The sequence below is a fragment of the Streptomyces solicamelliae genome (assembly GCF_045348655.1).
GTDB classification, from domain to species: Bacteria; Actinomycetota; Actinomycetes; order Streptomycetales; family Streptomycetaceae; genus Streptomyces; species Streptomyces solicamelliae.
Genome location: NZ_CP160404.1, coordinates 225,327 through 449,772, shown reverse-complemented (window position 1 = coordinate 449,772; position 224,446 = coordinate 225,327). Strand labels below are relative to the sequence as shown.

At 73.3% G+C, this 224,446-nt stretch carries 213 protein-coding genes and 6 pseudogenes (2 of these 219 only partly in view); 118 read left to right on the top strand and 101 right to left on the bottom strand.

From position 1 onward, the window contains the following. The 3 genes from ABZO31_RS02215 to ABZO31_RS02205 all read right to left on the bottom strand — a co-directional run. Window positions 1-470, bottom strand: partial view of an NUDIX hydrolase gene (locus ABZO31_RS02215; protein WP_406859128.1) — the 5' portion only. 457 nt of this gene lie to the left of the window's left edge; only the first 470 of its 927 coding nucleotides appear in the window; its start codon is at window positions 468-470; its stop codon lies off the left edge, out of view. A 68-nt stretch (window positions 471-538) separates the two neighbouring features. Next, a complete protein-coding gene (locus ABZO31_RS02210; RefSeq protein ID WP_406859126.1) occupies window positions 539-697 on the bottom strand; it encodes a hypothetical protein in 159 nt (52 codons plus the stop codon). Between the two features lie 40 nt (window positions 698-737). Further along, window positions 738-1,319: a GNAT family N-acetyltransferase gene (locus ABZO31_RS02205; protein WP_406859124.1), complete on the bottom strand. Its 582-nt coding sequence runs from the start codon at window positions 1,317-1,319 to the stop codon at window positions 738-740. Between the two features lie 90 nt (window positions 1,320-1,409). Between ABZO31_RS02205 and ABZO31_RS02200 the strand changes: the two genes are divergently transcribed. Next, entirely contained in the window at window positions 1,410-2,153 is a 744-nt protein-coding gene (locus ABZO31_RS02200) for an SDR family oxidoreductase (protein WP_406859122.1), read from the top strand. A 44-nt stretch (window positions 2,154-2,197) separates the two neighbouring features. Further along, a complete protein-coding gene (locus ABZO31_RS02195) occupies window positions 2,198-2,671 on the top strand; it encodes a hypothetical protein (protein ID WP_406859121.1) in 474 nt (157 codons plus the stop codon). Window positions 2,672-2,699: 28 nt separating this feature from the next. On the opposite strand, the gene ABZO31_RS02190 is transcribed toward ABZO31_RS02195, so the two are convergent. The 3 genes from ABZO31_RS02190 to ABZO31_RS02180 form a co-directional block, all read right to left on the bottom strand. Beyond that, window positions 2,700-3,329 carry a proteophosphoglycan 5 gene (locus ABZO31_RS02190; protein WP_406859120.1) on the bottom strand — a complete coding sequence of 210 codons (630 nt, stop codon included), beginning with the start codon at window positions 3,327-3,329 and terminating at the stop codon, window positions 2,700-2,702. Between the two features lie 68 nt (window positions 3,330-3,397). Continuing rightward, window positions 3,398-4,066 carry a response regulator gene (locus ABZO31_RS02185; RefSeq protein WP_406859119.1) on the bottom strand — a complete coding sequence of 223 codons (669 nt, stop codon included), beginning with the start codon at window positions 4,064-4,066 and terminating at the stop codon, window positions 3,398-3,400. Then, window positions 4,063-5,190 carry a sensor histidine kinase gene (locus tag ABZO31_RS02180; RefSeq protein ID WP_406859118.1) on the bottom strand — a complete coding sequence of 376 codons (1,128 nt, stop codon included), beginning with the start codon at window positions 5,188-5,190 and terminating at the stop codon, window positions 4,063-4,065. The genes ABZO31_RS02185 and ABZO31_RS02180 overlap by 4 nt, the downstream gene beginning before the upstream one ends. A gap of 197 nt (window positions 5,191-5,387) precedes the next feature. On the opposite strand from ABZO31_RS02180, the gene ABZO31_RS02175 reads away from it, so the two are divergent. After that, window positions 5,388-5,738: a DUF6223 family protein gene (locus tag ABZO31_RS02175; protein ID WP_406859117.1), complete on the top strand. Its 351-nt coding sequence runs from the start codon at window positions 5,388-5,390 to the stop codon at window positions 5,736-5,738. A gap of 5 nt (window positions 5,739-5,743) precedes the next feature. Here ABZO31_RS02175 and ABZO31_RS02170 read toward each other — a convergent pair whose 3' ends face one another. Next, window positions 5,744-6,742, bottom strand: a complete 999-nt coding sequence (locus tag ABZO31_RS02170) for a LuxR C-terminal-related transcriptional regulator (protein WP_406859116.1) — start codon at window positions 6,740-6,742, stop codon at window positions 5,744-5,746. Between the two features lie 134 nt (window positions 6,743-6,876). On the opposite strand from ABZO31_RS02170, the gene ABZO31_RS02165 reads away from it, so the two are divergent. Further along, a complete protein-coding gene (locus ABZO31_RS02165; RefSeq protein WP_406859115.1) occupies window positions 6,877-8,295 on the top strand; it encodes an aminopeptidase P family protein in 1,419 nt (472 codons plus the stop codon). Window positions 8,296-8,480: 185 nt separating this feature from the next. Here ABZO31_RS02165 and ABZO31_RS02160 read toward each other — a convergent pair whose 3' ends face one another. After that, complete coding sequence (locus tag ABZO31_RS02160) at window positions 8,481-8,651, bottom strand: hypothetical protein (protein ID WP_406865572.1); 171 nt, start codon at window positions 8,649-8,651, stop codon at window positions 8,481-8,483. 271 nt (window positions 8,652-8,922) lie between these two features. On the opposite strand from ABZO31_RS02160, the gene ABZO31_RS02155 reads away from it, so the two are divergent. The 4 genes from ABZO31_RS02155 (at window position 8,923) to lepB (ending at window position 14,247) form a co-directional block, all read left to right on the top strand. Beyond that, window positions 8,923-9,969, top strand: coding sequence for a M4 family metallopeptidase (locus ABZO31_RS02155; protein WP_406859114.1), 1,047 nt, complete (start codon window positions 8,923-8,925; stop codon window positions 9,967-9,969). A gap of 131 nt (window positions 9,970-10,100) precedes the next feature. Next, window positions 10,101-12,377: an ATP-binding protein gene (locus ABZO31_RS02150; protein ID WP_406859112.1), complete on the top strand. Its 2,277-nt coding sequence runs from the start codon at window positions 10,101-10,103 to the stop codon at window positions 12,375-12,377. Window positions 12,378-12,449: 72 nt separating this feature from the next. Then, window positions 12,450-13,529 (top strand): AraC family transcriptional regulator, encoded by a 1,080-nt coding sequence (locus ABZO31_RS02145; RefSeq protein ID WP_406859110.1) that lies wholly within the window; start codon window positions 12,450-12,452, stop codon window positions 13,527-13,529. 106 nt (window positions 13,530-13,635) lie between these two features. Continuing rightward, entirely contained in the window at window positions 13,636-14,247 is a 612-nt protein-coding gene (gene lepB, locus ABZO31_RS02140) for a signal peptidase I (RefSeq protein ID WP_406859109.1), read from the top strand. A 12-nt stretch (window positions 14,248-14,259) separates the two neighbouring features. Here the strand turns inward: lepB and ABZO31_RS02135 are convergent, their stop codons facing one another. Next, entirely contained in the window at window positions 14,260-14,844 is a 585-nt protein-coding gene (locus ABZO31_RS02135; protein WP_406859108.1) for a TetR family transcriptional regulator, read from the bottom strand. Window positions 14,845-14,981: 137 nt separating this feature from the next. On the opposite strand from ABZO31_RS02135, the gene ABZO31_RS02130 reads away from it, so the two are divergent. The 6 genes from ABZO31_RS02130 to ABZO31_RS02105 all read left to right on the top strand — a co-directional run bounded on the left by ABZO31_RS02130 (window position 14,982) and on the right by ABZO31_RS02105 (window position 18,858). Next, a complete protein-coding gene (locus ABZO31_RS02130; protein WP_406859107.1) occupies window positions 14,982-15,662 on the top strand; it encodes a DUF6230 family protein in 681 nt (226 codons plus the stop codon). A gap of 110 nt (window positions 15,663-15,772) precedes the next feature. After that, window positions 15,773-16,273 (top strand): DUF6114 domain-containing protein, encoded by a 501-nt coding sequence (locus ABZO31_RS02125; protein ID WP_406859106.1) that lies wholly within the window; start codon window positions 15,773-15,775, stop codon window positions 16,271-16,273. Beyond that, on the top strand, window positions 16,270-17,052 hold the full coding sequence (locus ABZO31_RS02120; protein WP_406859105.1) for a DUF6230 family protein: 783 nt from the start codon (window positions 16,270-16,272) through the stop codon (window positions 17,050-17,052). The genes ABZO31_RS02125 and ABZO31_RS02120 overlap by 4 nt, the downstream gene beginning before the upstream one ends. Further along, complete coding sequence (locus tag ABZO31_RS02115) at window positions 17,046-17,549, top strand: DUF6114 domain-containing protein (RefSeq protein WP_406859104.1); 504 nt, start codon at window positions 17,046-17,048, stop codon at window positions 17,547-17,549. Before ABZO31_RS02120 ends, ABZO31_RS02115 begins: the two co-directional genes overlap by 7 nt. Further along, a complete protein-coding gene (locus tag ABZO31_RS02110) occupies window positions 17,546-18,169 on the top strand; it encodes a hypothetical protein (protein WP_406859103.1) in 624 nt (207 codons plus the stop codon). The genes ABZO31_RS02115 and ABZO31_RS02110 overlap by 4 nt, the downstream gene beginning before the upstream one ends. After that, window positions 18,166-18,858, top strand: a complete 693-nt coding sequence (locus ABZO31_RS02105; protein ID WP_406859101.1) for a DUF6230 family protein — start codon at window positions 18,166-18,168, stop codon at window positions 18,856-18,858. The genes ABZO31_RS02110 and ABZO31_RS02105 overlap by 4 nt, the downstream gene beginning before the upstream one ends. On the opposite strand, the gene ABZO31_RS02100 is transcribed toward ABZO31_RS02105, so the two are convergent. Continuing rightward, window positions 18,855-20,018, bottom strand: a complete 1,164-nt coding sequence (locus ABZO31_RS02100; protein ID WP_406859099.1) for a low temperature requirement protein A — start codon at window positions 20,016-20,018, stop codon at window positions 18,855-18,857. The genes ABZO31_RS02105 and ABZO31_RS02100 overlap by 4 nt on opposite strands. 150 nt (window positions 20,019-20,168) lie before the next feature. Between ABZO31_RS02100 and ABZO31_RS02095 the strand changes: the two genes are divergently transcribed. After that, complete coding sequence (locus ABZO31_RS02095; RefSeq protein ID WP_406859098.1) at window positions 20,169-20,657, top strand: VOC family protein; 489 nt, start codon at window positions 20,169-20,171, stop codon at window positions 20,655-20,657. A 21-nt stretch (window positions 20,658-20,678) separates the two neighbouring features. Here ABZO31_RS02095 and ABZO31_RS02090 read toward each other — a convergent pair whose 3' ends face one another. From ABZO31_RS02090 to ABZO31_RS02080, 3 genes are all read right to left on the bottom strand, one after another. Beyond that, window positions 20,679-21,179 (bottom strand): nucleotide triphosphate diphosphatase NUDT15, encoded by a 501-nt coding sequence (locus ABZO31_RS02090; RefSeq protein WP_406859097.1) that lies wholly within the window; start codon window positions 21,177-21,179, stop codon window positions 20,679-20,681. 119 nt (window positions 21,180-21,298) lie between these two features. Continuing rightward, window positions 21,299-22,237 (bottom strand): universal stress protein, encoded by a 939-nt coding sequence (locus tag ABZO31_RS02085; RefSeq protein WP_406859096.1) that lies wholly within the window; start codon window positions 22,235-22,237, stop codon window positions 21,299-21,301. A 59-nt stretch (window positions 22,238-22,296) separates the two neighbouring features. Further along, window positions 22,297-23,499 (bottom strand): PucR family transcriptional regulator, encoded by a 1,203-nt coding sequence (locus ABZO31_RS02080; RefSeq protein ID WP_406859095.1) that lies wholly within the window; start codon window positions 23,497-23,499, stop codon window positions 22,297-22,299. Between the two features lie 202 nt (window positions 23,500-23,701). On the opposite strand from ABZO31_RS02080, the gene ABZO31_RS02075 reads away from it, so the two are divergent. After that, window positions 23,702-24,115 carry an SHOCT domain-containing protein gene (locus ABZO31_RS02075; protein ID WP_406859094.1) on the top strand — a complete coding sequence of 138 codons (414 nt, stop codon included), beginning with the start codon at window positions 23,702-23,704 and terminating at the stop codon, window positions 24,113-24,115. A gap of 240 nt (window positions 24,116-24,355) precedes the next feature. On the opposite strand, the gene ABZO31_RS02070 is transcribed toward ABZO31_RS02075, so the two are convergent. The 3 genes from ABZO31_RS02070 to ABZO31_RS02060 are packed head-to-tail and all read right to left on the bottom strand — an operon-like array spanning window position 24,356 to window position 26,891. Then, window positions 24,356-24,928: an exonuclease domain-containing protein gene (locus tag ABZO31_RS02070; RefSeq protein WP_406859092.1), complete on the bottom strand. Its 573-nt coding sequence runs from the start codon at window positions 24,926-24,928 to the stop codon at window positions 24,356-24,358. A 56-nt stretch (window positions 24,929-24,984) separates the two neighbouring features. Then, window positions 24,985-25,650: a GntR family transcriptional regulator gene (locus tag ABZO31_RS02065; RefSeq protein ID WP_406859091.1), complete on the bottom strand. Its 666-nt coding sequence runs from the start codon at window positions 25,648-25,650 to the stop codon at window positions 24,985-24,987. Window positions 25,651-25,691: 41 nt separating this feature from the next. Continuing rightward, window positions 25,692-26,891 carry a CaiB/BaiF CoA transferase family protein gene (locus ABZO31_RS02060; RefSeq protein WP_406859089.1) on the bottom strand — a complete coding sequence of 400 codons (1,200 nt, stop codon included), beginning with the start codon at window positions 26,889-26,891 and terminating at the stop codon, window positions 25,692-25,694. Between the two features lie 167 nt (window positions 26,892-27,058). On the opposite strand from ABZO31_RS02060, the gene ABZO31_RS02055 reads away from it, so the two are divergent. Further along, a complete protein-coding gene (locus ABZO31_RS02055) occupies window positions 27,059-28,234 on the top strand; it encodes an acyl-CoA dehydrogenase family protein (RefSeq protein WP_406859087.1) in 1,176 nt (391 codons plus the stop codon). A 16-nt stretch (window positions 28,235-28,250) separates the two neighbouring features. Here the strand turns inward: ABZO31_RS02055 and ABZO31_RS02050 are convergent, their stop codons facing one another. Next, window positions 28,251-28,754, bottom strand: coding sequence for an FBP domain-containing protein (locus ABZO31_RS02050; RefSeq protein ID WP_406859086.1), 504 nt, complete (start codon window positions 28,752-28,754; stop codon window positions 28,251-28,253). An 83-nt stretch (window positions 28,755-28,837) separates the two neighbouring features. Next, complete coding sequence (locus ABZO31_RS02045; protein ID WP_406859085.1) at window positions 28,838-30,178, bottom strand: DUF6777 domain-containing protein; 1,341 nt, start codon at window positions 30,176-30,178, stop codon at window positions 28,838-28,840. Between the two features lie 155 nt (window positions 30,179-30,333). Between ABZO31_RS02045 and ABZO31_RS02040 the strand changes: the two genes are divergently transcribed. Beyond that, entirely contained in the window at window positions 30,334-31,659 is a 1,326-nt protein-coding gene (locus ABZO31_RS02040) for a streptophobe family protein (protein WP_406859084.1), read from the top strand. A 162-nt stretch (window positions 31,660-31,821) separates the two neighbouring features. Here ABZO31_RS02040 and ABZO31_RS02035 read toward each other — a convergent pair whose 3' ends face one another. From ABZO31_RS02035 to ABZO31_RS02025, 3 genes are read right to left on the bottom strand one after another with little or no spacing between them, the layout of a single operon-like run. After that, window positions 31,822-32,841 carry a serine/threonine-protein kinase gene (locus ABZO31_RS02035; RefSeq protein WP_406859083.1) on the bottom strand — a complete coding sequence of 340 codons (1,020 nt, stop codon included), beginning with the start codon at window positions 32,839-32,841 and terminating at the stop codon, window positions 31,822-31,824. Next, entirely contained in the window at window positions 32,841-34,040 is a 1,200-nt protein-coding gene (locus tag ABZO31_RS02030; RefSeq protein WP_406859082.1) for a hypothetical protein, read from the bottom strand. The genes ABZO31_RS02035 and ABZO31_RS02030 overlap by 1 nt, the downstream gene beginning before the upstream one ends. Window positions 34,041-34,047: 7 nt before the next feature. Further along, complete coding sequence (locus ABZO31_RS02025) at window positions 34,048-36,594, bottom strand: FHA domain-containing protein (RefSeq protein WP_406859081.1); 2,547 nt, start codon at window positions 36,592-36,594, stop codon at window positions 34,048-34,050. A 112-nt stretch (window positions 36,595-36,706) separates the two neighbouring features. On the opposite strand from ABZO31_RS02025, the gene ABZO31_RS02020 reads away from it, so the two are divergent. Continuing rightward, on the top strand, window positions 36,707-37,354 hold the full coding sequence (locus tag ABZO31_RS02020; RefSeq protein WP_406859080.1) for a TetR/AcrR family transcriptional regulator: 648 nt from the start codon (window positions 36,707-36,709) through the stop codon (window positions 37,352-37,354). On the opposite strand, the gene ABZO31_RS02015 is transcribed toward ABZO31_RS02020, so the two are convergent. The 3 genes from ABZO31_RS02015 to ABZO31_RS02005 form a co-directional block, all read right to left on the bottom strand. Continuing rightward, entirely contained in the window at window positions 37,323-38,129 is an 807-nt protein-coding gene (locus tag ABZO31_RS02015; RefSeq protein ID WP_406859079.1) for a class II aldolase/adducin family protein, read from the bottom strand. The genes ABZO31_RS02020 and ABZO31_RS02015 overlap by 32 nt on opposite strands. Window positions 38,130-38,285: 156 nt before the next feature. After that, window positions 38,286-39,338, bottom strand: coding sequence for a DUF2867 domain-containing protein (locus ABZO31_RS02010; protein WP_406859078.1), 1,053 nt, complete (start codon window positions 39,336-39,338; stop codon window positions 38,286-38,288). Continuing rightward, window positions 39,335-40,066 (bottom strand): TetR/AcrR family transcriptional regulator, encoded by a 732-nt coding sequence (locus tag ABZO31_RS02005; RefSeq protein ID WP_406859077.1) that lies wholly within the window; start codon window positions 40,064-40,066, stop codon window positions 39,335-39,337. The genes ABZO31_RS02010 and ABZO31_RS02005 overlap by 4 nt, the downstream gene beginning before the upstream one ends. A gap of 88 nt (window positions 40,067-40,154) precedes the next feature. Between ABZO31_RS02005 and ABZO31_RS02000 the strand changes: the two genes are divergently transcribed. Continuing rightward, complete coding sequence (locus ABZO31_RS02000; protein WP_406859076.1) at window positions 40,155-41,495, top strand: DUF4241 domain-containing protein; 1,341 nt, start codon at window positions 40,155-40,157, stop codon at window positions 41,493-41,495. Here ABZO31_RS02000 and ABZO31_RS01995 read toward each other — a convergent pair. Both ABZO31_RS01995 and ABZO31_RS01990 read right to left on the bottom strand, forming a co-directional pair. Next, on the bottom strand, window positions 41,481-42,125 hold the full coding sequence (locus ABZO31_RS01995; RefSeq protein WP_406859075.1) for a dihydrofolate reductase family protein: 645 nt from the start codon (window positions 42,123-42,125) through the stop codon (window positions 41,481-41,483). The two genes, ABZO31_RS02000 and ABZO31_RS01995, sit on opposite strands and share 15 nt — an antisense overlap. Before the next feature lie 154 nt (window positions 42,126-42,279). Beyond that, window positions 42,280-43,110 (bottom strand): DUF3626 domain-containing protein, encoded by an 831-nt coding sequence (locus ABZO31_RS01990; protein WP_406859074.1) that lies wholly within the window; start codon window positions 43,108-43,110, stop codon window positions 42,280-42,282. 120 nt (window positions 43,111-43,230) lie between these two features. Here ABZO31_RS01990 and ABZO31_RS01985 point away from each other — a divergent pair, with 120 nt between their 5' ends. The 7 genes from ABZO31_RS01985 to ABZO31_RS01955 all read left to right on the top strand — a co-directional run bounded on the left by ABZO31_RS01985 (window position 43,231) and on the right by ABZO31_RS01955 (window position 47,587). Then, entirely contained in the window at window positions 43,231-43,896 is a 666-nt protein-coding gene (locus tag ABZO31_RS01985; protein ID WP_406859073.1) for a ThuA domain-containing protein, read from the top strand. Window positions 43,897-43,950: 54 nt separating this feature from the next. Next, complete coding sequence (locus ABZO31_RS01980) at window positions 43,951-44,334, top strand: VOC family protein (protein WP_406859072.1); 384 nt, start codon at window positions 43,951-43,953, stop codon at window positions 44,332-44,334. A gap of 70 nt (window positions 44,335-44,404) precedes the next feature. After that, a complete protein-coding gene (locus ABZO31_RS01975) occupies window positions 44,405-45,115 on the top strand; it encodes a helix-turn-helix transcriptional regulator (RefSeq protein WP_406859071.1) in 711 nt (236 codons plus the stop codon). 78 nt (window positions 45,116-45,193) lie between these two features. Beyond that, the gene (locus ABZO31_RS01970; RefSeq protein ID WP_406859070.1) at window positions 45,194-45,748 is read left to right on the top strand and encodes a dihydrofolate reductase family protein; all 555 of its coding nucleotides are present in this window, start codon (window positions 45,194-45,196) and stop codon (window positions 45,746-45,748) included. Between the two features lie 99 nt (window positions 45,749-45,847). Beyond that, window positions 45,848-46,435: a hypothetical protein gene (locus tag ABZO31_RS01965; RefSeq protein ID WP_406859069.1), complete on the top strand. Its 588-nt coding sequence runs from the start codon at window positions 45,848-45,850 to the stop codon at window positions 46,433-46,435. A gap of 122 nt (window positions 46,436-46,557) precedes the next feature. Continuing rightward, window positions 46,558-47,127, top strand: coding sequence for a GNAT family N-acetyltransferase (locus tag ABZO31_RS01960; protein ID WP_406859068.1), 570 nt, complete (start codon window positions 46,558-46,560; stop codon window positions 47,125-47,127). A 58-nt stretch (window positions 47,128-47,185) separates the two neighbouring features. Further along, window positions 47,186-47,587 carry an SMI1/KNR4 family protein gene (locus ABZO31_RS01955; RefSeq protein ID WP_406859067.1) on the top strand — a complete coding sequence of 134 codons (402 nt, stop codon included), beginning with the start codon at window positions 47,186-47,188 and terminating at the stop codon, window positions 47,585-47,587. Window positions 47,588-47,610: 23 nt separating this feature from the next. Here ABZO31_RS01955 and ABZO31_RS01950 read toward each other — a convergent pair whose 3' ends face one another. The 3 genes from ABZO31_RS01950 to ABZO31_RS01940 form a co-directional block, all read right to left on the bottom strand. Then, window positions 47,611-48,669: a hypothetical protein gene (locus ABZO31_RS01950; protein ID WP_406859066.1), complete on the bottom strand. Its 1,059-nt coding sequence runs from the start codon at window positions 48,667-48,669 to the stop codon at window positions 47,611-47,613. Between the two features lie 305 nt (window positions 48,670-48,974). Further along, window positions 48,975-50,891: an SMI1/KNR4 family protein gene (locus ABZO31_RS01945; RefSeq protein WP_406859065.1), complete on the bottom strand. Its 1,917-nt coding sequence runs from the start codon at window positions 50,889-50,891 to the stop codon at window positions 48,975-48,977. A gap of 385 nt (window positions 50,892-51,276) precedes the next feature. Then, the gene (locus ABZO31_RS01940) at window positions 51,277-52,017 is read right to left on the bottom strand and encodes an alpha/beta hydrolase (RefSeq protein WP_406859064.1); all 741 of its coding nucleotides are present in this window, start codon (window positions 52,015-52,017) and stop codon (window positions 51,277-51,279) included. Window positions 52,018-52,542: 525 nt separating this feature from the next. Between ABZO31_RS01940 and ABZO31_RS01935 the strand changes: the two genes are divergently transcribed. Continuing rightward, window positions 52,543-53,736: a PQQ-binding-like beta-propeller repeat protein gene (locus ABZO31_RS01935; protein ID WP_406859063.1), complete on the top strand. Its 1,194-nt coding sequence runs from the start codon at window positions 52,543-52,545 to the stop codon at window positions 53,734-53,736. Window positions 53,737-53,833: 97 nt separating this feature from the next. Here the strand turns inward: ABZO31_RS01935 and ABZO31_RS01930 are convergent, their stop codons facing one another. The 3 genes and pseudogenes from ABZO31_RS01930 to ABZO31_RS01920 all read right to left on the bottom strand — a co-directional run. Further along, window positions 53,834-54,118 (bottom strand): hypothetical protein, encoded by a 285-nt coding sequence (locus ABZO31_RS01930; protein ID WP_406859062.1) that lies wholly within the window; start codon window positions 54,116-54,118, stop codon window positions 53,834-53,836. A 70-nt stretch (window positions 54,119-54,188) separates the two neighbouring features. Then, on the bottom strand, window positions 54,189-54,965 hold the full coding sequence (locus ABZO31_RS01925; RefSeq protein ID WP_406859061.1) for a hypothetical protein: 777 nt from the start codon (window positions 54,963-54,965) through the stop codon (window positions 54,189-54,191). Window positions 54,966-55,008: 43 nt separating this feature from the next. Then, a pseudogene (locus ABZO31_RS01920) lies at window positions 55,009-56,288 on the bottom strand (ISL3 family transposase); the annotation flags it as partial. A 118-nt stretch (window positions 56,289-56,406) separates the two neighbouring features. Here ABZO31_RS01920 and ABZO31_RS01915 point away from each other — a divergent pair. The 6 genes from ABZO31_RS01915 (at window position 56,407) to ABZO31_RS01890 (ending at window position 60,724) form a co-directional block, all read left to right on the top strand. Then, complete coding sequence (locus ABZO31_RS01915; protein ID WP_406859060.1) at window positions 56,407-56,796, top strand: hypothetical protein; 390 nt, start codon at window positions 56,407-56,409, stop codon at window positions 56,794-56,796. Between the two features lie 88 nt (window positions 56,797-56,884). Next, window positions 56,885-57,364, top strand: coding sequence for an HIT family protein (locus ABZO31_RS01910; RefSeq protein ID WP_406859059.1), 480 nt, complete (start codon window positions 56,885-56,887; stop codon window positions 57,362-57,364). Window positions 57,365-57,527: 163 nt separating this feature from the next. Continuing rightward, window positions 57,528-58,238 carry a hypothetical protein gene (locus tag ABZO31_RS01905; protein ID WP_406859058.1) on the top strand — a complete coding sequence of 237 codons (711 nt, stop codon included), beginning with the start codon at window positions 57,528-57,530 and terminating at the stop codon, window positions 58,236-58,238. Between the two features lie 203 nt (window positions 58,239-58,441). Further along, complete coding sequence (locus ABZO31_RS01900; RefSeq protein WP_406859057.1) at window positions 58,442-59,188, top strand: VOC family protein; 747 nt, start codon at window positions 58,442-58,444, stop codon at window positions 59,186-59,188. Between the two features lie 79 nt (window positions 59,189-59,267). Beyond that, window positions 59,268-59,864 carry a TetR/AcrR family transcriptional regulator gene (locus ABZO31_RS01895; RefSeq protein ID WP_406859056.1) on the top strand — a complete coding sequence of 199 codons (597 nt, stop codon included), beginning with the start codon at window positions 59,268-59,270 and terminating at the stop codon, window positions 59,862-59,864. Continuing rightward, entirely contained in the window at window positions 59,861-60,724 is an 864-nt protein-coding gene (locus ABZO31_RS01890) for an alpha/beta fold hydrolase (protein ID WP_406859055.1), read from the top strand. The genes ABZO31_RS01895 and ABZO31_RS01890 overlap by 4 nt, the downstream gene beginning before the upstream one ends. Window positions 60,725-60,743: 19 nt before the next feature. On the opposite strand, the pseudogene ABZO31_RS01885 reads toward ABZO31_RS01890, so the two are convergent. From ABZO31_RS01885 to ABZO31_RS01875, 3 genes and pseudogenes are all read right to left on the bottom strand, one after another. Further along, a pseudogene (locus tag ABZO31_RS01885) lies at window positions 60,744-60,995 on the bottom strand (antibiotic acetyltransferase); the annotation flags it as partial. Between the two features lie 87 nt (window positions 60,996-61,082). Beyond that, window positions 61,083-61,778: a sigma factor-like helix-turn-helix DNA-binding protein gene (locus ABZO31_RS01880; protein WP_406859054.1), complete on the bottom strand. Its 696-nt coding sequence runs from the start codon at window positions 61,776-61,778 to the stop codon at window positions 61,083-61,085. A gap of 90 nt (window positions 61,779-61,868) precedes the next feature. Beyond that, window positions 61,869-62,270 (bottom strand): DUF2637 domain-containing protein, encoded by a 402-nt coding sequence (locus ABZO31_RS01875; protein WP_406859053.1) that lies wholly within the window; start codon window positions 62,268-62,270, stop codon window positions 61,869-61,871. A 682-nt stretch (window positions 62,271-62,952) separates the two neighbouring features. On the opposite strand from ABZO31_RS01875, the gene ABZO31_RS01870 reads away from it, so the two are divergent. Continuing rightward, window positions 62,953-63,336, top strand: coding sequence for a VOC family protein (locus tag ABZO31_RS01870; protein WP_406859052.1), 384 nt, complete (start codon window positions 62,953-62,955; stop codon window positions 63,334-63,336). A gap of 24 nt (window positions 63,337-63,360) precedes the next feature. Here the strand turns inward: ABZO31_RS01870 and ABZO31_RS01865 are convergent, their stop codons facing one another. The 3 genes from ABZO31_RS01865 to ABZO31_RS01855 all read right to left on the bottom strand — a co-directional run bounded on the left by ABZO31_RS01865 (window position 63,361) and on the right by ABZO31_RS01855 (window position 65,295). Then, window positions 63,361-63,810 carry a hypothetical protein gene (locus ABZO31_RS01865; protein WP_406859051.1) on the bottom strand — a complete coding sequence of 150 codons (450 nt, stop codon included), beginning with the start codon at window positions 63,808-63,810 and terminating at the stop codon, window positions 63,361-63,363. 102 nt (window positions 63,811-63,912) lie between these two features. After that, window positions 63,913-64,680, bottom strand: a complete 768-nt coding sequence (locus ABZO31_RS01860; RefSeq protein WP_406859050.1) for a VOC family protein — start codon at window positions 64,678-64,680, stop codon at window positions 63,913-63,915. 138 nt (window positions 64,681-64,818) lie between these two features. Continuing rightward, on the bottom strand, window positions 64,819-65,295 hold the full coding sequence (locus ABZO31_RS01855; RefSeq protein ID WP_406859049.1) for a MarR family winged helix-turn-helix transcriptional regulator: 477 nt from the start codon (window positions 65,293-65,295) through the stop codon (window positions 64,819-64,821). Between the two features lie 203 nt (window positions 65,296-65,498). On the opposite strand from ABZO31_RS01855, the gene ABZO31_RS01850 reads away from it, so the two are divergent. The 4 genes from ABZO31_RS01850 to ABZO31_RS01835 all read left to right on the top strand — a co-directional run bounded on the left by ABZO31_RS01850 (window position 65,499) and on the right by ABZO31_RS01835 (window position 68,006). Then, window positions 65,499-66,593 carry an epoxide hydrolase family protein gene (locus tag ABZO31_RS01850; RefSeq protein ID WP_406865234.1) on the top strand — a complete coding sequence of 365 codons (1,095 nt, stop codon included), beginning with the start codon at window positions 65,499-65,501 and terminating at the stop codon, window positions 66,591-66,593. Window positions 66,594-66,826: 233 nt separating this feature from the next. Beyond that, window positions 66,827-67,165: a hypothetical protein gene (locus tag ABZO31_RS01845; RefSeq protein WP_406859048.1), complete on the top strand. Its 339-nt coding sequence runs from the start codon at window positions 66,827-66,829 to the stop codon at window positions 67,163-67,165. 123 nt (window positions 67,166-67,288) lie between these two features. Further along, window positions 67,289-67,534, top strand: coding sequence for a DUF2283 domain-containing protein (locus ABZO31_RS01840; RefSeq protein WP_406859047.1), 246 nt, complete (start codon window positions 67,289-67,291; stop codon window positions 67,532-67,534). 43 nt (window positions 67,535-67,577) lie between these two features. After that, on the top strand, window positions 67,578-68,006 hold the full coding sequence (locus tag ABZO31_RS01835) for a YunG family protein (RefSeq protein WP_406859046.1): 429 nt from the start codon (window positions 67,578-67,580) through the stop codon (window positions 68,004-68,006). Between the two features lie 39 nt (window positions 68,007-68,045). Here ABZO31_RS01835 and ABZO31_RS01830 read toward each other — a convergent pair. Further along, window positions 68,046-68,225 (bottom strand): annotated as a pseudogene (locus ABZO31_RS01830) (hypothetical protein); the annotation flags it as partial. A 105-nt stretch (window positions 68,226-68,330) separates the two neighbouring features. On the opposite strand from ABZO31_RS01830, the gene ABZO31_RS01825 reads away from it, so the two are divergent. Together ABZO31_RS01825 and ABZO31_RS01820 are read left to right on the top strand one after the other, a co-directional pair. Beyond that, the gene (locus ABZO31_RS01825; RefSeq protein WP_406859045.1) at window positions 68,331-68,837 is read left to right on the top strand and encodes a DinB family protein; all 507 of its coding nucleotides are present in this window, start codon (window positions 68,331-68,333) and stop codon (window positions 68,835-68,837) included. Between the two features lie 6 nt (window positions 68,838-68,843). Further along, window positions 68,844-69,368: a GNAT family N-acetyltransferase gene (locus tag ABZO31_RS01820; protein ID WP_406859044.1), complete on the top strand. Its 525-nt coding sequence runs from the start codon at window positions 68,844-68,846 to the stop codon at window positions 69,366-69,368. A gap of 28 nt (window positions 69,369-69,396) precedes the next feature. On the opposite strand, the gene ABZO31_RS01815 is transcribed toward ABZO31_RS01820, so the two are convergent. Next, window positions 69,397-69,981: a TetR/AcrR family transcriptional regulator gene (locus tag ABZO31_RS01815; RefSeq protein WP_406859043.1), complete on the bottom strand. Its 585-nt coding sequence runs from the start codon at window positions 69,979-69,981 to the stop codon at window positions 69,397-69,399. Between the two features lie 132 nt (window positions 69,982-70,113). Here ABZO31_RS01815 and ABZO31_RS01810 point away from each other — a divergent pair, with 132 nt between their 5' ends. Beyond that, the gene (locus ABZO31_RS01810; protein ID WP_406859042.1) at window positions 70,114-71,103 is read left to right on the top strand and encodes an alpha/beta hydrolase family protein; all 990 of its coding nucleotides are present in this window, start codon (window positions 70,114-70,116) and stop codon (window positions 71,101-71,103) included. 39 nt (window positions 71,104-71,142) lie between these two features. Here ABZO31_RS01810 and ABZO31_RS01805 read toward each other — a convergent pair whose 3' ends face one another. The 6 genes from ABZO31_RS01805 to ABZO31_RS01780 form a co-directional block, all read right to left on the bottom strand. Next, a complete protein-coding gene (locus tag ABZO31_RS01805; protein ID WP_406859041.1) occupies window positions 71,143-72,087 on the bottom strand; it encodes a DUF5958 family protein in 945 nt (314 codons plus the stop codon). A gap of 10 nt (window positions 72,088-72,097) precedes the next feature. After that, entirely contained in the window at window positions 72,098-73,375 is a 1,278-nt protein-coding gene (locus ABZO31_RS01800; protein WP_406859040.1) for a hypothetical protein, read from the bottom strand. Window positions 73,376-73,435: 60 nt separating this feature from the next. After that, the gene (locus tag ABZO31_RS01795) at window positions 73,436-74,758 is read right to left on the bottom strand and encodes a hypothetical protein (protein ID WP_406859039.1); all 1,323 of its coding nucleotides are present in this window, start codon (window positions 74,756-74,758) and stop codon (window positions 73,436-73,438) included. After that, a complete protein-coding gene (locus ABZO31_RS01790; protein WP_406859038.1) occupies window positions 74,755-77,010 on the bottom strand; it encodes a hypothetical protein in 2,256 nt (751 codons plus the stop codon). The genes ABZO31_RS01795 and ABZO31_RS01790 overlap by 4 nt, the downstream gene beginning before the upstream one ends. A 66-nt stretch (window positions 77,011-77,076) precedes the next feature. Further along, a complete protein-coding gene (locus tag ABZO31_RS01785; protein WP_406859037.1) occupies window positions 77,077-77,946 on the bottom strand; it encodes a hypothetical protein in 870 nt (289 codons plus the stop codon). Between the two features lie 84 nt (window positions 77,947-78,030). Continuing rightward, window positions 78,031-78,942: a LysR family transcriptional regulator gene (locus ABZO31_RS01780; RefSeq protein ID WP_406859036.1), complete on the bottom strand. Its 912-nt coding sequence runs from the start codon at window positions 78,940-78,942 to the stop codon at window positions 78,031-78,033. Window positions 78,943-79,085: 143 nt separating this feature from the next. Between ABZO31_RS01780 and ABZO31_RS01775 the strand changes: the two genes are divergently transcribed. Together ABZO31_RS01775 and ABZO31_RS01770 are read left to right on the top strand one after the other, a co-directional pair. Continuing rightward, window positions 79,086-79,688, top strand: a complete 603-nt coding sequence (locus tag ABZO31_RS01775) for a maleylpyruvate isomerase family mycothiol-dependent enzyme (RefSeq protein WP_406865233.1) — start codon at window positions 79,086-79,088, stop codon at window positions 79,686-79,688. 125 nt (window positions 79,689-79,813) lie between these two features. After that, on the top strand, window positions 79,814-81,214 hold the full coding sequence (locus tag ABZO31_RS01770) for an NADP-dependent succinic semialdehyde dehydrogenase (RefSeq protein WP_406859035.1): 1,401 nt from the start codon (window positions 79,814-79,816) through the stop codon (window positions 81,212-81,214). A gap of 21 nt (window positions 81,215-81,235) precedes the next feature. On the opposite strand, the gene ABZO31_RS01765 is transcribed toward ABZO31_RS01770, so the two are convergent. Next, the gene (locus ABZO31_RS01765) at window positions 81,236-82,279 is read right to left on the bottom strand and encodes a PHP domain-containing protein (protein WP_406859034.1); all 1,044 of its coding nucleotides are present in this window, start codon (window positions 82,277-82,279) and stop codon (window positions 81,236-81,238) included. A 59-nt stretch (window positions 82,280-82,338) separates the two neighbouring features. Beyond that, window positions 82,339-84,477: a SpoIIE family protein phosphatase gene (locus tag ABZO31_RS01760; RefSeq protein ID WP_406859033.1), complete on the bottom strand. Its 2,139-nt coding sequence runs from the start codon at window positions 84,475-84,477 to the stop codon at window positions 82,339-82,341. Window positions 84,478-84,676: 199 nt separating this feature from the next. On the opposite strand from ABZO31_RS01760, the gene ABZO31_RS01755 reads away from it, so the two are divergent. Then, window positions 84,677-88,312 (top strand): ATP-binding protein, encoded by a 3,636-nt coding sequence (locus ABZO31_RS01755; RefSeq protein WP_406859032.1) that lies wholly within the window; start codon window positions 84,677-84,679, stop codon window positions 88,310-88,312. Window positions 88,313-88,340: 28 nt separating this feature from the next. After that, window positions 88,341-88,817 carry a hypothetical protein gene (locus tag ABZO31_RS01750; protein ID WP_406859031.1) on the top strand — a complete coding sequence of 159 codons (477 nt, stop codon included), beginning with the start codon at window positions 88,341-88,343 and terminating at the stop codon, window positions 88,815-88,817. 12 nt (window positions 88,818-88,829) lie between these two features. Here the strand turns inward: ABZO31_RS01750 and ABZO31_RS01745 are convergent, their stop codons facing one another. After that, window positions 88,830-89,687, bottom strand: a complete 858-nt coding sequence (locus ABZO31_RS01745) for a siderophore-interacting protein (RefSeq protein WP_406859029.1) — start codon at window positions 89,685-89,687, stop codon at window positions 88,830-88,832. 181 nt (window positions 89,688-89,868) lie between these two features. On the opposite strand from ABZO31_RS01745, the gene ABZO31_RS01740 reads away from it, so the two are divergent. The 3 genes from ABZO31_RS01740 to ABZO31_RS01730 all read left to right on the top strand — a co-directional run bounded on the left by ABZO31_RS01740 (window position 89,869) and on the right by ABZO31_RS01730 (window position 91,771). Next, entirely contained in the window at window positions 89,869-90,072 is a 204-nt protein-coding gene (locus ABZO31_RS01740; protein WP_406859028.1) for a hypothetical protein, read from the top strand. A 202-nt stretch (window positions 90,073-90,274) separates the two neighbouring features. After that, window positions 90,275-91,453: an acyl-CoA dehydrogenase family protein gene (locus tag ABZO31_RS01735; protein ID WP_406859027.1), complete on the top strand. Its 1,179-nt coding sequence runs from the start codon at window positions 90,275-90,277 to the stop codon at window positions 91,451-91,453. A 60-nt stretch (window positions 91,454-91,513) separates the two neighbouring features. Beyond that, the gene (locus tag ABZO31_RS01730; protein WP_406859026.1) at window positions 91,514-91,771 is read left to right on the top strand and encodes a LapA family protein; all 258 of its coding nucleotides are present in this window, start codon (window positions 91,514-91,516) and stop codon (window positions 91,769-91,771) included. Window positions 91,772-92,458: 687 nt separating this feature from the next. Here ABZO31_RS01730 and ABZO31_RS01725 read toward each other — a convergent pair. Further along, window positions 92,459-93,040 (bottom strand): hypothetical protein, encoded by a 582-nt coding sequence (locus tag ABZO31_RS01725; protein ID WP_406859025.1) that lies wholly within the window; start codon window positions 93,038-93,040, stop codon window positions 92,459-92,461. 125 nt (window positions 93,041-93,165) lie between these two features. On the opposite strand from ABZO31_RS01725, the gene ABZO31_RS01720 reads away from it, so the two are divergent. The 3 genes from ABZO31_RS01720 (at window position 93,166) to ABZO31_RS01710 (ending at window position 97,116) form a co-directional block, all read left to right on the top strand. Next, window positions 93,166-94,521 carry a hypothetical protein gene (locus ABZO31_RS01720; protein WP_406859023.1) on the top strand — a complete coding sequence of 452 codons (1,356 nt, stop codon included), beginning with the start codon at window positions 93,166-93,168 and terminating at the stop codon, window positions 94,519-94,521. Between the two features lie 61 nt (window positions 94,522-94,582). Next, the gene (locus ABZO31_RS01715; RefSeq protein ID WP_406859022.1) at window positions 94,583-95,830 is read left to right on the top strand and encodes an AAA family ATPase; all 1,248 of its coding nucleotides are present in this window, start codon (window positions 94,583-94,585) and stop codon (window positions 95,828-95,830) included. After that, the gene (locus ABZO31_RS01710) at window positions 95,827-97,116 is read left to right on the top strand and encodes a DUF2201 family putative metallopeptidase (protein WP_406859021.1); all 1,290 of its coding nucleotides are present in this window, start codon (window positions 95,827-95,829) and stop codon (window positions 97,114-97,116) included. Before ABZO31_RS01715 ends, ABZO31_RS01710 begins: the two co-directional genes overlap by 4 nt. A 3-nt stretch (window positions 97,117-97,119) precedes the next feature. Here ABZO31_RS01710 and ABZO31_RS01705 read toward each other — a convergent pair whose 3' ends face one another. Continuing rightward, window positions 97,120-97,509, bottom strand: coding sequence for a hypothetical protein (locus ABZO31_RS01705; RefSeq protein ID WP_406859020.1), 390 nt, complete (start codon window positions 97,507-97,509; stop codon window positions 97,120-97,122). 10 nt (window positions 97,510-97,519) lie between these two features. Then, complete coding sequence (locus ABZO31_RS01700) at window positions 97,520-99,157, bottom strand: TROVE domain-containing protein (protein ID WP_406859018.1); 1,638 nt, start codon at window positions 99,155-99,157, stop codon at window positions 97,520-97,522. 432 nt (window positions 99,158-99,589) lie between these two features. Between ABZO31_RS01700 and ABZO31_RS01695 the strand changes: the two genes are divergently transcribed. The 8 genes from ABZO31_RS01695 to ABZO31_RS01660 all read left to right on the top strand — a co-directional run bounded on the left by ABZO31_RS01695 (window position 99,590) and on the right by ABZO31_RS01660 (window position 109,934). Beyond that, entirely contained in the window at window positions 99,590-101,866 is a 2,277-nt protein-coding gene (locus ABZO31_RS01695) for a tetratricopeptide repeat protein (RefSeq protein WP_406859017.1), read from the top strand. Between the two features lie 85 nt (window positions 101,867-101,951). Next, window positions 101,952-103,502, top strand: coding sequence for a phytoene desaturase family protein (locus ABZO31_RS01690; protein ID WP_406859015.1), 1,551 nt, complete (start codon window positions 101,952-101,954; stop codon window positions 103,500-103,502). Window positions 103,503-103,711: 209 nt separating this feature from the next. Beyond that, complete coding sequence (tdh, locus tag ABZO31_RS01685; RefSeq protein ID WP_406859014.1) at window positions 103,712-104,746, top strand: L-threonine 3-dehydrogenase; 1,035 nt, start codon at window positions 103,712-103,714, stop codon at window positions 104,744-104,746. A gap of 2 nt (window positions 104,747-104,748) precedes the next feature. Next, window positions 104,749-105,942: a glycine C-acetyltransferase gene (locus ABZO31_RS01680; protein WP_406859012.1), complete on the top strand. Its 1,194-nt coding sequence runs from the start codon at window positions 104,749-104,751 to the stop codon at window positions 105,940-105,942. Between the two features lie 198 nt (window positions 105,943-106,140). Then, window positions 106,141-106,368: a ferredoxin gene (locus tag ABZO31_RS01675; RefSeq protein WP_406859011.1), complete on the top strand. Its 228-nt coding sequence runs from the start codon at window positions 106,141-106,143 to the stop codon at window positions 106,366-106,368. Further along, window positions 106,358-107,749, top strand: coding sequence for an NAD(P)/FAD-dependent oxidoreductase (locus ABZO31_RS01670; RefSeq protein WP_406859010.1), 1,392 nt, complete (start codon window positions 106,358-106,360; stop codon window positions 107,747-107,749). Before ABZO31_RS01675 ends, ABZO31_RS01670 begins: the two co-directional genes overlap by 11 nt. A 24-nt stretch (window positions 107,750-107,773) precedes the next feature. After that, complete coding sequence (locus ABZO31_RS01665; protein WP_406859009.1) at window positions 107,774-109,009, top strand: cytochrome P450; 1,236 nt, start codon at window positions 107,774-107,776, stop codon at window positions 109,007-109,009. 22 nt (window positions 109,010-109,031) lie between these two features. Next, a complete protein-coding gene (locus ABZO31_RS01660) occupies window positions 109,032-109,934 on the top strand; it encodes a LysR family transcriptional regulator (protein ID WP_406859008.1) in 903 nt (300 codons plus the stop codon). 23 nt (window positions 109,935-109,957) lie between these two features. On the opposite strand, the gene ABZO31_RS01655 is transcribed toward ABZO31_RS01660, so the two are convergent. Further along, window positions 109,958-111,763 carry a serine hydrolase gene (locus ABZO31_RS01655; RefSeq protein WP_406859007.1) on the bottom strand — a complete coding sequence of 602 codons (1,806 nt, stop codon included), beginning with the start codon at window positions 111,761-111,763 and terminating at the stop codon, window positions 109,958-109,960. A 168-nt stretch (window positions 111,764-111,931) separates the two neighbouring features. On the opposite strand from ABZO31_RS01655, the gene ABZO31_RS01650 reads away from it, so the two are divergent. The 6 genes from ABZO31_RS01650 to ABZO31_RS01625 all read left to right on the top strand — a co-directional run bounded on the left by ABZO31_RS01650 (window position 111,932) and on the right by ABZO31_RS01625 (window position 119,483). Further along, window positions 111,932-113,038: an NAD(P)H-dependent flavin oxidoreductase gene (locus ABZO31_RS01650; protein WP_406859006.1), complete on the top strand. Its 1,107-nt coding sequence runs from the start codon at window positions 111,932-111,934 to the stop codon at window positions 113,036-113,038. Next, the gene (locus tag ABZO31_RS01645; RefSeq protein ID WP_406859005.1) at window positions 113,038-114,588 is read left to right on the top strand and encodes an acyl-CoA synthetase; all 1,551 of its coding nucleotides are present in this window, start codon (window positions 113,038-113,040) and stop codon (window positions 114,586-114,588) included. Before ABZO31_RS01650 ends, ABZO31_RS01645 begins: the two co-directional genes overlap by 1 nt. A 76-nt stretch (window positions 114,589-114,664) precedes the next feature. Next, complete coding sequence (locus tag ABZO31_RS01640) at window positions 114,665-115,684, top strand: aldo/keto reductase (RefSeq protein ID WP_406859004.1); 1,020 nt, start codon at window positions 114,665-114,667, stop codon at window positions 115,682-115,684. Between the two features lie 36 nt (window positions 115,685-115,720). Beyond that, window positions 115,721-116,818 carry a calcium:proton antiporter gene (locus tag ABZO31_RS01635; protein ID WP_406859002.1) on the top strand — a complete coding sequence of 366 codons (1,098 nt, stop codon included), beginning with the start codon at window positions 115,721-115,723 and terminating at the stop codon, window positions 116,816-116,818. Window positions 116,819-116,896: 78 nt separating this feature from the next. Beyond that, window positions 116,897-118,396, top strand: coding sequence for a fatty acyl-CoA synthetase (locus ABZO31_RS01630; RefSeq protein WP_406859001.1), 1,500 nt, complete (start codon window positions 116,897-116,899; stop codon window positions 118,394-118,396). 124 nt (window positions 118,397-118,520) lie between these two features. Next, a complete protein-coding gene (locus ABZO31_RS01625) occupies window positions 118,521-119,483 on the top strand; it encodes a D-2-hydroxyacid dehydrogenase family protein (protein WP_406859000.1) in 963 nt (320 codons plus the stop codon). Window positions 119,484-119,549: 66 nt separating this feature from the next. Here the strand turns inward: ABZO31_RS01625 and paaK are convergent, their stop codons facing one another. After that, a complete protein-coding gene (gene paaK / locus ABZO31_RS01620; RefSeq protein WP_406858999.1) occupies window positions 119,550-120,836 on the bottom strand; it encodes a phenylacetate--CoA ligase PaaK in 1,287 nt (428 codons plus the stop codon). Between the two features lie 334 nt (window positions 120,837-121,170). Between paaK and ABZO31_RS01615 the strand changes: the two genes are divergently transcribed. Both ABZO31_RS01615 and ABZO31_RS01610 read left to right on the top strand, forming a co-directional pair. Continuing rightward, complete coding sequence (locus tag ABZO31_RS01615; RefSeq protein ID WP_406858998.1) at window positions 121,171-122,604, top strand: family 2B encapsulin nanocompartment shell protein; 1,434 nt, start codon at window positions 121,171-121,173, stop codon at window positions 122,602-122,604. Window positions 122,605-122,697: 93 nt separating this feature from the next. Further along, window positions 122,698-123,507, top strand: coding sequence for a GNAT family N-acetyltransferase (locus tag ABZO31_RS01610; RefSeq protein WP_406858997.1), 810 nt, complete (start codon window positions 122,698-122,700; stop codon window positions 123,505-123,507). 103 nt (window positions 123,508-123,610) lie between these two features. Here ABZO31_RS01610 and ABZO31_RS01605 read toward each other — a convergent pair whose 3' ends face one another. Continuing rightward, window positions 123,611-124,444, bottom strand: coding sequence for a pentapeptide repeat-containing protein (locus ABZO31_RS01605; RefSeq protein WP_406858996.1), 834 nt, complete (start codon window positions 124,442-124,444; stop codon window positions 123,611-123,613). A gap of 117 nt (window positions 124,445-124,561) precedes the next feature. On the opposite strand from ABZO31_RS01605, the gene ABZO31_RS01600 reads away from it, so the two are divergent. Continuing rightward, window positions 124,562-126,076: an alpha/beta fold hydrolase gene (locus ABZO31_RS01600; RefSeq protein ID WP_406858995.1), complete on the top strand. Its 1,515-nt coding sequence runs from the start codon at window positions 124,562-124,564 to the stop codon at window positions 126,074-126,076. On the opposite strand, the gene ABZO31_RS01595 is transcribed toward ABZO31_RS01600, so the two are convergent. After that, on the bottom strand, window positions 126,073-127,698 hold the full coding sequence (locus tag ABZO31_RS01595; RefSeq protein WP_406858994.1) for an acyl-CoA synthetase: 1,626 nt from the start codon (window positions 127,696-127,698) through the stop codon (window positions 126,073-126,075). The two genes, ABZO31_RS01600 and ABZO31_RS01595, sit on opposite strands and share 4 nt — an antisense overlap. 178 nt (window positions 127,699-127,876) lie before the next feature. Between ABZO31_RS01595 and ABZO31_RS01590 the strand changes: the two genes are divergently transcribed. From ABZO31_RS01590 to ABZO31_RS01570, 5 genes are all read left to right on the top strand, one after another. Further along, window positions 127,877-128,677, top strand: coding sequence for a crotonase/enoyl-CoA hydratase family protein (locus tag ABZO31_RS01590; protein WP_406858993.1), 801 nt, complete (start codon window positions 127,877-127,879; stop codon window positions 128,675-128,677). A 134-nt stretch (window positions 128,678-128,811) separates the two neighbouring features. Next, on the top strand, window positions 128,812-129,768 hold the full coding sequence (locus ABZO31_RS01585) for a Zn-ribbon domain-containing OB-fold protein (RefSeq protein WP_406858992.1): 957 nt from the start codon (window positions 128,812-128,814) through the stop codon (window positions 129,766-129,768). Continuing rightward, window positions 129,765-130,832 carry a thiolase domain-containing protein gene (locus tag ABZO31_RS01580; protein ID WP_406858991.1) on the top strand — a complete coding sequence of 356 codons (1,068 nt, stop codon included), beginning with the start codon at window positions 129,765-129,767 and terminating at the stop codon, window positions 130,830-130,832. Before ABZO31_RS01585 ends, ABZO31_RS01580 begins: the two co-directional genes overlap by 4 nt. 88 nt (window positions 130,833-130,920) lie before the next feature. Next, on the top strand, window positions 130,921-132,087 hold the full coding sequence (locus ABZO31_RS01575; RefSeq protein WP_406858990.1) for a thiolase domain-containing protein: 1,167 nt from the start codon (window positions 130,921-130,923) through the stop codon (window positions 132,085-132,087). A 74-nt stretch (window positions 132,088-132,161) separates the two neighbouring features. After that, window positions 132,162-132,404: a DUF397 domain-containing protein gene (locus ABZO31_RS01570; protein ID WP_406858989.1), complete on the top strand. Its 243-nt coding sequence runs from the start codon at window positions 132,162-132,164 to the stop codon at window positions 132,402-132,404. Between the two features lie 98 nt (window positions 132,405-132,502). On the opposite strand, the gene ABZO31_RS01565 is transcribed toward ABZO31_RS01570, so the two are convergent. Beyond that, window positions 132,503-134,737 (bottom strand): alpha-N-acetylglucosaminidase, encoded by a 2,235-nt coding sequence (locus ABZO31_RS01565; RefSeq protein ID WP_406858988.1) that lies wholly within the window; start codon window positions 134,735-134,737, stop codon window positions 132,503-132,505. Window positions 134,738-134,941: 204 nt separating this feature from the next. Between ABZO31_RS01565 and ABZO31_RS01560 the strand changes: the two genes are divergently transcribed. Together ABZO31_RS01560 and ABZO31_RS01555 are read left to right on the top strand one after the other, a co-directional pair. After that, window positions 134,942-135,442, top strand: a complete 501-nt coding sequence (locus tag ABZO31_RS01560; protein ID WP_406858987.1) for a hypothetical protein — start codon at window positions 134,942-134,944, stop codon at window positions 135,440-135,442. A gap of 18 nt (window positions 135,443-135,460) precedes the next feature. Then, window positions 135,461-135,823: an RNA-binding S4 domain-containing protein gene (locus ABZO31_RS01555; protein WP_406858986.1), complete on the top strand. Its 363-nt coding sequence runs from the start codon at window positions 135,461-135,463 to the stop codon at window positions 135,821-135,823. A gap of 49 nt (window positions 135,824-135,872) precedes the next feature. On the opposite strand, the gene ABZO31_RS01550 is transcribed toward ABZO31_RS01555, so the two are convergent. The 3 genes from ABZO31_RS01550 to ABZO31_RS01540 all read right to left on the bottom strand — a co-directional run bounded on the left by ABZO31_RS01550 (window position 135,873) and on the right by ABZO31_RS01540 (window position 141,597). Beyond that, window positions 135,873-138,068 (bottom strand): terpene synthase family protein, encoded by a 2,196-nt coding sequence (locus tag ABZO31_RS01550; protein ID WP_406858985.1) that lies wholly within the window; start codon window positions 138,066-138,068, stop codon window positions 135,873-135,875. 149 nt (window positions 138,069-138,217) lie between these two features. Beyond that, entirely contained in the window at window positions 138,218-140,176 is a 1,959-nt protein-coding gene (locus ABZO31_RS01545) for an N-acetylmuramoyl-L-alanine amidase (protein WP_406858984.1), read from the bottom strand. Window positions 140,177-140,475: 299 nt separating this feature from the next. Then, complete coding sequence (locus tag ABZO31_RS01540) at window positions 140,476-141,597, bottom strand: aminoglycoside phosphotransferase family protein (RefSeq protein ID WP_406858983.1); 1,122 nt, start codon at window positions 141,595-141,597, stop codon at window positions 140,476-140,478. A 233-nt stretch (window positions 141,598-141,830) separates the two neighbouring features. On the opposite strand from ABZO31_RS01540, the gene ABZO31_RS01535 reads away from it, so the two are divergent. Next, window positions 141,831-143,327, top strand: a complete 1,497-nt coding sequence (locus tag ABZO31_RS01535; RefSeq protein ID WP_406858982.1) for a hypothetical protein — start codon at window positions 141,831-141,833, stop codon at window positions 143,325-143,327. A gap of 121 nt (window positions 143,328-143,448) precedes the next feature. Here ABZO31_RS01535 and ABZO31_RS01530 read toward each other — a convergent pair whose 3' ends face one another. Beyond that, the gene (locus ABZO31_RS01530) at window positions 143,449-144,861 is read right to left on the bottom strand and encodes a PP2C family protein-serine/threonine phosphatase (RefSeq protein WP_406858981.1); all 1,413 of its coding nucleotides are present in this window, start codon (window positions 144,859-144,861) and stop codon (window positions 143,449-143,451) included. 206 nt (window positions 144,862-145,067) lie between these two features. Here ABZO31_RS01530 and ABZO31_RS01525 point away from each other — a divergent pair, with 206 nt between their 5' ends. Beyond that, window positions 145,068-147,197, top strand: coding sequence for a hypothetical protein (locus ABZO31_RS01525; protein WP_406858980.1), 2,130 nt, complete (start codon window positions 145,068-145,070; stop codon window positions 147,195-147,197). An 86-nt stretch (window positions 147,198-147,283) separates the two neighbouring features. Next, complete coding sequence (locus ABZO31_RS01520; protein WP_406858979.1) at window positions 147,284-147,808, top strand: GNAT family N-acetyltransferase; 525 nt, start codon at window positions 147,284-147,286, stop codon at window positions 147,806-147,808. On the opposite strand, the gene ABZO31_RS01515 is transcribed toward ABZO31_RS01520, so the two are convergent. Continuing rightward, window positions 147,805-148,383, bottom strand: coding sequence for a YdeI/OmpD-associated family protein (locus ABZO31_RS01515; protein WP_406858978.1), 579 nt, complete (start codon window positions 148,381-148,383; stop codon window positions 147,805-147,807). The genes ABZO31_RS01520 and ABZO31_RS01515 overlap by 4 nt on opposite strands. Before the next feature lie 217 nt (window positions 148,384-148,600). Here ABZO31_RS01515 and ABZO31_RS01510 point away from each other — a divergent pair, with 217 nt between their 5' ends. Next, entirely contained in the window at window positions 148,601-149,089 is a 489-nt protein-coding gene (locus ABZO31_RS01510; RefSeq protein ID WP_406858977.1) for a phospholipase, read from the top strand. Window positions 149,090-149,173: 84 nt separating this feature from the next. Here the strand turns inward: ABZO31_RS01510 and ABZO31_RS01505 are convergent, their stop codons facing one another. From ABZO31_RS01505 to ABZO31_RS01495, 3 genes are all read right to left on the bottom strand, one after another. Further along, entirely contained in the window at window positions 149,174-150,448 is a 1,275-nt protein-coding gene (locus ABZO31_RS01505) for an ATP-binding protein (protein ID WP_406865231.1), read from the bottom strand. Window positions 150,449-150,683: 235 nt separating this feature from the next. Beyond that, complete coding sequence (locus tag ABZO31_RS01500) at window positions 150,684-151,067, bottom strand: SPW repeat protein (RefSeq protein ID WP_406858976.1); 384 nt, start codon at window positions 151,065-151,067, stop codon at window positions 150,684-150,686. A 237-nt stretch (window positions 151,068-151,304) separates the two neighbouring features. After that, window positions 151,305-151,688 carry a VOC family protein gene (locus ABZO31_RS01495; protein ID WP_406858975.1) on the bottom strand — a complete coding sequence of 128 codons (384 nt, stop codon included), beginning with the start codon at window positions 151,686-151,688 and terminating at the stop codon, window positions 151,305-151,307. A gap of 95 nt (window positions 151,689-151,783) precedes the next feature. Between ABZO31_RS01495 and ABZO31_RS01490 the strand changes: the two genes are divergently transcribed. After that, window positions 151,784-152,149, top strand: coding sequence for a cupin domain-containing protein (locus ABZO31_RS01490; protein WP_406858974.1), 366 nt, complete (start codon window positions 151,784-151,786; stop codon window positions 152,147-152,149). Here ABZO31_RS01490 and ABZO31_RS01485 read toward each other — a convergent pair. Then, window positions 152,131-153,108, bottom strand: coding sequence for a hypothetical protein (locus ABZO31_RS01485; protein ID WP_406858973.1), 978 nt, complete (start codon window positions 153,106-153,108; stop codon window positions 152,131-152,133). The two genes, ABZO31_RS01490 and ABZO31_RS01485, sit on opposite strands and share 19 nt — an antisense overlap. Further along, window positions 153,105-153,500 carry a hypothetical protein gene (locus ABZO31_RS01480; protein WP_406858972.1) on the bottom strand — a complete coding sequence of 132 codons (396 nt, stop codon included), beginning with the start codon at window positions 153,498-153,500 and terminating at the stop codon, window positions 153,105-153,107. The genes ABZO31_RS01485 and ABZO31_RS01480 overlap by 4 nt, the downstream gene beginning before the upstream one ends. Before the next feature lie 81 nt (window positions 153,501-153,581). Here ABZO31_RS01480 and ABZO31_RS01475 point away from each other — a divergent pair, with 81 nt between their 5' ends. From ABZO31_RS01475 to ABZO31_RS01465, 3 genes are all read left to right on the top strand, one after another. Further along, window positions 153,582-157,388 carry a CHAT domain-containing protein gene (locus tag ABZO31_RS01475; RefSeq protein ID WP_406858971.1) on the top strand — a complete coding sequence of 1,269 codons (3,807 nt, stop codon included), beginning with the start codon at window positions 153,582-153,584 and terminating at the stop codon, window positions 157,386-157,388. 89 nt (window positions 157,389-157,477) lie between these two features. After that, the gene (locus tag ABZO31_RS01470) at window positions 157,478-157,996 is read left to right on the top strand and encodes a hypothetical protein (protein ID WP_406858970.1); all 519 of its coding nucleotides are present in this window, start codon (window positions 157,478-157,480) and stop codon (window positions 157,994-157,996) included. An 11-nt stretch (window positions 157,997-158,007) separates the two neighbouring features. Beyond that, window positions 158,008-158,259, top strand: coding sequence for a hypothetical protein (locus tag ABZO31_RS01465; protein WP_406858969.1), 252 nt, complete (start codon window positions 158,008-158,010; stop codon window positions 158,257-158,259). Here the strand turns inward: ABZO31_RS01465 and ABZO31_RS01460 are convergent. Both ABZO31_RS01460 and xylA read right to left on the bottom strand, forming a co-directional pair. Beyond that, entirely contained in the window at window positions 158,256-159,515 is a 1,260-nt protein-coding gene (locus ABZO31_RS01460) for an ROK family protein (RefSeq protein ID WP_406858968.1), read from the bottom strand. The genes ABZO31_RS01465 and ABZO31_RS01460 overlap by 4 nt on opposite strands. Before the next feature lie 92 nt (window positions 159,516-159,607). Continuing rightward, window positions 159,608-160,780 (bottom strand): xylose isomerase, encoded by a 1,173-nt coding sequence (gene xylA, locus ABZO31_RS01455; RefSeq protein WP_406858967.1) that lies wholly within the window; start codon window positions 160,778-160,780, stop codon window positions 159,608-159,610. 190 nt (window positions 160,781-160,970) lie between these two features. Here xylA and xylB point away from each other — a divergent pair, with 190 nt between their 5' ends. Next, window positions 160,971-162,449: a xylulokinase gene (gene xylB, locus ABZO31_RS01450; protein ID WP_406858966.1), complete on the top strand. Its 1,479-nt coding sequence runs from the start codon at window positions 160,971-160,973 to the stop codon at window positions 162,447-162,449. Here xylB and ABZO31_RS01445 read toward each other — a convergent pair. After that, complete coding sequence (locus tag ABZO31_RS01445) at window positions 162,446-163,789, bottom strand: serine hydrolase domain-containing protein (RefSeq protein ID WP_406858965.1); 1,344 nt, start codon at window positions 163,787-163,789, stop codon at window positions 162,446-162,448. The genes xylB and ABZO31_RS01445 overlap by 4 nt on opposite strands. A 199-nt stretch (window positions 163,790-163,988) precedes the next feature. Further along, entirely contained in the window at window positions 163,989-165,158 is a 1,170-nt protein-coding gene (locus ABZO31_RS01440) for a winged helix DNA-binding domain-containing protein (protein WP_406858964.1), read from the bottom strand. A 135-nt stretch (window positions 165,159-165,293) separates the two neighbouring features. Here ABZO31_RS01440 and ABZO31_RS01435 point away from each other — a divergent pair, with 135 nt between their 5' ends. The 6 genes from ABZO31_RS01435 to ABZO31_RS01410 all read left to right on the top strand — a co-directional run bounded on the left by ABZO31_RS01435 (window position 165,294) and on the right by ABZO31_RS01410 (window position 171,374). After that, the gene (locus tag ABZO31_RS01435; protein ID WP_406865230.1) at window positions 165,294-166,640 is read left to right on the top strand and encodes a 6-phospho-beta-glucosidase; all 1,347 of its coding nucleotides are present in this window, start codon (window positions 165,294-165,296) and stop codon (window positions 166,638-166,640) included. A gap of 158 nt (window positions 166,641-166,798) precedes the next feature. Beyond that, the gene (locus tag ABZO31_RS01430; protein WP_406858963.1) at window positions 166,799-167,629 is read left to right on the top strand and encodes a transporter substrate-binding domain-containing protein; all 831 of its coding nucleotides are present in this window, start codon (window positions 166,799-166,801) and stop codon (window positions 167,627-167,629) included. Window positions 167,630-167,631: 2 nt separating this feature from the next. Continuing rightward, the gene (locus ABZO31_RS01425; protein ID WP_406858962.1) at window positions 167,632-168,420 is read left to right on the top strand and encodes an amino acid ABC transporter permease; all 789 of its coding nucleotides are present in this window, start codon (window positions 167,632-167,634) and stop codon (window positions 168,418-168,420) included. Between the two features lie 8 nt (window positions 168,421-168,428). Beyond that, the gene (locus tag ABZO31_RS01420) at window positions 168,429-169,181 is read left to right on the top strand and encodes an amino acid ABC transporter ATP-binding protein (RefSeq protein WP_406858961.1); all 753 of its coding nucleotides are present in this window, start codon (window positions 168,429-168,431) and stop codon (window positions 169,179-169,181) included. Between the two features lie 116 nt (window positions 169,182-169,297). Then, window positions 169,298-170,062, top strand: a complete 765-nt coding sequence (locus tag ABZO31_RS01415; protein WP_406858960.1) for an alpha/beta fold hydrolase — start codon at window positions 169,298-169,300, stop codon at window positions 170,060-170,062. A gap of 115 nt (window positions 170,063-170,177) precedes the next feature. After that, window positions 170,178-171,374, top strand: coding sequence for an FAD-dependent monooxygenase (locus ABZO31_RS01410; protein WP_406858959.1), 1,197 nt, complete (start codon window positions 170,178-170,180; stop codon window positions 171,372-171,374). A gap of 16 nt (window positions 171,375-171,390) precedes the next feature. On the opposite strand, the gene nadE is transcribed toward ABZO31_RS01410, so the two are convergent. Both nadE and ABZO31_RS01400 read right to left on the bottom strand, forming a co-directional pair. Continuing rightward, window positions 171,391-172,221: an ammonia-dependent NAD(+) synthetase gene (gene nadE / locus ABZO31_RS01405; RefSeq protein ID WP_406858958.1), complete on the bottom strand. Its 831-nt coding sequence runs from the start codon at window positions 172,219-172,221 to the stop codon at window positions 171,391-171,393. A 41-nt stretch (window positions 172,222-172,262) separates the two neighbouring features. Further along, window positions 172,263-173,042 (bottom strand): tyrosine-protein phosphatase, encoded by a 780-nt coding sequence (locus tag ABZO31_RS01400; RefSeq protein WP_406858957.1) that lies wholly within the window; start codon window positions 173,040-173,042, stop codon window positions 172,263-172,265. Window positions 173,043-173,111: 69 nt separating this feature from the next. Here ABZO31_RS01400 and ABZO31_RS01395 point away from each other — a divergent pair, with 69 nt between their 5' ends. From ABZO31_RS01395 to ABZO31_RS01365, 7 genes are all read left to right on the top strand, one after another. Further along, window positions 173,112-174,302 carry a hypothetical protein gene (locus ABZO31_RS01395; protein ID WP_406858956.1) on the top strand — a complete coding sequence of 397 codons (1,191 nt, stop codon included), beginning with the start codon at window positions 173,112-173,114 and terminating at the stop codon, window positions 174,300-174,302. A gap of 34 nt (window positions 174,303-174,336) precedes the next feature. Next, window positions 174,337-174,825 carry a GNAT family N-acetyltransferase gene (locus ABZO31_RS01390; protein ID WP_406858955.1) on the top strand — a complete coding sequence of 163 codons (489 nt, stop codon included), beginning with the start codon at window positions 174,337-174,339 and terminating at the stop codon, window positions 174,823-174,825. Between the two features lie 86 nt (window positions 174,826-174,911). After that, window positions 174,912-175,529 (top strand): RDD family protein, encoded by a 618-nt coding sequence (locus tag ABZO31_RS01385; RefSeq protein ID WP_406858954.1) that lies wholly within the window; start codon window positions 174,912-174,914, stop codon window positions 175,527-175,529. 83 nt (window positions 175,530-175,612) lie between these two features. Beyond that, on the top strand, window positions 175,613-176,503 hold the full coding sequence (locus ABZO31_RS01380; protein ID WP_406858953.1) for an ATP-grasp domain-containing protein: 891 nt from the start codon (window positions 175,613-175,615) through the stop codon (window positions 176,501-176,503). Further along, window positions 176,503-176,796: a glutaredoxin domain-containing protein gene (locus ABZO31_RS01375; protein WP_406858952.1), complete on the top strand. Its 294-nt coding sequence runs from the start codon at window positions 176,503-176,505 to the stop codon at window positions 176,794-176,796. The genes ABZO31_RS01380 and ABZO31_RS01375 overlap by 1 nt, the downstream gene beginning before the upstream one ends. A gap of 82 nt (window positions 176,797-176,878) precedes the next feature. Continuing rightward, window positions 176,879-177,493, top strand: coding sequence for a DUF6197 family protein (locus ABZO31_RS01370; protein WP_406858951.1), 615 nt, complete (start codon window positions 176,879-176,881; stop codon window positions 177,491-177,493). 36 nt (window positions 177,494-177,529) lie between these two features. Beyond that, window positions 177,530-177,886 carry a hypothetical protein gene (locus ABZO31_RS01365; protein ID WP_406858950.1) on the top strand — a complete coding sequence of 119 codons (357 nt, stop codon included), beginning with the start codon at window positions 177,530-177,532 and terminating at the stop codon, window positions 177,884-177,886. A 66-nt stretch (window positions 177,887-177,952) separates the two neighbouring features. Here ABZO31_RS01365 and ABZO31_RS01360 read toward each other — a convergent pair whose 3' ends face one another. From ABZO31_RS01360 to ABZO31_RS01340, 5 genes are all read right to left on the bottom strand, one after another. Then, window positions 177,953-178,756 (bottom strand): endonuclease I family protein, encoded by an 804-nt coding sequence (locus ABZO31_RS01360; RefSeq protein ID WP_406858949.1) that lies wholly within the window; start codon window positions 178,754-178,756, stop codon window positions 177,953-177,955. A gap of 261 nt (window positions 178,757-179,017) precedes the next feature. Beyond that, window positions 179,018-179,812: a hypothetical protein gene (locus ABZO31_RS01355; protein ID WP_406858948.1), complete on the bottom strand. Its 795-nt coding sequence runs from the start codon at window positions 179,810-179,812 to the stop codon at window positions 179,018-179,020. Continuing rightward, window positions 179,812-181,113, bottom strand: a complete 1,302-nt coding sequence (locus ABZO31_RS01350) for a VWA domain-containing protein (RefSeq protein WP_406858947.1) — start codon at window positions 181,111-181,113, stop codon at window positions 179,812-179,814. Before ABZO31_RS01350 ends, ABZO31_RS01355 begins: the two co-directional genes overlap by 1 nt. A 57-nt stretch (window positions 181,114-181,170) precedes the next feature. Beyond that, on the bottom strand, window positions 181,171-181,647 hold the full coding sequence (locus ABZO31_RS01345) for a GNAT family N-acetyltransferase (protein WP_406858946.1): 477 nt from the start codon (window positions 181,645-181,647) through the stop codon (window positions 181,171-181,173). A gap of 53 nt (window positions 181,648-181,700) precedes the next feature. Beyond that, window positions 181,701-181,865, bottom strand: coding sequence for a hypothetical protein (locus tag ABZO31_RS01340; protein ID WP_406858945.1), 165 nt, complete (start codon window positions 181,863-181,865; stop codon window positions 181,701-181,703). Window positions 181,866-182,487: 622 nt separating this feature from the next. Between ABZO31_RS01340 and ABZO31_RS01335 the strand changes: the two genes are divergently transcribed. The 3 genes from ABZO31_RS01335 (at window position 182,488) to ABZO31_RS01325 (ending at window position 185,158) form a co-directional block, all read left to right on the top strand. Beyond that, on the top strand, window positions 182,488-184,047 hold the full coding sequence (locus ABZO31_RS01335; RefSeq protein WP_406865229.1) for a M4 family metallopeptidase: 1,560 nt from the start codon (window positions 182,488-182,490) through the stop codon (window positions 184,045-184,047). A gap of 113 nt (window positions 184,048-184,160) precedes the next feature. Beyond that, window positions 184,161-184,595 (top strand): membrane protein insertion efficiency factor YidD, encoded by a 435-nt coding sequence (gene yidD, locus ABZO31_RS01330; protein ID WP_406858944.1) that lies wholly within the window; start codon window positions 184,161-184,163, stop codon window positions 184,593-184,595. A gap of 74 nt (window positions 184,596-184,669) precedes the next feature. Then, window positions 184,670-185,158, top strand: coding sequence for an SRPBCC family protein (locus tag ABZO31_RS01325; protein ID WP_406858943.1), 489 nt, complete (start codon window positions 184,670-184,672; stop codon window positions 185,156-185,158). A gap of 18 nt (window positions 185,159-185,176) precedes the next feature. On the opposite strand, the gene ABZO31_RS01320 is transcribed toward ABZO31_RS01325, so the two are convergent. Beyond that, a complete protein-coding gene (locus ABZO31_RS01320; RefSeq protein WP_406858942.1) occupies window positions 185,177-186,283 on the bottom strand; it encodes a hypothetical protein in 1,107 nt (368 codons plus the stop codon). Window positions 186,284-186,438: 155 nt separating this feature from the next. Here ABZO31_RS01320 and ABZO31_RS01315 point away from each other — a divergent pair, with 155 nt between their 5' ends. Both ABZO31_RS01315 and ABZO31_RS01310 read left to right on the top strand, forming a co-directional pair. Beyond that, complete coding sequence (locus tag ABZO31_RS01315) at window positions 186,439-187,521, top strand: dihydrodipicolinate reductase (RefSeq protein ID WP_406858941.1); 1,083 nt, start codon at window positions 186,439-186,441, stop codon at window positions 187,519-187,521. Further along, window positions 187,518-187,997: a carboxymuconolactone decarboxylase family protein gene (locus ABZO31_RS01310; RefSeq protein WP_406858940.1), complete on the top strand. Its 480-nt coding sequence runs from the start codon at window positions 187,518-187,520 to the stop codon at window positions 187,995-187,997. Before ABZO31_RS01315 ends, ABZO31_RS01310 begins: the two co-directional genes overlap by 4 nt. A 7-nt stretch (window positions 187,998-188,004) precedes the next feature. Here the strand turns inward: ABZO31_RS01310 and ABZO31_RS01305 are convergent, their stop codons facing one another. From ABZO31_RS01305 to ABZO31_RS01295, 3 genes are all read right to left on the bottom strand, one after another. Continuing rightward, the gene (locus ABZO31_RS01305) at window positions 188,005-189,651 is read right to left on the bottom strand and encodes a GMC oxidoreductase (protein WP_406858939.1); all 1,647 of its coding nucleotides are present in this window, start codon (window positions 189,649-189,651) and stop codon (window positions 188,005-188,007) included. 139 nt (window positions 189,652-189,790) lie between these two features. Then, window positions 189,791-192,547 carry a SpoIIE family protein phosphatase gene (locus ABZO31_RS01300; RefSeq protein WP_406858938.1) on the bottom strand — a complete coding sequence of 919 codons (2,757 nt, stop codon included), beginning with the start codon at window positions 192,545-192,547 and terminating at the stop codon, window positions 189,791-189,793. After that, complete coding sequence (locus ABZO31_RS01295) at window positions 192,544-194,673, bottom strand: SpoIIE family protein phosphatase (RefSeq protein WP_406865228.1); 2,130 nt, start codon at window positions 194,671-194,673, stop codon at window positions 192,544-192,546. Before ABZO31_RS01295 ends, ABZO31_RS01300 begins: the two co-directional genes overlap by 4 nt. 206 nt (window positions 194,674-194,879) lie before the next feature. Between ABZO31_RS01295 and ABZO31_RS01290 the strand changes: the two genes are divergently transcribed. Beyond that, window positions 194,880-195,263 (top strand): STAS domain-containing protein, encoded by a 384-nt coding sequence (locus ABZO31_RS01290; RefSeq protein WP_406858937.1) that lies wholly within the window; start codon window positions 194,880-194,882, stop codon window positions 195,261-195,263. Between the two features lie 78 nt (window positions 195,264-195,341). Here the strand turns inward: ABZO31_RS01290 and ABZO31_RS01285 are convergent, their stop codons facing one another. From ABZO31_RS01285 to ABZO31_RS01275, 3 genes are read right to left on the bottom strand one after another with little or no spacing between them, the layout of a single operon-like run. Beyond that, entirely contained in the window at window positions 195,342-195,506 is a 165-nt protein-coding gene (locus tag ABZO31_RS01285) for a DUF6126 family protein (protein ID WP_406865227.1), read from the bottom strand. Window positions 195,507-195,523: 17 nt separating this feature from the next. After that, window positions 195,524-195,880, bottom strand: coding sequence for an ArsR/SmtB family transcription factor (locus tag ABZO31_RS01280; RefSeq protein WP_406858936.1), 357 nt, complete (start codon window positions 195,878-195,880; stop codon window positions 195,524-195,526). Further along, window positions 195,877-196,074 (bottom strand): hypothetical protein, encoded by a 198-nt coding sequence (locus tag ABZO31_RS01275; protein ID WP_406858935.1) that lies wholly within the window; start codon window positions 196,072-196,074, stop codon window positions 195,877-195,879. Before ABZO31_RS01275 ends, ABZO31_RS01280 begins: the two co-directional genes overlap by 4 nt. Before the next feature lie 226 nt (window positions 196,075-196,300). On the opposite strand from ABZO31_RS01275, the gene ABZO31_RS01270 reads away from it, so the two are divergent. Continuing rightward, window positions 196,301-198,298, top strand: a complete 1,998-nt coding sequence (locus tag ABZO31_RS01270; RefSeq protein WP_406858934.1) for an ATP-binding protein — start codon at window positions 196,301-196,303, stop codon at window positions 198,296-198,298. 93 nt (window positions 198,299-198,391) lie between these two features. Further along, window positions 198,392-199,081: pseudogene (locus tag ABZO31_RS01265) on the top strand (formylglycine-generating enzyme family protein). 12 nt (window positions 199,082-199,093) lie between these two features. Here ABZO31_RS01265 and ABZO31_RS01260 read toward each other — a convergent pair. From ABZO31_RS01260 to ABZO31_RS01240, 5 genes are all read right to left on the bottom strand, one after another. Then, window positions 199,094-201,145, bottom strand: a complete 2,052-nt coding sequence (locus ABZO31_RS01260) for a hypothetical protein (protein ID WP_406858933.1) — start codon at window positions 201,143-201,145, stop codon at window positions 199,094-199,096. 76 nt (window positions 201,146-201,221) lie between these two features. Then, window positions 201,222-201,773: a hypothetical protein gene (locus tag ABZO31_RS01255; protein ID WP_406858932.1), complete on the bottom strand. Its 552-nt coding sequence runs from the start codon at window positions 201,771-201,773 to the stop codon at window positions 201,222-201,224. Then, on the bottom strand, window positions 201,770-202,132 hold the full coding sequence (locus ABZO31_RS01250; RefSeq protein WP_406858931.1) for a DUF4180 domain-containing protein: 363 nt from the start codon (window positions 202,130-202,132) through the stop codon (window positions 201,770-201,772). Before ABZO31_RS01250 ends, ABZO31_RS01255 begins: the two co-directional genes overlap by 4 nt. Window positions 202,133-202,252: 120 nt before the next feature. Next, on the bottom strand, window positions 202,253-202,888 hold the full coding sequence (locus ABZO31_RS01245; RefSeq protein WP_406858930.1) for a DUF4232 domain-containing protein: 636 nt from the start codon (window positions 202,886-202,888) through the stop codon (window positions 202,253-202,255). Window positions 202,889-202,910: 22 nt separating this feature from the next. Beyond that, window positions 202,911-204,170: a cytochrome P450 family protein gene (locus tag ABZO31_RS01240; RefSeq protein ID WP_406858929.1), complete on the bottom strand. Its 1,260-nt coding sequence runs from the start codon at window positions 204,168-204,170 to the stop codon at window positions 202,911-202,913. 240 nt (window positions 204,171-204,410) lie between these two features. Between ABZO31_RS01240 and ABZO31_RS01235 the strand changes: the two genes are divergently transcribed. From ABZO31_RS01235 to ABZO31_RS01215, 5 genes and pseudogenes are all read left to right on the top strand, one after another. Next, entirely contained in the window at window positions 204,411-207,236 is a 2,826-nt protein-coding gene (locus ABZO31_RS01235) for a hypothetical protein (protein WP_406858928.1), read from the top strand. Between the two features lie 118 nt (window positions 207,237-207,354). Further along, on the top strand, window positions 207,355-208,062 hold the full coding sequence (locus ABZO31_RS01230; protein WP_406858927.1) for a GntR family transcriptional regulator: 708 nt from the start codon (window positions 207,355-207,357) through the stop codon (window positions 208,060-208,062). Window positions 208,063-208,236: 174 nt separating this feature from the next. Continuing rightward, window positions 208,237-208,809 (top strand): annotated as a pseudogene (locus ABZO31_RS01225) (amidohydrolase); the annotation flags it as partial. Between the two features lie 163 nt (window positions 208,810-208,972). Then, complete coding sequence (locus ABZO31_RS01220) at window positions 208,973-210,364, top strand: amidohydrolase family protein (protein WP_406858926.1); 1,392 nt, start codon at window positions 208,973-208,975, stop codon at window positions 210,362-210,364. Window positions 210,365-210,506: 142 nt separating this feature from the next. Then, window positions 210,507-211,202, top strand: coding sequence for a protein phosphatase 2C domain-containing protein (locus tag ABZO31_RS01215; RefSeq protein ID WP_406858925.1), 696 nt, complete (start codon window positions 210,507-210,509; stop codon window positions 211,200-211,202). Window positions 211,203-211,206: 4 nt separating this feature from the next. Here ABZO31_RS01215 and ABZO31_RS01210 read toward each other — a convergent pair whose 3' ends face one another. Further along, a complete protein-coding gene (locus tag ABZO31_RS01210) occupies window positions 211,207-211,938 on the bottom strand; it encodes a hypothetical protein (RefSeq protein WP_406858924.1) in 732 nt (243 codons plus the stop codon). 98 nt (window positions 211,939-212,036) lie between these two features. Next, window positions 212,037-212,465, bottom strand: coding sequence for a hypothetical protein (locus tag ABZO31_RS01205; RefSeq protein ID WP_406858923.1), 429 nt, complete (start codon window positions 212,463-212,465; stop codon window positions 212,037-212,039). 45 nt (window positions 212,466-212,510) lie between these two features. On the opposite strand from ABZO31_RS01205, the pseudogene ABZO31_RS01200 reads away from it, so the two are divergent. Continuing rightward, window positions 212,511-213,301 (top strand): annotated as a pseudogene (locus ABZO31_RS01200) (DUF4253 domain-containing protein). Window positions 213,302-213,416: 115 nt separating this feature from the next. Here the strand turns inward: ABZO31_RS01200 and ABZO31_RS01195 are convergent. After that, window positions 213,417-213,881, bottom strand: a complete 465-nt coding sequence (locus ABZO31_RS01195; RefSeq protein ID WP_406858922.1) for a GNAT family N-acetyltransferase — start codon at window positions 213,879-213,881, stop codon at window positions 213,417-213,419. Window positions 213,882-213,997: 116 nt separating this feature from the next. Between ABZO31_RS01195 and ABZO31_RS01190 the strand changes: the two genes are divergently transcribed. Then, entirely contained in the window at window positions 213,998-214,834 is an 837-nt protein-coding gene (locus ABZO31_RS01190; protein ID WP_406858921.1) for an alpha/beta fold hydrolase, read from the top strand. Window positions 214,835-214,882: 48 nt separating this feature from the next. On the opposite strand, the gene ABZO31_RS01185 is transcribed toward ABZO31_RS01190, so the two are convergent. Together ABZO31_RS01185 and pstS are read right to left on the bottom strand one after the other, a co-directional pair. After that, window positions 214,883-215,176 (bottom strand): hypothetical protein, encoded by a 294-nt coding sequence (locus ABZO31_RS01185; protein ID WP_406858920.1) that lies wholly within the window; start codon window positions 215,174-215,176, stop codon window positions 214,883-214,885. A 67-nt stretch (window positions 215,177-215,243) separates the two neighbouring features. Then, complete coding sequence (pstS, locus tag ABZO31_RS01180) at window positions 215,244-216,371, bottom strand: phosphate ABC transporter substrate-binding protein PstS (RefSeq protein ID WP_406858919.1); 1,128 nt, start codon at window positions 216,369-216,371, stop codon at window positions 215,244-215,246. Window positions 216,372-216,603: 232 nt separating this feature from the next. Between pstS and ABZO31_RS01175 the strand changes: the two genes are divergently transcribed. Both ABZO31_RS01175 and ABZO31_RS01170 read left to right on the top strand, forming a co-directional pair. Continuing rightward, on the top strand, window positions 216,604-217,725 hold the full coding sequence (locus ABZO31_RS01175; RefSeq protein ID WP_406858918.1) for an aminoglycoside phosphotransferase family protein: 1,122 nt from the start codon (window positions 216,604-216,606) through the stop codon (window positions 217,723-217,725). 62 nt (window positions 217,726-217,787) lie between these two features. Next, the gene (locus tag ABZO31_RS01170) at window positions 217,788-219,170 is read left to right on the top strand and encodes a cytochrome P450 (RefSeq protein ID WP_406858917.1); all 1,383 of its coding nucleotides are present in this window, start codon (window positions 217,788-217,790) and stop codon (window positions 219,168-219,170) included. Between the two features lie 20 nt (window positions 219,171-219,190). On the opposite strand, the gene ABZO31_RS01165 is transcribed toward ABZO31_RS01170, so the two are convergent. Both ABZO31_RS01165 and ABZO31_RS01160 read right to left on the bottom strand, forming a co-directional pair. After that, window positions 219,191-219,583, bottom strand: coding sequence for a VOC family protein (locus ABZO31_RS01165; RefSeq protein ID WP_406858916.1), 393 nt, complete (start codon window positions 219,581-219,583; stop codon window positions 219,191-219,193). Further along, window positions 219,573-219,863: a hypothetical protein gene (locus tag ABZO31_RS01160; protein WP_406858915.1), complete on the bottom strand. Its 291-nt coding sequence runs from the start codon at window positions 219,861-219,863 to the stop codon at window positions 219,573-219,575. Before ABZO31_RS01160 ends, ABZO31_RS01165 begins: the two co-directional genes overlap by 11 nt. A gap of 134 nt (window positions 219,864-219,997) precedes the next feature. Between ABZO31_RS01160 and ABZO31_RS01155 the strand changes: the two genes are divergently transcribed. Then, the gene (locus ABZO31_RS01155) at window positions 219,998-220,867 is read left to right on the top strand and encodes a GNAT family N-acetyltransferase (protein WP_406858914.1); all 870 of its coding nucleotides are present in this window, start codon (window positions 219,998-220,000) and stop codon (window positions 220,865-220,867) included. Window positions 220,868-220,920: 53 nt separating this feature from the next. Here the strand turns inward: ABZO31_RS01155 and ABZO31_RS01150 are convergent, their stop codons facing one another. Further along, entirely contained in the window at window positions 220,921-221,388 is a 468-nt protein-coding gene (locus ABZO31_RS01150; protein WP_406858913.1) for a MarR family winged helix-turn-helix transcriptional regulator, read from the bottom strand. Between the two features lie 196 nt (window positions 221,389-221,584). On the opposite strand from ABZO31_RS01150, the gene ABZO31_RS01145 reads away from it, so the two are divergent. Then, window positions 221,585-221,989, top strand: a complete 405-nt coding sequence (locus ABZO31_RS01145) for a hypothetical protein (protein WP_406858912.1) — start codon at window positions 221,585-221,587, stop codon at window positions 221,987-221,989. A 10-nt stretch (window positions 221,990-221,999) separates the two neighbouring features. On the opposite strand, the gene ABZO31_RS01140 is transcribed toward ABZO31_RS01145, so the two are convergent. The 3 genes from ABZO31_RS01140 to ABZO31_RS01130 all read right to left on the bottom strand — a co-directional run bounded on the left by ABZO31_RS01140 (window position 222,000) and on the right by ABZO31_RS01130 (window position 224,007). Then, the gene (locus ABZO31_RS01140) at window positions 222,000-222,878 is read right to left on the bottom strand and encodes a sigma-70 family RNA polymerase sigma factor (protein ID WP_406858911.1); all 879 of its coding nucleotides are present in this window, start codon (window positions 222,876-222,878) and stop codon (window positions 222,000-222,002) included. Next, window positions 222,875-223,267: a VOC family protein gene (locus tag ABZO31_RS01135; protein ID WP_406858910.1), complete on the bottom strand. Its 393-nt coding sequence runs from the start codon at window positions 223,265-223,267 to the stop codon at window positions 222,875-222,877. The genes ABZO31_RS01140 and ABZO31_RS01135 overlap by 4 nt, the downstream gene beginning before the upstream one ends. A gap of 272 nt (window positions 223,268-223,539) precedes the next feature. Then, entirely contained in the window at window positions 223,540-224,007 is a 468-nt protein-coding gene (locus ABZO31_RS01130) for a DUF6336 family protein (protein WP_406858909.1), read from the bottom strand. A gap of 183 nt (window positions 224,008-224,190) precedes the next feature. Here ABZO31_RS01130 and ABZO31_RS01125 point away from each other — a divergent pair, with 183 nt between their 5' ends. After that, a protein-coding gene (locus tag ABZO31_RS01125) for a glutamate dehydrogenase (RefSeq protein ID WP_406858908.1) crosses the window boundary here: on the top strand, window positions 224,191-224,446 show its start. Its footprint extends 941 nt past the window's final position; only the first 256 of its 1,197 coding nucleotides appear in the window; its start codon is at window positions 224,191-224,193; its stop codon lies off the right edge, out of view.

Genomic DNA, 224,446 nt, shown 5'->3' with positions numbered 1-224,446 from the left:
GGCGCAGTCGCGGGCGGCGTGCTGCGCGCGTGGCCCAGCACCAGGTCCCGCGTCGACCGGGGCATCGTCATGGCCGGCACCTGCTCCGGCCCGACCCATGCGAGCATCACGCCCTCGGTCAGCGGCAGCGTCGCCGGATCGCCGTTCCAGCGCCCCGCGAAGATCTGGACGGGGACCGGGGTGCCGTCCACGCCGGGCACGTGCTCCACCGTGTACGGCACCAGGTCCGGGATGTCGAGCCCGGCCTCCTCGCGCAGTTCGCGGCGCATCGTGTCGAGCAGTGAGGCGTCCTCCGGCTCGCGCCCGCCGCCGAGCAGCGCCCATGTGCCCGGCTCCCAGATCCAGGGCTTGTCCGCGTCCCGCAGATGCAGCAGGTAGTGGCCGTGACCGTCGTGGATCAGGGCCGAGGCGACGACCGGGACGACCTCGCCGTCCGGGAGGGAGCGGGCGCGGGAGGAGGAGGGTGGCATGCGGATCCCGTTCGGCTCGACAGGTACAGGGCTCGACTCGACAGGTACAGGACTCTGGAGTCCTACCCCTACCCCGTCCTGCGGCCGAGGATCAGCGTGTCCTCACTGCCGTGGACGGCGTCGACCGCGGAGCCCGTCTCGTCGTTGAAGTACGGGAAATGCCACAGGTGCGGGTCCTCGACGACACCGTCGACGGAGACGAACAGCTGGGCGACGATCTTCCTCATGGTCGCGCTCCGAAACGTGTCGGTTCGTCCTGGCCGGCGATCAGTGCTCCGCACGCAGGTCGAGACGCATCAGGATCCGGGGATGGCCCGCCAGCACGGAGGTGGTGTCGGCGGCGTGCGTGAAACCGGCCCGTTCGAAGTTCTTGCGGAGCCCCGGGTACGCCATCGTGAGGTCCACCTTGGCAGAGCCGTTGTCGAGCGGGTACGCCTCGACCACCGGCGCGCCGTGGCTGCGCGCGAACTCGACCGCGCCCGCGATGAGGGCGTGGGAGATGCCCTGTTTGCGGTGGCCGGGCCGCACCCGGATGCACCACAGGGACCAGACCGGCAGGTCGTCCACATGCGGGATCTTCCGGTTCCGCGCGAAGGCCGTCTCCGCCCGCGGTGCCACCGCCGCCCAGCCGACCGGCTCGTTCCCGTCGTAGGCGATCACCCCCGGCGCGGTGTCCGCGTGGCACAGTTCGGCGACGTACGCACCGCGCTCCGGGCCCCGCAGTTCGTTGTTGAGCTTGGACGGGATCCGGTAGCTCAGGCACCAGCAGACGTTCGCCGTGGGCGATTTCGGCCCGATGACGGCACGTACATCCTCGAACGTCGTCGCCGGACGGACTTCGATGCTCATCGCTCCATGATCTCATGGGACGATCCGCGGCGGGGGTGCGACGGAGGCGTCGCCCGTCCGCGCGCACCGCAACCGGCCTACGGGGAGACCATGTCCAACGGGAACGTGTCCAGCGACAGCACCGAAGCACCCGTCACCTTCATCACCGGCGGGTCGAGCGGGATCGGGGCGGAGACCGTGCGCCGTCTTCTGGGCCTCGGCCACCGTGTCGCGGCGACCGGGCGCAGCGCGAAGAAGCTCGCCCTGCTCGCCGAGGCCGCGGCGGAGGCGGGCGCCGGCGACCGGCTGCTGACGTTCGAGGGCGACGCGGCGGACTGGGACCAGGTGTCCTCGGCCGTGGAGGAGACCGTGCGCGGTTTCGGACGCCTCGACCACGCGATCGCCAACGCCGGGTACGCCACCAACGGCACCGTCGAGACGGGCGACCCGGAGGAGTGGCGGGGCATGGTGCTGACCAACGTCCTCGGTCCCGCCCTGCTGGTGCGGGCGGCGCTCCCGGCGCTGAAGGAGTCGCAGGGCCGGGTGGTGCTGGTCGGCAGCGTCGCGGGCTTCAAGAACACGCCCGGCAACCTGTACTCGATGACCAAGTTCGCCGTGACCGGCCTGGCGGAGAACGTCCGCATGCTCGTGACCGGTTACGGCATCGGTACGACGCTGATCGCCCCGGGCCGCGTCCGCACCCCGTTCTGGGACCCCCGCCCGGGCGGCGCCGACGCCGCCGGCGTGATGATCTCCACCGAGCAGCTGGTGGACACGATCGTCTGGGCCATCTCCCAGCCCCGCGGCGTGGACGTGAACACCCTGGTGGTCCGCCCGATCGGTCAGACGAACTAGCCGGCACCGGGCGTTGTCAGTGGGCCCTGGCACGATCGGGGAGCATGGACTACTGGCCGTACCCGCCGGCCGAGGCGGACCGCGTCGATCCCTTCGACAGCACGCGCACCGAGACGCAGTACCTGCTGTTCGGCGGGGACCGGCCCAGCGCGGCGTTCACCGATCCCGCGCTGATCGACGGTCCTGATCTGCACCGGTGGATACCCATGGGCTACAAGATCCTCCGGCGGGCCCAGAAGGTGGCCGTGTGCCGCCACGGTGACCTCGTGCGGGAGTGGCCGGTGCAGTACCGCGACCCGCGTGTCGACCCGGTGGACCCGCCCGCAGGCGAGACGCTGTACCTGGACAACTGGCGGCGCGGCGTCTGCGGTTACCGGGTGCTGACCTCGGCGACGTCGATGAGCACCCCGGCGGACGCCTATGACCACGCCGCCGCGCTCGCCTCGGCCCGCGCCGCCTCGCGGGCCGAGGGCCGGGCGATCGTGGTGTACCTGTACGACGCCGAGAACTGGCACTGACACCCGCGGTGGTCGTCGCCGCCCGGGATCAGACGGTCAGGAACGCGCGGGCGGCCGCCGCGCCCGCCGCGGCGTCCCAGCCGCCCGCACCGATCACGGCGGTCACCTGCGCCTCGGTCACCTCGCCGTCCGCGGCGACGAGCGCGTCGACGGCGTCCGCCGACGCCGTCGCCCCGCCGAGCCCCGGCGCGTCCCGGGTGAACGCGACGACGCTGTTGTGGGTGCGGTCGCGGCTCAGCGCCGGCAGACCGACGCTGACGAAGCCGTCGTCGACGTCGTACGCGGCGCGCTGCCACCGCTCGCCGTCGAAGCCGTACACGAAGCCCACGTACTCCTCCGCCGCCAGCGTCTCCGTCACCACCGGCCGCCACCAGTCGGGCGCCCCGGCGAGCAGGTCGGTCTCCTCCTCGCCGAACTCCTCCGCCGCGGGCCCGTAGTAGGTCTCCGAGTACTCGTGGTCGTGCCCCAGCATCACCGCACGGCCCGCGCCCAGACGGTGCAGCTCCACCCAGTTGCCGCCCCGGTCGTCGAAGTGCCAGACCGGGCCGTTCGCACAGCACAGCGGACCCCACTGTCGTGCCGCGCACACCGCCGCGAGCGCCGCCCAGCGGCCCCGCAGCTGTGCGGGCGTGGGCAGGTCGAGGGTCACAAGCCCCATGGTGGTGCCGCCTCTTCTCGTGGTCGTCTCACGGTGACGAAAGCGGAACGGTAGCAGCCGGTCGCCGCTCAGCGGTCGCCCGGTGTCACGAGCCCTGACTCGTACGCGAGGATCACGAGTTGGGCGCGGTCCCGGGCGTCGACCTTCGTCATGGCCCGGTTGACGTGCGTCTTCGCGGTCAGCGGGCTGATCACCATCCGCGCGGCGATCTCGTCGTTCGACAGGCCCTGCGCCACCAGCGCGACCGCCTCCCGCTCCCGCGCCGTCAGCTCCGACAGGGTGGGGGGCGCGCTCATCGGACGGGACGGCGGCTCCGTCATGTACCGGTGGATCAGCCGCCGCGTGATCGACGGCGCGAGCAGCGCGTCGCCGCGCGCCGCGACCCGCACCGCGTGCAGGAAGTCCTCGGGCACCACGTCCTTGACGAGGAACCCGGCCGCGCCCGCCCGCAGTGCGTCGAAGACGTACTCGTCGAAACCGTAGTTGGTGAGGATCACGACGTGCGTCCCGGCCAGCTCCGGGTCCGCGGCGATGCGCCGCGTCGCCTCGATGCCGTCCATCACCGGCATCCGCACGTCGATCAGCGCCACGTCCGGCCGGTGCTCCCGGGCGAGCGCCACGCCCTCCGCACCGTCCGACCCCTCCGCGACCACCTCGATGTCGTCCTCCAGGTCGAGGAGCGCCCGGAACCCGCTGCGCAGCAGCCGCTGGTCGTCCACCAGCAGGACCCGGATCACGACGCCTGCTCCACCGGCAGCTCGGCCTGCACCGAGAAGCCGCCGCCGTGCCGCGGCTCCGCCCGCAGCCGGCCGCCGAGCGCGGTGACGCGCTCCCGCATCCCCAGCAGTCCGACGCCCGGCACCGGCGGATCCTCCGTTGTGGCCCGCCCGTCGTCGTCCACACGGACCGCGAGCGCGTCCGGACGGCAGTCGATCCGCACCGACGCCGTGCCGGCGCCCGCGTGCCGGGCGATGTTCGTCAGCGACTCCTGGACGATCCGGTAGACGGTACGGTCCACCGCCGCGGGCACGTCCTGCGGCCGGCCGTCGATCGTCAGTGTCGCCTCCACGCCGAACGTCCGGGCCCGCTCCACCAGTTGGGGGACGTCGTCGAGCCCGCGCGGCGGCGCGGTGTCGTCGTCCCGCAGCGCCTCCAGCGTCGCGCGCAGCTCGCGCGCGGCCTCCCGCGCCGCCTCCTGGATCGCCAGCAGCGCCTCCGGCACCGTCTCGCCGCGCTTGCGGGCCACGTGCACCGCGACCTCCGCCTGCACCTTGACGATCGAGATCTGGTGGGTGAGCGCGTCGTGCAACTCCCGCGCGATGTGCAGCCGTTCCTCGTCGGCGCGGCGGCGCGCGGTCTCCTCCCGGGTGCGCTCCGCCTCGTCCGCCCGCTGCTCGGCCTGCCGCAGCGCCTCGCCCGCCGCGCCGGCCGCGACCAGCCAGGCGATCTCGAGCGCCCCGCGCGCCTGCGCGAACGCCTCGCCCGTGTCGTGCAGTCCGGACGCCAGCGCGGCGACGGGCAGGGAGGCCAGCAGGACCACGCTCCCGATCACGGTGACCGTGCGGTGCCCGGCCCGTACGGCCGCGTACACCGCGAACAGGTACGCGACGATGGGCACGTCGAAGCCGGCCACCTGGTACCCGACCCCGCACAGGCCCGTCACCGCCAGGACGGCCAGCGGGGCGCGGCGGCGGGCGAGCAGCGCCAGACCGCCGGCCGTGAGCAGCGCGTAGCCGATCAGGTCGGGGCCGGTGGTGGAGCGCGGGCCGGACAGGCCGGTGATCAGCAGGGCCGCCGCCACGCCGACGGCGATCGCCCAGTCGACGGCGGCAGGAGGAATCCCGGGCTTCCGTGTGCTCATGCGCGCACCCTAGCCGCGGTCGTCCGTCCGGCGAGTCCGTCCCGCGGACGAGCGGCCGGCTACCACGCGCGCAGTACGGACCGGGCGGCTGCGGCGGTCGCGGTAGCGCGAAGTGTCTGCGGCTGCCGGACGACCCGGGAGGGCCGGCCGGGACACGATCGTGACGTCCCGCCGTACCGACCTCAAGGGAGCACCCCATGGACCCGATGTCCCTCACCACCGTCCAGACCGTCCAGCTCGCCGCCGACGCGTACACCCTGGGCCCCGGGCGGGCCGCGTCGTCCCTCGCCGCCGTGATCGGCCTCGCCGGCGCCGTGCTCGCCTGGCTCGCCTCCCGCAACGGCGGCGCGGGCTGGGTCGGCCGCAACGGCGCCCTCGTCGCCCTGGTCGCCGGCCCGCTCGCCTTCCTCGTCGGCGGCCTGGTCGTCGTCACCGCGGAGGGCGGTCTCGGCACCGGCAACGGCCTCGGCGGCGGTGTCGTCGCGATGGTCTTCGGCCTGCTCAGCACCGTCATGGGCCTGCGGGCCAGGGCCCGAACCGCCGCCTGACTCCCTCAGAGCCAGCCCTTCCGCTGCGCCTGCAGCGCCAGTTGGAAGCGGTTGGCCGCGCCCAGGCGGGCCATCAGGATCTGGAGCCGACGGAAGAACGTCCGTCGGCTCACGCCCAGTTCACGGGCGATGGCCTCGTCGCTCGCCCCGCCTGCGAGCAGCCGCAGCATGCGACGGTCGGCGGGCGGAAGACCAGCCGGCCCGGCAGCGCCGCCGTGGAGGGGGAGCGCGGACTGCCAGGTCTGCTCGAACAGGGCCACCAGCGCGGACAGCAGCCCGCACGGCTGCACGACCAGCATCGTGTTGAGCACGTCCGCCTCCCGGATCGACAGCGAGACCAGCGCGTACGCCTCGTCGATGATCAGCAGCTTCACCGGCACCGCCGGCAGCACCCGCGCCTGCTCCCCGGCCTCGATGCACGGCTCGATGATCTCCTCGAGACGGCCCGGCTGCTCCAGCGACGCCCGCGAGTAGACGACCCGCTGCCGCACCCCGCGCGCCAGCGTGGCCAGGGAGTCCTCGGTCGCGCCCGGCTGCGGGAAGTACGGCGGGGACTCGAGCTGCCGGATCTCCTCCCGGGCGCTCGCCCACGCGTGCCGCATCCGCGGCCCGATCGCCTCGCCGGTCACCACCTCGACGAGGTCGTCGTTGTACGCGGCGAGCCGCTGCCGCCGGAACGAGTCGAACGCGCCGCCCACCGTGATGCGCGACTCCTCCAGCTCCGCCGCCCGGTGCCGGGCCAGGATCTCCAGGCCCGCGGCCGGCGGCACCGGGGCCACCACGTCCGCGCCCTCCTCGGCCGCGCTCGCCAGACCGGCGTCCACCAGCTCGCGGTACGCGGCCGCCAGCTCCGGGCCCTCCAGCCCGGCGGCCGCGCCCACCGCCGCCAGCGGCGCCGGGGCCCGCTCCAGGAGCGCCAGATACACCCGGCCCGCCCAGGGGCTCACGCCCAGGAGCCGCAGGGCCTCGCCCAGCCTCTCGTTCCCCGCCCGCCGCATCGCCATGACCGCATTATCGACGCTCCGCAGGCGCGTCGATGACCGATCAGTGCCACTGGCATCACATGGCCCCGCAGCAGGCCGTACGGCAGTACCGTCCCGACGAACCCACTCGTACGATGCGGAAGAAGGTGCACGACGTGGCGAAGCGTCGGAAGAACGGCCTCTACTCGGAGATCTCCGACGAACTGTCCGCCCTCATGCGGACCGGCTGGGCGGACACCGAACGGCACGACCTCGAACCGGACGAGCAGGCGCCGTACGCGGCCCGCCGCCGGGCCGCGCTCTCCGCCCGCTTCCCCGGCGAGCGGCTGGTGATCCCCTCGGGCAACCTCAAGGCCCGCTCCAACGACGACGTCTACCCGTTCCGCCCGCACACGGCCTATGTGCACATGACCGGCGACCGGGCCCGCGACGGCGCGCTCGTCCTCGAACCCCGGGCGGAGGGCGGCCACGACGCGTACTGCTTCCAGCTGCCGCGCGACAGCCGGGACAGCAACGAGTTCTGGATCGGCTACACCGCCGAGCTGTGGATGGGCCGGCGCCGCTCGCTCGCCGAGGCGGAGCGGGTGCTCGGCCTGCCCTGCCGGGACGTGCGCACCGCCGTCGCCGACCTGGCCGCCGCGGGCTCCGCGGCCACGCCGACCCGCATCGTGCGCGGCGTCGACCCGGCCCTGGAGGCCGCGGTCGCCACGGACGAGGAGCGGGACCTCGAACTGGAGGAGGCGCTGAGCGAGCTCCGCCTGATCAAGGACGCATGGGAGATCGGCGAGCTCCGCAAGGCCGTGGACTCCACGGTGCGCGGCTTCACCGACTGCGTCGCCGAACTGTCCCGGGCGGTCGCCACCTCCGAGCGCTGGATCGAGGGCACGTTCTTCCGCCGGGCGCGCGTGGAGGGCAACTCGGTCGGCTACGGCTCGATCTGCGCCGCCGGCGAGCACGCGACGATCATGCACTGGACCGACAACGACGGCCCGGTCCGCCCCGGCGAGCTGCTGCTGCTCGACGCGGGCGTGGAGACCCACACCCTCTACACCGCCGACGTCACCCGCACCCTGCCGGTCGGCGGCACGTTCACCGACGTCCAGCGCACGGTGTACGACGCGGTGTACGAGGCCCAGGAGGCCGGTATGGCCGCGGTGAAGCCGGGTGCGGCGTACCGCGACTTCCACGAGGCGGCCCAGCGGTCCCTGGCGGAGCGGCTGGTCGCGTGGGGCTTCATCGAGGGCCCCGCGGACCGGGCGTACGAGCTGGGGCTGCAGCGCCGGTTCACGATGGCCGGCACCGGCCACATGCTGGGCCTGGACGTCCACGACTGCGCGGAGGCCCGCAACGAGGAGTACGTCGACGGGGTCCTCGCGCCGGGCATGGTGCTCACGGTCGAGCCGGGCCTGTACTTCCAGCCGGACGACCTGACCGTGCCGGAGGAGTGGCGGGGCATCGGCGTCCGCATCGAGGACGACATCCTGGTGACGGAGGACGGCCACGAGAACCTGTCGGCCGGGCTGCCGCGCACGTCCGACGAGGTCGAGGCGTGGATGGCGCGGCACGCGGGCTGAGCGTACGCGGACACGAAGAAGCCCCGGTGCCGAACACGGGGGATACCCGGCACCGGGACTTCCGTTGAATATTCTACAAGGTCTGGACCGCTGAAAGCGACACCCCGGCGGGTGGAACACGTCTCACCGCGTTGACCGCCCGCCGTCGCGTCCACTGCCCGCCGCCGGCCCCGGGAGACCCCGGCTCAGCCGACGTGGACCCGGGGCCGGCGCGAGCGGAACGGCTCGGCCTCGCGGATGATCTCCCGGGTGACCGGCGCGACCTCGCCCCGGCGGAGGTAGCCGAGGGCCGAGAAGTAGTCGACGCCCGTCAGGTATGTGACCCGGCACCAGGGCTGACCCCGGTGGCCGGCCACCCACGCCTTCCCGGCGGGCGGCGGAGGGCGACCGGGGTGGCCCTTGCCTCAGCGCAGGCAGCGTGAATCGGCGGTGACCGGGACGAGGCATCCGGAAGACATCAAGATTGCCGCGCCGGGCGTCGCATGCGTCACATCACCCCTGTCCCGACCTGCCCGCCCTGCCATGTACCTGTTCAAGACCGGGGTGGATGCGCGAAGATCACGCCCGCACCACAGCACGTCTGTCGCTTCCACCCACTTCCACGCCATCCGCAACGGGAGGATGTACATGGCTCGCCGCACACCCCGCGGTCTGCTCGCCGCGGCCACCGCCACCGTGGCCCTGATCGTCACCGCCGGCCCGGCCTCCGCCACGGGGACCGCACCCGCCGCGCAGGACCCCCTGGCCCGGGTCTTCATGGTCAACCCCGTCCAGTCCTCGGGCGACCAGACCCTCACCGACGGCAAGGACTCCGCCGCCGCGGTCCCCGCCACCGCCTACGCCACGGCCGCCCTGCGCAACCTGGACGGCAGCGGCGGGCTCTCCGGCCGCTGGGCGTCGGTCCGCTCCGACACCGGCACCTCCGCACGGCTCGCCGACGCCGCCTCGTACGACCGGCACGACGACCAGTTCGAGCAGGTCATGGCGTACTTCTGGGTCAACGAGGCACAGGAGTACCTGCAGGGCCTCGGCTTCGGCAGCGAACTCCCCGGCGCCAACGACCGGGTGCAGCCGGTCCGCATCAACCAGTGGGGCGCGGACAACTCCTACTTCACCGACAAGAAGGCCGAGATCCGCTTCGGCAAGGGCGGCGTCGACGACGCCGAGGACGCCGAGGTCGTCATACACGAGTACGGCCACGCCGTGCACCACGCCCAGGTGCCCGGCTTCGGCACCTCCGTGGAGGCCGGCTCCATCGGCGAGGCGTTCGGCGACTACCTGGCCGTCGCGGTCGGCGAGCACGCCGCCGCCCGGTACGGCTGGCCGCTGAAGGCCGACGTCGCCTGCGTCGCCGACTGGGACGCCGTCATGTACAGCGACGCACCGCACTGCCTGCGCCGGATCGACTCCGACAAGACGTACGCGGACCGCGAGGGCGAGGTCCACGCCGACGGCGAGATCTGGTCCCGCGCGCTGCTCGACATCCGCACCGCCCTCGGCCCGCGCGTCGCCGACCGGATCATCGTCAACGCCCAGTTCGGCTTCGCCCCCGACACCAGCTTCTCCGCCGCCGCGAACACGACGGTCACGGCGGCCCGGGAGATGTACGGCGAGGACGCGGCAGACGCGGTCCGCGCCGCGTTCCGGTCCCGCGGCATTCCCGGCGTCGCCTGACCCGCCACGTCCCGGAGGCGGTCCGCCGCCTCCGGGACAGAGCGTTCCGCACCGGTACCGGAGCGGCCTGCCGCGCTTACTCTGGGTGCCGGACGAGGCACGGACGGCCGCTGGCGGCCGCGGGGGTGGCGATGGGATTCGGGTTCGGGCAGCGGTACGGCGGCCGGCTGCCGGCCGAGCGGACCAGCTTCGTCGGCCGGGCCGGCGAACTCGTCCGCGTCGCCGACGCGTTGACCGAGAACCGGCTGGTCACCCTGGTCGGCCCCGGCGGCGTCGGCAAGAGCAGGACCGCGCTGCGCGCCGCCGCCGCGCTCGCCGGCCGCTACCCCGACGGCGTGTGGGTGGCCGAACTGTCCGCGCTGCGCGACCCCGCCCTCGTCCCCGCGACCCTCGCGTCCGCCCTCGGCCTGCCCGAACAGCCCGGCATGCGGCCCCTCGACGCGATCGTCGCCCACCTGCGCGACCGCCGCCTGCTCATCGTCCTCGACACCTGCGAACACCTCCTCGACGCCTGCGCGCCGCTCTGCGACGCGCTGCTCGGCGAGGCCGCCGAGGTCCGCTTCCTGGCCACCAGCCGCCAGCCCCTCGACGCCCCCGGGGAGCGGTGCGTGCCCATCGCACCGCTCGCCCGCGACGAGGCCGTCGAGCTGTTCGTCGACCGCGCCGCCGCGGCCGTCCCCGGGTACACCGCCGGCGACGCCGACCGCGGGCTGCTCACCGCGCTCGCCGAACGCCTCGACGGCATCCCGCTCGCCCTCGAACTCGCCGCCGTGCGCCTGCGGGCCGTACCGCTCGCCGAGCTCGTGCACCGCCTCGACGACTGCTTCGACGTGCTCATCGCCGGCCGCCGCACCGCCCCGGCCCGCCACCAGACCCTGCGCACCGCCATCGACTGGTCGTACGACCTCTGCACCCCCGCCGAACGCCTGCTGTGGGCCCGGCTCTCCGTCTTCGCCGGCTCCTTCGGCCTCGCGGCCGCCGAAGAGATCTGCGCGGGACCCGAGCTGCCGCCCGGCGCCCTCCTCGAAGCGCTGATCGGACTGGTCGACAAGTCCGTCGTGAGCCGCACCGGCGAGGACGGCGAGCGCTACCGGCTCCTCGACACCCTGCGCGCGTACGGCGCGGAACGCCTCGCCGCCACCGGCGACGCCGACGCGCTCGCCGCCCGCCACTTCGCCCACTGCCAGGCGCTCGCCGCGGAGTTCTGGGACGGCCTCGTCAGCCCCCGGCAGGCAGAACTGCACCGCGCGGTGCGCGCCGAGACCGCCGACGTGCGGGCCGCGCTGCGCTACGCGTACACCACCGGCGGCCGGGCCGCCGACGGCCTGCTGCTCGCCACCCGCCTCACCCCGTACTGGCGGGCCGCCGGCACCCTGTCCGAAGGCCGGTACTGGATGGACCAGGGCCTCGAACTCGTCCCGGACGACGGCCCGGAGCGCGCCTGGGCCCTGCTCCTCGGCGGCGTCGCGGCCGTGTGGGCCGGCGACCTCGAGGACGCCCCGCCGCGCTTCCTCGCCGCCCGGGCCTCCGCCGCGCGCTGCGGCGAGGAACGCGTCGCGATGTTCGCCGAGCCGTACATCGGCGCGATGCGGGCCTTCGCCGGCGAGGTCGACGAGGGGCTCGCCGCGATGGAGCGCGGCCGGCAGCGCATCCTCGCCGCCGACGACCTCCTCGGCATCGGCGTCATCCACTACGAGAGCGCCCTGCTGCGCGCGGTCTGCGGGGACTCCCAGGGCGCGCTCGACCTGTGCGCGGCGGGCCTCGACCGCCTCGACGGCACCGGCGACCGGCAGCTGCGCGCCTCCACGCTCGCCGTGCAGGGCTTCATCCTCTGGCTCGACGGCGCCTACGACCGCAGCGAACCGCCCCTGCGCGAGGCGCTGGAGGTGATCAGCGAGATCGGCGACGTGCTCGTCGCCGCGCTGTCCTGCCTGGGCCTCGCCTGGCATGCCGCCCGCCAGGGCCGGTACACCAAGGCCGCCTGGCTGATCGGCTACGCCGAGAGCGCCCGCCGACTCGGCGGGGACCCGGTCGCGATGCTGCCCAGCCTCCTCGAGGAGCAGCGGTTCATGACGCGGTCCGTACGCGCCGCCCTGGACGCCGACGCCTACGCGCACTGGCACGCCACCGGCGCCCGCATGTCCGGCACCGACGTACTCGCCGCCGTACGCGCCGACGCCGACGTGCCGCCCCTGGCCCGCCCGCTGCCCGCCGTCCGCCGGGCCACCACCGAGGCGCTGACCCGGCGCGAACGCGAGGTCGCCGGGCTGGTGGCGCAGGGGCTGTCCAACCGCGAGATCGCCGAACGCCTGGTCATCTCCAAACGGACCGTCGACACCCACGTCGAGCGCATCCTGGCCAAGCTCCGCGTCACCTCGCGCACCGCGCTGCACGGCGGGATCGCCTAGCCGCGCCCGTACGTATACGTATTCTCCGCAGCCACCGATGCGGTCGGGCGGACGGTCGGTGAAGCTGCGCGCGTGACCCCAGCGCTCGGAACCGTCGACCCCCGCGGGGACCAGGCCCCGGACACACAGGCCCGCTCGGTGAGCGCGCACCATGTGCGCGCGGTGCTGCGCGGTGCCGAACGGCAGGGCGTCCCCGTCGGACCGCTGCTCGAACAGGCCGGCATCGCACCCGAACTCCTCGACCGGGACCGGGCGCGGGTCACCGCCGCCTGCTTCTCCCGGCTGGTCCGGGCGCTGTGGGCGACGATGGAGGACGAACTGGTCGGCTTCGGCCCCCTGCCCAGCAAGGTCGGCACCTTCGCCACCATGGGCCATGTCGTCGTCCACGGCAGCACCGACCTGCGGTCCGCGATCCGCCGCGCCCAGGGCTTCTACGCGCTGTTCCCGGCCGGGCCCCGCTTCCGGCTCGTCGAACCCGCCGACGCGGACGACGAGACGGGCGCGCGCGTCGAGTTCGACGTCTCCGACTACGACGACCCGCTGCACTTCGGCGCCGAGACCACCCTCGCCGTCGCGCACCGGTTCGCCGGCTGGCTGCTGCGCCGCCGGCTCCCGCTGCGCCGCGTCGAACTCGCCTACCCCGCGCCCCCGCACGTCCGCGAGTACGACCTGCTGTTCGGCGCGCCCTGCCGCTTCGGCGCCGCCCGCACCGCCGTCGTCTTCGACCGGGCGCTGCTCGACGAGCCCGTCGTCCGCGACGCCGCCGACCTCAAGGTCTTCCTGCGCCGCGCGCCCTTCGACATCCTCGCCCGGGTCGACTACGGCGGCACGCTGACCGCGCGGGTACGGCGGCTGCTCGGCCGGGCACTGCCCGGTGCGCTGCCCGGGCCCGAGGAGATCGCCGGCCGGCTGTCCGTCAGCCCGCAGACCCTGCGCCGCCGGCTCGCCGCCGAGGGCACGTCGTTCCAGCAGATCCGGGACCAATTGCGGCGCGACCACGCGGTGTCCGTGCTCGCCCGCGGCACCGCCTCCATCGAGGAGCTCTCGCACCGGCTCGGCTTCTCCGAACCCAGCGCCTTCCACCGGGCGTTCCGCCGCTGGACGGGGTCGACACCCCGGGCGTACGGGGCGGACCGGGGTCAATCAGACTGAGCGGTACGGTCACGGGAGCGGCACGCCGGCCGCCCTAAGGTCCGGGCATGGACGAAGCACCCAAGCCCCGGGGCACGGGCGGCGGTTCCGTATGAGGGCGGGCCGGATGGCCGGTGGTCTGCTCGCCGCGGTCGCGCTGCTCGCCGGCACCGGCGCGGCCGCCGTACTGACGCTGAGCGTCCGGGTCGACGGCCGGAGCATGGAACCGACGCTGCGGCCGGGGGAGCGGCTGATGGCCGCGCCCGGCTCCGGCGGCGAGGTCCGGCGGTTCGACGTGGTGCTGCTGCGCCCGACGGGCCGCGAGACCCTGGTGGTCAAGCGGGTGATCGGGCTGCCGGGGGACCGGGTGGCGATCGTGTCGACGCCCCGGGATCCGTACCAGGTGCTGCTGCAGATCGGCGGCGCCGGCCCGACGTACCGGGTGACGGACCCGGGGTGGGGCGCGCGGGCCAGGCGGACCGCCAACTGCTGCTCGGAGCTGGGGCTGCGCTCGGCCGAGCCGGCGCTGCGGACCGTGCCGCCTGGGTCGTTCTTCTTCCTGGGCGACAACCCCGATCTGTCGGACGACTCGCGGGCGTACGGCTGGGGCGAGGCCGACCGGGTCACCGGGCGGGTGGCGCTGCGGGTGTGGCCGCTCGCCGGTCCGCGCGGGCTCGGCGACCGGCCGGGGCTGGTGCCGGTGCAGCCGCCGCCGGCGCTCGCCGGGGCGGGGCCGTGACGGCGGGGCCGGTCAGCGGGACGGGGCGAGCGCGATGCGGGCCACGCTTTCGGCGATCCACTCGGCGGACTGCTCCGGGGTGGCCGCCGCCTGCACGATATGACTAGCCGTCAGCCGTACCGCCGCGTCCACGGCCAGCTCACGGGAGCGCTCGTCCACCTCGGGCCAGGCCTCGGCGACATACGCGTCGAGCGCCGCCGTCGCCGTGCCGAACACGGCGTCCGGACGGGTCGTGAGCACCGGCAGCAGGGCCGCGTCGGTACGGGACAGCATGGCGCGCACCAGAGGGTTGCGGGCGGCGAGCCGGAGGCAGAAGTGCACCGCCGCGCCGACCGCCGTGCGCAGGTCGTCGCGGTGGGCGTCGAGGCTCTCCTGGATGCCGACCAGGCAGCGCTCCGACTCGCGCTGGAACAGGGCCTCGCCGAGCGCGTCCTTGGAGCCGAACTCCGCGTACACGGTCTGCCGGCTCACGCCCACGGCGGTGGCGAGATGCGCCATGCGGAGCTTGTCGAAGCCGTCCGCCGCCGTCGCCTCGTAGGCAGCGTCCAAAAGCCGCTCCCGCAGGAGCGTGCGCACCGTCTCTCTGAACCTCGCCATTGGCCAAGCCTAGACCGCTCCGTAGCGGGACAGTTGTCCTGAATATGTCCGGTCTCTTGACGCTCTTTAGTGAAGTGTCTAGCTTCCGAACAGTCAGCCGATAAATGTCGGCACACGACGACGGTTGGAGAAAGCACATGCAGAACGAGACCAGAGGCGTCACCCGCTGGCGGAGATCCGCCTGCCTCGCGATTCCGGCGGCGGCGGCCGTCGGCGGCATGGTGACGGCGATGATGCAGGGCGCGCTCGCCGCGAACCTGTCCCTGTCGAGCGTTCCGTTCACCCTCAGCTCGAAGACGGTGGCCGCCCCCAACGGCATCGGCTCCGTGCTCCACGGCATCGACGCCGGCGGCCAGAAGGCGGCCGCCGAGGTCGGTCTCGCCAAGGCCGGCCTGGACGGCATCTGCGTCCACGCCACGCAGGAGGTGAACCTGCCCATCGTCGGCGGCCTCGGCACGTGGTCGCTGAACATCTCCTCTCCGGAGGCGGCCACTCCGCTGACGCACGACCAGCTCGCCGCGGGCGAGGGCCTCCAGGCCACCAAGCTGATCCTGGACTCCCAGGCGCTCGAGGCGTCCACGGCCACGCTCAACGCCAGCGACGCCACCCCGAACGTCATCGGCGCCGCGGCCGACAGCGCCAACATCAAGACCACCGGCATCCAGGACGGTACGCCCGGCCAGTTCGGCCTCGACGCCACCGGCGGCCGGACCGACATCCGCAACCTCGACGCCGACGCCAACGGCGCCACGATCGCCGGTGCGATCACCCTGCCCAACCTCAAGATCGGAGTCGCCCACGGCGACAGCAGCTGCTGACGCCTGAACTCCCGCGCGCACCGGGCGGGGTCCGCACCCCCCGGCCCCGCCCTCCCCCCCCCGACTTCCCTGCCCCACGCCGACTCCCGCCGTCTTCTGCGAGGCATGCCATGACCACCGACACGCGCCCGGCCACCGGCCCGGACCCGGCCCCGCCCGCCTCTCTCCCGCGCCGCGCACACCGGGCGTTCCGCCGCTGGCGCCGCACCCGCCCGTTCTGGGCGTCGGTCTGGACCGGCCTCGGCGGCTTCGTCATCCTCTTCCTGCCGCTCGCCCCGCTCGGGAAGATCCTTCAGGTCGGCATCGGCGGCATCGCCGGCATGGCCGGCGGCGTCGTCCTGATGGCCATGGCCCTCCTCATGCTGCTGCTCCCGAGCCAGCGGCACACGGCCGGGACCATCGCCGTCGTCGCCGGCGTCGCCTCCTTCCCGCTGTCGAACCTCGGCGGACTCTTCGTCGGCATGATCCTCGCCGTCCTCGGCGGCTCCATGGCCTTCGGCTGGCTGCCGGAGAAGCCCCGCAAGAAGTGGCGCCGGTTCCGCCGGCCGGCCGCCCCGGCCGAGGGCACCGCCCCCGACCGTCCCCTCCCCCTCCCTGGAGAACCGGCATGACCTCCCTCTCGCGCACCCGCGCCGCCGGGAACCGCCTCGCCCGGCTCCGCGCGGCCGGCGCCGACGGCGCGGCGCACTGGAACCGGCGCATGCTCGCCACCGCGCACGACGGCACCCGGCGCGGCACCCGCTGGGGCCGCGGCGCCTTCGCCCTCGTCCCCGCCGTCGTGGCCGTCGGCGCGCTCGGCGCAGCGCTCCAACAGGGTGCGCTCGCCGCCAACTTCAGCGTCACCGGCGAGCCCTTCACGCTCACCTCCAACGGCGTCTCCGGCACCGGCTTCGGCGCCATCGTCAACACCCCGGCCGTCGCCCACCCCGACGGCACCACCACGACGAACACCGGTATGGCGCGCGTCGGTTTCGCCAGCGCCGGCCTCGCCGGACTGTGCGGGATCGTCCACCAGGACATCGCCGGACTGCCGTACTCGCTGCTGCTCACCGCCGGCCAGGAGATCACCTCGCCCGCGCCCGGCACCCTCACCACCGACATCCCGGCGTCCAACCTGTACTTCCAGGCCACGGAGCTGAAGGCCGGCGGCTCCACCACCCTGGAGAACGCGGTCATCGGCCAGTCCGCGGACCAGGTGATGGTCGCGGGCAAGCCGCTGACCGGCGCGCTGCCCGGCGGCTTCGGGCTCGGCTCGGCCGGCGGCGAGGGCGGCAGCTCGGTCAAGCTGATCGGGCTGCACGCCACCGCGTACGACGCGGAGATCGCCGGCTCGCTGGTCCTGCCACGGCTGACCATCCGCGTCGTCGGAGGGAAGGCCACCGCATGCTGACGGAGACGAAGGCCGAGACGGAGACGGAGACGGAGACGGAGGCGGGGGAGGCGGCGGCCCCTTCGCGCAGTGGCGCGCCGCGCACGCTCGCGCGACGGATCGGCGCCGCCCGGCTCTGGTTCCGGGCCTTCCGGCGCACCCGGCCGTTCTGGGGCGGGGTGTGGCTGGTCGCGGGCGGCTGGAGCGTCCTCAAGTTCTCCTTCAGCTCGATGCAGTTGATCGTGGACACCGGCTTCGGCGGGATCGCCGGGTACCTCGTCGGCGGCGGCATGATCCTCAGCGGGCTGATCCCGATCGTGCTGCCCGCCCAGCGCTACACCTTCGGACTGATCGGCGTCGTCCTCGCCGTCGTGTCCCTGGTCGTCTCCAACCTCGGCGGCTTCCTCGTCGGCATGCTGCTCGGCGTCCTCGGCGGCTCGATGCTGGTCGGCTGGGGCGCGAAGCGGCCCCGCCGCCGCGAACGGGCCGCCGCGCAGGCGGAGGAGGGCGAGCGATGAGGCCGCGCCAGCACGCACCCGGCCGCCGCGCCCGGTCCAAGGGGCTCGCGGTGGCGGGCGCGCTGCTGCTCGCGGTCGGGACGGCCGCCGGCCCGGACGCGATGCGCGCGGCGGCGGCGCCGGCCGCGCTCGACGCGTCGTTCCGGCCCAGCACCACACCGATGACCGTGACGATCAAGCGCATGGTCGCCACCTCGCTCACGGTCCGGAAGAACGTGACGATCACCCTGGCGGACGGCTCCACCCGCACCACCACCGAGTACACCTTCACCAAGCTGGACATCCGCGAGCACATGCACGTGGTGCAGGCGGCGAACGGACACACCCTCACCATCGACGTCCCCGACACCGGTTCGCTCGGCGGCTACGACACGGCCGGCCGGCCGGAGACCACGACCATGTGGGGCGACATCGACAACATCTGCGTCCGGGTGCTGCTCAAGATCTGCAACGTCCAGGGTTTGTTGGACTTCTTCGGCTCGATCATCCCGCTCACCGCCGGGGCCGAGGACTTCTCCGGCCGGATCTACGCGATCCGCACCATCGACGACCACGCCGAACTCGACTCCACCGACAACCCCGTGCACCTTCCGGGGACGATCACGGTGAGCACGCCGTGAGCGCACGCGGCGAAGGCCGTACGCACTGGCGGCGCAGCGCCCTCGTCGCCGCCCCCGCGCTGGCCGCGGCCGGCGGCCTCGGCGCCGCCGTGTCCACCGGCGCGCTGGCAGTCGGCCTCCAACTCCAGGACAAACCTGTGCAGTTGACCACCAGCAGCCTGTACGGGACTCAGTACGGCGCCGCGGTCGTCGACGTGACGGTGACGAACCCGGACGGCACGCCCCGGACCGAGCGGGTGCTGCGCATGGGCTTCGCGGACGGCGTGGTCAACGGACTCTGCCTGAGCCGGCCGCAGCGGATCATGGGTGCGGACTACACCCTGCTGCTGACCCTCGGCGACCAGAACCCCGGCTCGTGGGAGATCCGCACGAAGAACACCGTCCTCGACGTCCGACAGGCCGCCGGCGTCCTGGACATGGACGGCATCGTCAGCCTCAACATCGACGGCAAGGACGTGAAGACGGTCAAGGACGCGACCGGCGCCTACGTCGAGAACCCGTTGAACAGCCCGCCCGACCGCTTCGGCATCCAGGCCCGCTACGCCAAGTTCGACAGGATCGTCGCCTCCGCCCAGGACCTCCAGGTCCCCGGCATCCTCACCACCCCCGGACTCGCCGTCAGCGTGAAACCCGGCACGGTCCAGTGCCCGCCTCCGGCCGCCCCCACCGGCACACCCGGGACGCCCTAGACGGAGTCCGACGGCGCCAGGGTCTCGGCCACCCGCCGGTGCACCCGGGTGAGCACGGAGACGAGCACGATCAGGATCGCGTCCAGGATCAGCACCGAGACCAGCGGCGGCAGCCACCGCGCCGCGACCCCGGCGGCGGCGAAGGCCAGACAGGCGAGCAGCCGCGCGCCCCAGGCCTGTCCGGTGGAGACGTAGTACCACCACGCCTGCGTGATGATGTACAGGATCGCGCCGCCGAACAGCAGCAGGCCGAGCTCGGCGCTGCCCTCGCCGGTGGGGTGGCTGATCGCGAGCTCGGCGCCGACGGCGACCGCGACCAGCCCGGCCAGAGTCGGGTACTGGCCGCTGACGGCATGACGGACCGCGAGCAGCGGATCGGACGTGGTCGCGACGTGCAGCGCCAGCACGTTCTCTCCGCCGCGGAAGTAACTGGCGCACAGATACACCAGGGCGACGAACGCGCCGAGGGCTGTGGTCACGGTCGGCACGTCGACCGGGGCGTCCGCGATCGCCGTGCCGATCGTCAGCACCGTCTCGCCGAGCTGGATGATGATGAACAGGCGGATCCGCTCCACCATGTGCTCGGCGTCGAAGACGAGGTTCTCGGAGGCCAGCACGTTGCCGGGCAGCGGATGGGCCAGCCACACGCCGGCCATGTCGACCGCCGCGGCGGCGGCCCACCAGGCGAGCCGCGGCCCGTGGTCCGCGGCCGCGCCGACCAGCCACAACGGGGTGGAGACCGCGGCCCACACCAGCACGCGGCGGTAGTGGTTGCGCAGGACCGGCGTCGGGGCGCTCACCGCGGCGACGCCGGCGGTCAGCAGCAGGATGGCCACCAGAGGGACCACGAACGCCCACGGCCGGTCCGCGAACGCGCGGGGGATCTGGGCGTTCATGAACAGCCCCAGGCCCATCACCACCAGCACCAGGCGGTTGGTCCGCTTCCGCTCGACGTCCAGGAACGTGGCGTCGAAGCTGGTCAGCGCCCAGGTGCTGAGCACCGCGACCAGCATCACCGCCGTCTCGGCGGCGCCGCGCCAGGACAGTTCGTCGTGCAGGTGGTGGGCGAGCTGGCCCACGGCGAAGACGAAGACGAGGTCGAAGAAGAGTTCCAGCGGGGCGACGGCACGGCGCGGAGCGGCGCCCGACACGGTGCTCATGGGTCTCACGATCCGACGGCCCGACAAGATGCGCAACGTGGTGGTTTCGAGAGAATGAAGCCGAAAGATCACGTGTATCCCGAAGGTCCGTGCCGAGGTCCGTGCCGAGGCGTGTGCCGAAGGTCCGCGCCGAAAGCGGGAAGGATTCCCATGGCTGTCGCCGACGCTCCGATGAACCTCACCAAGGCCGCCCACGTGGGGATCTCGGTCTCGGACCTGGACGCGTCGATCGCGTTCTACCAGGCCCTGACCGGTCGGGCGCCGGTCGCCGAGGGGACCATGAGCAGTGTGCCGTTCGGCAGGACGCAGGGACTGCCGGTCGCGAAGCTGCGCTACGCCACGATCAACCTCGACGGTCTCGGCATCGACCTCATCCAGTTCCAGGACCCGGTCGGCGAACGCACCGAGGGCCGGGCGAACCGCCCCGGCTCCATGCATCTGTGCCTCAAGGTCGACGACTTCGACGCCGTGTACCGGCGCATGAAGGACGCCGGCTACGACTTCCTCGGCGACGACTACACGTTCATCGCCGGCGAGGTCACCCCCGAGGCCGCCCTGGGCACCAAGGTCGCCTACTTCAACGACCCGGATGGCACCAACCTGGAGATCATCCAGCCCAAGGGCGGCTTCGCGAACTGACCCGGCGGCCCCGGCCGGCCGTCAGGCGTCGCGCCGGACCGGGTACCGCAGGAACGGGCCGTGCTCCAGCGGGAGTTCGGGGCGCCAGCTCTTCAGCGCCTGCGCCGACGGGACGAACAGCGGGGCCGGCAGGGCAGCGGGGGAGTACCACTCCCAGCGCTCCATCTTGTCCGGCTCCGCCACGGCCGGCGTGCCGTGGTGGGCGTGGACGACGGCGACGGCCGTGAGCCGGGTCAGCGAGGCGCCGGGCGGGGTGTCGAGCAGGATCGCCACCACCTCGACGTCGGCGGGGTCGGCCACCAGCGTGGTCTCCTCGGCCAGTTCGCGGGCGGCCGCCGTCTCGATCGACTCGCCCGGGTCCACCTTGCCGCCGGGCAGTTCCCACACGCTTGTCGGATGCAGCCCGAGCAGCACCCGCCCCTCGGCGTCGGTGACGATCACGCCCGCGCCCAGGGACGCCTGCGCGGCGGGCGCCTGGAGGTTGCGTTGCGGCTGCTGCTGGGCCTGGTCGGCCGGGGTCATGGGGCTCCTCGCGATGTGATGCGCCGGTGCGGTGCGGTGCGGTGCGGTGCGGTATGGACGGACGTACGGCGGGGACAGCCTGACAAGGGCCGCCGCGCCACCCGCAACCGCCCCTCCGGTTACGCCTCCGGGTTCCCCGGTACCACCGCGACCGGGCACTCCGCGTGCAGCAGCACCGCGTTCGCCACCGAACCCATCAGCAGCGCGCCGGGCCGCAGCCTGTGGTGGTGCCGGCCGACGACCACGAGGCCGGCGGTCCGCGAGTCCTCCACCAGCCGGCCCGCCGCGTCCACCGGCGAGACGATCTGCGAGATCCGCACCTTCGGGTACCGCTCGCCGAACGGCCCCAGCCGGGTCGCCTGACGCTCCTTCGCCTCGTCGGCGAGCTCCGGCCGTTCCGGATCGGGCAGCTCCGTCAGCGGCATCACCGGCGCCGGCGGCCCGACCATCAGCATCGGCGACACCGGAACCGGGTACGCGGTCACCGCCTCCAGTGCCACCCCGCGCCGCTGCGCCTCCTGGAACGCGAAGTCGAGGACGTCGTCCGCGGTCTCCTCCGGATGCAGCCCGAGCACCACCCGCCCCGCCTCCGGCCGGTCCTCCAGGGCCGCGGCCCGCGCCTCGTGCGGCACCACGACCACCGGGCACGGCGCGACGGACGTGAGCGAACGGCTGGTCGAGCCGAGCAGCAGACTGGCGAACCCGCCGCGCCCGCGCGACCCGAGGACCAGCATCCGCGCCCGGCGGGCCTCCGCGAGCAGAGCGTCGCTGACCGAGCCGTCCAGCGTCTCGTACGCGGCCTGCACCTCGCCCTCGGCGTACTCCCGCACGTGCGTGCGCGCCCCGTCGAGCACCGGGTCGGTGATCTCCGGGTCCTGGCCCAGCGAGTGGATGCGGGCCAGGCCGACCTGGAGGTCCGAGGGGCTCACATGGACGACGCGCAGCTCCGTGCCGAGCCGGTGGGCCGCGCCGAGCGCCCACTCCAGGGCCCGCCGGCTGTGCTCGGAGCCGTCGACGGCGGCCACCACCGGACCGCGCGGGGATGCCCCTGTAGACATATCGTTCATATTCCCACCAATACCCCGTCCGTGGCGGGTGTGCGGGGCTGAAAGTCCCGTCAGAGCCGCAGCCGGCAGCGGGCCGTCAGTGCCAGCGACAGCTCGACCACGTCCGTGGGCCGGGTCAGCGAGCGCCCGGTGAGCTGCTCCAGACGGCGCAGCCGGTTCAGGACCGTGTTCCGGTGGCAGTACAGCCGGTGCGCGGCCCGCTGGGCGCTGCCGTCGCACTCCAGCCAACTGCTCAGCGTGTCGATCAGCAGGTCCCGGTCGGTGGGCTCCAGGCGCAGAACGGGACCGAGCACTCGCTCCGCGAGCGTGGCCCCCAGCGCCGGCGACGACGCCAGGAGCGCGGCCGGCAGATGCTCGTCAAGGAGGACCGTGCCCCCGGCCGGCGGGCAGGCGCGCAGCGCCACCTCCGCCAGCCGACGGGCGTCGCCGGCGGCGGCCAGGGTCTCCACCGGCGAGCCGATCCCGACCGCCGCCCCCGGCGGGCCCGTCAGCGTCCGCGCCAGCGCGCGCAGGGTGCCGTCCCCGACGAGCACGAGTCCGTACACCGCGTCCCCGTCCGCGTGCCAGACGATCCGCGGCCCGTCCGCCGGCACCGAGACGGTGAGCGCCCGGACGTCCGGCCGCCCGGTCACGGCGACGACCGCGTACGTGCCCTCCACCGGCAGCCCGAGCGCGTCCGCGACCTCCGGGAGGTCGGCGATCCGCGTCGTGCCGTCGAGCAGGGCCGCGGTCATCCGGTGCAGCCGCTCCTCGCGCCGCCCGTCCGTCCGGCGCCGCGCGGCGCGATGCGCCTCGGCGACGAGGGTGCAGTGCTCGTCCACGAGGTTCCAGACGTCGGCCGCGACATGGACGAGCAGGTGTACGTCGTCCGGCTCGCGGCGGGCTGTCTCGTTGACCAGCTCCTGCCACACCAGGCCCCCGCCGAGCCGGAACGCCTGCAGCACCGCCTCCAGCGGCACCCCCCGCGCCGCCCACGACGTCCCGACCTGTTCGGCGCAGTGCCGCGCCTCCGCGTCGGACGGCCGGGGCCCGAGGAGCGAGCCGACGTGGTGCCGGAGCAGGGTCCGCACCTCGTCGCGCACGCCCGCCGGATCCGCGGTCAGCGTCGTCCGGAACGCCGGGTACCGCACCGCCAGGGCACCCACCAGCTGCTCGGCGATCGCGTGCAGCCCGCCCGACAGGACTCGCGCGGCCCGGTGCAGCGCCGCGCCCGCCTCGGCGTCGACGGACCGGTCCTGTACGGCATGCAGCATCGCGTTCCTCCACCGGTGTCGGTCGGATCGTCGAACGGCAGAATGACATACCGTCCGGTCGGTCCCTAGAGGGCGACGGGCATTGTTCCCGGATCGCAGCACTCCGGGAGACCGGTGTGACTCCAAGTGGTGATCAACTCGCGGTGGGGCTTCAGTAGAGGGAGTCACCGGTCTTCCGGGACCCCGAACAGGAGAGCCGACCATGAACGCAGCAGTCACCCTCGCGGCGGACTACCCGCTGCTCGACGTCTTCTGGACCACGCTCTGGATCTTCCTGTGGATCCTGTGGTTCATGCTGCTCTTCCGGATCATCACCGACGTCTTCCGCGACGACGACCTCAGCGGCTGGGCCAAGGCGGGATGGATGATCTTCGTGGTGTTCCTGCCGTTCCTCGGCGTCTTCGTGTACCTCATCGCCCGCGGCAAGGGCATGGGCAACCGGGAGCTGAGCGCGGCGCGACAGAGCGAGCAGGCATTCCGCAGCTACGTGCAGGAGGCCGCCGGTGGCGGCGGCTCCACCGTCGACCAACTGGCGCGGCTCGGCGAGCTGAAGACCAGCGGTCAGATCACGGAGGAGGAGTTCCAGGCGGCCAAGGCGAAGATCCTCGCCTCCTAGCCCGCACCCGGGAGGACCGGCGCCGTGGACGCCCCTCCGCTGCCGCCGATCGGCGCGGACGGACCGGCCCAGCGGGTCGTACGCCCACGGCGCGCCCTCCGGGCGGCCGGCCCGGACCACGGGCCCTCCGGGCGGCCGGCCCGGACCACGGGCCCTCCGGGCGGGTGGCCCGGACCGAGCGGGAGTTCGCGGTCGGACACCCGGCGTTCATGAGCCCGGACGGGGGCCTGACCCTTTGTGTCAGGCCGACGGCCAGCCCCCGCGCCGGGCGACGTCGAGGACCAGCGCCGCGATGTTCCAGGCGTCGTCCTCGCCCCGGTGATGCCGGCCCTCCAGCGGCAGACCCGCGTGGCGCAGCGCGTGCGCCATGCCGGGGCGCTTGCGCAGCCCGTACGACTCCGTGAACACGGCCTTGGCGTTGGTGTGCACCCGGCCGAACGGGTACGGGACCCCGGCCGCGCCGCACTGCCGGGTGAACTGGTTGCGGTCGTAGTCGCCCCAACTGGCCCACGGGCGCACACCCGCACCGTACTCGCGCCCCAGCAGCCGGCAGGCCTCGGCGAACGTCACCCCGCCGTCGACCTCCTCCTGCGTGAGGCCCGTGAGCTCGGTGCAGAACGGACTCACACGGGACCGGTCCGGCCGGACCAGGATGCGATGCCGGCCGAGGCGGCGGCCCGCCGCCAGGTCCACGACGGTGAGGCCGATCTCGATGATCTCGCTCACCGCACCGGCCGGCGGCTGCCCGTCCCAGCAGGTCGCCTCCACGTCGACGACGTTGAGCAGCTCCGAAGGGAGCGTGTCGGATTCCATACGGACGAGCCTAGGCAGCGAACACCCCGTCAGGCACGGGGTTTTCCACCCGTCCGTCACCCCAGGTCCAGCACCTCGCGCAGTGCCGACACCGCGTGGGCGCGGTGCAGGTCCAGGAGGCGTACCGCCTCCTCCGAGTCGCTCGCGCGCAGCGCGGCCAGCACCGCGCGGTGCTCGTCCTGGACGCGCTCCCGGTTGGGGCGTTCGGCGTAGTAGAGCGAGCGGTACGCGTCCGTGGCGTCCCACAGGGTGCCGATCAGGCGGACCAGCCGCGGCAGCCCCGACGCCTCGACGAGGATGAAGTGGAACCGGCGGTTCGCCGCCGCCATCTCCGCGACGTCCCCGGCCTCGCCGGCCCGCTCCACCGCCGCCTGCGCCTCCTCCAGGGCGTCCACGAGCTCCGGACCCGAGCGGGCGACGGCCTGCCGGACCGCCTCGCCCTCCAGGAGCTCCCGGATGCGGTAGACCTCCTCCAGGTCCGCCAGGGACAGTTCGGCGACGAAGTAGCCGCGGTGCGCGTGGTGGACGACGAGTCCCTCGCCCTCCAGGATCTTCAGCGCCTCGCGCAGCGGCACCCGGCTCACGTCCAGCCGCGCGGCCAGGGCGTCCTGGCGGATCGGCTCGCCCGGGCGCAGCTCCCCGCCGGTGATGGCGCGCCGCAGCTCCTCCAGGACGAACTGCTGGGCGGTCGGCGGCCGCCGCCTCTGCACCGCACCGCTCATCGCCTCTGCCCTCTCCTCGCCGTCGTGACCGGCCCATCTTCCTACGTCGCGGGAGCCTCGCCCGCCTCCGGTCCCGGCTCCGCAAGGCCCAGCTCCGCCAGCAGCGCCTCCGTGTGCTCGCCGAGCCGCGGCGGCGCGCTGCGGTACGCGGCGGGCGTGCCGCGCAGCCCGATCGGACTGGCCACCGTCTCCGCCGCCGCGCCCTCCGCCACCGGGACCCGCGCGCCGAGCCCGAGCCGGTCGGCCAGGCCGAACGCGGCGGCGAGATCGTTGATCGGGCCGCACGGCACCCCGGCCGCGGTCAGCTCCTCGAACCAGGCGTCCGCGGTCCGCCCGCGCAGCGGCCCGGACAGCACGGCGACCAGCTCGTCCCGGTGCGCGACCCGGCCCGTATTGGTCGCGAACCGCGGGTCGTCGGCCAGGCCGGGCAGACCGAGCCGGGCGCAGAGCGTCCGGAACTGCCGGTCGTTGCCTACCGCGAGCACCAGCGGCCGGTCGGCCGCGGCGAAGACCTCGTACGGCGCGATGCTCGGATGCCGGTTGCCCATCGCCCGCGGCACGACGCCCGCGCCGACATACGCCGACGCCTGGTTCGTCAGCGCGGACAGCAGCGAACCGAGCAGCGAGACCTCCACCTTCTGGCCCCGGCCGGTGCGCTCCCGGTGCCGCAGCGCGGCCAGGACGCCCATCCCCGCGTGCAGCCCGGTGATCACGTCCACCAGCGCCACGCCGGCCTTGGTGCCCCCGCCGTCCGGCTCGCCGGTGACGCTCATCAGCCCGCCCATCGCCTGCACCAGCAGGTCGTAGCCGGGCAGGTGCGCCCCGCCGTCCGTGCCGAAACCGGTCACCGAGCAGTACACGAGACCCGGGTGGAGCGCGCTCAGCTCCTCGTACCCGAGGCCCAGCTTCTCCATCGTGCCCGGGCGGAAGTTCTCCACCAGCACGTCGGCCCGGGCCACGATCGCGCGCGCCGCCTCCCTGCCGTGCGGCTCGGTCAGGTCCAGGGCGACCGAGCGCTTGTTGCGGTTCACCCCGAGGAAGTACGTGGCCTCGCCGTCCACGAACGGCGGACCCCAGGCCCGGGTGTCGTCGCCCGTACCCGGCCGCTCGATCTTGATCACGTCGGCCCCGAGATCGGCCAGCAGCATCGTCATGTACGGGCCGGCGAGCACCCGGCCGAAGTCGGCGACGACGATCCCGGCCAGCGCTCCGGTGTCCGTGTGCCGCTGCTCGTCCGTCATCCGACGCCTCTTCTCCGCTCGGTCCCATCCCTGACGCGGCGAACGTACGCAGCACACCACCCGAAATTCAATACTGGATCCAAAATCCGATCTGCCGCTAGTCTGTGCTCGACCGGGCCCGCCGTACGGGCGGCCCGGCGCTGCGCCCACAGCCTGGAGGCCGGTTCATGAACGCGACGCCCGTCCACCCCTTCGACCTGCTCGCCCTCGACGGCCTGCTCACCGACGAGGAGCGCGAGATCCGCCGCACCGTGCGCACCCTGGCCGACCGCGAGCTGCGCCCGCACGTCTCCGGCTGGTTCGAGCGCGGCGAGATCCCGGCCCGCGAACTCGCCCGCACCCTCGGCGGACTCGGCGTCCTCGGCATGCACCTGGAGGGCTACGGCTGCGCCGGCACCAGCGCCGTGGCCTACGGCCTCGCCTGCCTGGAGCTGGAGGCCGTCGACTCCGGACTGCGCAGCCTCGTCTCCGTACAGGGCTCGCTCGCCATGTACGCGATCCGGACGTACGGCTCCGAGGAGCAGAAGCAGCAGTGGCTGCCGGGGATGGCGGCGGGAGAGACCATCGGCTGCTTCGGCCTGACCGAACCCGACGCGGGCTCCGACCCGGGCGCGATGCTCACCCGCGCCAAGCGGGACGGAGAGGACTGGATCCTCGACGGCACCAAGATGTGGATCACCAACGGCTCCGTCGCCGACGTGGCCGTCGTCTGGGCCCGCACGGACGAGGGCGTACGGGGCTTCCTGGTGCCCGCCGGGACGCCCGGCTTCAGCGCCCCGGAGATCAAGCAGAAGCTGTCGCTGCGGGCCAGCGTCACCAGCGAGCTGGTCCTGGAGGGCGTACGGCTCCCCGCCGACGCGATGCTGCCCGGGGCGCGCGGACTGTCCGGCCCGCTCGGCTGCCTCGACGAGGCCCGCTTCGGCATCGTCTTCGGCGCGCTGGGCGCGGCCCGGGACTGCCTGGAGACGGCACTCTCGTACGCCGCCGACCGCGTCGTCTTCGAGCGCTCCCTCGCCTCGTACCAGCTGACCCAGCAGAAGCTCGCGGACATGTCCCTGGAACTCGGCAAGGGCATGCTGCTCGCCCTGCACCTGGGCCGGCTCAAGGACGCCGGCACGCTGACCCCCGAGCAGGTCAGCGTCGGCAAGCTCAACAACGTCCGGGAGGCCATCGAGATCGCCCGGCAGTGCCGGACGATCCTGGGCGCGAACGGCATCACCCTGGAGTACCCGGTGATGCGGCACGCCAACAACCTCGAGTCGGTGCTCACCTACGAGGGCACCAGCGAGGTCCACGCCCTGGTGATCGGCAAGGCGCTCACCGGCGAGGCGGCCTTCCGCTGACCAACCCGCCGGCGACTCAGGCGGTGACCTTGGCGACGAAGGCGTGCAGGTTGTCCATGGCGCGGGCGGCCTTCTCGTCGGCCGTCAGCGTCTCCACCGGCCGGCCCGCGCGCAGCTTCGGCTGCCGCTTGCCCCGCACGTACAGCGAGCAGGCCAGGTCGGCGCAGAAGTACATGCCCACCGTGTTGCCCTCGCGCCCCTTCGCCCCGGCAAGCGGCGCGGCGAGCAGCGTGACACCCGACGAGGCGTGGCCGGTCAGGCAGATCTGGCAGACGCTCGACTTCACCGCGCTGGTCCGGCGCACCGCCGGCACCCGCAGCGTCACCCCCAGCGGACGGCCGTCCTCGCCGGGCAGCACGACATGCGCGCGCAGCGGCGCGCCCGGGTCGACCCAGCCCAGGAAGTCGAGGTCCTCCCAGGGGAGTTCCGCGAAGTCGAGAGGGAGTCGGAGGCGGGACGCCTCGCCCTTGGTGCAGTTCACGAAGGACGCGCGGATCTGTTGTTCGGTGAGTGGTTCCACTCGTACGACCGTACACAGACGCCCGGGGAGGGTCATCCGAGTTTCGGACGGCCGCCCCGGGCGTGGCTGTGCAGGTCAGAACATCAGAACGTCGGGACGGTGAACGGCGCGTCCGGCCCCTGGGCGGGCGACTGTCCGTCCGGGGAGGACAGGCCCGTGTCGCCGGTCTGCGGGGACTCCACGCCCGCCGACTGGTCGCTGGGCGTGCCGCCGTCGGGCGGCGAGACGGGCGCGGGCTCGCTCGGCGGGGTCGGGGTGTCGGTGTCGGGGGTGACCGTCTCCGGCGAGACGGAACTCGGCGGCGGCGGCGACAGGGTCGACGGGCAGGGCACCACTCCCGGCGGCAGTGTCTGCACGCCGTCCGTGACCGTGACGCACGGGAGGGGCGTGGACGGCGGCGGCGAGCTCGGCGAGGTCGGCGAGCCGGTGTGGGTCGACGCGGACGGCGACGGGGGCGCGGTCGGCGGAGTCGTCGGCTTGTCGGTGCGGCCGTGGTGGCCGGGCTTCCGGGTGAACCAGGAGTCGTCGTCCGGGTCGTAGATCACGAAGATGTTCACGACCGTCACGGACGGGGCCACGACGACCACGTTCGACTGCTGGAAGCCCGGCCAGGCGGTGCCCGTCGTCTTCGGCGTCGTCTTCTGCGCGACCGGCGGGGTCAGCGGGTTGCCGCAGGCGCAGCGCACCCGCGGCACGCCGCGGTCGTCGACCATGACCGCGGTCCCGGCCTGCAGCACGGCCTGGTACGCGGTCGGGCCGCCGTCCTTGAAGCCGTGGTTGGTCACCCGGGTGTCCACCCGCAGCTGCAGCGGCGTCAGCCCGCGCAGGTACCCCGGCACGGCGGACTCGGAGATGCCGAGGACCGAGGCGAACGCCTTGTTCTTCTCCGGCTCGGCGGCCAGGAACCGCACCTGCTGCTCGACGTTGCAGCTCGCCACGTTCTTCGTGCCGCCGTACAGGCCGTCCGCAGAACCGTCCACCGTGCGCGTCACGTTGGTGCCGGTCTGCTCGGTCGGGCTGGGCAGCGGCGCGGGCGACTGGGCCGTGCCCGTCCGGGCCGTGGACTGCGTGAACGGGTCGCGTCCCGCGGAGGAGGCGGACTGCAGGAACACCTCGCCGCTGCCGCCGGCCTGATTGCCGCCGTCGTCGGACCGGGTGAGGACCACGGCCAGGATCACCGCGGCGACGACCGCCGCGGTGATCGCGGCGATCTTCGGGACGGAGCGCCACCAGGGGCCCTCGCCGCCTCCACCCCGGCCGCCTCGCCCACCGCCGCCCGAGCCGCCTCGACCGCCCCCCTGGCCACCGCCGTAGGGCGGCCCGGAGGGTGGCGGCGGACCGGCCGACCCGGGGCGGGAGGAGGGACCCGACAGGGGGCCCGACGGAGGGCCCGTGGGGCGGCCGGACGACGGTTGGGAAGTCACGTTTTTCCCTTTCTTCCGATCCGCGCTCACTGTGCGCCCCCGCCCGGAGCCTCGCAAGCGGGGTCCGTCCGCCCGGGTCCGTCCGTGACCCGTACGGCCCCGTGCCGGGCGCTCCCGGCGGGCGGCCGGACCGCGACCGGCCTAGCGTGGGCAGGGTGAGCAGTCAGCTCCCCACGGCGCGCGGCGCGCCGGCCGGCACGGGTGCGGGACATCTCGTCCGCGGCTGGCTCGACGCCCTCCTCGCCGTCCTCGCGGGATTCCTCGCCATGGCCGTCGTCGCCGCGCTCGGCCTCTGGGCCGCCGGCGCCGGCGACCTCCCGGACGGCGCGTTCCCCAGCGTCGTCGCGGCCGTCGTCGTCATGGCCGCGGGCGGCCGGATCGACATGTCCGGCCAGGCCGGCGCGCTGGCCGGCACGAACGCCGAACTCACCGCCATGCCGCTGAGCGTCACCCTCGTCGGCGCGCTGGTCACGGGCTTCCTCTTCCTCCGCCCCCTGCGCCACCACGCGGTGGCCGGCGGCGGCGACCTGCTCGCCCGCGTGGGCCGCACCACCGTGCTCTGGCTCGCCGCGCTGGCCGGCGTGTCCGCGCTGGCCCGGCACGACTTCCCCCTCACCGCCCCGACCGGCGACGACCCGGTGACGGACATCTTCGGCGAACTCCTCGAGGCCACGAACCCCTCCGTCGGCTTCCGCGCCGAGTACGGACCGACCCTCGGATACGGGCTGCTCTGGATCCTCGGCGTGCTCCTCGTGGCCCTGCTGGTCTCGAGCGGCGCACCGCTGCCCGCCCGGGCCGTCCGGTACCACGCGGCCGTCCGCCCCGCCGCGTCCGCGATGCTGCTCCTGGTCCTCGCGTACGTGGTGATCGGGCTCGTCATCGGACTCGTGGTCGCCGCGACCCGCGGCCACACCGCCGAGACCTTCGCGGTCATCCTGCTCGGCCTGCCCAACGTCAGCTGGCTCGCCCTGGGCACCGGCATCGGCGGCTCCTGGGACGGCAAGGTCGACGGCCCCTTCGGCCTGCCCATGCCGCAGCTCCTCGACGAGGTCCTGCGCGGCCGGCAGACCACCACGCTTGACGTCGCCGCCCTCGCGGAACAGGACGCGCGCGCCTGGTGGCTGATCCCCGTCGCCGCGGTCCTGCTGCTCGCGGCCGCGTTCCTGATGGCGACCCGCTCGCCGGCGGGCATCCGCCTCTGGCAGCACGCCCTGCACTGCGGCGTCGCCTTCGCCCTCACGATGCTGGCCGTCGCCCCGCTCACCCACGTCTTCGCCCGCTTCGGCCTGTCCGTCCTCGGCATCGGCGACATCGAGGGCTTCGGCGGCGAGGTCGTCCTCGACCCCCACGTCTGGGCCATGGCCGGCCTGGCCCTCGCCTGGGGCCTCGTCGCCGGCTTCCTCGGCGGCCTCCTGGCCCTGCGGGTGAAGCGGCACGGGGAGGTGCCGCAGGAGACGGGGCAGGGCGGGGCGCGGTCGTGACGCCGGCGACTGCGCCGCGGCGGTGTGGCGGAGCGGTGATGTCGGTGGGCGTGTACGGGAGTTGACCGGGGCGGTTCAGCTGTGCGCGGCCCGCGGCCCACGCCCCGGAAGGCGGCTCCGGTCACGGCGCCACGGCATGTCGGCGCCCGCCGCGCCTGACCCCTAACCGCCCTGCGCTCCCGGCCACTCCACGTCGCCCCGGAACACCGGCCGGGCCCAGCGCGGCGGTTCGGGCGGGGGCTGCGGGCGGTGCGGCGTACTGCTGCGCTCCCGTCGCCCCGAACCGGACGACCTGCCGGTCGACAGGGCCGTGCGCATGGCGAACACGAACTCCAGACACGTCCCGTACCGCTCCTCCGGAGCCTTCGCCAGCGCCTTCGCCATGACCTCGTCCGCCGCGGCGGACAGCCCCGGCCGCTCGCCCGACAGCGGGGGCGGCGGGTCGTACTGGTGCGCCCACAGCAGAGCCATGTCGTCGTCACGGCGGAACGGCGGCGCGCCGGTCAGCGTCTCGAACACGACGCACGCCAGGCTGTACACGTCGCACCGGCCGTCCACCGGCCGGCCCGCGATCTGCTCCGGCGCCACATAGTCCAGGGTGCCCACGAACTGCCCCACCGTCGTGATGCCGGTCAGCGACAGGGACTTCTTCGTCAGCCCGAAGTCCGCGAGGTACACGTGCTCCGGGTGCTCGCTGTCGGTGCCCTCCGCCACCAGGATGTTGCCCGGCTTCACGTCCCGGTGGACGAGGTCGTGCGCGTGCGCCGCGTCCAGCGCGGAGGCCACCTGCACCGCGATCCGCGCCGCCTTCTCCGGCGGCAGCGGACCCTCGCGGTCCAGGACGGCGCGCAGGTCATGACCGGGGACGTAGCGCATCGCGATGTACAGCACGCCCTCCGTCTCGCCCGCCTCGAAGACCGGCACGATGTGCGGGTGGTCGATCGCGGCCGCCACCCGCGACTCGTGCGCGAAGCGCTTGCGGAAGGTGTCGTTACGGGCCAGCTCCGGCGCGAGCAGCTTCAGCGCGACGGTACGGTCCAGGCGCAGGTCCCGGGCCCGGTACACGACGGCCATGCCGCCGCGCCCGATCTCGCCCTGGACCAGGTACCCCGCGATCTTCTTGCCCAGCAGGCCGGTGTCCCGCCCGGCGGGCACGTCCGCGTCCCGCGTCGCCCCCGCCATCAGCGCTCACCGGCCTGCCGGTCGTCCTCACGGCCGGAGTCGCCCTCGTCCCGCTCATCCCCGAGGTCGACGACCCGCGTCGGCTCGGGCGCACCGGGCTCCTGCACCTGGGGGACGACCTGGGTCGCCTCGGAGCCGGCGGGCTCGGCGACCGGTACGACCTGGGTCGGCGCAGGGGGCGCGGCGGCGCCGTCCGCTCCCGGCGCCGGTACGACCTGGGTCGGCTCCGGTCCGGCCGGAGGCGCGGCGGGGGGCTCGGTACCGGCCGGCTCCTCGGGGGCGGCGGCCGGTTCCGCCGTCGGGACCACCTGGGTCGGCTCGGGTCCCAGGGGTTGCGCCGTCGGGGTGACGACCTGGGTGGGTTCCGGTGCGGCGGGGGTCGCGGGCGGTACGACCTGCGTGGGCTCGGGTCCCGCCGGTGGCGCAGCCGGGTCCACGATCCGGGTGGGCTCGGGGACCACGGGTTCCGGCGGCGGTACGACCTGGGCCGGATCGGCGCCGGTCGGCGGCGCCGTCGGGGTGACCACCTGCGTGGGCTCCGGCGAGGGCTCGGCCACCGGGGTGACGGGCCGGGCGCCGCCGGCGCCGGCCGGCGGTTGCACCGGCTGGACGACCTGCGTGCCGCCCGGGCCCGCCGGCCCGGCCGCCGCCGCGTCCTCGGCGGCGGCCGGCCGCCCCGACGTCGCGTACGTCGCCAGCGCCTCCCCGTCGCAGTACACCCAGCGCTCGTGCTCCGCGTCGAACAGCCACATCGACTCGCCGTCCACCACCATCCCCACCCGCAGCCCCCGCGTCCGCCGCCGGAACGTCTCCCCGTCCGAGCGCCCCGCCGCCAGCTCCTCCGCCGCCCGCCGGAACCGTCCCAGCGAGTCCTCCGCACGGGCGATCAGCGGCCGCGGGTCCGCCGTCCTGGCCGGCGGCTGACCGGCCGCCGGCGGGTCCTTCGGCACGCCGACGAGCAGCCGCCCGTCGACCCACGCCGACCAGCCGTTGGAGCACAGGATCTGCGCCCAGTCGCCGACCCGGTCGAGCAACTGCACCGGCAGGAACGCGTCCAGCGGATCCGTCGGCAGCGACGGGTCGGGCGCCTCCCACGCCGGCAGTCCGTCGCGCGGCACGACATGCGTCGGCCGGAAGTCCGGCAGGACCGGCGGCGGGGCGGAGAAGGAGGAGGCGGGAGCGTCAGGGGGGTAGCCCATGGGCGGCCTACTTTCGCATGATCACCGGTTCGTGCCGCCGCAGCAGCCGGGCCACCAGGAAGCCGAGGACGACGCACAGCACCACCAGCATCCCCATGTCGAACAGCCAGGCCGAGGCGGTGTGGTCCATCAGCGGATCCGTGGTCTTCTCGTTCGGCGCGATCGCCCCGATGTCGACGGTCGCTCCCATCGCCGCGAACGCCCACCGCGACGGCACCAGCCACGCCAGCTGCTCCACCACCGCCGTGCCGTGCACGGTCAGCAGCCCGCCGCAGAACACCACCTGCACGATGGCGATCAGGACGAGCAGCGGCATGGTCACCTCCTCCTTGCGGACGAGGGCGGAGACGAACAGTCCCAGCATCATCGCCGTGAACGACAGCAGCGCCACGGCCAGCGTCAGCTCCAGCAGCGGCGGCATCAGCACGCCCTTGCCGTCCGGCACGTTCAGCGGCACCCCGACCAGGGCGACCAGCGTCAGGACCACCGCCTGCACCACCGTCACCGTGCCCAGCACGACGACCTTCGACATCAGATACGCGGAACGCGAGAGGCCGACGGCTCTCTCCCGGCGGTAGATGGTCCGCTCCTTCACCAGCTCCCGCACCGCGTTCGCCGCGCCGGTCAGAACACCGCCCACGCACAGGATGAGCAGTACGTTCATCGTCGACTCGGGCCCGAGACTGCCCTCCGACAGCGCCCGCGCCATCGCGCCCATGACGAACGGCAGCGCCACCATCACGACCAGGAACGTCCGGTCGGCGCTGAGCGCGGCGGCGTAGCGGCGGACCAGCGTCCGGAGCTGCGCGCCCCAGCTCTGCGCCTTCGGCGGCGGTTCGGGCGGCGCGGCGGCCGCTTCCTCCGGCACCCCAGCGGGCAGCTGCGGCCGCTCCATCGCGTCCGCGACGTACTGCCGGTGGAACCGCGAGTTCCGGTACTGCCGGGCCCAGTCCCGCTCCCGCTCGGTCTCGAAGGCCTCGAACGCCTCCGGCCACTCGTCGTAGCCGAAGAAGCCGAGCGTGTCACCGGGCGGCCCGTAATACGCGATCCGGCCGCCGGGCGCCAGCACGAGCAGCCGGTCGCAGACGTCGAGGCTGAGCACGCTGTGCGTGACCACGATGACGGTGCGGCCGTCGTCCGCGAGCCCGCGCAGCATGTGCATCACGGACCGGTCCATGCCGGGGTCGAGACCGGACGTCGGCTCGTCCAGGAACAGCAGCGACGGCTTCGTCAGCAGTTCGAGCGCGACGCTGACCCGCTTGCGCTGCCCGCCCGACAGACTGTGGATGTGCTGGTCGGCTCGCTGTTCCAGACCCAGCTCGGTGATCACCTCCTCGACCCGGGCGCGCCGTTCGTCGCGCGCGGTGTCCTCGGGGAAGCGCAGTTCGGCGGCGTACGTGAGGGCCCGGCGCACGGTCAGCTGCAGGTGCAGGATGTCGTCCTGCGGGACGAGCCCGATGCGCTGGCGCAGCTCGGCGTAGTCGCGGTACAGGTCGCGGCCGTCGTACAGCACGGTGCCCCGGTCGGCGGGCCGTTGCCCGGTCAGCGCGTTGAGCAGCGTCGACTTGCCCGCGCCGCTGGGGCCGACGACGGCGAGCAGGGTCTTCTGGCCGACCGGGAACGACACGTCGTCGAGCAGGGTCTTGCGCCCCTGGTCGACGGTGACGGCCAGTTCCTGCACGTCGAGGGAGACCTCGCCGGTGTCGGTGAACTCGACGAGCTTGTCGCCGATCAGGCAGAACGCCGAGTGGCCGATGCCGACGATGTCGGCGGGCGTGACGCGGGCGCGGACGACGGGCCGGCCGTTGAGGTACGTCCCGTTGTGGCTCCCGACGTCGTAGATCCAGTACGTGCCGTCCGGGTGCGCGCGCAGCTCGGCGTGGCGGCGCGAGACGACGAGGTCGTCGACCACGAGGTCGTTGTCCGGCCCGCGCCCGATCCGCACGGTGCGGGTCGGCAGCGGCCGGATGGAGGTCGGCTGCCGGAAGGTGCCGGTCGCGGCGGGATGCGAGACGGAGGAGGGGCGGGGCGGGGCGGCCGCGGGGCCGGCCGCGGGCTCGGGAGTGTACGGCTCAGGGGGCGGCGGCGCGTACGGCTCCGGTGGCTGGGGCTCCGGTGGGACGGCCTCCGGCAGTACCGGCTCCGTCGGAACCGGCTCCGGTTGCGCCGCTGCCGGGGGTGGCGCCTCCGCCGGTGCGGGCTCCGGGGCCGGGGGCGGCGGGGGTGCCGGCCGGTGTCCGGACAGGATCGCGCGGGGCCCGTCGTCCGGATGGCCGAAGCGGATCACCGTGCCCGGCCCGACGTCGCTGGCCGTGCGGACGCGCCGTCCGGCCGCGTACGTGCCGTTCGTGCTGTCCTCGTCCCACAGCGTCCAGTGGTCGCCCTCCGCCCGCAGCAGGGCGTGGTGCCACGACGCGCGGGCGTCGGCGAGCACGATGTCGCTGGTGGGGTCGCGCCCGATGCGGTACTCCCGGCTCGGACTCATCACAGTCGCGTCCCCGTCGATCTCGAGGACGAGCTCGGGCGCGGCGGGCACGACGGGCCGCTCTCCCATGCGTGAATTTTATCCGGCGGGTGCGGACCGTGCCTGGGAGAGCCCGCCGGCGTCCCCGGTATCGTGGGCCGCCGCCCCGGCGGACACGGGCGGGGGACAGGAGGAGGACACGGTGCCGAAGGGGATCACGGGGCGACGGCCCCGCACGCGCGCCGCGCTGCTGAAGGCGGCGCTGGAGACCTTCGCCGAGCAGGGCTACCACGCCACCTCCATCGAGCAGATCTGCGAGCGCGCCGGGTTCACCCGCGGCGCGTTCTACTCGAACTTCAGCAGCAAGGACGAGCTGTTCCTCGCGCTGTTCGACGAGCACAGCGAGCGGACGGTCGCCCGCCTTGCGCAGGCCGTGGACGAGCTGGAGCCCGAGGACTTCACGCTGGAGGGCCTGGCCGCGCTCGCCGCGCGGATCGAGCCGGACGAGCGGGACTGGTACCTGGTCACCACCGAGTTCACGCTGTACGCGATCCGGGACCGGCAGGCCGCATGGGTGCTGGCCCGGCACGACGCCCGGCTGCGGGCGGAGCTCGCCCGCGGCCTGACGTCCGTGCTGCGCCGCGCCGGCCGCGTACTCACCGTGGACGCCGACCGGTTCGCCCGGCTGCTCGTGGCGCTGCGCGAGGGCGGACTGGCGCAGAGCTACGTCGAACCGGACGAACTCCCGCCGGGCGCACTGGAGAAGGACTTCCTGCCCCCGCTGCTCGCCGCCCTGACCGTCCCGGCCGCCGCCGACGTCAGTCGAACAGATCCGGGTCGGACGCCGTGATCTGATCCATCAGCGGTTGCGCCTGGAACCAGCCCGCGAGCGGGCTGCCGAGCTGTCCCCGGGTGACGAGGGCGGTCTCCCGGTCGATGAGCTGCGGCGTACCGGCCGCCATGGCCAGCAGCTGGGCCTGGCAGGAACGCTCCATGGTGACGAACCACCAGACCGCCTCCGCGACAGACTGACCGACCGTCAGCAGCCCGTGGTTCTTCAGGATCACGGCCTTGTACGCGCCGAGCGCCTTGGCGACCCGCGCGCCCTCGTCCAGCTCGTTGACGACACCGCGGTAGTCGTCGTAGATCCCGTGGTCCTCGTAGAACGCGCAGGCGTCCTGGGTGATCGGGTCCAGCGGTATGCCGAGGCTGGAGAACGCCTTGCCGTGCAGGGAGTGCGAGTGCGCGGCGGCGATCGCGTCCGGCCGGGCCGCGTGCACCTGGGAGTGGATGACGAACGCGGCCCGGTTCACCGGCCGACGGCCCTGCAGGACGGTGCCGTCGTGGTCGACGAGGATCAGGTCGGACGCCTTGATCTGGGCGAAGGCCATCCCGAAGGGATTGACCCAGAAGGCGTCCGGATCCTCCGGGTCGCGCACCGTGATGTGCCCCGCGACGCCCTCGGAGAACCCGAACCTCCCGAACAGCCGGAACCCGGCGGCAAGTTGCTCCTTCCGGTACTGCCGCTCCGCCTCGACGCTCTCGAACGTCGGCGGCAGCGGCAGGATCACCCCCTCCGGCAGGGGACCGACGGCGGCGGCGAGTGCGGCGGGCACGGTGCTCATGGGCGCTCCAGAGGACGGGGGCGAGGGGCACGGCGTGCCAGAAGATACAGGTCTGTATCCGATGCGACAACGGATCGTGCCGCCCGGCGCCCAGCCTCCGGCACGGAGCCGCCCGGCGCCCGGCCTCCGGCACGCGTCAGGGGCCCCCGCCGCGCGTCAGCGGGACGGCACCGGGTGCAGCATCCGGTACGCGTCGTGCAGCAGACCGGGAGCCAGCCGGCGGTGCACCGCGGCCAGCGGTGCCCAGACGCGGGCCCCGACCGGGCGGTCGTAACGGACCGCCGTCGCCAGGGACACCCGGTCACCGTCCACGCCGACCACGAGACTGCCGGTCAGCATCCAGGACCGGGCCTCGAGCCGGATCGACCCGTCGCCGCGCTCGACGACCCGCCATCCGGCCACGACGTCCGGTGACGCGCTCCGGCGCAGCCGGAGCCCGAGCAGCACCCGCCAGACGAACTGGCCCTGACGGCCCGCCACTTCCTCGAAGAGGGCACGCGCCCACTGCTCCGGCGCACTCTCCGAGACCCCGGGTGCGGTGAGCGTGAAGAGGTCGGCGTACCCAGACCCGACCGGCGCGAGCGCGCGGATCTCCGCTGGTATGTCGTGCAGTTGACGGACCGTCGGCGTCGCGCCGCCCGCCCGCCACTCCTTCCCGATCACGCGCATGAGCGCCGGATACACGATCAGGAGGCGGAAGGGGGCGACGGCCGCCATGTAGACGCGGCCGAGCAGGCCGTTCGGCTTCACGAGGACGGTCATCTCCCCGCGATGGCCGCCGTTTCCGTCGGGGACCCAGCCGAGGTGCAGCACCGTGTGCACGGTGCGGTTGGCGCTCTCGGCCGCCCATTCCGTGTCGGTGCGGTAGACCGAGCTGAACGGCAGCGAGGGCATGTCGGGTCCGCGGGGGCTCTCGCGCAGGCTCCGCGGCAGCCGCGTACGGAGCGACGGCACCCGTGAGCCGAGACCCGCTCCGCTCCGGTCCAGGCCCAGGATTCGGCCCAACCACAGCCGTAACGTGAACAGCAGGCGGGAGACGCCGGAGAAGGGGTTGGGGCCGTCGTCCCGGGTGAACCAGTCCACCAGCAGGGGAAAGTCGTGCGGGCCGCCGGGCGTGGGCAGGGCCCAGACGTCCTCGACCCGGAAGTCCGGGGCGACCTCGTGCGCGCGCCACGGGCGCGACAGGTACGCGGTCGGGTCGATCCTCATGAGCGGTTCTCCGTCCGGCCGGTGCTGTGGACCTTGTCGGGGCTGTCGGGGTTGGGGCTGTCGGGGGTGCCGAGGCTGTCGGGGTGGAGCGGGCGGATCCCGAGCACACCGACGGCGACGCGCTCGGCGAGCAGTGCGTCCTGCGGCGCCCGGCCAGCCAGGGCGGCGACCGCTCCTTCGAGGGCTCCGACGAAGGCGAGCGCGAGCGTGTCGGCCGGCGGCCCCGGCGGGACCGCCCCCGTCGCGCGCCCGGCCTCGACGAGGCGGCGGCAGTCCGCGACCAGCGCGGCGTACGCCTCCTCCACGGCGCGCCCCACGGGGTGGTCCTGTCCGCCGAGTTCCAGCCGCAGCGCCATCGCCATGCGGGCGATGTCGCGCCGGCAGAAGACGGCATGGCCGCGCGCCATGGCCAACAGCGCCGCGACGGGCTCCCGTTCACGCTCGACGAGGACGCCCACCTCCTCCTCCCAGGTGGCCAGCACCCACTCGAGAGCGGCGAGCGTCAGCTCCTGCTTGTCCTTGAACTGGTGGTAGAGGGCGCCCCGGGTGTACCCGGCGGAGCGGGCCACCTGCTCCAGTACGAGATTGCCGTAGCCGTACCGGGACAGGCCACGGGCGGCGGACTCCAGCAGCGCGGCCCGGCTCTGGGCCCTGCGCTCGGCCTGCCCGGTGCGACGTGGCGCGGAGTCGGCCCCGGCGGCGGACGTCTGCTCTTTACGTACATGCATGTATGTATGTTAACCACGCGAGGTGAGGGCGTGTCAGTGGCTCTGTCTACTGTGGTCATCAGGTTCGAACGGAGTGGAGGGTGGCCGTATGGGCGGGGTTCGGGGACCGGGGGCGGTCGTCGAGGTGGCGTGCGCGCGGGCGTGGGATCCCGAGGCCCGCGCGCTGTGGCGGCCTCTGACCGTCGAGGCGGCGCGGGAGAGAGACGCCGCGGGGCTGCCGTACGTCGTGGTGTACCGGATCGCGGGACGTGACGTGCCGCTCGAGGTGCGGCTGGTCTCCTGGCGCGACCACTACGTCGGCGTGTGGGTCTACGACGAGCAGGGGCGCCGCACCGACGAGTCGGACCTGCGGCTGCTGGACGATCCGAGCCGGCTGCTCGTCCGACGTGTCCGTACGTGGCGGTACACCGGGCCGGACATGGCCGAGTTCGACGAGGCGTGCCCGCGGTCCGAGATGGAGCTGTTCCCGGACGGAAGGGGATCGGTCACGCGGCAGCCCCAGGGCGACCGCGGGCCGACGTACGGCACGGTGCCCGGCGCCGACGTGGAGCGTTGGCACGCCCGCCCCGGGTTCGACGCCTGGTCCGAGTGGTCGGTGGGTGCCGCCCGTCACGAGGGGCTGCCGCAGCCGTTGACGTTCCGGGCGGCGGCGCTCGCCCCCGGCGTGGCGGACACCTCGGACGACGGGTCCGAGGCCCCCGCCACCTGCTGGCGACCGCCGCGCCCGGCGCAGCCGGGTTCGCTCGGCGCGCTGTTCCGGCCCGGGGCGGTCGTGACCGACGGGTACCACCCGGAGATGACCGTCGTGGAACCGCGCCGCATAGGCACACTGCGCCTACCGAGCGGCCTGCTCGCCGTCTCCGGCCCGGACTTTCCTCCCGGCGACGGGCCTGCCGTCACCGTCCCCGTCCCGCCCGGGGAGTACGTCCTCGACGAGGCGCGGGTCCACTTCGGCTACGACTGCGAGTGGAGCCGGGGCTGGGTGACCCGTACGGACACGACGGCGGTCCGGGTGCGCATCGGCGAGACTCCCGCCGTGTCGTGGGAGCTGGGCCTCGGTCCGGACGACGACCCCAGGCTCCTCGGCGAGGACGAGGTCTTCGGCTTCGGCACCGACGGTGCGACCGGATGCTTCGCCGACGCCGGGGCGTGGCGCGAGCTGCACCGTCGTTTCGAACGGCACCTCGTCGAGGGGGAGCCGGACGTCGGGGAGGACATATCCGACTCCATGTACCTCCTGCGTACGCGCGACGAGGCGTCCGGCGGCGAACTCGTCGCCTTCGCGACGACCGGCGACGGCACCTACCCCGTCTGGGTGGGACGCTCCGCGGACGGAGCCGTGGCCGAGGTGGTGGTGCTGGTGGACGGCATGCCGAAGGTGCTCCGGGAAGGAGACTCCGCGGCGGTGGGGGCGTCAGCCCTCGCGTGAGACACCGCGGTCGGGCGCGCTCATGTCGCCCGTCGCCGGGGTGCCGTCGGCGAGCCCGTAGCGGAGGTACACGGTGCCCTGCGGGCTCGCCGCCGGGGGTGCGAGGAGCGTGACGTTGGTGGGTACCGTGCCGTCGTCGAACACCTTCTTCCCGACGCCGAGCATGATCGGGTGCAGCCAGAGGTCGAGCCGGTCGAAGAGCTTCTCGCGCAGGAGGGTCTGCACGAGGTTCAGGCTCCCGACGACCTTCACGTTCTCGTGCCGGTCACGGATCTCTCGCACCGCGCCGGGCAGGTCCGGACCGAGCTGCCTGGACCCGGCCCACGAGAGGTCGGGCGTGCCGCGCGAGGCCACGTACTTCGGGATGCTGTTGAAGAGCGCGGCGATCTCGCCGTCCTCGCCGCCCTTCTGGTGCGGCCAGTAGGAGGCGAAGATGTCGTACGTCCGCCGGCCGAGGAGGAGGGCGTCCGTGCCCTCGTACGCGGCGCTGATCTGCGCCCCGGCGACCTCGTCCAGCAGCGGCGCCTGCCAGCCGCCGAACGGGAACCCCTCCGGGTCCTCGTCGGGGCCTCCCGGCGCCTGCGCGACGAGATCGAGGGTCGCGAACATCTCGATGCAGATGAGTCCCATGACGTACTCCCTGTGAAGCGGCTGCTCGGTCTCGGCTTTCCGTTTTTCCGTCAAGAGATAAGACCTGCGGGAGCCCGCAGACTCATCGCCGCGCCGGGCGGACCGCTTCGGCGGCCCGCCTTTGGGCCTCCTGGGGGGGCGGACCCGCGAGGATTCAGGCTCCGGCGGCCGGGTGGTGCTCCGGTGCCCCGAAACGGGCCAGGCAGTGCCAGACCTTCTTCACGTCCTGCGGGTCGTGGCGACCGGACGCGGCCGCCTCCTGCACGATCCGCGCGTCCAGGACCCCGCCGACCGCGAGCGCGGCGCCCAGCTCCACGTACCGCGGGCCCCGGTACTCGGGGTGCCGGCGCAGTTCCTCGACGGTGAGCCGGAAGCCGCCGTGCCATTCGACGGGGCAGGGCAGCAGGCGGGCCGCGGCCTCGACCTCGGTACCGCGGTGGCTCGGGTCCAGGACCAGCGCCTCCACATCGCGGGCGAGCTCGACCGGGCCGTGGATCTGCGCCTCGATGTAGTCGTCGAGCGGGTCGGCGTCGTCCGCGTCGGCGAGCGCGATCAGCGCCATGCGGTCGGCGACGCCGAAGTCACCGGGCTCCAGGTAGCTGTCCGGATAGCAGAAGGTCCCGCGGGCGAGGGCGTCCGAGGTCAGCCGCAGATGCGCCGAGCCGAACCGCGGGGCGGCCCCGAAGGGGCGACGGCGGTGGTCCAGGGCCCCGTACACCGGCCGCTCGTGCGCCGGGGCCTCGTCGTACGCGCCGCCGAAGATCCGACTCTCCCAGCGCCACCGGTCCCCACCGGGCCGCGCGGTCAGCCCGCCGTTACCGGTCCCGGTCACGAACTGCGAGCGGTACACGCCGTCCTCGGCGAGCCGGTCCAGGAAATGCGGATGGAAGTTGAGCGTGACGCGGAGCGAGGGATCCACGGGCGCACCGGAGGACCGGGCGGCGACGTGGGCGAGAGCGGTGCGCGAGCGCGGCGAGACGATCATCGACGCAGTCTGGCGGACGGAGGAGCCTTGCGGCACGCGAGTATCGCTGACTAGGGTGCGGAGAAAGCGCTTACTGCGCCAGGGAGCGGCCCCGACGGCCGAAGAGGAGGTCGACCGCGCGTGCCGACGACACCCGACATCCTCGTCTACACCCGCACCGCGGGATACCGCCACGACTCCATCCCGGCGGGCGCGGCGGCGCTGACCGAGCTGGCGGCCGGGCTGGGCTTCGGGGTCGAGGAGACGGAGGACCCGGAGGCGCTCACCCCCGCCCGCCTGGAGCGCTGCGCGACCGTGGTCCTCCTCTCGACCACGGGCACGGTTCTCACGGATCCCTCCCGCGCGGCCCTGGAGTCCTACGTACGGACCGGCGGCGGCCTCCTCGCCGTCCACGCTGCCGCCAACGCCGAGCCCGACTGGCCCTTCTACGGCGCCCTCCTGGGCACCCGCTTCGCCGGCCACCCACCACTGCAGCCGGGCGTCGTGCACGTGGAGGACCCCAAGCACCCCGCAACCGCCGCGTTGCCGGCGAAGTGGCCCTGGACGGACGAGTGGTACGACTTCACCGCCCACCCGCGCCGCCCCGACGCCCATGTCCTGCTGCGCGCCGACGAGTCCACGTACGAGGGCGGCACGCACGGCGCGGACCACCCCCTGGCCTGGTGCCACGAGAACCTGGGCGGTCGCTTCCTCTTCACGGCCCTGGGCCACACGGAGGAGTCCTACGCGGACCCCGCCTTCCGGGCCCACTTGGGGGGCGCCCTGGCGTGGACGACGATCAGCTGACGCCTTGCGACGATCAGACGATCAGCTGACGGTGCACCACCTAAACTGCCGCCCATGGCATGCCGCATCAGCGAACTGATCCTGGACTGCGCTGACCCCGAACGCCTCGCCGCCTTCTGGTGCGAGGTCCTGGGCTACGTCGAACTGGGCCGCGAAGACGACGGAAGCATCGAGATCGGCCCGCCGGGCGCCGGCTTCGGAGGCCCGCAGCCCACTCTCATCCTCAGCCCGAGCACCACCCCGCGCGCCGGCAAACTCCCGCTCCACATCGACGTCAACCCCACCGACCGCGACCAGGACGCCGAACTCCGACGCCTCCTGGCCCTGGGCGCCCGCCCCGCCGACGTGGGCCAGACCGGCACCGAGAACTGGCACGTCCTCGTCGACCCCGAAGGCAACGAATTCTGCCTGCTCAACCGCCGCATCCAGCCCGTCTGACGGAGCTGTCAGACTGGCGCCCAGGGACTGCGTGCGCGACTGGGGGAGGGGAATCGGTTTGGGTCTGGCGATGGAGAGTCGGCCGTCGGAACTGCCGTACATCGAGCGGGTGTGGCGCAGCCGTAGCGACGACGGCGTCAGCCGGATGATGTCGGTCGCGACCTCGCACTGGGAGCTGGTGTTCTGGGAGCACCAGGGCGAGGTGCAGGCGGCGGTGCTGGGCCCGGAGGCGCAGGCGTCCCAGGCCCCGGTCCCCGAGGAGGCCGTCTTCTTCGGCATCAGTTTCGCGCTGGGTACGTCGATGCCGCACATCCCCGTCAGCCGGCTGGTGGGCGGCAACGCGGCGATCCCTGATGTGACGCGGCGTTCGCTGTGGCTGAAGGGGTCGGCCTGGCACGTTCCCGACTACGACAACGCCGAGGCGTTCGTGCTGCGGATGGTGCGCGAGGGCATCGTGGACCAGGACCCGGTCGTCCCCGCGGTGCTCGGCGGCGCCACCCCGGACGTCTCCGACCGCACCCTGCAGCGCCGCTTCGTCGCCGCCACCGGCCTGACCCAGGGCGCCATCCGGCAGATCCACCGCGCCCGCCAGGCGGCGATCCTGATCCAGGAAGGGGCGCCGGCCCAGGAGGTCGTGCACCGGCTCGGGTACTTCGACCAGCCGCATCTGGCGCGGTCGTTGAAGCGGTACGTGGGGCGGACGGCCACGCAGCTGAGCACGCCGGACACGACCGAACCGCTGTCGCTTCTGTACAAGACCTCCCCCTGGCCGTCCGCCTAGTGTTCCTCATGTGGCCGAGGGGTTCGGCCCGCCCCGGCCGGGGCGGGCGGCAGGCCCCGGATTCAACATGGAGGAATCATGCGCAAGCTTGTCTCGGGTCTGTTCGTCTCGCTCGACGGTGTCGCCCAGTCGCCGAACGAGTGGCAGTTCGCGTTCGACGAGGAGATGGGCGCGGCGCTGGCCGACACGCTGGAGACGGCCGACACGATCCTGCTGGGCCGCGTGACGTTCACCGAGTGGGCCGGTTACTGGCCGACGGTGACCAGCGGCGAGGACGCCGGCTTCGCGAAGTGGATCAACGAGTCACCCAAGTACGTCGTCTCCTCGACGCTGGACAGCGTCGACGACTGGTCGAACAGCACCCTGATCAAGGGCGATCTGGCGACCGCCGTCGCCGAGTTGAAGGCGGGCGAAGGTAAGGACATCACCGTCGCGGGCAGCCCGACACTGGTGCGCTCGCTGCTGGAGCTGGACCTGCTGGACGAACTCGTGCTGCTGATCCACCCGGTGGTGGCCGGCGAGGGCCGCAAGAAGCTGTTCGCCGATGACGCCACCCTGAAGAAGCTGCAGCTGGTGAGCGCCCGGCCGACCAGCAGCGGCGTGATCATCGCGACGTACCGCCCCGAGCGCTGAGCCGCGGCTTCCTTCCGTACGGCGGCGAACCGGGGATCGGGCCCGCACCCCCACGGCACCCCAAGCTCCTCGGCGGCCTGGCAGGGGTCCTTCCCTGCCGTGGCGACCGCTTACCTTGGTGCCGTGGGAGACGAACGCGAGGGACTGGTCGAGTCGACGCACGAGGACGTCCACGCCGGTGAGCACGGGACCCGCGTGCGCTGCCTGCCCGAGCCGTGGATGTGCGATGTCTTCCATCTCGATGGCAGCCTGCGGGACATTCGGGTCCTCGACGTGACCCGCGTCGAGTGGATCGCGGTGCTCGAACGTCTGCGTGCTGTAGCCGACGAGACCGAGGTGGAGCATCCCTACCCCTGGCTCGATCCCGTGCGCCCCGCCGTCGCCGATCTCTTCCGCGTCTGGGCAGACGAGCCGGAGGGCCGGGGGACGAGTTTCGCCTTCCGGGCCCGCTTCGGTGCCGTGTGGTTCTTCGCCCTGCCTTGCGACGAGGAGGAGATCGAGTTCTCTGTCTGGCCCGAGGACGTCCTTGACGGGGCGGGGGTGGCCGCAGTGCTGCGGTTCCTGGTCGAGGTCGCGACGGCCAGCCGACGACGGGCTCTGCTGACCGGCGAGGTCGTCCGGTATGACCCGGGGATGCCGTCGCTGATCTCCCACGACCCTGTTTCCGGTCTCACTTCCCACATCTGAAGGGTGTCGTGGACGTTCACGCGATTCGACGAGGTGAGGGCGGGCCGTACGGATCCCCGACAGAACCCGCCATTCCCGGGGCCTGAGTTCAGGTGCTTCCCGCGCACGCATAGGTTCATGTCATGACGACGGTTGACGACACGGGCTACGAGTTCCGCACTGCCCGTCCTGAGGACACCGAGGCCATCGACGCACTCGACGGGTCCTTCACCACCCACACCATCTTCCAGGTGGCCATCAGCGCGCATGGCTTCGCCCTCCAGGAGATCCCGGTGGACCCGCCCATTCACAAGGTCTTCCCGGCCGAGGCCACCGACGAGGCCGATTCCCCATCAGCCGAGGAGGACCCGAACACCCGCACCTTCGTCGCGGTCGCCACCGACGGCAGCCTGGCAGGCTTCGCCACCGTCTCCTACGCTCCGTGGAACCGACGGCTTGCCATCGAGGACATCGAAATCGCTCCGGCGCACCGGGGCCAGGGCATCGGCCGCACCCTGATCGGTCACGCCGTCGAGTTCGCCCAGGAGTCCGGTGCCGGGCACCTCTGGCTGGAAGTCACCAACATCAACGCCCCGGCGATCCATGCCTACCGACGGTTGGGATTCACCTTCTGCGGACTGGACACGACGCTCTACGACGGCACACCCTCATCGGGTGAACAAGCCCTCTACATGAGCATGCCTTGCCCTTGAGCCGCCGGTCGGCGGGGGCAGACAGCCTGCCGACGGTACACCGTGATAGAACTGCCTCATGAGTCCGGACGACGACCAGATCGCGCAGGTTGAGCACCACTTCGGAGTCCGATTCCCGCAGGATTACCGGAACTTCCTGCGCACCACAGGGAGTCTGAGTCAGTTCGTCCCTCCCGTTGACGACTTCCTGGTGATCGACTCGCCGGCCGAGGTCATCGGCAACAATGAGGCTGGCGAATTCCAGAAACGCTTCCCCGGTGTCGTCGTGATCGGTGGGGACGGAAGCCGCGAGCTGCTTGCCTATGACTTCCGCCAGGACCCCCCACCTCTCGTGACTCTCGACATCTCCGCCGAGGACTGGTCATCCGCCATCCACCAGGCGGCGTCCCTCTCCGCCCTGCTGGAGCAGTTCCCCCGAACCGGCTGGAAGTGGGACGACGACGATCTCCCAGCCTCCTGACACGCCTGTCCGGCGTGACGGTGTCAGCCGATGGCCGACGGAGGTCGCCCTGCCTCTGATCGACGGGTGGGGTCGGCGTTCATGCAGCGGTCGAGGAGCGCGTGCATGCGGGCGACGGGGAGGGACGGATTGGCCGCGGCGCCCTCCGCGGTGCGCGGGTCGGCGAGGAGGGCCTCCAGGGCGTGGGGTTTCAGGCTCGGGTTGGCGGCGGCCGCCCGGCGCACCGACGCGTCGGGGTCATCCACCGGCGGGTCGGTCAGGGCGGGGTCGGCCGCGGCCAGGGCGCGCACCTGCGGATCCGGGTGGTCGATGAGGTGGGCCGTACCGGTGCGGGGGAACGCAGGCAGGGCCAGCAGGTGCGGACGGTGGGCCGGGCGGGTGACGAACACGTCCAGGAGGAGGCGTGGCGGGGCCAGGGGGTGGTGGCAGGCCAGCCGGATCCGTACCTCCTCGTCGTCGTCCTGGGCGAGCGTCTCGACGAGCTCCGCGGGCAGGCCGGACCAGCTCGCCGCGACCCGGCGGAGCCCTGGCTCCTCGGACACCGCGCAGGCGGCGAACCAGTCGCGTGACGGCTGGGTGTCGGGCTCGGGGTCAGGCTCGGTGCCGGGATAGGTGATCGGGCAGGTGCAGTCCGGCCCGTGCCCGATGACTCGGCGGAGCACCCGGTACTCGCTCCAGGTGCGGGGGAACGGGTGGAGGCGTGCGCGCATCCTCACGCTGTCGTCCGGGTCCTCCCTCAACGCCGCGACCAGGTCAGTTCCCAGGTCGGGCCGGGCAGCGACCATCGCGCGGACCTTCGCGTCGGGGTGGCGGGCGAGCCGGGCGACGGCATGGGTCGGGGTGTGGGGGTTCCAGGTCAGGCAGAGCGCCGTGCCGTCCGCGAAGCACTGCTCGATGAGCGCGGGGGACAGCACGCACGTGCCGAGCACGGATCCCTGGCTGTGCGAACCGAACGTCGGCAGCCGGGCCTCCACCTGTTCAGGGTCCAGCTCCCACGTGGTGTCCTGCGCCGCTGCACGGACCGCGGGGTCGGGATCGTCGAGCAGCCCCGCCCCGCGCCGCCGGATTGAAGGCGACGCCACGCAGCCACAGCGCAGGGAGAGAATCTGACACCGCGCCATCCTGCCACCACCTCCCGTCACCCGGGCCGGGGCCATGTTCATCCCGAGCACGCTGACGGTGCGCGGCACACGGGCGGGCACCGCAGGACACGTGCATGCTGTCCGCCCAGGCGCTGAGCCGCCGGCTCGCGAAGGGGAAGGCGGCCTGCTGGCCGAGGACCTGGCGGACGCGGGTGTTCGCCCCGGTGTTCGGCGAGCACCCGGAGCCCCGCCGCGGTGGTTGGCAGTGCACGCGGCGGGCAGCTGAAATGAGGTCCCGCCCGCGTTCAGGACCGGTGCCGTACGAAGGTGGCGTAGGCGAAGCCCTCGCCCGTGCGTGGGGCCCGCGTCCAGGACCGGGTGGTGAAGGTGTGGAGTCTGCCTTGTGCCAGTGCGAAGCGGGGGAGGGAGAGGCCGAGTTCGGTGTGCAGGGCTTGTAGTGCACGCAGTTCGTTGTCCGGCTCAGTGTCCTCCGGGCGGAACAGTCGTGCGGGGGCCAGGGCCTCGGGTATCGCGCCGGAGTGCTGGATCTCCGTACCCCGCACGGTGAAGGAGTAGAGCTCCTTGCCATGTTCGGCCACGGACAGGTGGAATGCGGCCGGGGCGTCATCGGGGCGCGACCGTCTCGGGCCGGACCACACCACCACCGCGCGGCCGGACGAGGAAGCGGCCGCGGCGGGGGAGAGGAACAGGTTGTTCAGGTAGCGGTGGGAGTGGCCGTCGAAGGCGAAGGCCCACGCCTCGGCGGTGCGGCCGACGGCGACGACGGCCCGGTCCTCCCAGAGTCCCATGTCCTCCCGCTCGTGGGGCTGCGGCGCCTGCCGGGAAGCCCTCCACGGATGCACCGGCGCGCTCAGGGCGGCGCCTTCTTCGCCGATCAGGGCGGGCAGGCAGGCCGGGTCGATTCCTTCGACCCAGATACAGCGGTAGCCGTCGAGCGGTTGCCCGTTCGCGACAGGCCCGGTCAGCCAGGCGAGGCCCGGCGGGTCGAGATCGGGAACCGGTTCGGGAGCTGTGCCCGTCTCCCCGGCCCGTGGCGTCGCGAGGATCTCCCGCCCACGCTCCGGCGTGATCAGCGAGCCCAGGACCGGATCGGCGAGCAGACCGACCGGAGCGATGAGCAGGGGCCCCGGAGCCTCCCACAACGGGAGCGCATCCCGCAGCACCCGCCACGCGGCGTCGTTCGCGCCCCAGCGGGCCGACTCGCGCGCCTCGGCGACGGCTTCGCCCCATGGACCGGGAGGCGTGTAGCGATGGGTGCCGTCCCGCATCGTGCTCAGTACGGTCTCGACCGTACTCCGTGCGGCCCCGCGGGCGGCCATCATCCCGAGCCAGTGCTCGTCCCCGCCCCGCCGCCCTTCGTCGCGCGCCGGCGTCATCGCCTCCACGGGCAGAATCTCGGGCTGGTAGCGCGGGTCGGCCACCAGGTTGCCGTAACCCTGGTCGCTGCCCGGAGCCAGCAGGTGTCGGAGCTGACCGAGCAGGACGGCGCTCCGCGGCCTTCCGAAGGACAGCGCCTCCTCAAGCAGCGGCACGGCCTCCTCGTACTGCCCGCGCAGGGCCAGCAGGCGGGCCTCCTCCACGTGGGCGTCCTGGGCGCGCGTGGTCACGTTCACGAAGTCGGGTATGTCCACCCGGTCGGCGTGGAAGCTGCGGTACATCGCTTCCATGTACGCACGGAACGACGGGTAGCGGTGCGGCGGTTCACCACTCCAGCCCTTGTAGACGTAGAGCGCCCACTCGCCGTCCTGGTCGGTGTCGCCCGGGTCGAGCAGGGCATGGGACATGTCGGAATCCGTCTCCAGCCGTAGCGCCCGTTGCCACATCCCGGCCAGCAGAACGTCTTCCTCGCGCGGGTTGTCACCCAGATCGTCCTCGTACAGACGGGTCATGCCGTAGGGATCGTGGAACCAGTCGATGTCCGAGGTGCCGCCGAGCTGATAGATCCCGGCCGTCTGGTCGACGTGCCACCCGTCGCTCGCGGCCAGGAACGCCCGGTACGAGAGCGGCAGCCGTCGCCCCAGGCGCTCCTCGGCCGCTGCGATCGCCGCCTCGCCCGCCCCGGGTCTGCCCGGGCGGAGGAGCGCCGACTCGCCGTCCTCGTACCCGCCTCCGTCCCCCTCCGTGTCCTGGTCAGCGCGCGGAACCCATTCCGCCTGCCACCGTCCCAGGAACTCGCGCCAGTCAAATGATTCGCCACTCATACCCGGATGGTGTCATCCGGCACCGACAACGGTGGCGCCTCATCCACCGACGACGCAACCGGGGGCCGCGTCCGCTCTGCGTCCCGCACAACGACGATGAACGCGGCCGCCACCGAGGAGGGTGAGCGGCCCGACGTTCTCCGTCAGCGGCCACGAAGTGGGCGGCGGGGAGGCGGCTGCGATGTCGATATATCGCCTGACGAACTCGCTCGCATGCCCGAGCAGATGCCCGGCGACGCAACGCCGAACCCAGGCAGCACGGGCCCCTGCCGAGAGTTCAGCAGGGGCCCACGGTGTAGAGAGCTGCGGAAGGCCGGGACCCGTCCTCGACGAGCGGCTTGGCGGCCCACATCACCTACTGTCTACTGCCGGTCTGACGACCCGCTCACTTCAGATGTCGGGTGAAGAACTGAGCCGCGGCGTCCGCCGCGAACTGCGGGACGCCGGTGTGCCCGCCCATGTTGGCGTGCAGGGACTTCTCCTTGGAGCCGAAGGCGTCGAACAGGTCCAGGGCCGCCTGCCGGTCGTTCCCTTCGTCGTCCCACTGCAGCAGGACATGCAGCGGGATGGTGACCTGCCGGGCCTCCTGGAACATGGCGCGAGGCACGAAACTCCCGGCGAAGAGACCGGCGGCCACGATGCGCGGCTCGACGACCGCAAGCCGGACGCCGATGGAGATCACTCCCCCCGAGTACCCGACAGGGCCGCAGATCTCGGGCAGCGAAAGGAGTGCGTCCAGGGCGGCCTGCCATTCCGGGACCGCCTTCTCGACGAGCGGGAGGATGAGGGCGTCGATGATCTCGTCGCTGACAGGCTCGCCGGCCTGCAAGGCCCGGCGCAGGTCGGCGCGGGCCTGCTCGGCGGCGGGCCAACGGGGCCGGTCGCCGCTCCCGGGGAGCTCGATGGTGGCCGTGGCGAAGCCGTCCGCCGCGGCGTGCCGGGCCCGGGCCACCAGTCGGGGGTACATCTTGCGCAGTCCGAGCGGGGGATGGCCCAGCAGGATCAGCGGGACCGGTGCGGACTCGGATGCGAAATCAGGCGTCCACAGGATGCCGGGGATCTCACCGAGGGTGAATTCGCGCTCGAGGACACCGTCGTCGAGCCGCTGTTCAGAAGCGAAATGCATGGTCGTGCCTTTCGGGAGTGCACAGAACGGCGCTCCCGGGCGACGACCTATCGCCCGACCGTGACCCCGGAGGAGAGCACCCATGTCGAAACGTTCACAGGTACCACCTCCTCAATCTGTCGCACGGCCTCCGGAAAACTAGCAGCGGTCGCCGTGGTCCGCCAACGGGTTTTGCGGTGAACATCGAATATGACGCACTGCCGACGCCTCCCGAACTCGTGTACAGGTGCTGTTGGTTCTCGGGATCTGGCTCAACTTCTGTGGAGCGGTGACGAGCCGTCACGGCTACGGACGAGAGCTGTGTGAGCGATCACGTCTCCCCTAGTCTGACGGGGCACGGGCCTTGATCGTTTCGAGCCAGGGGTGGGGATCCGTATGGCAGCGCGCACGACCGGCGACACGAGACCGGGACGGGAGCGGTGGCTTTCGTCCCGCGAGGGAACGCGGCGGCTCCGCCCCCTGGTCGCAGCCGTTGCCGCGCTGGTCGTCGGCCTCACTGCGGGCTGCTCCGCCTCAGGGGGCTCGATGCGCGTTGTCTGGGATGCGCCCGTCGACGACAATGCCCGGGACTACGGCAACGGTGCCTGGCTCGTCGACGACACGCTCGTCCGCAGTCGGTACGACGCCGTCACCGCTTTCGACGCCCGGTCGGGCGACCGGCGCTGGGAGTACGCACCGCCTGGTCAGGACCATGTGTGCGCGGTCTCGCGTCGTACGGCCGGTTCCGTCGTCCTGCTGGCGCGGGGGGACCGTGGTCCGGGCGGTCAGGGCTGTGCGACCGTCGCCGCGCTGGACCTCACGACCGGCCGTGAGCTGTGGCACGTACGGCGCGCCCCGGCTGACCTCACGGAGTCGCTCACCGACATGGTCGCCGCCGGGGGCGGGCTCGCCGTACTGCGGGACGGCGATGACCGATGGGTCCTCGAGACGATCCGGCCTGCTGTTCAAGGATCTGAGGCTCTGCGCGCTTTCGACCTGCTGACAGGCGCCCCACGCTGGAAGGCAGCGGTCCCGGCGGGCTGTGTGCCAGAGCGGGTCGCCGCCGGCGAGCGACAGGTCCTCGCGGTGCTCACCTGCGGCCGCACTGAACTGCAGCTGGCCGCGTTCGACAAGGCCGACGGGAAGGCACAATGGTCCGCGCCGCTCGGCGGCCGCCCGACTCCGGGCACGGACGCGGAGGTGACGCTGCTGTCGACCGATCCCGTGATCGTGCAGGTCGGCGGGACCGTGCAAGGCGGCCTGCCGGGCGCATACCTCGCCTTCGACGAGGACGGGACGCCCCTGAGCCGGATCGAGTCCACCGGTGGTCACGGCACGATCCAGTCGCACAGGCCCGGGGTTGTGGCGGTCGCGGACGGGCGGCTCTACACCGCCGCCGAGACCAAGCGCGGTAAGGAGTACGTGAACCGGGTGGTCGCCTTCGACCTTCTGAAGGGCACCGAAGTATGGCGGAGCGACCTGGCCTCCGGACGTGGCTTCCTCGCACTCGAAGCGGCCGACGGTCGAGTGACCGCCCTCGTCCGCATGCTCGCACGCAGGCATGACGACACGGACGAACTGCTGGTCCTCGACGCAGCCACCGGCAACGAACAGGACACCGGCGCCGACATCGACCACAAGGCGGGCGAACTCGCGGACCTGCTCATCCACCAGGACCTGGTGGTCCTAGTGCGGTGGGGCTGGGGCGTGCGGCCCTTCTCGGTGTACGAGCGCGAATGACGTCTGGGACATCAGGCCACAAGGACGCGCTTAGACCGTGTCCTATGTGGTGAGGCGGTCGGTCGGGCTGGTTATGGGGCGGGGTGTGTGGAATTGGTTAGAGCACCGTGAGTGACACGAAGTCGAGCAGGTCGGCGAGCGCCATCAGGCCGAGGGCCACGCCACATCCCAGGAGAGGAAGGACGACGGTGAGTAGGAAGGCCAGCCCGATGGTGAACTGCGCGGCATTGCGGCGTTGCAGTTGGTTGACGCCCGGGTTTCGCGGATCGTAGATGATCTCCTCCTCGTCGCGGCCCCCGTTCGTACCCCGGTACGCGCACAGGGCCCCTTCTGCGTCCGTGAACAGGTAGACGTACGAAGCGTCGGGATCTCCCGTGTCCACGGAACCCGAGCTTTTCCGCTGCCCGTCGACCCGTGATCCCGCGCACGGCCAGGATCCAGCCCTCTGCGTGTCAGAACGGCGGATCTTCGGTGCCGCCGCCTGGCCCGTGGTTTGCCAACCAGTCGTCAAAATCGGCCAGGCCCGCTTGCAATTCACGGGATGCAATGTCGTTGGCGTTTTCCAGGTCACTGGTGTCGTGGCCCCAGGCGTTGAGCGCATTCAGGGCACAGTCGCGGTGGTAGCGGTTGGTGCTGGTGGTCAGCAGGTGACGGGCGTGTTCGACCAGCTCGGCCCGGTGTGTAGTGAGCCTGGGGTCCTCTGCGAGGGGGATGGCTGCGACGAGGGCCTCATCGCGTACTTTCGCATTGTCATGGCCGAGGAACGGCTGAACTGCGGAGTAGATAGCCGGGCGCAGGCTCCGAAAGGCGCGCGTGTCCGGGCATGCTTGGAGAAAACCTTCGCCGAAAAGGTACTCGGCGTCGTAGGCAGTGGCGCCGAGCCTGTTCAGTAGCGACGCGCGGGTGGGATGGCGTGATGGCACGTCAGCGTCGTGGTCGAGGTCGCCCACTTCGGTGGCCGGATGGTTGAGGATGGCTGCGAAGTACAAGGCCACCGGCACGGTGGCTTCGTAGATGGTGTTCTGGTGGTCCACCTCATCGCTCACGTCCTTGACGGCGGCTGCCCTGACGGCCGGGTTGGGGTCGAGGAGACGTGCCAGGGCCGCCGGCAGTGATTCGCCCGTCCCGTAGGGGGTGGCGAGCGATGCCCAGTCTGTACCCTCGAGAAGCTCCTGATAGTGAGGCAGCCTGTCGAGATAGTGCTTTATCCAGCTGACGCGGTTGGTCACAGGTCGAGGCTATAGCGTCGCTACGAGAGCGTTGTGCGTGGTGTCATCCACTGAGCAGGAGACGCTTCCGTAGGAGATCGAACCAGGCGCGGCCGAACATCTGGCGCTTGAGCATCTTGATCCGGTTGACGTGGCCTTCGACGCCGGAGTTCCAGGGGAGGGTGAATCCTGCGATGACGGCGGCGCGGTCGCGGTCGATGCCGGCGGCGAGGGTGTGGAGACTGGGCAGGTCGTCCTGGCGGACGGCGTCGAGCCATTCCGGGAGCCGCTCGCCCCGGCGCTCGGTGAGCATGGCGGCGAAGGAGCGGACGTGCCGGGTCAGGGCGTCGAGCTCGGGGCAGTGGGCCAGTACGGTCTTGAGGTGAAGCTACTCGGCCTCGGATAGCGCCGTGGGCCGCCGGAGGATCCAGCCGGCGACGGTGCGGGGCGACGGCGCCCGGGCGGTCACCGGCCGGGGCGGGGTCCGTTTCTGCCGCAGGTAGGCGCTGACGCGCTGGTAGCTGCCCTCGTAACCGAGCGGGACGATCTCCCCCCAGAGCTTCCAGGCGTCGGTGCAGCCCTCGTTCCAGCAGCCGTCGAGGTAGGGCTTTACTCGTCCAGGACCGACGGGCGGTCCTGCCACTGGCCCCGGAAGAGCTCCTCCGGGTTCGGAGCGTCAGCCAGGGCCTTGACCGTGCGGCAGGTCATGCCGAGCTGCCGCTGGACGGCGCGCCTGCTGTGCCCCGCGGCCAGCAGGGCGTGTACCTCGGCGTGCCGGGCCCGGGTCCGGTCGGCGAACCGGAAGCCCGTCGGCCAGGGCTGGTCCACGTTCTCCTCCCGGCCTGCGGGCTCTACGATAACGGCCGGACTGAGCACCGGAGTTGCGGTGCGCAGGCACTGTCGGTGGAGGGCGACGGCCCGTTCGGCCGCTTCGCTGAGCTTGCGCCACAGGTGCCGGCGGTCCGCGACCTGGACCGCCTGCGGCGCACCGGTGGTGGCGCCCTCGGCGAAGACCGGCGCACGGTCACGGCAGACGACCTCGACACCCGGCCGCGCGGCCAACCAGGCCGCCAGACTCGACGCCTCCCGATCGGGCAGCAGGTCCACCGGCCGACGCGTCTCGGCGTCGACCAGCACCGTCCCGTAGGCGCGGCCCTTCCGCATCGCGTACCCGTCGACGCCCACCACTCTCGGGGCCGGCGGATTAGGTTCGGGAAGCTCCTCGACCAGCCGCAGCACCGTACTCCGGCTCACCGACACCCCGAACACCCCGGCCAGCCGGGCACCGGCCCGCTCGGCCATCGCCAACCCGACCGCGGCGAGCGTCGCCCGCAATTGTTCCGTCCACCCCCTCGCCCTACCGGCGGCGCGCGGCTGGGCAGGGGAGGACAGCCCATGGCTCGCTGCGCTGGGTGCCGACGTCCTGGCCGAGCATCCCGGCCCCGAGACCTTGCCGGGACTCGTGGACGAACTCGTCGAACAGTGGTCGGCGCGGGCCTGGTGCGGCCCTGACCAGACGGCCCGGCGCCTGGCCCGGTTCGGAGCTGCCGCTGCCCGGGCGGTGCCCTACCTGCGGCTCCTCTGGCTGCACACCCCGCACTCGTACGAGCGGGCCGCGTACTTGGAGGCACTCGCCGCCATCGGCGCGGACGGCCTGGAGCACATGTACGCCGAGGCCCTGTGGGACTGCGAGGAAGCTACGCGGCTGCAGGGGATCGCCTCGGCACCCGCGAGCCCGGAGATCCTGGGACGGATCGCGGTACTGCGCGACGACCCGATGGAGGCGACCGAGGTGAGAGCTGCGGCCCGCGCGCGGCTGTCGGCAGCCGAGTTGCGGCCCGAGGACGGCTGATGGCACATCAGGGTCTCGAACAGGACTAACGGGAGCAGGAAGCCGCCGCGAAGAGCAGCTCGTGATCGCCTGCGGCTAGTTTCGGTCCATGACTGGTGACTGGCGGATGGACCGGATCGGGGCTGCTCTGCGGGGCGAGAACCCGACCGTGCTGCGGCGGCTCGATTCGGGATTTGCGGTGATCGGCGACGTTCAGTTCCTGCCGGGCTACTCGGTTCTCCTCGTGGACGAACCGAACGTGCAGCGGCTGTCCGACCTGCCGCGGGCCACGCGGCTGTCATTCCTGTCCGACATGGACCGACTCGGAGAAGCGGTCGAGCGGGCCTGTCGGCGGTTGGACCCTGATTTCCGACGCGTCAACCTGGAGATCCTGGGAAACACTGATCCGTTCCTGCATGCCCATGTCTGGCCGCGCTTCGCATGGGAGCCGGTCGAGCTGGTGGGCAAGCCGGTGTGGCTGTATCCGCGTGAGCGGTGGAGTGACGAGCGGTTCAGGCTCGGTCCGCAGCACGATGTGCTGAGGGATGCGATCGGCTGCGAACTGGACCGGTTGCGCTCGATGGACTGACGCGGGCCCCCGCCGACCGTCAGGTCAGTGAGCCCGGGGAGGGCCGGGCGGTTTCCGGGGCCGGCAGAAGCGCGGCGCTGGTGGCCGGTTGCCGGGAAAGCGGACAAGGCACCGCTCGACTCTGACCGGAGGCCGTGTCAGTGGCGCCGTGCAGAATGCGTCCATGAATCACGACTATCGATCCGGTGACGTGCTGAAGCTGGAGTGCCCTTTCGCCGAGGCCACCGTCACCGGGGTCACCCGCTTCTACGTGTCCGTACGATGGCCGTGGTTGAAGGTCGATCCGCAGGCCGAGGCGTTCGGGTGGAACGGCCAGCGGGCGCTGCCGATGCCCAACGCCCGCGAGTGGGAGATCTTCCGGACGGAACCGGTGGAGACCGTACTGGAACCCGGTGACACCTGCCAGGTCGGAGTCCCCGCGACCGTGGTGCACGTCCAGGCGATCCATCACTTCGATCCGCCCCTCGTCACCGGCCTGCTGCCGAGGCCCGCGTCCTACGTCGAGGTCCTGCAGCAGGGCGAGACCTATGACCCCGATCTTGAGGACCAGGGCTACACGATCGACCCGGACGGCGGGGAACCGATAGGCATCGAGCTGCTCTTCCGTCCGTACGCCTTCCTCGAACCGGGTGATGAGGTCGCCGACCGGAACGGGCGCGCCTGGCGGTTCGACGCGGCCTGGGACTGGTACGCCTTCGACGGTGAGCAGTCGGGCTCCCCGGCCTGGCCGTTGGCGCTGGTCTTTCGCCGAGGTGAACCGTCCCCGGAGGAAGCTGCAGCGGTCGCCCGGGCGACGGCAGCCGGCAGTCACGCCGACGAACTGGAGCGGTGGACCGAACTGACGCTTGCGCGACCCACCGCCCACCAGCGGTGAGGCTCATGCGGCCTGGTTGGATCGGCGTATGACGGATTGGCTACGACTCCTTGAGTGATGGGGAGAGGGTTCCACTTCGTCCGGCGGAGGCCGCAGAGCTGGAGGGTCGCGAAACGCCTGCAACGACCGGACCCTCGCTGACGGACAGCACCTCCTGGCGCCTTGAGCCGTTGCTGGGCGAGCGCGTGCGTAGGATCGCCGCCATGGCTCTGCGACCTGTCATGGTGAACGTCAAGGCTGTTGACGCTGCGGCGGTCGGTCGGTTCTGGGCGGAGGCGCTCGGCTGGACTGCGTACAGCGCCGGAGTGACCACCTACGTCGGGCCGGGCGGCGGCCTCGTCTGGCCGGATCCGGTCGTCCTCGGCATCGACGTCGTTCCCGTCCCGGAACCCAAGACGGCGACCAAGAACCGGGTACACCTCGATCTCGCCACCACCTCCGCGACCCACCAGGCGGAGTTGCTCGCACGACTGAAGGCTCTCGGCGCGACGCCCGTCGACGTCGGCCAGGGCGAGGCGCCGTGGACGGTCCTCGCCGACCCGGAGGGCAACGAGTTCTGCGTGCTGGAGCCTCGGGACGTGTACCGGGACACCGGGCCGATCGCCGCGGTGGTGGTCGACTGCACGGAACCGCGGGTCATGGCCCGGTTCTGGGGCGGGGCCGTGGACTGGACCCTGCATGAGGTGACTGACGATCACGCGGTGCTGCGCTCCGCCCAGGGAGCCGGCCCGTATCTCGAGTTCCTGCGCACGCCCGACGCGAAGACCGTTCCGGACCGCGTCCACCTCGACCTGCTGCCGTACCCCGGTGACGACAAGGCGGCGGAGGTGGACCGCCTGCGGGGCCTTGGTGCGACCGACCTCGACGTCGGCCAGGCCGCCGACGACGTCTCGTGGACGTGCCTGGCCGACCCGGAGGGGCATGAGTTCTGCGTCCTCGATCCGTCCTGACAGGGGATTCCGAGGTGCGTGCCTAGGGGTCTTAGGTTTAACCTAGGGTTCCTAGGGTTCCTAGGTGGGGAGGTGGCGCATGGCGCGCGCTGGGCTGACGGCGGAACGGGTGACCCTCGCAGGAGCCGAGTTGGCGGACGAGGTCGGGCTCGATCGGGTGACGATGTCGCAGGTGGCGCGGCGGCTGGGCGTGAAGGACGCGAGCCTCTACTCGCACGTACGCAACCTTGAGGATCTGCGCGGGCGGATTGCGCTGCTGGCGGCGGACGAGAAGACACTCCGCATCGCGGAGGCGATCGCCGGTCGGGCGGGCAAGGAGGCCCTGGCCGCGTTCGCGGACGCCTGGCGGGAGTACGCCCACCAGTACCCGGGGCGCTACGCCGCGACGCAGGCCGCGATCCGGATCGATCCCGAGCTGGCCGCGGACGCGCCTGGACCGCGGCGAGCGGTGGAGCTGACCTACGGAATGCTGCGCGGTTACGGACTGGCCGAGCCCGACCTGACCGACGCGGTACGGCTGCTGCGCAGCACGTTCCACGGGTTCGTCGCCTTGGAGGCCTCAGGAGGGTTCGCGGCCGGGCGCGCGCCGCAGCAGTCCTGGGTTCGCGCGCTCCACGCCCTCCACGCCCTCCTCGAGCACTGGCCCGCTTCCCGCGACGAAGGAGTCTCCGCATGACCGCCCCGAGCACGGGCACCCTGCGCGTCCACGGCGCGACCCTGCACTACGACGTACGCGGCCAGGGGCCGCTCCTGCTGCTGATCCCCGGAGGGGCGGGCGGCGCCGCCTCCTTCGACGGCATCGCCGACGACCTGGCCGCCGAGTACACCGTCGCGACCTACGACCCGCGTGGCATGTCCCGCAGCACGCTGGACGACCCCGAGGCCGAACAGCGAGTCGCCGAGCACGCCGATGACGCCTTGCGCCTACTGGAACGACTCACCCCCGGTGAGCCCGCCCGCGTGTTCGGCGTCAGCTCCGGCGCGATCGTCGCCCTGCACCTGCTCAGCGCCCACCCCGAACGCGTGGAACGCGTCGTGGCGCACGAGCCGCCGGTGGTGGAGGTGCTGCCGGACGCGGTTGAGCATCGCGCGTTCCTCGCACACGTACAGGAGACCTTCCGTGCGGAGGGGCTCATGCCGGCGATGGCCGTGTTCGCCGCAGGTCTGCGGAAGGACGAGGCCGAGGCGGCTGCGGAGCCCAGGCGAGAGGCCGAGAGCGAAATCGAGCTGCCTCCGCAGGCGGCGGCGCGGAGGGAGCAGACGATGGCCAATCTGCCGTACTTCGTCGGCCGTATCGTGCCCCGCTTCATGTCGTACACGCCTGACGTCCAGCGGTTGCAAACGGAAGCCCTGGCCGATCGGCTCGTGCTCGCCGGCGGGCAGGACTCGCGCGGTGAGCTCCCGTACCGCCCGGCTGCCTTCTTGGCCGAGCGCTTCGGTACGGATCTGGTGCACTTCCCCGGCGGGCACACCGGCCTGACCACGCACCCGGCCGAGTTCGGCGCGCTGCTACGGAAGGTCCTTTGCACCGCCTGAAGCCAAGGGTCGGGCGGCGTTACGCAGACGGGGTGTGCGGAGCGGCGGCCTCCAGGTCGGCGATGGGGCCCGACATGATCGTGCGTACGTGATCGGTGATGTGCTCCGCGGGCCGGTCCCACCCTGCCACCGCGAGCAGCCGAGCGACGTCCTCCTTGCTGTACCGGGTACGGATGAGCCGCGCCGGGTTGCCGCCGACGATCCCGTAGTCGGGTACGTCGGTGGTGACCACGGCGCCGGACCCGATGATCGCGCCGTGCCCGATCCGCACGAGGGACCGCACCCCCGTGCCCAGCGCGCTGCGGTGTGTTGCTGTGTTCTTGCGGCGCGAATTCCGGTCTGGTGCCGACTGGCTGTCTCAGGGGTCTGGGGTCATGGCCACCGTGACAGCGATGAGAGCGATGAGGACCGCCGTTGCTGCCAGCACCGCACGGGTGAGGGCGCGTGCGCGGCGTTCGCTGGCGGCGCGGACGGACCAGGGCTGGGCGAGGGTGGCGGCCGATGCGTCCTTGACGCGTGCTCTGAGGGCGTGGCAGGCGGCGTTCGTGTGGGTGTCGGTTTCGGCGCGGGTGCGGGTGTCGGGGTCCGTCCCCGGCATCTGCCGGCTGATGGTGGCGCGGGCGTGCCGCAGCCGGCCGGCGGTGGCGGCGGTGGTCGCCTGCGTTTCGGCGGCGGCTTCCTCGATGCTGAGGTCGAGGCCGTCGCACAGCAGCGCCACCCGGCGTTGCCAGGGAGGGAGTTCCTGGAGGGCGCGTACGACGGGGTCGGCGGGCAGGGAAGCCGGGCGGTAGAGGCCGGGGCGCAGCCGGTGCCAGGGGGAGAGGGCGTACTCGTGGCTGCGCGCCCGCACCCATGCCACGGGGTCGGGGTCGCGTGCGACCTCGGGCCAGTGTTCCCAGGCGCGGTGGAAGGCCTGCTCGGCGGACTCGAAGGCGAGGCGACGGCATCCGGTCAGTACGTAGGCCTGCTGGGTGAGGCCGGGGACGGTGGAGACGTAGAGCGCGTCGAAGGCCGATTCGGGGGTCAGGGGCGGCTGGTCTGTGGTGTGGTGCATGCGGTGTGTCCCTGGGGGAGAAGCGGTCAGGTCACGTGAGGTGGGGGAGGGCGCTGCGCTGCGGCGAATGGTTTCTTCTGGGCGGCGCCGCTACGCGTGAGCCCCTTTGCGGGCTCGGTGCTTGGGGGAGAACTGGCCGACGAGTTCCCAGAAGCACACCAGCGCGGTGACGGGCGGGATCCCGAGCGTCACGAGCGCCAGCACCGAATGGGGTGCGTGACTGACGCACAGGGCCACGGCCATCGCCGAGGTCAGCAGGAGGACGCCCCAGGAGCGAAGCGCGGTCCGTTGGCGCACAGCCGCCCGGAGGATCGACAGCGCGGCGACGAACCAGGGGCCGTACACCATGAGCGGCCACCACGGGGCCAGCCTCGCGGGCAGGACGAACTCGGCGATCGTGCGGAGTTGGCCGTAGGAGTACGTGATGGACCAGCCCAGCAGGGATGCGGCACAGACCGCGACGGCGGCGAACAGTACCGTGACATGCGTCATGCTCCGGTCGGCCAGAGACCCTTGCGGCTGCTTCGTGTGTCGCATGCGCCTGCGGTCGCCCCTCGACGGCGACGGTGACGGTGACGGCGGCTCCGGCGGTCGCTCCTCGGGCGCGGCGGGCGGCTTCGTGCCCGGTGCCGCGGCGAACCGGCTCTCGTTGTCGCTGTACCAGGTCATCAGGGTTCCCTCGTGCTGCCGGCGCGCATCTTCCTGAGCGCGGAACCCGGATGGCAGCGACGGTGCGGGTCGTTGTCGGCATGCCTGGCACATGTCGCCCGCAGACGTTCAGTCCTCATCGTCCTTGTCTCGTTCGGTAACTCTCCGACGGGCTGGGAAGGCTCCCCATGTCGATCGGGCCATACGTTCGGCCACGGCCACGGCCACGGCCACCGCCACGGCCACTCGACAGGAGAATCCTTTCGCTCAACCCGCCTGCCCGTTTAACGTCCGCATAACGAACGAGATCGGAAGGCGGGTGTCGGGCGATCGGGTGGCCGATTCACGCGAAGGAGTGACGAGGAACGCTGCATCAAACGCTTGCCCGACAGCTGGGCCCGTCCAGGGACGGGGCGACCGTCCAGAAGGCCGCGGACAAGTTGTCGGAGGTCGGTGCGAGGATGGCGGTGTGCTCTGGGAGGTGACCGGGGCGAGGACTTGGGTGGTTCGAGGGGCCGGAGGCGGTATGGGCAGGGAGATCCAGGTGACTTACGACTGCGCAGATCCGGGCGCGCAGGCCGCGTTCTGGGCGGAGGCGCTGGGCTATCGCCTTCAGCCGCCGCCGGAGGGCTTCACCGACTGGGCGGCCATTACGGACCCGGACGGCAACGGACCTCGGTTGTACTTCCAGAAGGTGCCGGAGGGGAAGACGGCGAAGAACCGCGTGCACCTGGACGTGCGCGCGGCCCCCGGCCAGACCGGGGACGAGCGCATGGCCACGCTGGAGGAGGAGGCCACCAGGCTGGGAGGGCTGGGAGCGAAGCGTCAGTACCGGCTCGAGCCCGATGGCGTGAACGAGGGGATCATCGTGATGACCGACCCTGAGGGGAACGAATTCTGTCTGGATTGAGGCGGGTTGGAGGGCAGACGGCCGCTAGACGGCGGCCGCCGTCAGCGCCAGGGCGGTGCCGATCGCGACGGCGGTGGCGGCCCAGCGCCACGCGGTCCGCGGCGCGTTCTCGTGGTGCCGGCGGATGCGGGCCATGTCCGCCACGTCCCCGACCTCGAAGCGGTCGGGGAATTGCCGGTGCTGAAGGACGGGGTACGGGCCGCCGACCCTCATCTCCGGGGTGATACGCACGGATCGTCCTCCCCGGACCGTGTCCCCACCGGGAACGTGCAACTCGAATACGGCGAAAGCTCGGACGTCTCCCGGCATCGGCTGCAAGGACACGAGGCGCGCCTGCACCACGACGCCGTCCTCCTCCAGGCTCCGGAACAGCCGTGCCTTGGCACGCTCGCTGGGCAGCACCGAAATGTAGGTGTACGCGAGGTAGAAACACCCCGCGCCGAGGAGGATGAGCACGACTCTGAGGATCTGCATGGGCGGGACCCTACGGCGGGTCGGATGTCCGCGGAACCCAGGTGCGGCCCAAGGGCCTGTGACGCGGTTGCACTACCGCGAAGGGACGGAGGGCCAGGACGGTTACCGCGGGTTGTGGGTGCTGAGTCGTGCGGTGCCGGCACTCGTCCGTACGGAGAACTCGTTGCCGTCGGGGTCGAGCATCAGTACCCGGCCGTCCTGGCCCTCGAGTTGGTCGGCGTTCGTGTCGGTGTGCGTTGCGCCCAGTGAGATCAGGCGGGCTGCTTCCGTCTCCCAGTCGGTGGCGGCGGGGAGGGTCAGTTCGAAGAAGAGTCTGTTGGTGCCGGACTTCGGGGCCACCGGAGGGCCGCCCCACGTGATCTTCGTGCCGCCGTTCGGTGACTGGATCGCCGTCTCCTGGTCCTGGTCCCAGACCAGCGGCCACCCCAGTGCCCGGCTCCAGAAGTAGCCGACCTCCTGCGTGCCGTCGCAGGCCAGGGCTCCGATGAAGCCGGTGTCGGCGAGGAACTTGTTGCCCGCCTCGATGACGCAGAACTCGTTGCCGTCCGGATCGGCGAGGACCACATGCCCCTCCTCCGGGAGTTGGCCCACGTCGATGTGCTTCCCGCCGAGTTCCAGCGCCCTGGCCACGGTCTGCTGCTGATCCTCCGGGGAGGTGCTCGTCAGGTCGAAGTGTGCCCGGTTCTGACCGGTCTTCGGTTCCTGGCTCGGGAGGAAGCGGATGCGGTATCCGGCGGGATCCGGGGGCAGGAGTGCCACGCCGTCGTCCGGTCCCTCGGTCTTCTCCCAGCCCAGCACCCCGGACCAGAACCGCGCCAGGTCAGACGGTCGGGTCGCGTTGAAGCAGATCGCGGACAGCTGGCTGGTCATATCCGTGTGTCTCCGTCCGGACGGCATGCGGTGCGATTCGGAGCGCCTTGACTCCCCGTCCGCGCAGCCTAGGTGGGGTGGCGCCGTGCCCGCATGCGAGTTTCCGGCGCCGGCGGGAGTCTGAGCCTGCTCCTGACGCTAGCGCGCGTCCTGCGGGCCGGGGTGTGTGGGGCGGTGGTGATCGGTCAGGACCGTGAGCAGGTGCGTGAGCTCGTCGGCCTGGTCGGGCGTGAGGGGGGCGAGGAGTTCGCGCTGGGCGTCGGCGATGAGGGCGTCGAGGCGCTCCAGGCGGCCACGGCCGGCGGGCGTGGGGGAGATGACGTTGCGGCGGCGATCGGCGGGGTCGGGTTCGCGGCGGACGTATCCGGCGTCGGAGAGCTCGTTGAGGACGGCGACCATGTCGCTGCGGTAGATGCCGGTGCGGCGACTGAGGTCGGCCTGGCTGGCGGCGCCGGCCTCGGCGAGCGCGACCAGCGTGGCGAAGTGCCACTTGTGCGCGCCCTCGGCGGCCAGCCGCTCGCTGACGAGCCGGTCGGCGGCGAGCGCGACCCCGGCCAGCAGGCGGCTGGGGATGGCACGCAGCCGGTCGGGGGTGGGTTCCGGGGTCGCGCTCATGGGGGCTCCTCGATGTCTTGCCGTGTTGTCCGGCCGTGTTCTCCGGCCGTGGTGTCCGGTCACGTTGGCCGGTCACGTTGGCCGGCCACGTTGCTCTGCTCTTGCTCTGATCCCGCACCCCTTGCGTTAGTGCCACTAACTATCTATCTTCGTTAGTGCCGCGAACGTTTGGGCTTCGAACGATTCTCCCTGGAGTGAAGACCGTGATCAAGCCGTTCCGCATCGACATCCCCCAGGCCGACCTCGACGACCTGACCGACCGCCTCTCCCGCACCCGCTGGCCCAACGAGGTCGCCGACGCCGGGTGGGACTACGGATTCCCGCTCACGCGACTGAAGGAGCTCGCCGAGCACTGGCGCACCCGCTACGACTGGCGTGCGCATGAGGCCGAGCTCAACGAACTTCCGCACTTCACCACCGAGATCGACGGCCAGAACATCCACTTCGTGCACGTCCGGTCCGCGAACCCGGACGCGCTCCCGCTGATCCTCACCCACGGCTGGCCGGGGTCGTTCCTGGAGTTCCTCGACGTGATCGAGCCGCTGTCGCGCGACTTCCATCTGGTGATTCCGTCGATCCCCGGGTACGGCTTCTCGGGGCCGACGCGCGAGCGCGGCTGGGACATCGTCCACGTCGCGCGGGCGTGGGCCGAGCTGATGCGCCGTCTCGGGTACGAGCGCTACGGCGCGCAGGGGGGCGACTTCGGGGCGGGCATCTCCCTGGCGCTCGGCGCGGTGGCGCCCGAGCGGGTCGTCGGAGTACACGTCAACTACCTGCCGACCCGGCCGGACCCGGACGCCGGCGTCGCACTGTCCGCGACGGACGAGGCCCGGCTGGACAGGGTCAGGCAGCTGATGGCGAACCGCCCGCCGTACCAGGCGCTGCAGGCCACCACCCCGCAGACCATCGGGTACGCGCTGACCGACTCGCCCGTCGGCCAACTGGCCTGGATCGCCGAGCGCTTCGCCCAGTGGACCGATCCGCGCTCGCCGATCGCCGACGAGCGGATGCTCACCGACATCTCGCTGTACTGGCTGACCGCCACCGCCGCCTCCTCGGCGCGGCTGCACCGCGAGGCGCCGCGACAGACTCTGCCATGCCCGGTGCCCGTGGGCGTGGCGGTGTTCGCGCACGACATCACGCAGTCGGTGCGACCGCTGGCCGAGCGGCTGTACGACATCAGGCACTGGTCGGAGTTCGACCGCGGCGGTCACTTCGCCGCGATGGAGGTGCCGGAACTCCTCTCCGGGGACGTCCGGGACTTCTTCCTCGCGCGGATCAAGGACGGCCGGCAATGACAAGCATCGAGGGCGACCGGCGGATTGCCCGGTGGCGTGCTGAGTAGGCTGCTCCGCCAGGGGCGTCGAGGATGGCTGGGGGATGTGTGGGCAGGCGGGGGACGCTGGGGCGCGGTGTGAGGGTCGGGCTGTTGATGGCGGGAGTGCCGAGCGTTCCATGGGCTGCACTCGCCCTTGCGGTGGCGGTCGTGGAATTCCTTACTGGAGGGGACACGCGGCTTGCCGCTCGTAACGTGCGCTACTTCGTGGCGCTCTGCGGAGGCAGCCTGGTGGCGGGTGTGCTGATGGGGCTGATCATCGGGGGAGGGCTGGCCCTCGCCTCTCTCGCCATCACCCGCACCTGGGGACTCGCGTGCGTGGGAGCTGTGCTGGGAGCGCTTTCCTTCCCGCTCGAGTTCGTGGTCGTCGGGGAGGGCACGGACGGGGCCGTTGCGATCGTGGGAACGACCTTGCTGGCATGGCCGGCGATGGCCTGGGTGGCCGCCTCGCACAGTGCCGACATCGTGGGCGTGACGCGCACGCGTCCGTGGCTCCGGAGGCCGTTCCTCGCCCAGCGGCTGACACGAGGCTGACAGCGGGGTCGGAGGCGAACTCTGTTGCGGCGCCATCCCCGTCAAGGGCATCGTCACCTGGCAAGGCCCGCGGTGCGGGCAGGAGCGGTAGCGACATCAACCACACCCAGGGAGCCGGCACACGTGGCAGACCTCAAGGTCACCTACGACAAGACCGCGAACGCGGCGTACGTGTACTTCACCGAACCGCAGGCCCGCGTGAAGGTCGCGCACATGTACCCCTGCGACCCGGTGGACGTCGACGGCATGATCAACCTCGACTTCGACGAAGACGGCCGCCTCCTCGGTATCGAGGTGCTGGCGGCCAGCTCGAAGCTGCCCGAGTACCTGCTCCGGTCCGCGGAGCGTCTGGACACAGAACGCGCGTAGGTCGGGCGGAGCGCGGCCGTCGTGCTCTGGCAGGATCACCGGCATGACACCGTTGCTTCTCGCCGACATCGAACGAGCCGTGCGCAGCAGTTGGAGTGCCGAGACCTGCACGCCTGATTTCCGCTCGCGCTGGACGAAGGACAACCCGGCTCGGGACCAGTGCGGGGTGACCGCCATGGTGCTCAACGACCTGCTGGGCGGCGAGTTGATCCGGGGCGAGGTCCATGTCGACGGAGTGCGGGTGGACTACCACTGGTGGAACCGTCTGGGGATGGGCATCGAGATCGACCTCACCCGCGAGCAGTTCGGGCCGGAGGAGATCGTCACCGGCGGCATCGTGATTCCCCGGCCGCCCGTGACCGAATGGCGCAGGCTTCGTGAGGAGTACGAACTTCTCCGCGATCGTGTCTTGGAGAAGCTCAACCGTCAGCAGCCGACGGCCCGGACTCGACCGGACCTGACCCCAGCCTGACCGGAGGCGGCCGGTAGCCGGAATCCGTGCCGTGCGGGCGGTGGTGGCGTCGGACGCGGTGAGCACCACTCGCACGATGCTGACCCCCGCGCCCGTGGCGCGCTGGAACATGCCCTCGTTCTCGGGCAGCACGCTCACGGTGTGCGTGTAGATCAGGCGGCGATACCCGAGTTCGGTGTAGTTCGACCAGAGCGCTGTCAGATTGCGCTCGCTGATCTGCTTCCGTCCCGCGCTCCCGTACGACGGACTGACGCCGCCCGGCCTCGGCGGCCTGTCGCCAAAATGCCTCGACATCCGCTGCGGTGATCGGGGAGGCTTCGCGCGATGACCAGAATCGACGACATGCCCCGCGCGTGGGACGAGCGCAGCCAGCTCACCACGTTCCTCGACTACACCCGCGGCACCGTCCGCGCCAAGTGCGACGGAGTCTCCGAGGAGAACGCCCGCAAGGCGCTCCTGCCCGGCTCCCCGCTCATGACCATGAGCGGACTGATCAACCACCTCCGCTGGGTCGAGTACTACTGGTTCCAGGTGGTCTTCCTCGGCGAGGAGGACCAGGGCCCCTGGACCGAGGACGACCCCGACCGTGAGATGCGCATCGCCGTAGACTTCCCGCTCGCGCAACTCCTCGACGAGTACGCCGAACAGAGCGCCCGCTACCGCGAACTGGTCGCCGGCCACGGCCTGGAGGCCCAGGCGAAGCGTCCGGTCCGCGACGGCACCCACGTCGATCTGCGCTGGATCCTCCTGCACCTCACCGAGGAGACGGCCCGCCACAACGGCCACCTGGACATCCTGCGCGAGCTGCTCGACGGCACGACCGGCTGCTGAGCCGACATGGTCGCCCAGGTGGTGGACCTGCGGCGGGTGAACCAGGACAGCCTGGAAGACCTTCTCGCGGTGGCCGTCGCGGATGCGGCACCCGACGAGGTCATGCCTCCCGTCGCCGGTCCGCCGGGATGGACGGCCGGACGGCAGGAGGCCTTCCGTGACTGGCACCGCGCTCGGTACGGCGGGCTTGCCGGTCCGCTCCGCGAGTCCACGTTCACGATCAGGTACGACGGGGCCGTCGTGGGGTCCGCCCGTCTGGCGCTCCGCGACGGCGATGACGTCCTCGAGACCGGGATGTGGCTCGGCCGTTCCCATCGCGGACGAGGGATCGGCACCGCCGCGCTCCGCCTCCTCCTGGCCGAAGCCGCGAGAGCCGGGGCGCGGGCGGTCGTCGCCGACACCAAGACGCACAACACGGCGGCCCTCGGCGCCTTGCGCCGTAACGGGGCCACGCTCATCGCAGGCCACGGCACGGCGGAAATCCACGCCGAGTTGAGCCCACCGTCTTCGGCGCCCACCGCGAACCAGTGAACCTGTGAACCCGTGAACCGTAAGCCACTCACCGCTGGAGTCCCCGGAGGACGAGGGCGATGAGGCGGCGGGGGTCGTAGCGGTCATCGTTGTCGTGGCCGATGCAGAGATTGCCGATGCCGCGCATCAGTTCGTACGGCTGCGTGCCCGGTCTGATGTCGCCGGCCTCGACCGCGGCGTCGAGGAGTTCGGCGCACACGGGCAGCAGGCGGTCGAGGAAGTGGGCGTGCAGGGCGGCGAAGCGGTCGTCGTCGGACTGCAGGGCGTCGGCGAGGCCGTGCTTGGTGACCAGGAAGTCGGCGAAGAGGTCGATCCACTTGCCCAGCGCGTCGAACGGACGGTCCGCGCCGGCCAGCAGGGTCGGGCCGGCCTCGGCGCATGCCTCGATCTGGTGGTGGTACACGGCGGTGACCAGGTCCGCCCGGGTCGGGAAGTGGCGGTAGATGGTGGCCATCCCGACGCCCGCCCGGGCCGCGATCCGACGGATCGGAGCGTCGACGCCGGAGGTGACGAACACCTCGGCGGCGGCGGCGAGCACCGTCTGCCGGTTGCGCTGGGCATCGGCCCGCTTGCCTCGGGGCGGTGTGTCCCCGGCAGGGCTCTCGGCGGTCATCGCGCGGTCCTTCCCATGATGGTTGACAAAGCGGAGCGGTGATCCGGATAGTAAATGGAGCAGCGTTCCGTTTCAGCGTAGCCGAAACGGGGTCGCTGCCGACTGCCTGCCTCGCGAAAGGGATCCCCCGTCATGAGCAGCTCTTCCTTCTCCTCCTCCACCCCCGTCGACGTCGGCGCCGACGTCTCGGGCGCGCGCCCCGTCCCCGTCCTGTCCTACAGTCCCGTGGTCCTGTCCGTGCCCGGACGTCCCGTGGACCTCCAGGTACGGGTCTCCGCCCCGGCGACCGGTACCGATCTCCCCGTCATCCTCCTCTCCCACGGGCACGGTCCCTCGCACCACCTCTCCTCGCTCCGCGGCTACGCGCCGCTCGCCGACCACTGGGCGGCCCACGGATTCGTCGTCGTCCAGCCCACCCATCTCACCTCCCGGACCCTGAGCCGCCTCGTCGCCGACGCGCCCGGCGCGCCCGACTTCTGGCGCTCCCGCGCCGAGGACATGACGCACGTCCTCGACCGCCTCGACGTGATCGAACGCACCGTGCCCCACCTCGCCGGGCGCATCGACCGCACCAAGGTCGCCCTCGCCGGACACTCGCTCGGCGGCTTCACCGCCGCCCTGCTGCTGGGCGCCGGACTCGACGACCCCGACACCGGAAAGGTGGTGCATCTTGCCGACCCCCGGATCAAGGCGGGTGTACTCCTCGCCGCGCCCGGCCGAGGCGGCGACGTCCTCAACGGGCCCATGGCCGCGCAGTGGCCGATCATCGGGGCCGTCGACTTCTCCACCATGACCACACCCGCGCTGGTCGTCGCCGGCGACCAGGACGACTCCCGGCACTTCACCGACGTGGGACCGGACTGGCACGCCGACCCGTACACGCTCGCCCCCGCGCCCAAGACGCTCCTCACCCTCTTCGGCGCGGAGCACGGACTCGGCGGGATCGCCGGATACGACGCCGCCGAGACCACCGACGAGAGCCCCGAACGCGTGGCCGCCCTCGCCCGGCTCACCGCCGCCTACCTCCGCACGCGACTCCACCCCGGCGACACCGCCTGGGCGATCGAGTGCGAGGCCCTCATCGGCGGGCCCGACCCGGTAGGACGCGTCGAGTCGAAGTGACCCGGGACGGGGACGCGACGTGCGCTCCTGCTCGGCTGCTCAGACGACCGACGCCCTGAAGGGATCGGTGGGATTGATCGCTGCCTCGTCGAAGAGCTGCTCCAGCGCCTCGTGCCCGTGCCGTCTGCGGAACTCGATCTCGGCCGTCGTCACGGGCAGGGCCCAGAGGATGCGGGCGTGGCCCCCGGGAACAGGGCAGTGCTCCAGGTCGGGTCCGTGGAGATAGGGCAGGCTGATCAGCAGGTGATCACAGGTCGAACCCGGTACCCACGGTTCACCGATCGGCAGGCTGTGCTCCAGGTCGAGCTGCTGCCCGCCGCAGTGGTAGAAGGCGATCATCGCCATGAGTTCGGTGAAGCGTGGGTCGCGGACATGGGAGGTCATGACGAACTCGACTCCGTGACCGTCCTTCTCCATCGCGTCCCAACATCCGTTCGTGACATAGGCCCAGCGGTCGCTGTGCGGACCGGGAGCCACGACGAGAACGCGCAGACGCGGCAGCACCGCTCGCCGCTCCGGCCCGAGGCCGTGGTCGACGACCTCCACGGAGTGCCCCTCGAAGTACGCCCGGACATGCGACTCCACGGCCTCTACGGCCCCCGCGGCCGGCGTCGGCAGGTTGTGCCATGCGTGGCCGCATCCGTCCGTGCAGTACCGCTCGCGTCTGCGGGTGTCGGCGATGGTGAAGAGTGCCACGAGCAGGCGGAACGACTTCGTGAGTTCGTAGGCCGGGAGGTGCTCCATCCCGAAGCGCCACTTCGTGAGCATCACGGCGGGGGTGTGGGTGGGCCTGATGCCCGAGCGTGCGATGGCCTCGGGTGCGTCGGACTCGCGGGCGCGCGCCTGTCCGCAGAACAGGACCAGCGCGTGCAGGACCTCGCGCCGGTCCTCCTCCGCGAGTCCCTCGAACCACTCGACCCCGTCGGCCACCGGTCGGAGTCCTTGGGCGAGTTCGTTCAGGATCACTTCGTGGGCGTACAGCACGGCGTCCCCCTCAGATGCGGAGTGTGCCCGGGAACGCGCCGTGGCCGGCGCCCGGGTCGGTCACGGCCAGCCAGCCGTGGCCGCGCACCTCGGTGTCCGGGCCGACGCCGTCGGGGTCGACCGACAGGTACGCGCAGGCGGAACGGGCGCCTGTGGTCCCCGCGTTGGCCGGAGTGTCGTCGTACTCCGGGTCGAAGTCCTCGTCGTCGACCGCGAGGGTCTCCCACGGCAGCGGATCGCCCTCCCACTCCGGGTCGCTCTCGGCGGCGTACCGGCGGATCACCCGGCCGTTCTCGGCCACCATCCAGATGTCGGCGCCGCCGGCGTCGTCCAGGAAGAAGATCTGTGCCTGGCCGCAGTGGAGGCTGACGCGCTCCACCGTCTCGATCATGTCGTACCAGGGGTCGTAGCCGACGAGCAGTTCGAAGGAGCCGAGGATCAGGCGCCAGCCGTCCAGCTCCGGCGTGACGAACACCCGCCCCGCGGTGCGGTCCTTGCCGTCCGGCCCGGGCACCCGGATCTCCCGGCCCTCCGACGCCGCGACGCCCGCGGCGACCGTGACGGGCCGCCGGTCGTGCAGGCCCAGGGCCTCGAACACGCCCTCGTACGACGCCCCGGGAACGGCCATCCACCAGCCGCTGAGCGTCGACGACGGAAGCGACGGGGTCTCGTGCGGGATCTTCACCCGGATCAGCCGCTCGATCGCCGCCCGGTCACGGTCGTCGAGGGCGTCGACCCCGCCGCCCGCCACCAGCGCCGCCATCGCGCCCCGCCTGATCCCGGGGGACGCCGCCGGGTCCCGGCGCAGCGAGCGCAGTCGCGGCCGGAAGGAGTCGTGCATCATGCGGGCGTAGTCGGCCGCCTTGAACGGGACGAGGCTGCTGCGGGCATAGCACTCCACCAGGGCCCGCAGCCCTGCCTCGGAGTCCGTCCGCAGCCGGTAGAGCCCCTGGAAGCCCTTGCCCGACGTGCCGTAGTGCGGATCGGCGGCCATGGCCGCGTACTGGTCGGCGGAGCGCTCGTCGAACACCCCGAGGAACCGGCCCGCCTCCCAGTCCTGTATCTCCTTCCGGCGCCACGCCGCCAGGACGGCGTCGAAGGCCGCAGGCCCGATGCGCTTCAACGCCCGCATGACCGGCTCCAGTTCGGCCGTACGCTTCGCTCCGGCCACGCGCTGCAGCAGCGTCGGCACCACGGCGTCGGCGTGCTCCGCCAGCTGTGCGGCCGCGGCCTCCACCCGCGCGGTGTCGTCGCTCTCCAGGTCCTCGAGAAGGGGATCGATCTTCATGAGGCAGCACAGTAGTCGCGCCCACTGACGGCGAGGATGCCGGATGCCGCCCGGCCGGGGCTACCTGCGCTCCGCCGCGGCGAACCAGGCGTTCGAGCCCCGCAGGAGCAGCAGCACGAACACCGTGACGTACCCGAGGACCGCGAGGGCCGTGGTCAGGTAGGCGGCCTGGTACGACCAGTCGGGGTAGATCTCGGTGACACTCGGGAACGGGTCCTGGTACTGCCCCGCACCCATGCTCTCCCTCAGCCGCTGCGACTCCTCCGTGAGCCGGCTCAGGGTCGTCTGTGTGATCGCCGTCAGGAGACCGCGGCCCGTGGCCAGTGCCGCGAACAGGGCCGTGGCGACGAGCGCCATGACGCGTGCCCGCGGGCGGGGCAGGCGGAGGGCGAACGCCAGGCCGATCAGGAGCGCCGCGACGGCCACCAGGGCCACCACCACGAGGACGGTCGGCGCCGCGGCACTGTCGGGGAGTTGGGGGAAGGCCACGTCGACGCCGTACGGAGCGGTCTGCTTCTCCATGGTCCGCCGATAGTCGTCGAGCCAGCCGACGACCGCCTGGTACGTCCGGATCTCCACCACGGCCGCGACGAGGGTGACGACCGCGACGCCCACCAGGACGGCCATCGCCGTGGTGACGGCAACCGGACGAGGACCGGCCTGGACCGGCGGCCAGTGCGGTGGCGGCGGTGCGGAATGAGCGAAGGGTGGATGGGCGGGAGGCGGGGGCAGGTACGGGGGCAGGGGTGGCTGGTGCGGGGGAGAGGATCGCCGGTACGAGGGAGGCGGCGGCTGGTTCGTGAAGGCGGTCGGCGTCGGTTGCCGGCCGGGCGGTGGGGGAGCCCAGGGCTGTGGCGGAGCCGGGAGCGGTGGGCGCTCGCTCTGCCGGGCCGCTCCGGCCGCGCGGAAGTAGAGGTGGGAGGCGGGCAGCGCCAGCAGGGTGAGCGAACCGAGCGCCAGTACGAGCATCCCGCCGGCCACGATCCGGGTCAGGTCGCCGTACCAGGGAACGGAGTCGAGGAAGCCGACGGCGAGCAGCGCGATGTCGCAGCAGACGCACACTCCGCCGACGACCCAGGTCGTCACCCGGGCACCCTGCCGTCCCCGTCCGTCGAGCAGAGCCAGCAGCAGGCAGATTCCGCCGAACAGGATCGTGACCACGGCGAACGCGATCAGCCCGTACGCCGCCAGATCGCCTGCCGCGCCCTCGGCGGCCTCCTCGCTCCGGCGGTGTCTGAACTCGGGGACGGCGAACAACGTGCCGACCGCCGAGACCAGAGCCAGTGCGGCCACTCCGGCGAACAGGTAACTCGCCGCGAACACGGCGCCCGGCGCCCGCGAGGGTGCCGCCGCGAGGGTCGGTTCCACACTCGTCGCCGTCACTGGGCGGCCCCTGTCGGTACGTCGGTCCGGCGGCGCCACCACACCACGCCGCCCGTCACGAGCCAGGCGGCGAGCGGTACGGCGCCGAGCACGTAGAACAGGGGCTTCGACGTGGCCGGTTCGGGACTCGAGAACGCTTCCGCGTACGGGACCGCGGTCGTCTGTCCACCGAGCCACATGTCACCGCCCTCAGTGCTCGGCGCGTCCAGCGCGTTGTGCGCGGCGACCCTCCACGCACGGTGCTCCTTCGTGAAGGTCGCGGCGCTCAGCCGGTTCTGGTTGATCCGGGTGAAGTCCACCCCGCCGTAGACGTAGGTGTTGGTGTAGATGACGTTGCCCTTGGTGGTCGTGCGCTTCACCTTGAACTCGCCGTTCTTGTACGACTGGACGTACCGGTCGAAGACCTCGCGGGGGGTCCACTTCTCCTGAGAGGCCCAGCGGCTGATGTCGCCCTTGCCGATGAGGTCCGAGTACGCGGTGTCCTTGGTGGTGCTGCGCTGGCGGAACCACTCGGCGGCGACCCGGCTGGCGTAGACCCGGCGCAGGTCGGCGTACTCGGGCGCGGTGTTCACCGCGTTCTGGACCTGCGGCAGGATCGTCGTGCGGTACAGCGTCTCGTTGTGCCGGGTGCTGGCCTCGTCCTGCTCGCCGCAGCCGGTGTGGCCGTCGACGCCCGGCGTCTTGATGACCTCCGACTCCATCTTCACCTGCAGCGGCGCGTCCAGGATGTACAACTCGTCGCCGTTGTCGCGGACGGTGGCCGTGCCGGGCACGATCCACTGCCGCATGGACACGCACTTGGTGTCGCCGCGCAGGGAGTCCCAGAACTTCTGGCCGCCGGGCTTGTCCGGGTGGATGAACTTCGCGACCGACTTCTTCATCGTGAGGTCGGCCTCCAGCAGTACCCGGCCGGCGTCGGTCCTGCCGAATTTCTCGTCGATGATCCGGTTCGGCTCGTCGGGGTTGAGGTTGACGGTGAACGCGGACGGCGGCAGCTCCAGCCAGACGAAGAAGGAGTCCGAGGCGAGCCGTGCGGCTCGACGGCCGCCGAAGGACTCCTCGTCGGCCGGCAGGGCGTCGGCCTTGAACGCGTACTGCACGCCGGAGCCGTTGTGGTAGGTGTCGGAGACGTAGCGCAGCTCCAGCGTCGAGAAGTCGACGCCGCCGAGGTCGTCCTCCGCGAGTTCGGGATGGCCGGATTCCGCGGCGAGTCGCCGGTCGACCTCGCGCAGTTCGGCGGCCTCCTGAGGGGTGTCCCCGGAGCCGGCGATCTCCGCGGGCGCCGCGGCAGGCGCCTGGTACTGGTCCGGGGCGCGCAGGGTGTCGTCGGCGGAGGCGCCGCCCTGAGGTCCGCCGGCCTGCGGCCCGCCCTTGGGGGTGCCACCGCCGTCAGGACCGCCGCCGTCGGGTCCGCCGTCGTCCGGACCGGTCGTGAACTGGTCGTTCGGGTCGTGCGGCGGACCGCCCGGGTTGATCACCTTCTTCTGCGCCGGCACCACGACGTAATCGATGCCGGCCTCCGCGAGCAGCCTTTTGGACTGTCCGCTCGGCGGTACGGCGAAGACGTACACCACCCGCCTGGGGTTGGCCTTCCCCCGCTCGGCCTCGACGAACGCCTTGTCCCGCGCCAGTTCCTTCTCGCTGATGCCCTTGCCGGACTTGAGCTCGTAGTACAGGCCGAGTTCCTCGTTGGCCAAGTCGTAGTAGCGGTTCGCCTCAGGGACGTTCACCTCGGTCTGCCAGCCGTGGTTCGCGCCGAGCTTGAGCCGTTCCGCTACGTGTTGGACGTAGGCCTTGCCCTGGTAGTCGTTGCCCTGGTTCGAGACGTACCTCGGGAACCACTTGCTCCAGGGCGCCACGATCGGCCGCCTGCCCACGGGATTCTCGCGGTACTTGTTGAGCTTCTTGGCCTTGTCCCGCTGGTAGTCCTGCCACCCTTTCAGGGCGTGCTGCCACGTGCCCGAAACATCGGCCCGCTGGTCGAGCATCGCCGCCGCCACCTCGTGGGCCTTCGGCTGTGCTCGACCACGCAGCCACTCGGCGGGGTTCAGGAACTCGTACGTCTGCTTCGGGCCCAGGGCCGGCCGGGACCCGCCCGGCAAGGTCTCCGGATCCGTCGCGGGCCCCTCGAAGCTGGGCAGCGGAACCGGCTTCGGCGCGGCCACTCCCGGGCCCGCCAGGCCGAGCGGCCCGCACAGCGCCGCCAGCGTCACCGCGACCAAGGACGTTCGGACCCGACGGCGTACGCTCACGACCAACTCCCCCTGCAGGCATAGGTGTTGACCAACGTAGCGACACATGCCCACGGGAAGGGAGGTTCAAGTGAGGCGATCGTAGGCGTGACGAAGCACACCCGGCGCACGGTCGGCGAGCGCGACCTGGATCAGCAGGAACGGGACCGCCACCGTCCCTTCCTGGACCAGCTGGTCCAGGAAGGGACGCCCGACGAACATGTTGTCCCCGTCCGGCTCGCCGGGGTGGTAGCACCACTGCGCGCGCATCGCCGGCCGCAGCACCTCGCCCAGGTACCAGGAGGCGCCCTCGGCGAACTCGGCGTGCTCGGCCAACTCGTCCGGATCGGACACCTGCCGACGCGCCGCCGCCTCCAGCTCGTCCAAGGACCCCTGGCTGAAGTCCCAGCGTTCGGGACGCTCCGCGTACGTGGCGAGCCAGGCCGGCAGACCTGCCGCTCGCTGCGCCAGCCACGCGTCCAGGTACGGCGAGTCGAACGTTTCGGTCGGATCGTGATCGAGGACCGGGGTGGGCTCCTTGACCGGCGTCCAGTCGGGTTCGGCAGCCTGTTTCTCGGCGACCGCCCGCTCCAGTGCCCGCCGGCTGCGGCCGAACGCGTCGCCGTCCTGATCCCGTCGGGCCCGCTCGACCAGCTCCGCCGGGCAGACCGCGGGGAGCCCCAGCCCCGGGTCCGGAGACACGACGGGCAGACCGCGCCGTTCGTCCCAGGTCCAGTGCCCCCCGGCCGCCGACAGCAGGGACTCGCCGACGTATCCGGCGACCCGCTCCAGGAAGTCCGCCGCGGGCGCCGCCCGGCCCACCAGCTCCGCCTCCACGCGGGCCAGCGCCTCCGGCGAGCGGTCCGACAACGTCACTGCGCCCGGCGGCAGTTCGAGGTCCACCAGACCGGCCAGCAGGGGCTGCATGCCCTCCAGCCACTCCTCCAACGGATCCACGCCCACTCCCGCCCGTCGACCCCACGGGGCTCCGCGGGCTCCACCCCATCGTCCGCCGCCGGAGTCACTCCGCGCAACGACCCCTCAGGCACCCGCTCCGGGCCGGACGTCCGGCAGCGCGGCGTGCAGCCGGCCCAGGAACGCGCGGGCGGCCGGACCCGTCGGTCCGCCCTCCCGGTGCGCCAGGGCGACCCGCCCGCGCAGGGCGGGCCGGACCAGGGGCAGGACCCGCAGCCCCTCCGGCACCGGCTCCTCGCCCCACGGCAGGACCGCCACGCCCAGGCCGCGGACCGCGAGCTGCCGCACCAGCGGCGGAATCGCCGCCTCGAAGGCCACCCGCGGCGCGAACCCCGCCTGCGCACAGGCCCGTTCGAGCACCGCCCGGACGCCCGTCCCGCGCGGCAGGCAGATCAGCGCGCGGTCCGCCAGCTCCGCCAGGGCCACCTCCTTCCGCCCCGCCAGCGGATCGCCGGCGGCGACCGCGGCCACCAGGGGCTGGTCGATCACCACCCGGTACGCGAGCCCCGGCGGCGGCTCCGCGTCGGCCGTGCCCAGCAACGCCAGGTCGAGCTCCCCGGACAGCAGGGCCGTACGCATCCCGTCCGACGAGTCCTCCGTCAGCGACACCTCCACGCCCGGATGCGCGTCCCGGAACTCCCCGAGCAGTGCGGGCAGTTCGAAGGCCTCGCCGGCCACCCCCGACACGATCCCGAGCCTGACCCGGCCCCGCAGCAGCCCCGTGTACTCGTCCACCGCCTGCCGCGCCCCCGCCACGGCCGCCAGGGCGGCCCGCGCGTACGGGAGCACCGCGCGCCCCACCTCCGTCGGCGTCACCGTCCGCCCGGACCGGTCGAGCAGCGGCTGCCCGAGGTCCCGCTCCAGCTGCCGGATCTGTGCGCTCAGCCCCGGCTGGGACAGGTGCAGCCGGGCCGCGGCCCGCGTGAAGCCGCCCTCCTCGACCACGGTGACGAAGTATCGGAGACGACGGAGTTCCATAACCACGGATTCTAGGTGGGAGCAGATACAGCTCTTGGACTTATACCGGCCTTCGCCCGCACGCTGGTCCCATGAGCGATGCCCCGACCCCCACGCCGCCCCCCACCCCGCTGACCACCCCGTCCGACGCCGCCCTCCGGGCCATGATCGCCGCCGAGCGGCGCGAGCTGGCGGACCTCCTCGACGGCCTGGACGACGTCCAGTGGCAGGCCCCCAGCCTCTGCGCCGGCTGGCGGGTCCGGGACGTGGCCGCCCACATGTCCACGGGGTTCCGGCTGTCGCTCCCCGCGACGCTCGTCGAGCTCGCCCGGGCCCGCGGCAGTCTGCACCGGATGACCGACCGCGTCGCCCGCCGCGACGCCGACGCGCACACCACCGCCGAGCTCGCCGCGTTCCTCCGGGACAACGCCCACCACCCCTGGAAGCCGCCCGTCGGCGGACTCGCCGGGGCGCTCGGCCACGACGTCGTGCACGGCCTCGACATCACCGTCGCCCTCGGGCACGCACGCCGCGTCCCCGAGGAGCGGCTGCGCGTGCTGCTCGACGCGGTCCGCCCGAGCGGCGTGCGGTTCTTCGGCGCCGACCTCGGCGGCGTACGGCTGGAGGCCGACGACCTGGACTGGTCGTACGGCTCGGGCAGCACCGTCCGCGGCCCGGGGCAGGACCTGCTGCTCCTCGCGTACGGCCGCAGGCTCCCCGCCGGGCGGCTGCGCGGCGCGGAGAGCGACCGGTTCACCCGGGCCTGACGCGCCCGGACCGGCGGTCGGCCGTACCGGGGAGGGGAACCGGCGCGTTCCATCGGCCCCCTCCCGATTGCGCCCGTCCCGCGACCGGGGGAGGGTCGGAGCGTCGGGTCCGCAGAGGAGACGCCATGCCCATCGCCACCGTGAACCCCGCCACCGGCGAGACCGTCCGGACGTACCAGCCGCACTCGCCCGAGGAGGTCGAACGGCGGATCGCCGCCGCCCACGCCACCTTCCTCACCTACCGCACCACCCCCTTCGACGAGCGCGCCCGTCTCATGCGCCGTGCCGCCGACCTGCTCGACGAGGACCGCGACGACATCGCGCGCACCATGACCGTCGAGATGGGCAAGACCCTCGTCGCCGCCCGCGCCGAGGCGGCGAAGTGTGCCAAGGCCATGCGCTGGTACGCCGACCGCGCCGAGCGGCTGCTGGCCGACGAGCGGCCCGCCGACCCCGACGTGCAGGACTCCGGCGCCGACTCCGCCCGCGTCGTGTACCGGCCCCTCGGGCCCGTCCTCGCCGTGATGCCGTGGAACTTCCCGCTCTGGCAGGTCGTCCGCTTCGCCGCGCCCGCGCTGATGGCCGGCAACACCGGACTGCTCAAGCACGCCTCGAACGTCCCGCAGACCGCCCTCTACCTGGGTGAGCTGTTCCACCGCTCGGGCTTCCCCGAGGGCTGCTTCCAGACTCTGCTGATCGGCTCCGGCCAGGTGGAGGCGGTGCTCCGCGACCCGCGTGTCGCCGCCGCGACGCTCACCGGCAGCGAGCCCGCCGGACGGTCGGTGGCCTCCATCGCGGGCGACGAGGTGAAGAAGACGGTCCTGGAACTCGGCGGCTCCGACCCGTACATCGTCATGGCCTCCGCCGACCTCCGGCGCGCCGCGTCCACCGCCGTCACCGCCCGCGTGCAGAACAACGGCCAGTCCTGCATCGCCGCCAAGCGGTTCATCGTCCACGCCGACGCCTACGACTCCTTCGCCGAGGACTTCAGCTCCCGCATGGCGGCGCTCGTCGTCGGCGACCCGCTCGCCGACGGCACCGACGTCGGCCCGCTCGCCACCGAGCAGGGCCGCCGCGACGTGGAGGAACTCGTCGACGACGCCGTCGCCAAGGGCGCGCAGGTGCTGTGCGGCGGGGTCCGGCCGGAGGAGCTGCAGGCGGGCTGGTACTACCGGCCCACCGTGCTCGCCGGGATCACGCCGGAGATGCGGATCCACCGCGAGGAGGCGTTCGGCCCGGTCGCCACGCTGTACCGGGTCGCGAACGTCGACGAGGCCGTGGCCGTCGCCAACGACACGCCGTTCGGCCTGAGTTCCAACGTCTGGACCCGCGACACGGACGAGGTCGACCGCTTCGTCCGGGACCTCCAGGCCGGTGGGGTCTTCGTCAACGGCATGACCGCCTCCCACCCCGCGCTCCCCTTCGGCGGCGTCAAGCGCTCCGGGTACGGGAGGGAGCTCTCCGGCCACGGGATCAAGGAGTTCTGCAACATGACGACGGTGTGGCAGCGGAAGTCGCGCGACTGACCACCGGTGTCCGGCGGGTCCTCAGCCGCCCGCCGGCGCCTCCCGCGTGCGCGTCCACTCCAGGACCGCGTCCGCCGACCAGGTGTTGATCACGCGCTCCGCCGGCACCCCGCACTCCTCCGCCCGCGCGCACCCCAGAATCTGCCACTCCAGCTGACCGGGCGCGTGGGCGTCGGTGTCCACGGCGAAGTACACGCCCGCCGCCACGGCCTGCCGGAGCAGGCGGCGCGGCGGGTCGAGCCGCTCCGGCCGGCTGTTGATCTCCACCGCGGCCCCGGACTCCGCGCAGGCCGCGAAGACCTCCGCCGCGTCGAACTCCGACTCCGGCCGCCCCCGTCCCGTCACCAGCCGCCCCGTGCAGTGCCCGAGCACGTCGAGCAGCGGGTTCTGCACCGCCTTCACCATCCGCCGGGTCATCGCCGGCGCCTCCATCCGCAGCTTCGAGTGCACCGAGCCGACCACCACGTCAAGCCGGTCGAGGAGTTCGGGCTCCTGGTCCAGCTCGCCGTCCGGCAGGATGTCGCACTCGATCCCGGTCAGCAGCCGGAACGGCGCCCAGTCCTCGTTGAGCTCCGCCACCACGTCGAGTTGCTCGCGCAGCCGCTCCGCCGACAGCCCGCGCGCCACCGTCAGGCGCGGCGAATGGTCGGTCAGCACCGCCCAGTCATGGCCCAGATTCACCGCCGTACGGCCCATCGACTCGATCGACGCGCCGCCGTCGGACCAGTCCGAATGCAGATGACAGTCGCCGCGCAGCGCCGCCCGCAGCGTCTCCCCGCCGACCGTCGAGCCCACCACGTCGAACGAGTCCGCCAACTGCTGCTCCAGCCGGGCCAGATACCCCGGTACCTGCCCCGCCAGCGCCTCCCGCACCACTGCCGCCGTCTTCGGCCCGAGCCCCTTGACCTTCTCCAACGTCCCCGCGGCCGCCCGCCGTTCCGCCTCGCCCGGCTCCATCGCCTCCACCACGGCCTGCGCCGTGCGGAACGCCCGTACGCGGTACGTCGGTTCCTGCGCGCGCTCCAGCAGGTACGCGATCCGGTTCAGAGCGGCCACCGGGTCCATGGGGTTCCTTTCGTCCGAGCGGTCGTACGAGGCGCGCACGGCGCCCCGCGGGCGTCACCTCACGTCGTGCCGGCGCCCGTGCCGACCTCCGCCCCGGCCCCCGCGTCGGCCGCCGAGCCGATCTCGCACCACACCGCCTTGCCCTCGCCGCGGGGCTCCACGCCCCACCGGTCCGACAGCGCGTCGAGCAGCAGCAGCCCGCGCCCCGAGGTCGCCGCCTCGCCCGGAGTACGCCGCCGGGGCCAGGCGCTGGAACGGTCCTGCACCGAGAGCCGGACGCGACGCACCGGCTCCGGCAGCACCTCCAGGGTCAGCACCGCGCCGCCCTCCGTGTGCAGGAGCACGTTCACCAGCATCTCGCCGGTGAGCAGTTCGGCGTCGTCGGCGAGATCGCCCATGTTCCAGTCGCGCAGCGCCTGCCCGACCGCCGCCCGCGCGTCCGACAGGCCCTGCGGATCGGCCTGGTGGATGTACTGGTGGATCCGCGGCGCCCGCGGCGTGCCCGGGTCCGGGCTGCGGCGCAGGACGAGCAGGGCCACGTCGTCGCCCGGCCCCCACCGCTCCCACAACTGCTCCGACAGGTGGTCGGCGAGCGCCTCGGCCTGCGGCGGGCCGCTGCTGACCGCCGCCGACAGCGACTCCATGCCCGCGTCGATGTCCGAGCCCGGCTGCTCGACCAGCCCGTCCGTGTACAGCACCAGCGTCTCGCCCGGCACCAGGTCGAGCCTGGTCTCCGGGTACTCCTCCTCGCCGAACACCGACGCGAGGCCCAGCGGCAGCCCGCCGCGCAATTTCGGCCGGCCCACCCGGCCGTCGGTGTGCCGGATCAGCGGGCCCAGGTGCCCGGCCCGTACCGCCCGCACCGTCCCGGTGGTGAGGTCGACCTGCGCGTACGTGCACGTGGCGAAGCGGTTCGTGTCCAGCTCGGCGAGAAACCGGGAGGCGCGGGCCAGTACCGTCGCCGGGGCGTGGCCCTCGCCCGCGTACGCCCGCAGCGCGATCCGCAGCTGGCCCATGATGGCGGCGGCGTGCGTGTCGTGGCCCTGGACGTCGCCGACGACGACGCCGACCCGCCCGCGCGGCAGCGAGATCACGTCGTACCAGTCGCCGCCGACCTGCCGGCCGCTCCACGCCGCGTGGTAGCGGACCGCGATCTCGCCGCCCGTGATCTCCGGGATCCGGCGGGGCAGCATGGTCTCCTGCAGGCCGGTGGCCAGTTCCCGCTCCTCGTCGAAGAGCAGCGCCCGCTGCAGCGACTGGGCGACGATCGCGGCGAGACCGAGGCTGAGGTTGCGCTCGTCGGCGTTGAACGCCGTCCGCCCCCGGTAGAACAGCGCCATCCCGCCGAGCGAGCGGGCCTGCGCGACGAGCGGCAGGTACGCGGCGGCGCGGAAGCGGAGCCGCTCCAGGTACGGGGCCAGCTGCGGGAAGTCCCGCCCCAGGGAGGGCAGGGACGTGACGAACCGGGGCCGCCCGCTCAGTACCGTCTCGGCGAGCGGCAGCCCGCGATCGAGGCGGCGGCTGCGGAAGTCGTTCAGGACATCCAGGGACTCGCCGCTGAGGGCGATGATGTTCAGCGCGCCGTTCTCGACCAGGCCGAGCGCCAGGCCGTCCGCGCCGAGGCGGGCCAGCCCGCCCGGGCCGGTCAGCGCCGCCGTCACGTCGTCGACGGTCACGGCACGGGACAGCGCGTGCGTGGTGCGCTCGACGATGCTGGTCTGCACCTCGCGGCGCTTCTCCAGCTCGAGGACGAACGCGGAGTGGGTGACCTCGGCGGTCGCGTCGCGGACGATGCCGACGATGCGGTGCGCCATGCCCTGCGCGTCGCGCAGGATGCGCGCCTGGACGTGCGTCCACTGATGGGTGCCGTCGCTGCGCTCGGTGCGGAAGTGGGCGCTGTACGAGGTGCTGCCGCTGATGATCGCCTCGCGGATGATCCCCTCGAGGCGGGCCCGCTCCTCGGTGTCGAGCGCGGCCACGACGGAGGACGGCCGGGAGTCGAACGTGGCCGGGTCGAGGCCGAACACCAGCAGGCCGGCGTCGTCGACGTCGATGGTCCCGGCCGTCAGATCCCAGTCGAAACTGCCCGTGCGGTTCATCGCGAGCCGCTCGGTGGGGCCGATCTCGCCGTTGAGCGGCCCGTCCGGCACCGGGCGCGGGGGCGAGCCGGCATCCGGACGCCGGTCGTGTTCGGTCATCCCCCTCATTGTCGAACCGGCGGCCCGGGAACGCCATGGCGATGCGCACTCTGTCCGCCCCGGACCGGGCCCGGATTGCTCCGAACGGACGCAACGGGGGTGCACGGCGGGGCACAGGGGGTGCATGGGGGCGCGGTGGGGGCGGCGGCCGGGGTCGGGCGCGGGCGGTCCTGCGCCCCGTGGCGGGGACAATGGGGCGGTGAATCCCACGTACGGCATCCTCGGCCCCACTCGCGCGCTCGGCCCGGACGGGGACGAGCTGCCGCTCAGCGGCGGGCGGCTGCGTGCGCTGGTCGCCGCGCTGGCGGTGGCGGGCGGACGGGGCGTGCACGTCGCGGGGCTGGCGGCCGAGGTCTGGGGCGAGGACGACACGCCGGTGGCCGAGCGGACGCCGGCGGTCCAGGCGCTGGTCGGGCGGGCGCGGCGGGTGCTGGGCCGCGACGCGGTGCTGTCCGGCCCCGGCGGGTACCGGCTCGCCGTGGAGCGCGACGCGGTGGACCTGTACCGCTTCGAGCGGCTCGCCGAGGAGGGCGCGTCCGCGCTGCGGGCCGGCGAGCCGGGGCGGGCCGCGACGGTGCTGGACGAGGCGCTGGGGCTGTGGCGCGGCCCCGTCCTGGCGGACCTGCCGGACCGGGACGCCGACCCCCGTGTCGTACGCGCCGAGCGCCGGCACGTCGAGGCGCGCCGTGACCGGCTGGCGGCCGAGGTGGCGCTGGGCCGGGCGGCGGAGGCGCTCGCCCCGCTGGCGGCGCTGACCGCGGAGCACCCGCTCGACGAGCCCCTGGCCGTCCTCCGGCTGCGCGCACTGCGGGCGGCGGGCCGGCCGGCGGAGGCCCTGGAGGCGTACGAGGTGGTGCGCACGCTGCTCGCGGAGCGGCTGGGCACGGACCCCGGATCGGAACTGCGGGCGCTGCACGCGGAGTTGCTGCGTCCGGTGGTGCCGCCGACGGAGGGGGCGGCCGGACTCCCGGCGAGACTCACGACGTTCGTGGGTCGGGGGGCGGAACTCGACCTGATCGCCGGGGAGTTGACGGCGCACCGCCTGGTGACGCTGACGGGCGCCGGGGGAGTGGGCAAGACCCGGCTGTCCCTGGAGGCGGCCGACCGCGCGGGTGCGGCGTGGCCGGACGGCGTACGGCTGGTCGAACTGGCGGCGGTACGGGACGCCGCCGCGGTCCCGGCCGCCGTCCTGACCGCGCTCGGCGCGCGCGAGACGCATCTGTGGGCCGGCTCCGGCGCGCCGGAGACGCAGGGGCGCGACGCGCTGACGCGTCTGGTGGAGCACTGCGGCCGGCAGCGGATCCTCGTCCTCCTGGACAACTGCGAGCACGTGGTCGACGCGGTGGCCGCGCTCGCGGAGACCGTCCTGGCCCACTGTCCCGGCGTGACCATCCTCGCGACGAGCCGCGAACCGCTGGGCGTCCCGGGGGAGGCGGTGCGCCCGGTGGAGCCGTTGCCGGAGCCTACGGCCCTGCGCCTCTTCGCCGAGCGCGGCGCGTCGGCGCGTCCCGGCTTCGCGGTGGACGACGACCCGGAGGCGGCCGCGGAGATCTGCCGCCGCCTGGACGGCCTCCCGCTGGCCATCGAACTGGCCGCGGCCCGGCTGCGCCTGCTCACCCCGCAGCAGATCGCCGACCGGCTCGACGACCGCTTCCGCCTCCTGACCACCGGCGCCCGCACGGTCCTCCCGCGCCAGCAGACCCTGCGCGCGGTCGTCGACTGGTCGTGGGACCTGCTGACCGACCCCGAACGCTCCGTCCTGCGCCGCCTGTCGGTCTTCTCCGGCGGCTGCGATCTGACGGCCGCGGAGGCGGTGTGCACGACGCCGACGCCGGGCGGCGCGCCAGAGGCCGCCTCGGACACGGCCCCCGACGCGCCGGCCAAGGGCGCCGCTGCGGTGCCGGGTATCCCGAGGTCTGCGGTCGCCCCGGTCGCCCCACCGGCATCGGCGGCCTTGGCCGAACCGGCCACCACGGTCGAGCCGGGCGCCTCGGCCGAGCCGGCCACCTCGGACCTCCGGGCCGCCACGGCCGCCACGGCCGAATCGGCCGTGTCGGCCGAGACGGACGCCCTGCCTGCCCCGGCTGGCGTGGGCACCCCGGAGCCCGCTGAGTCCCCTGTCCCCACCACCCCCACCACCCCCACCACCCTCGACCTCCTCGGTGCACTTGTCGACAAGTCGCTCGTCGTCGCCACCTCCGACCCCGCCGCGGGCGGCATGCGGTACCGGCTGCTCGAAACCGTGGCCGAGTACGGGGCCGAGCGGCTCGACGCGGCGGGGGAGCGGGGGGTCGTCGAGGGGCGGCATCTCGCGTACTACCGGGAGCTGGTGCGCACCACCGACCCCGAGCTGCGGGGCGCCGGGCAGGGGCGGGGGCTGGCGCGGCTGGAGGTCGAGCACGGGAACGTGCGCGCCGCGTTGCGTACCGCCGTCGCGCGGGGCGCGGAGCAGGACGGGCTGTGCCTCGTCCTCGGCATGGGCTGGTTCTGGCAGCTGCGCGAGCACCAGGACGACGCCCGCACCTGGTCGGCCGCCGTCTGCGCCCTCGGCCCCGACCCCTTCCTCCCGCCGGTCCGCCCCGCGCCCCCGCTCACCGGCCGCCCGATCGACACCCCGCCGCCGTGGCCGGAGGAGCAGCTGTGGGAGGCCCGGCGCGGCGTGCGGATGCTGCAGGTCGCCGCGCAGGGCGGAGACGGCGCGGCCTCGTTCGAGGACGCCGAGGCCCGCGCGCACCTGGCCGCGGTGGTCGACGCGTACCGCCCGGGGCTGCCGCAGAACCGTCGCCAGCCCGGCCTCATGTGGTACTTCGCCCGCCTCATGCTCGGCGAGTACACGTCCCTGGGCGAGTCGCTGAACGCCCTGGTCGACGCCTGCGAGCAGGGTCGCGACGGCGGGCCCGGTGCGGACTGGGACCTCGCTTTCGCGTTGCTCATGCGCGCCAAGCTGCTCGGCGGCAGGGGCGGGGACGCCGACCGGGCCTTGGGCCTGTTCGAGGCGGCGCGCGACTCCTGGGGCATCGCGGAGTCCCTCTCCGCCCGCGGAGAGGCGTACGAGCGCGCCGGCCGTCTCGGTGACGCGGCCGCGGACTACGAGCGGGCCATGGCCGCCGCCGTGGAGCTGCGCGCCTGGTCGCAGGTGCCGGTCTTCAAGGCCCGGCTCGCCGGGGTGCGGCTGCGGACGGCGGGCGACGACGCTGCCGCCCGGGAAGCCGCCGAAGGGGCCCTGGTCCAGGCGGCCGCCGAGGCGGAGCGGCTCGGCGGCGAGGCGGTCGACGCGGCGGGACTGCTGCTGATCCAGCACTACGGAGAGACCGGCCGCACGCGCCTCGCTCGCAAGCAACTCGCGGTTCTGGAGGGGCGGTTCACGGGCGACACGCCCGACCTGTTCACCGGCATGGCGAGCGGTCTGCACGGCTGGCTCGACTGTCTGGAGGGCCGGACCGCCTCGGCCCTGGCCCGCTTGTCCCGCGCGATGGAGCAGTTGGAGACGCTGGCGTATCTGGTCGCGCCGCACCTCGTCGTCGGACAATTCCCCACCGCGGCCTGGGCGTTCGCCTCCGAGGGGCGGGCCGAGGACGCCGCCCGCCTCCTCGGCGCGTACGATGCGCTCGGCGGCGACCCGGGCCAGGTCGCGTTCTGCCCGGTCACCCTCGCGACGGAGGCCGCGATCCGTGCCCGCGCGGAGTCCGCGATCCACGCCGCCCTGCCGGAGGCCCGGTACGCCTCGCTCCATGCGCAGGGCACCGCCCTGACGGCGCGAGAGGCGGCCGAGCTGGTGAAAACCGTTCCCCCTCCGGCGGCGGAAGCGCGTACGGTCCCGCCAGGGGAGCACTGACGGCGACGACGGAGGGGAAGGCGCGACCGTGCGGACCGACGAGGCGCGAGGCGGATCCGACGAGTGGGGCGAACCGGCCGAGCACGCCCGCTTCGCGGAGTATCTGTCCGACCTGCAACAGGTCGCGGACGCCGACGAGTTCGCCCTGGTGAGAACGGTCCTCGACGATCCCGACCGCACCATGGCCCAGTCCGCCGTCGTCCGCCACGTCGACCGCCGCGCCGCCGACCTGCACCGCCGCCCGGGCTTCGTCCCGTGGGCCGAGGAGATGACCGCGGCGGCAGGCGGCCACCACCCCTTCCTGACCCGGCGCCTGGAGGAGTGGTCCCTCTTCCGCGCCCTCGAACTCGGCCGGGCCTGGCGCCCCGAAGCCCTCCTGAACGCCTCCGACTGGCTCCAGCGCAAGGCCGCCGAGACCTCCTCGAACGCCACCGCCCTCGAACTCCTCGCCGTCCACGGCCGCACCCGACGCATCCGCACCACGGCCGACGGCAACCGCCCGTAACGAGCGCCGGGATCAGCCGGCCGTGTCCGCCAGGCGTTCCCGGGCCTCGGCGAGGTCGGCGGGGGTCGGGGCGGCGTCCTGGGGGAGGTGGTGGCGCCAGTAGCCGGTGAAGTGGATGGAGGGGCGGGGGACGCGGCGGGTCTCGACGAGGTGACGGCGGAGGGTGCGGACGGCGGTGGCCTCGCCGGCCAGCCAGGCGTAGGGGGTGCCGGGCGGCAGGTCGGCCGTGCGGACCGCTTCGGGGAGCGCTGCCGGGTCGTCGTCGTGCAGCCAGTGGACGGCCAGGTCGGCGTCGGTCGTGAGGGGCAGGTGCTCCTGCGCGTCGGCGACCTGGACGAACGCGAGCGCCTTCCGGCCCGCCGGCAGGGCCTCCGCCACCGTGGTCAGGGCCGGGAGGGCGCAGGCGTCGGCCGTCAGGAGCGTCCAGTCGCCGGCCGTCGGGTTCAGCGGCGTGGCGAAGTATGCCGACGGTCCGAACATGCCCACCTCGTCGCCCGGCCGCGCCGACCGCGCCCAGCGGGTCGCCGGTCCCTCGTCGGCGCCGCCGTGCAGGTGGAAGTCGACGTCGACCGTGCCGGCCGCCGGGTCGTGGGCGCGGAGGGTGTAGCTCCGCATCCAGGGACGGCGGTCCGCCGGGATCGCCCCGTACGCCGCGTACCAGCGCATGACGTCGCCGTCGCCGTCCTCGCTCCCCGGGAGGACGAGCGCCGCGCCGCCGGGCCGCGGGAAGAAGAGCTTGACCTGCTGGTCGGGACCCGCGAGGGCGAAGCCGGACCGCTCCGGGCCACCGAGCGTGACCCGCGTCATGCGGGGTGTGAGCGGGCGTACGGCGCCGACACGCACGCGCCGGAGGGGCAGGAACGAGGTCATGGGTGTACTCCTGAGGTGTGAGGCCGTGTCTGCAGCCCACCCTCGCCCCGGCCGTCGACACGGTGTCGACAGCGGACCGACACGCCGTCGCCGCCACGGCGGCCGGGGCCCGGGCCGCACCGGATGCGGGACCCGGACGCCACCGTGAGAATGGCTGCAAGCGGACGAACGAGGAGGCGGCATGAACGCTGAGTCCGAAAAGAAGACGCTCGGACCGGGTCCGACGCCCGACAACCTGCTCCATGCCGGGTCGGAGGGCGAATTCAGTGCGGAGGACGTGGTCCTCGCCTCCGGCCGGGACATCACGCCGAAGAATCTTGCCTGGGCCGAGCGCCGCATGGCAGAGAAGGGCAGCCGGGCCTGCCTGGACGAGCTCCTGCCCTGATCTCCGCGGGGCGTCGGGGCCGGCCGAGGCGACCCGCGACCGCGACGCCCCGCACTTGTACGAAGGAGCGCGCCGGTACGCGCGCCTCGCACCGCCCCGTGCCGTTACCTCCCGCACGGGGCTTCCGCATTTGTGGAACACGTTCTACCGTGGCCGCCGTCCTGCCGGACGCCGGATGCCGGACGCCGCCACGGAGGCCCGCATGCACCTCGAGTACACGCCCGCCCAGAACCGGTTGCGCGCGGAGCTGCGCGCGTACTTCGCCACCCTCGTCCCCGACGACGTCCACGCGCGGTACGCGGACCCCGCCGCCCAGAAGCGGTTCTACCGGGAGACGATCCGCCGGCTCGGCGGCGACGGCTGGCTGGGGGTCGGCTGGCCGGAGGAGTACGGCGGCCGGGGGCTCTCGCCGATGGAACAGTTCATCTTCTTCGACGAGGCGGCACAGGCCGGCGTCCCGCTGCCGCTGATGGCGCTGAACACGGTCGGCCCGACGATCATGCAGTTCGGCACGGACGAGCAGAAGGCGTACTTCCTGCCGCGGATCCTCTCCGGCGAGATCGACTTCGCCATCGGCTACAGCGAGCCGGACGCCGGCACGGACCTGGCGGCGCTGAAGACGCGGGCGGTGCGCGACGGCGAGGAGTACGTGGTCCACGGCCAGAAGATCTGGACCACGAACGGCGACACCGCGGACTGGGTGTGGCTGGCGGTCCGCACGGACCCGGACGCGCCCCCGCACAAGGGCATCACGATGCTGCTGGTGCCGACCTCCGACCCCGGCTACTCGTGCACCCTGATCAACACCCTCGCCTCGCACGACACCACGGCCAGCTACTACGAGAACGTCCGCGTCCCGGTGTCCCGCCGGGTCGGCGAGGAGAACAAGGGCTGGCGGCTGATCACCAACCAGCTCAACCACGAGCGGGTCACGCTCGCCGCGCACGGCACCATGGCGATCCGCGCGCTGCACGACGTCCAGCGCTGGGCCGCCGACACCAAGCGCGCCGACGGCTCCCGTGTCATCGACCTCCCCTGGGTCCGCGGCCGCCTCGCCCGCACCCACGCCCGGCTCGACGCGATGAAGCTCCTCAACTGGCGGATGGTCGGCGCGGTCAAGGACGGCACCCTCAGCCCGCAGGACGCCTCCGCGGTCAAGGTCTACGGTTCCGAGGCCCGCCGCGACGCCTACGCCTGGCTCATGGAGGTCGTCGGTGCGGCCGGCGCCCTGAAGGAGGGCTCGGCCGGCGCGGTCCTGCACGGCGAACTCGAACGCGGCTACCGCTCGGCGGTGATCTTCACCTTCGGCGGCGGCAACAACGAGATCCAGCGCGAGATCATCTCCTGGATCGGCCTGGGGATGCCCCGCGTCCGCCGCTGAGCGGGCCCCGCGGACCTGTCGGCGGTCGCCGGTCCGGGCCGATCGGCCGATACTGAAGGCATGGCCCAGAACACCGCGAAAACGCACGGGCCGTCCACCCTGACGGTCAAAGGGCGAGACGTCCGGCTGCGTACCCTCGGCTTCCTCGTGCTCCTGGCCCTGGCCATCTGGTTCATTGCCGCCAACACCGGCTCTGTCACCATCCGCCTGTGGGTCTCCGACGTCACGCTCCCCCTGTGGACCATCCTGGCGGGCACCCTCCTCGTCGGCATCGTCCTGGGCATGCTCCTGGCCTACCGCCGCCGCGCGCGACGCTGACCCGGCGGTACGCGACGCCGACCCGGCCGTGCGCGACCGCGACGTCGCGCCCGCGCCGTGACGCACGGACGAGGCCGGCCGTCGCTGTGCTCGGCGAGGCCCTCGCCGCTACTTCGATGCCGTCGAGGTCGTCCTCCACGGTCCACACCTTCGTGGCCGCGAACGCCAACGACAACAACACCGCCGCCTACTGGGAGGGCGCGGGCGGCAGTTACCCGCAGACCCCCCGTCCGCCGCGGGGCGAACGCCGACCTCGACCGGCCCGCGCTCAAGCTCAACCCGGACAGTGCCTGGAGCGCCCGCTCCCAGACGATCGAGGTCCTCGGCCGCGAACAGAACGCCACCGCGTTCACGAACCTCGTCGCCGCGAAGCGCTACGCCTTCGACCCGGTGAGCGGCAACACGGTCACCGTGCCCGTCGCCGACGTCCGGCTCCGCTTCACCGCCAACACCGGTGCGCCTGCATGTCAGTTGGCGGAGTTGCAGATTCTCGGCGTGCCCGCGCTCAATCCGGACCTCACTGGCACCGGCCTGGCCACCACACCTGCCGCGCCCATCGAGTCGGACACGATCACCGTCGCGGCCACGGTGCGCACGACGGCCTGTCCGCCGCCGCGGCCGGCAAGGTCGCTTGACCACCACCCTGACCTGGCGCGCGGGGTGCGTGGCCGTGTACCGGCCCCGTCGTCAGGGGTCGGGCGTCGCGGAGGGCGGGTCGCTCACCCGCTCGGGATTGACGCAGTCGAAGAGGACCTGGCCGCTGCGCCGGTCGTGGTAGAAGGTCCCGGGGTAGAACTCCCTGGTGAGGGCCGTGTCGACCTGCTCGCTCACCCGCCAGTCGGCGTCCGCGGGCAGCAGCGCCGCGACCTCCGCCGGCAGGTCGGCAGGCGGGGCCGATGCCGCGAAGCGCAGTGCCGGATCGTCCACGGTCGCGCGCACCGCCTTGACGTCCACCGCCTCCAGCACGCCGACGAGGCGCGTGTCGGTCGGCCCGGGGGCGAGGCCGCGCGGATCGTCGATCCCGAGCGTGTACCCGCACCACGACGTCGAGCGCAGCGCCCCGAAGGACGGGAAGCGCGAGGTGATCGGCTCCTTCTCGTGGCTGACCTCGCACTTGTGCGTGGCACTGGGGCGGGGACCGGGGCCGCGCCTGCCGTCGGCGTCGCGGTCCGGGTTCCCGCAGGAGGCGACGGCGAGTACGGCCAGCACGGCCGGCACGGCAACGGCCAGGCGGCGCACGGGGCGAGAGGGGCGGGAGGGTGCCGTCATGCGTCGAACCCTACGTCCTGAGGGGAATCCCCGAGACGGGCGAACGGGCGTGTGGTTATGATCGCTCCGATGACGAACTTCCACTTCTCCGGATTGGGGGTCCTGTCCGCGAACGGTGAGTGCTGATGCACCTTCACCACGCGAACGGGAACACCCGACTTTCCTTCTGGTCGCGCGTCCGCGCCTACGCCGTGCCGACCTCCATGATCGAGACCGCCACCGCACGCCGTGACGTCGGCGACTGGGCGGGTGCGTGTGCCGCGGCAGGGTTCGACGTGGACGTCGACCTCAAGGCCCTGGCCCGCGCGTACGGGCATGAGCTGAGGACCCGACTCCGCGACGATCTGCGGCACTTGGCGCCCGATCTGCTGCGCTGGCACATGCCCAGGATCGCCCCCGACGGGCTGCTGCGCCCCGGACTCACCGTGCCGCTCGCCCGGTACGACGTGCCGGAGCGCGGCGGAACCGGGCCGCGGCCGCTGTGGCTGGTGGTACGGACCGCGCCCGCCTGGGCGGACGCCGGTCAGCGCATCGTCCTCGCCCTCTGGGACGGCACCCGCGACGACCCGCACACCGCACGCCATCCGCACCCCCGGCCCAGCCGGCGGTTCCGGCTCGACCTGCACCGACACCTGTGGGACGCCCGCCGCACCGACGAACTGCGGTCCCGCTCCGGGACCGGCGGCTCGGCGGACACCGTTCCGCAGGAGCTCGGCCGCTGCGCCGTCGACCGGTGGGCCGACGAAGCCGCGATCCTGCTGCGCGCCGAGGGACGCCCCGACGGGCCCGTCGCCGTACGCGCCGGGCCCCGGCGGCTCGTCGTGGGCGGGTCCGTCCCGCCCCGGGGCGGGACGCTGCCCGTCCTGCCCGACGCCGCCACCTGGGTGCCGCCCGACGTGGAACTGTTGCGCGCCGGGGCGATCGAGGCCGGCCGGCTGCACCCGCTGGTCGCCGCCGCGCTGGTGCCGGGGTACGCGGGCCCCGCCCGTGCGTCCCGCTCCCCGGACCGGGACGGCGGGCCCCGCATCGTGGACTGCCGGGGCGCCCGGCACCGGATCGCGCTCGTCGACGGGGTCCTCGCCCCACTGGACCACGACCCCGTCGAGCTCCGGCGCGAGGAACTCCTCGCCGCACTGTCCGGCACACCGCTGCCGTGCCTGCGCGCCATCGACGAGGCCCACCGGCGCCCCGAAGGGCTCAGCGGGGTCCGCGAGCGCCTGGACCACGGCGACACCGCCGGGGCCCTCGCCGTCGTCGAGGGGCTCCTCGGACCCGATGCCGTCCTGCGTGCCGGCGCGCTCCGCGACGCCCTGGAGACGGCGGCCGAGCGCCGCGTCACGTACGGGCTCTACCGCGCCGGTCTGATCGAGCGCCCGATCGGCCCGGGATTCACCCACCACGTCCGCCCCGCCCGGCGTCATCCGAAGTGCCCCACCGCGCAAGGCGGCGGGCCCCGTCCGCGACTCGCCCAACGCGGCTGATCCCGGCCTCCCGGCCGACACGACCTCCTGCCTGCCTTCTCACACCCTCAGGTGATCCCTTATGACCGCATTCATCCTTGACGGCCGCCTCGACTCCCAGCTCGACGTCGCCGACCGCCTTCTGTCCCTCCTCCAGGACACCACCACCGAGCCGCGCACCGACGCGCAGCTCGAAGCCCTCACGCTCGCCGTGGCCGCCGACCTTCCCGTCCTGCTCTGGGGCGAGCCCGGGATCGGGAAGACCTCGGCGCTGACCCAGCTCGCCGAGTCGCTGGACCTGCCTCTGACCACCGTCATCGCCAGCGTGCACGAGCCCTCCGACTTCTCCGGGCTGCCCGTCCTCGGCGACGACCCCGCCGTCCAGGGCGTGCCGCTGGCGCCGCCGGACTGGGCCGTGCGCCTCGTCCGGGCCGGGCGAGGGCTGCTGTTCCTCGACGAACTGTCCACCGCCACCCCGGCCGTGCAGGCCGCGCTGCTCCGGCTGGTGCTCGAGCGTCGTATCGGCTCGCTCCGACTGCCGCCCGGCGTACGGATCGTGGCCGCCGCCAACCCGCGCTCCTCGGCCGCCGACGGCTGGGAGCTGAGCGCTCCCCTGGCCAACCGGTTCGTCCACCTGCAGTGGACCCACGACCAGGAGGTCGTCGTCCGCGGCCTCGGCGGCACCTGGCCGCGAGCCACCCTGCCCCGGCTCGACGCCGAACGGCTGCCGGACGCCGTGGACTTCGCCCGCCGTGCCGTCTGCGGACTGCTCACCGCCCGCCCCGCGCTCGTCCACCGGCTGCCCGGCACCGAGACCCGCAAGGGCGGCGCGTGGCCGTCGCCGCGCAGCTGGGACATGACGCTGCGGCTCATCGCCTTCGCGACCGCCGCGGGCGCCTCCCGCGACGTGCTCTCCCTGCTCGTCCGCGGAACGGTCGGGGACGGCCCCGGGCTCGAGATGCTGGCCTGCCTCGACCGCATGGACCTCCCCGACCCCGAACTCCTGCTCTCCGACCCGGAGAACGCCGAGCTGCCCGAGCGCGGCGACCGCCGTCAGGCGACGCTCGAGGGCGTGGTCGAAGCGGTCCGGACGCGGCCCGACAAGGCCCGCTGGGACGCGGCCTGGGCCGTACTGGTCAGGGCCCTCGACAGCGGCGCCCCCGACCTCGTCGTCGTGCCGGCCACCACCCTCGCCTCGCTCCGGCAGGAGGAGTGGGACGTTCCGGCGGCGATCGACAGGCTCGCCGGCGCGGTGGAGCTGTCCCGCCGCGCGGACCGCTCGGTGGCGCGCGTCTCGGAGGTCGCCGGAACGGCGAAGGCGGGCCGATGAGAGCGGAGTCGACGAGCGAGGTGGCGACGAGCGGGGCGTCGACGGGTAGGACGGCGGGAACCGTCTCCCTCGACCGCGACAAGCTCTTCGCCGCCCGGCTGCACGCCGTCCGCGTACGGCCCTACCTGGCCACCGCCCTGTTCGCCCTGACCGTCGTGGAGTCGGACCGGGTGCCGACGATGGCCGTCGACCGGTACTGGCGCTGCTACGTCTCCCCGCGGTTCGTCGCCCGCACGCCCGTCGAGGATCTCGCGGGCGTCTGGGTGCACGAGGTCTCGCACCTGCTCCGCGACCACCACGGGCGCAGCGACCGGGTCGCCCGCCAGCGCGGGCTGACCGACGCGGGCGACCGGCTGCGGATGAACATCGCCGCGGACTGCGAGATCAACGACGACGTGTACGGCGACGGGCTCGCGCGGCCCGACGGAGCGGTCGTACCGGAGCTGCTGGGGCTCGACGAGGGGCAGCTGATGGAGGACTACCTCCGTCAGTTCCGGCTCGGGCCGTGGCTGGACCGGTTCGCCGCCTGGCTGGACTGCGGCAGCGGCGCGGACGGCCTGGAGCGGGAGTGGGACCTCGGCCCGGACGGGGCCGACGGGCTCAGTGCGCAGGAGCAGGACGAGGTGCGGTTCGGGGTGACGCAGGCGATCAGCGGCCGGCCCGGGCGGGTACCGAAGGGCTGGAAGCGCTGGGCCGAGGAGGCGTTCCATCCGCCACAGGCCTGGCGGCAGTTGCTGGGCGCGGCGCTGCGTTCGGCCGCCTCCGGCGCCGGGGCGGGGGCGGACTACTCGTACGGCCGGCCCGCGCGCCGCGCCGCGGCGCTGCCGGGCGTCGTCCTGCCGAGTCTGCGGAGCCGCCCGCCCCGGGTGTCGGTGATCATCGACACCTCGGGGTCGGTCAGCGACGCCGAACTCGGCAGTGCGCTCCTGGAGGTCGCGGCGATCTCCCGGGCGGTGGGCGGCCGGCGCGACCTGGTCAGCGTGCTGCCGTGCGATTCGGCGGCGCGTGTCGTGCACCCGCTGTGCCGGGGGGAGGGCATTCCCCTGGTCGGCGGGGGCGGTACGGACATGCGGGCGGGTGTCGCCAAGGCACTGCGGGCCCAGCCGCCGCCCGACGTCCTGGTCATACTGACGGATGGTCAGACACCGTGGCCGTCGGCCCCGCCGCCCTGTCGGACGGTGGTGGGCCTGTTCCCGAGGCCGGTCACCTCCACGCGGCTGGAGGACTCCGAGGTGTACGTGCCGCGGGAACCGCCGTCCTGGGCCCGTGTCGTCAGGATTGGCTGAGCGTCAGCCGTGCTCCTTCGCCACCGCCCCGCGCACAGCCGGGGCGATCTCGGTGGCCCAGCGGCCGAGGACGGTGTCGTCGGCGTGGCCGTGGTCGCCGGTGAACAGGACGAACCCCGACGCGCCGTGGTCCAGTACGGCACCGGTCAGCTCCTCGGTCCACTGGTCGACCGAGCCGCCGATCCAGCGGCCCTCGTCGTCACGCGTCGCCGCGAGCGGGCGGTCCGTGATCCGGCCGGGGAAGTTGAACACGGTGCGGACCTCGCGCGGATCGCGGCCCGCCGCGGCCGCCGCCTCGTCGACGAGAGGCCGGGACTCCCGGTACCGCGTGCTGAGCCAGTCCGCCGCGTGCGCGGCCTCGCGGAGGAATGCTTCGCTGAACGCGCTCGTCACGCCGCCGGCCCTACGAGGCCGCCCCGCCCGGCAGTTGATCAGGGTCGGCGGCCACCGGGCTCCACGGCCAGGCCGCCGCACGGCCGGCCTCGACGAGACCGACCATGCGGAACGCGGCGTCCGTGAGGCCGCCGAAGGTGTGCCGGTGCGGGCCGGTCGGGGCGTGGGCGGGCCGGTAGCCCGCCAGGTTCCACGTGTAGAACGGGATGTCGTCCGGGACCGCCTCGTCCGGCGTGCCGGGGCCGTACGGCGCGACCTGTTCGTCGGTGACGACCAGGACCCGGTCGTGCTCCCGGTAGTGATACCGCACCGCATTCGCGGTGTACGTGCCACCGAGGTTGTGGAACCGTTTCAGCACCTCGAGCACCGGCTCGCCCCGCTCGAACGGCACCACCTTGCTGTGCCAGCCGAACTCCACCAGATCCGCCTGCTCGGCACGCATCGCGAGCGCGACCCCGAAGACCGCCGCCGCGTCCGCGCGGGTCAGCTGCGACCGCTCGGAGACCGTGTCCCAGAACATCGAGTCGGACCGGTCCACCAGGATCAGCGTCCGGCCGGGCAGCGACGGCACGTTCGCCAGGGAGTGGCCCAGCGCCTGTTCCAGCGCGGCCGCCCAGCGCGGCGACGGCGCGTGCTGGTGGGCGGCCAGGTAGCGGAACGGGAACTGCCGGGACCGGGCGACCTCGTCGGGGTCCGAGAGCCGCGCGGCGACCCGGGCCGCGACGTCGTCCGGGACACCCGCCTCGTCGAGGTTCCGCAGGTTCCGCAGCAGCGCCATCGGCCCCATAGAGGGAATCACGGCCTCCCAGACCGCCGCGTCCATCGGCCCCTGGAGCCAGCCCGCCAGCGCCTCCCAGGTCAGGCCCGCCGCGGCCAGCCGCTCGGCGCCGCCCGGCCCGGTCACGACCGCCCGCCGCTCGTCGACGGGCGTCTCCATCAGCGCCCGACGGGCGGTCAGCACGGGGTCGGAGACCGGCGGAGCCGCCTGCTCCGGGTGGTGGCGGCGGTCCAGGGCGTACCGGAACAGCGCGCCCTGCCAGGGCTTGGCCGGGTCGGGGGAGGCGTGCACCAGGTTGAGCACGTCCCCGAAGCGGAAGGCGTGGGACGCGGTGTCGTACTTGAGCAGCGACCGGGACGTGTACAGCCGCCGTACCCCGTCGGCGACCCCCCGCTTCACGGGCTGGGGCACGCTCCGCCCGTACGCCTCGATCCAGTGGGCGAGCAGTTCGCCGGGCTCGTCGGCGCGCCGGAGCACCGAGTCGATCACGGACCGGTTGGACGGGCCCCCGGTCACCCCGGCTGTGAGCCGGGCCCGCACATAGGCGGCCGCGCCCCGCAGGGACGCCGTGCGCATGTTGCCCTCGGCGCGCAGCCAGCGCAGCAGACCGGCGGTCCACTCGGGGTCCTCGACGGCGAGGGTGCCGACGAGCCGGACGAACCGGCTGTCCCGCTCCTCGCCGCTCTCGTAGTAGGTGTCCTGGGAGACGAAGTTGCCGACCGAGAGGAGGAAGAGTTCGTCGCGGGGCTCCCGGACGAAGGCGGGGCCGCGCGTGTGGGAGAGGAAGTACGGCCCGGCGGGCGGCTGGTACGCCTGCTGGTGGCGGGGCATGGCGCGCGCGATCGCGGAGATCTGCGGCGCGACCAGCATCTCGGGCCACTCCTTGGAGACGCGAGGGCCGGAGCGGGCACGGAAGCCCGGATAAGGACGAGGCAGTGAATCCCCCCGGATTCAAAGGACTGGAGGCCCCGGCCGAGAGACCGCCGGGGCGAGAACGCCCGCGCCTGCCGAGATCCAAGAGGGCGGCGGCGTCACTTTTTTGTCAGAGGAAGTAGCCGCAGCCGAGCGCATCGGAAGGCGCGGTCGCACTCCGGAACGTACAAGGAGCACCGCGTGGCCCGCCACCGAATTAAGAGGCGGACGGGCGCGCCGCGAAGGTCGCCGCTCGGTCACAGGTTGAACGCGATGACGCGACTCGGGCCCGCCACACCGACCGCCCCGTTCAAACTGCGGAGGGCGGCGTCCATACTGGACGCGCCAGGGGAGGGCGCAGCAGGAAAGCGACGGGGGCGACAGCACGCGATGGCGGAGACCAGGCTGATCCAGGGCCGGTACCGACTGCTCGAACGGATCGGGCGCGGCGGTATGGGCGAGGTGTGGCGTGCCGTCGACGAGTCCCTGGGCCGCAGCGTGGCCGTCAAGTGCCTCAAACCCCTGGGGCCGCCGCGCAACCGGGGCGACGAGGACTCCGTGAGGGTGTTGCGCGAACGGTTCCGCCGCGAGGCGCGGGTCGCCGCCTCCCTCCAGCACCGCGGCGTCACCGTCGTCCACGACTTCGGCGAGTCGGAGACGGGCGTGCTCTTCCTCGTGATGGAGCTCCTGGAGGGACACAACCTCAGCCAGCTCCTGACGGAGAACAAGCAGGCCCCGCTGCCCGTCCCCGACGTCGTCGACATCGCGGAGCAGGTCGCCGACGCCCTCGCGTACACCCACCGCCAGGGCATCGTGCACCGCGACCTCAAGCCGGCGAACATCATGCGGCTCACCGACGGCGCCGTGAAGATCTGCGACTTCGGCATCGCCCGGCTCGGCGCGGACATCGGCTTCACCTCGCGCCTCACCGGCACCGGCATCGCCATGGGCACCCCGCACTACATGTCGCCCGAGCAGATCAGCGGCTCCGAGGTCGACCACCGCAGCGACCTCTACTCGCTCGGCTGTGTCCTGTACGAGATCGCCACCGGCGCCCCGCCGTTCGACCTCGACGACGCCTGGGCCGTCCTGGTCGGCCACCGCGACACCGTCCCCGTGCCGCTGCGCGAGCACCGCTCCGAACTGCCCGACTTCCTGGAGCGGATCGTCCTCGAACTGCTCGCCAAGACACCCGAGGGACGCCCGGACGACGCGGCCGAGCTGCGCCACCGGATCGCCCTGGAGCGCACGGGGTCGACCGGGGGCCAGAGCGTCGGCGGCCGGTCCGTCACCGGCCCGACCGGGATCGACCGGCGCGTCCACGTCCCGTCCCCGCTGCCCGGCTGGACCCGGGGCATGACCACCGGCCACAAGGCCGCCGGTGCCTCCCTCGCCGCGCTGCGCGCCACCCCGTACGACCCCTCCGACGGCCTGACCGGCGAGTGGACCTCCCTGTCCGTCCCGCCACCCGTCCAGCTGCCCGGCGTCGTCGGTGCCGTCGGCGTCGAGCGGCCGACGCCCTCGCCCGAGCTGCTGTCCGTGCTCGCCAGCCGGCACAACGCCGGGCTCAGCCTCGGCCGGCTCGGCCGCTGGGACGAGGCCGGCGAGGTGCACCGGGCCGTCGCCGAGGACCGCGAGCGGGCCCTCGGACCCGACCACCCCGACACCCTCACCAGCCGCTACGAGGTCGGCTTCACGCTCAGCCGGACCGGCCACCCCGCGGACGCCCTCCGCGAGTTCGCCGGCGTCGCCGACGGGCGGGAGCGGACCCTCGGCGGCGACCACCCCGACACCCTCGCCGCCCGCCAGGAGACCGCGTACGTCCTCGGCCGCCTCGGCCGGCACGCCGAGGCGCACCAGGTGTACGCCTCCGTGCTCGCCGCCCGCGAGCGGACCATGGGCCCCGACCACCCCGACACCCTGCGCTGCCGGCACAACCTGGCGTACAACCTGGGCCGGCTCGGCCGCCTCGAGGAGTCCTGCCGCACCGCCCAGGACGTCGCCGACGCGCGCGCCCGGCTGCTCGGCGCCACGCACCCGGACACGCTGGTCACCCGCTACGAGGTGGCGTACACGCTTGGCCGGCTCGGCCGCTGGGGGGACGCCCTGCACACGTACCGCGAGGTCGCCACGGCCCGCGGCGCGGTCCTCGGCGCCGACCATCCCGACACCCTCGCCGCCCGCTACGAGGTCGGCATCTGCCTGGGCCGGCTCGGGCGCAGCGCCGAGGCCCTGGAGCTGTACCGGGAACTGGTCGGCGCCCGGAGCCGGGTGCACGGTCCGACGCACCCCGAGACGCTGCGCGCCCGGCACGGGCTCGGCGTGAACCTGGGCCGGCTCGCCCGCTGGGAGGAGGCGCTGGAGGAGTCCCGTGACGTGTGCGCCGTGCGCGAGCGGGTGCTCGGCGCGGACCACCCCGACACCCTGGTCTCGCGGCGCGAGGTCGCCGTCGGCCTCGGCTGGCTGGGCCGGTGGGCGGACGCGCTCAGCGCCTACCGGCAGGTCGCCGAGGCCCGCGACCGGGTCCTCGGCCAGGCCCACCCCGACGCGCTGGCCAGCCGCAACGACGAGGCCCACTGCCTGGAGCAGCTCGGCCGGCACGCCGAGGCGGTCGAGCTGTACCGCCGGGTCGCCGCCCTGAAGCAGCAGAGCGCGGCGGCGGGCTGACCGGCCGGGCCGGGAGCGGACCGAGGGCTTCCGGCTCTCCCGCACGCGGGCTACCGCCCGCGATCTCCGCGTGCTAGCAAGAGACATGACCGGACCCGGGAAGCCCTCACAGCACTCGTACGACGTCGTCATCGTCGGCGCCGGACACAACGGACTGGTGGCCGCCGCCTATCTGGCGCGGGCCGGGCGGAGCGTGCTCGTGCTCGAACGGCTGGGGAACACCGGCGGAGCGGCGATCTCCACCCGGCCGTTCGCCGGGGTCGACGCCCGTCTGTCGCGGTACTCCTACCTGGTCTCCCTGCTGCCGAAGAAGATCGTGGACGACCTGGGCCTCCGGTTCGCTGTACGGAAGCGGACCGTCTCCTCGTACACGCCCAAGGGCGACGGCGGGCTGTTCGTCGCCGACCCCGAGCGCACCCGCGCCTCGTTCGCCGCGCTCACCGGCTCCGACCGGGCGTACGACGCCTGGGAGCGGTTCTACGGAGCGACCGCGCACGCCGCCCGCCGGATCTTCCCGACGCTCACCGAACCGCTGCCCCGGCGTGCCGACCTGCGGGCCCGGCTCGACGACGAGGCGACCTGGCGGATGCTGTTCGAGGAGCCGATCGGCGTCGCCGTCGAGAAGAACTTCGACGACGACCTCGTCCGCGGCGTGGTCCTCACCGACGCGCTGATCGGCACCTTCGCCGACGCCCACGACCCGACCCTGCTGCAGAACCGCTGCTTCCTCTACCACGTGATCGGCAACGGCACCGGCGACTGGGACGTGCCCGTCGGCGGCATGGGCGCGCTCACCGACTCCCTCGCGGCCGCGGCCCGCACCGCCGGAGCGGAGATCCTCACCGGGCACGAGGCGGTCCGCGTCGAGACCGACGGCGCCCAGGCCGAGGTCACCTTCCGCACCGCCGACGGCGAGGGCGTCGCCGCGGCAGAGCACGTACTCGTCAACGCCTCCCCGCAGGCCCTCGCGACCCTGCTCGGCGACCCGGCCCCAGAGGCCGCCGAGGGCGCGCAGCTCAAGGTCAACATGCTGCTCACCCGGCTGCCCCGGCTCCGCGACCGCTCCGTCGACCCGCGCGAGGCGTTCTCCGGCACCTTCCACATCGCCGAGGGGTACGGGCAGCTGGCCACGGCCTACCAGGAGGCCGCGTCCGGGCGGCTGCCCAGCGCCCCGCCCTCCGAGATCTACTGCCACTCCCTCACCGACCCGTCGATCCTCGGGCCCGAGCTCGCCGCGCAGGGCTACCAGACCCTCACCCTGTTCGGACTGCACACGCCCGCCCGGCTGTTCACCGCCGACAACCACGGCGCCCGGGAGCAGCTGCTCTCCGCCACCCTCGATCAGCTCGACGCCTGCCTGGACGAGCCGATCGCCGACGTGCTCGCCCTCGACGCCGACGGCCGGCCGTGCATCGAGGCCAAGACCCCGCTCGACCTGGAGCGTGACCTGCGGCTGCCCGGGGGGCACATCTTCCACCGCGACCTGTCGTTCCCGTACGCCACGGAGAGCAGCGGCCGTTGGGGCGTCGAGACCGACCGGCCCAACGTGCTGCTCTGCGGCGCGGGCGCGGTGCGCGGCGGCGGGGTCAGCGGCATCCCCGGTCACAACGCCGCGATGGCGGTGCTCGGACGCTGACGGAGGCCGACGCACGCTGACGGACGCGTCCGAACGGTTGACGCCCCGGGCCCCGCGGCCTGGGGCGTGAAGCCCAGCTTCGGCCGCGCTTAAGAAAACCTCGATGGACCGCGAGCGCGACGTAGGGGAGATTTCTTCCAGGGATCTTGGGAGCACAGCCGTGCCCCGACCCCCTGGGTCACAGGACGCGCACATCGGGAGCCATTGCATTGAAGGCGCTGGTCAAGCAGAAGGCGGAGCCGGGACTCTGGCTCACGGACGTGCCGGAGCCGGAGGCCGGCCCGGGTGACGTACTGATCAAGGTCCTGCGGACCGGCATCTGCGGCACCGACCTCCACATCCGCAACTGGGACGGCTGGGCGCAGAAGACCATCGCCACGCCGCTCACCCTCGGCCACGAGTTCGTCGGCGAGGTCGTCGAGACCGGCAAGGACGTCGTCGACATCAACGTCGGCGACCGGGTCTCCGGCGAGGGCCACCTCGTCTGCGGCAAGTGCCGCAACTGTCTGGCCGGCCGCCGCCACCTCTGCCGGGCCACCGTCGGCCTCGGCGTCGGCCGCGACGGCGCCTTCGCCGAGTACGTCGTGCTGCCCGCGTCCAACGTGTGGGTGCACCGGGTCGAAGTCGACCTCGACATCGCCGCGATCTTCGACCCGTTCGGCAACGCCGTGCACACCGCGCTGTCCTTCCCGCTGGTCGGCGAGGACGTGCTGGTCACCGGCGCGGGCCCGATCGGCATCATGGCCGCCGCGGTCGCCAAGCACGCCGGCGCCCGCCACGTCATGATCACCGACGTCAGCGAGGAGCGGCTCGACCTGGCCCGCAAGGCCGGCGTCTCGCTCGCGCTCAACGTCGCCGAGCAGTCCATCGCGGACGGCCAGCGCACCCTCGGGCTCAAGGAGGGCTTCGACGTCGGCCTGGAGATGTCCGGCAACCCGCGCGCGATGCGCGACATGGTCGCCAACATGACCAACGGCGGCAAGATCGCCATGCTCGGCCTGCCCGCCGAGGACTTCGCCGTCGACTGGGCGAAGATCGTCACCTCGATGATCACCATCAAGGGCATCTACGGCCGCGAGATGTTCGAGACCTGGTACGCCATGTCGGTGCTCCTGGAGGGCGGCCTCGACCTCGCCCCGGTGATCACCGGCCGCTACCACCACACCGACTTCGAGGCGGCCTTCGACGACGCCGCGTCCGGCAAGGGCGGCAAGATCATTCTCGACTGGACCACGGGAGCCTGACCATGTTCGACTCTGTACGCGACGACCTGCGCACCACCCTCGACGAGATCGTCCAGGCGGGCCTCCACAAGCCCGAGCGCGTGATCGGCACCCCCCAGTCCGCCACCGTCGAGGTCACCGCCGGAGGCCGCCCCGGCGAGGTGCTCAACTTCTGCGCGAACAACTACCTCGGCCTCGCCGACCACCCCGAGGTCGTCGCCGCCGCCCACGAGGCGCTGGACCGCTGGGGCTACGGCATGGCCTCCGTGCGCTTCATCTGCGGCACGCAGGAGGTGCACAAGGAGCTCGAGGCCCGGATCTCGAACTTCCTCGGCCAGGAGGACACGATCCTCTACTCCTCCTGCTTCGACGCCAACGGCGGCGTGTTCGAGACGATCCTCGGCCCCGAGGACGCCGTCATCTCCGACGCCCTCAACCACGCCTCCATCATCGACGGCATCCGCCTGTCCAAGGCCCGCCGCTTCCGCTACGCCAACCGCGACATGGCCGACCTGGAGCGCCAGCTCAAGGAGGCCACCGACGGCGGCGCCCGGCGCAAGCTGATCGTCACCGACGGCGTGTTCTCCATGGACGGCTACGTCGCCCCGCTCGACGAGATCTGCGACCTGGCCGAGCGCCACGACGCCATGGTCATGGTCGACGACTCGCACGCCGTCGGCTTCGTCGGCCCCGGCGGCCGCGGCACCCCCGAGCTGCACGGCGTGATGGACCGCGTCGACATCATCACCGGCACCCTCGGCAAGGCCCTCGGCGGCGCCTCCGGCGGCTACGTCGCCGCGCGCGCCGAGATCGTCGCCCTGCTGCGCCAGCGTTCGCGCCCGTACCTCTTCTCCAACACCCTCGCCCCGGTGATCGCCGCCGCCTCCCTGAAGGTCCTGGACCTCCTGGAGTCCGCCGGCGACCTGCGCGAGCAGCTCAACGCCAACACCGCGCTGTTCCGCTCGCGGATGACCGAGGAGGGCTTCGACATCCTCCCCGGCGACCACGCCATCGCCCCGGTCATGATCGGCGACGCGGCCGTGGCCGGACGGATGGCCGAGCTGCTCCTGGAGCGCGGCGTGTACGTGATCGGCTTCTCGTACCCGGTCGTCCCGCAGGGCCAGGCGCGCATCCGCGTCCAGCTCTCGGCGGCGCACTCCACCGAGGACGTGAACCGCGCGGTCGACGCCTTCGTCGACGCCCGGGCGGCCCTGTAGGGCCGGGTCCTGTCCGGCTGACCATCCTGCGGGGTGGGCATCCCGCCCCGCAGCGGCCGCTCTCCTCGGCCCGATCCACCTCCACGGCCTGATCCGCCACTCCCCTCACTCGAACGGTCCGTTCCTCGTCGCCGCGCCCCGCCGGGCCGCCGAGAGTGGTCGCAGGGGGCGTGACCGGGCCATCGGAGAGGACCGCCCGTGGTAAGGATTGCCGTCGATCTGAACCGCTGTCAGGGGTACGCGCAGTGTGCGTTCCTCGCCCCCGAGATCTTCGTCATGCACGGCGACGAGGCGCTGCTGTACGACCCGGACGCCGACGAGGCACAGCGCGGGAAGCTGGCCCAGGCCGCCGCGGCCTGCCCCGTCCGGGCCATCGTCGTCGACGCCGTGGACGAACCGGCCGAGGCGGTGCCCGGTGCCCGGTGACGGAACCCTGGAGCGGCTCAGACGCGAGGGCCGCATCGTCGTCGTCGGCGCCTCGCTGGCCGGTCTGCGGGCCGCCGAGACCCTGCGGGCCGAGGGCTTCGAGGGATCGCTGACCATGATCGGCGACGAGCCCTGGGAGCCGTACGACCGGCCCCCGCTGTCCAAGCAGGTGCTGCTGGGCAGGGCGGGCGCCGACCGCACCGCACTGCCCAGGGTCCGCGCCGTCGACGCGAACTGGCGGCTCGGCGTTCCGGCCACCGGCCTGGACATGGCCGCCCGGCGCGTGCGGCTGGCCGACGGCGACGAGGTGCCGTACGACCGGCTGCTGATCGCCACCGGCGTCCGGGCCCGCCCGTGGCCCCGCGAGGACGAGGCGGAACTCGACGGCGTCTTCGTGCTGCGCACCCGCGAGCACGGTGCCGCGTTGGCGCGCCGGCTCGCCGAGGGACCCAAGCGGGTCCTCGTCATCGGGGCCGGGTTCACCGGCTCGGAGATCGCCTCCGCCTGCCGCGAACGCGGCCTACCCGTCACCGTCGCCGAACGCGGGGCGGCGCCCCTGGTCGGCGCGCTCGGCGGCGTGGTCGGCGCGGTGGCCGCGGGCCTGCAGCGCGAGCACGGGGTGGACCTGCGGTGCGGGGTCATGGTGACCGCCCTGGAGGGCGACGCCTCGGGACGCGTACGCGCCGCGCATCTGTCCGACGGCTCCACCGTGGAGACCGACGTGGTGGTCGTCTCGCTCGGCGCCCTGCGCAACACCGAGTGGCTCTCCGGCTCCGGACTCGGGGCCGGCCCGCGGGGCATCGCCTGCGACGCGGGCTGCCGCGCCTTCGACATCCGCGGCATCGTCACCGACGACATCTACGCGGCGGGCGACGTCGCCCGCTGCCCGCACCCCCTGTTCGGCTACCAGTTCCTGTCCCTGGAGCACTGGGGCAACGCCGTCGCCCAGGCCGGGATCGCGGCGCACAACATGCTCAGCGAGAGCACCGACCGCCTGCCGCACATGGAGGTGCCGGCCTTCTGGTCCTCCCAGTTCGGAGTCAACATCAAGTCGGTCGGGGTGCCGTCGATGGCGACGGAGATCCTCGTCGCACAGGGCTCGCTGGAGAGCCGCCGGTTCGTCGGCGTCTACGGCTACCAGGGGCGCGTCATCGGCGCCGTCACCTTCGACCACGGCCGGTGGCTGCCGTTCTACCAGGAGCTGATCGAGACCACCGCGCCCTTCCCGCCGGCGTTCGCCACGGTCGACCGGCACGCGGACGGACAGAAGCCGCTCGACGCGGACTTCCCCGACCCCTCGGTACCCAGCCACGGCCCGACCGTGACCCTCAGCGGATACGCGCCGGCCGACCGCCGGATGACGTTCACCCCCGCGCACTGACCCGCCCGGCCACGAGGACCTGCCATGACGCCATCCCTGCTGCACCAGATCCTGGACTACGCCAACCGGGCCGATCCGTACCCGATCTACGAGGAGCTGCGCAGGACGCCGGTCCACCACGAGGCCGACGGCCCGTACGTGATCAGCACCTACTACGAGATCCGCAGCCTGCTGCACGACCCCCGGATCAGCTCCGACGCCGCCAAGCTGGCCGAGAACACCGCGGGACCGTCGACCGGGCCGGACGCGGAGGAGGGCACCCTGCCGCCGAGCTTCCTCAAGCTCGACCCGCCGGAGCACGACCGGCTGCGCCGGATGACCAACCGGCCGTTCGGCCCCCCGCACTCCCCGCGCCGGGTGGACGCCATGCGCCCGGAGCTGGACGACATCGTCGCCGGTCTCTTCGACGGCCTCGGCGACCCGGGCCGGATCGACCTGGTGGAGCAGTTCTCCTATCCCTTTCCGGTGACGGTGATCTGCCGCCTGCTCGGCGTGCCGCGCGAGGACGAGACGCGCTTCCACGCCTGGGCGGACACCCTCGCCGCCAGCCTGGACCCCGACCCGGACGCCGACCCCGCCGAGCGGGGCAAGGGCGCGACCGAGGCACGGATGCAGCTGGGCATGTACCTGGCCGGCCTGATCGAGGAGCGCCGCAAGAACCCCGGCGACGACATGCTCTCCCAGCTGGCGACGGCCAAGGGCGACGACGGCCCCATGACGACCATGGAACTGCTCAGCACCGCGGCGCTGTTGCTGATCGCGGGGCACGAGACCACGGTCAACCTCATCACCAACGGCATGCTGACCCTGCTGCGCCACCCCGACGTCCTCCAGCGGCTGCGCACCGAACCGCGGCTGGCCGTGCCCCTCGTCGAGGAACTGCTGCGCTTCGAGCCCCCGGTGCAGCTGCTGCCGCAGCGCGTCACGCTCGCCGACATCGAGGTCCGCGGCGTCACCATCCCCAAGGGCTCCTCACTCTGGCTGGTCCTGGCGTCCGGCAACCGTGACCCCGAGCGCTTCGCGGACCCGGACCGCTTCGACCCGGACCGCCCGGACGTCCAGCACCTCGGCCTGGGCAGCGGCATCCACAGCTGCTTCGGCGCCCCCCTCGCCCGGCTGGAGGCCCAGCTCGCCCTGTCGGAGCTGGCCCGCAGGTTGGAGAACCCCCGTCTCCTCGACGACCCGCCCCCGTACCGGCAGAACGCCGTGCTGCGCGGGCCGCGGCACCTGCACATCGCCTGCGACGGGATCCGGCCCTAGAGGGAGCTGCGACACTAGGGGCATGATCGAAGCACGGCGGCTGCACATCCTCCGGGCGGTGGCCGACCACCGCACCGTCACGGCGGCGGCCGCCGCGCTGTACCTCACCCCCTCCGCCGTCTCCCAGCAGCTCGCCGCCCTGGAGCAGGAGACCGGGCACCGGCTCGTCGAGCGCAGCGCGCGCGGGGCCCGGCTCACCCCGGCCGGCGAGATCCTGCTGCAGCACGCCAACGCCGTGCTCGCCCAGCTGGAGCGGGCCGAGTCCGAGCTCGCCGCGTACGGCTCCGGCGAGGCCGGCACGGTCACCGTCGCGGCCTTCGCCACCGGCATCGGCCTGGTCGTCGCCCCGGCGATCGCCGAACTGGCCCGCACCTCGCCCGGTATCCGGGTCCGCGTGCGGGACTCCGAGGGCGACGCCAGCCTGCTGATGGTGCTGGACCGGCAGGTCGACGTGGCCGTCGCCGTCGAGTACCGGGGCGCGCCCGGCGAGGACGACGCCCGGCTGACACGGCTGCCGCTGTACGCGGAGCCGTTCGACGCCGTCCTGCCGCTCGGCCACCGGCTCGCGGACGGCGAGCGGGTGTCGCTCGCCGATCTCGCCAAGGACCACTGGATCGGCCAGTCCGCCGGCAACCCCTGCCACGACGTGACCGTGCTGGCCTGCGAGTACGCCGGCTTCGAGCCCCGGTTCGACCACACCTCCGACGACTTCCGGGCCGTGGTCGCCCTCGCCGCCGCGGACGCGGGCGTCGCGCTCGTACCGCGCTCCGCGCTGCGCGGCACCGACCTCGCCGGGGTGGTCGTCCGCCCCGTGGACGGCGTCGCGCCGACCCGGCGGGTCTTTGCCGCCGTCCGGCGCGGCTCCGAGGAACATCCGCTGATCGCCCCGGTCCTGACCGCGCTGCGCGCGGCCGCCGAGGCCTGATCCGCTCCTCGGGCCGCCGCCCCTCAGTCCGCCGACGCCTCCCAGCCCGCCGCCACGATCCGGGCCGCGTCCGCCGGGCGGGCGTCGTCGAACAGCGGCCGGTCCGCGGCGTCGACGACGCGCGGCCGTTCCACGTACACCCCGCGCCCCACGTACAGCCGGTCGGTGGCGTACCGCCAGCGCAGCCGTACGGGCCCGGCGGCCCACGCCGACAGGTCGGCCGTGGCGCGGTGCCAGGCCCGCCCCGACCAGCCGCCGACCGCGCCCGACGGGTGCGGCCGCGGCTCCTCGTCCGGGCGGGCGGTGGTGAACGGCACCGCCGTCCAGGTCGTGCCGCCGTCCGCCGACGCCTCCAGGTACGCGTGGTCGGCGGCCGGTTCGGTGTCCCACCACAGGCCGAAGTCGAGGCGGGTCGCGCCGGTGACGGCGGGCAGGGTCAGCGTGGCCGTGGTGGCGCTCGCCATGCCGGAGTACCAGGCCGTGCGGCCGCGGGCCGGGCGGACCGGGACGGCGCGGGCGAGGGCGTTGGCCGTGGCGACGCGGGGCGCGGAGCCGGAGCGCCAATTCCGCACCGGGTGCACGGAGTTGCCGAGCACGATCAGGAAGGCGTCGGTGGTGGGGTCGACGACGAGGCTGGTGCCGGTGAAGCCGGTGTGCCCGGCGGAGTGCGGGGTGGCGAGGGCGCCCATGTACCAGTGCTGGTTGAGCTCGAAGCCGAGGCCGTGCTCGTCGCCGGGGAAGGCGGTGTTGAAGTCGGTGAACATCAGCGCGACCGACTCCCCGGAGAGGATCCGGGCGCTGCCGTACGCGCCGCCGTTGAGCAGGGTACGGGCGAGGACGGCCAGGTCCCAGGCGCAGGAGAAGACGCCGGCGTGCCCGGCGACGCCGCCGAGACTGTACGCGTTCTCGTCGTGGACCTCACCGTGGACCATGCCGCGGTCCAGGCCGGACCAGGGCAGCCGGGCGTCCTCGGTGGCGGCGATCTTCGGCCGCCAGGAGGCCGGCGGGTTGAACCGCGTCCGGTGCATCCCGAGCGGAGCGGTGATCTCGTCGTGGAGCAGTGCGTCCAGAGTGCGACCGGTGATCTTCTCCAGGACCAGCTGGAGCGAGATCAGATTGAGGTCGGAGTAGAGGTACCTGGTGCCCGGCGGGTTCGCCAGGGCCTCGTTCCACAGCAGCCGGAGCTTCCCCTCCCGGGTGGGCTCCTTGTACAGCGGGATCCAGGCCCGGAAGCCCGAGGTGTGCGTGAGCAGCTGACGGACCGTGACGTCCTGCTTGCCGCCGCCCGCGAACTCCGGCAGATAGGCGGCGACCCGCTCCTCCAGCTCCAGCGTCCCGCGCTCCAGCTGCTGGACCGCCAGGATGGCCGTGAACAGCTTCGACACCGAGGCCAGGTCGAAGACCGTGTCCTCGGCCATCGCGATCCGCCGCTCGGGTGGCAGCTCCACGCCGGAGTCGGTCTTCTCGTCGTACGCCGCGTACCGCACGGCGTGGCCGATCGGCCGGTGCAGCGCGACGGTGCCGCCGCGTCCGGCGAGCAGCACCGCGCCCGCGTACCAGGGGTGCTTGGGGGAGGGGCCGAGGAACGCCTCGGCGTCGGCGACCAGCCGGTCGAGGGACGCGGGGAGCAGCCCGGCCCGCTCGGCGGAGCCGCGGCGCAGTACGGTCCGCCGTCCGCCCGTCCCCTCGGACGCGCCGTCGCCCTCCTGCGGCCCGGGGGCCGCGGCGGCCCCCGGGATCGAGCCGACCATCACCGCACCTCCCAGAGCGAGGAGCCCGCCGCCGAACGCGCGGCGGCCGATTCCCCGGCCCGCCGGTTCCTTCGTCATCCCTACCCTCCCACGCCTCTGAAAGAATTCTTCGCGCACACCCGCAACGTCTGAAACTTTCTTACCGGGGGTCCCGTGCGTCCGGGAAGCAGGCGGCGCCGCAAAGAATCTGACGCTGCATCAGAAAAGCTCTTCCCTCGGGCGTTCAGCTGCGGCATCCTGCCGCCCATGAAGACGGAGCTGAGTCGCACCCTGGGGATCGAGCACGCCATCTTCGGCTTCACGCCCTTCCCCGCGGTGGCCGCCGCCATCACCAGAGCCGGCGGGTTCGGCGTCCTCGGCGCGGTCCGCTACACGGCCCCCGAGGACCTCGCCCGCGACCTCGACTGGATGCAGGAGCACACCGACGGGCTGCCCTACGGCCTCGACGTCGTGATGCCCGCGAAGAAGGTGGAGGGGGTGACCGAGGCCGACGTCGAGGGCATGATCCCCGAGGGCCACCGGGAGTTCGTCCGCGAGACCCTCGCCAAGCACGGCGTGCCCGAACTCGCCGACGGCGAGGCCTCCGGCTGGCGGATCACCGGCTGGATGGAGCAGGTCGCCCGCAGCCAGCTCGACGTCGCCTTCGACTACCCCATCAGACTCCTCGCCAACGCCCTCGGTTCCCCGCCCCCCGACGTCGTGCAGCGCGCCCACGACCACGGCGTCCTCGTCGCCGCCCTCGCCGGCAGCGCCCGGCACGCCCGCCACCACGCCGACGCCGGCATCGACGTCGTCGTCGCCCAGGGCTACGAGGCCGGCGGCCACACCGGCGAGATCGCCTCCATGGTGCTCACCCCCGAGGTCGTCGAGGCCGTCGCGCCGCTGCCCGTGCTCGCCGCCGGCGGCATCGGCAGCGGCGAACAGATCGCCGCCGGGCTCGCCCTCGGCGCCCAGGGCGTCTGGCTCGGCTCGATCTGGCTCACCGCCGCCGAGGCCGAACTCCACTCCAGGGCCCTGACCGCCAAACTCCTCGCCGCCGGCTCCGGCGACACCGTCCGCTCCCGCGCCCTGACCGGCAAACCCGCCCGCCAGCTGCGCACCGAGTGGACCGACGCCTGGGACGACCCGGCCGGCCCGGGCACGCTCCCGATGCCCCTGCAGGGCCTGCTGGTCGCCGAGGCCGTCTCCCGGATCCAGAAGTACGAGGTGACGCCGCTGCTCGGTACGCCCGTCGGCCAGATCGTCGGCCGGATGAACTCCGAGCGCAGCGTCCGGCAGATCTTCGACGACCTCACCCGCGGCTTCGAGCAGGCCGTCGACCGCATCAACCGCATCGCCGGACGGAGCAGCTGATGAGCGAGGCACCCAACGGCTTCTGGGCCCAGGCCGCGGCCGACCCGGAGCGTACGGTCCTGATCGCGCCCGACGGCGCCGAGTGGTCCGCCGGGCAGTTGCACGCCGACGCCAACCGGCTGGTCCACGGACTGCGCGCGGCCGGCCTGGAGCGCGGTGACGCCTTCGCCGTCGTCCTGCCCAACGGCGTCGCGTTCCTCACCGCCTACCTCGCCGCCTCCCAGGCCGGCTTCTACCTCGTCCCGGTCAACCACCACCTCGTCGGCCCCGAGATCGCCTGGATCGTCTCCGACTCCGGGGCGAAGGTGCTGCTCGCGCACGAGCGGTTCGGCGCGGCGGCCACGGCGGCCGCCGACGAGGCCGGCCTGCCCGCGAGCCACCGCTACGCCGTGGGAGAGGTCCCCGGCTTCCGCCCGTACGCCGAACTGCTCGGCGGGCAACCGGAGTCCGCGCCCGCCGACCGCACTCTCGGCTGGGTCATGAACTACACCTCCGGCACCACCGGCCGCCCCCGCGGCATCCGCCGCCCGCTGCCCGGCAGGCTGCCGGAGGAGACGTACCTCGGCGGCTTCCTCGGCATCTTCGGCATCCGCCCGTTCGACGGCAACGTCCACCTGGTCTGCTCGCCGCTGTACCACACGGCCGTGCTGCAGTTCGCCGCCGCGTCCCTGCACATCGGGCACCCGCTGGTCCTCATGGACAAGTGGACCCCGGAGGAGATGCTGCGGCTCATCGACGCGCACGCCTGCACGCACACCCACATGGTCCCGACCCAGTTCCACCGGCTCCTGTCCCTCCCGCAGGCCGTACGGGACCGGTACGACGTTGCGTCGATGCGCCACGCCATCCACGGTGCCGCGCCCTGCCCCGACCACGTCAAACGGGCGATGATCGCCTGGTGGGGCCATTGCGTCGAGGAGTACTACGCGGCCAGCGAGGGCGGCGGCGCCTTCGCCACCGCCGAGGACTGGCTGAAGAAGCCCGGCACCGTCGGGAAGGCCTGGCCGATCAGCGAACTGGCGGTCTTCGACGACGACGGGAAGCGCCTGGGCCCCGGCGAACTCGGCACCGTCTACATGAAGATGTCCACCGGCGGCTTCACCTACCACAAGGACGAGGCGAAGACCGCGAAGAACCGCATCGGCGACTGGTTCACGGTCGGCGACCTCGGCGTCCTCGACGAGGACGGCTATCTCTTCCTCCGCGACCGCAAGATCGACATGATCATCTCGGGCGGGGTCAACATCTACCCCGCCGAGATCGAGGCCGCGCTGCTCAGCCACCCGGCCGTCGCGGACGCCGCCGCCTTCGGCATCCCGCACGCCGACTGGGGCGAGGAGGTCAAGGCCGTCGTCGAACCGGCCGAGGGCCACGAACCGTCGTACGCGCTCGCCGCCGACATCCTCGCCCACTGCGAGCAGCGCCTCGCCGGCTACAAGCGCCCCAAGTCCGTCGACTTCACCGCCGCCATGCCCCGCGACCCCAACGGCAAGCTCTACAAGCGCCGGCTGCGCGACCCGTACTGGGAGGGCCACGACCGCCCGCTGTGACGGCCGTGGCGACCCGCCGGCGTCAGGGGCGTCCCGTAGAGTCCGAAGTCCTGACACGGATGGGGGAGTTGCCACCTTGCGCTACCGACTCTTCGGCCCGACCGGACTGCGCGTCTCCGAACTGATGCTGGGAGCCATGAGCTTCGGAGAGCAGGGCGGCTCCGGTGTGTCGCCCGACGAGTGCCGCCGCATCCTCGACCTCTACGACGACGCGGGCGGCAACGTCGTCGACACCGCGGTCAACTACCGCGGCGGCGAGAGCGAGCGGATCCTCGGGGAACTCCTCGAAGGCCGGCGCGACCGCTTCGTCCTCGCCACCAAGTACTCCGTCACCCGGGACGACAGCGACGCCAACGCCGGTGGAAACCACCGCAAGAACCTCAGGCTGTCCCTCGAGACCAGCCTGCGCCGGCTGCGCACCGACCACCTCGACGTCTACTGGGTCCACATGTGGGACCGGCACACGCCCCTCGAGGAGACCATGCGCGCCCTCGACGACGCGGTGCGCGCCGGGAAGATCCTGTACGTCGGCATCTCCGACGCGCCCGCCTGGGTGATGAGCCGGGCCAACACGCTCGCCGAATGGCGCGGCTGGCAGCCGTTCGCCGGGCTCCAGGTCCCGTACAGCCTGCTCCGCCGGGACATCGAGCGCGAACTGCTGCCCGCGGCCGAGGCGTACGGCATGACCGTCGCGGCCTGGAGTCCGCTGGCCGGCGGCATCCTCTCCGGCAAGTACACCCGCCCGGGCGGCCCCGGCCCCGACAGCCGCTTCGCGGCCGACACGCTCGGCGAGCGCGACCACGCCGTGGCCCGCGCCGTGCAGCAGGCCGCCGACGAGCTGGGGGCGACGCCCTCGCAGGTCGCGCTCGCCTGGACCCGGGCCCGCTCCCGGGCGGTGGTGCCGATCGTCGGCGTCCGCTCGGCCGACCAGCTGAAGGACAACCTCGGCGCGCTCGACGTGACGCTGCCTCGGGAGACCGTCGAACGGCTGGAGGGAGCGACGGAGTTCCGGCTCGGCTTCCCGCGCGACTTCATCGACGGGAACGAACGCTGGGTGTTCGGGGAGGCGAACGGACGGCTCGACGGCAGGACCTGACAGGGGGTATGCCCGCTTTGTGGCAGTATGCCGATCATGAGTGCGAGCAAGCTGGGCCTCACCCGTCAGTGGAGCACATGGGCGCCGGTCGTCGCCGGTGTCGCACTCGGCGTCGGATGGGGCCAGGACCTGCCCGGCTTCGCGGTCGGCCTGATCGGACTGTGCCTGCTCGGCGCGGTGCTCGCCGCCGTGCACCACGCCGAGGTCATCGCGCTCCGCGTCGGCGAGCCCTTCGGCTCGCTGGTGCTCGCGGTCGCGGTCACGGTCATCGAGGTCGGACTGATCGTCACCCTGATGGTGGGCGGCGACGCCACCACCTACGCCCGGGACACCGTCTTCGCCGCTGTCATGATCACCTGCAACGGCATCGTCGGCCTGTCCCTGCTCGTCTCCGCACTCCGCGACCGCGTCGCCGTCTTCAACGCCGAGGGCTCCGGCGGCGCGCTCGCCACGGTCTGCACCCTGTCCACGATGACCCTCGTCATGCCCACCTTCACCACCAGCCACCCGGGCCCGGAGTTCTCCTCCGCCCAGCTGGGCTTCTCCGCCGTGGCCTCCCTCGGCGTGTACCTGGTGTTCGTCGCCGTCCAGACCGTCCGGCACCGCGACTACTTCCTGCCCGTCCGGCGCCTCGGCGGCGATCCGGAGTCCGACGACGAGCACGCCACACCGCCCACCCGGGCCGAGGCATGGTGGAGCCTCGGGCTGCTGCTCCTCGCCCTGGTCACAGTCGTCGGACTGGCGAAACTCGTCTCGCCCACCATCGAGGACGCCGTCGACACCGTCGGGCTCCCCAAGGCCGTCGTCGGCGTGACGATCGCCCTGATGGTGCTGCTGCCCGAGACGCTCGCCGCGGTGCGCGCCGCACGCCGCGACCGGATGCAGACCAGCCTCAACCTCGCCTACGGCTCCGCGATCGCCAGCATCGGCCTGACGATCCCGGCGATCGCACTCGCCTCGATCTGGCTCTCCGGACCCCTGGTGCTCGGCCTGGGCCCCGTCCACATGGTGCTGCTGGTGCTCACGGCCGTGGTCAGTGCCCTCACCGTCGTCCCCGGCCGAGCCACCCTGCTCCAGGGCTGCGTCCACCTCGCGATCTTCGCGGGCTTCATCTTCCTCTCGTTCAGCCCCTGACCCGGACGGCCGAAGCGGCCACCGTCCCGGCGTGTTCCGGTACTTGACCCGCCGCCCCGGCCCGCCGAGGATCCCGGCATGGAACGACTCCTCAGCCGCGCCGTCGACGGTGTCCTGCGCATGAGCGCCCAGCGCGTCCCCGACCGGACCGCCCTCCGCTACGCCGACCGGACCTGGACCTACGCCGAGCTGGACGCGGCCGTCTCCACCGCCGCCGCCGTGCTGCGCGAGCGGTGGGGCCTCGACGAGTACGCCCGGGTGGCGACCTACGGCCACAACTCCGACGCCTATCTGATCGCCTTCCTCGCCTGCTCCCGGGCCGGCCTCGTCCATGTGCCGGTCAACCACAACCTGACCGGCGAGGACCTCGCGTACATCCTGGAGCAGTCGGGGAGTTCGCTGGTGCTCGCCGACCCGGCGCTCGTGGAGCGGGTGCCGGCCGGCCTCGCCGTGAAGCCGCTGCGCGACGCGCCCGGCTCGCTCCTCGCCGAGCTGGAGCGCCCCGAGACGTACGACACCGACCGCGACGCCCGCGACCTCGTGCAGCTGCTGTACACCTCGGGCACCACCGCCCTGCCCAAGGGTGCGATGATGACCCACCGGGCGCTCGTCCACGAGTACGCCAGTGCCATCGACGCCCTCGACCTGCACGAAGACGACCGCCCCGTGCACGCGCTGCCGTTGTACCACTCGGCGCAGATGCACGTCTTCCTGCTGCCCTACCTCGCGGTCGGCGCGGAGAACACCCTCGTCGACGCCCCCGACCCGGCCGTCCTGTTCGACCTGATCGAGGCCGGCCGCGCCGACAGCCTCTTCGCCCCGCCCACCGTGTGGATCGGCCTGGCCAACCACCCCGAGTTCGCGAGCCGCGACCTGGGCGCCCTGCGCAAGGCGTACTACGGGGCGTCGATCATGCCGGTCCCGGTCCTGGAACGGCTGCGCGAGCGGCTGCCCGGACTGGGCTTCTACAACTGCTTCGGCCAGAGCGAGATCGGCCCGCTCGCCACCGTCCTCGGACCCGACGAGCACGAGGGCCGGATGGAGTCCTGCGGCCGGCCGGTCCGCCACGTCGAGGCGCGCGTCGTGGACGAGGACGGCGCGGACGTGCCCGACGGCACGCCCGGCGAAGTCGTCTACCGCTCACCGCAGTTGTGCGAGGGCTACTGGCAGAAGCCGGACGAGACCAAGGAGGCGTTCCGCGACGGCTGGTTCCGCTCCGGCGACCTCGCGGTCCGCGACGCCGACGGCTACTACACCGTGGTCGACCGGGTGAAGGACGTCATCAACTCCGGCGGCGTGCTCGTCGCCTCCCGCCAGGTCGAGGACGTGCTCTACACCCATCCGGCCGTCGCCGAGGCCGCCGTCGTCGGACTGCCCGACGAGAAGTGGATCGAGGCCGTCACGGCGGTGGTCGTCGCCCGGGACGAGGTCACCGAGGCCGAACTCGTCGACCACGCCCGCGAACGGCTCGCCCACTTCAAGGCCCCGAAGCGGGTGGTGTTCGTGGACGAACTGCCGCGCAACGCCAGCGGGAAGATCCTCAAGCGGGAGCTCCGCGACCGCTTCTCCACCACCTGAGCGGACGTGCCCGTCCGCCGGCGACAAAAGCCCGAGCGAACTCCTCCGCCCGTCGGCGATCATGGAGGGGCGGCGCCCCCACCGGCCGGGTGCCGCCGATCCGCTCGCCGACCGAGGAGACCCCATGCCGCTCATGCGCTGCGCCGTGCTCGACGACTTCCAGGGCGCGGCGACCGCCTCCGCCGACTGGTCGCCCCTGGCCGACCGGGTGGAGGTCGTCCGTTTTAGCGAGCACCACGCCGACGAGGACGAACTGGCCTCCGCGCTCGCCGACTTCGACATCGTCGTCACCCTGCGCGAACGCGTCCCCTTCCCCGCGTCGCTACTCGCCCGGCTGCCCCGGCTCAAGCTCCTCGTGGCCTCCGGCATGCGCAACTCCGTGATCGACTACGCGGCGGCCGACCAGCACGGCGTCACCGTCTGCGGCACCGCCAGCTCCTCCACCCCGCCCGTCGAGCTCACCTGGGCCCTGCTGCTCGGGCTGGCCCGGGGGATCGTCGCCGAGAACACCGCCCTGCGCGCGGGCGGCCCCTGGCAGAGCACCGTCGGCACCGACCTGCACGGCCGCCGCCTCGGCCTCCTCGGCCTCGGCAAGATCGGCACGCGGGTCGCCAGGATCGGCCAGGCCTTCGGCATGGACGTCGTCGCGTGGAGTCCGAACCTCACCCAGGAACGAGCAGCGGAGGTCGGCGTCCGTGCGGCCGCGTCGAAGAAGGAACTGCTGGCCGAGAGCGACTTCGTCTCGATCCATCTCGCACTCGGCGACCGCAGCCGCGGCCTGATCGGCGCGCCGGAGCTGGACATGATGAAAGAGTCCGCGTACCTGATCAACACCTCGCGCGCGGCCATCGTCGACCAGGACGCCCTGATCGCCGCCCTCCACGCGGGCCGGATCGCCGGCGCCGCGGTGGACGTCTACGACGTCGAACCGCTGCCCGCCGACCACCCGATGCGCACCGCGCCCCGGCTGCTCGCCACCCCGCACCTCGGCTACGTGTCCCGGGACAACTACCGGACGTACTACGGCCAGGCCGTCGAGGACATCGTCGCCTTCCTGGACGGCACCCCGGTCCGCCGCCTGCCCTGACCCGGCGGCGGGTCAGGCGGTGGCGGCTGCGGACCCGGACGCCCGGACGCCGGGGCGCCCCGGCCATCACGCGCCGCGCAGATCCACGATCCGCTTGATCTTGCCGACCGAGCGCTCCAGCGTCTCCGGGTCGACGACCTCCACGGCCACGGACACCCCGATCCCGTCCTTCACCGCCGCCGCGATCGCCCGCTCCGCCTCCGTGCGCTGCTCGGGCGTCGCGCCGGCACGGGCCTCGGCCCGTACGGTCAGGGCGTCGAGCCGGCCCTCGCGGGTCAGCTTCAGCTGGAAGTGCGGGGCGACGCCCGGCGTCCGCAGCACGATCTCCTCGATCTGCGTGGGGAAGAGGTTCACCCCGCGCAGGATGACCATGTCGTCGCTGCGCCCGGTGACCTTCTCCATCCGCCGGAACACCCGCGCCGTGCCCGGGAGGAGGCGGGTGAGGTCCCGGGTGCGGTACCGGATCACCGGCATGGCCTCCTTGGTCAGGGAGGTGAACACCAGCTCGCCCTCTTCGCCGTCCGGCAGCACCTCGCCGGTGAACGGGTCGACGACCTCCGGGTAGAAGTGGTCCTCCCAGATGTGCAGACCGTCCTTGGTCTCCACGCACTCCTGCGCCACCCCGGGGCCCATCACCTCCGAGAGCCCGTATATGTCCACGGCGTCGATCGCGAAGCGCTCCTCGATCTCGCGCCGCATCTCCTCCGTCCACGGCTCGGCCCCGAAGATGCCCACCTTCAGCGAGGTGCCGCGCGGATCGACGCCCTGCCGCTCGAACTCGTCGAGCAGCGTGAGCATGTACGAGGGGGTCACCATGATGATCTCGGGCCGGAAGTCCTGGATCAGCTGCACCTGCCGGGCCGTCATGCCGCCCGAGGCCGGGATGACCGTGCAGCCGAGCCGCTCCGCGCCGTAGTGTGCGCCGAGCCCTCCGGTGAACAGCCCGTAGCCGTACGCCACATGGACCTTGTGGCCGGGCCGGCCGCCGGCCGCGCGGATGGACCGGGCCACCACGTCGGCCCAGGTGTCGAGGTCGCGGTCGGTGTAGCCGACGACGGTGGGGCGGCCGGTGGTGCCGCTGGAGGCGTGGATCCGGCGCACCTGCGACTGGTCCACGGCGAACATGCCGAAGGGGTAGTGGTCGCGCAGATCGGTCTTGGCGGTGAACGGGAAGCGGGCGAGGTCGGCCAGGGTGCGGCAGTCCTCGGGGCGCAGCCCGGCCTTGTCGAAGGACTGCCGGTAGAAGGCGACGTTCTCGTAGGCGTGCCGGAGCGTGTTCCGCAGCCGCTCCAGCTGGAGGGCCTGCAGCTGCTCCCGGTCGAGACGCTCGCCCTCGTCCAGCAGATCCGTCATGCGCCGCGCTCCCGTCCACCCCAAACCGGACGACCGATCATTCGGTCGTTGCTGTCGGAAACCAGTAATCCAAGATTCGCCCCTCCTGGCAAGGGGCCTGCACCGATTTCCCGGCGGCCGCCGGCCTGGATGCGCGGTCGATCCGGCCGGTTCCGCCGTCGGGTCGGGCGGCTCCGCCGTTGGGCCGGGCGGCGGAGCGCGTCCGGCGCGAGGGGAGCGCTCTTCCCCGGTGGCGCGCAACGGCCCGACGGGTGTCCTGCATTTGGCGGCAGTGACCATGCGTTAGGACTGGATGCGGAGAGTGACAGATCATTTCAGGAACGGAGCTCAGCTCATGTCGGTCGACACCGAGCCCGCCGCGGCGCCCACGCCCGCCCCCGCCGTACGGATCAGCAAGGTCCAGCTCAGCCTCAGCACCGCCGCGGCCCGCAACCTCGCCACGACCACCAAGTCCGAACCCCAGATGCAGGGCATCAGCTCGCGCTGGCTGTTGCGCAAACTGCCCTGGGTGCACACCCCTGGCGGCACCTACCGGGTCAACCGCCGGCTGTCCTACGTCGTCGGCGACGGCCGGGTCACCTTCGTCAAGAGCGGCTCCAAGGTGCAGGTGATCCCCGCCGAGCTCGCCGAACTGCCCCAGCTGCGCGGCTTCGACGACCCGGCCGCCCTCGGCGCCCTCGCCGACCGCTTCGTGCAGAAGGAGTACGAGCCCGGCCAGGTCATCGTCCACGCCGGCAGGAAGGCGGACCATGTCCATCTGATCGCGCACGGCAAGATCGAGAAGGTCGGCACCGGTAAGTACGGCGACGAGACCCTGCTCGGCCGGCTCGGCGACGGCGACACCTTCGGCGGGCAGGCCCTCTCCGACGGCGACGGGACGTGGGAGTTCACCGCCCGCGCCGTCACCGCCGTCACCCTGCTCTCCCTGCCGCGCACCGCCTACCAGGCCGTCGCCGAGCAGTACGAGGGCCTGCGCGCCCACGTCCAGGGCCAGGGCGCCGACGGCCACCACAAGGCGACCAACAAGGCCGGCGAGGCCGCGATCGACCTGAGCGCCGGCCACGTCGGCGAGGCGCTCCTGCCCGGCGCGTTCGCCGACTACGAGCTCACGCCGCGCGAGTACGAACTCAGCGTCGCCCAGACCGTGCTCAAGGTGCACACCCGCGTCGCCGACCTCTACAACCAGCCGATGAACCAGACGCAGCAGCAGCTGCGCCTGACCATCCAGGAGCTCCGCGAGCGGCAGGAGCACGAGCTGGTCAACAACCCCGAGTTCGGGCTCCTCCACAACACCGACTACGACCAGCGCATCCAGACCCACGCCGGTCCGCCGACCCCGGACGACTTCGACGACCTGATCAGCATGCGCCGCGGCACGGAGTACATCTTCGCCCACCCGCGCGCCATCGCCGCCTTCGGCAAGGAGTGCAACAAGCGCGGCCTGGTCCTCGGCCACACCGAGGTCGACGGCCACCACATCCCCGCCTGGCGCGGCATCCCGATCCTGCCCTGCGGCAAGATCCCGATCTCCGACCAGCAGAGCTCCTCGATCATCGCGCTGCGCACCGGCGAGGACAACGAGGGCGTCATCGGCCTCTACCAGACAGGCCTGCCGGACGAGGTCGAGCCCGGCCTCAACTGCCGCTTCATGGGCATCGACGAGAAGGCGATCATCTCGTACCTGGTCTCCACCTACTACTCCGCCGCCGTCCTCGTCCCCGACGCCGTCGGCATCCTGGAGAACGTCGAGGTCCGCCCGCGCGCCTGACCGCCCGTCACCGCGTGACCCCCGGGTCGGGGCCCGGGGATCACCGCCGAAATTCGCTTGCCGCCGCACCGGGCCCCTGTTGGGGTGGCGGCCATGGACCGTGACACCACCCTCGCCCGCTACGACCGCCAGCTGCGCCGCGACGCCCGGCCCGACGGCCCCGGCGTCCGCGTCGAGCACACCGGCCCCGTCGTCCGGCAGACCGGACCCGCCCACGCCTGGAACGGCGTCCTCTGGTCCGGTCTCGACGGACTCGACGCCGCCGCGGTGGACGCCGTCGTGACCGACCAGATCCACCACTACACGCAGCACGACCTGCCCTTCGAATGGAAGGCGTACGGCCACGATGCCCCGGCCGACCTGCCGCAGCGGCTCCTGGCCGCCGGCTTCGCCCCGGACGGCGAGGAGACCCTGATGGCCGCCGAGACGGGCCGGCTCGACCTGGACGTGGTCCTCCCCGACGGCGTGGAACTGCTGCCCGTCACCGACGAGGCCGGGGTCCGCATGGTCGTCGAGGTCCACGACCGCGCCTTCGGCGGGGACAGCAGCCGCATGGGCCGACACCTCCTCGACCGCCTGGCGGCCGACCCCGACACCGTGGCCGCCGTCGTCGCCCTCGCCGACGGCGAACCGGTCAGCGCCGCCCGCCTGGACCTCGTCCCCGGCACGGACTTCGCCGGCCTGTACGGCGGCGGCACCGTCGAAGGCTGGCGCGGCCGCGGCCTCTACCGCGCCCTGGTCGCCCACCGCACCCGCCTCGCCGCCGCCCACGGCCACCGCTACGTCCACGTCGACGCGGCCCCCACCAGCCGCCCGATCCTCCACCGCCTCGGCTTCACGACCCTGACCACGACGACGCCGTACGTGTACACGCCGGCCGGCGACGTCCGCTCCGTGTCGTGACCGGTGCTCAGGCTGCCGGCTCGTACGGAGCGGCTCACGGTGTGCCGGTGGGCGCGTACCGCATCTGAGGAGCGGGGACGGCGGACAGCGGTACGGCTGCCGCCTAGGCTGACCAGTGTCCCGGGCGTTCCAGGCCGGGCGGGATCCTCGTGGCGGCGTCGCCGCGGGCGGCGTTCAGCTGGGGCTGGGTCAGGAACAGGGCGTCGGTCAGGTCCGCGCCGGACAGGTCGGCGTCGCGGAGGTCCGCGCCGATCATGTCGGCCAGGGAGAGGTCCGCGCCCGACAGGTCCGCGGCGATGAGGAGCGCGCCGCGGAGGTCGGCTCCGCGCAGCTTCGCGCTGCGGAGCCGTGCGCCGAGGAGGTCGGCGCCGCGGCGGCTCTTCGGCTTGGTGCCCGCGCGGGACCGGACCAGGGCGCTGGTCTTCAGGAGGAGGGGGTTCACCTCGGCGCGTACGGCCGCCACGTCCAGGGTCTCCAGGGCGTCCGCCGTGCCCTCCGTGAGCGCCGTCACCCGGGACAGCACCTTGCGGAGCTCGCCGTGGAGGGAGCGGGCGGCGTCCCGTTCCAGGGCCTCGGTCAGGTAGCGCAGCAGCTCGTGGAGCTGGCGCATCACCGGGAACACCTCGTACATCTGCCGGGCCGTCTCCGGCGCCTCGCGCCATGACACCCCGCCGAAGGTCACCTGCGAGACCTGCTGACCCGCGCCGAAGCAGTCGTACACCGTGCAGCCGGAGAAGCCGCTGGGGCGCAGCTTCTCGTGGATCCCGCAGCGGAAGTCGTCCCCGAGGTTGCGGCACGGCGTGCCCGACGGCTTGTTCATCGCGAAGTCCGCGGACTTCGCGAAGGGTAGGGCGACGCAGCACAGGCCGAAGCAGGAGCCGCAGTCGCCGCGCAGGGCGGTGGAGTCGGGGGATGCGGGGGCGGGGGAGTGAGGCACGGTTCGGGCGGTTCCTTCGAGGGGTGGGAGCAGGGTTTCACCGTATCGCGGCGCCCGTGCCCGCCGGCGTTCCGTAATTTCCTTGCGGCGGCCCCGGGCTGCGGTGACGATCGCGTCATGCCGCAGTTCACCAGCTACGACGGAACCCGACTCGCCTGTCGCACGACGGGGGAGGGGGAACCCCTCGTCTGTCTGCCGGGCGGGCCGATGCGCCACGCCGACTACCTCGGCGATCTCGGCGGCCTCGCCGCGCATCGCACCCTGACCGTCCTCCACCCCCGCGGGACCGGCGACAGCGCCCGGCCCGCCGACCCCGCCACGTACCGCTGCGACCGGCAGGTCGCCGACGTCGAGGCGCTCCGCGTCCACCTCGGCCTGGAGCGGATGGACCTGCTGGCCCACTCCGCGGGCGGGAACCTCGCCCTCCTCTACGCCGCCGCCCACCCCGAGCGAGTGTCCTCCCTCGTCCTGGTCACCCCCGGGCTCCGCGCGGTCGGGATCACGGTCTCCGACGAGGAGTGGGACGAGGCGACGGCCGTCTTCCGCGGCCAGCCCTGGTACGCCGGGACCCGGGCCGCGCTCGACGCGCTCGGTCCCGAGTCCTCCCTGGCCGACGCCTACGCGGCCGCGGCCCCGCTGGCGTACGGGCGGTGGGACGACGCCGCCCGGGCCCACGACGCCGCGGGGCGCTTCAACTGGGAGGCCGTGGCGGCCTTCTACGCGGACGGCGCCTTCCGCCCCGAGGCCACGCGGGCCGCGCTCGCCGCCGTCACCGCGCCCGTCCTCGTCGTCGCGGGCGAGTACGACGGCGGGCCGACGCCCGCCCGCGCCGCCGAGGCCGCCGCGCTCCTCCCGCACGCCGAACTCGTCGTGCAGCGCGGCGCCGGGCACTTCCCGTGGGTCGACGACCCCGGCGCCCTCCGCCGCCCGATCGCCGCCTTCCTCGATCCCGAGGTGCGCAGCCTCACCGTCGACGGCGTCCGGATCGCGTACCGCGCCTGGGGCGACGCGACCGCGCCCCCGGTCGTCCTCGTGCACGGCCGGGGCGGCAGCGCGGCGGAGTGGACGCCGATCGCCCGGGAGCTGGCCGCCGACCGCCGCGTGTACGCCGTCGACCTCGCCGGCCACGGGCTGAGCGACCACACCGGCCCGTACGGCTTCGACGTCTACCGTGACCAGCTGCGCGGTTTCCTCACCGGCCTCGGCCTCGCCGGCGCCGACGTCGTCGCCCACTCCATGGGCGGCGTGGCCGCGTACCTGCTCGCCTCCGCCGAGCCGGAGCTGATCGGCCGGCTGGTCGTCGAGGACGCCCCGGTGCTCCTCCCGCCCCGCACGCCCTTCGCCCCCGTGGAGCGCCCGGACGGCGAGCTGCCGCTGGACTGGGCGGTCGTCACGGCGACGGACGCGCAGAAGAACGACCCCGACCCGGGGTGGTACGAGGGCCTCGCCGCCGTCAAGGCGCCGACCCTCGTCGTCGCCGGCGGCGAGAACAGCCACATCCCTCAGGAGCGGGTGGCCCTGCTCGTCGACCGCATCCCGGACAGCCGGCTCGTCACCATCGAGACCGGGCACCTCATCCACCAGGAGCGGCCCGACGAATTCGTCGCCGCCCTGCGGGAGTTCGGGATCTAGGGCCGGCCGTCCGCCTCCGTCGCCACCGAGCGGGCCCAGCGGTAGTCCGCCTTGCCGCTCGGTGAGCGCTGGATCTCGTCGGCGAGGACCAGCTGCCGGGGGATCTTGTATCCGGCCAGGCGGGTGCGGCAGTGCTCCTGGACGGCGGTCAGATCCAACGGAGCCGCGTCCTCGCGGAGTTGGACCACGGCCGCCACATGGTGGCCCCACTTCGGGTCCGCGACCCCGGCGACCAGCGCGTCGTACACGTCCGGATGGGACTTGAGCGCCTGCTCGACCTCCTCCGGATAGACCTTCTCGCCGCCGGTGTTGATGCACTGCGAGCCGCGGCCGAGCACGGTCACGATGCCCTGGTCGTCGACGGTGGCCATGTCTCCGAGCAGCACCCAGCGCTCCCCGTCCTTCCGGAAGAAGGTCTCGGCGGTCTTCCCGGCGTCGTTGTAGTAGCCCAGCGGCACATGGCCGCGCTGGGCGAGGCGGCCCGGCTCGCCGACCGGGACCTCCTCGTACGTGACCGGGTCCACGACCTTCGTCCGCTCGTTGACCTCCAGGCGGAAGCCGGTCGCCGGGCCGGAGTCGTCGGTGGCCTTGCCGTTCGAACCGGACTCGGACGAACCGAAGTTGTTGAGGATCAGGGCGTTCGGGACCAGCGCGTGCAGCTCGGCGCGGACGGTCTCCGACATGATCGCCCCGGACGAGGAGATGCTGAACAGCGATGACAGGTCCGTGCCCGCGAGCGGGCCGCGCAGCGCGTCGATCAGCGGCCGCAGCATCGCGTCGCCGACCAGCGAGATGCTGGAGACCTTCTCCTTCTCGATGGTGCGCAGCACCTCTTCGGGCACGTACTTGCGGTGGATCGCCACCCGCTGGCCGTAGTTGAAGGCGATGAACGCGGTGAGGGTGGACGTGCCGTGCATCAGCGGGGGAGCGGGGAAGAAGGTGAGGCCCGCACCGCGGGCGGCGACCCGCTCGGCCAGTTCCTCCGGCCGCTTCACCGGCTCACCGGTCGGCTCGCCGCCGAACAGGCCCGCGAAGAACAGGTCCTCCTGGCGCCACATCACGCCCTTGGGCATGCCGGTGGTGCCGCCGGTGTAGATGATGAACAGGTCGTCCGCGGAACGGGCCGGGAAGCCCCGTTCCGGTGAGCCGGCCGCCTCCGCCGCGGCGAAGGGCACGCAGTCCAGGGCGGGCGCGCCGTCGTCCGGGGTCCCCGCCCGGACGAGGTGCCGCAGCTTCTCCGTCTGCGGCAGGGCGGCGGCGACCCGTGCCGTGAACTCCGCGTCGAAGACCAGCGCGGCGAGGTCGGCGTCCCGGTAGAGGTAGACCAACTCCTCCTCGACGTACCGGTAGTTCACGTTCACCGGGACGAGCCGGGCCTTGAGGCAGGCCAGCACGGTCTGCAGGTACTCGACGCCGTTGTAGAGGTGCAGGCCGAGATGCTCGCCGGGGCGGAGGCCGGAGTCGATCAGGTGATGGGCCAGGCGGTTGGCGGCGGCGTCGAGTTCGGCGTACGTGAGCCGGCGTTCCGTGCCGGTGCCTGGGTGGTCCACGTACACGAGCGCCTCGCGGTCCGGGACCGCGTCGACGACCGACTCGAACAGGTCGGCAAGGTTGTACTCCACCGTTCGTCCTCCTGACGCCGCTGGCCGCTGGTCCCGTACGGACGTGGCGGTCATTAGAGCGCCGAAGGGCGGAGGGGGGAAGGGGGTGCGCAGAAGAATCTGACTGGTCGTCAGCAAACTATTGAACTGAACTCCGCACTCCTGCAACCTGTTCCAGAACTGGAGACGGGAGACGCCCATGACCGGGACCGAGCACCTATCCGTACGGCGCGAAGGCGCCACGCTGATCCTCACGCTCAACAGGCCCGAGGCCAAGAACGCGCTCTCGTTGCCGCTGCTCGTCGGTCTCTACGACGGCTGGCTCGAGGCCGACGCGGACGACCGCGTCCGCTCGGTCGTGCTCACCGGCGCGGGCGGCGACTTCTGCGCCGGGATGGACCTGAAGGCGCTGGCCGGAAAGGGCATGGCGGGGGAGGGGTACCGCGAGCGGCTGAAGGCCGACCCCGACCTGCACTGGAAGGCGATGCTCCGGCACCACCGGCCGCGCAAACCGGTGATCGCGGCGGTGGAGGGGTACTGCGTGGCCGGCGGCACGGAGATCCTCCAGGGCACGGACATCCGGGTGGCGGGCGAGTCCGCGACGTTCGGCCTCTTCGAGGTGCGGCGGGGACTGTTCCCCATCGGCGGCTCGACGGTCCGCCTGCCCCGGCAGATCCCGCGCACGCACGCGCTGGAGATGCTGCTGACGGGCCGCCCGTACACGGCCGAGGAGGCCGCCCGGATCGGCCTCGTCGGCCAGGTCGTCCCCGACGGCACGGCCCTGGAACGGGCCCTGGAACTCGCGGAGATGGTCAACGCCTGCGGTCCGCTCGCGGTGGAGGCGGTGAAGGCGTCCGTCTACGAGACGGCGGAACTGCCGGAGTCGGAGGGCCTGACGGCCGAGCTGAAACGCGGCTGGCCGGTCTTCGACACGGCCGACGCGCGGGAAGGAGCGCGCGCGTTCGCGGAGAAGCGGGCGCCGGTGTACCGGCGGGAGTGAGCCCCGCCCGGTCCGACCCTTCCCGGAACCGGTGGGCAAGCCCCCGGGCCCCGTCCCCCGCGGGCGTGTCCTCGAGCACCGGACGGGCTCAGATCTCGTCCGTCCATCCACTCCGCCCCGAACAGGAGCCGCCCATGACCACCACCCCCGACACCCTCCGCGCCCCCCTCGTCGTCGAGTTCCCCTTCACCCGGTCCCTCGGGCCCGTCCAGGCCGCGTTCCTCACCGGGCTGCGCGAGCGGGCCGTGCTCGGGGTGCGGACCGAAGGCGGGCAGGTGCTCGTGCCGCCCGTCGAGTACGACCCCGTCACCGCCGCCGAGCTGCGCGAGCTCGTCGAGGTCGAGCCCACCGGCACCGTCACCACCTGGGCCTGGAACCCCGAGCCCCGGCCCGGTCAGCCCCTCGGCACCTCCTTCGCGTGGGTGCTCGTACGGCTCGACGGCGCCGACACCGCCCTGCTGCACGCCCTCGACGCCCCCGGCCCCGACGCCGTACACACCGGCATGCGCGTACGGATCCGCTGGGCCGCGGAACGCACCGGCGCGATCACCGACATCGCCTGCTTCGAGCCCCACGAAGGGGAGCAGGAAGCCAGCCGACCTCGTCCCCACGACGGGCGGTTCGCCGAGCCCGTCACCGGTATCACCGCCCTCGCCCGCCTCGACTACACCTACAGCCCCGGCCGCGCGCAGAGCGCCTACCTGCACGCGCTCGCCGAGCGCCGCACCGTGGGCGAGCGCTGTCCCTCCTGCGCCAAGGTGTACGTGCCGCCCCGCGGCGCCTGCCCCACCTGCGGCGTCGCCACCACCGAACCCGTCGAGGTCGGCCCCCGCGGCACCGTCACGACCTTCTGCATCGTCAACATCAAGGCGAAGAATCTCGACATCGAAGTCCCCTACGTCTACGCCCACATCGCCCTCGACGGCGCCGGCCTCGCCCTGCACGGGCGGATCGGCGGCATCCCGTACGACCAGGTCCGGATGGGGCTGCGGGTCGAGCCGGTCTGGAGCGAGGACGGGCGTTTCCCCGACCACTACCGCCCCACCGGCGAACCGGACGCCGACTACGACACGTACAAGGAGCTGCTGTGAGCCGAACCCGCCGCCGGGACGTGGCGATCGTCGCCTTCGCCCAGAGCGACTGTCTGCGCCGCAGCGACGACCTCTCCGAGGTCGAGATGCTGATGCCGGTCCTGCACGACGTGCTGCGGCAGAGCGGCCTGAAGACCTCCGACATCGGCTTCACCTGCTCCGGCTCCTCCGACTACCTCGCCGGCCGCGCCTTCTCCTTCACCATGGCCCTCGACGGCGTCGGTGCCTGGCCGCCGATCTCCGAGTCCCACGTCGAGACGGACGGCGCCTGGGCGCTGTACGAGGCGTGGGTGAAGCTCCTCACCGGCGAGGCCGACACCGCGCTCGTGTACGCGTACGGCAAGTCCTCGCCCGGCTCCGTGCGCGACGTCCTCAGCCGCCAGCTCGACCCGTACTACGTCGCCCCGCTCTGGCCCGACTCCGTCGCCCTCGCCGCGCTCCAGGCCCAGGCACTCGTCGACGCCGGCGACACCGACGAACCGGCGCTCGCGGGCATCGCCGCCCGCAGCCGCGACGCGGCCGCCGGCAACCCGCACGCCCAGCTCCGCGGAGCCCGCCCGCAGGGCGAGCGGATCGCCGGGCCGCTGCGCCGCGGCGACTGCCCGCCGATCGGCGACGGCGCGGCCGCCGTGATCCTCGCCGCGGGTGACCGGGCCCGCGAACTCTGCGCACGGCCCGCCTGGATCCGCGGTATGGACCACCGCATCGAGGCCCACTCCCTCGGCGTCCGCGACCTCACCGACTCGCCCTCGACCCGCCTCGCCGCCGAACGCGCCGGCCTCTTCGACGGACCGCCGGTCGACACCGCCGAGCTGCACGCGCCCTTCACCTCCCAGGAGGTCGTGCTCCGCAAGGCGCTGCGGCTCGACGACGGCGTCCGGGTGAATCCCTCCGGCGGCGCGCTCGCCGCCAACCCCGTCATGGCCGCCGGCCTGATCCGGCTCGGCGAGGCCGCCGCCGGCATCCACCGCGGCACCTCCGACCGGGCCCTCGCCCACGCCACCTCCGGCCCCTGCCTGCAGCAGAACCTGGTCGCCGTCCTGGAAGGGGACTCTGACTCGTGAGCGACGGACGCGCGGCCGCCGGGCCGCGGACGAGCACGATGCCCGCACCTCCGAGCCGCGCGGCCGGAGAAGCGAACAAGGAGGAAAGGTGAGCAAGGAGCCCGTGGCCGTCGTCGGGATCGGCCAGACCAAGCACGTCGCCGCCCGCCAGGACGTGTCCATCGCCGGACTCGTCCGCGAGGCCGCCCGACGGGCGCTCGACGACGCCGAGTTGACCTGGGCGGACATCGACGCCGTCGTCATCGGCAAGGCCCCGGACTTCTTCGAGGGCGTCATGATGCCGGAGCTGTACCTCGCCGACGCCCTCGGCGCCGTCGGCAAGCCCATGCTCCGCGTGCACACCGCGGGCTCCGTCGGCGGCTCCACGGCCCTCGTCGCCGCCAACCTCGTGGCCGCCGGTGTCCACGGCACCGTGCTCACCCTCGCCTTCGAGAAGCAGTCCGAGTCCAACGCCATGTGGGGCCTCTCCCTGCCCGTCCCCTTCCAGCAGCCCCTGCTCGCCGGCGCCGGCGGCTTCTTCGCCCCGCACGTCCGCGCGTACATGCGGCGCACCGGCGCGCCCGACACCGTCGGCTCGCTCGTCGCGTACAAGGACCGCCGCAACGCGTTGAAGAACCCGTACGCGCACCTCCACGAGCACGACCTCACCCTGGAGAAGGTCCAGGCGTCCCCGATGCTCTGGGACCCGATCCGGTACTCCGAGACCTGCCCGTCCTCCGACGGCGCCTGCGCCATGGTCCTCACCGACCGTACGGGCGCGGCCCGTTCGCCCCGGCCGCCGGCCTGGGTGCACGGCGGCGCGATGCGCAGCGAACCGACGCTGTTCGCGGGCAAGGACTTCGTCTCCCCGCAGGCCGGCAAGGACTGCGCGGCCGACGTCTACCGGCAGGCCGGGATCACCGACCCGCGCCGGGAGATCGACGCGGTCGAGATGTACGTGCCGTTCTCCTGGTACGAGCCGATGTGGCTGGAGAACCTGGGCTTCGCCGAGGAGGGCGAGGGCTGGAAGCTCACCGAGTCCGGGGTCACCGAGCTCGACGGCGACCTGCCGGTCAACCCGTCCGGCGGGGTGCTGTCCACCAACCCGATCGGCGCCTCCGGGATGATCCGCTTCGCGGAGGCCGCGCTGCAGGTCCGCGGACAGGCCGGCGAGCACCAGGTGCCCGGGGCGCGACGGGCCCTCGGGCATGCGTACGGCGGCGGGGCGCAGTTCTTCTCCATGTGGCTGGTGGGGTCCGAACGGCCCGGCTCCTGAGGTCTGTCGGCACCCGGAGCCGGTCGCTACCCTGAGGCGCGGACGACGTTGTGGGACGCGGGAGGAGCACGGACGTGGCCGAGAGCATCACTGCCCAGCAGACCTTCACCGGCTGGGAGAAGCCCGAACTCGACCTGAGCGACGCCGACTGGCGCTCGGGCAGCGACGGCGCGGGCGATGTGCAGATCGCCTTCGTGGAGGGCTTCATCGCGATGCGCAACGGCGGCCGCCCCGAGGCCCCGTCGCTGATCTTCACCCCAGCGGAGTGGCGGGCGTTCGTGCTCAACGCCCGGGACGGCGAGTTCGACCTGACCTGAGACCGCTCGGGCCGCCTGCGACCGCCGGAGACCGGGCGAGCCGCGCGGACACACCGGCCCGGCCGGTACGGGAACCTCCCCGTACCGGCCGGGCCGCGTCACGCGGTGTCGTCGCCCAGCGCGTCCCGCACCCGGGCCGCCAGCGCGACCGGATCGCCCACCGGCTCCACCCGGTGGTCGTCCCGCTTCAGGTTCCAGGCGTTCTCCCGGGCGAACCAGTCGACCGGTGCGGCCGGTCGGCCGGTGACCAGGGACTCCTCCAGGCCGGCCAGGTAGTGGTCCCAGCGCGGTGCGTAGAAGTCCGCCACCAGCCCGGACCACTCGCGGTTCGCGTAGTCGTGCAGCCCCGCCTCGCTGCCGGCCCGCGGACCCCAGGTGGTCAGGATCGACCGGGCGTCGAACTCCAGCGCCGCCCGCTCGGCGTCCGTCCGCCCCCAGGACCGCGCCTGCCCCAGCCACGGGCCGAGCAGGAACCGCCGGTCGGAGGCGAGCAGTTCGTCCAGCAGGGCGAGATGCCCGCGCCACTCGACGGAACGCGCACGGAAGGCGGCGAGGTCCCGCGCCTCGTACGCCGCCTTCAGCTCCGGCAGCAGCGTCCTGCTCTGGTTCGCGAGCGCCTGCCGGGCGATGTCCACCACGTCGTAGCGGTACGCGTCGGTGCGCCGCAGCGCCGGGGCGACCCGCAGCAGCTCCGCCAGGGCCCGCCGCACGGTGGCCGCGTCGTACCGCAGCTCCTTCGGACTCCAGGAACCCGCCGACCGGACCGTCAGGCTCGGCCGCGCGGTGAACAGGCCGTCCTGCGGCTCGCTCCACCGGCCCGGCGGGGTGCTGTACGGGCCGCGGCGCAGCCACTCCCAGGCCCGCGCGGCGTGCGGGTCGGGCGCGCCGTACCGCCGGGCCGCGTACCCGGCGAACCAGGCGGCCTGGTCGATCGGCCCGGTGCGCCAGGCGAGTTCGGTGAACAGGGCGAAGGCGAGCGGGTCCCGGCCGGTCGCCTCGGGCAGGTAGGCGATGCCGCGCAGCATGCTGCCGGGCTTGGTCCGCCAGGCGTCGAACCGGCTCGTCCACACGGCCGTGTTGGCGCCGAGGGTGGTGTGTCCGCCGAAGTTCGGGATGGTGCCGAAGGCGTAGGGAACGCCGTGCCAGGCCGTCTCCCGGTCGAGCCCGCCGTACCGGTCGGACAGGCCGTCCACCACGAGCAGCCGGGACTTGTCCACCGCGTCCAGGACCTCGGTCCGCGGATTGCGCTGCCAGCCGAGCAGCACCCACGTCGCACCGGGCCGGGCCGTCTGCAGCGCGTCCATCACGGCCCGCGCGGCGGCCGGAACGGGAACGTCGCCGGGGGTGCCGCCCTCGTGCAGCAGATCCATCTTGTACATCGAGGACGTGCCGAGGAGCCGCGACTGGTGCCGGTAGAACGCCGCGGCGACCTTCGGGAACGCCGGGCTGCGCGGGTCCAGCCAGTCCGGCCGGGCGAAGCCGATCCAGGTGCCCTGCGGCACCACGCGGGCACCCGGATTGCGGCCGGTGAAGCCCTGCGGCACCGTCCCGATGTACCCGGGCAGCACCGGGGTCATCCCGAGCTGACGCAGCCGCGCCACGATCCGCCGCCCCAGCGCCGCCCGCTGCGCGACCAGGCGTTCGGTCAGCGGGCCGCCGAAGCCGGACATGTTCTGCATCAGCCACCACGGCTGGTGCGCCGGCCCCGGGATCCAGGCCCGCAGCTCGTTCCGCGCGTAGCCGAACTCGCGCAGCGCGGCGTGGTACGCCGCCTCCGCGCCCATCTGCACGAACACCTCGTTCACACCGTTCAGGGCGAGCAGGTCGATCTGCCGCTCGTAGGCCGCCCAGTCCCGGTACGCGCCCGAGCAGCCGTCGTCGGTGTCGTTGAGCGCGAACCGGTGCGGCACCGAGGCGGCCCGCCGCACCGGCTCCTTCGGCGCCGGGAGGACGGCGGGCAGCGCGGAGGTGCTGCTGCCGGGCCAGCCCGGCTCGACCCCGGCGGAGTGCTTGAGGTACCAGTTCACGCCGCTGAGCAGCACGGCCGGGCTGGTGCCCCTGATACGCACCCGCCCGGCGCCTCCGGACACGGCGAACCAGTCGCCGGACGCGGGGCGGGCGACCGGCTCCAGGGAGAACTGCGCCGCATGCCGGGGCAGCAGCCGCCACAGGGCGGCGCGGGCCGGGCCCGCGGAGAAGCCGGGGGAGGGGGCGGCCCGCGCCGCCGGCGCGTCGGGCAGCGCGGTCAGGGAGGTCAGGGCGGCGGCGCAGGCGGTGAACACCGCGACCGCGCGGGCGATCCGGGCGGCGGCCCGGGACCTGAGGAACGTCACGCGTCGGCCCATCCCGTCGAAGGGTCGGACAGCTGAACGGTCAGCTGATCGGACAGCACCGTGATGACGGAGCGTGCGTCAATATAACGATCGGTGATCGCCCCGGAGCGGCTGCGGCGCGCCCGGCGGAAGGCGTCTTCCGGGGACCGAACGGCCCCGGCCCCGGCGCGTCGCGGAGGGGCGGAGGGCACGTACCATGGCCCTATGTCCTTCCTCCGCCGCCGCAGCGCCGCCACACCCGCGGGCCCGGACTTCGACGTCCTGGCCATGGACCCGGGGGACTGGCCCGGCAATCTCGGCGCCGGTCTGCTGCCCGCCCCCGACGGCTCCTGCCAGGGCGTCTTCCTGCGCTACGACCTGTTCGGCGGCCGCGGCCCAGCGATGATCATCGGCAATCTGCCCGAGGGCTCCCCGGCCCGCGAGCTCGCCGACGGACAGATCCCCTTCGAGGTCGCGCAGCTCCTGGCGGCGCTCGAGAACGACGAGCCGGTCGAGCTCCTCGACACCGAGGACATCCCGGTGATGCAGGGCGACAACCTGCTGATCGTGCGCCGGCTGAAGCTCTCCGAGAGCCGGATCTCCTGCGTGCAGTTCGACCGCAGTGACAACGTCCTCGTCACGATCGCGAGTTGGGACCGTCCGATCACGGACGACCTGTACGCCCTGCTCAAGCCGCTGCCGGCCGAGCTGTTCCAGGCGGGCTGACGAGAGGGGCGGGGGCCGATGAGCGCACGCGTCGACAGCTGGATCTGGGCGGTCCGCCTGACCAAGACCCGCTCGCAGGCCGCCGCGGCCTGCCGGGCCGGGCACGTGAAGGTCAACGGCGAGCGCGCCAAGCCCGCGCAGCCGGTCAAGCCGGGCGACGAGGTACGGCTCTTCCACGCCGGCCGGGAGCGGATCGTCGAGGTGAAGCAGCTGCTCACCAAGCGCGTCGGCCCGCCGGTCGCCGCCGAGGCGTACGTGGACAACAGCCCGCCGCCGCCCCCGCGCGAGCACGTGGCACTGGCCGCCGTCCGCGACCGCGGTGCGGGCCGCCCGACCAAGCGCGAACGCCGCGAGCTGGACCAGCTGCGCGGCCGCGGCTGACCCCGAGCGCAGAAGGCCGCCCCGGCATGCCTGGGGCGGCCTTCCGTCTCTACCCGTGCGAGGCGACCAGCGACGCGAATCGCGCCGCCGAGGTGCCGATGCCCGTCGGTCCCTGGCGAAGACGCGGGGTGCCGATCCGCGCGCCCAGGGCCTCCGACCGGTAACGATGCACCGCCCGGTGCCAGTTGAGGATGCCCGCCAACCAGTCCTCCAGCCCGCGCAGATACGCCTCGAAGGCCGCCCGGCCCTCGGCGTCCAGGCCGAAGTCCTCATAGAGCATGGGCACTTCGTTCTTCTTCAGGTGCTCGTACTGGCGCAGCCGGCCGCGCATCAGGTCGTCGACCATCGACACCGCCGTCGGGTAGTCGCAGTCGAAGAACTTCTGCAGTACCAGGACGCCGTTGTGCACCTCGCCCTCGACCTCGATCTCCTTCTGGTACGAGAAAAGGTCGTTGATGAGCGTTCCGTAGTCGGAGACGGAGCTCTCCAGCGCGTGGACCGTGCCCGTCCGGTAGATCTCCGGCGGCAGGGCGTCGGAGTGCCGCAGCTTGCACAGCAGCATCGTCAGTTCGGAGCCGAAGGTGGTGCGCCGCATCTCGATGTAGTCCACCGGGTCGGGTACCCGGTGTTGTGCCATGTTGTGCAGCTCCCACAGCCAGCTGTCGAGCATCGCCTCGAGCGCGGTGCGCAGCTGCGCACGGGCCCCCGGCCCCATCGGGGCCGTGGTCCGCGCCCACAGGTCGGCCAGGGAGCGCTCCATCGGGCTGACAGCCAGAGCGAGCGACGCTGCCGGGTCCTCCAGCGGCATGCAGGCCTTCAGTCGGTCGGTGCACCCCTTCGCGCCGGCCAGGTTCCGCGGCCGCCCGAAGACCGCCGGGTAGTAGTCGTCCCCGTACGTGCCCCAGGTCAGCCACTCGGCGCTGAGCTCCAGCTCCTCCGGCGTGGCGTCCGGGTCGAGCCCGGCCGAGCAGAGCGCGAAGTCGAAGCCCTCGCACAACTCACGGTCCCAGAGGTCGTCGAGGAGGCCGAACCGCTCGGCCCAGTCCAGGGAGAGCCGCTTCGCCTCCGCGTGGTGCGTGCTCAGCGACAGCGGGTACGGCAGGTCGAAGTCGGGCAGGAGCGACGGCCCGACCTCCTGGTGCGGCACATGGGTGTGCACGCGCCGCCGGGACGCCGCCGGGCGGCCGAACAGGTTCCGGATGTTCAGGGCGGAGGTGCCCAGCACCCCGTCGAGCCGTGAAGGCCCGGTGTCCAGCTCCTCGTTCATGTAGCGGCTGGAGCGCAGGTGCCACTCGTGGCCGCCGGACTGCCAGTCCTGCAGCCCCTTCGCGTACGCCGCGACCGCGGCGCACTCCCCGGGGGACAGCCCCTTCTCGAGGCACAGCGCCGGGACTTCGGTGAGCGCGGTGTTCTCGAACTGCTGCAGCCGCGAGGTGAGCAGGTCGTTGACCGCCTCGGCGGCCTCCTGGGCGGAGCAGCCGAGGAACTTCTCCAGGACCAGGACGCCGTTGCTGTTCTCGCCCTCGTCCTCGACCTCGCGCTGGTACGAGAACAGGTCGTTGCGCAGGTGCACCGCGTCCGAGAAGGCGTCCCGCAGCACGCGCAGCGGACGGGTGTGCGCGACCTGGGCGGGTACCTCGGCGCCGGCCGCGTACTCCACCAGGCCCGCCGACCAGGGGGCGCCGCCGACCTTGCGGCGCATCTCGATGTACTCGACGGGGTTGGCGATCCGGCCCTCGTTGATGTTGTCGAGCTCCCAGAGGGACTCGTGAAGCAGGGCCTCGGTGGCCTCGGCGAAGCGCTCCCGCCAGGACTCCGACATCGCCGGGACCGTCCGCCGCCACAGGTCGGCGAGCCCGGCCTCCACCGGGTTCGCCGGCTCGGGCATCCCGGCGGCCGGGTCCCTGGGCATGAACAGCGGCAGCCGGTCCAGATAGGCCTTGCTGCCGGGCCGGTCGTGAGTCCGCTTGAAGACCTCCAGGAAGTGGTCGTCGAAGAAGAACACCCACACGTACCAGTCCGTGACGAGGGACAGCGCCTCCGCGTCGCAGTCCGGGTGGGTGTACGAGCACAGCAGGGCGTAGTCGTGCGCCTCGAGGTCGCTCGACTCCCAGATGCCCGACCCCTCCAGCATCCCCATCTCCCGCGCCCACTCCCGGGTGTGGCGGCGGGCCTCCTCCAGACGGGGATTGAGCCGTGCCGGATACGGGACGTAGAAGTCCGGCAGAACGAAGGGCTGTGCCATGACCAGCGGGGCCTTCCGGTGGAGGAGTCGATCTTGCGGCCCCAGCCCTACCCCTCGCCCGTGCGGCCTACGCGAACACCGCGTTAGTCGTATGAGCGACGAAAGGTGCCGAGGGCCGTGTCGGCCCCCGGCACCCTCTCGCACGTCCGTCAGCCCTGGAGAACCCGCACGTCAGCGGCCTTCACGAAGGCCACCCGGTGCCCGAACTGGATCTCGTAGTACTCCTCCTGACCGCGCACCACGCGATGCCCCGTGGTGTCGAACGTCGGAGCGAAGTAGTACTCCCCGGGGGTTCGGTCGCCCACCACGTACCGCTGCCCCGCGAGCAGTTTGTACGGCAGCGGCGACACCGCCTGCACCGGCACGCCCGCCGGGTACGCGGACGCCTCCGGATACGCCCTGCCGAACACCGGGACCTCCGCCAGTCCCTCCCGCGGCGTCAGCAGCAGCCCGCGCGCGTTCACCGCCGTCGGTCGCGCCTTCGGATTGTGGAACCACGCCTTCTGCCCGAGATACCAGACCGCCGTCCAGTCGCCCCGGCGCTCGGCCACCGCGTACTGCTGACCCGTCGAGGCCCGCGCCCCGGTGTCGTTCACCCCGGTCGTCGAGTCCTGGCCGCCCGGCCGCAGGCCGATGTCCTTCACCAGCGGAGCCGAGGCGTCGGGCGCGGTGTGCAGCCGCACCGCCCCGCTGCCGTGCGGCGCGCACGCCTGACCGGCCGCCGCACAGCCCGTGTACACCGGCTGGTGCGCCGTGTACTCCGGCCGCATCGTCACCACGCCCGCGTCCGGCCCCGCGCTCGGCGTGAACGGCCGGCCGAGCAGCGTGAAGTAGTGCGCCCAGTCCCAGTACGGGCCCGGGTCCGTGTGCATGCCCCGGATCGTGGCGGTCGTCGTCCCCGGCACGGTGTCGTGCCCCAGGATGTGCTGCCGGTCCAGCGGGATGCCGTACCGCGCGGCCAGATAGCGCACCAGCCGCGCCGAGGTCCGGTACATCGCCTCCGTGTACCAGGAGTCCGGGGCCGTCAGGAAGCCCTCGTGCTCCAGGCCCACCGACTTGGCGTTGACGAACCAGTTGCCCGCGTGCCAGCCGACGTCCTTCAGCGGCAGGTGCTGCGCGATGTGCCCGTCCGAGGAGCGCAGCGAGTACTGCCACGACACGTACGTCGGGTCCTGCACCAGCTTCAGCGTGACGTCCCAGGTCGCCTCCGTGTCGTGCACCACGATGTAGTCGATCTCCTGGGAGACCGGACGGTTCCCCTTGTCGTGGTTGCCGTAGTCCCCGTCGCCGAACTCCTCGTACGGCGCGGGGATCCACTCGCAGGCCACCGTCGGCGGGCACTCGGTGCGCCCCCGGTCCGCCGTGCGCAGGCCCAGCGCGGCGGCCTGCGCCGGGTCCGCGGCCACGTCCGGCGTCGGGGCGAGCGCGACCGTCTGGCCGCTGTCCGTGGTGCGCCGCTCGCCGGTCCGGAGCACATCGAAGACGTCGTTCGCGTACGTCGTCGCCGTCGCGGTGTCGTCCGCGCCCGAGAAGCGCGCCACCGCGCCGTACCAGTCCGCCGGATCGCCGCTCGCCGGCCGCCCCGACTCCCGCTGGGCGGCGGCGAGCAGCGCCGCGCCGCCCTCGATGTTCGCCGCGGCACCGGTCCGCAGCTCTTCCGGTGACCGCCCGGTCAGCTCCGCCGCCCGCGCCAGGGTGCGCAGCCGCGCCGGGAGTTCGGCCGGCTCCGGCAACGCCTTCTCCACCGCGACACGTACCGGGCGGGACGCGTCGCCGCGGGCGTCCTCGGCGGCGTCCGAGTGGTGCTGCGCACCGGCCAGCGCCGTGCGCAGGTCCGTCAGATGCATCGGCCCGTAGCCGCCGGACACGCTCGGCGCGCCGCCGTGCGCGTCCCAGCGCGACTGCAGGTACGACACGGCCAGGAGCACCCGCTCCGGCACTCCGTACCGCTCGGCCGCCGACGCGAAGGCGCGCTGCAGGGCGCTCGGCGAGGGCGGCTCCTCCGCGGTCGCGGCCGGACCGGACGACAGGAGCGGCAACAGCAGAGCGGCGGACGCCAGCGCCCCCGCCGCTCGGTGGACACGTCTGCGAGACGCGGTACTGGGCAATGCAGCCTCCGGGAACGAGGGGGACGGTGGGGCGTGCGGTGCCGGACCCGTACAGGGGTAGCGGCTTCCCGACCATCCGTCAATCACGCCTCGCTAGCGGCGATTTGCCATGTCAGAGCGGTCGCGGCGGAGTTTCGCCACGGCAGTGCGCGGGCCTGCGGCGCGTCAGTGGAATGGACCAATGCCGGATCGCTCGACACGATTCCGCCCCGCACACGACAGTGCGCCGCGCCCCCGGTGTGTCGGCACCGGGCGCGCAGCGCACTTCCCCCACGTCGGCGGTGGGCCCGCCCGTCTCGCTAGCGCGTGCCCACTGCGGCGCGCACGGCCCGCCGGGCCAGCGCGCAGTCGTCGTGCAGCCGCCGCAACAGCAGCCGCTGCTCCTCACCCGGCGCCAGCGCCCCGGACGGCATCGGGGTCGAACCCGCCGGCGGGGCCTCGCGGATGGTCCGCTGCACCGCAGTCTCGTACGTGCGGATCTCCCGCGTCAGCACGATCATCAGGTTCACCAGGAACGCGTCCCGCGACGCCGGACCCGCCTGCTGCGCCAGCTGACTGATCTGCCGCCGCGCCAGCGGCGCGTCGCCGAGGACCGCCCACAGCGTCGCCAGGTCGTACCCGGGCAGGTACCAGCCCGCGTGCTCCCAGTCGACGAGCACCGGACCGGTCGGCGACAGCAGGATGTTGGACAGCAGCGCGTCACCGTGGCAGAACTGCCCCATCCCCTGCCGGCCGCCCGCGTGCGCCAGGCCGTGCAGCAGCTTCTGCAGGTCGTCGCGGTCCCGGTCGGTGAACAGCCCCAGCTCGTGGTAGCGGCTGATCCGGGAGCCGTAGTCGAGCGGCGCGTCGAAGGTCCCGGCCGGCGGACGCCAGGCGTTCAGCCGGGCGATCGCCCCCAGCGCGGCCCGCACGTCGGCGCGCGGCGGGGCCTCCACGGGATGCCGGCTCAGGGCCGCGGCCCGGCCCGGCATCCGCTCGATCACCAGGACGCAGTTCTCCGGATCGGCCGCGATCAGACGCGGCGCGCGCACCGGGGGCCGGTGCCGGACGAACGCGCGGTAAGAAGCTATTTCGTGACGGAACCGCTCGGTCCAGGCCGGCGAGTGATCCAGTAAGCACTTGGCGACGGCCGTGGTGCGTCCGGTCGTTCCGACGATCAGCACCGACCGTCCGCTGCGGCGCAGCACCTGGACGGGGTTGAACTCGGGACAGATCCGGTGGACGGAGGCGATCGCCATCCGCACCTGGGCGCCCTGGGGACCCGACAGGTCGATCCTGCCGCTCAGCTGCTGCGGCGCCGTGCCCGGCCGCCGCCGGACGGGGCCCGTCTGTACGGGAGCGAGATACGGTCCGCTGCCGCCGACCGGGACGGAACGGTGCAGCCGGGGCGGGGCGGACACGGAGGACGATGCTGTGTACATGGGCGAGACAGATCCCTTCGTGTGCCGACAGTCGCGTGCGTCGCCCCGCCCGGCCGCCGGTCCGCACCCTGGGGAATGAGGGCCGGTTGCCGAGGCGGGGTGGCGCGTTCCTACCTGACACCGGGCCGCCCGTAGCGAACCATCGGGCGTGCCCTGGCGAAGCCTGGCGAATAGTCGCCAGCCCTATGCCATGGGGCTACTGTCAACTCAGCCGAGAACCTGGGGGCTTAGACGTGACAGGGCAATCCAACACCCGCCTGGCAGACCTCTTCGGCCTCACCGGCTGGTCCAAGGGCGAGCTCGCGAGGCTCGTGAACCGGCAGGCGGCGGCCATGGGCCACCCCCAGCTGGCGACCGACACCTCCCGGGTCCGGCGCTGGATCGACATGGGTGAGATCCCGCGCGATCCCGTACCGCGGGTGCTGGCGGCCCTGTTCACCGAGCGACTCGGCCGTGTCGTGACCATCGAGGACCTCGGTCTCGTACGACACGGGCACGCCGGAAAACGGCGGAACGTCAGGAGCTCCGAAAACCCTGACGGGCTGCCCTGGGCGCCCGACCGTACGGCGGCGGTCCTCACCGAATTCACGGGAATGGACCTCATGCTCAACCGACGCGGCCTGGTGGGCGCGGGCGCCGCGCTCGCCGCCGGCTCCGTACTCAGCAGCGCCATGCACGACTGGCTGCACGCCGACCCCGCACTAGCCAAGGACGCCCCCCGCTCCACCGATCCCCTGCACGCCGACCCCGCTGGGTTCGACCGCTACGAGGCCGCCCCCATCGGGTCGCAGGAGATGGACGCGCTGGAGCGCTCCGTGGAGGTGTTCCGCGCCTGGGACGCCGCCCGCGGCGGCGGACTGCAGCGGAAGGCAGTGGTGGGCCAGCTCAACGAGGTGGGCGGCATGCTCGCCTACCGCCACCCCGACCATCTGCAGCGCCGCCTCTGGGGCGTCGCCGCCAACCTCGCCGTCCTCGCCGGCTGGATGTCGCACGACGTCGGCCTCGAACCCACCGCACAGAAGTACTTCGTCATCGCCGCGCACGCGGCCCGCGAGGGCGGCGACCGGCCACGGGCCGGCGAGGCGCTCTCCCGTGCCGCCCGCCAGATGGTCCACCTGGGCCGCCCGGACGACGCGCTGGACCTGATGCAGCTCGCCAAGTCCGGCTCGGGCGACGAGGTGCTGCCCCGGACCCAGGCCATGCTGCACACCATCGAGGCCTGGGCCCAGGCGTCGATGGGGCGCGGCCAGGCCATGCGGCGCACCCTCGGCGAGGCCGAGGAGCTCTTCGTCTCCGACAAGGGCGATGTGCCGCCGCCGAGTTGGATGCAGCTGTTCGACGAGGCCGACCTGCACGGCATGCAGGCGCTCGCCTACCGCACCCTCGCCGACCACGACCCGGCCGCGGCCGTCCCCGCCCAGCGGCACGCCAAGCTGGCGCTGGAACTGCGCGAGGGCGGCCGGCAGCGGTCCATGCTGTTCGACTACATCTCGCTGGCGTCCGCCTGCTTCATCGCGGACGACCCCGAACAGGCCGACCGCTACGCCCGGTTGGCGCTGGTGTCGATGGGTGAGACGTCCTCGCACCGGACATGGGACCGGCTGCGCGAGATGTACCGGCTCACCGGCCATTACGCGGGGTACTCGAAGATCGAGGACCTTCGCGAGGAGATCCAGATGGCGCTGCCCAACGATCCGTCGGGAAGCAAGCCGCGCGGCCGGAAGATCTGATCGGCCCCGGCACGAGCAGCCCTCGGCAAGGACAGCCCTCCGCAGCGGACAGGGGAACCGCACGAGACCGAACCACCCGGAACAGGAACGGGGCCCGTCGGCCCCCGTGCGGGCCGGGCCTTCAGTGCCCCACGCGCACGGCCATCACACAGGCGTCGTCCTCGCGCGAGGACTCGCCGAACTCCTCCACCACCGTCCGTACGCAGTCCTGCGCGTCCCGCGTCCCGGCCAGCCGTGGCGCGAGCCCCAGCAGGCGGCGCGTACCCGAGTCGTCGTCCGCGCTGCCACGTGTCAGACCGTCCGTGTGCAGCAGCAGCAGGTCGCCGGGGAGCAGCCGTACCGTGGCCTCCTCGTACGTCCCGCGCGGCGTCGCCCCGAGGAGCACTCCCTCGGGCCGCCCGAGCGCCCGCCCCGTCCCTCCGCGGAACAGCAGAGGGGCGGGGTGTCCGGCCTGTGCCCAGGTCAGCTTCTGGTCCACCGGGTCGTAGCGGCAGCAGATCGCACTGCCCAGGGCCGGCTGCACCGAGGTCTCCAGGAGCCGGTTGAGATGGCTCATCAGGTCGCCGGCCCCGATCCCGGCGATCGCCATGCCGCGCAGCGCGCCGAGGATCATGGCCATCGAGGACGTGGCGGCGACGCCGTGTCCGGTGAGGTCGCCGACCGTCAGGAGCGCGTCGCCGTCCGGCAGCGCCAGCGCGTCGTACCAGTCGCCGCCGATCAGACCCGTCGTCGCCGACGGCAGGTAGTGGGCGGCCACGTCCAGCGGGGCCGGGCCCTCGTGCGCGAAGCGCAGCGAGCCGCGCCACGGGGGCAGGACCGCCTCCTGCAGCTCGACGGCGACCCGGTGCTCGGTGCGCTCGATCTGCCGTCGCCGCTGGAACGAGTCACGGCTCTCCCGCAACGTCCTTTCGCTGCGCCGCAGTTCGCTGACATCCCGTAGGACGGCCCACATGGCGGCCGTGCAGCCGTCGGGGTCGAGGACCGGCTCGCCCATCATGTGCACCGTGCGGACCAGCCCGTCGCGGCGGACGATGCGGAACTCGCCGTCGATCGGCCGGCCGTCGATCAGACAGCCCGTCACCATGCCCTGGAGCAGCGTCTGGTCGTCGGCGTGGACGACGGAGGGCAGCTCGTCGAGGGTCATCGGCCCGTTCGCCGACGTCCGCCCGAAGATCCGGTACAGCTCCTCGGACCAGCTGACCTCGTCGGTGAGCAGGTTCCACTCGGCGCTGCCCACCCGGCTGAGGAGGGAGCCGGTGCGGGGCCCGGGGACGGGCGCGGCGGGCGGCGGCAGCTCGTCCGGGACGCCCGCCTTCAACTGGCCCAGATGGGCGCCGAGGTCGTCCAGGTGATGCATCGCCAGCTCGCACAACGCACGCTGCCAGCGGCCCTGCGGGTCGTCCTCGTCCGCCCCGGCGTCCCGGCGCACCGCGTCCATGTCGCCGCGCAGGCGGCGCGTCTGCGTGATCAGCGCGTCCACCGTGCCGGGCTCCGGGTGCTGCGCGGACGGGTCCGCGGACAGATGGGACGGCATGACGTACTCCGATACAGGCGGCACGGGCCAGGTCCGAGAGGGAGGACCGGCTAAGACTTTCGCACAGGGCGGGACATGCCGTAAGCCGTTTGGCAACACTCGATCCGGTGGTGCTCTCGGCATATGCCAACGGCCCACCGGGATTCGGCCACGCGGACGGCTTCGGGAAGCGATGCCGAGGGGGTGGCGGGCGCTACGGTGCAGGTGTGGCGGATGCAAGGATCGAGGAACAGGGCGAGGGCACGGTGGTGCTGCTCGCGGCGGCACCGGCGGGGCGGGGGAGGCTCGTCGACGCGACGGCGGTGCTGCAGGCGTTCGCGGCGGTGCCGCCGGCGGCGCTGGCGGACACCCGGGTCGCGACGGTCGTCGAACTCGCCGACCCGGTCGACCCGCAGGCGGTACTGACCCGGCTGCGCGCGGCGGCGGGCGGCGCGGGACGGCTCGCGGTGTACCTCGCGGGCCAACTCCACCTGGACCAGCGGCAGAACCTGCCGCATCTCGCGCTCGCCCGCACGACGGCGTCCACGCTGCGGTACACGGCGCTGCCGTGGCACTGGCTGTCCGACACGGTCCACGAGCGGCGGCCCGGTACGACGACGGTGGTGGCGGACCTCGTCGCGGACGCGGGGACCTGGCGGGCGCTGGAGGAGCACCCGGACCTCCTCGACCTGCCCGAGGGCACGACGCTGTACGGCCGGGTCGTCCCGCCGCCCGGCCGGCGCGCGGGCCGTGTCACCCCGGAGTACCTCCGCGCCTGCACGACGATCTGGCGCACCGGCGCGCGCCCGTCCTTCGCCTCCCTCCACACGCAGGCGTCGGCCCGCGCGGCGACCGACCCGGTGCTGTGGCTGGCGCGGCAGGCCGACCCCCCGGCGCCCGAGCCCCGGCCGTACGCCCGCCCCGCGGGCGGCGAGTCGTGGCAACGGCCGGAGAGGGCCGTGGGGGAGCCGCACGAGACGGCGGCTCCGGCCGACTTCCCGCTGCCGCGCGCGCTCGGGGAGAGCGGGGGTGCGGATGATCCGACAGAGGCGCCGACCCCGGTACCGACTCGGACGGCGCCACCGACTAGGACGGCGCCGCCGACTCCGCCCCCGGTACCGACTCCGACTCCTGTGGCCCCGACTCCGCCCCCGGTACCGACTCCGCCCCCGGTATCGACTCCGCCCCCGGTACCGACTCCGCCCCCGGTACCGACTCCGACTCCTGTGGCGCCGACTCCGCCCTCGGTGCCAACTCCGCCGCCGGCGACCGTCGTTCCGGAGCCGACGGAGGTGGTTCCCGAGGTCCGGCCCGAGCCGCCGGCGCCCGTGGAGACGGTGATCGACCCCGAGTCGCCGACGGTGGCACCGGTGACGGTCGTGCCCGAGGAGCCCGTTCGTCCGGTCGTCGCCCCTGCGGCGCCCGCGCAGGCGGACCCGTTGCCCGAGTCTCCGACGGTGGCACCGGTGACGGTCGTGCCCGAGGAGCCCGTTCGTCCGGTCGTCGCCCCTGCGGCGCCCGCGCAGCCGGACCCGTTGCCCGAGCCTCCGGTGGTCGCGCCGGTGACGGTCGTACCCGAAGAGCCCGCTCAGCCCGTCGTCACCTCTGAGGCGCCCGCCGCGCCCGATCCGTTGCCCGAGCCGCCGGCCGTCGCGCCCGTGACCGTCGTGCCGCAGGCAGTCGCTCCGGAGACTCCGGACGAGTCCGAAGCCCCCCGGGCGACCGTGCCCGTTCCCGAGGTGCCTCCGCGGCCAACCGCCCCGCCGGTGGCGGACGTCCCCGATGCCCGGCGGTCGGAGGAGGCTGCCGTGGGCGCCCACAAGGGCGCGTGGGGCAAGGTGCGGGCGGCGGCCCGGGCCTGGCGCGAGGGGCGGGACGAGGAGCAGACCGCGGCGTCCGCCGGGCCCGTACTCGCCGCGCCGGGGCAGGGCGACCCGCACCCGGGGATCCTGGCCGCCGCCCAGGCCGGGCGGCACAGCGAGGCGGCCGCGGCGGCCGCCGCCTGGGAGTTGGACGCGCTGCGCCGGCACGGGCCCGGGTCCGGGGAGGCGATCCACTGGCTGGAGGTCCGCGCCGACCTTGCCCGGCTCGCCGACGAGCCCGGCCGTAGCTGCGAGTTGTGGATCGCCGCCGCCCGCGCGCGCATCGGGCAGTGGCAGGACCTCGGTCACCCCGACGTCGAGGGCGCGGTCGACCGTGCGCATCACCAGTGGGAGCAGGTCCTCGACGAGGGGAAGGCGCGTGCCCTCGCGCCCGAACTCGTCGAGCTGCGGCGGCAGGTGCCGGGGCGTCGGGCCGGGGCGCTGCAGGCGATCGGGCGGAAGCTGGAGCGCTTCCCGCGCGGGGACTCCGCTTGACGCCGCGCGCTGCCGCCCGCGGGGCACGTACGCGCTCATGGCCGGTGGCCGTCGCTCCGTCCGCCGGGGCTGAGATGATCGAGGGCATGCGTACCGCTGCCGCCGACCCGGGCCCGTCCGCCCCGCCGTTGCCCTGGCCGGCCGTGCTCACCACGGAGCGTCAGATCCTGCGGCCGGTGGAGCGGGCCGACGTGCCGGCCGTCACGCGGCTGTGGACCGACCCGGAGGTGCGCCGCCACCTGGGCGGCCCGGTCGCCGCGTCGGTCGTGCGGATCCGGCAGCGCCGCTGTGTCGGCGCGCGCGGGGTCTTCGTGGCGGCCCGCGCCGAGGACGGCGCCGTCGCCGGACTGGTGACGATCGGCTGGGACGCGGGGCGCGGCGAGCGGGAGGTGTCGTACCAGTTCCTGCCCGAGCACTGGGGCCGCGGCTACGCCCGCGAGGCGGTGACCGCGGCGGTCGACTGGGCGCTCGCCGCCTCGCCCACGGTGATCGCGGTGACCCAGGAGGCGAACACCCGCTCGCGCCGCCTCCTGGAGGCCGTCGGCCTGGCGCACGTCGAGTCGTTCGTGGAGTGGGACGCCCACCAGGTCCTCTACCGCACCCCCGGCTAGACCGGCTTGTGGCCCTCCGCCAGCGCGGCCAGCATCCGTTCGAGCCGCTGCCGGCGGCCCTTCGCCGTGCGAGCCTGCCAGAGGCGGAGGATCACCAGGTACCGGTCGGTCTTGCCGAGCGCCTCGAAGGCCTCCCGGGCGGCGTCGTCCGCTGCCAGCGCCTCCGCCAGGTCGTCGGGTACGGTCGCGTCGGCCTGCGCCGGGTACGCGTCCGCCCAGCGGCCGTCCGCCTGTGCGGAGCGGACCTCCGCGAGCCCCGGCTCGCGCATCCGCCCGGCGGCCAGCAGCGCCTCGACCTTGCGCACGTTGACCTGCGACCACAGGGCCCGCGGCCGCCGGCGCGTGTACTTCTGCAGGTAGTACTCCGGGTCGCCGGCCCGGCGCTGCCCGTCGATCCAGCCGAAGCAGAGCATGCAGTCCAGGGTGTCCGCGAGGGAGACGGAACGGCCGGCCGAGCCCTTGCGGGCGATGCGCAGCCACACCCCGGGGGCGTCGGCCCCGTGCTCCTCCAGCCAGGCCTCCAGGCCCGCCCGCTCCGTGAACCTCATGACCGGAAGACCCTCGAACTCGTCCATGACGTCACCCTAGTGACCCCCGCCGACACCGGCCGGAATGCACCGGACAGCAGGACGCGTGGGACACCGGACCGGAAGTGTGCATTCCCGGGGGATGCCCGTGCGAGATGTTCACCGCGGATTCCCGCCGATCTCTGCCGCGGACGCCCGCCGACTGACAGGATCTGGCCGCTCTGCAAACACGCAGACTTCCACCCCCCACATCTGGAGGTCCCGCATGCATCGTCGTGGTGCCCTGTCCGTCGCGGCAGTCGCCCTGGCGGTCACCGCCGGCTTCGTGTCCGCGTCCACCGCCTCGGCCGAGGCAGTGGACAGGGAACAACTGCTCGGTTCCTGGACGCAGACCGACGCCGGCAGTCAGAACGCCTGGCAGTCCGCCAACGCCGACCAGGGCCGGTACGCCGAGTACGGCTTCGACTGGTCGACGGACTACTGCAGTTACTCCCCGGACAACCCGGGCGGTTTCGACTTCTCCGGGGCCTGCGCCCGGCACGACTTCGGTTACCGCAACTACAAGGCGCTGGGCTCCTTCAGCGCCCACAAGTCCCGCCTCGACAACGCCTTCCACGCGGACATGAAGCGGGTCTGCGCCGGCCACGCCGGTGAGCAGCGCACCTCGTGCGAGAACACGGCCTGGTACTACTACCAGGCCGTGTCGTGGCTCGGCTCCGAGAAGGCCACGGGCGGTCCCGCGCCCCGCGCCTGACCGAGCAGCCCGCGCCGCCGCCCGGTGGCGCGGCCGACGGCCCGGCCGCCCCCACGCGGCCGGGCCGTCGGCACGCTCGGCGCCTCAGAACCGTGCGTGCGCGGTGATGTCCGCCTCGAACTGGCCGATCATCTCCGGCGTCACCGTCGGCCGGCACTGCCCGATCGCCTCCAGATAGTCGGCCGTCGTCGCGCCCGGCGCGCCGTCGCCGGCCGCGGCCAGGTCGCGCTCGAAGGAGTTCTGCGCCGCGATCCGGGCCGCGTGCTCGATGTCCGCCGGGGTGAACAGCTCGCTCGCGACGACGAGTTCGTCCACGTCCACGTCCGCACGGCCGTCGGTGTACCGGGACCAGATCGCCGCCCGGGCCGCCTTGTCGGGAGTGCCGATCGGGATCAGGTAGTCGAACCGGCCGGGGCGGAGGAACGCCGGGTCGAGCGACCGGATCGAGTTGGTCGCGCAGACCAGCAGCCGCTCGTCGCGCTCCCGGAACCCGGGGATCAGCTTGAGCAGTTCGTTGGTGACGCCGTGCATCCCGCCGGGCTGCGCCGGCTCCGAGCGCACCGGGGCGATCTCCTCCACCTCGTCGATGAAGACCAGCACCCGCTCCAGCTCCGCGATCCGCGCGAACGCGCTGCGCAGCGCCGCCGCCAGATTGCCCTCGTCGGCGAGGCGCGAGGGCAGGATCTCCACGAACGGCCAGCCGAGCCGCGAGGCGATCCCGCGGGCGAACGTCGTCTTCCCGGTGCCGGGCGGCCCGAACAGGCCCACCGCCCGCGGCGGCCGCACCCCGTGCCGCGCCGCTCGCTCCGGTTCCGCGAGCGGGAGGACCACACGCCGTTCGATCAGGTCCTTCTCCGCCTCCATGCCGGCGACCTTCGCCCACAGGTCGGTGGGCAGGAACCGGCCGCCGAGGTCGTCGAGCAGCCCGGCCGCCGGCCCGTGCAGCGGCTCCGCCTTCTCGAAGTACGCGACGGCGGGCTGGCGGGTGTACCCGGCGTTCAGCAGCCCCTCGCCGTGCAGTTCCTCCTCCGGCAGCACGTACGCGATCCGCCCGACCCGGGCCGCGAGCAGCCGCCGCTCCAGCTCCACGAGCAGGGCGCTGGCCAGTCCGCGGCCGCGCCAGCCCGGCTGGATGGCGATCCGCATCACCCAGGCCCGCTCGCCCGCGACGGAGGCGAGCGCCGCCCCGATCGGCACGCCCTGGTGGACGGCGACGACGGCCGGCTGCCGCGAGGTGAGGGCGCCGATGCACTCGGCGAGCGAGAACACCGACTCCTGTCCGAGCTCGGCCGTGCTGTCGATCAGGTGGACCACTGCGGCGAGATCGCTCTCGCGGTAGTCGTGGATGAGCCAGTTCACCGGTACCGCCCCTCGTTCCTGCAGCACGCACCCGCTGTGCTGATGGGGTGACGCTAGGCGGCGGCGGTGCGGCGGGTCCTCCGCCACGGTGCACAAGCCGGGCGGCCGAACGCTACGAACCGTCACTGGCGGCGGACCGGTGCCGTACGGGTCGGGGAAGGAGCGCGGCGGACGGCGCCGCGCTCCGCCGGGGGAGAGCGACGCCGTCAAAGGTCAGGGATTCGGATGTCGGGTGTCAGCCAGTTCTCCTCTTGCTCATCAGCAGGCCGCCCGCCACGAGGGCGAACAGGCACACGCACGCTCCGGTGATGACGTTGGAGATGATCGCGCCGGTACTGGCGTCCGTGGCGACCACCCAGGGAGCGATGATCAGCCATACACCGAGTGCGAGGACGACGAAGTTGAGGTCCTGCGACCTTTCCGGGGCCATCGACATGCACAGGCCCAGCGCCGCGATGGTCAGTCCGACCACCAGGTTGCTGATGGCCAGGCTCGGTTCTGCGGCGGAATAGTGGACGGTCCATGCGGAGACCGCGGCCCAGAGTCCGGCGAGGATCGTGAGTTCCTCGACCGCTGCGACCCCTCGGGTCTCCAGCATGCGGGCGTAACGCTCTCGCATTTCTCCTGCGTCGGGGTGTCCCGCGATATCGCCTGGACGGTGAGAGACGTCGGCCATACGACTCGCCTCCTTCGGACGTCAGACCGTGTGGCCGGTGGTGCGGCACGGTGCCGCTGTTTCATTGTGCCCTTATATGCCCTTTATGTGTAGATCTGTCCGGTAAGTGATGTCCACAGAAATCCCGCCCCGGATCTGGGCGCACCGGCCAAATCCGGCAGGGAGGTCACGCGCCGCGGTTCACCGGGAGCCGTAAGGGCGGGTCATGATCTCCATGTTGTGCCCGTCCGGATCGTCGAAGTACGCGCCCCGGCCGCCGAAGTACGTGTTGGTCCGGCCGGGCTCCGCGTGCGAGGGATCGGCGTAGTACGGCACGCCCGCCGCCCTGATCCGCGCCATCATCGCGTCGAACTCCTCCTCCGAGACGAGGAAGGCGTAGTGCTGGCCGGTGACCGGCCGGTCGGGGTTCTCGTAGTAGTCGAGAGCGACCTCGTTGTCCGTGACCACCGGCAGGAACGGCCCGAACGGGGGCGCGACCTCGAGCCCGAGTATGTGCGCCAGGAACTCGGCCGAGGCCCGCTTGTCGGTGGCGTGCACGATCGTGTGGTTCAGCTGAACGGTCATGTAGGGCGAAGGTGCGTTCGGCCCGGCGATATTCCCGGCGTAGCCTGGAACTGGACTCGGGGCCCGTACGTCGCACCGCCGGGAGGCGGATGACCATGACCGGAATCATGACCCGGAGTTTCGACTCCGCCGACGAGACCCGCCCGTTCCAGGACGGGAAGGGCAGGCTCGACCTCATCGTCTCCGAGACGGGACCGGTCGGCCGGGCCGTCTTCGAGCCGGGCTGGCACTGGGCCGAGCACGTCAAGCCGATCGCCGGCACCGACAGTTGCATGACGCACCACGTCGGATACCTCGTCAGCGGCCGGATGAAGATCGTCATGAACGACGGCACGACCACGGAGATTGGTCCCGGCGACTTCATGGACGTCCAGCCCGGACACGACGCCTGGGTCCTCGGCGACGAAGCCTGCGTCGCACTCGACTGGGCCGGCGCCGCCCACTACGCCAAGTCCGCCTGACCGGCGGGGCCGGGCACCCCGGTCCGAGCCTCCGGAGCGGGGTGCAGCGCCTCGTCCTTGCGCAGCAGTGCGCTCACCGCGTCGCCGGAGGTGCGGTCCAGGCCGTCCTCGGCCGGCAGCACCCCCAGCGCCGTCGCGACCTCGCGCCCGTACAGGTCCACCGCCCCCTCCACCAGGTCCGCCAGCGCCTGCGCCGCGCCCCGTGCGCGGACCCACGCCGTGGCGAGCGTGACGACGGCGACGACCCCGGCGGGCCACCACCACAGCGCCACCAGGAGGTACATCAGCCCCCAGCCGGTCAGCCGGGCGCTCGCCCGGTACGCCGCGTACGCCTCCGTCAGTTCCGCGCGCGCCGGGTCCGGCAGCGCCAGCCACAGCCGCGGCCACAGCGCCCCGAGATCGACCCGGTATGCGTGGTGCACCCGCAGGTCCGCGGCCCGCAGCCGGTCACCGATCCACGTCGGCCGGTCCGCAGGCACCGGGCAGATCCGGCGGCACCGCTCCAGGGCCGCCCGCATCCGCGCCCGCGCCTCCGGGTCCGCGCCGTGCGGCGGCACGGCGCTCAGCGCCACCGCCCGGCGCGCCGCGACGACCTCCTCGTACGCCCGCCGCCACCGCTCCCGGCGCCGCCCGGCCAGCCACCGCCCCGGACCGCGCCGCCCCTCCGCCGCCCACAGCAGCGCCACGCCCTCGCCGAGCGCCGCCGCGGCGAGCCCCGCACCCGCCGCGGCCGCCAGCGCCCCGGCCGCCACGAGCACCACGATGCCCGTCCGGCCGGCACCCGGTGCCCCGGCGAGACCGTCGATCCAGGTGCTCAGCTGGCTGAGGTCGAGCGCCCGCCCGTGGCCGAGCACCGACGCGACCGTCACCACGGCCACGAACAGCGCGCCCGGCAGCAGGAGCAGCGTCACCCAGCGCTCGGCCAGGCGCCTGCCGAGCTCCCCGAGGAAGGCGTTCACAGCGGGATCTCCACCCGGACCAGCGCCGTCCCCAACGCCTCGCACACCGGCCCGGCAACCCCGTCCGGGGCGCCGGCGTCGTGCTCGGTGAACCGGGAGCAGCGCCGGGCCGCCGGACAGACCCAGCCCCGCAGCGTCATGTGCTCGACCGTGCCCGGCAGCGACGGGTAGGCCCGGGTCCGGGTGGTCAGCCCGTCGACGCCGTGCCGGGCGAACCCCTCGTCGAGCGCGTCGAGATCGGCCCGCACCCGCTCCGGCTCGGTGCCGGCGCGCACCGCGCCGAGGACCCGTTCCAACGGCTCCTCCACTCCGTACTCCCGGGCCCGGCGGGCGAGTTCGCCCCCGCCGAGCAGACGGCACAGCCGGTCCAGCCGGTCCGCCACGTCGTGCATGCGCCCTCCCGTCGCCTTCCGCCCCACGGGCTCATCGCAGAGAATGGCAGATCGCGGCCGATGACGGGACGGGAGCGGCGCGTGGCTGTCGAACTGACTCTCTACGCCGAACTGTGCGGCCGGGTCCGCCGGTTCGAGGAGACCGGGGACGCCGGGACGCTCCTCGACCCCACGTCCGTACGGCTCCTGCAGCTCACCGACCAGGCGCTGCGGGACCATCCGCCGCCCGAGGCCGACATGGCGCGGACCGTCGCCGTCGCCGCCTGGCAGCTCCACCTCGCGGCCGGCGCGACGCCCGGCGGCGCACGGGCGCTGCGCGACCGGGCCCTCGGGCTGTGCGCCTGGCTCGACGCCCTCGTACCCGCGCTCGTCCCGCCGGACATCCGCGCGGGCGTACGGCGACTGCCCCGGTTGCCGAGGAGCCTCGCGAGGATCGTCCGCGACACCGACCTGCGGCTCGAGGCGCTGTTCGACCACGCGAAGTCCGCCGTCGAGCGCTACCGCGCCCTGCACGACCCGGCGACCCTCCGCACCGCCCGCGTCCTGCTGCGCGAACTGGTCGACGCCACCCCGGGGTTGTTCGCGATCCTGCCCGAGGACCAGCGCTCCCGCAGCGTCCGCGCCCGGACCGCGCTGGGCGTCGCCCTCCAGCTCGAACTGGCCCGCACCGGCGACCTGCGCACCCTGCAGACCGCGCGCGGCGTCTGCGAGGAGGCGGCCCTGCTCTGCGCCACGGACGATCCCCAGCGGCCGCTGGTGCTGTTCAACCACGGCTCACTGCTCTTCGACGCGTTCCGCCGCACCGGCGACGAGGCGGCCCTGGAGGAGAGCCTGGAGGTGAGCGTCACCGCGCTGAACCTCACGCCCTCGCACGACCCGGTGCGCGCCGTGCGCCTCTGCCACGTCCAGAACCTGTACTCCGCGCTGTACGACCGCTCCGCGGACCCGGCCGTCCTGCGCTCCGCCGTCGACTTCGGGGCGGAGGCCGCCCGCACCGTGCCCGACGCGGAGCCGCAGCGGGCGGCGATCCTCAACAACTACGGCAAGGACCTGCGCGAGCTCTACCTGGAGACCCGCGACCTGGACCTGCTGCGCCGGGCCGCCGACGCGCTACGGGCCTCCGTGGCGGGCTCCTTCCCCAGCGATCCGAACCGGCTCAGCCGCCGGCTGCTGCTGACCCGCTGCCTGCTCGACCTCGCCGCCGCGGAGCGGGCGGGCGGGGGCGCGGCACTCGTCGCGGAGATCCTGGCCGTCGCCGAGGAGACGGTCCGCCTCGTGTCGTACGGCCACACCTGGTACCGCGACGCCGTCCAACTGCTGCGGCAGGCAGAGCAGCTGGCCCGGGAGGCGCAGGGCGGGACACCGGCCGACCCCGTCGAGGAGGCGCGGCGGCAGGTACGGGACGCGCCGCCCGGCCGGCACTCCCGCAGGGCCCGGCGGATGCTCGGCGGACTCCTGATGCAGAGGTACGACGACACCGGCGACCCGGCCGCGCTCACCGAGGGGATCACACTGCTGCGGGAGGTCGACGGCGGCCCCGACGGCCCGGACCACGACCTCACCCATGGCGAGCGGCTGTCCGCACTCACCGAGTTGAGCCAGGGCCTCTTCCTGCTCTACCGGCGCCGCCGCGACCTCGACGCACTCCGCGACGCGGAGACCTACGCCCGCCGGGTCGTGGCCGGCTCGCCACCGTCGGGCGTGCAGCGCGCCGTGGCGCTGGCCCACCTCGGCGAGATGCTGCTGATCGGCGCGGGCCGGCTGATCGACGAGAACGCGCACGCCAAGCGGATGTCGGAGGCCGTCAGCCGCAGTCTGGAGGCGTACGAGACCTGCCCCGACGACCATCCGCTCAAGCCGTCGATCACCATGCAGGCCGGCCAGGCCGTGCTGGCCCTGTGCGACGGGGAGAACTCCGAACCGGCCCTGCTCACGCTCGCCCTCATCCTGCTGCGCGAGGCCGTCGCCGCGATCCCGCTCGACGCGACGAACGGGCCCATGGCGCGGATCGCCCTCGCCGGCTGTCTGCAGACCCACCACCGGGCCGCGGCGGTGCTGGAGACACCGGAGCCCGACGCCCTCGGGCAGGCCGCCGCCCTCGCCCGCGAGGCGGCCGGCGCCGTGCCCGAACAGCACCCGGACCGCCTCGAGTTCCTGCTGGCGCTCGCGGTGGTCCGCGAGGGCGACCGGCGGGAGGCGCGGGCGGCCGGCGACGCGGAGCGAGCCGCGGAGGCCGCGGCGGAGTCGGAGGAGGCCTACCGGCAGGCGGTCGCCGTCACCGCGGCCCGGCCCGACGCACGGCTCGTGGCCGCCGCCCGCGCCGGGAGCCTGGCCATGGACCGCGGGGACGCCGACACCGCACTCGCCGACTTCGAGACGGCGGTCGGGCTGCTGCCGCTGATCGCCCCGCACGAACTCGCGCGCCGAGACCGTCAGTTCACGCTCGTGGTGAACTCCACCGGCCTGGCCCCCGCCGTGGCGGCCGCCGCCGTCGCGGCCGGCCGTCCCGCGCGGGCCGTGGAACTCCTGGAACGCGCCCGGGGCGTCCTGGCCGCCGACGCTCTGAGCGCCCCCGACGACGCGCTGTTCGCGCTGTACCAGGAGGCACCCGAACTCGCCGACGGATTCGTGGAGTTGCGCGCCGCCGCGCCGACCGCGTTCGAGGGCACGGCCGAGGAGCGGCTGCGGCACGGCCTCCGCTGGACGGACCTGCTCGCCCGCATCCGTGCGCTGCCGGGCCACGCCGACTTCCTCGCCGGGCCGAGGATCGACGAGCTGCGGAGCGCGGCGGGGGAGGGCCCGGTGGTGCTGGTCCACACCGGCCCGTGGCGCTCCGACGCGCTGATCCTCGACCCCGCGGCTCCGCCCGAGGCGCCGGTCGACGTCGTCCCGCTGCCGGACCTGACCGGCGAGGACACGCTCGCCCGTACGCGACGGTTCCTGCAGGTGCTTCAGGACCTGGAGGCGCCCGGCGACGACCCGTTCGCCGTGTTCGCCGCCCAGGACCGCGCCCAGACCGAGCTCCACGACACCCTCACCTGGCTCTGGGACGCCGTCGCCGCCCCGGTGCTCGACAGGCTCGGCATCGACGGCGCGGCGGACGGCCCCGCGCCCCGCGTGTGGTGGTGCCCGGTCGGCCTCCTCGCCCTGCTGCCGCTGCACGCGGCCGGTCGGCACCGCGAGCCCCCGCCCGCCGGGCGGCGCCGGGCCACGCTGCTCGACCGGACGGTGTCCTCCATGACCTCCACCCTGAGCGCCCTGGCGCAGGCCAGGACCCGTCCGGCCGCGCCGCCGGACGCCGGCACCCTGGTCGTCGCGCTGCCGCAGACCCCGGACGCGGAACCCCTCGGCCACGCGGAGGAGGAGGCGACCCGCGTGGCCGAACTGCTGCGGCCCGCCGGGCCCGTCACCCTGCTCAGCGGCCCCGCCGCCACTGCGCGCGCCGTGCTCGACGCCCTGCCCCGGCACGGTACGGCGCACTTCGTCTGCCACGGACTGACCGAACCGTTCGACCCCTCGGCCAGCCGGCTGCTCCTCGCCGATCACCGCGAAGACCCGCTCACCGTCGCGAGACTCGCCGGTCTGCGCCTGCGCGACGCCGAGCTGGCGTACCTGTCCGCGTGCAGCACCGGCGTGACGAACCACCGCCTCGCCGACGAGTCCGTGCACATCACCGCCGCCTTCCAGCTCTGTGGCTACCGCCAGGTCGTCGGCACCCTGTGGCCGGTCACCGACGCGGCGGCCGCGGCGGTCGCCGCGTCTTTCCACGCCCGTCGCGCCGACGGCCTGTCCGGGGCCGCGGCGCTCACCGAGACCCTCCGGGAGCTGCGCGACCGCTATCCGGCCACGCCCACCCGCTGGGCCGCCCACGTCCACACCGGAGCCTGAGCGGTGGCCGACGGGCGGATCGTCCCGCCCCGGCGCACGCTGGAAGGAGACGACGACCCGCGCCGTCGCGTACGGCATGGAGGTGCGTCATGCCGGCGACTCCGCCTCCTCCGGGCTGGGGACCGCGGCCACCGGAGCAGCCCCCGCCGCCCGGTCCGGGCGGGCCCCAGGGCCCTGCCTGGGGCCCGCCACCGCAACCCCCGCCGAAACGGACGAACACCTGTCTCGTCGTCGCCCTGATCCTCGGCGGGCTCGCGGTGCTCGCGGTCGTCGGCATCGTCATCGCCTTCGTGGCCGTCGACGAGACGACGGACCTGCCGGGCGAGGGACGCGAGGACCGGGACGTCCGGATCAGCTCCTGCGAGGTCGACGGTGACACGCGGTGGCCGCACGCCGGGCTCACCGTCACCAATCTGAGCAGCAAGCCCAGCGACTACGCGATCAGCGTCGAGTTCGTGACCGCCTCCGGCACCCGCGTCGCCGAGGCGAACGCCGCCGTGGACAACCTCGCCCCGGACAAGGTCGCGGAGGTGACGGCGCAGAGCCTGACCCAGGTCGACGGCCCCGTCACCTGCAACATCACCGACGTGTTCCGCGTCGCCTCCTGACCGGGCCGAGCGTGAACTCGGCGTGCAGGGTGCTCGACGCGCCGAACCTCGGCTCCGGCTCTCCCCGCTCCACGACGCGCGTCCCCACGCAGGGAACCGGCGACCGGTCCGGTCGTCCGCAAGAGCACCGCCCCGCCGCCGGCGCGGACCGCGGCCGCCCCGGCCGTGCCGACCAGGGCGAGCGCGAGCACACTGCCGCCCACGGCGGCGGCGCGGCGGCGCGCTGCGCCCGCCCGCAGCCTCCTGTGAGCCCGGTCGACTAGCCCTCCACCCGGCCCGGGTCGGCGAACACCTCCTTCACGATGACGCCCGCGGCGCCCCGCACCGCGGCACCGAAGCCGAACACGGAGCCGGTGATCCGGCACAGCGCCGCGTCACCGGCGACGACGCGCGCCCGCAGCTCCCGCACGGTGGCCGGCAGCAGGTACGGCGCGACCGCGGCGAAGTAACCGCCGAGCACGACCACCTCCGGGTTGAGCAGGTTCACCGGCACCGCGAGCCCGGCCCCGAGCCAGCGGCCGATCTCGTCCAGGCCCGCCAGCGTCCGCGGATCGCCCGCCTCGGCCCGGCGCAGCAGCTCGGCGGTCCGCTCCTGGGGATCCCAAGCGGCCGCCGCCTCCCCGCCCTCCGGCAGCGGCAGGTCGGGCGCGGCGGTACGGAGCGCCGCGGGCAGCGCCACCTTCGTCTCCAGACAGCCCGTACGGCCGCAGGCGCAGCGCGCCCCCTCCGGATCGATCTGTACGTGCCCCAGCTCGCCGCTGAACCCGGACGCACCGCGCAGCAGCCGCCCCGCGGCGACGATGCCCGCCCCCAGGCCGACCTCCCCGGTCACGTACACCAGGTCCGCCACGCCGGGATGGGCGAGTTCCCACTCGGCGAGCGCGGCGAGGTTCGCCTCGTTGTCGACCACGACGCCGAGGTCGTCCGGCAGCCCGGCCTCGTCCCGCAGCCGCTCGGCCACGGCCACGTCCGCCCAGTGGAGGTTGGGCGCCGCGTGCACCCGGCCCGTGGCCGCCGCCACCGGACCCGGCACGGCCACACCGATCCCGGCGACCCGGAGCCCGGAGCGTTCGGCGTCCTCGATCAGCTCCACGGCGAGTGCCGCGAGCGCCCGGATCGTCTCGTCGGCGCCGCTCCGCGACGCGTCGTGCACGCGCCGCCGCTCCTGGACCGTCCGCCCGGCCAGGTCCACCGAACAGGCCGCGAGATAGCGTGAGTTGACCTCCAGGCCCAGGGCCGCCACCCGGCGCCCGTCGAGCTCCAGCTGCCGGCCCGGACGGCCCACCGTGCCGTCCTGCCGCAGCTCCGTCTCCCGCACCAGACCACGGTCGAGCAGTTCGCCCACGAGGCTGGAGACCGTGGGCCGCGTCAGACCGGTGCGCCGGGCCACGTCCGCGCGGGAGGCCCGCCCCGACGCGCGGACGTCCCCGAGGACCAGGGCGAGATTGGCGCGCCGCACCGCCACCTGGTCCATGGGGCCGGCCTGGGCGCGGGCCGGCTTGTCGACACTTGAGGACACGGAGGACTCCCTGACGGCTGGGCGAGCGGGTCGTTCTGGTCACCGGGGCCGGCCCTGCGTCGGCCGGTCCCGGTTCCGATTGTCCCGGCCGGTCAGGGGCGGACGCCGAGCAGGTGCTCCAGAGCCAGCTGGTCCAGGCGCTCGAAGGCCATCGAGCGCGCGGCCGCCGCGTCCACGTCGAAGTCCTCGTACGCGGCGCGGTCGGCCAGCAGGCCCACGAGGCCGTCGGCGGCGGTCGGCACGGCGAGCTCGGGCAGCCGTGACGCGGCCAGCGCGGCCACCGCCTCCGGGTCGGAACGGAAGGCCGCGGCGCGCTCCTTGAGGATCAGGTAGTTGCGCATGCAGCTCTTCGCGGACTCCCACACCCCGTCGGCGCCGTCCGTGCGCACCGGCTTGAAGTCGAAGTGGCGCGGGCCCGCGTAGCCCGCCGACTCCAGGAGGTCCACCAGCCAGAACGCCTGGCGCAGGTCGCCCGCCCCGAAGCGGAGGTCCTGGTCGTACTTGATGCCCGACTGGCCGTTCAGGTCGATGTGGAAGAGCTTGTCCGCCCACAGGGCCTGCGCGATGCCGTGCGGGAAGTTCAGCCCCGCCATCTGCTCGTGGCCGGTCTCCGGGTTCACGCCGACCAGCTCGGGCCGCTCCAGGCGCTCGATGAAGGCGAGCGCGTGCCCGATCGTGGGCAGCAGGATGTCGCCGCGCGGCTCGTTCGGCTTCGGCTCGATCGCGAAGCGGAGCACGTAGCCCTGCTCCGTGACGTACTGGCCGAGCAGGTCGAACGCCTCCTTCATGCGATCGAGGGCGACCCGGACGTCCTTGGCCGCACCGGACTCGGCGCCCTCCCGGCCGCCCCAGGCCACGTACACCTCGGCGCCGAGCTCGACGGCGAGGTCGATGTTGCGGAGCGTCTTGCGCAGCGCGAACCGGCGCACGTCCCGGTCGTTGGCGGTGAACGCGCCGTCCTTGAAGACCGGGTGGGTGAAGAGGTTGGTGGTGGCCATGGGGACGGTGAGCCCGGTGCGGTCGAGGGCGGCACGGAACCGCTTGACCGCCGCGTCGCGCTCCGCGTCCGCCGCGCCGAAGGGGATCAGGTCGTCGTCGTGGAAGGTGACGCCGTACGCGCCGAGGGCGGCGAGCCGCTCGACGGACTCGACCGGGTCGAGGGCGGGCCGGGTGGCCTCGCCGAACGGGTCCCGGCCCTGCCAGCCGACGGTCCACAGGCCGAAGGTGAACCGGTCCTCGGGGGTGGGGGAGAAACGCTCGGGCATGGTGTCGCTCCTGACAGCGGCTATTTGTTGTGTATCGAAACTAATAGCCGACGCGGGCGGAGGCGGCAAGCCCCCGACCTTCGATGCGGAATGCGGGGGAATCCGGCCGGACGGGGTTGATGTAGCCTGACCGCGGTTCGTTAATTTGTGTGACTGCTTACCAAATCGATCATCCCCTGTGAGGTATCCGGTGCTGACCCGCCCTGTCGTCGTAGGCGTGGACAGCTCCACGCAGTCCACGAAGACCGTCGTGACGGACGCCGGGACCGGCCGGGTCCTGGCCGTCGGACGCGCCGGCCACACCGTCACCGGCGAGGCCGGCACCCGCGAGAGCGACCCCGAGAGCTGGTGGGACGCCCTGGGCACGTCGCTGCGCGGCGCTCTCGCCACCTCCGGCGTCTCGCCCGCCGACGTCGCCGGCATCGCCGTCGCCGGCCAGCAGCACGGCCTGGTGGTGCTCGACGCCGCCGGCCGCCCGCTGCGCCCCGCGCTGCTGTGGAACGACACACGGTCCGCGCCCCAGGCCGCGGCGCTGACCCGCGCGCTCGGCGGCCCCGCCGCCTGGCTGGAGCGCACCGGTTCCGCACCCGTCGCCTCCATGACGGCCGCCAAGTGGCAGTGGCTGCGGGAGCACGAGCCGGCGACCGCCGACCGGGCCGCCGCGGTGCGGCTGCCGCACGACTTCCTCACCGAGCGCCTCGCCGGGGTGGCGGCGACCGACCCCGGCGACGCCTCCGGCACCTGCTGGTACTCCACCCGCACCGGCGCGTACGACCCGGCGCTGCTCGACCTGATCGGTCTCGATCCGGCCCTGCTGCCCGCCGTCGCCAGGAGCGGCGCGGAGCGCGTGGGCTCCCTGACCGCGACCGCGGCCGGCTTCCTGGGCCTGCGGCCCGGCATCCCCGTCGCCGCGGGCACCGGCGACAACATGGCGGCGGCCGTCGGGCTCGGCCTGGGGGAGACCGGACTGCTCGACCACCCGGTCCTCAGCCTCGGCACGTCCGGCACGGTCTTCGCCGCCACCCGCACCCGGCCCGCCGCGGCCGGGCTCGCCGGCTTCGCCGCCGCCGACGGCACCTACCTCCCGCTCGGCTGCACCCTCAACTGCACGCTCGCGATCGACAGGATCGCGAGTCTCCTCGGCCTCGACCGCGACGACGCCGAACCCGGCGGGGAGACCGTTCTGCTGCCCTACCTCGACGGCGAGCGCAGCCCGGACCTCCCCGGCGCCTCCGGACTGCTCACCGGCCTGCGCCACGCGACGACGCCCCGCCAGATTCTCGGCGCGGCGTACGAGGGCGCGGTGTTCACGCTCCTGCGGGTCCTGGACGACCTGTTCACCGCGACAGGCGCCGACCCGCACGCGCCCGCCGTACGGGAACGCCCGCTGCGGCTGATCGGCGGCGGCGCCAGGGGCCACACCTGGATCGAGACGGTGCGCCGTCTGTCCGGGCGGCCGCTGGTCCTCCCCGAGGGCGAGGAACTCGTCGCCGTCGGGGCCGCCGCCCTGGCCGCGGGAGCGGCCTGGGGCGACGACCCCGTGAAGGTGGCGACCGCGTGGGGCGCGGGCCGTGGGAAGGAACTGCCCGCGCGTGAACGGGACACGGCCACCTGGCTGCGCGTCGGGACGGCTCTCGACGCGTACCGGGAGACGATGCCGACCGGCTAACGGACCGTGGCCGCGCGCAGGTTGAGCCGGTCCTCCGTGACCAGTCCGGGCGCGAACGGCGCCTTGGCCGCCTCCGCGCTCTTCCGGGCCGCCTTCTCGGGCGCGCCGCCGCTCAGGGCGCGGTCCATGTACGCCACCATCGCCGGCGTCACCGGGTCGGGCTTCGGCGTGCCGTTCTCCTCGAAACGCTGGTACTTCATCAGGTTGTAGGCGAGCGCGGTCTGCCGGCTGCCGTCCTCCGTGGACAGCGCCCAGGTGCCCGCGCCGAACACCGCGCCGTCGTGGCCCCAGTACCAGCCGCCGCTCGGCATCTTGAGCGTGTACAGGCCCAGCCCGTACCGCATGGACACCTCCTCGCCCGGCGCCGCGTCGTACGCGGGCACGGTGGTCTTCATCTGCTTCAGCTCGGCCGGGCCGAGGAGCCTGCCGCCGAGGAGCTGCCGGTAGAAGGACGCGAGGTCGGACGGCGTCGACACCATCGCCCCCGCCGCACCGGCCCACGACATGTCGTAGACGCTGTAGTCGCGGGCGGGCTCGATGTACCCGTAGAACGACTCGTACATCTTCGGGTGCGGCCCGGTCAGCCGGGGCGAGGCGGGGAAGTACGTGTGCTTCAGCCCGGCCCGGCGTATGACGTTCCGTGTGATGTACGCCTCGGCGTCCTGCCCCGTCACCTTCTCCAGCACCAGCCCGGCGAGGACGTAGTTGGTGTTCGAGTACACGTGCTTGCCCACCGTCGTCGCGGGCGCGGCCAGGCCGAGGCGGGCCAGCTCCTCGGGCTCGATGTGCCGGAATCGCTGCGCGTCCAGGGCCTTGCCCGGGTCCTCGACGATGCCGGGGAACGCGGGAAGCACATAGTCGCCGATGCCGCTGGTGTGGTTCAGGAGCATCCGCACCGTCACCTGCCGGCCCCGCTCGCCGGGCACCAGCTCCGGGAGGTAGCGGCCGACCGGCGCGTCGAGGTCCAGCCGGCCGCGGGCGGACTGCTGGAGCAGCGCCACGGCCGTGAACGTCTTGGTGATGCTGCCGATCCGGTGCTCCATGTCGGCGCGCATCGGCTGCTTCGTGTCGACGTCCGCGTAACCGGTCGCCCCGCGCCAGCGCGCGTGGCCGTCCCGGACCGCCGTGTGCGCCCCGTACATGCCCGCCTCGTGGAAGGCGTCCAGGGCGGCCCGCAGACCGGCCCGGTCCAGCGGGGCGGTCTCGGCCACCGCGACCGCCGCGGCGGCACGGGCCGGGGCATCGGTCCCGGCCGCCTGCGCGGCCGGCAGCGGACCGAGGGCCAGGGAAGCGAGGGTGACGGCGGCGACGGCCGCGAGGCGTGGACGGGTCAGGCGCATGGAACGGGTCCTGTTCTCGTGGGGAGTGGACTGTCCGTCCATCCTCACCGCGCCGACCGCGCCCGGACCTCCGCCTCCCGGACGATCCGATGCCCGGGTATCCGATGACAAATGTCATGCGGGGGCGGTCATGTGACGAGGTATCAAACGCGCCCGGGAATCGCACTCGCCCGGGGTGTCCAACCCCCCCGGCGACCTGTCAGGCCGTCAGTTCCTTCGTGAGCGGCGCCGGGAACCGGGCCACCATACGGTAGTGCGCCAGCCACTCCTGCAGTGCCGCCGCCCCGGCCTCCACCGCCGCCCGAGCCTCCGCGCCCCGGTCGGACAGCAGCCGCCACGCGATCTCGCCGTCCGCGCGCTGCGCCCACGCCCCGACGATCTCGCCGTTCCACCACACCGTCGGTCCGCCGTTCCCCGCGCTGTCGTACAGCAGGGGGCGGTGCGCCGGGTCGACGTACCAGTCGCGGTGCTTCCAGCCCATCGTCGCCGGGTCCAGACCGGGCAGGAACGCCGCCCAGGGCGCCGCGTCCTCCTGCGCCAGGGTCTCCTCGATGCGGCCGTCCGCGAGGACGAGGCCGGTGCCCTCGGCGAGCTCCGCCTCGGTGGTGGCGATCCGTCCCAGCGCCTCGCGGACCTGCCCGTTCGGCCAGCCCGTCCACCACGCGAGGTCGTCGACCGTGCCCGGCCCGTAGCAGGCCAGCCAGCGGCGGACCAGCTCCGTGCGGGCCTCCGCCGGATCCATCGCCGGCATCTCCGGGGCCACCGAGTAGCGGAACTGGTTCGACGTCCAGCCGCCGAGCGGGCGGCCGCGCCGGATCCGCCCCTCCATCGCCAGGAGCCGCAGCACCCAGCCGCCGACCCGCTGCGTCGCCTGGTACGGCTTGCCCGGCGACAGCACGATCGTCTCCTGCAGCGCCGGCACCTCCGCCGTCAGCTCCACCGCCCCGGCCTCGCCCAGCCGGGTCAGCGCCTCGAGGGCGGCCCGCTCCGCGTTGTTCAGCCAGCGGTCGTTGCGCGCCGGGCCGGTCGCCGCCAGATGCTTCAGGAGCACCGCGCGCTCCCGCTTCGCGATGGCCTCCGAGGTGGAGTGGTGGAAGACCGGCACCAGGTCCGTCGGCACGACGAACAGGGTGCGCCGCATGCAGTGCATCCGCAGCAGCGTCCGGTCCTCGTACAGCGCCCGGTCCACGTCCGCCGGCGAGGGCTCCCGCACCCGCGCCCGTGCCGAGAGGACCACGCTGGCGGCGTCCGTCGCGTGCAGCCCGACCAGCGTCTCGGCCACGTCCTCGACGAGCCCGGCCCGTTCCCGGGGCGCCAGCAGATGACGGTGTCCGAGCAGTCGGCGGCGTTCGGCAGGGGTGATCCGCATGTCTCCAGCCTAGGCTCCGCGGGCGCGCCCGACGCGCCGTCCGCGGCCCCGGCCCCTCGGCGTGTCCGGCGCTCCCGCCCGGCGCGCGGGCCGCGCAGTAGGGTGCACGGTGTGCTTGCCGAACGACGACACCGGGTGACCCTGACCATCCTCGGCGGAGGCGGCTTCCGCGTCCCCCTCGTGTACGGGGCGCTGCTGCGCGACCGGCGCGAGGGCCGGGTCACCCACGTCACCCTGCACGACGTCGACCCGGCCCGGCTCGCCGCCGTCGCCCGGGTCCTCGCCGAGCAGGCGGCGGACGTGCCCGACGCCCCCGAGGTCAGGGTCACCACCGACCTCGACGACGCCCTGCGCGGCACCGACTTCGTGTTCTCCGCGATCCGCGTCGGCGGTCTGGAGGGGCGCGCCGCCGACGAGCGCGTCGCGCTCGCGGAGGGCGTCCTCGGGCAGGAGACGGTCGGCGCCGGAGGTATCGCGTACGGGCTGCGCACCCTGCCCGTCGCCGTGGACATCGCCCGCCGGGTCGCCCGGATCGCCCCGGACGCCTGGGTCATCAACTTCACCAACCCCGCCGGCCTGGTCACCGAGGCCATGGCCCGGCACCTCGGCGACCGCGTCATCGGCATCTGCGACTCGCCCGTCGGACTCGGCCGTCGGCTCGCCCGTGTGCTCGGTGCGGACCCGGAACGGGCCCGCGTCGACTACGCCGGGCTCAACCACCTCGGCTGGGTCCGCGGCCTGTACGTCGACGGCCGCGACGAACTGCCCCGGCTGCTCGCCGACGCGAAGCTGCTCGAATCCTTCGAGGAGGGACGGCTGTTCGGCGCCGAGTGGCTGCGCTCCCTCGGCGCGATCCCCAACGAGTACCTGCACTACTACTACTTCAACCGCGAGGCCGTCCGCGCCTACCAGGAGGCCGAGCAGACCCGCGGCGCGTTCCTGCGCGACCAACAGGCCCGGTTCTACGAGGAGATGGCCGACCCGGCCGCGCCCGCGTGGCGGACCTGGGACCGGACCCGCGCCGAGCGGGAGGCCACGTACATGGCGGAGAACCGGGACGTCGCCGGCGCGGGCGAACGCGCCGAGGACGACCTGGAGTCCGGCGGGTACGAGCAGGTCGCGCTCGCCCTGATGCGGGCGGTCGCGCGGGACGAGCGGACCACGCTGATCCTCAACGTCCGCAACCGCACCACGCTGTCCGGGCTCGACGCGGACGCCGTCGTCGAGGTGCCCTGCGTCGTGGACGCGAACGGCGCCCGGCCGCTGGCCGCGGACCCCCTTCCCTACCATGCCGCCGGGCTCGTCACCGCAGTGAAGGCGGTGGAGCGCGAGGTGATCGCGGCGGCCGGGAGCGGTTCGCGAGCCGCCGCCGTCAAGGCGTTCGCGCTGCACCCGCTGGTCGACTCGCTGGCCGTCGCCCGCCGGCTGCTCGACGGCTACACCGCGGTGCACCCCGGCCTGGCGTACCTCCGCGCGCGGTAAGGGAGTTCGGGGCGCCCGAAGGCGAGCTGACGACAAGTACGGAGAGATCGCGAACGCCCCCTGGCGTTTCCTGATCGACTCCGACATCCTGTGCGTCATTCGCGCGCGCGGACCGTCGCCGATCCGCACCGTTCCGGCTTTCAGCGCAAGGGGAATGCATGAGCTCGCTCCGCCTGTCCTCCCGCCGCTTCGCTGTCATGTCCCTGCCCATCACGCTCGCCGCGTCGCTCACCGCCTGCGGCAGCGGCGACGAAGGGGCCACCGTCAAGGGCGCCAAGCTCGTCAAGACCGGTCAGCTGACCACCTGCACCCATCTCCCGTACGCGCCCTTCCAGTCCGAGCAGGACGGCAAGGTCGTCGGCTTCGACGTCTCCATGGTCGACCTGGTCGCCGAGGACCTCGGCCTGAAGCAGGTCGTCGTCGACAAGTCCTTCGAGACCATCAAGACCGGCGCCGACCTCAACGCGGGCGTCTGCGACGTCGCCGCCGCCGGCATGACGATCACCGACGAGCGCAAGAAGAACCTCGACTTCTCCGTCCCGTACTTCGACGCCACCCAGGCCCTCCTCGCCCGCAAGGGCGTCAGGGCCGCCACCGTCGAGGACATCGTCGCGCAGAAGCTCAAGCTGGGCTCCCAGTCGTCCACCACCGGCGAGGACTTCGCCCGCGAACACGGCGCCGACCCCCAGTCCTTCGAGAGCTCCGACGCCGAACTCAACGGCCTGCGCACCGGCCAGGTCGACGTCATCGTCCAGGACTACCCGGTCGTCCAGAACTGGCTCAAGGACCCCGCCAACGCAGCCAAGTTCGAGATCGTCGGCAACCTCGACACCGGCGAGCAGTACGGCTTCGCCGTGAAGAAGGGCGGCAACCCCGAACTGCTCAAGTTGATCGACAAGGCCATCACCGACGCCAAGGCCGACGGCACGTACAAGAAGATCTACGAGCAGTGGATCGGGCCCATGCCGAACGGCGCCGACGCCTCGTGACCATGTCGCCCCGACGCCGGCGGCGCGTCGTCCGCGCGGTCCAGTACGCCCTCTTCGTCGCGGTCCTCGCGGCCGTGGCCGGGCTGGCCGACTGGCAGCGGCTCCAGGAGCAGTTCCTGGAGCCCGACGTCGCCCGCCGGCTGTTCCCCGACCTGATCACGGTCGCCCTGCTCAACACCGTGGTGTACACGCTCAGCGGTTTCGCCGTCGGCCTCGTGCTCGGCCTCGTCGTCGCCCTGATGCGGCTGTCGTCGGTCGGCCCGTACCGCTGGCTCGCCATGGTGTACATCGAGCTGTTCCGCGGCCTGCCCGCCCTGCTGATCTTCATCTTCGTCGGCGTCGGCGTCCCCCTCGCCTTCCCCGGGCTGCAGTTCCCCGGCGAGACGTACGGGCAGGTGGCCTGCGCGCTCGGCCTGGTGTCCGCGGCGTACATGGCGGAGACCATCCGGGCCGGCATCCAGGCCGTGCCGCGCGGCCAGCTGGAGGCCGCGCGCTCGCTCGGCATGTCGCAGTTCACCGCGATGCGCTCGATCATCATCCCGCAGGCGTTCCGGATCATCGTGCCCCCGCTCACCAACGAACTCGTCCTGCTCTTCAAGGACTCCTCGCTGGTGCTGTTCCTCGGCGTCACCCTCCAGCAGCGCGAACTCACCAAATTCGGCCGGGACCTGGCGAGCACCACCGCCAACACCACCCCGATCTTCGTGGCCGGCCTCTGCTACCTCCTGGTGACCGTGCCGCTCGGCCAGGTGGTCCGCCGGCTCGAGGCCAAGCACGAGAAGGCGAGGTGAGCGGCGTCATGACCGCGGCCATCGAGATCAGGGACCTGCGCAAGTCCTTCGGAGACCACGAGGTGCTGCGCGGCATCGACTTCACCGTCGCCCCCGGCGAGGTCGTCTGCGTCATCGGCCCCTCCGGCTCCGGCAAGTCGACCCTGCTGCGCTGCGTGAACCTCCTGGAGGAACCCACCGCCGGCACCGTCACCGTCGACGGCGTCGACCTCACCGACCCGGACGTCGACCTGGACGCCGTACGCCGCCGCATCGGCATGGTCTTCCAGCAGTTCAACCTGTTCCCGCACCTGAACGTCCTCGAGAACCTGACCATCGCCCAGCGGCGCGTGCTCCACCGGGACAAGGAGCAGGCGGCCGCCGTCGCCCGCGAGAACCTCGCCCGGGTCGGGCTCGCCGACCGGGCCGACAGCTACCCGGCCCAGCTCTCCGGCGGCCAGCAGCAACGCGTCGCCATCGCCCGCGCCCTGTCGATGGGCCCGGGACTGATGCTCTTCGACGAACCCACCAGCGCCCTCGACCCCGAGCTCGTCGGCGACGTGCTCGCGGTGATGCGCGCCCTCGCCGCCGAGGGCATGACGATGCTGGTCGTCACCCACGAGATGGGCTTCGCCCGCGACGTCGCCGACCGGGTCGTCTTCATGGACGACGGCCGCGTCGTCGAGGAGGGACCCCCCGCCCAGGTGCTCGGCGACCCGGCACACGAACGCACCCGGTCCTTCCTCGCCCGCGTCCTGCACACCGGACCCACCGCCCCCTGAGGCGCACGCAGTTCGATTCCGCGCCCCGACGCGCGCTCCCCGGCGCGGTTGACCCGCCCCGGGGAGCCCGCGAGACTCGGCCCCGACGTCGACCACCGCAACCCCAGGGAGCCTTGATGGCAGGTCAGATCCTTCCGCACGACGTACACGGCACCGGTCCCGCCCGGGTGATCGTGCTCCACAACTGGTTCGGCGACCGCTCCAGCTTCGACGCCTACCGCGAACACGCCGACGGCGACGCGCACACCCACGCCTTCCTGGACTGCCGCGGCTACGGCGAGGCGATCGACGCCGACGGCGCGTACACCATGGAGGAGGTCGCCGAGGACGCCCTCGCCGTCGCCGACCACCTCGGCTGGGACGACTTCTCCGTCCTCGGCCACTCCATGGGCGGCAAGGCGGCGCAGTGGATGATGCTCCGGGCCCCCGAGCGGATCCGCTCGATCATCGGCGTCGCGCCCGTGCCCGCCGCCGGCTTCCCCCTCGACGACGCGGCCTGGGAACTGTTCACCGGCGCCACGGACGAACCCGGCCACCGCCGCGCCATCATCGACAACACCACCGGCGGCCGGCACCCCGACCACTGGCTCGACGCCATGGTGCAGCGCTCCCTCAGCCGCTCCTCCAAGGCCGCCTTCCGCGCCTACCTGGACTCCTGGTCCCGCACCGACTTCCACGAGCAGGTCAAGGGCAACCCCACCCCGGTGCTGCTGGTCGCCGGCGCCCACGACCCGGCCCTCGGCGCCGCCACCATGGAGGCCACCTGGCTCCAGTGGTACCCCAACGCCCGCCTCGAGGTCTTCGACGGGGCCGGCCACTACGCGCCCGAGGAGACCCCCGCCGAACTCGCGGCCGCCGTGGAGCGCTTCCTGGCGAACTGACAGGGCGCCCCGGCCCGGCACACCGCACCCCACGGCCGAATGAACCGCCGGCGCGCGACCGGACTGCTACCCTGCGCTGTCAGTCCATCACCAAGTGTCATCGCCAGGAGCATCCTTGAAGGTCGCCTGCGTCGGCGGCGGTCCCGCCGGCCTGTACTTCTCGATCCTCATGAAGCTGCAGGACCCGTCCCACGACATCACCGTGTACGAACGGAACCCCGTCGGCTCGACGTACGGCTGGGGCGTGACGTACTGGGCGGGCCTGCTCGAGAAACTCACCGCGCACGACCCGGAGTCGGCCCGCGCCGTCGCCGAGAGCTCCGTGCGCTGGAGCGACGGCATCGCCCACGTCGACGGCGTCTCCACCACGCACCACGGTGACGAGGGCCACGGCATCGGCCGGCACCGGCTCCTGGACATCCTGACCGACCGCGCCCGATCACTGGGCGTGCGCGTCGAGTTCGAGCACGACCTCGGCCCGGACGACCTGCCCGACGCCGACCTGGTCGTCGCCGCCGACGGCATCAACAGCAAGCTGCGCGAACGGCACGCCGATCACTTCGGCGCCCGCGTCTCCGTCGGCCGCAACGTCTACGCCTGGCTCGGCACCACCCAGGTCTTCGACTCGTTCACCTTCTCCTTCGTCGAGACCGAGCACGGCTGGATCTGGTGCTACGCCTACGGGTTCAGCGGCGACCACAGCACCTGCGTCGTGGAATGCGCCCCCGAGACCTGGAGCGGACTCGGCCTCGACGCGATGAACGAGGCGGACGGACTCGGCGCCCTGGAGAAACTGTTCGCCGACATCCTCGACGGGCACCCCCTCATCGGCCGGGCGCAGACCGGCGACGCCGTGCAGTGGCTCAACTTCCGCACCCTGACCAACGAGACCTGGCACCGCGGCAACCTCGTCCTGCTCGGCGACGCCGCCCACACCACGCACTACTCCATCGGCGCCGGTACGACCCTCGCCCTGGAGGACGCCCTCGCCCTCGCCGAGGCGCTGCGCACCACCACCGAGCTGCCGGCCGCGCTCGCCCGCTACGAGCGGGAACGGCGCGACGCGCTGCTGTCCGTGCAGAGCGCTGCTCGCCACAGCGCCCAGTGGTACGAGAATCTGGCGCGGTACATCCACCTGCCCCCGGCGCAGATGTTCGCCCTGCTCGGCCAGCGGCACTCCCCGCTGCTGCCGTACGTGCCGCCGCAGCTCTACTACCGGCTCGACCGCGCCGTCGAGCGGCTCGACGGACTGCGCCGGATCAAGCGCTGGCTCGGCCCCCGCGTTGCGCGCACCCTGCACGCGCGACGCTGAGTGCCGTCGGCCCGGCTCAGGGCGCGATCGGCAGCTGCCGCTTGTGCTCGGTCAGCCGGTAGCGGCGCTCGATCGTCGCGTAGGCCTCCTCGGAGACCGGCTTGCCCTCCAGGAAGTCGTCGATGTCGTCGTACGTGACGCCCAGCGCGTCCTCGTCCGCCTTGCCCGGGTCCAGGGTCTCCAGGTCCGCGGTCGGGGTCTTCCACACCAGCTCGGCGGGCGCGCCCAGCGCGTCCGCGACGGCGCGCACCCGGCGCTTGGTCAGACCCGTCAGCGGCACCACGTCCGCCGCGCCGTCGCCGAACTTCGTGAAGAAGCCCGACACCGCCTCGGCCGCGTGGTCCGTGCCCACGACCAGGCCGTCGTGGGCGCCGGCCACCGCGTACTGGGCGATCATGCGCTGGCGGGCCTTGATGTTGCCGTGCACGAAGTCCTGGTGGTGCGGGTCCTTGAAGGTCAGCCCGCCCGCGATCGCCGCGTCCAGGGCCGCGTCCGACGCCGGCTTCACGTCCACCGTCATGACCTGGTCGGCCTGGATGAACGACAGCGCGAGCTGCGCGTCCCGCTCGTCCGCCTGCACGCCGTACGGCAGCCGCATCGCGTAGAACGTCGCCTCGTGCCCGGCCGTCCGCGCCCGCTCCACGGCCAGCTGGCACAGCCGGCCCGTGGTCGTGGAGTCGACGCCGCCGCTGATGCCGAGGACCAGCGAGCGCAGCCCGGTCGACGTCAGCCGCTCGGCGAGGAACGCGACCCGGCGCTCGATCTCGGCCGCCGCGTCGAAGACGTCGGCCACCTGGAGTTCTGCGGCGATCTCCTGCTGCACTGCGCTGGGGGCCGGCTGGGTCACGGGTGCTCCTCGGAAGGGTCGGTGGTGGTGCGCCTCCGACTCTATGCGCCCGCCGCGCCCTCCGGCTCCGCCGCCGTGTGACGTGCTTCACGCCCGCCGGTCAGCAGCCGCTCGCGGAGCCGGGCGACCGTCGCGTCGTCGACCCCGACGTGGTCGCGGACGTACGCCTCGACCGAGCCGTACGTCGTCCTCAGGTCGGCCAGGGTGAGCCGGATGATCTCCTCCGGCGCGCGTCCGTACCCCGGCCAGCGCAGCTCGCGGCCGGGGTGGGCGGCCCGCCAGTCGGCGATCAGCCGCTCCGTCGCCAGCTCGGTCAGGGCGAAGTCCGCCGCGACGGTGTCCTCGTCCACCCCGAGCAGCGTCAGGACCAGCGCGGCCAGCAGGCCGGTGCGGTCCTTGCCGGAGGCGCAGTGGAAGACCTGCGGCTCGTCCCCGTCGGCGATGAGCTCCAGGGCCTGCCGCAGCTCCGCCGCCCCGTCGAGGGCGACCTCCCCGTACCGGTCGGCGAGGTAGCGCCACGGGTCGAGTGCCGGATCGATCTCCGCCTGGTCGTACGGCCGGTGCTCGATGCTGAGGTTCGCGTACCCGAGCCCCGCCGCCTCCGGGACCCGGCCCTTGGCCTCGATCTCCCACGGATAGCGCAGGTCGATCACCGTTCGCACGCCCAGTTCCAGGAACCGGTCCCAGTCCGCGCCGCGGAGCTTGCCCAGCGAGTCGGACCGGTACAGCAGGCCCCACCGGACACTGCGGCCGTCGGCGGTCGGATAGCCGCCCAGGTCACGGAAGTTGTGCAGCTGCGAGAAGGCGAGGTGTCGTCTCATTCGATCACCCTAGGGGGGACCACCGGGGTGCGGGGCGGCCGGGTGGGACGGCGTGACTAGGGTGACCCCATGCCTCTCCCCGATGCGTTCACGTCCCTCCTCGCGGAGCCCGCCTTCTGGCCGGTCTACCTCTTCGAGGGCGAGGACGCCGGCCCGTACGAGGACGACGACCGCGACCCCGTGCGCGCCGAGCTCGGGGCCGGCGGGGCGCACCGGCTGGTGCTGGACGTCGACCTCGGCCCGGAGTCCGTGGAGCTGGGGCTCGCGGCCCCAGGCGAGGAGGAGCCCGCCGAGCTCGGCTGGGACGACCGCGCCCACTTCCATCCGCACGTGATGAGCTGGGCCGAGCTCGACCTGCTGGCCCGGGCGTTCGCCCTGCACGACCCCGAGCTGCGGCACCCCGGCCCGGTCCTCGCCCTGCTCGCCCGGTTCGCCTTCCTCACCGGGGACGACGACCCGGACGGCATCGTCCCGTACGTGGACGCCGCCTTCGCCGCTGTCCGCCCGCGCACCGGCCGCGGGGTGCGGCCGGACACCCGGGACTGGTTCGAGGCCCGCGACCTGCGCGACGAGCCCGTGGAGTGGACACCGGCCGGCCCCGGGGGCGTGCCGGCCGTGGTGGCGGGGGAGGACTCGTCGGTGTACTCCCTGCGCACCGCCGACGGGGAGTTCCCCTTCGCCGCCTGGGCCGCCCTGCTCGCCGAGGCCGAGGCGACCGTCGCGGCCGCCGTCCGGCACCCGGCGCTCGCCGACCCCGCCGTCCGCGAGGCGCTGAAGCGCGCCACGGCGCGCGGCGGCCACCGGGCGGCCGCCCCGCTCGCCGACGCCCTGCGCGCCGCGGGCTACACCCACCCCGTCCTGCTGCGCGCGCTCGCCGACCCCGCCGCCCGTGCCGAGGCCGCCTGGGCGGTGGCGACCCTCGCCGGCCTCCCGACCGGGACCGTCGCCAAGCGCTGGTTCGGCCGCAGCCCGCTGGCCGAGGTCAGCTCCTGGACCCTGGAGCTGCGGCTCGAGACCCGCGACCGGGTCGTCGCCGTGGCGGAGGCCCTGGACGGCGCACTCCGCAAGGCCCGGCTCGGCGAGGCCGAGATAGCAGGGAGCGGCGGTGGACACAGAATCCTGGACGTCCTCGTCCGCGACGACCTGGCGCGCGGCCTCACGCTGGTGGCGCAGGCACTCGCCGACCACGAACTGACCCCGGTGGCCCGCCTCCACCACAGCGGTACACCCCACGAACGGATCGAACTCCCGGCGGTTTGACCTGGAGCACGCTCCGAGCCGTACCCTTCCCGCCATGCCCGAACTGCAGCGCCTGCGCGCCGACCACGCCCCCGCCCTGCTGGCCTTCGAGCGGGAGAACCGCGCCTACTTCGCCCGCTCCGTACCCGACCGGGGCGACGCGTACTTCGCCGAGTTCGAGGCCCGGCACCGGGCGCTGCTGGACGAGCAGGAGACCGGGGGGATCCATTTCCACCTGCTCGTCGCCGAGGACGGGGAGGTCCTCGGCCGGGTCAACCTCATCGACGTCGAGGACGGTTCCGCCGAACTCGGCTACCGGATCGCGGAGAAGGCCGCCGGGCGCGGTCTCGCCACCGCCGCCGTCCGACGCCTGGTCGAGCTGGCCCGGACCTCGTACGGGCTCACCCGGCTGACCGCGGAGACCACGCTCGACAACCCCGGTTCGCTCGCCGTGCTCACCCGGATCGGCTTCGTCCCCACCGGCGACCGCGACTTCGACGGCCGCCCCGGGACGTCCTTCGAACTCCTCCTCGACCGCGACTGAGCGCGCGGCGATTGGACAAACGGGTGTTCGTACGGGAACGATGACCGGCCGTCGCGTCCTCGACCCCTGATTGCGAGACCATCGCCGTGAGCTTTGGCGACCCGAACAACCCCTACAACCAGCAGCCGCCGCAGGGTCAGCCGCAGTACGGCTACCCCCAGCAGGCCCCGCAGGGCGTCCCGCCGCAGTACGGGCAGCAGCCGGCCTACGGCCAGCAGCCCCAGTACGGCTACCCGCAGCAGCCGGCCCAGCCGTACGGGGCGTACCCGCCGGCGCCCGCGGCCTTCCCGGAGCTCGCCCACTGGGGCCACCGGGTCGGCGCACACTTCCTGGACGGGCTGATCATCCTCGGTCCGGTGTACGCCCTCATGTTCCTGTCCATCGCCATCAACGACAGCGAGGAGCCGCAGGGTCCGCTGCTCTTCGTCGCCGCGATCTACATGTTCGGTATGGCGTTCTACCAGCTGTACCGGGAGGGCAAGCGCGGCCAGACCATCGGCAAGAAGGTCATGGGCATCCAGCTGCTCCGCGAGCGGGACGGCAGCCCCCTCGGCATCGGGATGGCCCTGCTGCGGAAGATCACCCACATCATCGACTCCCTGGCCTGCTACCTCGGCTGGCTGTGGCCGCTCTGGGACGAGAAGCGGCAGACGTTCGCCGACAAGGTGTGCAACACCGTCGTCATCAAGGTGAACCGGGGCTGACCCGCCGCGCGCAGGAGGCCCGGTCCCGTCGTGCACGGGCCGGGCCTCTCGTCGTGCGCGGGGCCGGGCGTAGAGTCTGGGCCATGCCGCCGTCGCTCCTGTACTGCGCCGATCCGCTCGACGCCCGCCGCACCGACGCCCACTTCGCGGCGGAGGCGCGCGCGGCCCGGGCGCTCGGCGGCACGGTCGCCCTCGTCGACCACGACGCCCTGCTCGCCGGTGACGCGGAGCGGGCCGTGGCCCGCGTCCCCCGGGACCTCGGGCCCTGCTGGTACCGCGGCTGGATGATCCCCGCGGACGGCTACCGGGCCTTCGCCGACGCGCTGGAGCGGCGCGGGGCGTCGCTGCTCGTTACCCCCGAGCGGTACCGCGCGGCGCACGAACTGCCCGGCTGGTACGCGGAGTTCGCCGAACTCACGCCGCCCAGCGCCTGGACCGAGGGGTTCTCCCTCGCGGACGCCGGCGCGCTCGCGCGACGGCTGCCAGCGGGGCCCGGCATCGTCAAGGACTACGTGAAGTCCCGCAAGCACGAGTGGGACGAGGCGTGTTACGTCCCCGACCTCCACGATCCCGCCGGACTCGGCCGGATCGTGGGGCGGTTCGCCGAACTGCAGGGCGAGTGGCTCGCCGGCGGCGTCGTCCTGCGGTCCTTCGAGCCGTACGAGAAGCCCGCCGCCGCCGCGACCGAGCTGAGGCTCTGGTGGCTGGACGGCACGCCCCGGCTGGTCACCCCGCACCCGGACGGCCCCGCCGCGCACGACGCGGACCCGGTGCCGGCCGCGGCACTCGACCGGATCGCCGCCGCGGTGGTCCGGCTCGGCTGCCGCTTCGTCACCACCGACCTGGCGCGCCGCACCGACGGCGCCTGGCGGGTGGTGGAGGTGGGCGACGGCCAGGTCAGCGACGCCCACGCCGCCACCGACCCGGGACTGCTGCCCGGGCTCCTGCTCGACGTCCCGGACGGGGAGGCGTGATGGCCGAGGTGCCGAACAGCGGCGTGGACGCGGACGGTGTCGTCCTGTACTGGCGGCCGCTCTGCACGTACTGCATGAAGCTCCGCTTCCGGCTGCTGTTCAGCGGGCTGCGGGTGACACGGGTGAACATCTGGCGGGACCCGGACGCGGCCGCGTTCGTCCGCTCCGTCGCGAACGGCTTCGAGACCGTGCCGACCGTGACGGTCGAAGGCCGTCCGATGGTCAACCCGTCGATGAGGCAGCTGCGCGAGGCCGTCCGGCAGTACGCGCCGCAGGCGCTGCGCGGCCGCTGATCCGGGGTACGAGCCCCGGGCTCAAGGAAAAAGGCAACGAAACCGACATTCTTCCTAAAAGGAAGTCAATGATGGAGGTCTCGTGCCGACCCCGACCGACACGCTCGACACCCTCGACCGCGAAGCGGTCACCCTGTACGACACCGCGGCCTGGCAGGAACTCGTCGCCCACTGGGACGCCACGGCCCCGGAACCCGCCCCTGCCGCACCTCCGGCCGTCGTCGGCGACTGGCGCGCGCTGCTGTCCGTACCCGTCGACCGGCTCGTCGCCACGGCGCTCGACGCCCTGCCGCCCGCCGCGCCCGCCGAACGCCCCCTGCCGGGCCGGCTCGGCGCGATCCTGCCGGACCGCCTGCACGCCTGGCGCCGCATCGGACAGCCGGACGTCCGGCCGTCCGTCCACCTCGGCCACGCCCGCCGCGTCCTCGTCGAATGGGGCTGGCAGAACCGACCGTACAAGCTCCGCGACACCCGCGGCGCCCGCTGCGTCTGCGGCGCCCTCCTCACCGCCCACCGCCTCGGCTACGGCAGCGCCGACACCATGAACCGGGCCGCCGCCTGGATCGTCACCGAACTCCGCGCCCAGGGCTGGCCGGACCTCATCGGCCCCTGGAACCGCGCCCCCGGCCGCACGGCCGCCGATGCCCTGTCCCTCCTCGACACCACCGCCCTGCGCGCCGCCCGAGCGGGCGAGTGATCCATACTGGCGGTCGTCCCAGGGGAGGGGAATACGATGCGGTGGGGCCTGATGATGGCGGCGGTCCTTCTGGCCGCAGGTGCGACGACCGGGTGCTCGTCCGAGGCCGAGGAGTCGTCGATGGCCGAGGAGTGGCAGCGGGACTACTGCACCAAGTTGGGATCCTGGCAGGACGTCAGGGACGGGCGGATCCGCCCGGGGACCGATCCGGATCCCGCGGCCCTCGGGCGGCTCGCGGTCCTCGCGGCGGGAGTCCTGGAACGCGAGGGAGTCCAGCCGACGGGCGCGCACCTCGTGGACGACACCAAGATGGCACTGCTCGGCGACGCGAAGTCCGAGGGCCGGGCGGTGACGTACTGCGGCGACGCGGGGTTCGAGACCCTCGTCGGCTGACGGCCGGAAACGGCGACGCCGGGCCCCTCCCGCAGCAGGGCCCGGCGCGCGTGTTGCGTAAGACGGCTACCAGATCGCCTCGACCCACTCCGGGTGGTCGATGAACGGGTTGCGGTTGCCCTGGTAGGAGTTGTAGATGACGTCGTTGCGGCGCTTCTCGAAGGCGCTCGGCGGGTCCTGCTCGTTCCACTGCTTCAGGACCGAGAGGCGGCCGTGGAGCGGCACGCTGCCGTTGCTGGTCGACTCGTTGGGCTCCAGGTCGGCCCAGCCGTCGCCGCCCTCGTAGCGGACGGCCATGTACAGGATCATGCGCGCCACGTCGCCCTTGTCGGCGTTGCGCGGCTCGAACGAGTCGGAGTCCGTGTAGCTGCCGCTCGCGCCGCTCACCGGACTGCCGCCGAAGTCCCAGTCCTTGTTGCCGCGGATGCTGTTGACCTGGACGTCGCAGGCGCGCAGGTGGTGCAGGTCCGTGCCAGGGCCGGCGGAGGTGCCGAAGCTGCCGTGCGACTGGGCCCAGGTGTGCTCCCGGTTCCAGTCGCCCACGTCGCCTCCGTTCAGGGACTTGCTGCGGGAGACACCGCTGTACAGCAGGATGACGTTGTTGGTGTTGTTCGGGTCCTGGTCGGTGGCCTTCAGCGCGTTCCAGACCGCGTCGTACGAGATCTTGCTCTGGCTGCGGATGATCGTGTGCAGCGAGGACTTGAGCGTCGGGCCCGTCTTGCCGATCGCGTTCTTGTAGTACGTGTCGTCGTACGGCGTGGTCGCGGCGTTCGCGGGGGCCGCGACGACCGCGGGAAGGGTGAGGGCGACGAGGGCGGCGGACACGGCGGCCAGCGTCGCTTTCCCTCTGCCTATCTGCGCACGGAACATGGGGGGTCCCTCTCTCGGGGGGCGGAACGCGACGGATCGGGCAACCGGCTCTGGTGCGCGATCTACGCGTGTTGATGTGTGCCGCCAGGCAGGGTGACACGCGGACGGGGGCTCCCGCGTAACGAGGAAGCGGTTTTTCTGTGACGTTCTCGCGTACGCGGCCGCGGCCGCGCGTGGCCGGCAACGGTACGGAACGGCCGAGGGCGGCGCACCCGGGCGTTTCCCCCAGGTGCGCCGCCCCCAGGGCCCGCTGTCGTACCGTCAGACGGTCGGCGGCACGTGCGACGGACGGCCGCGGCCGCGCGTGAGCGTGTACCCGGCGACGCCCGCGAGCGCGCCGAGCACGCCGCCCGCGGCGGTCCAGATCCAGCGGTCCGACCACCAGCCGGCCGACCAGTCCTTCGCCAGCGCCCGCTCCTCCTCGCGGGCCGCCGACCCGGCCGGCCCCAGCGGGGCGGCCAGCGCGCCGTCGACCGCGTACGCGCCGCCCGCGTCGGCCGACTCCGCCCGGATCTCCGCCGAGATCGGCTGGCCGTGGTCCTGCTCCGGCAGCCGGGTGACGGTCAGCCGGACGTAATAGCTCCCGGGCAGCGGCTCGTTCGCCCAGGTGTCGGCCCAGGCGCGGACCGGCCGCAGGGTGCACGACAGCTCCACGGAGGCGGCGTCCGTGGCCGCCGTCCGCGTCTGCATGCCGTACATGCAGGGCTGACGGCGGCGCAGCCCGTCGTACACGTCGACCTGCCAGGTCGACGCGCCGTGCCGGGCGGCGGACTCGGGCAGTTTCACGGTGGCGCTGACAGTCGTCCGCTGACCCGCGTCCGCCGGGAACACCCAGTACAGGTAGTCGCCGGCCGAGGCCTCGGCGGTGGCCCGCTGACCCTGCTCGAACGCGGTGGCGGTCCGGAACGTGGTGCCGGCCTCCGTGGGGCCCTGCGTCGTGACGCCGGCGTCCGGGTCGGGGGAGGGGGTCGGGGTGTCCGCCAGGGCCGGGGCGGCCGGGGCGAGCAGGGCGGCGCCCGCGAGGAGCGCGGCCGTCATGAGGCGTCGGGTACGCATCAGTTCGTCCTCCAGACGGCGATCCGCCAGCGTGACACCCAGCCCCAGATCAGGCCGGCGAGGAAGCCGGCGAGCACCAGCACGCCGAGCAGCCACCAGCCGCGGCCGAGGCCGAACGACGCCACGTCGGACGACCGGTCGGGACCGTCGACCAGGTCCACGGTCAGCTCGACCGGCATGCCGGGGGTGGTCTTCACGGACGGCGGGGCGGCGAAGGAGTTCGAGACCTCCAGGCAGACGGTCTCGGCGGCCGGCGCGGGCTCCGTGGCGTCCGTCTCCTCGTCCGGGTCGAAGTCGTAGTCGTCGCTGGGGGCCTTGGGGTAGCGCAGGCCCGTCGAGATGGCGTCGGTGCGGCCGTGGCCGGCCTCCGAGCCGCGGACGATCTCCCGGCCGTGGACGGTCACGGCGCGCAGCATGACGCCGTAGTCGTTGTGCACGGCCCGGTCCGCGGAGACGGTCACCGAGGCGCGCAGCTCCTGGCCGGGCAGGACGGCGATCTTGTACCAGCGGTGCTGGTCGAAGGACGCGCGGTCGGTGTACAGGCCGGCCTTGAGGTCCGGTGCGTCGGTGCACTTGCCGGCGCCCTGGGTGACGACGGGGGTGACGACCGGGTCGGCGGCCCGCTTGACCAACTGCCGCACGCGGCTGGACAGTTCGTCGGTGTGCTCGACGGTGGTGTACGTGCCGCCGGTGGCCTCGGCGATGCAGGTCAGCTGCTGCCGGGTCTTGGCGTCGGGCACGAGGCCGAGGGTGTCGATGACGAGGTGGATGCCCTGCGCGGCGATGTCGCGGGCGACCTGGCAGGGGTCGAGCGGGGCGCAGGTGTCCTCGCCGTCGGTGATGAGCACGATCCGCTTCGTCGCGGTCCCGCCCTTGAGGTCCTCTGCGGCGCCGAGGAGCGCGGGGCCGATCGGCGTCCAGCCGGTGGGCGCGAGGGTGGCCACCGCGGTCTTGGCCTCGGTCCGGTCCAGCGGGCCGACCGGGTAGAGCTGCCGGGTGTCCTTGCAGCCGCGCTTGCGGTCGTCGCCGGGGTAGTCCGCGCCGAGCGTGCGTATGCCGAGCCGGACCTCCTCCGGCACCGCGTCCAGGACCTCGTTGAAGGCCTGCTTCGCGGCGGCCATGCGCGACTGCCCGTCGATGTCGCGGGCCCGCATGGACCCGCTGACGTCGAGGACCAACTCCACCTTGGGGGCTTCCTTGGCGGCCGGCTCGTCGGCGACCGCCCCCACCGGGACGAGCCCGGCGCCCAGGGCGGCGAGCAGGATGCAGACCCGGGCCGCCCATCGTCGTTTCGTGATCACCGGCGGATGGTATTGATGATCGTCCTACAATCCAAAACCGGGTGGGGACAGCAGGCTTCAGGATTCCGTTTCCCCGGGTGCCGCGAGCTCGGGCTCGTCCGCCCAGGTGTTGAGCCCGTCGCGGATCCCGATGACCCGGTGCCGGCCGAAGCCGTCGAAGGCGGGGCCGAGCGGGGCCGTGACGGCCTCCGTCGCGATGCCGGTGCCGTGCGGGTCGGGGTGGAACGCGAAGCCGATCTCCCCGGTGAGCGGCTTCGCGTCCCGCTTGAGCAGTACCTCGCCGACGATGCGTCCCGACGCGTCCTCCACAGCCAGGTCGAGCCGGTCCCCGGGCTCGGCCGGCGCCGCGCCGGCGATTGCGCGGCGGAGGGTGTCGGCGGTCGTCTCCCGCGTGTGGGGTTCGTGGGGCAGGTACCGTGCGACCTCGGGCAACGAGCGGTGCGCGTGGATCGCGTCGAGATCGCCGGCGCGTACCGGCCGCAGCGCGAGCCGCTGCGTGCGCAGCGGGTACGGCGGGCGGTCGGGGCCGGTCATGGGTCTCCTCCGGCGGTCGACGATCCGTCATCCGTGCGCAGGGCGGGCCGCCGTCAGTGGTGCTGCCCCTCCGCGGGCCGGCCCAGAGGCGGAAGGACCATCACCCGTCCCAGCTCCGCCTGGATCTGTTCGGCGGCTCTGCGTACCTCCGCGGGGACGTCACCGCGCTCCTTGACGAGGCGGTAGTAGATCGGGGCGCTGGACTCGAGCGTGTTCATGTCTGGGCGCACTTCCTGAGCAGCGACCGACCCTTGCCGGCCGGTCCGGAGGACCGCGAGTCTACGGGTCCGCACAGACACTCCCCGAACTGGTTTCCATATCGGTTCATACCTCGCCCCGTGGACAGCAGCCCGAGGCGACGCCCATACGAATATGCCGGCCCGTCAGACCTGGCCCCGGCCACGCGTGATGCCGGCGGCCGCCCCGTGCCGGCCGCGGGGGAGGTCGGGTTCGGCCGGGGCGACGGCGGGCTGTGGACCGTGAAGGTGAGCAATGTCTCCACCGGCTCCTGCCCTGACCCGGACTGCCGCCCGTGGGCTGGAACGTCTCCCGGCGTGGGGAGGGTGGTTCGGGTGTGGGCTGGTGAGGTTGCTTCGCAACTTGTCTGAACAAGCCGCATATCGGACGGGCTTGGCCGGGCAACGGACAAGTCATGGTCAAATTCTTGTTGCAGACCTGTCAATCGAGGTCGGGCGCTGGCACGCTCGCTGCCGCTGAACCATCCCCCACACCTTCAGCGAAGGAGCCCGCGTGACCCGCCAGCAGTCCTCGCCCCTCATCCCCACCACCCGGAAGCGTGCGCGAACCGCACGTGCCGCCGCGCTGATCGCCTCCGCCGCGATGGTCGCCGTCGGCGTCCAGAGCGGTTCCGCCAGCGCCGGAACCACCGGGGTCTCCGCCGCCGAGCGCGAGGCGGCGGCCACCGCCGTCGTCCTGACCGCCGCCGAGCGCACCGCCGCGATCGAGGGCGCGCAGTCCGGTGCCGCCGCCACCGCGCGCGCCATCGGCCTGTCCCAGCACGAGGCCCTCGTCGTCCGGGACGTCGTGAAGGACGCCGACGGCACCGTCCACACCCGCTACGAGCGCACCTACCAGGGCCTCCCGGTCCTCGGCGGCGACCTCGTCGTGCACCACAAGAAGAACGGCGTTCGGTCCACGACCAAGGCGACCACCGCGAAGATAGCCGTGGCCGGCACGGACGCCGCCGTCCCCGCCGCCTCCGCCAAGAAGTCCGCCGTCGCCGCGTCCGAGGCGAAGGGCGCCGCCGCGTCCTCCGCCCGCAAGGTGATCTGGGCCGCCACCGGCAAGCCCGTCCTCGCCTGGGAGACCGTCGTCACCGGCGTCCAGGCCGACGGCACCCCGAGCGAGCGGCACGTGATCACCGACGCCGCCTCCGGCAAGGAGCTGTACGCCTACGAGGCCATCGAGACCGGTTCCGGGACCAGCCAGTACAGCGGCACCGTCACCCTCGGCACCGCGCCCTCGTTCACGCTGACCGACACCGCCCGCGGCGGTCACAAGACGTACGACCTGAACGGCGGCAGCACCGGCACCGGCACCCTGTTCACCGACGCCGACGACGTCTGGGGCGACGGCACCCCCGGCAACCGTCAGACCGCCGCCGTCGACGCCCACTACGGCGCGGCCGTGACCTGGGACTTCTACAAGAACGAGCTCGGCCGCAACGGCATCCGCGGCGACGGCGCCGCCGCCTACTCCCGCGTCCACTACGGCAACGCGTACGTCAACGCCTTCTGGTCCGACCAGTGCTTCTGCATGACGTACGGAGACGGCGCGGGCAACGCCAAGCCGCTCACCTCGCTCGACGTGGCCGGCCACGAGATGACGCACGGTCTGACCGCCGCCACCGCCGGCCTGCGCTACAGCAGGGAGTCGGGCGGCCTCAACGAGGCCACCTCCGACATCCTCGGCACCTCGGTCGAGTTCTTCGCGAACAACTCCTCCGACGCCGGCGACTACCTCATCGGCGAGAAGATCGACATCCGCGGCAACGGCACCCCGCTGCGCTACATGGACAAGCCCAGCCGCGACGGCAGCTCCGCCGACTACTGGGACCGCAACGTCGGCCGTCTCGACGTCCACCACTCCTCCGGCGTGGCCAACCACTTCTTCTTCCTGCTCGCCGAGGGCAGCGGCGCGAGGACCGTCAACGGCGTCAGCTACGACTCCCCGACCGCGGACGGCTCCACCCTCACCGGCATCGGCCGGGTGAAGGCGTACAAGATCTGGTACAAGGCGCTCTCCACCTACATGACCAGCTCCACCGACTACGCGGGCGCCCGCACGGCGACCCTGAAGGCGGCGACCGACCTGTACGGCGCGAGCAGCGCCGAGTACACCGCGGTCGCGGCGGCCTGGAAGGCCGTCAACGTGAAGTAGCACGGCCGCTTCACCCCGACCGGCAGGGCCGCGCAAGAGCGAGCGCGGCCCTGCCTCGTACCCCGCACCGTCGCCGTCCGTATGATCGCGGCGGACGGGGAGGAGGCCGAGGGATGGCCGGTGACCAGGCGGAACGCAGGGCCGCGAAGCGGCGGAAGCGCAAGGAGAGCGGCGAGGAGGGGTGTTGTGCCGGCGCGCTCGACGGCTGTGCCGCCACCGGTCCCTGCTGCTCGGTCTTCGCGCTGACCGCGCTCTTCTCCGCACTGGTGCAGCGCGGGGGCCCGGCTCACCGGGCCGACCCCGCCGCTCCCCGGCCCGCCGGGCGGCTGGCCGGCGCGCTCTACGGCGCCGTGCACCACTACCGCACCGAGGTCAGCCCCGCGCGCCCGCCCTGTTGCCCCTACACACCGAGCTGTTCCACGTACGCGCTCCGGGCGCTGCACCGGCACGGCGCGCGGCGTGGTGCGCGGCTGATCGTCGGGCGGCTGCTGCGGTGCCGTCCCGGGGCGGCGCGGCGCCGGGGATTCCAGGATCCGGTACCGGACTAGGGGCTGCCCGAAGCGGCGCTCCGCCGGTAGCCTACCCGCCGGTAAGGTCGGTGCGGCGGAAGGGGAGCAGGGGCATGGAGCGGGTGCGGAGCCTGGAGGAGAGCACGGTCGTCGACGCGGCGCCGGAGGCCGTGTACCGGCTCGTGTCGGATCTGCGCAACATGGGCCGCTGGAGCCCCGAGTGCCGCAAGGTGCTCGTCTCGGCCCCGCCGGTCCGCAGCGGCACCCGGTTCGTCGGGCTCAACCGGCGCGGGCCGTTCCTCTGGTTCACCACCGGGCGGGTCACGCGGGCCAGCCAGGACCGTGAATTCACCTTCGACATCGGCGCGTTCGGACTGCCGATCGCCCGCTGGGGCTACCGCTTCGAGCCGGAGGGCACGGGCACCCGGGTCACCGAGTTCTGGCAGGACCTGCGCACCGGCGGCCGCACCGGCAGGATCGCGGACCGGCTCGGCGCGGTCTTCGCCGGGACGAACCCCGAGCGCCGGATCGCCGTCAACCGCGCCGGTATGCGGACGACTCTGGACCGGATCGCACGCGAGGCCGCGGCGGCCCGGAGCTGAGCCCCGGGCCGCGGACGGTCAGCGCGCCCCGGCCCCGGCCCCGGCTCCAGGGGAAGCCTTCCGCAGCGCGCTGATACAGGTCGTGATTGCCTCCTGCAGCGCCTCCAGGCGCTGCACCATGTCGTCCTCGTAGATGTCGTCGAGGTCCGCGGCGTCGTCGAGCGTCAGCTCCTCGAAGACCTTCGTGGCCTTCTGGAGGCTGCTGTAGAACTTCGTCTTCCGTTCCTGGACGCGGAGTTCGGGGTCGTCGTCGACCGTCTTCGCGACCAGGCCCTTCATCGTCTCGTACGCCTCGCCGGCCCACTCGCCGGCGTCCTCCGAGTCGTCGAGCTCGTCGATCAGGGAGAGGTGCCGCTCGGCCTCCGCGCGCAGTTCCGCGGGGGCGTCCACCTTCTGCCCTGCCGGCGTGCGGATCCGGCCGTTCTCGGCGATCTGGCGGACATAGCCGATCCGGTCCGCCGCCCGGCTCTCCTCCGCCACCGCCTTCTTCAGACCGTCCGTGCGGGCGATCGCTCGGGCCATCTCGGTCTGCAGCGCCGGATCCTCCTTCATCCGGTCGAGCAGCGCGGCCCGGGCCGCCTCGGCCGTGCCAGGGTCGGCGAGGATCGCGGCCCGCAGCGCGGTCGGGTTCTCCGCGACCTCCAGGGCCTTCGTCGGCCGGATGCCCTCGGCCTCCGCCGCGGCCGTGATCGCGTGCCCGCGCACCGAGCCCGCGCTGGAGCGCGAGGAGTAGTACGACAGCCACACGTCCGCGTCCGGCAGTGCGACGTCCCCGCCGGGCGTCAGCGCCTCGAAGTGCGGCACGAGCCCGTCGTCCGCGGCCAGGTCCCACGCCTTGTAGAAGCGCATCACCCGCTCCGCCGAGCAGCCCGCCAGCTCACCGAACGCCTTCGCCGAGACCTTGGCGGAGTCCGCCGCCGGCTGCCCGCCGGGGCGGACGCTGCGGGCCACCTTCAGCGCGAAGGTCCAGCCGCCGGTACGGGCGTACGCCCCGAAGTCCCGGGCGTCGCGCACGATCGCCTCGGGCACCTCCGCCTCGGACACCGGCCGCGCGCCGGGCTCCACCCACTCCTCGGACGGGGACGGGACCGCGGCGGTCTCGGACGGCTCGACTGCGACACTCACCGATGACTCTCCGGAAGGTTCAGGGAAACGAATCTGCCCGGACACCCTATACGCACCCAATCCACCCAAAGATCCACTTCGTGCCGCGCGCGTCCCGTCCGAATTATCCGCGCACGCCTCTGGGAACCTCGTCTCCCCGCCGCTATCTTCCGCGCATGATTTCCACGGTGGTGTGGGGTACGGGCAACGTCGGCCGCGCGGCGATCCGCGCCGTCGCCGCCCATCCGGCGCTCCGGCTGGACGCCGTCCTGGTGCACAGCCGCGCCAAGGTCGGCCGCGACGCGGCCGAACTCGCCGGTCTCGACGGGAAGCTGGGCGTCGAGGCCACCGACGACGTGACCGCCGTCCTGGGCGCGAAGCCCCGGGCCGTGGTCTACGCGGCCTCCGGTGATCTGCGCCCCGACGAGGCCCTGGCCGACGTCGTGGCGGCCGTCCGGGCCGGCGCGGTGGTCGTGACGCCCGCGCTGTACCCGCTGTACGACCCGCGCAGCGCCCCGGCCGAGTGGCGCGAGCCCGTCGAGGCGGCCGTCGCGGAGGGCGGCGGCTCGCTGTTCGTCTCGGGCGTCGACCCCGGCTGGGGCAACGACGTGCTGCCGCTGCTCGTGAGCGGGCTCGGCACGACCGTCGACGTCGTCCGCTGCCAGGAGATCTTCGACTACTCCACGTACGAGCAGGAGCAGTCCGTCCGCGACCTCATCGGCATGGGCCATCCCCTGGAGTACGAGCCGCCGATGCTGCTGCCCGGCGTGCCGACCATGGTCTGGGGCGGCCAGCTCCGGCTGATGGCCCGCGCGCTCGGCGTCGAACTGGACGAGATCCGCGAGACCCTGCTGCGCCGCCCCCTGGACACGGCCGTGACGACCCGCACCATGGGCGTCTTCGAGGCCGGCACCCAGGGCGCGGTCCGCTTCGAGGTGCAGGGGGTCGTCGCGGGCGAGCCCCGCCTCGTCATCGAGCACATCACCCGCATCCACCCCTCCTGCGCCCCCGACTGGCCCGCCCCGCCCAACGGCGACGGGGCGCACCGTGTGATCGTCGAGGGCCGGCCGCGCATCGAGGTGACCGTCGAGGCCGTCGACGAGGACGCGAACCGCTCCGCCGGCGGCAACGCCACCGCCGTCGGCCGCCTCGTCGGCGCGCTCGACTGGCTCGCCGCCGCCCCGCCCGGGCTCTACGACGCCCTGGACGTCCCGCTCCGCCCCGCCGTCGGCAAACTGGGAAGGAAGCCGCAGCCATGATGATCGACATCCCCGAGGGCCAGGACCCGATCCTGTACGTGTGGGGCGAGATGGTGCCCGGCATCGGCCCGGCCGCCGCCGCGTTCTCGCTCTCCGTCTACGAGCACACCACCCTGGGGCTGCGCGAGTTCGAGGCCGCCCGGCTGCGGATCGCCCAGCTCAACGGCTGCGCGTTCTGCCTGGACTGGCGCACCGAGCGGGACGGGGAGAAGGTCGAGGAGGAGTTCGCCGACGCGGTGAGCGCCTGGCGCACCACCGACGCCTTCGACACGCGGACCCGGCTGGCCGCCGAGTACGCCGAGCGGTACGCGCTCGACCACCACGGGCTCGACGAGGAGTTCTGGTCCCGCATGACCGGGCAGTACAGCCAGACCGAGATCGTGGAGCTCACCATGAGCATCGGTTCCTGGCTGGCGTTCGGCCGGCTCAACCGCGTCCTCGGCCTCGACATCGTGTGCGTACTGCCCGGGCATTGACGGCCGATCACAGATCGGCGGCGATGATGTGCTCGATGTTCCGTTCCGCGAGGGCCGTGATGGTGACGAACGGGTTGACGCTGGCGTTGCCGGGGATCAGCGCGCCGTCGATCACGTACAGGCCCGGATGGCCGTGCAGCCGCCCGTAGTTGTCGGTGGCCCGGTTCAGCACCGCGCCGCCGAGCGGGTGGTACGTCAGGTGGTCGCCCCAGATCTTGTACGCGCCGAACAGGTCGGTGCGGTAGATCGTCCCCTCCTTCGAGTTGATCCGGTCGAAGATGCTCTTCGCCATGTCGATCGACGGCTGTTTCCACGCCGTCTGCCAGTCCAGTTCGACGCGGCCGGCGGCCGCGTTCCAGGCGAACTGGGCGCGGTGCGGGTTCTTCGTGATCGACAGGTAGAACGAGGCGTACGTCTCGATGCCCGTCGGCAGCGGCGCGACCTCGGCGAACGCGCCGCCGGCGGCCCAGTTGTCGATGCCCGCGGTGGGCATGGACGACTGGAGCTTGCCGGTCGGGTCCCACATGTGGTTGGCGCGGCCGCACATGACGTTGCCGTTGTCGCCCCAGCCCTTGCCGATCTCGTCGTTGAGGCCGGGCAGCGCGCCGGTGGCCCTCAGCCGGGTCAGCAGCTTGCTGGTGCCGACGCTGCCCGCCGCGAAGAAGACCCGGTCCGCGGTCACCGTCTTGGTCGCCGTGACGGCCCCGCCGGTGTCGAGCTGGTCGATCATCACGGTGTAGCCGCCGCCGGCCGCCGGGGTGACCGTGGTGACCTTGTGCAGCGGTGAGATCGTGACCCGGCCGGTGGCACGGGCCTGGGCCAGATAGGTCTTCTGCAGCGTCTTCTTGCCGTGGTTGTTGCCGTACAGCACCTCGCCCTCGAGCGCGGAGCGCGGCACCGCCCCGGCCGCCTCCTGCTTCATGTACTCCCAGTCGTACACATTGGGCACGAAGACGAACGGGAACCCGGAGCGCTGGGCGTGCTTGCGGCCCACCCGGGCGTACTGGTAGCAGGCCGTGCTCTCCCACCAGGCCGGGTCGACCGCGGTGACGCCGAGACCGGCGTTGGCGCGGGGGTAGTAGACCGCGTACATCTCGTCGGCGTTCACCGACGGCAGGATCGCCGGGAAGTTCTCCCGCTTGGGCGTGACCGCCATGCCGCCGTTGACGAGCGAGCCGCCGCCGACGCCGCGGCCCTGGTAGACGGTGATGCCGGCGAACTCCTCGGCGTCCAGGATCCCGGTGTAGCAGGGGATGTCCTTGTCGAGGGGATAGCCGAGGAACTGGCTGAGGGGCTGTTTGGTCCGGGTGCGCAGCCAGAAGGAGCGGTGGTCGGGGCGGGTGGTGTTGGCGAAGATCTTGCCGTCCGCGCCGGGGGTGTCCCAGGCCATGCCCATCTCGACCATGTGCACGTCGACGCCCGCCCGCGCCATCCGCAGCGCCGCGACCGAACCGCCGTAGCCGGTGCCGATCACCAGGACCGGGATCCGGGCGCCGGACGGGAGTGCGGGGGCCGCGGCCGGGGCGGCCTGTGCGGCCGTGGAAAGAAGCGGACCGGCCAGTGCCGCCGCGCCGAGAAGAGAACCTGTTCCTGTGATGATTCTTCGCCGTGAGACGCCTTGTGGGCGCCCGTCGTGCAAGGTGGAGTCACTCATGTGACCTTCCTCACGCTCGACAGAATGGGAGCCTGTTCTACTGGCGCGAGCATGCGAAGTCACGACAAACCGACCGGTAACTTATGGCGGAATCCTGGCTGTCGTCACCGAATCGATCTCTGGTAACGGGCGTGGGGCGTCACCAGGCCAGGCGCTCCAGCGCGTCGAGGTCCGGCACCGGCGCCTCCGCGTCGGCGTTCCCGCCGCCGGTCTCCATCTCCGCCCAGATCACCTTGCCCCGCTCGGTGTACCGCGTGCCCCAGCGCTCGGCGAGCTGCGCCACCAGGAACAGGCCGCGGCCGCCCTCGTCGGTCGTCGCCGCGTACCGCAGGTGCGGGGAGGTGCTGGAGCTGTCCGACACCTCGCAGATCAGCCCGCGGTCGCGCAGCAGCCGCACCCGGATCGGCTCCCCTCCGTACCGGATCGCGTTCGTGACCAGCTCGCTCAGGATCAGCTCCGTGGTGAACACGATGTCGTCGAGCCCCCAGGCGGCCAGCTGCGCCGACGCCGCCTGCCGGATCTGCCCCACGGCCGCCGGATCCGCCGGCACGTCCCACTGCGCGATCCGCCCGGCCTCCAGCAGCCGCGCCTCCGCGACCAGTAGCGCGATGTCGTCGCTGGGCGCCGGCAGCAGCAGCGCCGCCAGCACGTCCGCACAGGTCTGCTCGGGCGTACGGCCCGGCCGGGCCAGCGCGTCCCGCAGCAGCCGCAGCCCCGTGTCGAAGTCCCGGCCCCGGTCCTCCAGGAGCCCGTCCGTGAACAGCACCAGCCGGCTCGCCTCCGGCAGGGTCAGCTCCACCGACTCGTACAGCACCCCGCCCACGCCCAGGCCCAGCGGCAGCCCCGCCGGGATCTCCGGGAACTCCACCCGGCCGTCCGGATGGACCAGCGCAGGCCCCGGATGGCCGGCGCTGGCCAGCGTGCAGCGCCCGTTCGTCGGGTCGTACACCGCGTACAGACACGTCGCGCCGGTGATGCGGGCACGGATCTCGGCCCGGTCCGGCCCGCTCTCCTCGTCCGTCACGCCGGACGCGTGGTCGATGCGGTCGATCCGGTCGATCAGCTCGTCGAGATGGCCGAGCAGCTCGTCCGGCGGCAGGTCCAGCGTCGAGAAGTTCAGCACCGCCGTGCGCAGCCGGCCCATCGTCGCCGCCGCGTGCACGCCGTGCCCCACCACGTCGCCGACCACCAGCGCCACCCGCGCGCCCGGCAGCGGGATCACGTCGAACCAGTCGCCGCCCACCCCCGCCTCCGCCGGCAGATACCGGGAGGAGACCGACACCGCGGTCTGCTCCGGCAGCGCCCGCGGCAGCAGACTGCGCTGCAGCGCCACGGCCATGGTGTGCTCGCGGGTGAACCGGCGGGCGTTGTCGATCGACACCGCCGCCCGCGCCGCCAGCTCCTCCGCGAACGACAGGTCCTCGTCGTCGAACGGCTCCGGCGCGTCCGCCCGCCAGAAGTTCGCCATGCCCAGGACCACACCGCGGGCCTGCAGCGGGGCGGTGATCAGCGAGTGCAGCCCGTACGACAGCGCCTGCGCCGCGCCCTCCGGATCCTGGGCGCGCCAGCCGTCCGCCGTCGTCAGATCCGCCACCAGGATCGCGCGCAGATTGTCCAGGGCCACCGCCATCGGTGTCGTCGACACCACGAACCGGATCACGTCCCCGACCGGCTGCAGCGGCGTCTCCCCCCGGACCCCGGACAGCGCCGCCCGCCGCATCTCCGTGTACGCGCCCGACGGCTCCTCGCCGCGCAGCACCGGCTCCAGGAGCTCCACGGTGACGAAGTCCGCGAACCGCGGCACCGCCACGTCCGCCAGCTCCTCCGCCGTCCGCACCACGTCCAGGGTGGTGCCGATCCGCACACCGGCGTCGTACAGCAGATGCAGCCGCCGCCCGGTCTCCTCCGCCCGCCCGGACACCGACGCCAGCTCCGTCGAGTCCCGCAGCGTCATCACCGTGCCGGTGTGCCTGCCGCCCAGGCCCTCGGTCGGGCGCACGTTCACCGCCAGCAGCCGGTCGCCCGACAGGTGCACCTCGTCCGTCGCCTCCCGCCCGGACGCGAGCAGCGCCGCCGTACGCGGCTCCAGCCCCAGCTCCGTGACATGCCGGCCCTCCGCCTCGGCCGTCAGGCCGAGCAGCCGGCGCGCCTCGTCGTTGGCGAGCATCAGCCGGCGGTCCGGACCGATGATCATGACGCCCTCGCGCACGGCGTGCAGGACCGCCTCGTGGTGCTCGTTGATCCGCGACAGCTCGTCGGGCCCCAGCCCGCGGGTCTGCCGCCGCAGTCTTCGGCTCATCAGGAAGGCGCCGCCGATGGCGAGCATCAGCGTCGCCACCCCGGCGCTGACGATCACCGGCAGCTGGCCCTCCACCACGTCCGAGATGTTCTCCAGCTCGATGCCCGTGCTGACCAGCCCGATCACCACACCGTGGGTGTCCCGGACCGGGACGATCGCCCGCACCCCGTCCGCCGGGGCGCCCGTGTACAGCTCGGTGAACGACTCGCCGCCCGCCGCGCGCTGTATGTCGCCGGCGGCGCGCCGGCCGATCAGCTCGGGCCGGGCGTCGGTGTAGCGGACGCCGTCCGGCGTCATCACCGTGATGAAGTCCAGGCCGGACGCCTTCCGGGCAGCCTCCGCCAGCGGCTGCAGCACCGCCGTCGGGCTCGGCGACTCCAGCGCCGCCTCGATGCCGGGCGCGTGCGCCAGCGTCTCCGCGGCGGCCAGGGAGCGGTTGCGGGCGTCGCGCTCGCTGTCGTACCGCGCCTGCAGCACCAGAGCCACCACCGCCGCCGCGCTCAGCAGCACGACGATCACCGCGGTCAGGACGAACACCTGACCGGCGACGCTGCCCAGGAGCCGGGGGCCCTTCGGCCGCTCGCTCCGCATGATCATGCGGCCCCACCTCCGGGCGTCCGGCTCCGCGCGATCAGCAGCGCCACGTCGTCCGGGTCCTCCGGGCGGCGCATCGCCTGCAGCAGCCGGTCACAGGTCGCCTCCAGCGGGCGGCGGCCCTCGTCGAGCAGCGCCACCAGCGCGGCAAGGCGCTCGTCGAGCGGATCGTTCCGGGTCTCCACCAGCCCGTCCGTGTACAGCACCAGCTCGTCCCCCGGGGCGAACGGCACCCGCGTGGTCTCGAACTCCACCCCGCCGACACCCAGCGGCGCCCCCGTCGGCAGCTCCACCAGCGCCGCCGGGCCGCCCGTCTCGGGCACCAGCACCGGCGGCAGATGACCGGCGTTGGCCATCACGCACTCGGCCACCCGCGGGTCGTAGACCGCGTACAGGCAGGTGGCGATGTAGTGCTCCAGCTCCTGCATGATCCGGTCCAGATGCCGCAGCACCTCCGCAGGATCCAGGTCCAGATCCGCGAACGCACGGGTCGCGGTGCGCAGCCGGCCCATGGTCGCGGCCGCGTCGATGCCACTGCCCATGACGTCGCCCACCACGAGCGCCGTCTTGTCGCCGGACAGCCGGATCACGTCGTACCAGTCGCCGCCGACCTCGCTGGACGCGTGCGCCGGCACGTAACGGGCGGCCACCTCCACCCCGGCGGCGCTCGGCGGACGGCCGGGCAGCAGACTGCGCTGCAGCGTCACCGCGGAGTTGCGCACGCTCTGGTACCAGCGGGCGTTGTCGATGCTGACCGCCGCCCGCGCCGCCAGCTCCCCGGCCAGCAGCACGTCGTCCTCGTCGAAGGGCAGCGGATTCACGGTCCGCTTCAGGTCGAGCGCCCCGAGGACCTCGCCGCGCGCGATCAGCGGCACCGCGAGATACGAGTGCACCCCCGCGTCCCGCAGCAGCTCCGCGGCCTCCGGGCTGCGGGCGATCCGCGTCAGGTCGGCCGGCTCCACGTGCGACACCAGCACCGGACGCCCGGTGCGCGCGCACCGGGTGACCAGGCGGTCCGCGCTGTACATGGCGGGGCTGCCGACCGGGTCGGCGGCCTCCAGCGCCTTGGGGCTGCTGTCGCCCTTCACGGCCAGCGCCCGGAACAGCTCGGGACCGCCGTGCGGCGTGCCGCTGCGGCGGCGGGACAGCACATGGTCCAGAACGTCCACCGCCGCCACGTCGGCCAGCTCCGGCACCGTCACGTCGGCCAGCTCCCGCGCGGTGCGCTCCACCTCCAGCGTGGTGCCCACCCGTACGGAGGCGTCCGCGATCAGCGCGAGGCGCCGCCGGCTCCGCTCCGCCTCCAGGGACGCCAGGTGCCGCTCGGTCACATCGGCCACCGAGCCCGCCACACCGAGCACCCGCCCCTGGGCGTCGTCGAGCCGGTAGAACGACACCGACCAGGTCCGGTCCTCGTCCGGGTACGCCGGCGTCCGGCCGATCGTGTACTGCTCCAGGACCGGCACCCCGGTCCTGAGGACCTCCCGCAGCAGTCCCTCCAGCGCCTCGGCGTCCACGTCCGGCAGCACCTCGCCGACCCGGCGGCCGATGTGCTCCTCGACCGAAACCCCGTTCATCCGGGCCAGAGCCGGATTGACCAGCACGTACCGCAGATCGGTGTCCAGCATCGCCATGCCCGTCAGCGACTGGGCGACCAGCTTGTCGGACAGCGCGAGATCCGTCTCGACCCGGGTGACGGTGGAGTGGTCGACGGCGATGCCCAGTGCGTACAGATCCCCGAGGTCGTCCTGGAGCCGCATGTTGCGGAACTCCACCAGGATCTCCCCGCCGCTCTTGTGCCGTATCGGGAACGCCCCGGCCCAGCTCTCCCCGCTGCTCAGGACCCGGGCGAACAGCTGGACCACCTTCTCCAGGTGTTCCGGCCCCACCAGCAGCCGGGCGGCGTACTGGCCCAGCGCCTCGGCCGCGTCGTACCCGAACAGCTCCTCGGCCTGCGGACTCCAGAAGACGATCCGCCCCTCCACGTCCAGGACCACGGCCGCGACCCCGAGCACGTCGAGCAGCCCCCGCGGCTCCGCGGGCGCACCGGGCTGTTCCTGCGGCGCACCCGACTGATCCGGCTGCTGCCCCGACGGCGCATCCGCCTGTTCCTGCGCCTCCGACGGCACACCCGGCCGCCCCTCCTCCTCCGCCGCCCGGAAGGACTCGGCCGTCACCCGTCACTCCCTCCGCCCGCCGACGCGTCTGCTACCTCCATGCTGCGCCCCTTCCGGGCCCGCGCGCAGCACGGCGTGGGCCGTGCGCTCGTCGAGCACGGCGCGGGGGACCGTGGTCGAGTGGATCCCGAGCGCTCTCGGCGGACGGAGGCGGAACGATGACGCTCGAATGGCGCTACACCACCCACACCGGGCTCGGGGTGCTCTCCCTGGCCGGGCACCTGGGCGCGGAGGCGGTGCCGCAGTTCACCGGGGCGGTGGGCTGGGCGCTGGCCCGGGGGAGGGGGCCGGTGATCCTGGACCTCACCGGGCTGCGGGGCTGGTCGGCGGGCGGTCAGCTCGCGGTCGCCGACGCAGCGCGACGGCTCGCCGACGCGGGCCGGTCCCTGGAGCTCGCGGCCATGCCGCCGGACGGCTCCCTGGTGCCGGACGGCTCGGGCCCGCCGATGAAGGTCCACGCCGACCTGGGCACCGCCCTGGCCGCGCACCGGGACTGCGGCGAGGAGCAGCGGGAGTGGCGGAGCGACGACTGGCCCGAATGAGGGTGACGCGCTCCTGCTTCCGCAGCAGTTTCTCCTTCGTGCAGTTCTGCCTCCGTGCGGTTCTGCGCCCGTGCGTTCCTACTTCTGGGCGTTCTGCCCCACGTAGAACAGCAGCCACACGAAGCCCGCGAAGGCGTGCGTGGCGAAGACGTACACGAAGACGCGCAGCATCACGCCGCGCTCCTTCCAGCGCTCCACGTCGTTCCCCTTCGCGGACGTCCGCGCGGGTTCCTGCTCGGTCATGCTGTCGTCCTTGCTCGTCATCGGCCCTCCCGGGGCTCGGGGGCGGTGCGCAGCTCCGCCAGCAGCTCCTGCTGCCCGGCGAGCAGCTCGGACAGGATCCGCCGCGCCGCGGCGAGCAGCTCGGCGACGTCCCCGCCGGCCAGCTCGTACACGACCGTGGAGCGGTCGCGGGTGGCCGTCACGATCCCCGAACGGCGCAGCACGGCCAGCTGCTGCGAGAGGTTCGACGGCTCGATCTCGATCGCCGCGAGCAGCTCGCGGACCGGCAGCGGCCCGTCCTGCAGCAGTTCGAGGACCCGGATGCGCACCGGGTGTCCGAGCATGCGGAAGAACTCCGCCTTCGCCTGGTAGAGCGGGACCGGGACGGTCTTCACGCCTCACCGACCCCTTCCGCGGGGGCGCCCGCGTCGTCCGGGTCGATACCGTGCTTGCGGGCCAGTCGCAGCGCGTCGTCCAGTTCGTCCTCGGCCAGTGCCGCGTCGTACGCGTCACCGGCCGCCCGCGCCTCCTCGAGCCGGGAGCGCGCCGCACGGACGCGTTGCCGTACTGCTTCACCGAACGTGGTCACGTCACCCCTCCAACTGACGAATTGAAGAACTCTTCAATTCTAGAGGTCGTGGCAATAGGTCGTGCGTTCGGGCGCTCCGTGACGCGAGTGGTCATGGACGAGCGCACGACACCCCGGGGGCTCCGGCGGCGTTGAGACTGCCGTGAGGCCCCGTGCAGTGACGGTTCTGCAGAGGTGGGCTCACTGATCGTCGACGTGGGACTCATCAGTGCGGGGAGTGGCGGACGTGGGGACACCGGAGCGCGGCCTGGTGGGCAGGAAAGAGGAGACCGCGGAGCTGCGACGGCTCCTGCGACGGCATCGCCTCGTCACGCTCGCCGGCCCGGTCGGCATCGGCAAGAGTCGGCTAGCCGCGACGGTACGCGCCGGTGACGCGGTCCCGCCCCGGACCGTGCCCCGCGCGGCCCGCCCCGGCCCCCGTACCCGTCGCATCGTCATCGTCCACTGGCGCGGCACCCGCCCCGGCGCGCCCGGGGCCCTCGCCGCAGCGGTGCTGCACGCGGCCACGGGCACGAGACCGCGGCGCGGCGAAGCCCCGCCGGGCCGCCCGGGCGCCCTCCCCGACGTGCGCGCGCTCGCCGAGCACTGGCGGGGGACCGAGGTGCTGCTCGTCCTCGACGACATCGACCCCGTGCACACCGAGTGCGTCGGGCTCGTGCAGGCCCTGCTGGAACACCTGCCGAGCCTGCGTGTCCTGGTCACCGCCCGCACCCCCCTCGGGCTCGGCGGCGAGGCAGTGCTCCGGCCGGCCGCCCTCGCCGTGGAACCGGCGCCGGGACGCCGCCCCGCTCCCGCCGTCGAACTGCTCCTGGACGGGGCCCGGGCCGCCGGCGCCGACCCGGCCGCCGTCGAACCGCGCGCCGCCACCGACATCTGCCGCGCCCTCGGCGGCCTTCCGCTCGCGATCGAACTCGCCGCCGCGCAGCTCGGCCGCTACGACGCGGCCGAACTCGCGCACCGCCTCGACGGCCACCAGGTCTGGCTGAGCGGACCGCGCACCGCCCTGCCCCGCCACCGGTCGCTGCGCGACGCCGTCGCCGCCGTCTATGTCCTGTGCGACCGGGAGGAACGGATCGCCTGGGCCCGTGCGAGCATCCTCGCCGGCCCGTTCGACGAGTCGACCGCCGTCTTCGTCTGCTCCGGCGGCGGCCTCGACGCCGACCGCGCCCCCGCAGCCCTGGCCCGCCTCGCCGCCGGCGGCGTCCTCACCCACGAACGCGACCCCGGCGGCATCCGCGAACCCCGCTACAGCATGACCCCCGCCGCCCGCGACTTCGGCCGCGAACGGCTCGCCGCCGCCCGGGAGTCCGAGGTCGCCGCCGAACGCCGCGCCCTCCACGCCCAGCGGATTGCCGCCGTCGCCGAGAACCTCTGGAGCACCGGCAGCCAGCGCCAGGCCGTCCAGCTCCTGAGGGACGAGGCCGAGGACCTCCGCGCCGCGCTCGCCCACGCCCCCCAGCAGCCCGAGCGCGCCGAGGCCGCCCTCGAGACCCTGCTCGACCTGTGGTTCTGGTGGGTCGTGGACGACCTGCGCGACGAAGGCCACCACCACCTGATGGAACTGCTCCCGCTCTGCCCGCCGGACAGCCCGCTCACGGCCCGCGGCATGTGGCTCGCCGCCTGGCTGGGCGCCGCCGGGCGGCCCGAGGAGGCCGGCGAGCTCCTGCGGCACGCCTGGCCCCCGGCCGTCCTCGACGGTGACGACGCCACCGTCGGTCGCATCGCCCACGTCCAGGGCCTCCTCGCCCTCCACCGCGGCGAGCCCGACCGCGCCGCCGAGTGCTTCCGCACGGCCGCGGACACCGTCCCGCCGCTCGCCCCCGGCGGCCCGTCGCCCGCCGTCAGCCTCGCCGCCCTCGCCATGACCCTCGCCGACCACGCCCCGCAGGCCGCCCGCCGCATCGCGCGGCGGGCCCTGCGCCAGCCCGGCATCCGCTCCGACGCCTGGTCCTGCCTGATCGCCCGCTACGCCCGCGCCTACTGCGACCACCGGGACGGCCGCAGCAGCCGCGCCTGGCGGCGGACCCGGCGTGCCCTCGACGCACTCGACGGGCGCAGGCCCGAGCTGCCCGGCACCGCGGCCCTGCGCCAACTGCTCGCGGACATCGAGTCCGGCGTCCCGAGCGCGGCCCACGTCCCGGCCGGCCCCCACACGCTGCCTCCGCCCGCACGACCCGTGCTCGCCCCCGCCGGCGACGTCGTGCGGCGAGGCGCGCGGACCTGACGACCCGATTGGTCAACTGCCGCCGGATACAGAAGGGTTCACGGCATGGAACGCGCGCACGAAGCCCGGCGGCCGACGATCGCCGACCTCGTCATGAAGACCGTCCCCGCAGGCAGCGTCACCCTCTCCGACCGCCGGACGCAGGCCACCTGGCGGGTCGACCTCGAGTCCTTGCGGGTCGTCCTTCTCCCTCGCCGCGCACCCCCTCACCCAGCGGCAGTACGCCGAGGCCACCGGCCTGCACCCGGGCGCGTTCCAGGGGGACCGGCTCCCCGTGGAGGGCGTCTCCTGGGGGACGCCGTCCGCTTCTGCAACGCGCTCTCGGCGCGCGAGGGCCTGACGCCCGTGTACCGCCTCGGCGACGACTCCGCCGAACGGGACCGCGAGGCGGACGGCTACCGCCTCCCCACCGAGGCCATTGGGATCTCCCCTGTTCGAGCGGAGCCGAGAACTTGGGGAAGGGAGTACGCCTGCCGCGCCGGCACCTCCGGCCCCCGGTACGGGCACCTCGACGCCATCGCCTGGCACCGCGGCAACTCCGGCGAACGCCTCCACGAGGTCGGCGGCCGGCAGCCCAACGCCTGGGGCCTGCACGACATGCTCGGCAACGTCTGGGAGTGGTGCTGTGACCTCTACGACCCCGAGGTGTACGACTCCTCCCGCGTCCTGCGCGGCGGCGGCTGGTTCGACGAGCACTGGAGCTGCCGCGCCTCGGTCCGCCGCCGCAGCCACCCCACCCTCGCCCTCGACGACGTCGGCTTCCGCCTCGCCCGCTCGCTCTGAGCGGGCCGGCCCTCAGGCCCCGGCGTGCCGGTCGAGCCAGGCCCGCGCCGCCGTGACCTCCGCTGCGGTCGGCGCGGGGCGGACCCGTTCGGACTGCCGGACCAGACAGTGCTCCCGGGCGACGGCGAGCCCGAGCGCCCGCGCCGCGGCGGACAGCCGGGGATCCTCGGCGACCTCCCGCGCCCGCTCCCACCAGGGCCGGGTGAGATCGTCCACGCTGTAGTGCCACAGCGGCTGCGCCGGGTCGGCGACCCCGAGCAGGACGCGCTTGAGGGCGTGGTCCGGTAGCTCCGACCCGGTCACCAGCCGGTCCGCGACCAGCAGCGGATGCACGCCGTCCAGGCGGGCGCGGATCAGGACCCAGGTCATCAGATGCCCGGTGTCGTGGCCTCGGCCGGTGACGAACCGCCACAGTTCGTCGGCCTTCGCCTCGTCCGGCGCGCCGAGGTGGGTGAGCAGCCGCAGGTCGTTCTTCCAGAGCGGCTTGGGCCTGGCCCACCAGGCAAGGAGGTCGTCGGCGACGGGGTGTCCGAGTTCGAGCGCGAGGCAGGTGAGGGTGACCAGCGGGTGCCGCCACTCCGTGTACGTCGTCCGGTACTGCTTGGTGAGCGTCTTCTTCCAGCGCGGCACCAGCACGTCGACCTCGGCGGGCCCGGCCACGCCGTGGGCGTAGAGCAGTTCGAGGCAGAAGCCGAGGCCCTGCAGCCCGGTCCCCTCGTCGGCCACGCGCTCGCGCAGCCAGCGCACATCGGCCTCGTCGAGCGTCCGGTACCGGTGCCAGACCCCGGTGAGCGCGCCCTCGTACACGGTGAGATCGGGCCCGGTGCCGGCGAGCAGTCCGTCGCGGGCCGCCTCGAACCGGTCGGCCACGGCGTGCGCCTCGGCGGCGTCCGTCCCGGTGAGCTCCACGTACGCGGGGCCGAGCCGGGTGGCCTCCTCGCGGACGTGCGCGAGCCGCTCCGCGGCCGTCGCCGCGATCAGTACGCGCAGCTCGTGGGGGAGCCGCTCGTCGATGGCGAAGCGGAGGCCGGCGAGCGAGGTGAAGGCCCGGCTCTCGTGGTAGCCGACACCCGAGGCCGCGCGCCACTCGTCCGTCACCGTCATGCTCAGCGTCGCGGCCAGCGACCGCAGCGCGCCCTGCGGGGTGTCGGGGCCGGTGAGTTCCGCCGCGAGGGCCGCGGCGGCCGTGACCCAGTCGGGCTCACGGACCGCGTGCCGGAGGCGCAGCCAGGAACCGATCGCGAGGAGTTCGCCGGCGAGCGCCTGTTCCCGGACGAGCGCCAGCCCGCGCTCGGACGGCACGTCCGCGACGACGGCGGCCGCCCGGTACCCGCCGACGGCGGCCACGGCCTCCCATGCGCCGGGGTGTTCGTGGCGCAGCAACGCGTGCAGCAGCGCCGGCCAGCCCGCCCACTCGGTGAGCCGGCCCTCGTACAGCTCCCGCCACAGCTCGTGCAGGGCGGACGTCTCGTCGCCGGTGAGGGCGTCGCGGTGTTCGAGCGCGAGCGCGTACTGCCCGGCCGCGTGCAGGTTCACCGGTCCGCGCAGCCGGTCGTGGAGCCAGCGGGTCTCCGCGTCGGTGAGCGGCCGGTGGCGCAGCGGCCGCAGGCTGGGGTCGAGCGGCGTGCCGAGCCGGTCGAGGAACTGGCGTACGCCGGCCGGATCCTCGGGGTCCGGCAGCCCCTCCGCGTCCTGACGGGTCACGAGATCGAGCCGGAAGGCGTGGCGGGGTCCCTCGCCGATCACCCGGTACCCGTCCGGTCCCGCCCCGAGCCCCGCGGCGACGGTCGCGTGGTCCCCGCCCCAGTGCAGCAGGAGTTCACCGGTCAGCACCCCGGCGCGGCCGAAGGCCGCCTTGTGCGACGGCCAGTGCCAGTACGCGTACGAGGTGCCGTCCTCCAGGTCGCGCGCCGCGAACAGCTCGGCCGCCTCCACATGACCGTCCTCCTGGAGCTCACGGCGCCGCGTGGGCGGCGGCAGCACCACGAACCCGTCGCCGCCCAGCGTCCGCCACCAGGCTCGGACGTTGTCGAGATCGGACGGCGTGCCGGCTCGACCGGTCATGGGCTGCTCCTCGGGTGCGGTGGGGCGCCCTCACCCTCTCAGACCACCGCCGGGCCCACGGCGCCGCCCCGCCGGCTCAGCAGGCGTCCTCCGCGGCCTCCTCGAAGGCGTCACGGGTCATGACGCCCTGGAAGGTCAGCACCTGGCCGGGCTCGAGCCGGGCCAGGTCTTCGGCGTCGAAGGTCACCTCGCCGGCGTAGGCCAGGGCGTCATCGGGCTCCCAGAACCTCAGCGCGTACGTGTAGCCGGGCCGGAGCGAGGGCGTGCCGCGAAAGTCGGCCTTCCACTCGACGGGCGGAGTGAACAGCGGGAAGTCCGCCGCCCTGTGGTCCTCGTCGGTGTTCCAGCCGACCCAGGCGGGGGCCGACGGCGGCGCGCTCGGGGCGGGCGTGCCGACCGGGCTCGACGGGGCGGCCGACGGCGGCGTGGGTTCGCCGCGCAGACGGGGGCTTCGTACCCACCCGTCGTCACAACTCCGCAGGAGCGCCCGGGGCGTGCCCCGCTCGTCCACGGACACCGCCACGATCGGCCGCAGCTCCGGGCTGCACGCCGAAGCCGACAGCAGGACGATCCCGCCCATCAGGCACGCCGCCGCACCCCGCCGGATCCGTTCTGCCCCGCCTCTCATGCCGCCAGCCGCTCCCGGAGCTCCGCCTCGTCGGCCACGAACCAGGTCTGGCGGCCGCGGTTGCACTCACGGACGAAGTCCCGCAGCGCCGAACTGGCCTCCGTGAAGCGGGAGATGTCACCGACGACCACGAGTCCCATCCGGTAGTTCACGAACTTCTGCACGATGTCCCCGGCGAGCCGCGAGCGCAGCTCGAAGAACCTGTCGTCGAACCGCTCGACCGGCACCGCCGCCCACGTGGCGCCCTGGTAGCCGGCGTCGCCGATGAGATCCAGGGCATCCGCCTCGCTCGCGATGCGGGCGCCCTCGGCGGCGCACAGGAAGACGGGCACGTCGTGGATGGTCTGCAGGGTGCTCATGGGGCGAGGTTAACTCCCCCGCGGGGACACGTCGTGGCCTTTTCCCGCACCCCGCACCGCACCCAGCACCCAGCACCCAGCACCCAGCACCCATCACCCCGCGCCCGCCACCCCGGCGGCCTACTCGACGACCTTCTCCCAGGCCGTCGTCCCCAGGAGCCCCGTGTCGCCGATGTCCAGGCCGCCCTCCGGCACCACCGTCTGCCGGGCGACTCCGGGGGCCGGGGCGATCTCCACGTACACGCCGCTGCCGTCGCGGGTCGTCGGGTCCACGGCCGAGTAGCGCCAGGCGAACACGCTGCGGGCGGACTCGCCGGGCTTGAGCGTCACGGGCCGCGGGCCGGGGTCTTCGACGGTGGCGATCGGACCGGTGCCCTTGAGGACGGTGACGTCCATGGGCTTGCGGTCGACGTCGCGGACCCGGACGTCCGGGTAGCCCTCGACCTTGTGGTCCGCCGTGCCGCAGTTGGTGATCGTCACCGGCATGGCGCGCAGCCCCATCGCCGCGTTCACCATCCCCGACCACACCCGGATCCCTGTGGCCGGGCAGGCGGGGTCGGTCGGCGTCGTCCCGGACGGCGGCGTGTGGACGGCCTCGGGCCTGGTGGCGGGTGGGACGAACGGGGCGGGGCCCTGCTGCGCCGCCGTACGCTCCGGGTCGGCCTCGCGGTCGAGTTCGGCCGGGAGACCGCACCCGGTGGCGAGCAGGCCCAGCGCGGCCAGGAGCATCGCGTGTCGCGGTGGAGTGCCGGTCATGCCGCGATCATCGCACGGGTGTTCAGCCGACGGTCGGCCCCGTGCGCGGCCCCAGCCGGACCGGCAGCGACTGGTGACCGTTGCTGATCAACGACGGCAGCGACTGCAACTCACTCTGGGGGACGGCCAGTTCGGCATCCGGGAAGCGCTCGAACAGCGCCTGCAGTGCCGTGGCGACCTCCAGACGGGCCAGCGGAGCGCCCAGGCAGAAGTGCACGCCGTGGCCGAAGGCGAGATGGTCGGTGTCGAGCCGCGTCACGTCGAAGTCGTCGGCGTCCGGGCCGTGCCACTCGGGATGCCGGTTGGCGGCCGCGTACGAGGCGAGGATCGCGTCGCCCGCGGCGATCCGACGGCCGTCGGGCAGCACGAGGTCGATGACTGCGTAGCGCAGCGGCAGGTACGCGACGGCGGGTTCGTGGCGCAGCGTCTCCTCGACGACGTCGGGCCAGTTCGCCCGTCCGGCGCTGACGTGGGCGAGCTGGTCGCGGTCGAGCAGCAGCGCGGTGATCGCCTGGTCGATGACGTTCACGGTCGTCTCGTACCCGGCGCTGATCATCAGCAGGAGCGTGTCGCGCAGTTCGGCGTCGGTGAGGGCGGAGCCCTTGGCCTCGCCCTCGCCCTCGTCGTCGCGGGCCGCGATGAGCAGCGACGTCATGTCGTCGCGCGGCTCGGCCCGCTTCGCGGCGACGAGCGCTTCGAGCACCCCGTACAGGCGCGCCGTGTTCGCCGTCTGCTCCTCGTGGGACAGCGTCGTGTCGAAGACGGCGTCGACCAGCCCGGCGAACTCCCGCCGCTGCTCCAGCGGTACGCCCATCAGGTGGCCGATCACCGCGATCGGCAGCGGCCGCGCGAACGCCTCCCGCAGGTCCACCACCTCGCCGGGCGGCACCTTCGCCAGCCCGTCGAGGAGGCCGGTGGCCAGCTCCTCGATCGTGCCGCGCAGCGCGGCGACCCGCCGGGCGCCGAACGCGGGGGAGACCAGCCGCCGGAGCCGCCGGTGGTCCGCCCCGTACGCCGTGAACATGTTCTCCACCGCGACCCACAGGGCGAGCGGCCAGCTCTGTACCACCTCCGCGAACGCGGGCCAGTGCGCCCGCGCGTCCTTGGACACGTCGGGGCTGGTGAGCAGCCGCTTCAGCAGGACGGGGTCGGAGACGGCCCACGCCGCCACCCCGAGGACGTCGACCCGGGCCACGTCGCCCCGCGCCCGCAACAGCCGGTGCTCGGCGTGCAGTTCGGCGCCGGTGGGGTCGAGGACGAGCGGCGTCTCGGACTGCGTCACGGCGGTCTCCTTCGAGCGAGGGTGCGGCGAACCCGCGGAGTCCGCCGCAGTGTCGCCCGCGTCCCGCGGCCCGACAAGGGAGGTCATCCGGCCACGGATGGCCGACGGCCGTCCGTCGGCCCGTCAGGAGGCAACCCCGCCGCGGCCGTCGGCATCTCCCGTGGTGAGAGGGGCGCCGGGGGAACGGGTGCGTCCCCACGATCCACGCGATCGACGACACCGAGGACGAGGAAGACCGCTTTGATACGTGTGACACGTGCGGCGGCCACCACCGTGGCCCTGCTCGCACTGGCAACGGCGGCGCCCGCGCCGGCGTTCGCGCAGCCGGCGCCCGAGCCGCCGCCTGCCGGGGCCGCCGCCGGGAACCTGCCGAAGGGCTGGCGGATCACGGGGGCCGGGGACGATCGGCAGCTCGTGTGGACGGCGCCCGAGCGCGTGCCGATGGGGGACGCCCGCGTCGAGTTCTACTCCGGAGACCGTCTGCTCGGCCGCCCGCAGGCGGCTCCCGACGGCCGCTCCTTCCGACTGCCCCTGAAGGACGCGGAGTCGGGTGCGACCGCCGGCGACCTGAAGGTGCTCGCCGCCGGCCGCCGCCTCGATGCGAGGACCACCACCAAGCCGCCGCCGCGCTCGGACTTCGGGGCCCCGACCACCCCGCGGGCCGAGGCCCCGCTGCCCGCCGGCGACGTGGACCCGGGGCTCCCCGGCACGTACCGCACGGCCTCCGGCGAGTACGACCTCCCGGCCGTCAAGCTGCCCGGCTTCCCGAACCCCGTCGAGATGCGCGCCCTCGTCGTCGGCCCGACCGACGCTCCCGGCAAGCGCCCCGTCGCGCTGTTCCTGCACGGCCGCCACTACACCTGCTTCGACGCGAACGGCGAGCAGGGCATGGGCTGGCCCTGCGCCGGCGGGCTCAAGCCCGTGCCCAGCCACCGCGGTTACCAGCAGAGCCAGAAGCTCCTCGCCTCCCAGGGCTACGTGACCCTGTCCATCTCCGCCAACGGCGTCAACGGCCAGGACGACGTCGCCGAGGACGGCGGCGCCCAGGCCCGCTCCTCCCTCGTCCGGCAGCACCTCGCCCGCTGGGCGGACTGGTCCGCCGCCCCGGCCACGGCACCCGCCGCGGTACGGGCCGTCGCCCCGACCGACCTGTCGCGCGTGCTGCTCGTCGGGCACTCCCGCGGCGGCGAGGGCGTCAACCGCGCCGCCCTCGACAGCGTCTACGCGCCGCCCGCCGACCAGGACGGCGCACCGGGCGCGGCCCGCTGGACGATCCGCGGGAACGTACTGATCGGCCCCACCGTCTTCGGCCACAACCCGGCCCCCGACGTGCCCTCCCTGACCCTGCTGCCCGGCTGCGACGGCGACGTCTCCGACCTCCAGGGCCAGATCTACGCCGACGGCACCCGCGGCATCAGCACCGGTGCGGCCCTGCACAGCGCGGCGTTCGTCGTCGGCGCCAACCACAACTTCTTCAACACCGAGTGGACCCCGGGCCAGGCCGAGGCACCCGCCGACGACGACTTCTGGACCGACGACACGCCCGACAAGGTCTGCTCGCCCGGCACCCGCACCCGGCTGACGGCCGCCCAGCAGCAGACCGCCGGCGCCACGTACATCGCGGCCGCCGCCCGGCTCTTCGTCGGCGGCGACGACAAGGTCCGCCCGCTGCTCGACGGCACAGGCCGCCGCGCCCCCTCGGCGGGACCCGCCCGCGTACTCACCCACGCGGTCGGCGGACACCGCACCACCGCCTTCCTGCCCGGTCCGACGGTCAAGGTCAACGGCGGCGGACGGCTCTGCGCCCAGGTCGACCCCGAGCCGACCCGCGCCTGCCTGCCATCCGGCGCCCAGGGCCAGTCGCCGCACTTCGCGGGATGGGAGACGAGCCCGGAGCCCGGCCGCGACGCCGTCGCCATGAACTGGCCGCGTCCCCGCGGCACTTCCGGTACGGCCACCCCGGGCCGGACCGGCCGGCCGGTCACCGTACGCGCTGCCGCACCGGTCTCCCTGGCCTCCGCCCAGGCGCTCGCCCTGCGGGTGATCGTTCCTCCGAACTCCACCGGGTCCACCTTCGACGTGGCCGTCGCCGACGCCTCCGGCCGCCGCGCCGCCCTCGGCGAGTACGCCGTCGACGGGTTGCCCGGCACCGACCGCACCGCCTCCTTCTGGGCGCGCGAGATCCGTGTCCCGCTGGCCGCGGCCCGCACCGCCGGCCTCGACCTGACGAAGATCCGCACCCTCGAACTGACCCCGCGCGGCACCGCGGGCCGGGCCTGGCTGATGGACGCCTGGGGCTGGCGCCCCGGCACCCCCGCCGTCCGTCCCGCCGCACTGCCGCGCGTCGACGTCGGCCGGGTCACGGTCGACGAGGGCGACTCCGGCGAGCGCGTCCACCGGATCCCCGTACGGGTCACCGGCCCCGGCACCGGCCGGATCCGGCTGTTCGTGCCCAAGCCCGGCACCCAGGGCGAGTACACCTCCCGCGTCGTCGACGTCGGCGAGGGCAGCACCGCCGTCGACCTGCCGGTGACCGTGCGCGGCAACACCCGCTTCGGCTACGCCACCGACCACGACGTCCTGGTGAAGGCCGTCCGCGGCGCGGTCGTCGGCGCCCATCGCGGCGGGCTGACCGTCCGCAACGACGACCCGGTGCCGACGGTCACTCTGAAGCCGGTCGCGACCGACGTCACCGAAGGCCGTCCGCTCACCTGGCGGATGACGCTCTCCGCCGCAGCGGACGTCGACCTCACCGGCGACTTCGGCTTCCTGCCGGTCACCGCGGGAACGGAACTGTCCACGCAGGACGTCGACCCGGTCTGGCTGAGCGAGCACTTCGGGCAGTCGCCGACCCCGGCGCGGCCGCTGTCCGCGCTCGGCGAGGACGCGTTCCTCTGGGTCACGGTGCCGGCCGGCAGCCTGACCGCCGACGTGAGCGTGCCGACGGTCGCCGACCGGGTGCGCGAGTCCGCCGAGACGGTGCGGGGCCGCCTGACCACGTACGACGAGGCGTGGGAGCCGGTGCCCGGTCCGGTCGTCACCGGCACCGTGCGCGACGCCTCCTGACCGGAGGCCCGAGGAGGCTGCCGTAGGTGTGACGTGGCGCCGGTTCCCGTACGGGGACCGGCGCCACATCCGTATAACCTCGCCGGAGTCGGGACACGCCGGACGGAGGACGGACGAGGTGGCGGAGAACAGCAGGAGCGCCGGGAGCGGCGCGGCCACGGCCCCCGCGGACGGCGCGTCGCGCACCGCGTCCGCCTCGCTCAGTGCCCAGGCCCGCGAGGCCGTCCTCCAGCGCATCGTCGACCGCCGCTACCCGCAGGGCGCCCGGCTGGTGGAGCGGGAGGTCGCCGAGGAGCTGAGCATGTCCCGCGTCCCCGTGCGCGAGGCGCTGCGCGCGCTGGTCGCCGAGGGCCTGCTGGAACTGCTGCCGCACAGCGGCGTGCGGGTGCGGCGGCTCGAGCGCGCCGACGTGGAGCACCTGTACGAGGTGTGGGAGCCGCTCGCCGTCCAGGCGTCCCGGCTGGCGGCCCGGGCGGCCCTGCGCGACCCGGAGGGGCTCGCCGCCCTGGAGCTCACCCTGCGGCAGGCCGAGCGCGCGGCCGCCGCCGGTGAGGGCCCGCGGGAGGTCGCCGCGCACACCGCCTTCCACGAGGGCGTCGTCGTGATGTCCGGCAACCCGCTCCTGGGCCGGGTCATGGAGCAGCTGAGCTGGCAGCTCAGGCTGCTGTTCGGGCTGCGGGCGGAGCCGGAGCACATGCGGGCGCAGCACACCGAGATGTACCGGCACATCGCCGCGGGCGACGCCGAGGCCGCGGCGGCGAGCACGCTGCTGCACGTACGGGACAGCCGCTCGGTGGCGCTGCGGTCGCTGTTCGGGCAGGACTGACAGCCGGCCGTCGGGCTGCTTGTATACCAACGTGATTCCAGCCCTACGGATTCGCAAGAGAATCTCCTCGCGAACGCCCGAACACGGGTGAATCGATCACTGCTCTTGTCTGCCGTTCAAGCTTTGGTATACAAAAAAGGGAGTCCCTGGTTCCTCTCTCCCCAAGGAGCTCCCATGTGCGTCGACGCCGTGCCGCCGCCCTCCAGCAGCCTGACCCGCCGTGGCATCCTCGCGGGCGCCGCCGCCCTGGCCGGCACCGTGGCCGTGGCCGGTACCGCGTCGGCGTCCGCCGTCGAGAGCGGCCCCGCGGCCGAGCGGCGCCCCGGCGGAGCGACCGGCGGCGACCTCGTCGTCGAGGGCGGGACGCTGCTCGACCCGGCGACCGGCGAGGTCACCGAGGACGCGGTCGTCGTGATCACGGACGGCGTCGTCCGCGCCGTCGGCCGTTGCGGTTCCCTCGCCGTCCCCGCGGGCGTCCGGGTCCTCGACGCCCACGGCCGCTGGCTGCTGCCCGGCCTCGTCGACGCCCACATCCACCTCAGCACCGCCGCCGAGGCCCGCGACGCCGTCCGCAAGGGCGCGACCAGCACCCGCAGCGGCTCGACGTCCTTCTACCAGGACATCGCCGTACGCGAACTGGCCCGGCACAGCCCCGCCCTCGCGCCCCGCGTGCGGGCCGCCGGTGTCTTCGTCACGCCCGACCTCGGCGAGACCCTCCTCGCCGACCCCGACCTGGTCCGAGCGGCCTGACCGGACGGGCCCCTCCGCCTCCGCTCGGACGGGTGACCGGCACGCCCGACGCGCCGTGCGGAGCGTTCCCCGCGCGGCCGCGTGGGCGACGATCCGCAGACGCTCCGGCACCGGCGCCCCTTCCCTCCCCGCAACCCTCACCCCTCCTCAAGGAGCTCCCATGGAGTCCACCCCGCAGTCCGGCGCCGCCGCCGGCACGTTCTCCCGGCGCACCATGCTGGCCGGTGCCGCCGCGCTCGCCGGTACGACGGCCGCCGTCGCCGGCGGAGCGGTCCCGGCCCAGGCCGCGACCGGATCGTCCGCCGCCGGGGCCGACACGGCCTCCGGTGCCGCGACCGCCCACGAGGCCCGGCAGCAGAACGGCCGCCGCGGCAAGCCGGTCGTGTTCAAGAACGTCCGCCCGTACGGCGCCGCGAAGGCCGTGGACCTGGTCGTCGTCGACGGCCGCATCGCCTCCGGCCCGGCCCCGCGTGGCGCGCACGTCGTCGACGGCGGCGGCCGCATCGCCCTGCCGTCCCTGATCGACGCGCACATCCACCCCGACAAGACGACCTGGGGCGGCTCGTGGGTGTCCCGCAAGCCGGCGAGCTCCATCGCCGACTTCGTCGCCCAGGACGTCGAGCTGTACCGCGCCCAGAACCGCTCGGTCGGGGACCGCGCGTACGGTCTGATGTCCCACGCCGTCACCCGCGGCACCCGCGCGATGCGTGCCCACGCGGACGTCGCTCCGGCGTACGAACTGGCCGGCGTCGAGGGCCTGGCCGAGGCCCGCCGACGGCTGAGCCACGCGCTCGACGTGCAGATCGTGGCGTTCCCGCAGCACGGCGTCGTCCGCACCCCCGGCACCGTCGAACTCCTGGAGGAGGCCGCCCACTCCGGGCTCGTCGACATGATCGGCGGCATCGACCCGATCGGCTTCGACAAGGCCCTCGACGAGCAGCTCGACCTCGTCTTCGGCATCGCGGACCGGCACGGCGTCGGCGTCGACATCCACCTCCACGACCGCGGCGAGAACGGACTCACCACCGTGCGCGCCATCATCGACCGCACCCGCGCGCTGTCCCTCCAGGGCAAGGTGACGCTCAGTCACGTGTTCTGCCTGCCGGCCCTGTCCGACCACGACCTCGGTGCCGTCGCCGCCGACCTCGGCGAACTCGACATCGCCCTGACCACCGTGGCCTACTCCGACAGCCTCGTCCTGCCGGTCGCCCGGCTGCGCGAGCACGGCGTGCGGGTCGGCCTCGGCTCGGACGGCGTGCGCGACTCGTGGAGCCCGTTCGGCACCGCCGACATGCTGCACCGCGCCCACATCTTCGGCTGGGTGCGGGACGTGCGCCTCGACGAGGAGCTGACGGACTGCTACGACGTGGCCGCGCACGGCGGCGCCGACGTCATGGACCTCCCGCACGCGGACCTCGAGGCCGGCGCGCCGGCCGACTTCGTCCTCGTCCGCGCCGAGTGCCTGCCCCAGGTCGTCGTCGACATGCCGCGCCGTGACCTGGTCGTGCGCGCCGGCCGGATCGTGGCCCGCGACGGCGAACTCGTCGACTGACGACCGCCGGCAGGGCACCGGGCCCGCCCGCCGTGTTCCCGACGCGGCGGGCGCGCTGACGCTCCCTGTATGCCGGGGATGACACAGTTGTCCTGTGTCCTGTGCCCCGAGGGCGGGCAGCCCGCATCCACCAGGGAGCGTCATGCGTACTCATGCGACCGCACAGCTGATCGGCGGCCGCTCGCACCAGTGCGACGCCACCGGCACGTACGCCACGGCCGGCGGCACCCGCGCCTACGCGCTCCTCGACGGCATCGGCAGCTCCGACGAGGTCCGCGACTGGGCCCGCGCGTACGCCCGCCGGCTGGCCCGCGCCGCCGCTCGCGAGGGCGCCGAGGCGGGGCTGCGGGCCGTCCACGCGCTGGCCGCCGCCGAACCGGACCGCGACACGTGGAAGGCGGCCCATCTGCCCGCCGCCGTCGCGGTCGTGGCCGTCGCCGTGCCGGACGCCCCGCTCGTCGTCGCCTGGTGCGGCGACGCCCGTGCGTACGTCGCGCCGGAGGGGGCGCCACTCGTCCGCCTCACCACCGACCACAACATGCGGCAGGTCCTCCTCGACCTGGGCTCGGTCCCGGGGCCCTACGCGCGCAACACGGTCACCTCGTACCTGGGCGACATCCGCGACACGCCGGCCATCGGCGTCGTCACCGCCTCGGCGCGGGGCCGGCTGCTGCTCGCCAGCGACGGCTGCTACGAGCCGCTGGAGGACCACGACCTCGATCTCGCCGCGTACCTGGCGGGCACCCCGCACCAGGCGGCGCGCGCCCTCGTCCGCGCGGCCGTGTCGCACGCCGGACCGCACGCCGACAACGCCACGGCCCTTGTGGCCGACCTCTGAGCCCTCAGGTCTCGGTGTGCCTCGGCTCGTAGGACACCATCACGAGCCGGTCGCTGACCCGGTCGGCGGCCTCTCCCGTGACGGCCGCGCGGTAGGCCCGGATCGCGGGGTCGCGGAGGGTGACGGCCACGACGGGACAGTCCTCGATGTCATTGGTCCCGGCGGGCGAGCACGATCCCACGTTCTTCAGTTCGTGCCCCGGACAGACCGCGCCGGCCGGCAGATCGACCTTCACATACAGCACGTCACCGGGGCCGACGCGGTACACCCCGGAACGGGGCGCCGGCAGGGTCCGCTCGGGGTCCTCCGGGGCCGTGACGCGAGGCGAGAGACCGCGCGCCGAGGCGCGACGGCCCTCGCCGTGCGGCCCGTAGACGTCGACCGTCATCCCGCCGCGGGCGAGCGGGGCGGGAAGAATCAGCGGGCTCTTCGTGGCGCGGAGCGCGAGGTGCACGGTGAAGGTGGAGCGCCCGGGCTGCCCGGCGCCGGGGGAGTGGGCGGACCAGCCCCCGAACCCCAGCAGCGGATCCCTGCCCTCCTCACCCAGCCCCACGGCCTTCGGCCGGGGCCCGTCGGCCCGCCGGCACTTCGACAACTGCCCCACCCCGCCACCGGGCAGCGCCCGGTCCGCCAACGGCACCGCGGGCAGCGGCGGCAGCCCCGGTCCGCGCTCGACCGGAAACGCCAGCACCAGGCCCCACGCGACCAGCGCGACGACCGGCACCGACAGAATCACCCAGGACCGCCCCGACAACCGAAACACTCACGCACCCCACCAGCACCACCCACCACAAACCCCTGACGCTCCCCTCAGCGCCCCCACCCCACCGAACGTCACTCCCCACCCGTCACGCGCGCCCGCCAGGTCTCGCCGTCGCTCACGCAGACGGAGATCCGCTGCTCGAACCAGCAGGCGACCTCCGGAAGATCACGGATCAACGAGGGGATCCCGGGCTCGAACCGCAGCACGGCCAGCGTCTTCCAGCCATGCGGGATCGTGTCCCACCCGACCCCGAACTGCTGCGTGACAGCCACGACCGTCGCCGTCACCCGTACGACATCCCCCGGGTCGGCCCGCCGGAAGCAGCGGTCGAAGCTCCTCCCCACCGGCACGTCCGCGTAGTTGTACGACAGGAAGAGCGCCACCTCGTTCCCGGAACACCGCGGCAGCGCCTGCCCGAAAGCGGCCAGACCGTCCGCCCCGGCCCGACCCTCGACAAGCAACACGCGCTCGGCCACCGGGGTGTCCTCTTCCGTCCTCATGCCGCCATTCTCGCGGTGTCAGTGGCGGTCTCTACAGTCGGCCACATGGCGACTCTTCCCAACCCACTGCCCCAGCTGGCCACCGATCCGAGCGGTCGCTCCATCGGGCTGCGGCTTCCCCCCGGGCGGCTGATCGACGAGACGAGAGAGGGGCCGTGGCACGGGCCTCTGCTGTGGCGGGCCGACAGCACGGCCGCGCCGGGGAGTTGGTGCGGCTGGGTGCGCCGGGCGCGCGCGTGGGGCTGCTGCCGGTGCTCCTGGACCTGGGCGGGCCTCAGGGCGGTCCAGAGGAGTGGGAGTTGATGCCGGGCGAGATGTCGTACCCGGGAGACCACGATCCTGAGGTGGTCCTGGTCGAGTACTGGGAGGACTATGCCGCGGAGGGCGAGGCGTGGCCCGGTCTCTGCCAGAGCGCGACCACGGCGACGGCCGCTCCCGACACGCGGGCGGCAGAGGTCGCCGACTTCATGTCGGCAGAGGGCTGCGCCTGGTTCAAGGACCCGCATCTCGGGCTCGTCCCCGCCCGCCGCAGCGCGGACATCCCCGCCGCCATCGGCTGGGCAGGGCCGTTGAACCACGACAACGACACCGCACGCCTGTCCGCCGTCCTGCGCTCCTGGGAGGACCGATTCGGAATACGTGTCGTCGGTCTCGGCTTCGACGTCCTCGCCGTGTCCGTGGCCGCTCCGCCCACCACACGCGCCCAGGCCGAGGCGATCGCGGCCGAGCACGTCGCGTTCTGCCCGGACAACGTCCTGCAGAGCGGCCCGGGCACGCTGGAGGCGTACGCCACACGGCTCATCGGCGAGCACGCCTGGACGTTCTGGTGGGACTGACGAGGTGAGGCACGGACACGGCGGCCGCCGAGCATGAACCGCGGTGTGGCCTCGTCAGCCATGGTCCGTGAGGGCGGGCTCCCGAGGCCCCACATCCGGGAGCCCACCCACCGGGTCACTCCACCCGCAGCGGCTTCGCCATCCTCTGTTGCCCCGCCGCGTCCACCCCCGCGAAGCCGAAGCCGTTCCTCCGGTACAGCGCGACCGCCGACTCGTTGTCCGGGAGGACCGCCAGTTCCAGCGTGTCCGCCTCGCTGCGCAGCGCCCACGCCTCCACCGCCGCGATCAGCCGGTCGCCGACACCGCGGCCACGGGCCTCCGGACCGACCCATACGGACCGCAGCTCCACCGAGCCCTCTCGCGGCACCCCTCTCGCGACGCCCACCGCCCGGTCGTCCAGCAGGGCCACGAGGTTGTACGTGCCCGGCGCCGTCAGCCGCTCGCGCCACTGCGTCTCGCCGCCCCGCGGCCAGTCGTCCAGCCGGGCCCTGAAGGCGTGCGGAGAGTCGGCGAGCGCGGCCAGGCGGACCTGCCGCCACATCGGCCAGTCTTCCGAGGTCATCACGTGCAGGCGCAACATGCGGACGAGTCTGCCCCACCCGTCGCGCCGCCGGAAGCAGCCCGCACCCGTGCGCCCCCGGCCGCCGGAGCGTAACCCCGTTGCCCGCCCCGCACCCGGCTGTGATGATCTCCGTCATGCCTGCCTTCACCACCAACGACGGCGCCCGCCTCGCCTACCGTGAGACGGGCGACGGTCCGCCCCTCGTCTGCGTCCCCGGCGGGCCGCAGGACTCCCGCTACCTCTCCGACCTCGGCGGCCTCGCCGCTCACCGCCGACTGATCCTGCTCGACCTCCGCGGCACCGGCGGCTCCCCGGCCCCGGACGACCCCGCCGCGTACCGCTGCGACCGGCTCGTCGACGACGTGGAGGCCCTGCGCGCCCACCTCGGCCTCGAACGCCTCGACCTCCTCGGGCACTCCGCCGGCGCCAACATCGCCGCGCAGTACGCCGCCCGCCACCCCGAACGCCTCGCCCGCCTGGCGCTGATCACCCCCAGCACCCGCGCGCTCGGCGTCGACGTCACCGCCGACGACCGACGGGCGACCGCACGGCTGCGCCGCGGCGAACCCTGGTTCGACGAGGCCTTCGCCGCCCTGGAGGCGATCGTCGCCGGCACGGCGGGGGGCGACCTGTTCCACGCCATCGCCCCGTTCTTCTACGGCCGTTGGGACGAGACCGCCCGCGCCCACCACGCCGCCGAGGACGAGCAGACGAACAAGGACGCCGCACAGGGCTTCGGCGCCGACGGCGCCTTCGACCCGGCCGCCACCCGCTCCGCCCTCGCCGACCTCGACGCGCCCGTCCTGGTGCTGGCGGGCGAGTACGACCTCAACTCGCCCCCACGAGCCGTGACCGAACTCGCCGCGCTGTTCCCGAAGTCCGAGCTCGTCGTCCAGCCGCGCGCCGGCCACTTCCCCTGGCTCGACGACGCCGACCGCTTCGTGACCACGACCGCGACGTTCCTGGCCTGATGACAGGTGACGGGGCGGGGTGACGGGGCGGCTGAGCCACCCGCCCCGTCAGTCCTTCCTCCTCGCGCACTCCACGACCGTGAAGTCGCCGTTGAGCTCGCCGTTCTTGAGGCGGTGGTACGCGGCCTTCTCCTCGCACGTCATCTCGTACACCCCGCACGGCACCGGGTTCGCCTCGGGCGGGTCGCAGTCCGGTGCGGGCTGCGACCCGTACGGGCTCGGCGGGCGCACCGGCGCCGCACTGCCGTCGATCAGCTCCGTCGCCGCGTACCCGGCCACCCCGACGACCAGCGCCGCGACCACGCACACCCGTGCCGCGCGGGACCCGCGCCCGTCGTTCATCCGTCCCCCGGCCCCGTGCCGGCCGCAGTTGTCGAGCCGACACGCTACCGGGAGCGGAACACCCGCCTCAGGAAAGGCCGTTGACGACCGTGCGCACCTGCTCCGCGACCGACTGCGGGAGCGGGGCGTAGTGGATCGCGTGCAGCTCCTTCTGCCCCTCCGCGCTCGCCGCGTACGCGAGGAAAGACTTGAGCGCCGGCAGCGAATCGGGCCGGTTGCCGGTGGCGCAGACGATCTCGTACGTCACCAGGACGATCGGGTACGCGCCCTCCGCCTTCGTCCGGTAGTCGAACTCCAGCGCCAGGTCACCGCCCTTGCCGACCACCTTCGCGGACGCGATGCCGAGCGACGCGCTCTCCGTCGTCGGGGGGACCGGCTCGGGCGCGCCGGTCGCGATCTGCACCGTGTCGATCTTCCGCTTCATCGCGAACGAGAGCTCGAAGTAGCCGATCGTGCCCTCGGTCTGCGTCACCGCCGTGGCGACCCCGTCCGAGCCGTTGGCGGAATGGCCGCCGCGCGCCTGCCACTTCTTCTCGGCCGGGTACGGCCACGCGGAGCCCGCCGCGCCCGTCAGATAGGCGTTGAGGTTCTGCGTCGAACCGGAGTCGTCGGCCCGGTGCACCGGCACGATCGGCAGGTCCGGCAGCTTCGCCTCAGGGTTGAGCCGCTTGATCGCGGGGTGGTCCCAGCGGGTGATCCGGGTGTCGAAGACCTTCGCCAGCGTCGGCGCGTCGAGGACCAGTTCGGGCACGCCCGGCACGTTGTACCCGATGGCGATCGGACCGCCCACCATCGGGATGTCGATCGCCTTGCCGCCACCGCACACGTCCGGTGAGACCCCGCGGTCCTCGTCGGACAGCGCCTGGTCCGTACCGCCGAAGGTGGTCGCACCGCGCCGGAACTGCGCGACGCCCGCGCCGGAGCCCAGCGGGTTGTACGCCAACCGCACGCCGGGGCAGGCCAGTTGGTATTGGTGCATCCAGCGCTTCATCGCGTTCTGCTGCGCGCTCGAACCCGAGCCGTTCACCAGACCGCTGCTCACGCAGTCGATGTCCGGAATCCGTTCCGTGGCGGACGGCTTGGCGTCCTCGGCCGTACCGGCCGTTCCGCAGCCCGAGAGCACCAGCGCCCCCGCCAGTACGGCCGCAGCCCCCGCCCAGCGGGAGCCGGCCCGCCCCGAATCTCGCAGCAGCACCGTGACTCCCCTTCGGAACCGAGCAGTTGAGCCGGCGGTCGAACCGGCCCACGAACCAACGCATGTCGGCGGAGAGACCCCGGCGACCCGTCATGCACCGAATGCTCGGACATGCCAGAGCGCGGTGGGTGGCACCAAGGAGAACGGAGGATGTCATTCTGCCGACGTTTGGGTGTGCGGGACCCACGAAATCCCCATGTGCCCAGGTCACGAGGGGTGATGGGATGGCCTCATGCGACATGACATGCAGGAATCCGTCGACCGTGGCGACTACGCCCACGGCGTGACCCCGTGGGACGACCCCGTCTGGCGGGACGCCGCCCTGGGCTGGGCCCGCGAGCGGCTCGCCGAGCACGGGTTGCGGGAGCTGGAGGAGGAGCGGGAGCAGGGCGGTGCGGGCGCGGTCGTGCGGTTGCGCCCGTGGTCGGTACTCGTCCGCCTCACCGTCGGGGACGACCGCGTCGGCGGCGGCCGGATCCGGGACGTCCAGGTCGGCGGTGATCGTGTCGGCGACGGCCACCGGACCGTCTGGTTCAAGGCCGGCCCTCCGGACGGTCGGTTCGAGGCCGGTCTCGCCCAGGCTCTCGCCGCCTGGACGCCCGAGCACGTCCTCGCGCCGCTCGCCGTCGACACCGATCGCGGGTGGGCCCTGATGCCCGACGGCGGCACGCTCTTCGCCCACGAGCTCGACCGCGGCCCCGCCGACCCGCGCGCCTGGGAGGCACCGCTGCGCCAGTACGCGGCGCTGCAGCGCACCCTCACCGGCCGAACCGACGAACTCCTCGCCCTCGGCGTCCCGGACGGTCGGCCCGCCGCACTCCCGGCGATCTTCGACCGGCTCGTCGAGGAGTGCCGGGCCCTGCGTCCGGCCGACCGCACGGCGCTGCGTGCCCGGCGGCCGCGGCTGGTGGACTGGTGCGACGAGCTCGCCGCGAGCGGCGTACCGGACTCACTCGACCACTCCGACCTGCAGGAGTCCCAGATCTTCTCCCCAAGGGAGGGCCGGTACACGTTCTTCGACTGGGGAGACGCCGTCGTCGCCCACCCCTTCTCCACGTTGCTCGTCACCGCCCGTCTGGCCCGCCGCCGCTTCGGCCCCGACGTCCTGCCGGGGCTCCGCGACGCGTACCTGGAGGCGTGGACGGGCGACGGGACGTCGCCGGCGGAGCTGCGGCGCACGGCCGCCCTGGCGACCCGGCTCGCTGCCGTGCACCGGGCGGTCTGCTGGGGGAGGGGCTTCCCGGTACGGGGCGACGACGGCGAGGTGCGGAGCGGTGACGACGAGACCGCCGAGGCGATGGCCCGGTGGCTGCGCGAGCTGTTCGCCGAGCCGGGCCTCTGGGACACCCACTGACCCCGAGTGACACCGGACACGTGCAGGTCAGGGGCAGTACCGGAACGTGTTAGCGTCCGGCGGTGACTTCTCCGGCCCTGCCCGCCCCGGCCCCCGCATCCGCGCCCACCGAAGCGGCAGGGCCCGACGTGCCCGGGCCCGGCCTGCCGGGGTCCGACCTGCCCGGGCCCGGCGCGCCGGGATCCGGCCCCTTCGGCGGCCCGGACCTGCTCGGCTCCGGCCTGCTCGGGCTCGACGTCTTCGGCGACGACTTCGTGCGCGACCCGTACCCGTGGCTCGACTCCCTGCGGTCCGACGCGCCCGTGCACCGGGACCCCGCCACCGGGCTGTGGCTGGTCAGCCGGTACGAGGACATCCGCCGCGTCCTGCTCGACCCGGCGGCCTACCACCCGGACAACGCGCAGCACGCCGTGGTCCCGCTGCCCGTCCCCGTCCTGCGGGTGCTGGCCCGGGCCGGGTTCAGACTGCCGCCCGCGCTCGCCAACAACGGCACCGACAGTCACCACGGGCTGCGGCGCGTCGTCACCCGCTTCTTCAACGCCCAGCGCGTCGCCGCCGCCGTCCCCGTGATCGAGCGCATCGCCGACGAACTGCTCGACGCGGCGCAGGACCGACTCGACGCCACGGGGTCGGCCGACCTGTTCGCCTCGTACGCGCAGATCCTGCCCTGCCGGGTGCTGATGGAACTGCTCGGTATCGACGGCGTCGACCCGGCCACGCTGGTCCGCTGGTCCGACGCCTCGCTGGAGCTCTTCTGGGGCCGGCCGGCTCCGGAGCGCCAGATGGAGCTGGCGGAGTCGGCCGGCGAGTTCCACCGGTGGCTGACCGCGACCGTCCGCGACAGCGAGGCACGGCCCGGTTCCTTCGTCGAGGCCCTGCGCCGCCACCGGCTGCCGGACGGCCGGCCGCTGGACGTCGCGACCGCGGTCGGCGCCTGCTTCTTCGTCTTCATCGCCGGACAGTCCACCACCGGACAGCTCATCGCCACCACGCTCCACCGGGCCCTGTCCGAGCCCGGCCTGTGGCCCCGTCCCGCGCAGGAGACGGGCCTCGCGGAGGCATGGGTGGAGGAGGTGCTGCGCCGCGAGCCGCCCGTCACCACCTGGCGGCGGGTGACCGCCCGCCCGGTCGAGCTCGGCGGCGTCGCGCTGCCGGCCGGCGCGCAGCTGCTGCTGATGCTCATGGGCAGCGGCTCCGATCCGGAGGTGTTCGACGACCCGGAGCGGATGTGCCCGTACCGGGCGAACGCCCGCCACCACCTGTCCTTCGGCGTCGGCCGGCACCGCTGCCCGGGCGCCTCCCTGGCCCGTACCGAGGCCGCCGTCGCCCTCCGCGCGGCGGCCCGCCGACTGCCGGACGCGCGTCTGGACGAGGCCGATCAGGACCCGCCGATCCTCGGGCTGCTCTCCTTCCGGGCCCCGCTGCGGGTCGGCGTGACGCGCTGAGGGGAGCCCGGTGGGGGTCGTCAGCGACTGCCCGGGTCCTCCATGACGGCCAGCACGTTGCCCGCAGGGTCCTTGAACCAGGCGATGGCGGGGCCGCCGCCCTCGTCGCGCATGATGCCCTTCTCGTCCTGCGGGAACTGGTCGTACCGCTCGAACGTCACCCCCCGGGCGGCCAGGTCGTCGACGGTCTTGCCGATGTCGTCCACCAGGAAGTTCAGCACGGTGAAGGTCGCCGGTTCGTGGTCGTCCTTGGGGTACACGAGCACGTCCCGGTCCCCGGCGAGCTTCAGGAACAGGATGTCCATCTCCTTGTCCTCGGAGACGCGCAGACCGAGCGTGGTGGCGTAGAACTCCCGCACGGTGTCGACGCTGCCGACCGAGAAACTGCCGAAGGACTTGCTGTCACCCAGCATGACGGTTCCTTTGTGTAGGCGCAGATCCCCCACCCCGTCCATCATCCCCCCGACCGTCCCTCCTCCGCAGCAGCAGCGCCCGGCCCCGCTGCACCCGCGGCAGGACGAGGTACACGACCAGCGGCACGACGATCGCGGTGAGTATCAGCAGCCGCAGGACGATCGGCAGGTGCGCGAGCAACGGCCGGAGCAGCAACTCCAGGACGGCCAGGGTGGGGAACACCGACAGCCAGATCATGAACGCCATGTGATGCTTCGGGGGCGCGGCCTGGGCGGACATGAACACTCCTCGTGGATGCGCGTCGACGATCTCTGCCTCTCTTGATCCACAACTCCCCTCACCACCAGGGAAATTCCCGCGAGCGATCCGGAAATGGGGTGCGAACGTTGGGCATCGTGGTGTGTCATCGGCACATGGCGACGACGTTGCACACGCCGGGAATCGACGGGCTGCGCGAGGCCGTGGACGCGCTACGGGACTGGCAGCACGACGGGGCGCCGATGCAGCTCCATCCGGGGGACCTGGGCTGGTACTGGCGGACGGGCGCGGCCGCGACCGCGGCGGCGGTCAGGACCTGGCTCCGGAACGGACGGATCCTCGCCGTCGGGCTCCTGGACGGCCCCGGACTCCTGCGCCTGACGACCGCGCCGGACGCCCGTCAGGACGAGGAGCTGGCCCGGCGCCTGGCCGCCGACGTGACGGCGCCGGAGCGGGGCGTGCTGCCCGAGGGCAGAGCGAATGTGGAAGCACCGGTGGACGCCCTGCTCCACGACCTCCTCCGCGAAGCGGGCTGGCACACCGACGAACCCTGGACGCCTCTCCGCATCGACCTCACGCGGCCGGTGAAGGATCCGGGCGTGCGGATCGAGGTGGTCACCCGGCCGGCACAGGCGGAGGCGTACGCCGCCGTGCACCGGGCGGCGTTCGACGGCTCGGCGTTCACGGACGAACGCTGGCACGCGATGGCGACGGGTTCCCCGTTCACGGACGCCCGCTCCCTGCTCGCCTACGACGACGAGGGCACCGCGGTGGCCGCCGTGACGGTATGGTCGGCGGGCCCCGGCCGCCCCGGCCTGCTCGAACCGATGGGCGTCCACCGAGACCACCGCCGCCACGGCTACGGCATGGCGATCAGCACCGCAGCAGCGGCCGCCCTCCGACAACTGGGCGCGACGACGGCCCTGGTCTGCACCCCCACGTCCAACACCGCAGCCGTGGCCACCTACGAGTCAGCCGGTTTCCACCAACTCCCCAACATCCACGACCGCTACCGAACCGCGTAACCGGCACCTGGGCCGGACCCGGTGCTGAACGTGCCCTCTGGGCGACCCGGGCCCTAATCGACCTGCCGGCCGGCGTTCCGGAGCATCTGGCGAAGCACCTTGAGGGTGGTGACGTAGTCGGCGTCGTCGATGCCCTCGTGGAGGCGGGTGCGGAAGTCCGGGACGCGGGCCTTGACGCCGGCGCGGGAGGTCTCTCCCGCCTCGGTGATCCAGAGCCGCCCGGCGTCGTCGCGGGTGAGCAAGCCGCGTTCGACGAGGGCCTTCGAGTCCGTCGCCAGGTCGTCCTCGGGACGGAGGTAGGAGCTCATGGCCTGCTGGAGTTCGGGCACGGTCATGCCTGTCCCGTCCGGCGACAGGTCGTGCTTCGACAGGTTGCGCAGCAACCAGTACTGGGGCTGGGTGAAGCCGAGTTCGCCCAGCCAGGCCCGGGTGAACGAGAGAACGGCCTCGTGGGCCCGGCCGGTCCAGTACGGGGCGGGCTCGGCGGCGAGGTCGGCGTCGGTGAGGTGTTCCGTGGGCATCTGCCGTGCTCCTCAAGTGCGTTCGAAGTCCTGCGGTGACGCCGACCGTAGGACCTCAAGCAGACTTGAGGTCAACGGTCACCTCGCGCAGGGCTGTGACCTGGCGAGTTGTCGCCAGCGACTGTTGGGATTCCGGCCGGGGGGACAGGATCCAACTGCACGACGGCACGCACGACACCTGCGACAGGACACGCACATGAACCAGCCGACGCCCCCACGCCGCCTCTTCCGCCGCCCGACGATCATCGCCGCCCTCGCCGCCCTCGCCGCCCCGCTGCTCCTGCTGTCCGCCACGTCCCCCGTGACGGCGGCGGGTGAGGGGAGAGCGCTCGAGGCCCGCCTGGCGGACACCCGCGTCACGGTCAAGAGCGGCTGGGAACTGGCACGGATCAGGGCGAACGCGCGGAGCGACGCCGAGATCGTGGGCGAGATGCGGCCGGGGCAGAGCCACATGTGCTCGGTCGCGGGCTGCCCGACCGTCGTCGGGCACAGCATCACCGCCTGCGGCGTCACGGACGACCAGTGGTTCGCCATCTGGTTCGACCACGGCGACGAGACGGTCGCCTACGTCTCCCGAAGCTGCGCCCAGTCCCAGCCCTGACGACGCCGGCTCAGGTCGGGGCGGGTAGATCGATCGCAGCGAGTCCGACCGGGTCGACGATGATGTGGATGTCGACGATGCGGCCTTCGGAGACCGTGAAGGCGGCGACGGAGAGAGGGGTTCCGTCGGCGCGCCAGGACATGTGGCCGGGAACGCCGTTGACCAGCACGGAGCGGTGGCGCGCGGCCTGGCCGCCGAACGTGCGGGCGCCGGTCGCGACTCTGGTGGCGCCCAGGGTGACGACCACGCCGTCGGGCGTGTGCACGGTCAGCTTCACGTTCGGGTCGAGGACACGCAGGAGCGCCTCGAAGTCACCGCCGAGGGCGGCCAGGCGAAACGCCTGGACGACCTCGCGGTGCTCACGGCCGGGGCCCGTCGGCCGGTCCGTGGCTCGGACCTTGCGGCGGGCACGGCTGGCGATCATCTTGGTGGCCTCCGTGGACTTCCCCAGGATCTGGCCGATGTCGCGGAACGGGACCGCGAACATGTCGTGCAGGACGAACGCCAGGCGCTCGCTCGGGCCGAGCGAGTCGAGCACGAAGAGGAGGGCGAGGCCGACCGAATCGGCCAGCGCCACCTGCTCGTCCGGCGCGGGCTCGTCGGCGGGCGTCACCACGAGCTCCGCGGACTCCTGCCCGTAGGCCGTTTCGGGGTGGGCCCGGCGGGACCTCAGGACGTCCAGGCTGATGCGGCCGACCACGGTGGTCAGCCAGCCCGACAGGTTGTCGATGGTCGCCTCGTCCTGGCGGACCAGGCGCATCCATGCCTCCTGGACCACGTCCTCGGCGTCGGCGTGCGAGCCCAGCACGCGGTACGCGACGGCGCGCAGCCGTTCGCGCTGGGCCTCGAACGCCTCGGTCGCGAGGTCGGACGGCGGCCGGCCGGTCACGGCTTCCGCGGCTGACGGAGCGAGACCCGGTTGCCGTCCGGGTCCACGGCCTCGATGCGGACCCCGAACGGATAGTCCTCCGGCTCGGACTCTTCGAAGGTGACGCCGCGCCCGCGCATGATCTCGAAGTCCTTCCGCAGATCGTCCGATTCGAGGACCAGCGGCCCGGGCGCGACGGCTCGGCCCGCATCACCCGGCTGTCCCGCGGCCGTCGGGTGCGACCACAGGAGGATCTGCACCGGGCTGTCGGGAACGCCGACGGTGAGGAATCGTCCGTCGGGCCCCGGGAAGTCGACCCGCTTCTCCAAGCCGAGTCCTTCGGTGTAGAACGCCAGGGCGCGGTCCTGATCGGTGACGTAGACCGTCACGTACATGAGGGTGGTCAGCATCGTGTCCTCGATTCACTCGTCGGTGCGGCGACCGTTCGAATGCGGTCGTCACACCCATGACGAGTGCCGACGGAAGAAGGTAACAGGACCGCTCCGCGCCATAGGGCCTCAGCCTGCCGACGTGATCGTGATCGCGATCACGAGAAGCTCGCTGTCGCCGGCGCCGATCGGTTCGCACGTCCAGCCGCCGGGGATCACGGAACCCGGCGTGCGGCACCGGCGGATGGTAGCCAGACCCACGTGCCGACGGCCACGGCTTCGAGCGCCCCGGGTCAGGATCCGTACAACCAGCTGTCGAACGGCGCCGCGTCCACGAGGTGGTACAGCCCGTACGGACCAGGGAACAGGACCAGGCCGAGCACCCCGACCCGGACCAGGGCGGGGGTCACGATCGTGACGGCATCGGTCTGGCCGGTGAGCGTCCGCAGGTCCCGCCACCGGCGGATGTCGCCCATGCAGGAGCCCCAGAAGAACAGGCCGATCAGCAGGAACACGGCCCCCGTCAACAGTCCGATTCCGGACACGGCCGCCAGGTACTCCTCGCGGTCGTCGTGGTCGGTGACGAAGACCATGCCGAGCGCCGCCACGACGTTCGCCGCCAGGCCGAACAGCGCGCCACGTCCCGCGACCCCCCAGAAGCGCAGCCGCGGCAGCAGCACCCCGTCCGCGTCCCGCTCCGCGTCGCCGGAGGCGTTCGCCCCGCGGGTAGTCCGTGTCGTCCTGTTCCGAGTCGAAGCCATGGTCGCCCACGCTATCGGACGCGCTGACAGAGTCTCGGACGGCTCCTGATACTGAATGACGGTTCAGTTAGTATCAGGGTGGCCGCCCGTGGGCACACCGCGACCGCCACCACGCCGGCCCCGCCGCCAACGGCCCACCGCAACCCACCGGCCCCGCCGACCTGCCCGCGCTCGGAGATCCCCATGACGACACCTCGCCCCTCCCACGCCCCCCTCCTCTCCCTCACCTGGACCGACCACGTCACCGGCCGCCAGGGCCACCTCGTGATCGACCGTCTCGTGCGCGGCGTCGCCAGTGGCGGACTGCGCATGCGCGCCGGCTGCACCCTCGACGAGGTCGCCGGACTGGCCCGCGGCATGACGATGAAGGAGGCCCTGCACTACGACCCCGAGGCGCGGTACATCCCCCTCGGCGGCGCCAAGGGCGGCATCGACTGCG

Coding starts and splice junctions, on each gene's coding strand:
- ABZO31_RS02210 (WP_406859126.1), bottom strand. CDS start 697: ATGAGGAAGATCGTCGCCCAGCTGTTCGTCTCCGTCGACGGTGTCGTC.
- ABZO31_RS02205 (WP_406859124.1), bottom strand. CDS start 1,319: ATGAGCATCGAAGTCCGTCCGGCGACGACGTTCGAGGATGTACGTGCC.
- ABZO31_RS02200 (WP_406859122.1), top strand. CDS start 1,410: ATGTCCAACGGGAACGTGTCCAGCGACAGCACCGAAGCACCCGTCACC.
- ABZO31_RS02195 (WP_406859121.1), top strand. CDS start 2,198: ATGGACTACTGGCCGTACCCGCCGGCCGAGGCGGACCGCGTCGATCCC.
- ABZO31_RS02190 (WP_406859120.1), bottom strand. CDS start 3,329: ATGGGGCTTGTGACCCTCGACCTGCCCACGCCCGCACAGCTGCGGGGC.
- ABZO31_RS02180 (WP_406859118.1), bottom strand. CDS start 5,190: ATGAGCACACGGAAGCCCGGGATTCCTCCTGCCGCCGTCGACTGGGCG.
- ABZO31_RS02175 (WP_406859117.1), top strand. CDS start 5,388: ATGGACCCGATGTCCCTCACCACCGTCCAGACCGTCCAGCTCGCCGCC.
- ABZO31_RS02170 (WP_406859116.1), bottom strand. CDS start 6,742: ATGGCGATGCGGCGGGCGGGGAACGAGAGGCTGGGCGAGGCCCTGCGG.
- ABZO31_RS02155 (WP_406859114.1), top strand. CDS start 8,923: ATGGCTCGCCGCACACCCCGCGGTCTGCTCGCCGCGGCCACCGCCACC.
- ABZO31_RS02150 (WP_406859112.1), top strand. CDS start 10,101: ATGGGATTCGGGTTCGGGCAGCGGTACGGCGGCCGGCTGCCGGCCGAG.
- lepB (WP_406859109.1), top strand. CDS start 13,636: ATGGCCGGTGGTCTGCTCGCCGCGGTCGCGCTGCTCGCCGGCACCGGC.
- ABZO31_RS02135 (WP_406859108.1), bottom strand. CDS start 14,844: ATGGCGAGGTTCAGAGAGACGGTGCGCACGCTCCTGCGGGAGCGGCTT.
- ABZO31_RS02130 (WP_406859107.1), top strand. CDS start 14,982: ATGCAGAACGAGACCAGAGGCGTCACCCGCTGGCGGAGATCCGCCTGC.
- ABZO31_RS02125 (WP_406859106.1), top strand. CDS start 15,773: ATGACCACCGACACGCGCCCGGCCACCGGCCCGGACCCGGCCCCGCCC.
- ABZO31_RS02120 (WP_406859105.1), top strand. CDS start 16,270: ATGACCTCCCTCTCGCGCACCCGCGCCGCCGGGAACCGCCTCGCCCGG.
- ABZO31_RS02115 (WP_406859104.1), top strand. CDS start 17,046: ATGCTGACGGAGACGAAGGCCGAGACGGAGACGGAGACGGAGACGGAG.
- ABZO31_RS02110 (WP_406859103.1), top strand. CDS start 17,546: ATGAGGCCGCGCCAGCACGCACCCGGCCGCCGCGCCCGGTCCAAGGGG.
- ABZO31_RS02100 (WP_406859099.1), bottom strand. CDS start 20,018: ATGAGCACCGTGTCGGGCGCCGCTCCGCGCCGTGCCGTCGCCCCGCTG.
- ABZO31_RS02095 (WP_406859098.1), top strand. CDS start 20,169: ATGGCTGTCGCCGACGCTCCGATGAACCTCACCAAGGCCGCCCACGTG.
- ABZO31_RS02090 (WP_406859097.1), bottom strand. CDS start 21,179: ATGACCCCGGCCGACCAGGCCCAGCAGCAGCCGCAACGCAACCTCCAG.
- ABZO31_RS02085 (WP_406859096.1), bottom strand. CDS start 22,237: ATGTCTACAGGGGCATCCCCGCGCGGTCCGGTGGTGGCCGCCGTCGAC.
- ABZO31_RS02080 (WP_406859095.1), bottom strand. CDS start 23,499: ATGCTGCATGCCGTACAGGACCGGTCCGTCGACGCCGAGGCGGGCGCG.
- ABZO31_RS02075 (WP_406859094.1), top strand. CDS start 23,702: ATGAACGCAGCAGTCACCCTCGCGGCGGACTACCCGCTGCTCGACGTC.
- ABZO31_RS02070 (WP_406859092.1), bottom strand. CDS start 24,928: ATGGAATCCGACACGCTCCCTTCGGAGCTGCTCAACGTCGTCGACGTG.
- ABZO31_RS02065 (WP_406859091.1), bottom strand. CDS start 25,650: ATGAGCGGTGCGGTGCAGAGGCGGCGGCCGCCGACCGCCCAGCAGTTC.
- ABZO31_RS02060 (WP_406859089.1), bottom strand. CDS start 26,891: ATGACGGACGAGCAGCGGCACACGGACACCGGAGCGCTGGCCGGGATC.
- ABZO31_RS02055 (WP_406859087.1), top strand. CDS start 27,059: ATGAACGCGACGCCCGTCCACCCCTTCGACCTGCTCGCCCTCGACGGC.
- ABZO31_RS02035 (WP_406859083.1), bottom strand. CDS start 32,841: ATGGCGGGGGCGACGCGGGACGCGGACGTGCCCGCCGGGCGGGACACC.
- ABZO31_RS02030 (WP_406859082.1), bottom strand. CDS start 34,040: ATGGGCTACCCCCCTGACGCTCCCGCCTCCTCCTTCTCCGCCCCGCCG.
- ABZO31_RS02025 (WP_406859081.1), bottom strand. CDS start 36,594: ATGGGAGAGCGGCCCGTCGTGCCCGCCGCGCCCGAGCTCGTCCTCGAG.
- ABZO31_RS02015 (WP_406859079.1), bottom strand. CDS start 38,129: ATGAGCACCGTGCCCGCCGCACTCGCCGCCGCCGTCGGTCCCCTGCCG.
- ABZO31_RS02010 (WP_406859078.1), bottom strand. CDS start 39,338: ATGAGGATCGACCCGACCGCGTACCTGTCGCGCCCGTGGCGCGCGCAC.
- ABZO31_RS02005 (WP_406859077.1), bottom strand. CDS start 40,066: ATGCATGTACGTAAAGAGCAGACGTCCGCCGCCGGGGCCGACTCCGCG.
- ABZO31_RS02000 (WP_406859076.1), top strand. CDS start 40,155: ATGGGCGGGGTTCGGGGACCGGGGGCGGTCGTCGAGGTGGCGTGCGCG.
- ABZO31_RS01995 (WP_406859075.1), bottom strand. CDS start 42,125: ATGGGACTCATCTGCATCGAGATGTTCGCGACCCTCGATCTCGTCGCG.
- ABZO31_RS01990 (WP_406859074.1), bottom strand. CDS start 43,110: ATGATCGTCTCGCCGCGCTCGCGCACCGCTCTCGCCCACGTCGCCGCC.
- ABZO31_RS01980 (WP_406859072.1), top strand. CDS start 43,951: ATGGCATGCCGCATCAGCGAACTGATCCTGGACTGCGCTGACCCCGAA.
- ABZO31_RS01975 (WP_406859071.1), top strand. CDS start 44,405: ATGGAGAGTCGGCCGTCGGAACTGCCGTACATCGAGCGGGTGTGGCGC.
- ABZO31_RS01970 (WP_406859070.1), top strand. CDS start 45,194: ATGCGCAAGCTTGTCTCGGGTCTGTTCGTCTCGCTCGACGGTGTCGCC.
- ABZO31_RS01960 (WP_406859068.1), top strand. CDS start 46,558: ATGACGACGGTTGACGACACGGGCTACGAGTTCCGCACTGCCCGTCCT.
- ABZO31_RS01955 (WP_406859067.1), top strand. CDS start 47,186: ATGAGTCCGGACGACGACCAGATCGCGCAGGTTGAGCACCACTTCGGA.
- ABZO31_RS01945 (WP_406859065.1), bottom strand. CDS start 50,891: ATGAGTGGCGAATCATTTGACTGGCGCGAGTTCCTGGGACGGTGGCAG.
- ABZO31_RS01940 (WP_406859064.1), bottom strand. CDS start 52,017: ATGCATTTCGCTTCTGAACAGCGGCTCGACGACGGTGTCCTCGAGCGC.
- ABZO31_RS01935 (WP_406859063.1), top strand. CDS start 52,543: ATGCGCGTTGTCTGGGATGCGCCCGTCGACGACAATGCCCGGGACTAC.
- ABZO31_RS01910 (WP_406859059.1), top strand. CDS start 56,885: ATGACTGGTGACTGGCGGATGGACCGGATCGGGGCTGCTCTGCGGGGC.
- ABZO31_RS01905 (WP_406859058.1), top strand. CDS start 57,528: ATGAATCACGACTATCGATCCGGTGACGTGCTGAAGCTGGAGTGCCCT.
- ABZO31_RS01900 (WP_406859057.1), top strand. CDS start 58,442: ATGGCTCTGCGACCTGTCATGGTGAACGTCAAGGCTGTTGACGCTGCG.
- ABZO31_RS01895 (WP_406859056.1), top strand. CDS start 59,268: ATGGCGCGCGCTGGGCTGACGGCGGAACGGGTGACCCTCGCAGGAGCC.
- ABZO31_RS01890 (WP_406859055.1), top strand. CDS start 59,861: ATGACCGCCCCGAGCACGGGCACCCTGCGCGTCCACGGCGCGACCCTG.
- ABZO31_RS01880 (WP_406859054.1), bottom strand. CDS start 61,778: ATGCACCACACCACAGACCAGCCGCCCCTGACCCCCGAATCGGCCTTC.
- ABZO31_RS01875 (WP_406859053.1), bottom strand. CDS start 62,270: ATGACGCATGTCACGGTACTGTTCGCCGCCGTCGCGGTCTGTGCCGCA.
- ABZO31_RS01870 (WP_406859052.1), top strand. CDS start 62,953: ATGGGCAGGGAGATCCAGGTGACTTACGACTGCGCAGATCCGGGCGCG.
- ABZO31_RS01865 (WP_406859051.1), bottom strand. CDS start 63,810: ATGCAGATCCTCAGAGTCGTGCTCATCCTCCTCGGCGCGGGGTGTTTC.
- ABZO31_RS01860 (WP_406859050.1), bottom strand. CDS start 64,680: ATGACCAGCCAGCTGTCCGCGATCTGCTTCAACGCGACCCGACCGTCT.
- ABZO31_RS01855 (WP_406859049.1), bottom strand. CDS start 65,295: ATGAGCGCGACCCCGGAACCCACCCCCGACCGGCTGCGTGCCATCCCC.
- ABZO31_RS01835 (WP_406859046.1), top strand. CDS start 67,578: ATGACACCGTTGCTTCTCGCCGACATCGAACGAGCCGTGCGCAGCAGT.
- ABZO31_RS01825 (WP_406859045.1), top strand. CDS start 68,331: ATGACCAGAATCGACGACATGCCCCGCGCGTGGGACGAGCGCAGCCAG.
- ABZO31_RS01820 (WP_406859044.1), top strand. CDS start 68,844: ATGGTCGCCCAGGTGGTGGACCTGCGGCGGGTGAACCAGGACAGCCTG.
- ABZO31_RS01815 (WP_406859043.1), bottom strand. CDS start 69,981: ATGACCGCCGAGAGCCCTGCCGGGGACACACCGCCCCGAGGCAAGCGG.
- ABZO31_RS01810 (WP_406859042.1), top strand. CDS start 70,114: ATGAGCAGCTCTTCCTTCTCCTCCTCCACCCCCGTCGACGTCGGCGCC.
- ABZO31_RS01800 (WP_406859040.1), bottom strand. CDS start 73,375: ATGAAGATCGATCCCCTTCTCGAGGACCTGGAGAGCGACGACACCGCG.
- ABZO31_RS01780 (WP_406859036.1), bottom strand. CDS start 78,942: ATGGAACTCCGTCGTCTCCGATACTTCGTCACCGTGGTCGAGGAGGGC.
- ABZO31_RS01775 (WP_406865233.1), top strand. CDS start 79,086: ATGATCGCCGCCGAGCGGCGCGAGCTGGCGGACCTCCTCGACGGCCTG.
- ABZO31_RS01770 (WP_406859035.1), top strand. CDS start 79,814: ATGCCCATCGCCACCGTGAACCCCGCCACCGGCGAGACCGTCCGGACG.
- ABZO31_RS01765 (WP_406859034.1), bottom strand. CDS start 82,279: ATGGACCCGGTGGCCGCTCTGAACCGGATCGCGTACCTGCTGGAGCGC.
- ABZO31_RS01760 (WP_406859033.1), bottom strand. CDS start 84,477: ATGACCGAACACGACCGGCGTCCGGATGCCGGCTCGCCCCCGCGCCCG.
- ABZO31_RS01745 (WP_406859029.1), bottom strand. CDS start 89,687: ATGACCTCGTTCCTGCCCCTCCGGCGCGTGCGTGTCGGCGCCGTACGC.
- ABZO31_RS01740 (WP_406859028.1), top strand. CDS start 89,869: ATGAACGCTGAGTCCGAAAAGAAGACGCTCGGACCGGGTCCGACGCCC.
- ABZO31_RS01735 (WP_406859027.1), top strand. CDS start 90,275: ATGCACCTCGAGTACACGCCCGCCCAGAACCGGTTGCGCGCGGAGCTG.
- ABZO31_RS01730 (WP_406859026.1), top strand. CDS start 91,514: ATGGCCCAGAACACCGCGAAAACGCACGGGCCGTCCACCCTGACGGTC.
- ABZO31_RS01725 (WP_406859025.1), bottom strand. CDS start 93,040: ATGACGGCACCCTCCCGCCCCTCTCGCCCCGTGCGCCGCCTGGCCGTT.
- ABZO31_RS01720 (WP_406859023.1), top strand. CDS start 93,166: ATGCACCTTCACCACGCGAACGGGAACACCCGACTTTCCTTCTGGTCG.
- ABZO31_RS01715 (WP_406859022.1), top strand. CDS start 94,583: ATGACCGCATTCATCCTTGACGGCCGCCTCGACTCCCAGCTCGACGTC.
- ABZO31_RS01710 (WP_406859021.1), top strand. CDS start 95,827: ATGAGAGCGGAGTCGACGAGCGAGGTGGCGACGAGCGGGGCGTCGACG.
- ABZO31_RS01700 (WP_406859018.1), bottom strand. CDS start 99,157: ATGCTGGTCGCGCCGCAGATCTCCGCGATCGCGCGCGCCATGCCCCGC.
- ABZO31_RS01695 (WP_406859017.1), top strand. CDS start 99,590: ATGGCGGAGACCAGGCTGATCCAGGGCCGGTACCGACTGCTCGAACGG.
- ABZO31_RS01690 (WP_406859015.1), top strand. CDS start 101,952: ATGACCGGACCCGGGAAGCCCTCACAGCACTCGTACGACGTCGTCATC.
- ABZO31_RS01680 (WP_406859012.1), top strand. CDS start 104,749: ATGTTCGACTCTGTACGCGACGACCTGCGCACCACCCTCGACGAGATC.
- ABZO31_RS01665 (WP_406859009.1), top strand. CDS start 107,774: ATGACGCCATCCCTGCTGCACCAGATCCTGGACTACGCCAACCGGGCC.
- ABZO31_RS01660 (WP_406859008.1), top strand. CDS start 109,032: ATGATCGAAGCACGGCGGCTGCACATCCTCCGGGCGGTGGCCGACCAC.
- ABZO31_RS01655 (WP_406859007.1), bottom strand. CDS start 111,763: ATGACGAAGGAACCGGCGGGCCGGGGAATCGGCCGCCGCGCGTTCGGC.
- ABZO31_RS01650 (WP_406859006.1), top strand. CDS start 111,932: ATGAAGACGGAGCTGAGTCGCACCCTGGGGATCGAGCACGCCATCTTC.
- ABZO31_RS01645 (WP_406859005.1), top strand. CDS start 113,038: ATGAGCGAGGCACCCAACGGCTTCTGGGCCCAGGCCGCGGCCGACCCG.
- ABZO31_RS01635 (WP_406859002.1), top strand. CDS start 115,721: ATGAGTGCGAGCAAGCTGGGCCTCACCCGTCAGTGGAGCACATGGGCG.
- ABZO31_RS01630 (WP_406859001.1), top strand. CDS start 116,897: ATGGAACGACTCCTCAGCCGCGCCGTCGACGGTGTCCTGCGCATGAGC.
- ABZO31_RS01625 (WP_406859000.1), top strand. CDS start 118,521: ATGCCGCTCATGCGCTGCGCCGTGCTCGACGACTTCCAGGGCGCGGCG.
- paaK (WP_406858999.1), bottom strand. CDS start 120,836: ATGACGGATCTGCTGGACGAGGGCGAGCGTCTCGACCGGGAGCAGCTG.
- ABZO31_RS01615 (WP_406858998.1), top strand. CDS start 121,171: ATGTCGGTCGACACCGAGCCCGCCGCGGCGCCCACGCCCGCCCCCGCC.
- ABZO31_RS01610 (WP_406858997.1), top strand. CDS start 122,698: ATGGACCGTGACACCACCCTCGCCCGCTACGACCGCCAGCTGCGCCGC.
- ABZO31_RS01600 (WP_406858995.1), top strand. CDS start 124,562: ATGCCGCAGTTCACCAGCTACGACGGAACCCGACTCGCCTGTCGCACG.
- ABZO31_RS01590 (WP_406858993.1), top strand. CDS start 127,877: ATGACCGGGACCGAGCACCTATCCGTACGGCGCGAAGGCGCCACGCTG.
- ABZO31_RS01585 (WP_406858992.1), top strand. CDS start 128,812: ATGACCACCACCCCCGACACCCTCCGCGCCCCCCTCGTCGTCGAGTTC.
- ABZO31_RS01560 (WP_406858987.1), top strand. CDS start 134,942: ATGTCCTTCCTCCGCCGCCGCAGCGCCGCCACACCCGCGGGCCCGGAC.
- ABZO31_RS01555 (WP_406858986.1), top strand. CDS start 135,461: ATGAGCGCACGCGTCGACAGCTGGATCTGGGCGGTCCGCCTGACCAAG.
- ABZO31_RS01550 (WP_406858985.1), bottom strand. CDS start 138,068: ATGGCACAGCCCTTCGTTCTGCCGGACTTCTACGTCCCGTATCCGGCA.
- ABZO31_RS01540 (WP_406858983.1), bottom strand. CDS start 141,597: ATGTACACAGCATCGTCCTCCGTGTCCGCCCCGCCCCGGCTGCACCGT.
- ABZO31_RS01530 (WP_406858981.1), bottom strand. CDS start 144,861: ATGCCGTCCCATCTGTCCGCGGACCCGTCCGCGCAGCACCCGGAGCCC.
- ABZO31_RS01520 (WP_406858979.1), top strand. CDS start 147,284: ATGCGTACCGCTGCCGCCGACCCGGGCCCGTCCGCCCCGCCGTTGCCC.
- ABZO31_RS01515 (WP_406858978.1), bottom strand. CDS start 148,383: ATGGACGAGTTCGAGGGTCTTCCGGTCATGAGGTTCACGGAGCGGGCG.
- ABZO31_RS01510 (WP_406858977.1), top strand. CDS start 148,601: ATGCATCGTCGTGGTGCCCTGTCCGTCGCGGCAGTCGCCCTGGCGGTC.
- ABZO31_RS01500 (WP_406858976.1), bottom strand. CDS start 151,067: ATGCGAGAGCGTTACGCCCGCATGCTGGAGACCCGAGGGGTCGCAGCG.
- ABZO31_RS01495 (WP_406858975.1), bottom strand. CDS start 151,688: ATGACCGTTCAGCTGAACCACACGATCGTGCACGCCACCGACAAGCGG.
- ABZO31_RS01490 (WP_406858974.1), top strand. CDS start 151,784: ATGACCGGAATCATGACCCGGAGTTTCGACTCCGCCGACGAGACCCGC.
- ABZO31_RS01480 (WP_406858972.1), bottom strand. CDS start 153,500: ATGCACGACGTGGCGGACCGGCTGGACCGGCTGTGCCGTCTGCTCGGC.
- ABZO31_RS01470 (WP_406858970.1), top strand. CDS start 157,478: ATGCCGGCGACTCCGCCTCCTCCGGGCTGGGGACCGCGGCCACCGGAG.
- xylA (WP_406858967.1), bottom strand. CDS start 160,780: ATGCCCGAGCGTTTCTCCCCCACCCCCGAGGACCGGTTCACCTTCGGC.
- ABZO31_RS01445 (WP_406858965.1), bottom strand. CDS start 163,789: ATGCGCCTGACCCGTCCACGCCTCGCGGCCGTCGCCGCCGTCACCCTC.
- ABZO31_RS01440 (WP_406858964.1), bottom strand. CDS start 165,158: ATGCGGATCACCCCTGCCGAACGCCGCCGACTGCTCGGACACCGTCAT.
- ABZO31_RS01430 (WP_406858963.1), top strand. CDS start 166,799: ATGAGCTCGCTCCGCCTGTCCTCCCGCCGCTTCGCTGTCATGTCCCTG.
- ABZO31_RS01425 (WP_406858962.1), top strand. CDS start 167,632: ATGTCGCCCCGACGCCGGCGGCGCGTCGTCCGCGCGGTCCAGTACGCC.
- ABZO31_RS01420 (WP_406858961.1), top strand. CDS start 168,429: ATGACCGCGGCCATCGAGATCAGGGACCTGCGCAAGTCCTTCGGAGAC.
- ABZO31_RS01415 (WP_406858960.1), top strand. CDS start 169,298: ATGGCAGGTCAGATCCTTCCGCACGACGTACACGGCACCGGTCCCGCC.
- ABZO31_RS01400 (WP_406858957.1), bottom strand. CDS start 173,042: ATGAGACGACACCTCGCCTTCTCGCAGCTGCACAACTTCCGTGACCTG.
- ABZO31_RS01395 (WP_406858956.1), top strand. CDS start 173,112: ATGCCTCTCCCCGATGCGTTCACGTCCCTCCTCGCGGAGCCCGCCTTC.
- ABZO31_RS01390 (WP_406858955.1), top strand. CDS start 174,337: ATGCCCGAACTGCAGCGCCTGCGCGCCGACCACGCCCCCGCCCTGCTG.
- ABZO31_RS01380 (WP_406858953.1), top strand. CDS start 175,613: ATGCCGCCGTCGCTCCTGTACTGCGCCGATCCGCTCGACGCCCGCCGC.
- ABZO31_RS01375 (WP_406858952.1), top strand. CDS start 176,503: ATGGCCGAGGTGCCGAACAGCGGCGTGGACGCGGACGGTGTCGTCCTG.
- ABZO31_RS01365 (WP_406858950.1), top strand. CDS start 177,530: ATGCGGTGGGGCCTGATGATGGCGGCGGTCCTTCTGGCCGCAGGTGCG.
- ABZO31_RS01360 (WP_406858949.1), bottom strand. CDS start 178,756: ATGTTCCGTGCGCAGATAGGCAGAGGGAAAGCGACGCTGGCCGCCGTG.
- ABZO31_RS01355 (WP_406858948.1), bottom strand. CDS start 179,812: ATGCGTACCCGACGCCTCATGACGGCCGCGCTCCTCGCGGGCGCCGCC.
- ABZO31_RS01345 (WP_406858946.1), bottom strand. CDS start 181,647: ATGACCGGCCCCGACCGCCCGCCGTACCCGCTGCGCACGCAGCGGCTC.
- ABZO31_RS01340 (WP_406858945.1), bottom strand. CDS start 181,865: ATGAACACGCTCGAGTCCAGCGCCCCGATCTACTACCGCCTCGTCAAG.
- ABZO31_RS01335 (WP_406865229.1), top strand. CDS start 182,488: ATGGTCGCCGTCGGCGTCCAGAGCGGTTCCGCCAGCGCCGGAACCACC.
- yidD (WP_406858944.1), top strand. CDS start 184,161: ATGGCCGGTGACCAGGCGGAACGCAGGGCCGCGAAGCGGCGGAAGCGC.
- ABZO31_RS01325 (WP_406858943.1), top strand. CDS start 184,670: ATGGAGCGGGTGCGGAGCCTGGAGGAGAGCACGGTCGTCGACGCGGCG.
- ABZO31_RS01315 (WP_406858941.1), top strand. CDS start 186,439: ATGATTTCCACGGTGGTGTGGGGTACGGGCAACGTCGGCCGCGCGGCG.
- ABZO31_RS01310 (WP_406858940.1), top strand. CDS start 187,518: ATGATGATCGACATCCCCGAGGGCCAGGACCCGATCCTGTACGTGTGG.
- ABZO31_RS01305 (WP_406858939.1), bottom strand. CDS start 189,651: ATGAGTGACTCCACCTTGCACGACGGGCGCCCACAAGGCGTCTCACGG.
- ABZO31_RS01300 (WP_406858938.1), bottom strand. CDS start 192,547: ATGATCATGCGGAGCGAGCGGCCGAAGGGCCCCCGGCTCCTGGGCAGC.
- ABZO31_RS01290 (WP_406858937.1), top strand. CDS start 194,880: ATGACGCTCGAATGGCGCTACACCACCCACACCGGGCTCGGGGTGCTC.
- ABZO31_RS01285 (WP_406865227.1), bottom strand. CDS start 195,506: ATGACCGAGCAGGAACCCGCGCGGACGTCCGCGAAGGGGAACGACGTG.
- ABZO31_RS01260 (WP_406858933.1), bottom strand. CDS start 201,145: ATGACCGGTCGAGCCGGCACGCCGTCCGATCTCGACAACGTCCGAGCC.
- ABZO31_RS01255 (WP_406858932.1), bottom strand. CDS start 201,773: ATGAGAGGCGGGGCAGAACGGATCCGGCGGGGTGCGGCGGCGTGCCTG.
- ABZO31_RS01250 (WP_406858931.1), bottom strand. CDS start 202,132: ATGAGCACCCTGCAGACCATCCACGACGTGCCCGTCTTCCTGTGCGCC.
- ABZO31_RS01245 (WP_406858930.1), bottom strand. CDS start 202,888: ATGACCGGCACTCCACCGCGACACGCGATGCTCCTGGCCGCGCTGGGC.
- ABZO31_RS01220 (WP_406858926.1), top strand. CDS start 208,973: ATGGAGTCCACCCCGCAGTCCGGCGCCGCCGCCGGCACGTTCTCCCGG.
- ABZO31_RS01215 (WP_406858925.1), top strand. CDS start 210,507: ATGCGTACTCATGCGACCGCACAGCTGATCGGCGGCCGCTCGCACCAG.
- ABZO31_RS01205 (WP_406858923.1), bottom strand. CDS start 212,465: ATGAGGACGGAAGAGGACACCCCGGTGGCCGAGCGCGTGTTGCTTGTC.
- ABZO31_RS01195 (WP_406858922.1), bottom strand. CDS start 213,881: ATGTTGCGCCTGCACGTGATGACCTCGGAAGACTGGCCGATGTGGCGG.
- ABZO31_RS01190 (WP_406858921.1), top strand. CDS start 213,998: ATGCCTGCCTTCACCACCAACGACGGCGCCCGCCTCGCCTACCGTGAG.
- ABZO31_RS01185 (WP_406858920.1), bottom strand. CDS start 215,176: ATGAACGACGGGCGCGGGTCCCGCGCGGCACGGGTGTGCGTGGTCGCG.
- ABZO31_RS01175 (WP_406858918.1), top strand. CDS start 216,604: ATGCGACATGACATGCAGGAATCCGTCGACCGTGGCGACTACGCCCAC.
- ABZO31_RS01165 (WP_406858916.1), bottom strand. CDS start 219,583: ATGCTGGGTGACAGCAAGTCCTTCGGCAGTTTCTCGGTCGGCAGCGTC.
- ABZO31_RS01160 (WP_406858915.1), bottom strand. CDS start 219,863: ATGTCCGCCCAGGCCGCGCCCCCGAAGCATCACATGGCGTTCATGATC.
- ABZO31_RS01155 (WP_406858914.1), top strand. CDS start 219,998: ATGGCGACGACGTTGCACACGCCGGGAATCGACGGGCTGCGCGAGGCC.
- ABZO31_RS01150 (WP_406858913.1), bottom strand. CDS start 221,388: ATGCCCACGGAACACCTCACCGACGCCGACCTCGCCGCCGAGCCCGCC.
- ABZO31_RS01145 (WP_406858912.1), top strand. CDS start 221,585: ATGAACCAGCCGACGCCCCCACGCCGCCTCTTCCGCCGCCCGACGATC.
- ABZO31_RS01135 (WP_406858910.1), bottom strand. CDS start 223,267: ATGCTGACCACCCTCATGTACGTGACGGTCTACGTCACCGATCAGGAC.
- ABZO31_RS01130 (WP_406858909.1), bottom strand. CDS start 224,007: ATGGCTTCGACTCGGAACAGGACGACACGGACTACCCGCGGGGCGAAC.